Genomic DNA, 199,321 nt, shown 5'->3' with positions numbered 1-199,321 from the left:
AACGACGTTGGGGATTGCTTAAATTAGGCGTTCCTAGGTGGTTAGCCGATAAGGTATCGGGCTGGGGTGACCACTATCAATTGGTTGCTCACAAATCGGTTCTTAAACGTGCTATATCAAAACCAGTTCTCACAAAACGAGGGGTGTAGATTATTACATGGAGCGACATGCGATAAGTCAATGGAACCGCCGTATGCCGAACGGCACGTACGGTGGTGTGAGAGGGGCTACTAGTAGTTAGACCCTACTCGATTATCCCAGAAAACTCAAACTTTTATTCTTTGAAATTAAGGGATTTCTTAATCGTAAAAAAAGAATTCAACAGTTAAGAAATAGTTAAAAAGGTAAAGTCTATATTTGTAGTTGTTAGAAATGATTTTTCTTTCGATAAAAATTTTTCCCAAATAGACGTTCTCATAAAATGCCTAATATCATGGATTTAGCATGATATTTTAGAGTCTGTAAGTTTTAGTTTATTATCTTTTTAAAATATAGTATACTTAAGTAAACAATAGTAAACAAGGAGCTGACCTTATGGCAACAATTCAGGATATTGCAGATGAAGTAGGTATTTCAAAAGCAGCAGTTTCGAGGATTTTAAATAAAAAAGGCTCTTTTTCTAAAGATACCATCCAAAAAGTACATCAAGCAGCGAAAGACTTAGGCTATACTCTTCCTGCTGATTTACAGGCATTTGAAGAGTTAGATTTTAAGATTATTGCTGCAGTGCTCCCTCTTTCTAATATTGCCTATTACAGCATATTAGCATCCTACCTTGAGGCTGCAGCCTATAGCTATGGTTATAGTTTGATGATCTGCAGTTCGCTGTTTGATAGTGAAAAAGAAGAAGCTTTATTAGATCATTTGAAAGCTAGAAAAATAAATGGCATTATTTATGGCAGTTTTACCAGTGATGTCGTTATAGATGATTCACTTCCAGTGGTTACAATTGGACATCAATTAAATGAAAAAATTCCAGTCGTGAGATCTGATAATTACATGGCAGGTGTTCTCGCAGCTAAGCATTTATTTAGTAAAGGCTGCAGAAACTTATTATATATTTCTGGATATCAAGTAGGTAAGAACAAAGACGAACGTTATAGAGGATTTGAGGAGACTGCAAGGGAACTTGGTGTAGGAGTAGCTGAGTACTTTACTGGTTTCAGTGAAAGGAAAAAGAATATACCAAGTGTTATATCACAAATGTTTATTGATAATCCAGATGCAGATGGATTATTTGCTGAATCTTATTCTTTAGCAACGAAATGTTTACAAGTAGCATCTGATTTAGGTATTAATGTGCCTTCGAAGATAAAGATCATTGGTTACGGTAATGATAATTTAAGTGAATATACCTTCCCAAAACTCTCCTTCATTAGAGAAAATACTGAGCAAATTGCACAAATAGCCATTGCTCAATTAGTTGAAATAATTGAAGGAGGGCAAAAGACCTCTGAAGCTATTGTACCTGTATCAATAGAGCAAAATAGAACAACATAGAATTTCCGTTAAGTAAGTTCTATTTTTTTGAAACTTTTAGTAAAATTGTTGACTTAATTAGTAAAAATGTTTATTATATAAATGTAAACGGTAACAAGTTCAAAAAGGAGAAAAGTTATGACTAACAAAAATTATAATGCATTAGCTAAACAAGTCATTGAAGCGGTCGGAGGAGAGAATAACATTAAACAAGTTTTACACTGTGCTACACGCCTAAGATTCAATTTATTTGATACTCATATTGATGTTGAAAAAGTGAAGGCTATACCCGATATTCTCGGTGCAATGAAGGTTGGAGAGCAGTTCCAAGTTATCATTGGTACGGATGTTGAAAAAGTTTTTGCTGAAGTTTCAAAAGAGTTGAAACTGGAAAATCAAAAGAAAGAGGACTACTATGTAGATGAGAACATAGATAGAAAAATCACTTTAAAGTCTCTCGGTAGTGGCATTTTAGATGCAATATCAGGAACAATGGGTCCAGTTATTCCAGCTATTGTAGCCTGTGCTTTTTTCAAAATGTCTGCAGCCATTTTGGGTCCAGATATGCTGAAGGTTTTAGCGGCTGATAGTCATATCTATACTGTTCTCACTTTTGTTGGCGATGCCGGCTTTTATTTCTTTCCTGTTATTGTTGGTTATACAGCGGCCAAGAAATTTAATGTTACACCTGTTCTCGGTATTTTGATGGGGGCAGTGCTCATTCATCCGACTTTAATCGGTATTGTTACTGAAGGTAAACCATTTGACATTTTTGGAATACCAATGTATCTATCCGACTACTCAAGTTCTATTCTCCCAGCTATTCTTTCAGTTTGGGTAATGAGCTATGTGGAACGCTTTTTTAACACTCATGTTCCTCAATCTATCCGAAGCGTGTTTGCACCAGCATTTACGTTACTTGTTATGGTTCCTCTGTCTTTATGTTTGCTTGCTCCAGCAGGCGCCTTCATTGGTAATTATGTCGTAAAGGGGCTATTAACTCTTGATGGATATGTTAGCTTCCTTGGCATTGCTATAATTGCAGCATTGTATCCAATTTTAGTTATGACAGGAATGCATATGGTATTGATTGTGACTCTCTTCCAGATTTTTGCAACTCAAGGTTGGGATGGATTTTCAGCACCAGCATTGTGCTATGCAAGTTTCTCTGTAATGGGTGTTGGTATTGGCGCATTCTTCCGTTTAAAAGATAAAGATGAAAAATCATTAGCCGCAGGTTACGCTTTGACAGCTTTGATAGCAGGCACATCCGAACCGACAATTTATGGTATTTGTACAAAATATAAAAAACCATTTTATGGTTTAATGGCTGGTGGTTTTGTTGGCGGACTATACGGAGGCCTTACGAAAGTCGTATCTGCGACACTGGTTCCTTCTTCAAGTGTTACAGCACTATTTGCCTTCCTTGGCCGCTCAACATCTAATATCGTTAATGGTACAATTGCATCAATTATTGCACTTACTGTTGCAGCTCTTGTAACCTATTTATTTGGCTTTGATAAAGATGAGCCAGCTGTAAGAGGTTAACCTAATGATCCATGATAAAGTATATTTAAATGAAAGCAAGACAGCATATGTTGAAGTTTACTCACTTGATTCAGATATTTCATATAACGTTCACAAAAAGCGTCCAGCTATGATTATTTGCCCAGGAGGAGCATATCTTATATCAGCAATTAAAGAAGGGGAGGCAGTTGCCTCTCAATTTCTTTCACAGGGCTACTCATGCTTTGTACTGAGATATTCCACTTTTCTAAAAGATAGAGAAAGTTTGATAAGTGATTGTCCTCACATTGATGAGAGCGCCTATTATCCAAAACAAATCGTGCAGTTGCTAGAAACAATACATCTTATTAGAAAAAATGCTGAGGCATGGAATATAGATGTTAATGCCATTTTTGCGACAGGTTTTTCAGCAGGAGGGCATATTGTCGGTACTGTTGCGACGAGGTGGAATGATTCTTATTTTACTGAGAATTTGTCGTTTACACCGAATGGCGATGACTTAAAGTTGACAGGTTGTATTTTAGGTTATCCAATGTTAGAAGGGCCGTTATTAGAACATCCAAAAGTTGAACTTCGAAAACAGTCAGAATTGATGGAATTATGTCTGTATGGGCATACAGAGCCTACGACTATTGAAAGGAAAGAACACGAGCTTATTCGATTTATTTCTAAAGATACTTCTCCAATTTTTGCTTGGCATACTACTGGGGATGAGGTAACATCTGCAAGAATGACGACAGATTTTATTTCAGAAGTCCAGAGATTTGGCATTGAAGCTGAGTATCATCTTTTTAGTGGTGGTCAGCACGGATTATCTATCAGTAATAAACTATATGCCAAAAATAGTTCAGAGATTAACAGCCGAATTGCTCTATGGCTCCCATTGGTTTATAATTGGCTTGATTATATTAGAAAGGAACTAGAATAATATGCGAGAGGAAGATCTTACAATTTTTGAGTATCGAAAAGATAAGGAAATCAAATATGCAGATATGATAAAACAGGAAAGATTGACCGGCAAATCTGAGAAAGTTTCTTATTTTACCAAGGAAGCTGGATATGTTGATGGGTATATTTATAGACCAGCTAATTATAACGGTACTGATAATCTTCCGATTATATTTAATTTCCATGGCGGCGGAATGGTACTAGCATATTGTGAACAGGATGGGAAATACTGCCAGTATCTAGCTGATGAAGTTAGAGCTGCGGTTATAAATGTTGATTATCCTGTTGCGCCAGAATATAAGTATCCCTTGCCTATTATCTCTAGTTTTAGCTTTTTAAAGCAGATGGTGGCTGACTCATCTAAATATCGATTGAATAATAAAAGTGTGTCAGTAATGGGTCATAGTGCGGGCGGTTATATGTCTGCAGCACTGGCAATATTAGCATCTAATGATGAATCAATTGATTTTAAATGTATGATTGTTGACTATGCTGTGTTACGTCAGGATAAGAACCCTGAGTTTCGCAAGGCAATTGATCCAAACAAAGCTATACCTGTATCACGTATGCAGCAATACTATCATTGGTATTTTGATAAAGATGCCGATCCAACAGAGTGGCTGGCTAGTCCTTGCAATGCACCAGGTGAATTATTTCCGCCTACATTTGTTCTCATTGCAGAATACGATGCATTAGCTGAAGAAGAAGTAGAATTTTACAATAATCTTCAGAAGGCCGGAGTACAGGTTCAGAAAAAAGTTTATACAGGTTGTATGCATGGTTTTACACATGATTGTTTTAATGAATTTAATCAACAGCAATCTGAAACGGCATGGAAAGATATGGTTCGTTTTTTGAAAATAATTATTTAATGCTGTTTTTTTGGTTTTTTACATTTGGCGTGACACAATTTGCGATAAATCTTTTTCAAAAATTGAAACAATTAGTTGAAGTTTTAGCTTTAAAGAAAGATCTATTCTGATGACGGAGGTGCTGCAATGGGCAAAAAGACAATGCGGGAAAAACTGGAAGCTTATGCCAAGCAAAGGTATCAGGTGGAGGCTGAGGAGCTTCCCTTTCGCCGAGAAGATTATGCTGTTTTACGCCATGCGGATACTGGTAAATGGTTTGCGGTATTCATTGCAAAGGAATATAGTACCTTTGGTCTTGCTGGAGAAGGGACTGCAGACGTTCTTTCGGTAAAACCGAAAGATGCCGATTTTGCGGATTTTTTAATGCAGCAGCCGGGCTATCTGCGAGGATTTCCAAGCAAAAAATGGAACTGGATATCAATGCTGCTGGATGGCACGGTTCCTTATGAGGAAGTATGCCGGCGGCTTGACGAGAGTTTTCAAATAACCCGTTCAAAAACAAGCAATAGGAAAACCCCGTTACTAAAAAGAAAGCATTCGTCAAAACGGAAAGGGGAATGAGTAAAACAGCTTTAATGCCGCTTTTCATATGCTTTTAAACTATAGTTTACATTAAATATAAGCATTTGCTATATAAAGATTGCTGTGATAAACTGATTTTAATAAAGCTGGACTAGTTTGAGCTGCTGTGCTGTTTTCACTGGATAAGGACCATGTCAGTAGCAATGAGGGGTAGGTAAGTTTGGGAGCTTCATCTACTTCCAGTGTTTGTGAGGCTTTTGTCTCGCTATTTTTATAGATAATTTAAGGAGGGAAAATGACAAAAACATTAGCAGATTATATGACTTCAGGAGAAGTCATTAAAAAGGACTCGCCGGTATATAGAGAGATTCATGAAGTGACAGCTGAGACACTTCCTATGGTGGAAGACCTTAACATGGTCAAACGGGATAAAGAAGCTGTGCGTACCCTGATTGGGCAAATTATCGGGAAGGAATTGGACGAGACAACTGAAATTACACTCCCTTTTCGGACGGATTTTGGGCGCCATATCAGACTAGGTAAGGAAGTCTTTATCAATACGGATGTTATGCTGACCGACCTTGGTGGCATTACTCTGGAGGATAAGGTATTGATTGGCCCACGTGCCAATCTAATCACAGTCAATCATCCCAGTAATCTTAAGCAGCGACGCGGTCTGATTTTAAAACCGATTCTTGTTAAGCGCAACGCTTGGATAGGTGCGGGAGCGACTGTTTTACCAGGTGTAACCATTGGCGAGAACGCCATCGTTGCAGCAGGCAGCATTGTTTCAAAAGATGTTCCAGACAATACCATTGTTGCAGGTGTACCGGCTAAGGTGATTAAGGAAGTGGAGTAGAGCATAAGTATCTGCTTTTTGTTTATTTCTAGTATGATGACGCAGCTGTTAGGCAGATTGATAGTTACTTTGGAGATATGAAGATTTTAAAGTGAGGATAATGATGCGAAAAAAACTATTGGCAGTTCTGGTCCTTTTGCTTGCTTTAGTGGGAGCGGGCTTCTGGCGGGGACTGTCTAATCAATCGAAACAATCCAGCACGAAACCCATTCAAAAAGAAGGGAGCGCTGCCATTATGCCTCAGTTTGATGCCAAAAAGCAAACAGTCACGTTAAATGATGGGAATATCATGCCAGTTTACGGTCTTGGGACCTATAGTTTAACAGGTTCGACAGTGAAGGAGGCGGTCAGCAGTGCACTTAAGCAAGGCTATCGTCTGATTGATACAGCTTATATGTATCATAATGAAAAGGAAATCGGCGAAGCTATTCGAGAGTCAGGCATTCCACGTGAAGAGATTTTTCTAACGACAAAAATTTACCCCAGCCAGTTTGACGACCCTGAATCTGCAATTGAAGCAGCTTTGGACGAACTCGATATTGATTATATTGACATGATGCTGCTCCATCATCCAGGAGATAATGATGTCAAAGCCTATCAGGCCATGGAAAAATATCAGAAAGCTGGAAAAATTAAATCTATCGGCTTATCTAATTATTATATTGATGAGTTAAAAGCCTTTTTACCACAAGTGGAAACGATGCCAGCCCTTGTTCAAAATGAAATTCATCCCTATTATCAAGATAGCGAGGCAACGACTTATATCCAAAGTCTGGGTATCGTGGTAGAGGCTTGGTATCCATTGGGCGGCAGAGGCTATCAAGAAGAGCTTCTCAGCGATCCTGTTCTTGAAAAAATTGCAGAAAAATATGACAAATCAGTTGCGCAAATCATTCTTAGATGGGAACAGCAGCGTCAGATTATTACCATTCCCGGATCCAGCAATCCAGAGCATCAAGCTGAGAACCAGGCTATTTTTGATTTTCAATTGACCGAAGAAGAGATGCAGGAAATTAATCAGTTAAATAGAGATGAAAAGCATGACTGGTACTGACAGCTGTCCTGAAAAATAAGTGTAAGAACACCATTACTAGGCGACTAACGGTTTTTTTGCAGAAACGGCTGGATTTCAAAAATATTTTGAAGGCTAAAAAACCTTGTGATAAAATGAAATTGTCTACTGTTCCTGCAATGGCAAGAACAAAAACAATGGCTGTCCAAAAACGCATAATGGCGTCAATACTGTCGGAATAGAAAGCGCTGATTGATATGATAACGCACTATTTTTTCATCAAAACTGAGCACCCAAAAATCGTCTGCTATTCTAAGGGTGTGACAGAAGTTTACACTGTCGAAGAAGGCTGGGTTGAACAGGAAGCTTGGTTTGACCGCTTGTTTTTTAATGATTTTTCAGATTTTGAAGAAGTGACCGAAAAAGAAGTTAATATGTTTATTTGGGGGCTGAGAGCGACATGATAAATATTGTTGAACTGGCGCATGAAATCGCCAAGAAAGCACACAGCGGTCAAGTAGATAAAGCGGGTGTTGAATACATTAGGCACCCAGAAACAGTCGCTTCTCTTGTGGATAAAGATAATGAAAAAGCAGTAGCATATCTGCATGATGTCATAGAAGACACAAGCTGCAGCCTGTCGGATTTGCGCAGGGCAGGTTTTCCTGATGAGGTTGTGACAGCAGTTGACCTTATTAGCAAGAAAAAAGGACAGTCCTATCAAGACTATCTGAACAATGTCAAGACGAATCCGCTTGCTAGGGCAGTTAAACTAGCGGACTTAAAACATAATTCTGACTTATCAAGGCTGCCTTATGTAACTTCTAGAGATAGAGAACGGTCAAAAAAATACAAAGAAGCTATTGCCTTTTTAAGCACTCAGAAAAATGAGCAGGACTGAGGATGAATCCATGAGGTGATTCGACTTTATACTAAAAAAGTAATCTCAACGAAGAGATGTACAGAGACTTTTTATGGAAAAACAAGAGGCACTGTCTGATTAAGAAATCCGCATGAAATTAATTAAATAGGCACCTAGAGCACATTCTAGGTGTTTTTCTTTGCTCGGAAGAGGCAGCACACTTATTTGAAATTGTGCAGAATTTAAAATGATAGTAATTTAGTTAAAGTGATATTTTTATCTTTAATTCCGATTAATTCTGTAGTATTATAGAGTTGTCTCATATGGTTCATTCCATTTATTGTTTCGTCACTTTAAATTTTAAGTCATATGGGACTTTTTGTATACTCAAAAAGCTCCATAACTTCTTAGTTGGGATTTTACCCACTACAGAAATTATAGAGCCAATATAGTTATAAAGCCCTTGAAATCGAATGATTCCAAGGGCTTTATGGATTAAAATTAGAAGTGACACTGTCTTTGTGAGCAAGCTATTTATTTCGTTATTGTTAATAGTTGCCTTCAATAGAGCCAAGTTCTTCTGAGAAATTATCCTTGTGCTTTTCTCCAACAAAATTCATGTCGGCACCCAACATTTTTAGAAAGTTGTAGAAGGCATTATTGATTCCGAGCTCTTCTAATTCAGCATCAGAGATAGTATAGCGAATACTTTCTTCTTGTCCTAGTTCAACTTTTTGCACCCAACGAGGTTCACGAAGGAACTGGCGACCTAAAGCGACGAAATCAATACCCGATTGGATAACTTCTTCAGCTTCTTCGGGTGTTTGGATGGAACCAACTGAAATTAAAGGCTTGCGTCCAGCCACTCTTTCTTTAATTTTGAAAATAATAGGTTCCTTATCGTTTTTATTGTTTAGTGATGTTCTCCAAGCATAGCCCATTGAAATATGTAAGTAATCAATAGGTTGTTCAGATAAAACGTCAATAAATTGGAGGGTATCTTCTAGTCGGATTCCAGGTTCCTCAATTTCTTCAGGCGAAATCCGATATCCAACAATAAAAGGTTTAGTTGCATATTTATCAATAGCTGCACGCACACTTTTGATGATTTCAAGAGCAAAGGTCATGCGATTTTTTACATCTCCTCCCCATTTATCTGTCCTACGATTAGAATGGGGTGAAAAGAATTGTTGCATAAGGTAGGTATTTGCACCATGCAGTTCAATACCGTCAAATCCAGCCAGAATAGCGCGGCGTGTTGCTTGTCCAAAATCATCAACAATTTTCTGCACTTCCTCAGTTGTCAATTCACGAGGTGTTTCAGCATCGGGACGTGGTGCAGCAACAGCACTGGCACTGACGGGCTGGACTCCTCTGAGAATAGCTGTTGACGACATACGGCCGGCATGAAAAATTTGTAGAATGGCTTTGGTGCCATTATTTTTCATAGCTGAAGCCATTTTTGTCAAACCAGGTAAAAAACGATCATCCGTAATAGAGAGCTGTCCTTCGAAACCTTTACCATCAGCAGAGACATTAGCAACTGGTGATACAAAAATACCCGCTCCACCTGTATGTGATTCAAAGTATGCTAACTCATCTTTAGAAATTGAGCCATCTTCTAAACTAGAAGCCTCAGTCATTGGGGGAATAACGATACGGTTTTTAACGGTTACACCATTTTCAAAAGTGTAAGGTTCAAGAAACTGATAATGTTTTGACATAGGGGTCTCCTTTTAAAAATGTTTCTACTCTATATTGTAACCGTTTTTATGCTATACTAAAAGTAGGCACTTTTAAGTGAGGTAGTTACTTAAAAGTAAGAATTTGCTGATTAGAGGTGAGCAGGTGAAAGATAAAATTTATCAAATGGGTATCAACATTACGTTAGAAGCAATTGGCGGAAAGTGGAAGCCACTGTTATTATGCTACATCGGAAAGATGCCCATGCGTAATGGCCAGCTATTGCGTATGATTCCTGATATATCACAAAAAGTACTGACTGAGCAATTACGCGAATTAGAAGGGGATGGCATAATCAGTCGTAAAAGCTTTTCTGAGATTCCTCCCCGTGTGGAATACTATCTTACTGAGGAAGGGAAAAATCTTAGAAAATTGCTGGTAGAACTGTCCGTTTGGGGTGAGAAGCGAGCGGAAAAGTTACAAAATGAGGGACAAGAAATACATTTAGTTCATTCAAAACACGATGGTTACCTTGACTAGTTGCTAAAAGAAGTCTCGCTCAATCTTCCCATTTATAAGGAATTAGAGGGAAATAGTCAAAGTTACATATGACTGTGACTTAACAATTAACTAATAACTAAAAATTGCTTAATTTGAATAAATCTTTAGTATTCTAAGTCGGAATAGAAAGCGCTGATTGATATGATAACGCACTATTTTTTTCATCAAAACTAAGCACCCAAAAATTGTCCGCTATTCTAACGGTGTGACAGAAGATTACACTGTCGAAGAAGGCTGGATTGAACAAGAAGCTTGGTAGGACTGCTTTTCTTTAATGATTTTTCGGATTTTGAAGAAGTGACCGAAAAAGAAGCCAATATGTTTATTTGGAGGCTGAGAGCGACATAATGGACATTTCATGAACTGGCAACAATGTACAGCTCCGATGAAAAAGGTGAGCTAGTCGGCGGGCCGGCCGCTAAATCATTCACATTGCTTATAAGAAGGATGAAGGAAGCAAAGGCATCTGAGCTGCTCTCTTTTCACGGATTTAAAGGCGGAGAGCTGGTCAATGACCGCAGTAAAAGATAAAAAATAGGCCGCAGCAATTAAACCTATTATTGCTGTGGTCTTTTATTGATTTTAGCGGTATAATAGTACTGAATTGCTGATTGGGCATTGGCTCTCGGAAAACTAAAGAAAGCTATCTTATCTAAACAAGGTACAAAACAAGAGTTGTCTGACACAAGCATCACAATCAATTAGGGATAGGGAAAGAAAAGGGAAAAATGAGGGAAAAGTGGATTGATACTGCAAAAGGGATTGCCATATTGCTGGTGATTATTGGGCATGTAAGCGCAGGACTCGAAGGGATATGGAATTTTAGTTTTGTGTACGGGATACATTTGGTGATATTTTTTGTCCTGTCCGGCTACACTTCAAAAAAGAAAAGAATAAACGGCGATTATTTGAATGCGCGCTTTTCCCGCTTAATGGTTCCGTATTTCTACACCTGTTTGCTGATTATGCTGACGGATATTTTTAACAGCTATCTCATTTATCATGAGAGTTCTACTGCAAGCATTACAAGACTAATCAGTCGAGACCTTGTCAGAAGTTTTTTTGCTTCAGGGACCTATACAGTATTTGGAACAATTGAGCTGGGCAGCAAGATAGGTGCCATATGGTTTCTTCCAGCCATGTTTTTTGCTGGACTTTTGCTTCAAGCTGTTCTAAATTATTTCGGTGAAAACGATGCTTATGCCGGAACAGCCTTAGCCCTTATTGCCCTAACCGGCCATATTTCGGCACAGTTCCTATGGCTTCCTTTCAGCATTCAGTCCGGCATGACAGCAGCCTTTTTTATGTGGATTGGATTTGCCATACGTAAGCATGATTTGCTTTCAAAAGTAAGATGGTCCCACTATCTCTTTGCTCAGATTATTTTGCTGCTGGGAATCTTTTTGGGCTACTGTAATGTCAACTTTGTTACAGCCGACATCAGTGATGTCATTGTATCTGTTTTAGTCGGTTTATCAGGCTGTTTGCTGGTATATGGCATCTCTGTTATTTACAAGGGCCGTATTCTTGAATATATCGGGAGGATTTCTCTGACCGTTTTATGCACTCACTTGTATGCCTTAGAAGTTTTGGCACCTTATGTTAATAAAAGCCTAGATTTATTGAAGCTGGAAGGGAATCTAAGAGTCTGGGCATGTATTGCAATTGAAATTCTTTTTGCTGTTTTGACGGCCTCAGCAGTAGAAAAGCTCAAACACTCTTTTTCAAGGCGAAAATCAAGCTTCTTAGAAAAAAGGCAGACAGAAGGTCTTGATGAGAATACGCTTACGGTTGATATAGCCAAAGGTCTGCTGTTTTTATCAATACTGTTCAGTTTGTTTAGGATTGATGGGAACTTGCGGACAATCCTTTTTTCCTGCCAGATACCGGCTCTTGTTTTTCTGTATGGCTATAGCTATGGCAGCTCTAAAAGTGTCATCAAAACAATAAAGAACAGCCTAGGCTCTTTTCTGCTGCCATACGGTCTTTTGGTTATAGGAGACTTACTGCTTCAGGTAAACCGCTGGACGCCCTCCTTTCTTGATGATAAACTGTCCCAATATCTTTTTGGTCTGTCTTTGACCAAAGAGCTCTGGACGGCTCTGCCATCAGTTGGTTTGGCTGCTTTCATTTTGCTGCTCTTTCTCATTAGTTTGATTTATACAGCAGTGGACAGACTGCTCAAAACAGATAGGCTGAAATGGGCTTGCTGCCTCAGCCTATCTCTGCTTGGTTTAACTCTTGGAGAAATGGGCTATTGGCTGCCTTGGAGCCTTGATATAGCCTGTTATGCCATCATTTTTTACCGTTTAGGTCACCAGTTTCATCAAAAACAATGGCTGCAAACCGTCCTCAACAATTCCTTCTTGTATTTTATTCTTTCCCCTGTTTGGGCTTATATGATCTATATCGGAGGAATGAATATGATTGTTAGGCAGTACGAGCCTTACGGCATGGTTATCATAGGGTCCCTTGCAGGAACGCTCTTAGCCATTGGCCTAGCTGACTATATTCGTCATAACTGGCCTTTTGCCCAGATGTTTTTAAAAAAGGTAGGAAAAAGCTTTACTGTGGCTCTTGTGGTGTCTGCTTTGCTTGGAGAGCAAATAGAGACAGCAGCAGCTTTTGTTCTTAGTCACTCAACTTTTGCTTATCTGTTTTTGTCTATTATGCTTCAAGTCCTCCTTTCAGGAGCAGTCATACAGATCTTATCATCCGGAAAAACCGGGATTTCAAAACTGATAAGCAGCAGGAGATAGAGGAGAAAAGATAAATCTTTAAAGAAAACAAGAGAGCCTGAGACGACCTTTTTGCCTTTGGCAAAAGAGGTGCGCCTGCGGAATCAAAGATTTCGGACTTACCGCCAGCCGTAAACGTCTGAAGGCTTTGTCGTCCTGCGGCCGACCGCACCCTTCTAGTCGTCTTGGCAGAGGGGCGCCTACGAAATTAAAGATTTCTGGCTTACCGTCATTTTTGCTTTGCTCTTTTGACGGGCTTTGTAGCTTGTTAATTGAACATGGGCTAAACGCTGCGGGAAAAAGATATCCTGACTTAGAATCTGGCGATTCGTCAGTCAGTCCCCTATTTTCCTTTTGCGTTCTTAACGGGCTTTGTATCTTGTTAATTGAACATGGGCTAAACGCTGCGGGAAAAAGATGTCCTGACTTAGAATCTGGCGATTCGTCAGTCAGTCCCCTATTTTCCTTTTGCGTTCTTAACGCCCTTTGTATCTTGTTGGAACTGAACACGCCCTAAGAGCTGTGCAAAAAAGATAAGGCTAAGTTTAGAATTGATTTCAAGTTAGTTAGCCGTAGACGTCTGAAAGCTTTGTCGTCTTGACAGCCGACCGCACCCTTCTAGTCGTCTTGGCAGAGGTGCGCCTACGAAATCAAAGATTTCTGGCTTACCGTCATTTTTGCTTTGCTCTTTTGACGGGCTTTGTATCTTGTGAATTGAACACGCCCTAAAATCCTAGTGAAAAAGATGGCTGTCAGCGTGATGCCAGCATCACTTGCCATCCCCTATTTTCATACGGATTTTTTAACGGGCTTTGTATCTTGTTTAAAGGAGGTGTAGATGGTAACGGAAAGTGAGAAAATGCAGTCAGGTGACTGGTACGATGCTAATTTTGATCCGGAATTGATCCAAAAGCGGTTGGCGGCTCAGGACCTATGTTTTGAACTTAATCAACTAAAGCCAAGCTTGGAAAAAGAACGTTCAGCAGTCATGGCTGAGCTTTTTGGTCGAACTTATGAAGGTTTGGTCCTGCTCAGTCCTTTTACTTGTGATTATGGTGAAAACATCAGCTTTGGTAAAAGCTGTTTCGTCAATGTTAATTGCTATTTTATGGACGGCGCAAAAGTGACTCTTGGAAATCATGTTTTTGTAGGGCCTTCAACAGGTTTTTATACAGCCAACCACCCTCTGGACTATCAGCGCCGCAATGCTGGACTTGAACAAGCTTTGCCGATTACTGTCGGCAATAATGTTTGGCTGGGGGCCAATGTCAATGTTATGCCTGGTGTGACAATCGGAGACGGCTGTGTCATTGCCTCTGGCAGTGTGGTAACAAAGGATATTCCGGCCAACAGCTTGGCGGGCGGTGTGCCTTGCCGTGTGATGAAGACAATTGAACAAAAGGAAGGACTAACACATGATTAAAGTTGTCGCAACAGATATGGACGGTACGTTTTTAAATAGCCGAAATGACTATGACCGCAAACACTTCAAAGTGCTTTTTGAAAAAATGACAGACCAAGGCATTCGTTTTGTCAGTATCTCCGGCAATCAATACTACCAAATTCAGTCTTTTTTTCCTGAATTAAAAGACCGTATCACTTTTGTCGGAGAAAATGGGGCTTATATTGTTGAAAACGGCAGTTTTATCAAGAGTCACCGTCTGAGTAATGATACTGTGCGCCTTGTGCTGGATTATCTGATAGAAAATAAGTTTGATCATGAACTGGTTTTATGCGGTGAGCAGTCAGCCTATATTTTGCAGGCATCGGCTCAGGAAGTTAAGGATTATTTTTCTATTTATTACCATCGTTTGACAGCAGTAGAAACATTTGCTCAATTGCCCGATGATAATTTTATGAAGTTTTCATTCAACAGCCCGGAAAACCAAACGTATGCCATTGTCGATGCCTTGAATGATAAACTGGAAGGAAAGGTTGTTGCCGTAACCAGCGGTCATGGAAATATTGATGTGATTGCTGAAGGTGTCAATAAAGGAACTGCAATGGCTTATTTATTGGATAGGTGGGGTGTCACTGCAGAAGAGCTGGCAGCTTTTGGTGATGGCGGCAACGACATTGAAATGCTCAAGCTGGCTAAATACTCCTATGCTATGTCTAATGGCAGTGCAGATGTAAAAGCAGCAGCTTCAGCCATTGCGCCTTCTAATGATGACAGCGGAGTGCTGAAAACTATCGAAAAGTTATTAATCTAAAGCTTAAAAAGAAGTGGGGCAAAAATTATTATTTCGAGAATATCGATTTTATTACCCTCCCGCTCAGCTGCTCATTTGGCTTATAGAAATTAATTATGCCTAGTTTTGACAAGATAAGACAGCCTGAGTGCCGTATATACTAGAATGTTTCTTGGTAAATTTTCATTCAATATTGCATTGAAAAAGCCCTCAAAGCTAATTTTAGTTCAGCTTTGGGGGCATAATTGTAGGAATTTTATGGATTTCTGTGCAGCTGCTTAGCAAGTTTTAAAAAATTGAGGTGAGAAGGTAAGGTCAGATCTTACCAGCCAGTGAAGTAAAGAGATAGACAGTTTTTCAAAACCAGCTTAGATTTTGCTTGCTTATGGTAAGTATTTTCCGGCAGCGAGATAGAGATGATACCATTCGTGGTGGGTCAGTTTAACATTAGCGGCTGTACAGACATCAGCCAAGTGTTCTGGATTCATCGTGCCAACAATGGCCTGCATATTGGCAGGATGTCTCAGAATCCAAGCAATGGCTGCAGCCGCTTTGGAAATGCCGTATTTGTCCCCGATTTCCTGCAAAGCTTGGTTCAGTTCTGAGAAGTTGGGATGATCAATGAAGCTGCCTTCAAACATTCCATATTGAAGAGGGGACCAGGCCTGAATCGTAATATCATGCAAACGGCAGTAGTCCAGTATGCTATTATCTCGGTCGATGGACATATCGGTTGTCTTATTATTAAGATAAAGCGACTGATCAATGAGCTGAGACTGTTCTAAAGAAAGCTGAAGCTGATTAAAAATGAGCGGCTGTTTGACATATTTTTTCAGCAGCTCCAACTGCATTGGCGGAACATTACTAACACCGAAATAGCGAACTTTACCGGATTTTTCCAATGTATCAAACGCTTCAGCGACTTGTTCCGGCTCAAAAATTAAATCCGGCCGATGCAATAGGACAGAATCTAAATAGTCTAGTTTCATCCGACGCAAACTGTCATCAACGCTGCTAAGAATATTTTCTTTAGTCCAGTCAAACTCGTTACGTTCAAAACAGAGCCCAACTTTTGATTGGATAAAGACATCATCCCGTTTGCTGCTACTTCGTGCAAAGGCTTGACCAAAGCGTGTCTCAGCTTCTCCATTGCCGTAGGCAGTTGCGTTGTCAAAGAAATTGACGCCGCAGTCAAGAGCTGTTTGGATCATTGTCGCTGCCTCTGAAACAGATAAAGCTGGCATCCGCATACAACCAAGGATAATAGCAGCAGCCTCTTGCGGGCCGCGAGCAACAGTAATTGTTTTCATGACTAGCACCTCCAATGTTTTTCTTTTATTATAGTACTTAGAGCAGGTCGAAGGTCAAGACCTAAGGCAGACAGAGTAGCTCAAATGCTTAAAAAATTAAAATGACAACAATAACTTATTATCAGTTTGTAAAGAAGCACTAAACCCCAAAAAATATATAGAACTAATGTTGTAACTGTAAAGAAATCCAAATGCTGCTGACAGAATATTTCCTAAAATTTCATCGAAGTGAAGCACTCACAAATACTTATAAATGCTTACAAACACTTAAACCTGTGTTATAATATAAATAAGGAGAGTTAGTCTATGTACCAAGAACAGCGTTTAAGGAAAATTCTGGAAATATTGGCGAAACGGGGGGAGCTGTCTGCCAAAAAAGCTATGGAAGAGCTGCAGGTTTCCAGAGATACTGTTCGGCGTGACTTTGCACTTTTAGCACAGCAGCACAGAGTTAAGCGAACACATGGCGGTATTTTGCCTATCCTTGAACCATCTATGATTCCTGCTTTTAAAGAGCGTTTAGAGGAACTGAATGAAGAGAAGGAGAGAATGGCACAGCTGGCCTTGCCTTTTCTCAAACAGGGAGGCTATTATTTTTTTGATGTTTCAACTAGCCTGCTGCGCCTAGCCCAATTAACGGATTTACCCCTTACTGTCTATTCGCATTCTCTGGACAATGCCCTTGTTTTTTCGGAAAAGGAGCAAATCGATTTTCACTTACTTGGAGGGCGTTTTTATGCTGCTAATCGTTTCTATTTTTCCTTAAAAGAAGCAGAACTGCTCCGATCGCTTCACCTAGATATAGCCTTTATTGGAGCTGCCGGTCTCCGAGGCGGAGAAGTGAGTTTTTCGGATGCCGAAGACGTGCAGGTCAAGACTCTGGCTCTCAAACGGGCACAGACCAAGGTTCTGATTGCCGAGGCAGGGAAGTGGGAACGGCAAGGACCACATGTCCTGTGTTCCTTAGCAGACTTTGATTACCTGATTTGTGACAGGAAACCTGATAAAGCTCTTCTGGACAGTATAGGACGTCAGACACAGGTCCTTTACTAATACTATATTATTTAGCCAATAAAGCCTTTTGCTACTAAGGAGATATTATGACTGAGGTAAAATTGATTATCAGCGATATTGACGGTACTATTTTGGACAGCCAGCATCATTTGGACACCGGGTTAAAAGCGGCTGTTGCAGAGTTAAAAGAAAGAGCAATCCCCTTTATTCTGGCTTCGGCCAGATCACCTTACGGGATGGCCCCTTTAGCACAGACCTTAGGACTTGAAGGAGTTCCAATGGCTTGCTACAACGGAGCATTGATTGTTCAAAAATACAAAGACAGCTATCAATTCATCTACGAAGATCCCTTAGACAAAGGAGAAGTCAGCAGTCTTCTGCAACTACTGAAAGATGATTTCCCTCAAATATCAGTCAATTGTTACGCAGGAACCGATTGGCTGGTTGAAAAAAAAGATAAGTGGGTTTCGCTGGAAGCAGACATTACAGGAGAAATTCCTGTTCTGACTGATTTTACTGATCTTCTCAGCCGGCAGACAGTTTCTGTACATAAGCTGCTTTTAATTGCAGAAGCAGAGGAAATTCAAAATCTCTACCAGTTGCTGAATAAGCAGCTCTTTAAATATATTCATTGCTATTTGTCAAAGGATAATTATCTGGAAGTGACAGCAAAGACTGTTTCAAAAGACAGAGCACTTAGAGAGCTGGCTGCTTATTACCATTTTAATCTTGAACAGATGATGGCAATCGGTGATAACTTCAATGATATGCCCATGTTAGAGTCAGCAGGGCTTGGCGTAGCTATGGGCAATGCACCGCAGGCCGTTAAAGAGAGGGCAGATGCTATTGCTGAAAGCAATGATCAAAACGGTGTTTCATCTGCCATTGCCGACTATGTTCTTCGTTAAAATCGAAAGGGAAAGTTTAGGAATCGGAGCCCTGGCGGCCTAGTGAAACTTAGCGATGAATCTGTCACGGTCTACAGCTACGCGTGTGTGTTCTGCCTTACCAATGAGTTCCTCTCCTTCATAAGCAGCAATTGAAAAGTGGTACTGCCGCCCTTTCCGGGTCATCTGTCTGATGATAATTTGGATATCTGTTCCGATTGGACTGGCTGCTAAATGCTCAATAGATATGGCTGAACCAACACTTGTTTCATTCCCTTTTAGCTGCGGCTGCAGATGAGTAAAAGCAGTGTTTTCCATGAAGGCAACTAAAGCCGGTGTAGCAAGAACCTCCAGTTCGCCTGATTCCATGCATTTAGCAGAATCTTTAGCTTGTGTGTGATAAATTTTCTGAAATAACATTAGTAACATCTCCTTTAAATAAGATACAAAGCCCATCAAAAGAGCAAAGCAAAAATAGGAGACTGGACGAAGAGCCCTCAAAGGCTCTAGGACAGGCTATCTTTTTTTCACAGCTCTTAGGGCGTGTTCAGTTCAATAAGATACAAAGGCCGTCAAAAGAGCAAAGCAAAAATAGGAGACTGGACGAAGAGCCCTCAAAGGCTCTAGGACAGGTTATCTTTTTTTCACAGCTCTTAGGGCGTGTTCAGTTCAATAAGATACAAAGCCCGTCAAAAGAGCAAAGCAAAAATGACGGTAAGCCAGAAATCTTTGATTTCGTAGGCGCACCTCTGCCAAGACGACTAGGGAGTGGGACAGAACCCCAGACCACAAAGTTCGTTGTCCCACCCCCGCAAAGCCTAGTAGGCAATTTAAAGCTTTGAAAAAGCGTTAAAGTGCCACTAGGCTACTGCGTCTTGCACATAGCACTATAACAAACATTAAGGACTATTTTTTAAATCGTCCTTCAGACGTCTACGGCTAACTAACTTGAAATCAATTCTAAACTTAGCCATATCTTTTTCCTGCAGCGTTTAGGGCGTGTTCAATTCACAAGATACAAAGGCCGTGAAGAGGCAGAAAAATAGTTTTATTTTAAACAGAAAGCAAGGAGCAATATTTTCTGCCGAGTGAAGTTTTATGGGCGGCTAAGATTTGCTAAATTGCTGCTTTCGTGTTAAGATAGAAATGTTTAAATCATTATGAAGAGGTGGTAAAATTGGCATTTGGTGATAATGGACCACGTAAAAAAACGGCTTTTGAAAAATTAACATTATTTGTTGTCATTTTGATGGTTCTTGTGACTGTCGGCGGTATTTTGATCAGTGCTTTGAGTGTCCTGCTGTAAGCAAAACCGTCAGTAGCTGGAGCGATTATCATTTTAAAATAGACTTGGATGGTTAATGACAGGCAGAAAGAGGTTTTGAAAATTCCGGAAGTTTATCCGGTTTCCGACTGTTTCTGCTGTGTTTTTTTGTCTTCTGTGAAACAGAAAAAAAGAGGGAATAAAATAGATGAGTATGTTTTTAGATACGGCTGCTGTCAAAGTGAAAGCCGGCCGAGGCGGTGATGGAATGGTGGCTTTCCGCCGTGAGAAGTATGTTGCCAACGGTGGCCCATGGGGGGGGGATGGCGGCCGGGGCGGCAATGTCATTTTTAAAGTAGACGAGGGGCTGCGAACCCTGATGGACTTCCGCTATAATCGCCACTTTAAAGCTAAGTCCGGCGAAAAAGGGATGACCAAGGGGATGCACGGCCGAGGGGCTGAGGACTTGGTTGTACCTGTTCCGCAGGGAACGACCGTCCGTGATGCAAAGACAGGCAAAGTACTTGCCGATCTTGTCCGTAAGGATCAGGAATTTACTGTTGCCCATGGCGGCCGAGGAGGGCGCGGGAATATACGCTTTGCGACACCTCGCAATCCGGCGCCTGAAATCTCAGAAAATGGGGAGCCCGGTGAAGAACGCGAGCTGGAGCTTGAATTAAAGATACTGGCAGACGTGGGTCTGGTTGGTTTCCCTTCAGTCGGGAAATCAACCTTGCTTAGTGTTGTTACAGCAGCCCGTCCAAAAATCGGTGCCTACCATTTTACAACCATTGTTCCTAATCTGGGTATGGTTCGTACAAAATCGGGTGAAAGTTTTGCGATGGCGGATTTGCCGGGACTGATTGAGGGCGCCAGCCAAGGGGTTGGCCTTGGGACACAGTTTTTGCGTCACATCGAGAGAACACGGGTGATTCTGCATGTGCTTGATATGTCTGCGGGAGAAGGACGTGACCCTTATGAAGATTATTTGGCTATCAATAAGGAGCTGGAATCCTATAATCTTCGTCTTGCAGAACGTCCGCAGATTATTGTAGCCAATAAAATGGATATGCCTCAGGCAGCTGAACAGCTGGAAATTTTTCGAAAAAAATTAGCTGCTGCATATGACGAATTTGCCGAACAGCCTCTGATTTTTCCTATTTCCGGCCAGACGCATCAAGGGCTGGAAAATCTGATGGAAGCGACAGCAGATTTGCTGGATAAAACGCCTGAATTTCCTCTGTACAGCGAGGCTGATATGGCTCAGACCGAAACATATTACGGTTTTACAGCCGATGATGAACATCCTTTTGATATTTCCCGCGCTGACGATGCCGCTTGGGTATTATCAGGTGAGAAATTAGAAAAGCTTTTTGTGATGACTAATATGGAGCGTGATGAAGCTATCATGAAATTTTCTCGCCAGCTGCGTGCCATGGGGGTTGATGAAGCTTTGCGCAGCCGCGGTGCTAAGGACGGAGATACTGTACGCATCGGCAGTTTTGAATTTGAATTTGTTGACTGATACTCAATCAGCTTGAGATAGCTTAAGGTATTCAGTTTTAGCTATTAACTCAAAATGAAAAGAGGGCTTTTATGGGAGATAAACCGATATCATTTAGAGATAAGGACGGAAATTTTGTTTCGGCAGCAGATGTTTGGAATGCAGAAAAATTAGAAGAGCTTTTTAATAAACTCAACCCTAATCGCAAAATTCGCTTGGAAAAAGAGAAGAAAAGAGAAGAAGAAGCCGGAAAACAGCAGGATCCTTAACCCAAGGCCGGCTGGATTTCCGGCTTTTTTACTTCTTTATCAGTCCTTTTTCAGTCAGCTGGTAGCTTATTTTGGGGACATGGCTGATATAGCTGCGGTCATGAGAAACACTGATAATACAGCCGGGGTAGGCTTTGAGAACTTGCCGGATAGATTTCTGTGAAGTAGGTGAGAAACTGCGGGTGGGTTCATCCAGCAGTAAAATATTATGCTGGTTGAGCAGCATCTGGGCGAGGAGGAGTTTTGCTTTTTGTCCTCCTGAAAGTTTATTTACCGGCCGATAAATGTCTTCATAATTGAACTGTAAACTGGAAAGATAGGTCAGTACCTGTTCTTTTTGGTGTCTTCTGCCGCAAAATTCCAGAGCTGTTTCTTGACCATCCCAGATTTCATCATAATTTTGCGGCATGTATCCGATAGACAAAGCGCCCTTTTGCTCTTTAAGCTTTTGGTAAATGTGTTTTAACAAGAAGGTTTTGCCGATACCATTGCGCCCGGTAATGACAATTTTATCCTGTCCGTATACCGTGAGGCTGATAGGAATGGTTTTTCCTGCTTGAGGCAAGGGCAGCAGTTCATGTTCATAACAGAGAATTTTCTTTCCCGCAGGCAACGGCTGCAATTTTTGAAAAGTAATATGGACAGTGTCAGTCTGATAAGGAACTGGGTCTTTTTGTCTGTTCTCTCGTTCGAAGCGCTTTTGCTGAGCTTTCAGGGCTTTCATTTTTTTAGCTAAGAGCCGGCCTTCAATGTCATTTCGTGTCTGATTGAGAGCATGATGAACAGCTGACTGAGAGCGCCTGAGTTTAGTCAGCTGCTTGTTTCTTTCCTGCTGTTCTTTTTTGGCCAGTGCATTTTGCTTAGAAAATTGCCTTTGCCTATTAGCCATATAATCCAGATAGCTGCATTTTTTCGTATGTACCAGAGCTTGTTTTTTCTTTTTATGGTATTCTAAATGAATGATTTTATTAGCTGTTTTTGCCAGTAAATGCTCATCATGGGAAATAAAAATAATGGTTTGCTGGTTTTGTCGGATGGCATTTTGCAGCCATTCTAAACTGTCCAAGTCCAAATCGTTAGCCGGCTCATCAAGAAGGAGCAGATCTGAGGGTGCCAAAAAGAGCTTTATGAGCTGCAGTTTCAGCCTTTCTCCTCCAGAAAGACTGCCAATAGTCTGCGGTGAATCAAAATGCGTACTGGCAAAGCCCAGCTCGTTAGCAAGTTGGAAGCAGCGGTTAAAATCGAAAACATTGTCACTCTCAGGGTTATAAAGATAGGAAAAGCAGTCTTTTCTCCAGTCTGCTGCCGGCATTTGCTGGGGCAAATAGCTGATATGCCGGGACAAATTGCTGATTTGGCCGTGGACGTCTGCATACTCTTTGATACTTTCAGGATCAAAGAGGTAAGAGAGCAAGGTAGATTTTCCTACCCCTTCCTGACCGATCAGAGCGACCTTGTCTCCTTTTTGGATACTGACAGTCAGATCGGGGACTAGTACAGCGTTTGTACGGCGGTGCCTTATTGTTAAATGGTTAAGTTGCAGCATAGCTACCTCACTTTCTTTCAAACACTGTCCAGCCTGATGAGCAGCAGCTGATTTTTGGCCGTGACAGGTTTTTGCGATAGAAAAACTCTCCTACCTGACAAGTAGAAGAGTAAAGTGAGGCTATAAAAACAAGCCTTTACTGTCTAAGTAAAGCTGACTTAAAAAATAAAGCGCACACTAAAAAACTAAACTTGTTCAGGTAAGCCTAACAAAAGATTAGCTTTTTGCTGTCCATGGCGCTTTATTTCCTCCTTAAGATTGATTATTTTAAGTATAACAGATGATGAAAGCGGTGTCAATATCCTGCTGCAGGAAAGCAAAAAATCTTTTTCGTCTGGGAAAAGGAGCACTGCAGGGCTGAAATATAACTTGCAGCAGTTGTAAAAATTATCAGCCTTTGGTTTTACAAAAACTTTCAGCCTGCTAGAAAAAGAGATATCAAAATATTATATTAAGCAAAGTCCTATAAGTACAAATAAAAGGACTCGTCCCCAAAAGTGACGAAGTCCTTTACATCTTTAGTATCAGACATTTAAAACTTTGTTTAGAAAATCCTGCAGGCGCGGGTGTTTAGGATGATCAAAGATTTCCTCAGGGCTGCCATCTTCTAAGAATTCACCGCCGTCAGTAAAAATCACACGGTTAGCCACTTGACGGGCAAAACCCATTTCGTGCGTGACGATCAGCATTGTCATGCCTTGATGGGCTAAATCCTTCATAACATTAAGAACATCACCGACCATTTCAGGATCAAGAGCAGATGTTGGTTCATCAAAAAGCATGATAGCAGGGTTCATGGCTAAACTGCGGGCAATAGCTACCCGCTGTTTCTGGCCTCCTGATAAGCTGTCCGGCTTCGCATCCGCCTTTTCAACTAAGCCGACTTTCTCCAGCAGCTCCATGCCGACCTTTTCCGCCTCTTCCTGAGAATACTTTCCCAGCTCTACAGGGGCAAAACAAATATTTTCAAGGACGGTCATATGTGGGAAAAGATTAAAATGCTGGAATACCATCCCAATATTTTCACGTGCTTTGTCAACATCAGTATTTTTATCCGACAGCTCATAGCCGTCTACAATAACTTTCCCGCTGGTAATGCTTTCAAGGAGGTTAAGGGTCCGCAGAAAAGTAGATTTCCCCGAACCAGAGGGACCGATAATGCAGACAACATCACCTTCATAGAACTGTGTTGTAATGCCTTTTAAAACTTCGTTATCTCCAAAAGATTTGTGGAGGTCCTGAACATCAATTTTTAATTCTGCCATTATTTTAACCTCTTTTCTAAACGTCTGGCTAAGCGTGTTAACAGCGTAATCATTACAAGGTAGATGATTGCCAGGATCGCATACATACGGAAGGATTGATAGTTGCGGGCAATGATGATTTTCCCAGTTTGAAAGAGCTCAATCAGACCAATAGCCGAGACAATTGTCGTATCTTTCAGTGAAATAACAAACTGATTAATGAAGTTGGGCAGCATCAGTTTAACAGCCTGAGGCAGAATAACTTTTCGCATTGTTGTTCCGTAGGAAATCCCCAAACTGCGGCTGGCTTCCATCTGTCCTATAGGAACGGCCTCAATACCGCCGCGGACAATCTCTGCAATGTAGGCTCCGCCGTTGAGCGACAGCGCAATAGTAGCTGCCAAAAAGTCATTGATCGGGCTTTGGTTTCCCGTAATCGATTCAATTAAATTGGGAATTCCCCAAAAAATAAAGGCTGCTACAATCATCAGAGGGATACCGCGAATAACGTCAACAAAAACAGAGGCAACAGTCCGCAGAGCTTGGCTAGGCGTAACAGCCATCATCCCGACAATAATACCGATAATCATTGCACAGGCAAAGGATACTAGCGTTAACATCAGCGTTGTTCCCAAACCGGATAGAAGCTGGCCGTAGTTATTGGCTATTAGACCAAAAATAGTTGATTCATCTACCGTACTGTCTTCTGCCTTATCATTATTTGTTTCTGATCCCAGATACTTATCAATAATTTCATCATACTGTCCGGACTCTTTAAGAGCTGCTAAACCGTTATTAAACATTTCTATCAGCTCTGGATTGCTGCCTTTTTTTACAGCAAAACCATATTCTCCAGATTTTTCTCCTTTGATTGGAGTATCAAAGTTCCGACCCTGAGAGATTGCATATTTCAGCACTGCCTCATCATCCATTAAGGCATCGATGGATCCTGAATTTAGACTGTCATACATGGTCGAAGCTTCATCGAAGGCTTTTAAACTGTAACCATATTCTGCCGCGTGTTCTTCAAACCAGCTATAGGAAGCTGTCCCGTTTTTAGCGCCGACTGTTAAGCCGGCTAGCTCTTCGTAACTGCTGATGTCACTGCCGGATTTAACAGCTAAAATGATATTTGATGTGTAATATGAATCCGAGAAATCAAAGATTTTCTTGCGGGCATCAGTAATCGACATACCGGCAATAACAGCATCGGCCTGACTGGACTGAACAGCGTTGAGTGCGGCGTCAAATCCCGGATTGCTGATTTCAATTGTAAAGCCTTGCTGGTCAGCGATTGCCTGAATTAACTCCATATCGATACCGACATATTGACCGCTGTCGTTCTGAAATTCAAAGGGAGCAAATGAAGAGTCTGCAACAATTTTGTAGCTGCTTTTGACTGGAGTCGCTTTGCTGGACGCATCGCCGGTCGAAGCTAAATTGTTGTTTTCTGTCCCCAGCCATTTAGCCATGATTTCGTCATATGTGCCATCTTCTTTCATGGCTGCAAAGGCCTGATTAAATTCGTCAATAAGATACTCGTATTTGCTGCCTTTTTTTACAGCAAAAGCAAAGCTCCCGACCTCTTCGCCATCGATATTGATAGCATACTTTTTCCCTTGATTGATGGCATACTGCACAACAGGCTCATCATCCATGGCCGCATCAATAGATCCAGAATCCAGGCTGTTGTTCATTAAATCACTGGTGTCAAATGTTTTTAAGGTGTAGCCATACTTATCTTTATTTTTTTCTAAAAATGTTTGGGCTGCTGTCCCGTTCTTAACTCCAACCGTCTTTCCTTTGAGCTGGCTGTAATCTGAAATATTGCCGTCATCACGTGTGTAGAGAACAACCGCCGTATCATAATAAGTATCAGAAAAGGTAAAGACCTTTTCCCTTTCCTTAGTAACCGTTGTTCCTGCCATCAAAGCATCAGCCTGTCCGGCCTGGACGGCATTGACCGCAGCATCAAAGCCGGGGAAAGTCATATTGATATCCCAATTTTGCCGTTTGGCGACTTCATTGATGATATCAACGTCAATCCCTTTATAGGTCTGATCGGAATCTTTAAATTCAAACGGAGCATAGGCAGTATCTGAGACGATAGTAATCGTTTCAGCATTCACGGCCTTAGCACCTGACATAAAGAATAGCGAGAACATTGCCAGAATCAATGCTTTAAAATAATTCTTCATCTTGATCTCCTTTATACAATATGATTAAAATTATAGCAAAAATTAAGCCATTAGGCAAATGCTAACCGGGTTTATGTTATATTTTCTTACATAGATGACAGTGAGAATATCAGCGGAATCAGCGGTATCAAACGGCTTTCTCCCTCCTAATTTTCACTGTACTATTTAATATGATTAAAATTATAGCAAAAATAAAGCGATTAAGCAAATATAAGTTGATTCTGTGTGACCTTTTCTGACATAAACTTCAATTCAACTCTTTTCTTTGCTTTATGATAAAATGTAAATAAGCTGATAGATTGGGGAAAGCCCCATTTTCAATGCAGCAGGGAGAGAAGCTTAAGTCCATATGAGCTGACAATGGGATTTGTCTTTCCTATTTTTATTTGACTTTCTAAACAGCCCTTATACCTTATGAATCGAACACGCCCTAAGAGCTGTGCAAAAAAGATAAGGCTAAGTTTAGAATTGATTTCAAGTTAGTTAGCCGTAAACGTCTGAAAGCTTTGTCGTCTTGACAGAGGTGCGCCTACGAAATCAAAGATTTCTGGCTTACCGTCATTTTTGCTTTGCTCTTTTGATGGGCTTTGTATCTTATTGAACTGAACACGCCCTAAACGCTGCGGGAAAAAAATGTCCTGACTTAGAATCTGGCGATTCGTCAGTCAGTCCCCTATTTTCCTTTTGCGTTTTATACGGGCTTTGTATCTTATGAATCGAACACGCCCTAAGAGCTGTGCAGTGACATCATCCAGTGGATGATGTCAGCCCGAACCCAAAAATTAAAGAGTGAGGAAACTTTATAATCTGAGATTTTGTCTGTTAGCTAACCGTTGACGTAATTGAAGATTTCTGGCTTACTGCCAGCCGTAAACGTCTGAAGGACGATTTTAAAAATAGTCCTTCATGTTTGTTATAGTGTTATGTGCAAGACGCAGTAGCCTAGTGGCACTTTATTCGCTTTTTCAAAGCTTAAAATTGCCTACTAGGCTTTGCGGGGGTGGGACAACGAACTTTGTGGTCTGGGGTTCTGTCCCACTCCCTAGTCGTTCTGGCAGGGGTGCGCAGACGAAATTAAAGATTTCTGGCTTACTGCCTTTTTGCTTTGCTCTTTTCACGGGCTTTGTATTTTAGTGAGAGGAGAAGTGATGATTGATCGAAAGGAAGATAATCGTTTTAAATTAGTTTCGGCCTATGAGCCTTCAGGAGATCAGCCTAAGGCTATTGCAGCTTTAGTAGACAATATTGAAGGAGGGGAGAAAGCCCAAATTTTGCTGGGTGCAACGGGTACTGGAAAAACCTATACCATGAGTCAGGTTATTCAGCAGGTGAATAAGCCGACACTTGTTATTGCTCATAATAAAACCCTTGCTGGACAACTTTACGGCGAGTTTAAAGAATTTTTTCCAGATAATGCTGTTGAATATTTTGTTTCTTATTATGATTACTATCAGCCGGAAGCTTATGTACCTTCGAGCGATACTTATATTGAGAAAGACAGTGCGATTAATGACGAGATTGATAAACTTCGTCACTCAGCTACATCGGCCTTGCTGGAGCGCAATGATGTGATTGTTGTTGCTTCAGTCAGCTGTATCTATGGTCTGGGTTCGCCTAAGGAGTATGCCGAAGGAGCAGTCAGTCTCCGGCCGGGACTGGAAATATCACGGGATAAGCTGCTCAATGATTTAGTTGATATCCAATTTGAGCGCAATGATATTGATTTTCAGCGCGGTCGCTTTCGTGTTCGCGGCGATGTTGTTGAAATTTTTCCTGCTTCCCGTGACGAACGTGCCTTTCGCATAGAATTTTTTGGTGATGAGATTGACCGGATTCGAGAAATCGACAGCTTGACCGGCAAAGCTTTGGGAGAAGCTGATCATTTGGTGCTTTTTCCGGCTACTCACTTTATCACCAGTGAAGACTATATGGAGCGGGCTATTTACAATATAAAAAAGGAAATGGAGGAGCAGGTTAAACTTTTTGAGAAAGAAGGGAAACTGATTGAAGCGCAACGTATCCGGCAGCGAACAGAGTATGATGTTGAAATGCTGCAGGAAATGGGCTATACTAACGGCGTTGAAAATTATTCACGCCATATGGATGGTCGAAGCGAAGGAGAACCGCCCTATACCTTGCTTGACTTCTTTCCGGAAGATTTTTTGATTATGGTTGATGAGAGCCATATGACTATGGGTCAAATTAAAGGGATGTATAACGGGGACCGTTCCCGCAAAGAAATGCTGGTCAATTATGGCTTTCGCCTGCCAAGTGCGCTGGACAACCGCCCCCTGCGCCGCGAGGAATTTGAAAGTCATGTCCATCAGATTGTATATGTTTCTGCGACACCGGGCGACTATGAACGAGAGCAAACCGATACAATCATTGAGCAAATTATTCGGCCGACCGGTCTTCTTGACCCTGAAGTAGAAGTTCGGCCAACTATGGGGCAAATGGATGATCTGTTGGGAGAAATTAATGCCCGTTCTGAAAAAGGAGAACGCACCTTCATTACCACCTTAACAAAGAAAATGGCTGAAGATTTGACAGACTATCTTAAAGAGATGGGGGTAAAAGTCAAATATATGCACTCGGATATCAAAACGCTGGAACGGACTGAAATTATTCGCGACTTACGTCTAGGCGTTTTTGATGTTCTTATTGGTATCAATCTTCTGCGGGAAGGTATTGATGTACCTGAAGTCAGTCTGATAGCTATCTTAGATGCTGATAAAGAAGGCTTTTTACGCAATGAGCGGGGACTGATTCAGACAATCGGCCGGGCAGCCCGTAATTCAGAGGGGCATGTTATTATGTATGCCGATACTATAACGGACTCGATGAGACGGGCAATTGATGAGACAGCCCGCCGCCGTGAAATTCAGATGGCCTACAATAAGGAACATGGCATTGTGCCTCAAACCATTAAGAAAGATATCCGTGATCTGATTGCTATTACTAAGACCAGTGATGAAGACGGAATAGTTGCTGAGGAGCTGGATGTCTCCACAATGACTAAGAAAGAACGCCAAGAAACAATCAAGAAGCTGCAAAAAGAGATGCAGGAAGCAGCTGAACTTCTTGACTTCGAATTAGCTGCTCAGCTTCGGGATATGGTCTTAGAACTTAAAGCGATGGATTAGAAGGAATCTATGGGTTTTTGCTGCCAATATCTTAAATGATGCCTTATACTGTCTAAACCACAGTCATTTATAGAAAAAGAAGTAGGACAAAAATCAATAAATCGTCATTTGTTGGCGATTTCGATTTTGTTGTCCTACCTCTGCACAGTTGATTGGGGAGCTTGCTATCCCTTGATTGATTAGGGATAAGAGCTTCCAATTAACCACTGCATCATGCTTATCTGTCTAAAAAAGTGAAACGAGGCAGGACTTTTGTCCCAGCCTCGTTTTCTGCTAATTAGTGGGGAGAGTGATTCTTTTTTCGGTAGTTTTGTCAAAAAAGTGTCCTTTAGCAATATTGAGAGTTAGGGAAACTTTTTTTCCAGGCTGATGAGTATCATGTGCATCGGATCTAGAAACAAATTCATTGCTTCCAAATTTGGCATAAAGCATCGTTTCGGAGCCCAAAAGTTCAGAAACAAGAACTTCAGCTTCGATGTTGGCTTCAGGGTAAGTATCACGAACAATTTGCTGGGTAGAGATATCTTCTGGCCGAATACCGAAAATGACAGTTTTACCAAGGTATCCCTGTGATGCAAGAATTTTTGCTTGGCCTGCCGGCAGACTAAGGCGTAATCCTTCATTGTTAATCAAGGCATCTTTCTCAACTGTCAGTTCAAAAAAATTCATGGCTGGGCTACCGATGAAACCTGCGACAAATTTATTTGCTGGTTCATTGTAAAGTTCTTTAGGGCTGCCAATCTGTTCAATGCGTCCAATTGTTCCCGAACCATCAGGACTTTTGCTGGAACTCATGATAACAATTCTATCAGCCAAGGTCATCGCTTCAGTTTGATCATGAGTGACGTAAATGGTCGTGGCACCAATGCGGCGGTGGATCTTGGCAATTTCAGCGCGCATAGAAACCCGAAGTTTAGCATCCAGATTTGATAAGGGTTCGTCCATTAAGAATACTTTAGCATCCCGAACAATTGCTCGTCCCATAGCAACCCGTTGTCGCTGTCCTCCGGAAAGATCAGCAGGTTTACGTTCCAAAAATTCTGTCAGCCCAAGAATTTGAGCGGCTTCCTTAACCCGCTTATCAATATCTGATTTGGCATATTTTCGAAGTTTTAGGCCAAAAGCCATGTTATCGTAAACGGACATATGAGGATAGAGGGCATAATTTTGGAAGACCATTGCAATATCACGATCTTTAGGTGATTTATCATTAACAAGCTGATGATCAATGCTTAGCTCACCTTCTGTAATGTCTTCAAGACCAGCCACCATCCGCAGAGTTGTAGATTTACCGCATCCGGAAGGACCAACAAAAACAATAAATTCGCGATCCTTTATATTAAGATTAAAATCTTCAACAGCATAATGATTGCTGTTAGGATATTTTTTATAGATATGATTCAGATTTAATTCAACCATAGTGTTTTTTCCTTACTAATTTCAACTGTTTTTTCTCTATTCGGAAGTATATTACTTAACAGATCCGCCGGTAATACCTTCAACATAATATTTTTGCATGAACATAAAAAGCAGAGTAATCGGAATAGCAATGAGCACAGAGCCTGCTGTAAAGGATAAGAACCAATTGTTAATTGTGTCTTGCTGCAGCATAGAGAAGAGCCCGATGGCCACTGTATATTTGCTAGTGACATCGCCAAGAATAACTCTGGCAAAGATGAAGTCAATCCAGGGAGCGATAAAGGCCATCAGAGCTGTATAGACAATAATTGGTTTAGCCAAGGGCAAGGTGATTTTAAAGAAAATATCCATGCGCCTTGCTCCATCAATCATAGCCGATTCATCCAAAGAATAGGGGATGGTATCAAAGAAACCTTTTGCGATATAAAAGTTGAGAGCAGCCCCAGCTGAATAAACAAGAATTAAAGCCAAAAGTGTCTGATCCAGATTGAGTGCTTTAAGAATATAGTAAACAGCAATCATGCTCATAAATCCTGGGAACATATTAAGCACTAAAGCTAATTTTAAAAAGCTGTTACGATGTTTGAACTTGATACGGCTGAGTGAATAAGCCATAGCGACATTAATAAAAGTTGAAATGATACAGCTGGCAGCCGCCACATAAAGAGTGTTTAAAAACCACCTGCCAAAAGGGAAAACATTCTGATTGAAGAGCTTGATATAGTTTTCAAATGTCCATGTTTTTGGGATAAAATAGTTGACATAAGCCGTGCCTTCACCTCGAAAACTGGACAGCACAACCCAAGCGATTGGAAAAAGCCATATAATGGAAAGTACAGCCAAAAGCAAATAAACCAGAGCTAGTCTTACATTCTTACGATTTTTCATTATTTGACAACCCCTTCCTTATAAGAGTTTGTCCTAGTGTAAGCCAGTAGGCTAAAGACAGCTGAGAGGACAAAGATGATAATACCAATAACGGAAGCTAAGTTATAATCTGCAGCAGTAACAGTTAGATTATAAAGCCATGTAACTAAGAGATCCGTGCTGCCTGCCTGATAGAAACTGGAATTGCTTGGGCCGCCTCCCGTTAAGAGATAAATCACATTGAAATTATTAATATTGCCGATAAACTGCTGAATTAATGTCGGTGTCATAACCAAGAGAATCTGAGGAAAGGTGATCGATTTAAAAATTTGAAATTTATTGGCTCCATCGATTTCAGCTGCCTCTATTTGTTCCTGCGGCAAATTCATAATAATTCCAGTAGCGACCAGCATAGTAACTGGAATCCCAACCCACATATTGACAAAAATAATCGAAAATTTCGCCCATATTGGATCTGATAAAAAAGGAAGAGGTGAGGCAGCCGAAACGAAACCAAGTTTTTCCAAGAAAGCATTGACCGGTCCGGCATCATTGAGGAGGTTGCGCATAATCAACAAAGAAATAAATTGAGGGACAGCAATAGTAATAACAAAAATAGTCCGCCAGACTTTCTAGAACTTTAAGCCTTTTGTGTTAATCAATAAAGCCAGAATAATACCGAAGAAAAAATTGGTTACTGTTGCAAATACGGCCCATATCAATGTCCATGATAAGACCGGAAAGAAGGTATTGGCCATACGGCCGTTAAAAACATTGCCAAAATTAACAAATCCGACCCAGTCAAAGAGGCTTTTGGGCGGTAAATGACTGTGATCGTAACTAGTAAAGGCCAAACAGATCATATAAATCAGCGGCAAGACAGTAAAAAGCAGCACACCAAGCAGTGGCAGTGCCATTAAAGTCATATGGAAACGCCCGTTTGTCAAAGTCAGTAAGTCTTCTTTAAAGGTAGGAATTTTCTTGCCTTCTTTATTAAGAACATACAAATGACAGGTGCTTTTAAGGCTGCACCAGTAAATATAAGCAAAAACCAAACAAAAAATAACAGAAGCCAGACCGAAAATAAGCAGCAGCATGGAGTTATCTCCATTAACAGTTACCTGCAGTTTAACTCCATCAATCGTTTTTGTAACAGTACCTTGTTCTTTAGTTCCCAGTGTAACTAGTCCTTTAAGAGCAGGAATAACCTGACTGATAAAAGCAATGATAAAACAAACTTCAGAGAGGAGAAAGAAAAATCCCTTAACGAATTGCTTATTTTTGATATTAGCCAATCCCATGATAAAAAAAGACAGTCTAATATCCCAGCTTCCTTTTCTAAAGGATTCTTTAACAGGTAAAGTTGCCAAATCCAATGCACTTGTATTCATGAAAACCTCCTTTTAAATAAGATACAAAGCCCGTGAAAAACGCAAAAGGAAAATAGGGGACTGACTGACGAATCACCAGATTCTAAGTCAGGACATCTTTTTCCCGCAGCGTTTAGGGAGTGTTCAGTTCCGATAAGATACAAAGCCCGTGAAAAACGCAAAAGGAAAATAGGCGGTAAGTCCGAAATCTTCGATTTCGCAGACGCACCCCTGTCAGAACGACTAGAAGGATGCATTAAATTGATTCTAGTCTTTTTCAGAACTCTAGTTGTCTAGTGACATTTTAGCCGCTTTTCAAAGCTTTAAAGTGTCTACTAAGTCTTGCGGGGGTGGGACAAGGAATTTTTTATTCTTGAGAAAAGTTCTGTTCCACTCTCAGACGGCTATGGTTGGCAGTAAGTCAAAACTCTTCACTTTCACCTGTCCACCTCTGTTAAGAGGGATGTTGCGGTGATTTTTTGATTTGAATTGAGTACATGAAGTCTGATAAAACAGAAAAGAGCGGTAGTCACATTTCACCACAGCACCTTCGTGCAACATCATCTTAGCGGCAAAAAAGGAGCCGTAAAACAAGTTTAATTAAGAATTGACTTGTTTCCGGCTCCACGAAAATTAATTATTTAGCATCTGCTAATTCTTCATCAAAATCTTTTAGTTTAGTGAGGTAATCACTTGCCTTGATTTTACCGTTATAAGTATCACTGAGAAGAGCTGCACTTTCTGTCCAAAATGTAGTCATTTGGCTTAATTTAGGAGTTACGACGGTATAATCTTCCGAAGAGGCCATTGTAATAACTGCTTGGGCTAGTTCATTTGACTGAACAGCTTCAGATGCTTGAATTTCTTTGTTAGCCGGGATAATATTGCGTCCTTCATATTCAAACTGATTTTTTTGACTTTCGGCGCTTGTCAGCAAAGAAGCCAGTTTATAAGCAGCTGCGATACGCTTAGTATCAGAACCAGCAGGAGCCTGATTGACTGCAAAAAGTTTGACACCAAGGAAAGCCTTTTGCTGAACAGTCTTACCGCCGATTGACATGGTTGGGTAAACAGCAATACCTAAATTGTCTTTCCCGATAGCTTCTTGAGCAGCAGATAAATCCCATGGGCCTGTCTCGATAGCAGCTACTGTGCCATCGCCGAATTTTGACATGGTATTTTCAGCTGTCAAGTTAACAAAACCGTCATTAGATTTTTGATCAGCAATCCACTGCAGAACAGAGACACCTGCTTCGTTTCCCCAATTTGTTCCATCGACATCTTCTCCGTTTTTGCCAAAGAGGGTATCACCTACAGACATAAAAAGAGGAGCAGTAGCATAAGCATTCATTGATTTAAAAGTTGCACCAAATTTAGCTTTTGTGGTAATTGTTTCATAGCTGCTAACATCTTCTGCTGTTAACAGTGACTTATTGTAAAAAAGAACTTGTGATTCGATCCCAAATGGGAAAGCGTAAGTTTTGCCCTTGTATTCAGCGCCAGCAACCGCCTGATCAGTAGCGCTATTTTGAATTTCTTCTTTATATTGATCTGGAATTTCTTGAATAACACCGGATTCAACTAATTGTCCCAGCTGATCATGAGGCAGCGAAAAAACATCAGCAGCCTTTTCAGGATCTTTTTTAACATTTTCCTGAGCTTTTGAATCATTGGACTCCACAATCTTAACTTTGTAGCCCGAGTTTTCTTTTTCAAATTGTTTGACAATCTCTTGATAGGATTTTTTGGCTCCAGTGGGCACCCAGAGTTTAATTGTTGTTTTCTTTGATGCTGCCTCAACCTGTGTCTGATTATTTGCGGTTGCTGTTATTGCAGCAGCTAAGCTTAGACCGGCAATACCGGCAATGATTTTTTGCCATTTTTTCATAGCAATTTCCTCCTAAAACTAAAAATAAATACAAATATATTATGCAATCGTTTGCAAAAAAAGTCAAGACTTTTTGTGAAAAAATTTATTTGAACTCATAAAAAGCCCTTAAATCAAAGAAAAAAATAAAACAAACGCTTGCATTTTGTCTTTCTCACTGTATAATGTAATATAAAAGCTAAAAAGACAGTCTGTCCCGGATAAATTTTATTTTTGCGTCTGGATTGAAGTAAGTAAGATCCATCATGGTAAAAGGTAGGTCATGTTTGGTCGTTTTGCTTGTGAAATCTATTGGTATAGGAACAATGGGTTTACAGGCATGGGGGTCATATCTGATCTCGTTTTAAATTAAGAAGGCGGAGTGTAAAGATTTGTCTTTCGAAGCTATGTTCTTTTTCTAGGTTTGTTTCCTATTTTTGCTGAAATTCCACATAGCTTTAAGCTTTGGTCGAAAGGAGAAATGATGTGGTTACGATAAAAGATGTCGCCCATAAGGCAGGCGTTAACCCTTCAACCGTCAGCCGGGTTTTAAAAGATCATCAATCGATTTCTATAAAAACCAAGGAGAAGGTCAGAAAGGCAATGCGCGAATTAGGCTATGTTCCTAATGTTGCGGCGCAGATACTGGCCAGCGGTTTGACTTACAGTATTGGTCTTGTCTTTCCGCCTCTTTTAACTCCGGATCGTCTAAGTGAACCATTTTTTATGCAGATTTTGTCTACAATTACTAATGAAGCTAAAAATAATGATTTTACGGTTTCGATTGCAACAGGAATGACAATGGCTGATTTGGAAAAACAAGTTCAATTGATGTACAAACAAAAACGAGTTGACGGTTTTATTATTCTTTATTCTGAACAAGATGACCCGATCAAACGCTACTTACTGACCAACCAGATACCTTTTGTCATTGTCGGAGCTCCGGAAGGTTTTGAAAACCAAATAACTTATATAGATAACGATAACCAGCTTATGGCAAGGACAGCGGTAGAATTTCTGTATGATAAAGGACATGAAAAAGTTCTTTTTGTTACAGATGATTTGCAGTCAGAAGTATCGTCAGAGCGCTATATTGGTTATTTAAAGGGTATTATGAAATCAGGTTTGCTCAGTCAATCCCCCTTGCTTTTTGACCGAAAAGATCCAGCAACAGTTGAGCATTTGATTGATACCATTCGCAATTTTCAAGCCACTGCTTTGATTGTTATTGGTGATGTTTTAGCTATTCGAATTGTTCAGCTGCTCTCTTATTATGAGCTTAAAGTACCAGATGATCTTTCTGTTATTACATTTAATAATTCTGCTTACGGAAAACTCATTCATCCTTATTTGACTACCTTTGATATCAATATCAGCAGTTTAGGCTCGATTAGCTTTAAACGTCTATTAGCCATTATCAGAAATCCGAATTTAGAGCTTAGTGAAAAAATTATTGTTCCCTTCACTTTAAAAGAAAGGGAAAGTGTCAGGAATTTACGCAAGACTATATAGTTATGCTGCAAGGGTATTTTATTAAATAATTGAGGCTAAAAAACTGTTTTATTCAGACTTATTTTTAGCTTTTTTGTATTGTAATGAAGTGACCTGCTAATCGAAAATAGACCTTTGATTTTAGGTCGCGTACAATTCACCACAAGATGGAAACTGTTCAAGTATAAGAAAATTTCAAAAAAAATGTTGACTTACGCAAACGCTTGCGTTATAATTTTATTGTCCTTAAGCTAAACAGGATAAGAGTTCAGTTCAGCAGGAAATGGCGAATTAATTCTAGAGCTGTTCTAATGTTAGCCACTCTGACCGGAAGTAGGCAGACGAAATCGAAGATTTCTGGCTTACCGTCAGCCGTAAACGACTGAAGGCTTTGTCGCCTTAGCAGTCGACTGCATCTTTCTAGTCGTTCTGGCAGGGGTGCGTCTGCGAAATCACAGATTTCGGACTTACCGTCAGCCGTAAACGACTGAAAGCTTTGTCGCCTTAACAGTCGACCGCACCTTTCTAATCGTTCTGGCAGGGGTGCGTCTGCGAAATCACAGATTTCGGACTTACCGCCTATTTTCCTTTTGCGTTTTTCACGCCCTTAGTATCTTGTTATAATTGAACACGGCCTAAGCTCTTTGCAAAAAAGATAGCCCTCCCTAGAGTCTTTAGTGACTCGTCGGTCAGGCTCCTATTTTTGCTGTGAGCTTTAAACGGCCTTTGTATCTTGTTATAATTGAACACGGCCTAAGCTCTTTGCAAAAAAGATAGCCCTCCCTAGAGTCTTTAGTGACTCGTCGGTCAGGCTCCTATTTTTGCTGTGAGCTTTAAACGGCCTTTGTATCTTGTTGGAGGAGATGGATAATGGAAAAACGTGCAAGCGGTGTTTTGATGCATATCAGCTCTTTGCCAGGAAAATTCGGAATTGGAACTTTTGGGAAAGAAGCTTATCGCTTTATTGATTTTTTGGAAGAAACAAATCAGACTTACTGGCAGATTTTGCCTCTGACGACGACCAGTTACGGGGATTCTCCTTATCAGTCTTTTTCGGCTGCTGCCGGTAATACACATTTTATTGATTTTGATTTGCTGGAGGAAGCTGGGTTCTTGGAAAAGGCCGATTATCAGTCTGTTGATTTTAGCCAGGATCCGGAAAAAGTTGATTTTGCTCGGATTTTTACAGCACGGCGTCCAATTTTAGAAAAGGCTGTTGCCGCTTTTTTGGCACAAAAAGATGCCGTCCTCTTGCTGGATATTTTTGAGAAGGAAGCGGGCTGGCTTCAGGATTTTGCCGAATTTATGGCTATTAAAGAATATTTCGGCAACAAAGCCCTGCAGGAATGGGAAGACAAGGCAGCTATCAGGCGTGATGAAGCTGCTTTGGCGGATTACCGTCTGAAATTAAAGGATGCTATCAACTATCATAAAGTGACACAATACTTTTTCAGTCAGCAGTGGGCGGCCTTAAAAACCTATGCTAATGATAAGGGGATAAAAATTATCGGTGATATGCCTATCTATGTTTCTGCTGACAGTGTTGAAGTGTGGACGATGCCGGAACTTTTCAAAGTAGATAGCGATAAGCGCCCTCTTTGTGTGGCAGGCTGTCCGGCTGATGAGTTCAGTGCAGACGGTCAGCTTTGGGGCAATCCCATCTATGCTTGGGATAAGCATGAAGAAACGCACTTTACTTGGTGGGTTTACCGTATTAGGGAAGGTTTTAAACTTTATGACCTTCTGCGCATTGATCATTTTAAAGGCTTTTCAGATTATTGGGAAATCCGCGGTGATTATGAAACAGCCAATGATGGAGAGTGGAAACCGGGTCCCGGACGTGCTTTATTTGATGCTGTTAAAGCTAAGCTGGGGGATGATTTACCGATTATTGCTGAGAATCTGGGCTATATTGATGAGCGTGCCAAGCAACTTTTGGAAGATACGGCCTTTCCGGGAATGAAGATTCTCGAATTCGGCTTGCTTGATACGCGGGGCAAAAGTACCGACATTCCCCATCACTACACAACTAATACGATCGCTTACACTGGGACCCATGATAATGAAGTCATTAATGGCTGGTATGAAAATCTGACATCGGACCAACAGCATTATACTGATGTCTATACACGCCGTCAGCCTGATGAACCGATTACTCAGGCGATGTTAAGGCTGCTGTATGGTTCGGTTAGTAGTATAGCTATCAGCTGTATGCAGGATTTGCTGAACAAATCTGCTGACTGTCGGATGAATGTCCCAAATACTCTGGGCAACAACTGGCAGTGGCGGATGTTAAAAGATGACCTGACTGATGAAAGGAAGGCCTTCTTGACTGAAATTACCAGTATTTACAACCGTAAAAATACTGATTTACATCAAAAGAAGGATGGTAATCATGATAACGCAATTTAGACAATATCTGGAAAATCAAGGAAAAAATTTGACGGCTTTGTCCAATGAAGAAATCTATTTCACCCTCATGGACTATGTTAAAAAGTTAGCTGCTCAGAAAAGCAAAAATACGGCTAAACGAAAAGTTTATTATATTTCAGCAGAATTTTTGATCGGAAAACTCCTGTCCAACAATCTTATTAATTTAGGAATTTATGATGAAATTCAAGAGGAGCTGGCTGCAGCCGGGAAGTCACTGGCTCAGGTCGAAGATGTTGAGCCTGAACCTTCTTTGGGCAATGGCGGGTTAGGACGTTTGGCTTCCTGTTTTATTGATTCCATGGCTACGCTGGGAATTAACGGAGAAGGTGTTGGTCTGAATTACCATTGTGGCTTATTTAAGCAGGTTTTTCGAAACCATCAGCAGGAGGCAGAGGCAAATTACTGGATTGAAGACAATTCTTGGCTTACTCCGACAGCTGTCAGCTACGATATCCCTTTTAAGGATTTTACGCTTAAATCCCGTCTCGATCGGATAGATGTCTTGGGTTATCAGCAAGACCACAAGAATTATCTCAATTTATTTGATATTGATGGTTTGGATTACAGCTTAATTAAAGACGGCATTTCTTTTGATAAAACTGAAATCAAAAAAAATCTGACGCTCTTTCTTTATCCAGATGATTCTGATAAAAACGGAGAGCTGCTGCGGATTTATCAGCAGTATTTTATGGTATCCAATGCAGCACAGCTTTTACTTGATGAGGCGCTGGAGCGCGGATCTAATCTGCATAATCTGCCAGACTACGCTTATGTGCAGATAAATGATACCCACCCTTCGCTGGTGATTCCGGAGTTAATCAGGCTTCTGACAGAAAAACATGGCTTAGATTTTGAAGAAGCCGTTTCAATTGTCAGCAAAATGGTCGGCTACACCAATCATACGATTTTGGCAGAAGCTCTTGAAAAGTGGCCGCTTGACTACCTCAATGATGTCGTTCCGCATTTGGTAACGATTATTGAAAAATTAGACAGTCTGATTCGCAGTCAGTATCCTGATTCGGCCGTTCAGATTATCGACAGCGATAAACGGGTGCACATGGCTCATATGGATATTCACTTTGCAAACAGTGTTAATGGTGTGGCAGCTCTGCATACAGATATTTTAAAAAACAGTGAGCTGAAAGCTTTCTACAATATCTATCCTGAAAAATTCAATAACAAGACAAATGGGATCACTTTTCGACGCTGGCTGGAATTTGCAAATCAGGATTTGGCAGCTTATATTAAAGACCTGATCGGCAAAGATTATCTTTATGATGCAACAAAGCTGGAAGATCTGCTGTCTTTTGCTGATGATCGGGCTGTCCACGCTAAGCTATCCGTTATCAAGCACCAAAATAAACGGGCACTTAAACGTTATCTGAAAGATAACCAAAATATTGAACTGGACGAAAATTCCATCATTGACACGCAGATAAAACGTTTCCATGAATATAAGCGGCAGCAGATGAACGCTCTTTATGTTATTCACAAGTATTTGGCCATTAAAAAGGGCCAGCTGCCTAAACGAAAAATCACTGTTATATTCGGCGGTAAGGCTGCCCCTGCTTATACGATTGCTCAGGATATTATTCATCTGATTCTGTGTTTATCAGAACTTATTAATAACGATCCACAGGTCAGTCCTTATCTCAATGTCCATTTAGTTGAAAATTACAATGTCAGCCTAGCTGAAAAACTGATTCCGGCTACAGATATATCTGAACAAATTTCTTTAGCCTCAAAAGAAGCATCGGGTACCGGCAACATGAAATTTATGCTTAACGGAGCGCTCACTCTTGGGACGATGGATGGCGCTAATGTAGAAATTGCCGAGTTAGCCGGTCGTGAGAATATTTATACGTTCGGTAAGGATGCAGATACAATTATTAATCTTTACGCCCAGTCAGGCTATAATCCGTCAGATTATTACCACAGCAGTGCTGACATTAAAGAAGCTCTTGATTTTGTTATAAGTGATAGGATGTTAGCGATAGGCAGCCAAGAACGGCTTTCACGGCTTTATCAGGAAATAACCACTAAAGACTGGTTCATGACCTTAATTGATCTGCAGGATTATATTGCCATAAAAGAGCAGATGCTGTCAGATTATGAAGACCAAGAAAGCTGGAATAAAAAGGTGATTCATAATATTGCTAAAGCAGGCTTCTTTTCGTCAGATCGGACGATTGCCCAGTACAATGAAGAGATATGGCACAGCTCCTAACCGGAAAGTTTGACTCGTATGGCAAAAACTTATAATAAAACAAGCTGAAGCAACCGAGAATAAAACAAGAGCAGCCGCTGACCGGCGGTCCGGCTGCAGCCCTGTTTTATTCCCGGTTTTTTTGAATTTTTATAATTTCCCCATTGACAATTGTATAATTATAAAATATAATGGAAACATATTAAAGACGAAAAGAGAATTCAAATGAAAATAAAGACTGTTTTTCGCGGCTTAATTTTTGCAACAGCAGCCCTCTTTTTAACAGCCTGTGGATCAGGCGGGCAGGAAGATACTTCAGTAAAGGATATTCAGGATAAGGGGACACTGGTTGTCGCCATGAATCCTGAATTTGCACCTTTTGAGTTTAAGACACTGGTTGACGGGAAAGATACGATTGTCGGAGCTGATGTTGAGATAGCTCAGGCCATTGGAGAAGAGCTCGGTGTTAAAGTGAAATTCTCATCAATGTCCTTTAACAATGTTCTGGCCAGTCTCCAGTCTGGCAAAGCGGATATTGCTATTTCGGGAATTTCAGCTACAGAAGAGCGGCGAAAAGTTTACGATTTTTCTGAAACCTATTATGAATCCGTCAATGTGGTTATTGTCAGAAAGACAGATTTAGATAAGTATAAAGATACAGACGCTTTTTCCGGTCTTTCTGTTGGGACACAAAAAGGTTCCATTCAGGAATCAGTGGCCCAAGAGCAGCTGGACGGTGCTAATATAGTTTCACTGACACAAAATGGTGAGATGATCAATGAACTGAAAAATTCTCAAGTAGACGGTGTTGTTCTTGAAAAACCAATTGCAGAGGGCTATGTCGCTAAAAATGATGATCTGGCTATTGCTGATATCAGTCTGAAATCAGGCGATTCAGATGCCTATGCTGTTGCTATGCCTAAAGGCAGCACTGCTTTGAAAGAAAAAGTGGATAAGGTCATCAAAAACCTAAAAGAGTCAGGGAAAATCGATCAGTTTGTTCAGGAAGCCTATGACTTATCTGTTTCTGAAAAAGAACAGTGATTTTGAAACAGGCTGAACTCAGTGCAATGACTAAAAAGAAGAGACTGGAACAAAGATTCCAGCCTCTTCATTGCTGTTTAGCTTTGTTTTATTCGATTATGCCTGACGGCAGTTAAAAGTATTATCAGAAGAAAGGCAGAATTTGATATTTTCGTCAGGCAGGCTTTAGCTTATTTATATTCATACAGGAGAAAAGATGGAACTAGCTCGTTTTGGTGTGGAGGAATGGCTCAATAGTCATGAAAGAGAAGCACAATACGATATTGCCGGTGTTTCTATAGGGTCACTCAGCTTGGAGGAACTGTTTCAGCTGACAGCGACAGATTCGGCGGCTTTTTTTCAGGATTTAGCAATTAAACCGCAAGACTACGGGTGGATTGAGGGTTCACCGGCTTTTAAAAAGTCAGCGGCCCAGTTATATCGCCATTTAAAGGCAGATAATATTTTACAGACAAATGGAGCAACTGGTGCCAATTGGCTTGTCTTGTATGCTTTGATTGAACCGGGGGATCATGTGATTTCCCTTTATCCCACTTATCAGCAGCTTTATGATATTCCAAGCTCACTGGGGGCAGAAGTCGAGTTCTGGCCGATTAAAGAAGAACTGGGCTGGCTGCCTAGTCTAGATGATTTACGCCAAATGATTAGGCCAAATACGAAAATGATCTGCCTTAATAATGCTAACAATCCGACAGGAGCTGTCATGGATGCAGATTATCTAAGAGAGCTGGCCGCTCTTGCCCGCTCTTGCGGCGCTTACATCCTTGCGGATGAAGTTTACCATTCATTTGGAGAAGAAGAACCGCCGGCGGTGGCTGATCTGTATGACAAAGGCATATCGGTTAACAGTCTGTCCAAAACTTACTCATTGCCGGGGATTCGTGTTGGCTGGATAGCGGCGAAAAAGCAGTTGATCGAGCGTCTGAAAAATTATCGGGATTATACCATGATTTCTGCTGGTGTTTTTTCCGATATGGTAGCTGTTTTAGCTTTGGAAAACCAGCAGCAGCTGTTAGAGCGCAATAAAAAAATTGTTCAGACCAACTTACAGATCCTTAAAGATTGGGTAAAACATGAAAAAAGAGCCAGTTTTATCCCTCCCGACTGGGTATCTACTGCTTTTGTAAAACTGGAAACCAAGCTGCCTACAGAAGAGTTTTGCCTGCAGCTGTTGAGAAAGTACGGTGTATTAGTAGTGCCGGGCAGCCGTTTTGATTTGGAAGGACACGTTCGTATCGGCTACTGCTGTTCGGCTGAAACACTGAAAGAGGGGCTTAAGCGCCTGTCACTTTGTTTATCAGAAAACGAGCAGTCTTGACACAGATAAAGATAATCAGTTATGATTATAAAATGTTTTTTGTCTATCTAAGTCAGGTCTTAGATTTTTAGTTACAATTTGGAGAAAGAAGAAAAGATGAAAGTAAAAAAAATGATTTTAGCAGCCGCCGCTTTAGTTACTGGTCTGTTTTTAACAGCCTGCGGATCGTCTTCCAGTCAAAGCCTTCAGGAAAGGATACAGGAAAAGGGGAAATTGGTTGTAGCAATCAGTCCTGATTATGCTCCCTTTGAATTTAAAGCTTTAGTCGATGGTAAGGATACAATAGTAGGGGCTGATGTCCAGCTGGCACAGGCCATTGCAGATGAACTTGGCGTTGAACTGGAACTGTCTTCAATGAGTTTTGATAATGTCCTTTCCAGTCTGCAAAATGGTAAAGCAGATTTAGCAATTTCCGGTCTTTCCTACACAAAGGAGCGGGCTAAAGTTTATGATTTTTCGGATCCTTACTATGAGACAGAAAATGCTGTTTTAATTAAGGCTTCTGATTTCGATACCTATACTGATGCAGACAGTCTGGCTGGTAAAAAAGTGGCTGTCCAAAAAGGCACAATTGAAGAAAATTTGGCTAAAGATCAGCTGTCTGATTCAAATATTGTGGCTTTGACAGCAATGGGAGAAGCAGTAAATGAATTGAAATCAGATCAGGTACAGGCAATTGATTTGGAAAAACCGGTTGCAGAAGGTTATCTGGCACAAAATTCGGATTTGACTTTAGCCGCTTTTGCTCTTGAAACAGATGAGGGAGACGCCAAAGCTGTTGCAATGCCAAAAGATAGCGGGGATCTGCTTAAAACGGTAAATAAGGTGATTAAACGATTAAAAGAAGAGGATAAATATCAAGACTTTATCGCAGACGCTGCCCAGCTGACAGGTTCGCAAGTCGAATAATAGTACTTACAGCAGCTGAAAAAACTGAAGTAAAATTTTTTCGGGCCTGATTAGAAGTAAGTGTCTAGAGTTTTGGGAAATGAAAAATAAATAGAAAAAAACAAGGAGGAACGGAGAAATCTGTTTCTCCTTTTTCTGTTTCTAAGTTAAAACGAAAGGACACAAACTAATGGCTGATGAATTAGAACTCGTGATGGGTATTGAGACTTTAGAAATTTTTGAAGTCAAATCTTCTGATGAAAACAGTAAGGATGATTTAGAATCACCAGAAGAACAAGTATTAAATTCAAAATCCTATCACACTAATGTTGTTCAGTTGACGTTATTTGATGCTGTTAACCTAGCTAATTTTGAAGATTCCTCTTAGTAAGGAATTAAGGAAAAATAGGAGGACACACTAGTAATGAATTTTTTTGATCTATTTGCTGGTATTGGTGGTTTTCGAATGGGACTAGAAAAAGTGAGTTTATCAAAATTTAGGTGGGAAATGCCTGACACATCACCAAGCACGAGTACTGGTTATATTCATAGAAATACAAAAGTACATTTATTTAATATTGAAACAGGAAAGAGTGCTTGTAGTAAATACTGGCAACGACCACTCTTCTATGATGAAGTTGAATACACTGGAAATGATGACTGTTATTGTAAGAAATGTCTTAAAAAGTGCAAAAACTGGAAGGGGTGGAAGGATGAGCCCATTGATTGTTTTTAATATTAGTTTTGCTATGGTCTTTTATGCCATGTTTGTTATTCGGTATTATCGCAGAGAACACTCAGGACTCGTTTTAATTCTCTTTATAATGAATGCCGCAGGAGCACTTTACCCGATTTTTAAACACTTTGGATTATTCTAAAAGACCAAAAATAAGGTTTAGTATTGAAATACTAAGATATAAAAGAAAGGATAAGATATGACACCGATTGCTAAGTTAACTCGAAATATGATTGTCGTTGACCTCATGAAACAAACAGGTTGGCCAAGAGAAAGGGTCGTCAAGGCACTGGAGTTGATGGAGGCCAAAAAGACGATTTGTTTTGCCGAAAACGGCAACTTGAGCTTAAGAGTTTTTGAGGGGTGAGATGATGGTTGGTTTAGAACAATTTTCAGCTATTACACTGGAACAAATGCAAACATCGGAACGGTATTTTCCGATGGCGTGGGTTCTGTGGGAAGATGCTCATTATCGTGATCTTCGTTCAGACTGCAAGGTATTGTATAGCATGATGAAAAATCGTTTAGAACTATCGGCTAAAAATGGTTGGGTAGATGAATTAGGTCGTGTTTATATTGAGTTTTCAAATGCAGAAATCCAACGATATTTTAACTGCTCCAAACCGACTGCTATCAAAATTAAGAATGAACTGTCGAACTATGGTCTAATTTATGAACTCAGTCAGTATTCGAATGCTGATGGGCAATTAGCCAATCGCATTTACATTGGCAATGTCATGACCTATGATGCTGAAAAGTACAAACAAGAACGCTTGGAGCGTCAAGAAAAAGCTTTCCAAAAACGAATCGAAAAACGCCAAAACAGACCCCGTAAAAATAATTTACGGGGGGTGTCAAAAGATTTAACGGAGGCAGTTAACAATTTTGACCCGAATTATAAAGACTCTAGTAAAACTGATTCTAGTAAAGAGAGTCATAGTTCTAGAAAGGCTGAGAAAAATTCTGACGAATTTTCTCAACCTGCTAGAGCTGATCATCACTCTTCTCAAAATCAATCGGTTAAGTACGTTCCACCCAAATATTATTCGTTGCTAAATGTCATTGCGGATCGCTATAATGCAAAATTTACCCAGTATGATCTCTTTACAGGAGAATTCCAGAATTATAGCTTAACGCATCAACAAAAAATGCTTATCGGACAATATTTAGCTGAGGGCTATGTTACCAGTCAAGAAATGATTGACTTGATAGAAAACCACATCCCTGTCGATTGTGACAGTCCATTAGCTTATCTCTTGAGATCCCTAGAAAATTTAAAACGAGAACGACTGTATGAGGAAAAAGAAATCGCACATCGCAATGCCAAAAATTATTATGCGATGCACCAACAGGAGGTGGTAGCTGATGAACGTTAATGATGACACTAAGCTAGATACTGCGATTGAAGAACAGTCCCCCTCACAATATCGAAGTAAAATTATGGTACTTCTACTTCAGTTGAGTTGCTATTTGATTAATTTGGCATTGTTCCTAGGGTATCACGTCCTAATCATTTCTATGCTGATGGCGTTATTTCAGCAACATTGGCAAGCCAATTCGCTTCCGTTTTGGCAGTTAGTGAGAGAGCACATGTTTGAACAAAATGTTATCTACCTAGGAATTATCCTAATGCTGCTTAACTTAACGCTACTTGAGAACTAAAAGGGGAGAAGCATGTTACACGATGAGTTTAAACAAATATCACACAAAGCTTTAATCGTTGGTCGTAGCCCAAAAGAGGAGTTTATTGTAATTCCAAAGTCTTTATTTGAAGATAACAATCTTAGCCATCGGGAACTGATGAAACGTGTTGAGGAGCTGGCGAAAAAGCAATTGGAAAATAAGAGAGGACACAGGTGATTGATGGGAAAGGAGAAAGCAATGCTTAGTGTTGTATTTGTTATTGCTAGCTTTACAGCTCTTGTTGGCATTACCTTAGTAGCTGTTGAAAGTCATCATGCACCCCTCATGGCAGATGATGAAATGACTGTCATCGTAAAGGGGGACTGATAATATGACACCGTTTAATCAAAAGGCACTTGTGATTTTAAAAGGCACCGCTGTTTTAGCTCAACAACAAAAACTGGATGAGTTGATTATAGTAGCTTCTACGGAGGATGATAGCACGATTCAAGTGATGACTGGAACACCATTCAGCACCCTTGCTAAGCTAATAGCGATGGTGACAACTTCAACTGAGCAATTGGGAAATTTATTAAAAGCAGATACTGAAAGCTTAGAGCTATTGAAAAAAGAAAGTGAAAAGCTCCAGCAATCACTAGCTAAGTTATAATCTAAGATCAAAACACATGGATGTTTGACCTAGGCAGGTCACTAAACTACCTCTGTCCTTTGACAATAAAATACAAGGCTTGTCCCAATGCAGCGTGGCTATGGATAAAAGAAAAATGGGGGCGAGTAACTAGCTAGAAAATGATATCTAGCCCAGCCACAGTAACGTAAAAGCATGACAGATTTGTCATAAGCTGAAGGAGTACGGGTTCCTAGACTATAAACCCAGCGTATAAAATACCGAGATAGGTTTACGAACCTATCCAGCACGGCGTAGATCGCCTTTCAACTTCAAGGAGAAACCTATGATAGATGAAACACAAACAGTCCACCTAAGGGACTTAAAAATTTTAGGAAAACAAGGTGGTGCGACGGCTCGTTTAGAAGATGGGACAGAACTCATCCTGAAACCAGACTATGCGGTGAAGCAAGCTAGAGGTTATGTAGACGGCTTCCTAAAGGATGTTGAATTTCATTTAAGCTACAAAAGCATTTATCACCAAATTCGTACCATCAAAAAAGCTAGCCACCTAGTGGCTAGAAAAGTGAGAAGCCCATCAGGTTTCGAGCTACGTTTAACAGGAAAAGGCTATAAGCCAACTAGAAAATTATCAAAAAAGGAAAATCCAACATGAAAAAGAAACAACTTTTAGCGACTTTAACACTCTCTGTCCTGACTCTTGCTCAAGTTGGTTGGGTCAGTGCTGATGAAACAAGCATAGCACCTATCGAATCAACCTCGCCTGCAATGCTAGCACCCTCTGGTTCAACCTCGTCAGAACCTATAACAGAAGCACCTGTTTATGATGTTCCTTCAACAACGGAACCAATAACATCAAGCGAACCCACTCAATCTGTTGAAAATTCAACACAAGTAGAAGAAACAGCGGAGACATCTCAGACTTCGCAAAATGAATCGGAATCAATTGCTCCTCCTAGCACTGTGGAGCCAAGTAATCCTAATATACTGCCATCAACCTCAATAACAGAAAATTCAATCGATACGACTTCTAGTTCTGATGAATCTTCTTCAGCCGATCAGGGACAAATTACTGGAGAGACAGAAACACTTCCAACTGTTAATGATGAAACTACAACAGTGACGCCTGATAGCAGCACATCAACGAATAATTCGGATGTTTCTGCCCAAACAGCATTCCAAGAAGGAGTTAGTCAAGTTGGGACGACCTCTACTATAACAGGACAAATCGTCCAAAATGTTACTTCTGATGCACCTATTCAAACTCAGACTGGTTTTACTGTTGTCAGCACTCATAATGGCCAAGTCGTTTTAAGTGATGGGGAGGCAGTGACACCTGAAACTATAGGAGCGGTCATAAACTCAGATAAAACCCTTTCTGTTACTAAGACAGATGGCACTAAAACTACTCTACCGCACACAGGAGAAGCAGATAACTTTGTGGCTGTTTTAAGTGGACTGCTTTTGTTAGGGCTCAATCTTATTGGAATTGGACTTTATTACAAAAAACAATAATAATTTAAAAATAAAAAAGGAGACTATTATGACTATTTCTAACAAATTCACAAAAACTTTATTAGGATTGACATTAGCAGGAGCTATTGGAATTTCTGCAGGAAACACCATTAGCCAAACTATATTACATCAAGATACGACTGTCCATGCAGCTTCTTATCGCACATGGGAGTATCGGACGATTCGACAAGGAGTTGGTTATCTCCGACAACGCCGTTCGGTAATCAAAGGCTATTACCAAAATGTTGGCTGGGTTTACTCATCTGTCGGACCATGGCAAACCTACTAAATCTAGTTTTCTCTTCCGCTTTATGATATAATAAAGCAACTAAAAAGGGAGGGGAATGAAATGGGAAAGGACAATAAGATGAATGCACATGTGACAAAAAATGGCTATAAATATTACACGCCACGTCAAACAGCTTCAAAGGCTCCACAAGCTCCTAAAGAGAATAATTGGAAGAAAGGATTGAAAGGATTGAAGTGGCTCGGAAAAGCTCTTCTGGCTGGCCTGAAGAACCTACCAGGGCTTATCATGAAAGCGGCGGTCCTTATGGTGACAACCCCACTCATGATTTTGCTTTTTATCTTTAATCTTCTCAAGAGTCTATTAGTGACAGCCATTGGATGGGTTTTCTTTAAGTTTCTTGTGGTTGTGGCTTATGCTGCTTTTTGGACTTTCTATGCTTGGGTTACAAACAATTCATCCTCTGAATTTTCATTTGTAGATAGTCAAATGAATTGGCTAATGACTAACTTTTTCTTTCCTCATGGCGTGCCGATTCATTACTGGTGGGAAACAACTATTATTGTTGTCCTAGCAGTCATTACCGCCCTTTCTCTAACCTTCCATCCAAACGAAGAATAATCTTCTTTATCATCTATCCTATGAGACACTAAGAACGCTTCTTGGTGTCTTTTTTTGACTTTAAAAATAGAAAGTGAGACAAATACATGCAACCAGTTGTAAATTTTATCAATCAAATCGGAACTATTGGAGGCCTTGTTGGTCTTGGTTGGGCAGCCTGGGGCGCCTGGGACTTGGCAATCGGCATTCGACGAGAATTGGACGACAAGAAAGATAAGGGAATTCAAAGTATCGTTGTAGGGGCTATTTTAGGAACGGTGCTGAAAGCCCTCTTTTCAGCTCTCGCTGCAGGACTCTCAAGCATGGGTTAAGAGAAGGAGGAGGAGGTGGTGGTCGTGAACCAATCCACACTAGACCAATTAACCATGAGTCTTAAAGACTATAACCCGACAGCCTACCAGCTCATGGAAAACGTTTCGAGTTCAATGGAGACCGTTGCCATTTTATTACTGTTGCTTTTTATGGGGATTAACCTCATGAACTGGAACCAACAACTAAAAAGTAACGGTGGGGAGTTAACCCTGCAGCTCTGGATTGAGGAAATCCTCAAATATACCATTGCCCTTTTTCTCATCCTCTATGTGGATGAGATTTTTGATAGCCTCTCTTGGCTCTTTAATGTCATTATTAAAATGGTTGCCAAAAGTGGCATGGATCCCTTTAGCTCAAAAGCACCTAACTACAAGGGTTTGAACTGGATTTTGAAAGGTATATTCCAAGGTATTTACGTTACTGTTGACTTCATCGGTCAAATTTCAACGAAGTTGCTGATTTTATTGCGTTCCTTTACGTTATACACGTATAAAGGCATTGCTAAAATCATTGTAGCTTGTTACCTGATGGACAGTCTGCGCCCCATCTGTTTTGGCGTTTTCAAACTGTATATTGCGGCAGTTCTCCAAGGACTGATTCTGGTTATCATTATTATTCTCTATCCAGCCATTGTTACAGATGACCTCTTAACCGTTGCTAGTACAGGGGCCTGGACTAGTGCTCTTATGGCGATCGCTAAAGGGATTATTTACATTATGATGCTCTTTGGCAGTCAACGGATGGCTAAAAGTATTATGCAAGTAAATTAAAAGGAGAATAACATGGCCAAGAAAGATAACCTTGATTTGGAAAATATGTCAGGAAAAGAAATGCTTCGAGATGTTTTAGGAAGCTATAACTTTAAGTACGGAGTTTTCTGTATTGATGTAGGTATCTTTACCTATTTGGATTTGCTAATTGCAGTTGTTTTATTAATGACTAATCATCACGTTTTAGGTTCTTTGGTGTTTCTTTTTCATGTTCTGCTACTGGTGATTGGCTTTCTCTGCGGAGAGAAAAAATAGAAGATAAATGGAAGGAGTCCTATGACACGTTTAGGCAGTGAATTTTTAAAAGCTCTTGATAGCTATGAACGCCCATTCTTAGGCTATATGACCTTAAGGCAGTGGCTATTGCTTTTTGGTATTGGATTGGCAGTTATTATCACGTCAATCTTTTTTTGGCTTAAAACACCCACTATGATTCGCTATGGCGTTGGTGCTCTGGTACTAGCGCCTTTTGTGATTTTTGGGTGTCACATTGATGAAAAAATAAAGGATGAGATGCGCTTTTTGTTAACCAAACAAGAACGTGCGTATCAGACTGACTACGATAGAAAGGAATACACTAGAAATGACTTTATTCAGTCGAAAGACAACCCCGAAACTCTCCAAAGCTGAGAGGGAACGTGCGAGACGTCTCAGACGTACCATGACAGCGTCTACACAAAATACGCTCAATTATCAATATTTAACCCCAGATGGTCTCATGACCGTCACCGATGATACCTACTCAAAAACGTATCATTTGGGAGATACCAGTTACATTACAGCGACAGATGATGAACGCATCGATGTCATTGAAACCAATGCGGATATTTTTAACTCCTTAGACATTGACAATGATATGCAACTGCTTATCATTAATCGACGGGTTGAGAGTGATAGCTTAAAAGCGATTCGGTATGATCTCGCTCAAGATGGCTATGACAATATTCGCAACGAATACAATGCTATGATTAAAGATCGCTTTTCTCAGGATCAAAATACCTTCAAGGTGGAGAAATACCTAACCATCACTGCACAGGCCGACCAACCCAACCAAGCAAGGCGTATCCTAGACGATACGGCTAATGTCATTGAAAGCCAGTACAGCAGTTTGGGGATTTCCTTTAAGGAAATGGATGGCTTAGACAGACTGCGAGTTTTTCGTAAATTGCTACGAAAAGAAGCCTTCCTCGATTTTAGTTATGAAGATATCGCCGTGGCTGATCTATCAACTAGGGACTTTATTGCGCCATCTTACCTAAAGTTTGAGAAAGACCATCTTCGGATTGATGATTATTACGCTAGAATTCTTTATGTGAAACAGTACCCAACTTTCTTAAATGACAAGCTAATTAAGAATATTTTGGATACTGGGATTGAATTAGCTATTAGCTTACATGCAAAACCCTACGATACGGCTGCAGCCATTAAAAAAATTAAAACAGTTCAATCAAGTGTCCGTAGAGAAATGATTAAAAGCCAAAAGGCAGCGGCTAAAGATGGGATTGCTGCCAACTTAGTCGTAGGAGGGAAAGCCACTGAAACTTCAAGAGAAACCGAGAAGTGGACGGAAGAACTTCATGATAATGACCAGAAGATGTTTTTAGGGGTTATGACCATCTACCTACTAGCAGATAGCCTAGAAGAACTCAATAACTATACCGAACAGGTGCAACGCTCAGTTCGTAAGAATACTATTGAGCTAGACAAATGTTACCTTTATCAAGAAGAGGCCCTCAATACGATTTTACCAATCGGGGTGCCTTTTATTAATGTCAAACGTCGCTTTATGCGGGACATGACAACGAGCAACTTAGCTACCCAAGTGCCTTTTACGAATGTTGATTTGCGTTCTAACAGCCCACGGGCGATTTATTATGGCCAAAATCAGCTCTCTAAGAATGCCATTACAGTTGACCGTAAAAGAGATCTGAATACAGGTTCAGGTGTTATTTTTGGTATTCCTGGTTCTGGAAAGTCAGTTCTAGCTAAGGCAGGAGAAATTATTCCAACGCTCCTGCGTTATACAGAGGATCAAATCATCATTGTTGATGCTGAAGATGAGTATACAGGCATCGGACGGGCCTTTGGTGCAGAAATTATTACCATTGCGCCAGGATCTCCTCATCACTTCAACCTCCTTGATTTACCTGATAAAGATAAACTTCAGGCTGAAGATAATGATCCTATTGGACAAAAGTCAAACCTCTTGTCTACACTCTTTGAAAATATCTTCTCTGAGGTGTCTGATGATGAATTTGCTATGATTGACCGAGTGACCAGAAAAACCTATGAAGCTTATCACAAGCCTACCTTTAAGGATTGGCAGGAGATGTTAGAGCAACAACCTGAAGAGGTAGCGCAAATGTTAGCCCTAAAAGCAGAACCTTATACCAGAGGGTCTAACGACATTTTTGCCCACCCAACCAATGTCAATATGGATAACCGCTTTATTATCTTTAACCTCAAGCAGTTAAGTGGGAAACTCAAGCCTTTTGCGCTTCTTGTTATCCAAGACTATATTTGGAATCAAGTGGTCAATCACCAAGGAAAACTAACCACTTGGCTTTATTTCGATGAGTTGCAACTTTACTTTAAAAATAAACTGCAGGCAACCTTCTTTACGGAACTTTACTCTCGTATTCGTAAGTATGGTGCTATTTCAACAGGAATTACCCAAAATCCTGAAACCGTCTTGTCAACAGAAGAAGGACGTAAACTTGTTGCTAACTGTGAATTCATGGTTCTCCTAAAGTTAAAGCGTACCGATTTAGAAGCGCTGTCGCAAGTAACCTCACTGACACCTTCCTTAGAACGTTTTGTCTTACGACCTAAAGCGAAAGGAACGGGCTTGATAGTGGCTGGAGATACCATTGTTCCTTTTGAAAATCCTATTGCGAGAGATACGAAGCTTTACCAACTTGTCGCAACCGATGGCTAACCCAAAGATAAAGAAAGTGAGGTGTAGTTGATGTATGAGACAGATTCCAAACAAGCCAGACAAGAACGTAAACAACGGATAAAAGAAGGCATCACGTCCAATAGAAGTAAGGTGCCTAAGGAAGCTCGCTTGGAGTCTAAAATGGCTTACAAAGCAGCTAAGAAAGACTATCGTCTAGCTCAAAAAGACTATGCCTTGCATCAAAAACCTAAACCTACAGCTAAGGCCCTTTTCTTTAAGCAACAACAAGATAAGGCAAGACTCGATAAACAAGTCGCAAAGACCATTTATAAGCGAGCTAAAAAAGATGATGATACTTATATTCCCAATCGCTTGAAGCGACGCACCAAACAAGGCGCTAGGATGAAAGTTCGGCAGAATGTTGAGCAAACGGTACGGGATAATGACATCTTAGGGGATTTGGTCAAATCTAGACAAGATATTCGCCAATTTCACTATCAAAAGAACGCTTCTAAACATGCGCTTAAAGCAGGTGGAAAGCTAGCCAAGTACACTATCAAACATAGCTATGGTCAGTTGAACCGTACTTATAACTTTATCCGTGGACGTGGCTATACTAGAACCCCAGAAGAATTTTCTTGGGAAGGTAAACTCACGAGAAAAGTTCGCCAAGTAAGACAACGTGTCGCACAAACTAAAGCAGGGAGAGCCGCTAAAGGAATGGGAACAGCCTTAAAAGTGGGTTCAAAACCGATCCGCTCTATTTTGGCTAATCCATTAACGGTTAAGTCCTATTTCCTGATGTTTCTGATTTTTGGTTTCCTAGCCCTCTTTATGGGGGTTCTAGGAGGTAGTGGTCCAGTCCAACAAGATGAGTTTGATTTAAACCAATCTTGGCTACAGATGAGTAAACGAGATCGAGAGAAATCTAATGACAAAGTAGATTATTGGACCAACATAGATGATATCCTCTTTTTCATGAACTACCGCTATGGTAGTGAATGGAACCCAGATAGTAATTGGAATGAGGGAACAGGTGGAGAGTTAGCTGGAAACCTAGGTTTTAATCACTTTTCGGATGCTCTAAACGATTTATGGAACCATCTAAATGATGGCCCAAGCAATCTCAAAACCATGGCAGACCTCTACGGGTCTTCTTCAACACTAAAGTGGGCTAAACTTGATAAAGATGAACAAGAAAAGTATAAGGAGTTACTCGACTTAGTTAAGGAAACTGGACGTTACCCTGCTTATCAAGAACTAGATAATCCCTTTTATACGGAAGAAGAGGAAGGTTATAGCGATGCTTTAGTTATTTTGAAGCGTTTTGGTTATACCTCAACTACAGATGTCTATGAAAAAACACAATTGAAGGCAACAACAGGTCAGACCTTAAGAGCTCCTTTATCTGGGAAGATAAGTATCAAAGACGATATCGTAGCTATTCAAACAGATGAGGCTATTTTCACTTTTGAAAAAGTTGGTAGTATCCGTGTTACAGATAGCACAGAGATCACATCTGGCGATGAAATCGGAAAAGTAACGACAAACGGTTATCAGACCATTCAATATCAGAAGTTGGAAGAAAAAGCAACGAAAGATAAAGAGGCCAAGTGGACAGCACTCAACCCAGGCTTTTACTTTCAGTCTGTGACTTACAACCAAACGACCTCAGTGTTAACAACACTTGATGGGGATTTAGCGACAAAAGCTAGAAGTATTCGAGATTACTTAAAATCAAAAATTCCTAATCTTACTGACAATGGGTTAGCTGCTATGTTAGGGAACTTTGCGACGGAAAGTAGTATTACGGCCAAACGAGCTGAAAGTGATTATTTGTCCCCACCTATTGGTGCAAGTGAATCGTCTTGGGACGATGAAGCTTGGCTGAATATGGGCTATAGTGAAGGTGCTAGTGTAGGAAACTTAGTTGTTCACCGAGGATTAGGTCTAGGCATGTGGACGGATACTTCAGATGGAGCTAATCGATCAACGCTACTTCGTCAATATGCGACTAGTCAAGGAAAGAAATGGTATGATCTGGAATTACAACTAGACTTTATGTTAAATGGTGATAATCCTTATTACACAACAATTGCTAAGGAAATCCTAACGAGCAGTGATGACGTGGACACACTCACCAAACGTTTTCTCAATAATTGGGAAGGCAATGCAGGAGATAAGCTGCTAGAACGTCAGAATAATGCAAAGCAAATGTTAAACTTCCTAAGTCAACAGGTGGCTGGTGGTGGAACGCTTGCTTCCTCCTGGGATTTTCCTGAGGAATATCGGGACAAAATCAAAAACATGCCAACATCTGCGAGTACGACGACACAAGCGGGGAGTGGTTATCCAGTAGGTCAATGCACTTGGTATGCCTATAACCGCCTAGTGGAATTGGGAGAAATTACGGATCTTTCAGGGACTTACGGTTATCTTGGTGATGGTCAGAACTGGGTGAGAAACCTTGCTGCTAAAGGATGGAAAACCAGTAGTTTCCCAAGTGTTGGTGCGGTTTGCTCAACCGCAGGTGGCTTTGACAATACTTATGCAGCTTATGGCCATGTCATGATTGTTGAGGCGGTCAATAGCGATGGCAGCTTTCTAGTATCAGAATACAACTATGCAGGCAATCAAAGTCAGATCCATTGGCGAGTTTGTCAACCAGCCATTTACTATACGTTTGCAACCCCAAATTAAAAAATGAAAGAAGGAAATATTGATGAAAATGCTTGACACTGAAAAACTGAAGTTTCTAAAGTTGGCAGGTCTAGGCTTAACTGTTCTTCTTGTCTTAGGCCTAGTCTTCTGGTTTAATTTTGGAACAACAAAAATTGACCAGACAACTAAAGAGACAAAAACGACGACTAAACAGACTACTAAAAAAGCAGAAGGAAGCGAGTTAACCGCAGATTACGTTGAAGCGTTTTTGACGGCTTATTTTACCAAAAAAGACCTAGGAGAAAACCGTAACCGCTATCTTCCTTTTATGACAGAAGGAGCTTACCAACAAGAGGTCAATAGTGAGGAGGAACCTGCCACACAAGCGTATAAGGGCTATGTGGTTGATACAAAGCTTAAGTCTGCCACTATTTACATTGATGAAGAAAATCATGTGGTTCTAGCTCAAGTTACCTATACCCAGACGCAACTTCAAAAAAAGAACGACTATACGAATGCTCAAACCGATGTGCTATCAAATAGCACGCTTCGTATTAGTTATATTAAACAGGATAAGAAGTATCTGGTGAATCAGATTGAATCCATTCTGATTGTTGACACCTTAACGGCTAGCCAAGAAGGTTCTATACCAACCCTTAACCAACCAACCACAGAACAATCTACTGAAGAAGGAGACAATTAACATGACAAAACTTGAAACATTAAAAGCCCAACAAACCAAAGCACAAAAGCGACTCGCTGACTACTTAGCGAAAGTCAAAAAAGAAGAAGAACGCCTTAAAGAGCTGGAAACACAAATTATCCTAGCAAAACATGAAGAACGCTCAGATTATTTGGCCAAATATAATTTAACCTGGGCGGATATTGAAACAGCCCTTGCGGAGGGAAAATTGAAAGGAGAAGCAGACCATGTACCGTTTAACCAATCAGACACAAAACACGACAACGACCTACAAGAATAGGGATTTAGTCTTACAAGCCATTGAGCGAGAAAATGCGAGAGTTAAGCATCTAGAGGCGGAAGGGTTATTATTGGTAGAAGAGCTTGATAAAAAAGGAGTGGTGATTTACCAGGAAGACATCTCTCTTCCTTTTGATGGCATCACAGATAGCCTTTTTCTAAAGACCAATACGACCACATCTCCTGAACCCTCAAAAAAAGAAAAAAGTTTTGCTTTTCGGAAGCGCTCTGAGGTCAAGAACGATCAAGACCCCAGCTCAAAAGAGAAACAAGACCTTAGAAAGCCCGTCTCGGACACAACTTTTAAGTCTAAGACTCCTTCTAAGTCTGGCTCTCTAATAAAAACGATTGGTAAATGGGGAGCTGGGGGAGCTATCGTGGTTAGTCTAATGCTAGCAGGCCTTTCTACCACCCTGGTCTTTAATCAAGTAAAACAAGTGGCACGTTTAAGCCAACAAGTCACCCAATTAGAAAACCTCCAGTCACAAACTGGAAAGCTAGACACCTTCATGCGTTATTTTCTTACTTACTACTATTCAGAACAAGGAGACCTAGATGACTTTGTCTCACCAAAACTTAACTTAAGGCATCAATCAGGCCAATTGCAATCAGTGATCTTAGAGACCACTTCCCAAACGGGTGATAAAACCTATCAACTAACTTATATTTTGGCCATCAAAGATGGGGATAACTGGAGTCAAAAACGGCTAAAAGTAACCGTAAAAGAGCAGAAACGAGCTCCTTATGGTTATCAAATCATCAAAGCGCCTAAACTAACAGATTATCCTAACTAGAAAGGGATGTTATGGACCAAGAAAGAACAAGCCATTCTTTGGCATTAAAGGGGAAAATCACCTTAGAGATGACTATTCAAGCCCTCTATGCTTTAGCTAAGTCTTATCATGATAACCAGCAATATAAAATGGAAAATCGAACCTTTGAAGGGGAAGCACAGCTTAATGACTTTATGGCAACCAAATCTCAAAAGGATGTTGAACAACTCTTAAGCAGTGAAGTACACCTCAAAAAGCTAAAACATTACTTGGAAGAACTCAAAGTTGGCTTTACCTACTACCAAGAAGGTGAAACAACCCATCTCTTTTTTGAAAGCAAGAATCGTCTGTTAGCAGAAAAAGCGATTAAACAGATGATTTCAGAGGTCACAAAGAACCCTGAAAATTTGGAAAATTTCTCTAAAAAGGTGTTAAAAAAGCCACATGAAATGACCCCTGAAGAAAAAATTGCTTATTACAGGACTCATACTGTTTATAAAGGAATGAGTCCTGTTGTTACTAAAGGACTTGGAAAGGAAAAAGAACGATGACTAAAAAGCCAACTTGGCCTTACCTACTGGTGGGGCTATTTTCCTTTATTCTGTGTCAATCGTTGTATCATTATTACCAATTAGCAACCGAAGCCGTCCCTTTTATGGGAATGGTACGCCTGAATTGGTTATTGGAAAATTTAGCTGCTTTTCGCCTTGGTATCTTTTTTGACTCAGGTGCTCTCTATGCGGGACTTATCGGCGCTTCTCTCCCGCTGTTAGTTTATGTTTCTGGAGATAAGAGTGCTTACCGTAATGGTGAAGAGCAAGGGAGTGCCCGCTTTGCGACGTTACGGGAGATGAAACGCTTTGAAGATAAAGAGGTTGATAAGAATATGATCTTTACCAAGAAGGTCAAAATGGGACTCTTTAACTTCCGTCTAGCTTACAATGTCCAACTCAATAAAAATGTTATTGTGATTGGTCTTCCTGGGGATGGGAAAACATTTACGTTTGTCTTGCCTAACCTCATGCAGTTGAATTCGAATTTTGTGGTAACAGATCCTAAAGGGAACCTTGTCCATGAAACAGGGAAGATGCTTGAAAAGCATGGGTATGCTGTTAAAGTTTTTGACCTGATCCACTTAACGAACTCTGATCGCTTCAATCCTTTTCATTACATGAGCTCTGAGTTAGATATTGACCGTATCTCTGAAGCCATCACAGAAGGAACTAAGAAAAGTGAGTACACGGGCGAGGACTTTTGGGTACAAGCTGAACTGATGTTGCAACGAGCGCTCATTGGTTACCTTTATTTTGACTCTAAGGACCCCGAAACAGGCACACAACTTTATATGCCTAATCTAGGTCATGTGGCAGATCTCTTACGAAGTATTTATCGTGAAGACCCTGATATCCCTAGTCCTGTGGAGCAAATGTTTGAAGAATTGGATGAACGTCAACCTGGCAATTATGCTTGTAAACAGTGGAGACTATTTCAAAACTTTAAAGGTGAAACGCGAAATAGTGTGGTAGCCATTCTCTCGTCGCGCTATTCCATTTTTGATCACAATGATGTTAGAAAACTCATTAGTGAGGATACCATGGAGATTGATACTTGGAATACCAAAAAAACGGCTGTCTTTATTGCGATTCCTGAAACAAACAACGCCTTTAACTTCCTATCCTCTATTTTATTTGCGATTAGCTTTGAGGTGCTCACACACCAGGCAGATGATATTCTCCAGGGGAAGGTTGCTGGCTACAGTCGACAAAATCTAAGGCATATCCAATTTATTTTGGATGAATGTGCACAAATCGGCCGTATTCCAAACTTTGCGCAAGTTTTATCTTCTATTCGTAGCCGTGAGATGTCTATTAAAATTATTATTCAAGCCGTTAATCAGCTGGAATCGCTTTATAAGAGTGATTGGAAGACAATCTTTAATAACTGCGCAACCCATCTTTTCTTAGGAACAAATGATAAGGACACCATGGAGTATTACTCAACCCGTTCAGGAAAACAAACCATAAGAACAAGGTCAACCTCACGATCGCATAGTTATCGTAACGGTTCTTCTAGTGAAAACAAACAAATTCAAGGTCGCCCATTGTTAACTCCTGATGAGGTCGCTCGCATTGGTGTTGATGAAGGTCTTGTCTTTATCTCTAAGCAAAATGTTTTTAGGGACAAGAAAGCTAGTGTTTACGATCATCCAAGACAACATGAAATCGCCCACTCTCCTGAAGATAAGGAGACTTGGTATAACTACACCCGAAAAGGAACAGATATTGATGGTCTGTTGCTTCATGCGACAGATTTAACCCCAGAATTTGAAGAGCTCTTTGCAGCTTAAGCTAGTGGAAAGGACGATATGATGAATAATACAAAAAGACGACTCGGCTATTTAGAAACCATTAGCCAACCACTTGCCTTAAAAGCAGAAAACTTAATGTTAGAACAGCAGGCTATTTGGCGGGTTTTGGAACAAGCAGATGAAGCAACGTTTTATCAACTGGCCCCTCATCTCTTTGTGACAATAGAGCAAAAAGAGCCATTGCTTGCAGAAGGCTTTGAAAGTACTCCTGAAGGCTATGAGCTCTTTAAAAAATTACTGAAGGAGGGAAAGTAGATGGCATTAACGAAAGCACAAGCCAAGTCTCTTTCCATTCTTGATGTCGCAAGAAGTCTTGGAATGGAGATGAGACGCAGCTCCCATAAGGAATATTATTGGAAAGAACACGATTCTTTTAAAATTGATACGACTAAGAATACTTGGAATTGGTATTCGAGAGGAATTTATGGGGATACGATAGATTTGGTACAAGAAATGCGTCAGGTTACGTATGGATAAGCTATAGCTTTTTTGGATCATGGGGATTACCCTTACCCTGAAGCAAAACGGCAAGAAGAGGTGAGACAGCCTTTTAAATACACACTTAGCTCCTATGAAGAACCGTTTAATGAGGCTAGACACTATCTTAAAACGGTTAGGGGGGTATCTGATGAGACTATTGACTTCTTTTTAAATCGAGGAATGCTAGCACAAGCGCGACGTCGAGCCAAAGATGGCTATGCAGAGAGTGTTCTTGTCTTTAAAAGTTATAGCCGTGACGGGGAAATGGTTGGGGCTAGTCTTCAAGGGTTGACACCAAATAAAGACCGTTATGAGGGAAAAGGCTATTTAAAACAAATCATGTACCAATCTGAAGGAATTAGTGGATTAAATGTAGCGATTGGCTCTCCCAAACGGTTAGTAGTGACAGAAGCCCCGATTGACCTTATGTCTTATTATGAACTGCACAAGGAGACGCTAGAGGATGTAAGATTGGTGGCGATGGATGGTTTAAAAGAAGGTGTTATCTCGCATTATGCTATGGAATTACTACAAGACTTAGGTGAGATTAAGGATGAGACGTTTGATTATACGAAAAGCAGGGACTTACAAACCGCTTCAAACTTTTTGAAGAATGCTGCCCAACAAACAACCCTTTTTCATAATGGCGCTTATCAAGACCTCATTACTCTTGCTGTTGATAATGACAAAGCAGGAACAGATTTCCTAGAGAGTTTGCGAGACAAGGACATTCCAGTCATTGATGCACGGCCCCCTAAAGAAGTAAATCAAGAAAAGATGGATTGGAATGAGTATTTACAAATACAAAAAGAAAGGGAGCGAGAACTAGTGACAGTGACAGAACAAAAAGAAAAAGCTCCTGACCGAAGTCAAGAGCCATATAGCAATGCGGGCGATTCACATCGCAATCCCGATTCTTTAGGAGACTTATCTCCAGGGGCAGCATCGAAGCCCGTTGTGGACGAACCACAACCTGATTTTCCTGCCATTGCTCACTTAAAGTTTACCACTAAAGATGAGAGAATGTCAACCATAAAACCAGGGTATCACGTTATCACCAATGGAGAATTAAATAGGCTTAATAAATTTGCCCCAGGCTTACAAGCAACAGCTCAATGGTATTTAAGGGAGCTATCGGGAAGTACCATCTCGTATTTGTATCAAGACGGAGAGACGTTAGGAAAATTAAGTGTCCAGTTTTCTGATGAAAACTTCGCTCACTTGACTGGTATCTCACCAAAAGGAGTTGAGATGAAACAAGTGGTTTATGATTTTGCCCGAGGCGTTGGAGATTATGGCAATATCCAAGTGTCTCATGCTATTAAAGATAAATCAATGGTTCTTCCTTTATTACCAGATATCCTATCGTCTCAATCCTTTGTTTTTAACGATCTATCGGAGGTTGAAAAATTCAATCGGATTGACTTATCTCAGGCGATCAAAACTAATGACGAAGATTTATTACTCGCCATTAGGGATGTTGATGGTGTTGGTATTCCTGCTTCAGTCATGCGAATGAAAGAAAAATTATCCGAAAGTCTTCAGGGAAAAGAAAATATTGTTCTTGCTGTTTATCGCCAGCGTGATGGTCAACTCGACCAACTGTCTATCAATGAAGAGTATGTGAGAGATGGTGGGAAACGGTTTGAAGATATTCTAAAAAATGATGAGTTTAGCCGCTATCAAGAAGAAGCTTACAGAGAAGAAATGGAGCAACTTTCTGCTAAACGAGACTCAGATGGTGATGGTATTTCAGATGAAGAGGAGCTAAAACAAGGAACCAATCCTTATGATTTTAGATCAACACCAAGTTCTAAAGGAGTAGATGAAAATACTCTTGAGCCAGAAGAAACGTTCCTTGCTTCAGGTAGTGTTGCTGTTGCTGATCTCATCAAAAATAAGGATATTGCAGGGCTTAACCAACACCTTAAAGAAGGCATTAAAGCTTACCTGAACTCAGAAAACTATAAAAATTTCCTGACAAAAATGAGTCAGTTTAATCAATACTCTAGCCGAAACTTGCGCTTGATTTTAGCTCAAAAGCCAGATGCTTCTTACCTCGCTCCTTATAATACTTGGAAAAAATTTGATCGTCATGTCAAACGAGGAGAGAAAGCGTTGAGTGTCATTATTCCAGTAACCTACGTGAAGAAAGATCAACAGGGACACCCCATCTTAGATAAAGATGGCAAGCCAGAAACAGGACTAGCGTTCCGCCTAAAACCCACCACTTTTGATGTCTCTCAGACAGAAGGAAAAGCGATGCCAAAAGCTGCCAAGGTGAAGGAACAATTGACGGATTTGGATTATGCAAACCTCTATCGTGCTCTTATGAGTATTGCCAAAACCAATAACGTGTCTGTTCGGTTTGAGGAGATGGAACGGTCAACATTTGGCTATTATAACCCAACGGAAAACCAAATTGTTTTACGCAGTAATGAGATGAACAAGTCACAAATTATTAAGACCTTCTTACACGAAACGGCTCACTCAGAATTACATCATAATAACAATCCTCAGCAAGAACAGCTTACTAAAAGCACCGCTGAACTCCAAGCAGAAAGTGTGGCTTATGTGGTCGCTTCTTACTATGGTATTGACACAGCTGACTACTCTTTTGATTATTTGGCAGGTTGGTCGAATGATAAAGAAACCCTTGCAGATTTGGAAGCACAACTTGATATTGTTCAACAAGAAGCCAAAAGTTTAATGGTTCGAATGGATCAAGAACTGGAACAGTTGCGCTTAGTCCAACAAAGACAAAGTCAGCAACAATTTGAACAAAAACTTCAAAAATATAAAGACCAAACCAAGCAAGCAGTTGAGGACCATAAAAAAGAAATGAAAGAGGAAGCACAATCAAAAAAAGAAAAGGGGCTCTCGAAATGACCGAACGAGACAGCTCAAAAACACCTAAGGTCAAGTTAAAAACAACTCATTCTTAAGGAGGACAACACTCATGACTATTACCCAGGAAATGAAACTCATTACTTTATTATCGGATATTCTTCCAGTCTTAGATGGTGACATCATCCAAGGACTTTCCCCAGAAGCTAAAGGCCTCACTCGCCAAAAACTCATTGACCAATTACAGGAAGATAGAGCCTCTTTTTCTGAAGGGGACATGATTCTGATCACTTATTTTAACGACAGTATCCAGCTCTTGCAGACTATTTCTGACGAAGATTTTCAAACAGTTCTTGAGGAACAAATTGTCTTAATAGACCTTAAACGAGGTCAGTCTATTTTTCAAGAGCTAGATGATCAACAGCTCACCCGTCTAGGTGAACAGTTGAAAGCAAAATCACTGAAAACAACAGTAGAAGACGAAAAAACGATATCATTCCTCAATCGTTTTTTAAAACCCTTTCACTAAAGGTCTCTTAAAAAATAAGTCTGGACTCCTTACAAGGAGACAGGCTTTAGGGGGCTTGGGGTCTTCCCCAAAACTGAAAAAGGAGAGAAGGAAAATCTTAAGATTGACCTTCTCTAACCTTTTTTAAATTCGCATTTGCCCGGGCAAATGCTAAGCTTGCCACAAGAAGGGAGGTAGAAGCTATGCCTCAAAATATGGATAGGCGGAAACGGAATATCCGCAAGGAAATTTATTTTACGCAGAAGGAATATAATCAAGTAAGACATGCCATAGAACAAATGAAGACGCCGACTTTTCAATACTATGCAAAGAACCAATTGATACAGGGAAAACTGGTGCAGATTGATTTTTCAGAGTTAAAACATTTGCGAGTCGCTATCAATCGAATTGGTGGAAACATTAACCAGATTGCTAAACATGCTAATGAAAATCAAACCATCTCGTCAGAAGAGTTGGAACAAGTTTTAGCTTATTTATCAGAGATTAAAGAGATGGTTACAACTAAAATCTCTAGTGCGGAGAAGAAAAGTTTGCAGGAAAGAAAAACTAAAGAGATAAGGACATATGATGAATGGTAGCTATAAAACCACCCAAACAAATTAAAACACCCGCCAATTTAAAAATTGCGGTGCGCTATATTTTGAACAAAGCAAAATCAGTTATCCCACAAGAAGGGTTTGAAACAGACATTGACTTTCCTGTGATTTGGAAAGAACATCAGCAACACATTCATCTCGTCTCTTTAAATGGTATCGAAGATTATTCAATAGCTGATGAAGAAATGGTGATGACAAAGCTAGCAGCTGCTTTTAAAAAAGGTGATGATGATCTTAAGGAATTGTCCTCAGGAAAACAGGTCTTAGCTCACCATATCATCCAATCGTTTTCACCAGATGATAATCTAACACCCGAGCAAGTCCATAAAATTGGTAGACAAACCATGATGGAATTTACAGGGGGAGACTATGAGTTTGTGATTGCAACACATGTTGATAAAAATCACTTACACAACCATATCATTTTATCAACGACAAATACCTCAACGCTAAAGAAAATGCGTTGGCAAAAGAATACACTTAAAAATTTGAGAGCTATTTCGGATAAGCATGCCGCCAAATATGGTGCTAAAATTATTGAACCAACCATGAAAAATTCTTATACGAAGTATTCAGCTTGGCGACGTCAAAATAATTTTAGTTATGAGATTAAACAACGGTTAAATTTTCTTTTGAAGCAATCAACCTCAGTAGAAGATTTTAAACAGAAAGCTAAAGCACTGGATCTTCACGTTGATTTTTCTGGAAAGTTTGCCAAGTATCGCTTGCTAGTTCCTTTAGAAGAGAAGTACCAAGAAAAAAACACGAGAGATCGCACATTATCTAAGAAAAGAATTTATTCCTTTGAACATATTAAAGAACGGGTAGCGAAAAATCAATTGGTTTATGATGCCTCCGAAATCAAGGAACGTTATCAAGAAGAAAGAACTCAAGCGGATAATGATTTTGAATTGAAATTAGAGGTTGCTCGGTGGCAAGTGGAGCAGGAAAGTAGCCAAGGCATCTATCTTCAAATGGACTATGGCGCTTTAAATAGTGGCACCATTTTAGTACCAGCTCACAAGGTGGATAAAACAGAAGATGGCAATTATACCATCTATATCAAAGAAAAAGATTACTTTTATTTTCTGAATCCTGACCAATCACAAAAGAATCGTTATATGATGGGGAAGACTGTTGCCCGACAATTAGCGAAACAAAATGGAGAAGTGCTGATTACCAAAAATCCTAAGATTTCATCTATGCGAGAGCTCATTAAGGAATATAATTTCTTGGTAGAACATGGCGTAACAGACGGTACACAGTTCCAAAATTTAGAAGAACGCTTCAATACCAAAATTGAAGAGACCAACCAAGAACTCAAACAATTGGATGAGCGTTTGGCTCACTATCATAAAATTGAAGGGGCCTTACTTGCACTTGACCAAACACCCGAAAATCGTTTACCTGCGGCTCAGTTATTAGATGACTTAGACCTTCCGAGAGATTTGACACTAGCTGATATCATGCAAGCTATTGAACAATTCGAGTTGGAACGAGAGGCACTTCAAGAATTCTTTGAGGATACTCTAAAGACTTATACGACTTATCAAGAGATCAAAGAGACTATTCGCTCTCGTGACATTAAACGTCAAAATCAGGATACCGAAAAATCACTTTAAGAAAGGCTTATCAGTGGCAACATGAGCCATGTTTATACGGTTGGAAACCAGGCACTAGTCATTATTTTGTGAGTGATTTTAGTCAGTCAACGATTCTGGAGAGTCAATTGGAAACTAATAGTAAGCATATTATTTCACAAACTTTCCAAAAATTCGCTAAAATAGTCCTATGGGAATAGTTAGATTTAATGAAAAGGGATTTGTTGCCGAACGTGATGAGCATTGTAAGCAACTGTTCTTAAAGAAAATTGCTGATTATGATAAGCAGATAGCGCCCACCATGCGGGCTAATGGCTATAAAAGAGTGGACAGCAGTGAGCGAACGGTACTATTTACCTTTGGTGAAATGACATTTTCAAGAAACCGCTGGCGACGAGGAACAAAGACCCGCTATCCTGTAGACGAGTGGCTAGGGTTAAAAAAGTATATGCGGTATTCGTCAGAACTCATATATCATTTAGCAAGGTATGCGTCAATGGTGTCTTATCGGCAAGTCTGCCGTATTGTGAAGCTAGCTTATAACTTAGATATCTCAAAGGATACGGTTTTAAAAGCCGTTAAGCTAACAGGAAAACTATTATCTGAAAAGAGTCACTACCATTATTTTGTTGAGGAAGAGGTGCCAGAAAAAATCAAAGCACCGATTATTTACGTTGAAGGCGATGGTGTTCTGGTGAAAACAACTTCTGGAGATAACGGGAAACATAATACAGATTTGGCACACTTCCTTATTCATACAGGAACCAAAAAAGTACATGGGCGGTCGGTCCTACTTAACAAGCATGAAATTATTCATACTGATTATGATGTAGCAAGAGATGAGTTATTAGATTATTTGTATAATCATTTTGAAATCACCGATCAAACTATTTTAGTGACTAATTCAGATAATGGAAAAGGGTATACCAGACGCGTTTTTCAAAATATTCAAAAGGCACTCAAGATTAAACGTCACGAACATTTTTGGGATGCTTATCATGTTAAAGAAAAACTCAAACAATTTTTTAAATCCTATCCAAGAGTCCTCCAAGATTTAGCTTTTAAAGCGGTTCATACTCACGATCGAAAATTATTAAAAACGGTTTTAGATACTACTGAGTCTTTAATCTTTGAAGAAGAAGAATATTATGATTTTCAAAATTTTCGTCAGAAACTTCTTGCCAATTTTAAGGATACTAAACCACCTAAATTAAGAGGCCTATCGCCGAATGGAATTGGCAGTATGGAAAGTCAACATCGACAAGTCACTTATCGAATGAAACACCGTGGGATATACTGGTCAATCAAAGGTGCCTGTGCGATGGCGAGGCTTATTCTTTTAGAGAGAATCGATCAATTGGAGGAGCTCTTTTTTGGTGATTGGCGTAAAGAATACCAATATTATCACACTAATAGCTTTGGTGTGGGGCCTTTAAGAGATAATGCTAATAGTAATCCATTTCCATCGCAGAAAATTTTGAAAAAAGCCGGAAAATATGTTGGCTATGATCGACAACAATATAGATACTAATAGCCGAAAAAACAGAATTTTTAAGGCTTTTTTGTGCTGTTTTTCTTTACATTTTAGTTTCATTTATGGTATAATGTACTCAACAGAAAACGAAAAAAGCTCAGGAGCGGGTAACTCCTGAGCACCGATTAAGACAAAATAGAGCTTTGCTTAATCAGTCACACAGTATTGTAGCATAGAAAAGCTAATATCGTCAAGACTGAAGCAGAGGAAAAAATTGTTTCAGTCTTTTTTCGATGATAAGAATTCTCTGTTTTTGATGTTTTTCTAGGCTATTTGAAAGTTCCCAGAAAAAAAGACACATACTGATTAGAACTGATGCTTGACAAAGGAGCGGGAAAAATATAGAATAGTGAAGAACGTATGTCGTTACAATAGTCTTGAGGAGGTGAAACACATGTCAAAAACAGTCGTACGTAAAAACGAATCACTGGACGATGCTCTTCGTCGTTTCAAACGTTCTGTGACTAAAGCTGGGACTCTTCAAGAATCACGTAAGCGTGAATTCTACGAAAAACCTTCTGTGAAACGTAAGCGTAAATCAGAAGCAGCTCGCAAGCGTAAAAAATTCTAAATATAGATAAAGAGCTGGGAATTCCCAGCTCTTTTTGAATGCCGCTTTTATATTTATCAATCAGTTTGAAAAAATAAGAGTTTGGGGCTTGCCCCAAACTCTTACCATCATAAATATAAGTGATTAAATGAAGAGAATGAGGGGCGATCGATTTTCAGGATTTATCGGTTTTGCATCTTTCTCTTTTTTAGTCTGAGCTATTATTTTTGTGCTAATAAATCACGGATTTCAGCGAGCAGCTCTTCTTGTGTCGGGCCAGCTTCGGCTTCAGCTTCTTCAGCTTGCTTTTTACCGAGCGCTGTTGCTTTATTAGCAGCTTTAACAACAAAGAACAGTGTTGTGCCAACGATAAGGAAATTAATAACAGCACTCAAAAAACTGCCGTAAGCGATACCGTGCCACGAAAGCCCAGTTAAATTCTCAACTCCTGCCGCTTCAACCAGCGGGTTAAGAATCAAAGGAGTGATGATATCGCCGACAAGTGAAGTGATGATAGCATTGAAAGCAGCCCCCATAACAACGGCAACAGCTAAATCAACAACATTTCCCCGGAATAAAAATTCTTTGAGTTCTTTAATCATTTTTGATCCTTTCTATTTTATTGTTTTCCATTATAAAGAAAATATCTGTGAAAAGCAAGATAGGTGCTTGATTTTTTAAAATTTACAGATAGTATGAAAAATGCTATAATGAAATGTAAGACTAAAATGGGTTTTTGTGTGGAGGTGAGCGTTTGGCCTTAGATAAAGACAAGATTACCGAAATCAAAAACAGCGTTAATATTGTTGATGTTATTGGAGAAGTTGTCAGTCTGTCTAAGGCTGGCCGCAATTATTTAGGGCTCTGTCCTTTCCATAAGGAAAAGACGCCTTCTTTTAATGTTATTGAAGATCGGCAGTTTTTCCACTGTTTTGGTTGCGGAAAATCCGGGGATGTTTTTAAATTCCTTGAAGAGTACCGGCAAGTCAGTTTTCTAGAGAGCGTCAAAATAGTTGCTGAACGCGGCAACATACCGCTCCAGCTGGACACTGCACCTGCTCAGTCAGGGCGTTCTCGTCCGCATCAAAATCTTTACGATATTCATCAAGATGCTGCCAAATTTTACCATGCAGTTTTAATGACAACCAAGATGGGGCAGGCGGCGCGTGATTATCTCTATCAGAGAGGTCTGACAGATGAGACTATCGTTTATTTTAATATCGGGCTTGCTCCTGATGAGAGCGATTATCTTTATCAGTCTTTGAAGGAAAAGTACACAGAAGAGACGATTGCGGATTCGGGGCTGTTCAACATTTCTCAGCGAACTGACGGTGTTTATGATGCGTTTAGAAACCGCATTATGTTTCCGCTGACTGATGATCAGGGGCAGGTGATTGCTTTCTCCGGTCGGATTTGGACTTGGCAGGAAAATTCCGGCAGGCAGGAGGCGAAATACAAAAATTCACGCTCAACGCTTATTTTTAATAAATCTTATGAACTGTATCATTTGGATAAAGCCAGAACGCTCATCACTAAAAAACATGAAGTATATGTGATGGAAGGCTTTATGGACGTCATAGCGGCTTACAGTGCCGGATGCGAGAATGCGGTGGCTTCTATGGGGACGGCTTTGACACCTGATCATGTCAGCCATCTGAAAAAGTTCACTAAAAAAGTTATCCTCACCTATGATGGTGACAGGGCAGGGCAGCAAGCGATTGCTAAAGCTTTGGAACTTTTGGCAGATTTATCTGTCGAAATTGTCCGTATGCCTAATCAAATGGATCCGGATGAGTTTAGTCAAAAGAACTCTCCGGCAGCTTTGCAGAATCTGCTGGAGAATTCCCGAATCAGCAGTGAGGAGTTTCTGATACAGTACCTCAAACCGGAAAACAGCGACAATCTGCAGTCAGAAATTGCCTATGTCGAGCAGATTGCAAAAATTATTGCCCGATCACCTTCCATTACAGCGCAAAACACCTATATCAATATGGTGGCCGATTTACTGCCGGACTTTGATTACCTGCAGGTAGAGCAGGCCGTTAACAATGAGCGGCTGACGGAGCGCTCGCAGCTTAGACAGCGCCATACAGGTTCCAGGCAGAGACCGGAACAGACCGTTAATCTTCCGCTTTCAAAGAGCCTTTCTGCTCTTGTAAAAACAGAGAACCAGCTCTTGCATCGTCTGCTTCATCATGACTATTTATTAAGCGAGTACAGAAATAAGGAGGAGTTTTCATTTGAAACTGAGGAACTTGAAGCTTTGTACCGGATTGCTAAGAAGCAAGGTGAAATCACCGATTGGGATTTAGCTCAGATGTCCGATCAGCTCAGACAGGCTTATTATCAGATGCTTGAAGAAAATCTGCCGCAGGAGATTGCTCCGGGTGAGATGGCTGATTTGGAGAATAAGCGCGCCCGCTTGCTAAAAGAGCAGGAACTGCGCCGGCAGAGCAAGATAATCCGTGAGTCCAGCAATCACGGAGATGTTGATGGAGCTTTAAAAGCCTTAGAAAATTTAATTGCCCAGAAAAGACAAATGGAATAGAGGAAAATAATGGCCAAAGAAAAAGAGATAACAACATTTAATGTTCAAGTTGCTGAATTTATTCGCAATCATAAAAAAGAAGGGATAGCTATTGATGATGAGGTGACAGAAAAACTGGTTATCCCTTTTGCTCTTGATGCTGACCAAATTGATGATCTCCTTGAAAGGTTGACAGATGGCGGTATTTCGATAACCGACAAAGATGGAAACCCTTCTGCAAAATATATTATTGAAGAGCCAAAACCCGAAGAGCTGACTGATGAAGAACTTCTTGGCAGCAATTCGGCCAAGGTCAACGACCCTGTCCGTATGTATCTTAAGGAGATAGGGGTAGTGCCTTTGCTGAGCAGCGAGGAAGAAACGAAGCTGGCGGTAGCTGTAGCTAACGGGGATTTGGAAGCTAAACAGCGCTTAGCTGAGGCCAATCTGCGTTTGGTAGTTTCTATTGCTAAGCGTTACGTTGGCCGCGGTATGCAGTTCCTTGATTTAATTCAGGAAGGCAATATGGGTCTGATGAAGGCGGTTGATAAGTTTGATCATTCTAAAGGATTCAAATTTTCGACCTATGCTACATGGTGGATCCGCCAGGCGATTACACGGGCAATTGCCGATCAGGCTCGGACGATTCGGATACCAGTCCATATGGTAGAGACAATTAACAAATTAGTTCGGGAACAGCGCAACCTTCTTCAAGAACTTGGGCAGGACCCGACTCCTGAACAGATTGCTGAACGCATGGATATGACGCCGGACAAGGTACGTGAAATTCTTAAGATTGCGCAGGAACCTGTCTCGCTTGAAACACCAATCGGTGAAGAAGATGACAGCCATCTCGGTGATTTTATCGAGGACGAAGTTATTGAAAATCCGATAGATTACACAACACGTGTCGTTTTGCGGGAGCAGCTGGATGAAGTGTTAGATACTCTTACTGATCGTGAAGAAAATGTGCTGCGTTTGCGTTTTGGACTGGATGATGGCAAGATGCGGACGCTCGAGGATGTGGGTAAGGTCTTCAATGTGACCCGTGAGCGTATCCGCCAAATTGAAGCAAAAGCTTTGCGCAAACTGCGCCACCCCAGCCGCAGCAAGCAGCTGCGCGATTTTATCGAAGACTGACAGCTGTTTAACGGCTAAAAGAATTGTCAGGTCAGAGGACTGTTCTTGTTTGGCAGAAAGAGTAAGCGATTTGATATAAGGCTGAAACAAGACAAAGGAGATGGAATATGGCTGAAAAAAAATATACGGAAGAAGAGGTAGCTCATATAAAGGATCGAATTCTTGAAGCGCTTGAGATGGTCATTGATCCTGAATTGGGGATTGATATTGTCAATCTTGGACTGATTTATGAAATTCGTTTTGAAGACAGCGGGTATACGGAAATTGATATGACACTGACTACCATGGGCTGTCCTTTGGCAGATCTCTTGACTGACCAAATTTATGATGTGATGAAAGATATTCCGGAAGTCACTGAAACAAAAGTCAAATTGGTTTGGACACCCGCCTGGAATATCGAAAAAATGAGCCGCTATGCTAGAATAGCACTAGGCATTCGCTAAAAAATAAAAAGGATGAAAAATCCTTTTTTTTAGTGTAAAATAGGGTGACGATAAAATTTAAAATAGGACATGGCCTAAACACTGCCGGAAGTACACGCTCAGGTCTAAAACCGCCAGCCGTAGACGTCTGGGGAAGCAGAGTTTTTCTTTTGGTGTTTTACGGCCTATGTTTCTTGGTTAAAGGAGTTTTTAATGATTTTAATTACTGGTGCTAACGGTCAGCTGGGAACAGAATTGCGCTATTTGCTGGATGAGCGCAATGAGGATTATGTTGCTGTAGATGTTGCCGAGATGGATATTACGGATGCGCAAAAGGTAGAGGCTGTTTTTGAACAGGTGCAGCCAACCTTGGTTTACCATTGTGCAGCCTATACTGCTGTAGATGCGGCAGAAGATGAAGGAAAAGAGCTGGACTATGCCATTAATGTCACTGGCACTGAAAATGTTGCTCGGGCAGCAGCCAAACATCAGGCAACACTGGTCTATATTTCAACTGATTATGTCTTTGACGGTCGTAAACCGCTGGGTCAAGAATGGCTGGAAACAGATCAGCCTGATCCGCAGACAGAGTACGGCCGGACAAAACGTTTAGGTGAAGAAGCAGTTGAAAAATATAGTGACCGGTTTTACATTATCCGTACAGCCTGGGTATTTGGCAATTATGGAAAGAATTTTGTCTTTACCATGCAGAATTTGGCTAAGACCCATGACAGTCTTACTGTTGTTAATGACCAGCACGGTCGTCCGACATGGACAAGAACACTGGCTGAATTTATGACTTATTTGGCAGAAAATCAAAAAGCATTCGGTTATTATCATCTGTCTAATGATGCTGATGGGGATACAACCTGGTATGACTTTGCTCTTGAAATTCTAAAAGATACAGATGTTACAGTAAAGCCGGTTGCTTCCGACCAATTTCCGGCTAAAGCTAAGCGTCCTTTTAATTCAACCATGAGTCTGGATAAAGCCAAAGCGACAGGCTTTGTTATTCCAACCTGGCAGGAAGCTTTGCAGGAGTTTTATAAACAAGAGGTAAAACAGTAAGCCTCTTATCCCTTGGTTCAGCAGGTTTTACTTTAAAGTTAATAATGGCAGAAAAAGCTGATTGACAGGCATTTTTGCCTTTTATCGGGTCTGGGACAGAAGCTCCTAGGCTTTTTTTATCAAGATACAAAGCCCGTATAAAACGCAAAAGGAAAATGACGGTAAGTCCGAAATCTCTGATTTCGCAGACTCCCCTCTGCCAAGACGACTAGAAGGGTGCGGTCGGCTGTCAAGACGACAAAGCCTTCAGACGTCTACGGCTGACGGTAAGTCCGAAGTCTCTGATTTCGCAGACGCCCCTCTGCCAAGACGACTAGAAGGGTGCGGTCGGCTGTTAAGACGACAAAGCCTTCAGACGTCTACGGCTGACGGTAAGTCCGAAATCTCTGATTTCGCAGACTCCCCTCTGCCAAGACGACTAGAAGGGTGTGGTCGGCTGTCAAGACGACAAAGCCTTCAGACGTCTACGGCTGACGGTAAGTCCGAAATCTCTGATTTCGCAGACGCCCCTCTGCCAAGACGACTAGAAGGGTGCGGTCGGCTGTCAAGACGACAAAGCCTTCAGACGTCTACGGCTAGCTAACTTGAAATCAATTCTAAACTTAGCCACATCTTTTTCCCGCAGCATTTAGGGTGTGTTCAGTTTATCAAATACGCCTCCTGTCAGGCGTCAGCTGTACAGGGCAGGGCGGGAGTGAAACAATTCCAGATCAAAATAGTATTATGTTTTTTGAGTTAGCTGGATCTTGTGGCTTTTATAAAAGGTTTTTTAGCCGGCTTTTCCTTAGATAAACAGCTTATCTGGGGGAGGCCGGCTTTTTAATTTTTTTCGCAAAAATAATGGTATTATGGTATAATGACTTTGATTGTATGTAAATGGAGAAGTGTGTTTATGCAGCATATTTTCATCATAGGAAGCCGCGGCCTGCCCGCTAAATATGGTGGTTTTGAAACATTTGTTGAAGAATTGATTAAAACTAAAAAAAGCAAGGCGATTAGCTATCATGTTGCCTGTTTGAGTGATGAGGAGCACCACAGCCATTTTACTTATTTGGGAGCGGACTGTTTTACTATTAAAGCACCCAAAATCGGGCCTGCCCGTGTCATTGCTTATGATATGATGGCCATTCAATATAGTTTGTCTCTTATTGAAAAGGAAAAGATTGCATCACCGATTTTTTATGTACTGGGCAACACAATTGGTGCTTTTATCGGTATATTTAAGAAAAAAATCCAGCGAGTAGGCGGTAAACTTTATGTTAATCCAGACGGTCTAGAGTGGAAACGTTCTAAGTGGTCCAAACCTGTTCAGGCCTATCTGAAATATGCCGAAAAATGCATGGCAGCTCAGGCAGACTTAGTGATTGCTGATAATATCGGGATTGAACATTATATTAAACAGGCTTATCCTAATACACGGACTCGATTTATTGCTTATGGGACTGACCTTGGCCTGTCTTTGCTGAAGGCAGACAGCTCCAGTGTTTTGGACTATTTTAAAAAATGGGGGCTCAGGCAAGGTCAGTATTACCTCCTAGTCGGTCGTTTTGTTCCAGAAAATAACTATGAAACGATTATTCGTGAATTTATGCAGACGAAAACACAAAGAGATCTGCTTATTATTTGCAATCATGAAGGCTCTCCTTTCTTTGAGAAATTAAAGGCAGCTACCCACTTTGAAGAGGATAAACGGGTTAAATTTGCTGGAACAGTCTATGACCATGATTTGCTCAACTATCTTCGTGAGCATGCTTTTGCTTACATTCATGGACATGAGGTCGGCGGGACTAATCCCGGACTTTTGGAAGCTTTGGCTCATACAGATTTGAATCTGGTATTAGGTGTTGATTTTAACCGCTCCGTTGCTGGTGAGGCAGCCCTTTACTGGAATAAAGAAGATGGTGCTCTGGCTCAGCTTCTTGAAAGAACAGACGGGAAGACTGATTTTTCTGATTTAGCGCAAAAAGCTAAAGAAATCGTCAGCAGCCGCTATACTTGGGAAAAAATTACCAAGGAATATGAGGATTTATTTTTAAATGAAAGTTAATATTCTGATGTCCACCTACAATGGGGAGAGCTTTATAGCGGAGCAAATTGAAAGTATTCAGGCACAGACTTTTAAAGATTGGCAGCTTTTAATCAGAGACGATGGCTCAAGCGATGGGACACCGAACATTATAGAGCAGTATGCAAAAAAGGATAGGCGGATTCGCTTTATCAATGCGGATAAGCGGGAGAATATCGGTGTTATCCAGAATTTTTTTACACTTGTTAAGTATGAAAAGGCAGATTATTATTTTTTCAGCGACCAAGATGATATTTGGCTGCAAGACAAGCTGGAAATGACTTTAAAGGAAGCGGCAAAATACGAAAAAAACAGTCCTTTGGCTGTTTATACTGATTTAAAAATTGTTGACAGAAACCTGTTGATTTTACAGGAGAGTATGATAAAAACTCAGTCAGGACATGCTAACACTGACTTGCTGGCAGAATTGACAGAAAACACAGTAACAGGCGGAACAATGCTGATTAATCATGCTTTGGCTGAGCAATGGCGGCACTGCCGCGGTCTGCTGATGCATGACTGGTATTTGGCCCTGCTGGCCAGTTCTTTGGGCCGTTTAGTTTATCTAGATAGAGCGACAGAGCTTTACCGTCAGCATGACAGCAATGTGCTGGGAGCCAGAACATGGTCGAAAAGACTGAAGAACTGGCTGCGCCCGCATAAACTTCTTGAGAAATACTGGCTGTTGATTACTGCCAGTCAAAAACAGGCGGAAAACCTGCTGGACTTAGATTTATCTGACGATACCAGAGACTTAGTAGAAGCCTATGTGAGTTTACTTGATAAACCGTTCAGCCAGCGTTTGGAACTTTTGAGAACGCATGGATTTAAGAAAAACCGTGCTTTTCATACCTTTGTTTTTCGCACACTGATTGTTACTAAGTTTGGTTATAGGAGAAAATAAATGGGGTTATTTAGTCGAAAGAACCGTATCTTGCTGAAAGAATTAATTAAGACAGACTTTAAATTGCGTTATCAAGGCTCTGCCATTGGCTATCTTTGGTCTATTTTAAAGCCTTTGATGCTGTTTGCGATTATGTATCTTGTCTTTATCCACTTTTTACGTTTGGGCGGCGATGTTCCCCACTTTCCGGTAGCGCTTTTGCTGGCTAATGTGATTTGGGGCTTCTTCTCAGAAGCGACCAATATGGGAATGGTGTCCATCGTCACAAGAGGTGATTTGCTGAGAAAACTAAATTTTTCCAAAAGTATTATTGTTGTTTCAGCGATTTGCGGGGCTGCTATTAATTTCGGCATCAATCTGATTGTTGTGATGATTTTTGCCTTATTTAACGGTGTGCAGTTTTCCTGGACAGTACTTATGATTGTCCCTCTGTTTATTGAGCTTTTTCTTATGGCAACAGGAATTGCGCTGATTTTGTCGGCTTTATTTGTTAAATTCCGTGATTTATCACAAATTTGGGAAGTCGTCATGCAGGCCGGACTGTATGCTACGCCGATTATTTACCCTATTACCTTTGTAACAGAGCGCAATATTGTTGCTGGCAAGCTTATGATGCTTAATCCTTTGGCTCAGATTATTCAGGACTTGCGGTATTTCCTGATTGACCATGCCAATACCCCAATTTGGCAGCTGATTAATCACAAATCTATTGTCGCGATTCCTTATCTTTTGCCAATCCTTGTGTTTCTGATTGGACTTTTGATATTTAATAAACAATCCAAGAAATTTGCGGAGATTCTCTAATGACAGATAAAAAAATTGCAGTAAAAGTTGATCATGTCAGTAAGTATTTTCGATTACCGACAGAAAGTACCCATAGTCTAAGAACAGCTATGGTTAATCGTTTTAAGGGAATTAAAGGTTATACTGAGCAGCATGTTCTCAGAGACATTAATTTTGAAGTGGCAGAAGGCGACTTCTTTGGGATTGTCGGCCGCAATGGTTCTGGGAAATCAACGCTTCTGAAAATCATTTCACAGATTTATGTTCCCGAAAAAGGAAAAGTTACAGTAAACGGCAAGTTGGTTTCCTTTATTGAGTTAGGAGTTGGTTTCAATCCTGAACTGACCGGCCGGGAAAATGTGTATATGAACGGTGCACTGCTCGGTTTTTCAACAGACGAAATTGATGCTATGTATGACGATATCGTTGATTTTGCTGAGCTGAAAGAATTTATGAATCAAAAGCTCAAGAATTACTCAAGCGGTATGCAGGTGCGCCTGGCCTTTTCAGTCGCTATTAAGGCGCAGGGAGATGTTCTGATACTTGATGAAGTACTGGCTGTCGGCGATGAAGCGTTTCAGCGCAAATGCAATGACTACTTTTTAGAACGAAAGACCAGCGGTAAGACCACCATTCTGGTTACGCATGACATGGCAGCGGTTAAAAAATATTGTAACCGGGCGGTTTTAATTGAAGACGGTCTGGTGAAGGCCTATGGGGAGCCCTTTGATGTGGCTAATCAATACAGTTTTGACAATACAGAACAAGTTGTTGATGATAAGACAGAACAAGATGACAGTCAGGCAGCTGCTGAAACAAAAGCAGCGCAAGTTGATAATTTGCAGGTAAAGTTGCTGTCTGAGAGTCGTATCAGGCCGGATGAAAAAATTAAATTTGCCATTTCTTATGATGTTTTAGATGATACTCCCACCTATATTGCTCTGTCTTTAACGGATATCGACCGCAATATTTGGGTTTACAATGATAATTCCATGGATTATCCGACAGCAGGCAAAGGCCATAAAACAGTTACCTATGAGTGTGATCTGTCAGCACTTAATGACATCAAGGTCAAACTGGAAGTGACAGTCAGAGATGAAAATGAACAGATGCTGGCTTTTTCTTCCGCTGCCCATACGCCGATTATTTTGCTGAACAGGACGGATATTCAGGCTGATGATAAATCAGCCCTTGATTCTGCCAGCGGTTTGATTCAAAGAAACGGCAGCTGGGAATTTACAGAATAAGGGCCTGATTGCTGATTCGAATGAAAGCAAGCAGAGCCCGCTCCTTTCAGCCATCTTGGCAGAGGTGCGTCTGCGAAATCAGAGATTTCGGACTTACCGTCATTTTCCTTTTGCGTTTTTCACGGTCTTTGTATCTTGTTGAATTGAACACGGGCTAAGCTCTTTGCAAAAAAGAGACGCAGTCGTAGGAAGCGCAAGCTGACGTACGAATGTGGCTGCTCTGTGAGTATAGCCCTCCCTAGAGTCTTTAGTGACTCGGTGGTCAGGCTCCTATTTTTGCTGTGAGCTTTAAACGCCCTTTGTATCTTATGAATTGAACACGGCCTAAAATCCTAGTGAAAAAGATGGCTGTCAGCGTGATGCCAGCATCACTTGCCATCCCCTATTTTCATACGGATTTTTAAACGGCCTTTGTATCTTATGAAAGGAGGTAAGACTTGGTGAAGGTGTCTATTATTTGCACTAACTATAATAAAGGGGGTTGGATTGCAGATGCTATTGAGAGTTTTTTAAGGCAGAAGACCTCTTTCTCCTATGAAATTATTTTGGTAGATGATGCATCAACTGATGAGTCACCGGCTATTATCAAGTCTTACGCCGATAACTATCCAGAGAAAATCCGAGCCTTTTTTCAGACTGAAAATCTGGGAATTACGAAGACTTGGGTAAGAATCTGCCAGGAGGCCAAAGGGGAATATATTGCCCGCTGTGATGGTGATGACTACTGGATAGATGATTATAAGCTGCAGAAACAAGTAGATTTATTAGAGCGGTCTCAGGATTCAAAATGGTCAAACACTGATTTTGATTTTGTTAACAGTCAAGGGAAGGTAACCCAGCCTAAGGCTTTTGCTAATCAGACCATCCCTTTAATTACTACCTATGAAGAGATGCTGGCCCTAAAGGGGATGACTATGGCTTCTACTTGGTTGGTTGAGAGGGAGCTGATGCTGGAAGTCAATCAGCTGATTGCTTTAGATGCAGTTGATGATACCTTCAATCTGCAGCTGGAATTATTCCGAAGAACGAAACTTAGTTTTTTATCCGATGCTACAACCGTTTATCGCATGCATGATGAGTCTGACTCACGGACAAAAGACATGGCTAAGCTGCGTCAGCGTTTTCAGAGATTGCTGGGAACTCAGATTGAGTATGTCAATAAATATCCGGATACTGACTATAAGAAGGCTTTTCTGACACTCTTAGACAAGCATACTGAATTCGAAACGCTGCTATCGCAGGGCTTCCAGCCGGCTGCTGTGACGAGCGGACAAAAAGTGACCATTTATTATGCCAGCGACAGCCATGATTTTTCCGAAGATAATGTTTCAGAATTTCCTCTTCAGGAAAGTGACCGTTTAGTGATTAAGCTGCCGGCTGGGACGCAGCACCTGCGGATTGATCTGTCGGAAGCTCCCAGTTATTATAAAACTGTCAGGCTGATTGATCCAGAGTTTAATACTGAGCTGCTGCCCGTTTTGACCAATGGCCTGCAGATTCGAGAGGCTTTCTTTTTTAATGATCCTGATCCCCAGATTGTCTATAATACCGAGCGTATCAGCAGCTCTCATCTAATTTTGCAGTATGAGATGTTCAATCTTGAGGACAGTCGGTCAGAGAATTACCTTATTCGTCTGCTATCTGAAGATTTGTATGACAGCCGTTCGGAACTGCAGAAACTCAGGCTCTCTCAGACCGATTACCAGCGTGTCAAAAAAGAAAGAAATGCTTACAAAAAAGAATTAGAAGAGATGGTTATCAGATATAATGCCGTGACCCATTCGCGTCGCTGGACGATTCCGACAGCTTTGATTAACATGTTTAGGAGAAAAAAATGAAGAGACTGCTTTTATATGTCCATTTTAATAAATATAACCGTGTCAGTTCGCATGTTTATTATCAGCTGACTCAGATGCGTCCTTTATTTTCCAAAGTTGTTTTTATTACAAACAGCACGGTATCGGCAATTGACCATGAAAAACTGAGAAGCCGAAATATTATTGATGATTTTATTCAAAGGGAGAATATCGGCTTTGATTTTGCTGCATGGCGCGATGGTATGAATGAAGTTGGCTTCGACAATATAAAAGATTATGATATTCTGACTGTTATGAATGACACCTGCTTTGGTCCGCTGTGGGATATTAAAGATTATTATCTTAATTATGAAGAGCAGGAAAACATAGATTTTTGGGGATTGACTAATAATCGTCAAACCAAACAGTTTAAAGAGCATATTCAAAGTTATTTTATTACTTTTAAACATGCTGTTTTACAGTCGGAGGCATTTCATCGATTTTGGACTAATATTCGGAATCATACTGATGTGCAACGAGTCATTGATGAATATGAGACCCAAGTTACAACCACACTTGTGGATGCCGGTTTTCAGTATCAAACTGTCTTTGATACTACCAATGAGGATGCGTCGCACATGCTGCATGCGGATTTTTCTTACTACCATCCAACAGCTGTTTTGGCTCACAGGGTTCCTTTTATCAAAGTGAAAGCAATCGATGCCAATCAGCATATAACACCTTATTTGCTGGATGAGATTGAACGGATTTCAGACTATCCGATAGATTTGATCGTCTCTCATATGTCAGAAGTCAATTATCCCGACTTTAAGTATCTCTTAGGTAAAAAATACCTGCGGCCGGCGGTTTTGCCTGAGGCTCTGCGAAAAAAAATCGCTGTCCATCTGCATGTATTCTATCTTGATTTGCTGCCGGAATTTCTGCTGGCTTTTGAGCAGTTTCATTTTGATTACGACCTGTTTATCACAACAGACAGCAAAGAAAAAGAAGAAGATATTCAGCAGCTCCTGCTTGAACAGCAAAAGCAGGCTCAAATATTTGTTACTGGCAATATCGGCCGCGATGTTTTACCCCTCCTTAAACTTAAAGATAAACTGAAAGATTACGATTACATCGGTCATTTCCATACTAAAAAGTCTAAAGAAGCTGATTTTTGGGCAGGCGAGTCTTGGCGCAAGGAGCTGATTGCCATGCTCCTTAAGCCGGCAGACAGTATTATAGCTAATTTTGAAAACGAAAAATTAGGTCTTGTTATTGCTGATATTCCGACTTTTTTCCGTTACAATAAGATTGTTGATGCCTGGAATGAGCACCTGATTGCACCAGAAATGAACAAGCTTTGGCAGCAAATGCAGCTGACCAAGACCATTGATTTTAACCAATTTCATACATTTGTCATGAGTTACGGTACCTTTATCTGGTTTAAATATGATGCCTTAGCTCCTCTCTTTGATTTAGGACTGCAGGACAAAGATGTTCCGGCAGAACCTTTGCCGCAAAATTCCATTCTTCATGCGATTGAACGTTTAATTGTCTATATCGCTTGGAGTCGGCATTATGATTTTAGGATTTCACAAAATCCGGTAGCTTTGACGCCTTTTGTGGATAATAAATTATATAATGAACGCGGCAACAGTGCTCCGCATACGTATATTGATTTTACTTATATGGGAGGTATCAAAGGAGCAATTAAGTATATTTTCATAGGGCCGGCAAGGGCAGTGAAGTATATTATTAAACGTTCTTTGGAAAAATTGAAATCATGAGAAAATTACTAAAAGACATAAACTGGGTGAATGTGCTGCAGCATATTCTTTTACTCATATTTACCTTTTATATGAATTTGTATCTGGTGACAAGCAACCTTCTGTCAGGACACGATATGCCGGCTCCTTTTGCGAGCCTGTCTTTCTACTTGATGCTGGTCTATCTCCTTTCGGTAGCAGCTTTGGGGATTTATTTTTCAAAGGAAATCAACAGAAACTTCTTTATCAAGCTGGGGATTTCTTATCTCATTTATCTGTGTGTTTCCTATTTCCTTTTAGTTACCAGAAATATCAATAATAAACAGTTCGATCCATGGGCCCTGTCCAAAAATCATTTTTTTGAGGGCAATGCTTTGCTGACTGTTGGGGCTATTGTAGCTATTGGCTATCTTTTTCACTACCTGTTTGAGCAAAAACATTATTTTTCCGGATTGGAAGCTGTTATACTGGACTACCAGCCTAAAGGAAGAATACTGTATCTCGTTTTAGCCACTATTATCTGTAACGACAGCAGACTCCTGCACGGTTTTTTGCCTGCTTCTGAAGAATATTTTGAAAAAGGCAATGTGGCTGATTTCATTTCTTATCTGACTTCTAATTTACTTTGGATTATTTTTCTTGTTGTTCTCTTGTCTATCACAGCTTTACAGGCTTTAAGAGATCTCAGAAGAAATAAGGCCAGTCTGTCTCTCAGTCTGATAACCAGCCTGTCTTTGGCTCTTGTCTTCAATTACTGCCTTCAATATGGAGTGAAGGGTGATTCAGAGCTGCTGGGTGCCTATATTTTCCCAGGGGCTGTCCTGTATCAGATTATTTTCCTGACAGTCGTTTATATCATGGTTTATGCCATTATCAACCGCTATCTCTTGGCGACACTTTTAATTACCATTTCAGGTGTTCTTATTTCAGTTGCGAATTTTATAAAAGAATCGCTTCGAAATGAACCGCTTCTGATTACAGATTTTGTTTGGCTGCAAGATGTTAATCTTCTGATAAGTTCTGTTAACATCAGAGTTGTTATTTATTTGGTAGTAATGCTTTTGCTGACCGGAGCTTTCTACTATTACTTTAGAAAAAAAATGCTGCCGGGTCCTATTTTCACCAAAAAGCGTGTTCGCTTTTCCATTCTCGGAGCTTTAATAGGGCTGTCGCTGTTTGTTTTTTTGGTTTTCAAAAATGAAAAAAACAATATGATCACTAAAGGGATACCTGTGGTATCAACAGTCAATAACTGGGCTAATATTGAATGGATGGGATTTGATGTCAATGCCAGATATAAATCACTGATGTATGTCTGGACAAAACAAGTGACAAAATCAACCATGGATACGCCAAAAGACTACAGTGAAGAGAGTATCAGGCAGATTGCTGAAAAATATACCGATCTTGCTGAAGAGATTAATGCAGACAGGGCTAACAGCATCTCAGATCAGACCGTTATTTATATTCTCAGCGAAAGCTTTTCCGATCCCTTTAAGGTGGCCGGCGTAACAGTCAGTCAAGATGTTATGCCCAATGTTCGGGAAATCGAAACACAGACGACCAGCGGCTTGATGCGTTCCGATGGCTACGGCGGCGGAACAGCTAATATGGAATTCCAAACGCTGACCGGTCTTCCTTTTTATAATTTTTCTTCTTCGGTCTCGACCCTTTACACTGAGGTTGTTCCGAAAATGTCCATTTTCCCTTCTATCAGCGATCAGTTTGATGCTAAGAACCGTATCGTTCTGCATCCATCCGGTGCCAAAAACTATAATCGGAAGACGGTTTACGAACAATTGGGATTCGATACTTTGATTTTTTCGTCTGATTCAGACGACACCTTTGAAAATGCCGAGAGTCTCGGTGTCAGTGTCAGTGATAAGACAGTCTATGACAATGTTTTAAGTCAGCTAAAACCGGACGAAAGTCAATTTTTCTCTGTTATCACAATGCAGAACCATGTTCCATGGTCGGTCGGAAAACCGGCAGATATTCTCGCATCAGGCGAGGGGTTCAGTGAATCTGAAAATGGTGCACTGACGGAATACGTCCGATTGTTGAGTTATACGGACACTGCAACTAAAGATTTCTTGGACAGTTTATCAGAGGTGGATAAGGACATTACAGTTGTCTTTTACGGTGACCATCTGCCGGGTTTATACCCAGACAGTGCCTTTACTTCTGATCCGAGCAGCCAGTATTTGACAGATTATTTTATCTGGAGCAACCACGAAATAGCGAAATTGGATTACCCGCTGGTTAACTCCAGTGACTTTACTGCCGAACTTCTGGCTCATACGAATTCTAAAGTTTCTCCTTATTATGCTTTATTAACCAATGTCCTTGAGAATGCCAGTGTGAACAAAGAGGGGCTGACAGCAGAAGAGGAGGAGATTGCAAATGATTTGAGGCTGATTCAGTATGATATCACTGTCGGAAAATCTTATATTAGCGATTATAAAGATTTTTTTGAAATTAAATAAATGAGGAGAAAAATGGAAAAGTTATTGAAAATCGGAAACTCAGTTTTCTTTGTTCTGATGATTTTATGGGGCTATTTTGCTGTTTACTTTGCCTTTCAGTATTTAAACATTGACTATACTGATTTAACCGATGCTCTGGCAAAATTGCTGATTGCTTTTGTTATTCTGCTGTTCTTTGCTTTTCATTTTAAAAAACAAACAGTCAGGATAGGCAGGATAGCCTACAGCTTTCTGATTTCCCATAAAAAATACGTTTTAGCCGGCCTGTTTGCTTTTCAGCTGCTGATTACATTTTCCAGTTTAGCTCTGGCTTCTGCAGATACAAGTACTGTCTACCTAATCGCCACTGATCCAAGATATGCTGCTGCGACTGACTACATTTCAGTAAATCCTAATAACTTTTTGCTGGTTGTGTGGTTTAAAATTAATTATTTTCTGACAAGGGAGAACCTAGTTGCTGCACTAACTTTTTGGAATATCCTGTTTATTGATTCATCCATCGTTTTTGTTTATCTGTCAAATAAGCTGATGCTGAATAAGAAAACAGCAGATGTTTCCTTTTTGCTCTTTACGCTTGTTCTCGGCCTTTCCCCTCAACAGCTTTATACTTATTCTGATGCTATCACGCTCTTTCTTCTCAGTCTCTTTATTCTGCTGGCTGTCCTTATAGTGAAAGGCAGGCTAAAGGCAAGAGGAAGCGCTCTTGCAGGCCTAGTGCTAGCAGCAGCCTATGGTTTTAGGCCGACAGTTATGATATTTATTATCGCAGGCGCCATTGTACTGACGGTTTACGTCGTTAAGCAAAAAAAGGCTGTGCTCAAGCCGTATGTGAAAGTGCTGCTAATAGCGGTCTGTTCATTTATTCTAGTGAACAGAGCTCTGGCCTTTTCTTTAGAAAAGCAGGACTTTGTCAACTACGAACCGCAGATGAGCCGCACCTTGCTCTATTATGTTAACTTGGGACTGACCTATTCTGGGAATGTCCATTCGGAGATTTCTGAGGAGGTTTGGCAGTCAGCCGGAAAAGACAGAAACAGACTGGCACTGAATGAAATCAAGCAGCGTTTAGCAGATTATAAATTTACGACCTTTGTTGGCCATTTGTTCTATAAATATTATTGGATAGTGGGTGAAGGGAACTTCGGCTGGTTTCAGGAAAGGGTGCTGAGTGAAGAGCAGCGCTTGACGGTTCAATGGCTGAAAAACATACAGGACAGTGCTTTGGCCAGATGGATTAGAAGTTACATCTATGTTGAAGGAGATAATTATTATTTATATGGCTCCTTCCTGCAAATCATATGGATAGGTGTTTCAGTCGGTCTTATAGCCTTTTGCTTCTTCTTTGATGCCAATAACGGTTTCCAGCTGTGGATGCAGATTACCGTATTTGGCGGCCTGCTGTTTCTCATGCTTTTTGAAGGCGGCAGAACACGCTACCTTATCCAGTTTCTTCCTGCTATTTTAACGATTTCTTCAGTAGGAATACATCAGCTTAATAGGCTGCTGAACCAAAAGATAAGTGAACAAGACGGGCACTCTCAGCTGTCGTCCTGATAATCGAAAGTTTAAAAAACAGCTCGGTGAAAACCGAGCCGTTTTTTATATCTGTTTGAAAGGCAGAATCTGTTTTTTACCCTTTTTCTTTAATAATATAAACAGGACGTTTTTTGGTCTCTAAAAAGATTTTGGCAATGTATTTTCCCAGTATTCCGATACAAAACAGCTGAATCCCGCCCATAAAGAGTATGATAGAAACTGTACTTGCCCATCCTGATACCGGATCACCCCAGATTAATTTACGTATAACGATGAAAATGATAGCAAAAAGAGAAAAAACAAAACTCACTGTCCCAGTCCAAGTTGCAATATTTAAAGGGACCTCAGAAAAGTTAACGAATCCGTCAATAGAATATTTGAGCAAGTCGAAGAAATTCCAGCTGGTATTCCCAGCCACCCGCTCACGGTTTTCAAAACTAATATAGGTTGTCTTAAATCCTACCCAAGAAAAGATGCCCTTAGAGAATCGGTTGACTTCACCCAAGGTTAAGATACTGTCAACAACTTGTCTGGTCATCAAACGAAAGTCTCTGGCGCCGTCCACCATTTCCGTGTCCGTAATTTTATTGGCAAACCAATAAAACAGTTTTGAAAATAAGGAGCGTATCGGAGGTTCACCTTTTCGATTAGCACGCCGTGTACCGACAACATCATAGCCTTCTTGAATTTTATCATACATTTCAGGCAGTAAATCCGGCGGATCTTGAAGATCAGCATCCATTACCGTAATTAAATCTCCTTTAGCCTCTTCCAAACCAGCCAGCAGACCGGCTTCTTTTCCGAAATTTCGGGAAAAGGAAATATAATGGACATTGCTGTAAGATTTTGCCATATCGCGCAGGACGGAAAGAGTCCCGTCCGCAGATCCGTCATTGATAAACAAATAGTCAAAAGTGACCTTGTTTTGCATACGGTCTTCAATTTTTTGCATTTCTTTTAAAAAGGGGCGGATAGCCTCTTCTTCATTGTAACAAGGGACAACAATAGATAAAAGTGTCATAATACAACTGCCTTCATTATAATTCTTACTTTAGATTATACCATAGAAAGGCTATTTTAGTAAATTTGAATATAAAAAGGCAGCAGAAAGCAATCCAAATAAGAAATTCCTCTTTTTTTTCGAATAGAAAAGCAAGGCGGTTCAAAAGAATATCGGATACATCTTACTGGGCTGTTTTCATTGGCAGGCAGACGATCTTATTATCTAAGTGTCAAACTGTTCGGAGTCTAACCTTAAAAACAGTCATTAAGCTGAAAAAGAGCAGGTGTTTTACACTCGTCTATTATAAAAGTAGACTTCTTTTGTAAAAAAGCTTTAAAATAGCAGACTTGCCCACCATATCAATGAATGTTATAATAATTTTAAATAAAGAAAGGTTTTACTATTGGAAAAGAAAAAGCTACAGACTTATCTTATCGCTCCTTTTGTAATGAGCGTCTTCTTGGGGACTGGATCTGTCCTGGCTGATGAACAGTATTTGGACAGCCCACTTCCGGAAACTGCTGTGACAGAGGCACAGCCAAGCATTCAGACAGAAGCGGCAGATAACAACGATAAAGCTGAGGAAATTCCGGAAGGAGTACTGCCATCTGAATCAGCTGATGTTCAGGAGGAACCGGCTTCTGATCTGACGGGATCAACAGAAACTGAAGAGGCAGATTCTCCTCTTGTTCAGGAGGAGACAGCCGCTGCAAATGCTGAAGAAGAAACAGCAGTTTCTATCAATGCGGAAGAACTTCAGCAGTTGGCTGGGAACGCTGAGGAGGCTTCTTTAAGAGCAGTGTCACCTGATGAAAGTCAGCAGGAATCGGCTACAGCTTGGGAGGATCAAATGATTTCTTCGGCTGTTGATACAGTACTTCTTACAGAAACTAATCAGCCCCAGCCTCTTACCCTAGCTAACGTGACAGATAAAGAAATAAACATTGCCTATCAGAAACCTGTTGCCTCCGATGAACGCATTATGTTTGCTGTTTGGTCTGATGCAAATGGACAGGATGATTTAGTGTGGTACACTGCTGATGCAGCCGGCGCTGCTTATGTTGACTTATCACGGCATAGGTCTTACGGGACTTACCATATTCATACCTATTCGGTTCGAAGCAGCGGCAATTACGGCTTAGATGCGATGACTGTTACGGTAGCCGAACCGCAAATTGAAACAGCGATTAAACAGACAGGAAATGGCAGCTTTGATATCATTATCAGCAAAGTTCCTCAAAGTATTACTGATATCATGGTTCCGGTCTGGTCGGATCAAAAAGGACAGGATGATTTGATATGGTATACTGCCAGACAGACTCAGCAGGGGACTTATACGGTCAGTGTTGCGGTGAAAGACCATAATAATGACAGAGGGCATTATAATGCGAATATCTATGGTTACAGCACAATATTAGGAAGTCAAATCGGTTTAGCTTCCACATCCGGTTTTGATAATGTGGATACACGCAGCAATGCTACGGTTTCTATTGCAAATTATGCTGAGAATAAGACTACTTTTGATGTCGTGGTTGCAGGTTCATCTGCGACCAAAGAGATGACAGCTGTTAATATTGCGGTTTGGTCTCAGGACAAGGGACAGGACGACCTGAAATGGTATTCTCCGGCAGTCAGAAATAACAGAGCTTCTGCAACTATCAATATTGCTGACCATTCCAATCGCTCTGATCAGTATATTGTTCATGTGTATACGGACTATAGCGACGGGACAACGGTAGGGACAGTTTTGGGCTCCTATAAAATTACCAAACCGGCTGATAAGAACACTGTCACGGCTAGCTTAACCAGCGATGGTATTGCCATAAAACTGGATTCTAATACAGTAACAGATTACAGTAAAGTCCATTTCGCAGTCTGGTCAGACGAAAAAGGACAGGATGATCTCCAATGGTATCAATCGAGCAGCAGCGGTACTGTTACTGCACCGTATAGCAATCACAGCGGTTATGGGCTTTATCATATTCATGCTTATCTCAATGATAAGGGGCATATGGTTGGCCTTAATGCAAAAGATTTCGATATTGGCCAGCCTAATGTGAAAACAGCAATTGCTAAAGCTACAGAAACCACTTATACGGTAACTGTTTCTGAGGTTCCGGTTTATATAAGTTCGATAATGCTTCCGGTGTGGACGAGTCATAATGGTCAGGACGATCTCAGCTGGCTTACTGCAAACAGGCAAGCTAACGGCACTTATACAGCAACTATTAATTTGCGGGATCATTACTTTGAAACGGGACATTATCACGTTAATGTCTATGGGCAAAGTAAAATCGGTAATCAGTTTATCGGCTTATCTGCAACTGAAGGGTTTACGGTAACGGAGGCCGTCAGAGCAGCAGATGCTGCAGTCACAGTAACGAACCACAATGCGGCAGCTGGCAGACTTGAAGTGGTGGTTACAGAAAAAGCTGACGGGAAAATTGTCAAAAGTGTCCAAGTAGCGGCTTGGTCAGAAAGCAATCAAGCCAATCTTGCCTGGTATGAAACGACCTCAGTAAGTAATGGTAAGGCGTCTGTGACTGTAGATGCGAAAAACCATGGTTATATTCAAGGAAATTACACCGTTCATGCCTATATTAATTATAATGATGGCAGCACATCAGGATTTGATCTGGGAAACTATGCATTCAATGCTGAAAGACCGGCGGTTGAATTACCATCATATTTCATTGATATCAGCAGCCACAACGGCATTATTTCAACAGCTGAATTTACTTCTTTGAAACAGCAGGGGATTGAGGGTGTTGTTGTGAAGCTGACTGAAGGAACGAGCTATACCAATCCTTATGCCCGGGCGCAGATTGCTAATGCTCAGGCAGCCGGTATCAAAGTATCTGCTTACCATTACTCGCATTACACGACAGAAGCGCAAGCCAGAGCCGAAGCTCAGTATTTTGTCAGTGTCGCTCAGTCTTTAGGGCTTTCAAATGCTACTGTGATGGTCAATGATATGGAAGAATCTGCTATGCTGCCTAATATTAACAGCAATGTACAAGCTTGGCAGAATGAGATGAACCGTCTGGGATATAACAATGTTGTTCACTACACAATGGCCAGCTGGCTGGATATCCGCGGCGGTCAAGTCAGCACATCCCAGTTTGGCTTGTCGAATTTCTGGATTGCCCATTATACCAATGGTTATACTTACTTGAGTCAAGAACAGGCAAAAGCTCTGTCCTACTACTCAAATGCTGCAGCTTGGCAGTATACCAGTGTTTCACCTAAGTTATCGCATAATCTGGACGAAAATATTGATTATACCGGCCGGTTTACCCGATAACCAGCAGTTAGAAAGTTGGCGCTTATGACCAAAATAATCAGTCGTTTTGCAGCCTGTTTGGCAGTGATTGTTTTACTTACTGCCTGTGCAGAGCAAAAAAACGGGACGGACAGTCAAACAGCTTCTGGAACTGTTTCATCTTCCCAAGCAACCAGCAGTCAGACTCAATCAGAAGACTCTCGGACTTCATCGTCTTCTGACAGAACTTCTGAGTCAGGTGAACAGTCAGAGTCTGAAATAGCAGCAATCAATGGACTGGATACCGGCCGAGTCTTAAAAGGGGATTATGGAACCATGGCAGGAAGCTGGGAAAATGCTGCCGCTGATGCCCTTACTTTCAATCAAACAGGTTTAACAACATCAGGAATGACTGGAAGCTTCCTTGATATTGATCAGGATGGTGTTTTATTGCTGAATGTTGAAACAGCCGGTAAAACCAATCTGACGCTCTACATAATTCCAGCCGGTAAGACTCTTTCATCTGCTTACTTTAGCAATGGACAGTCTGATACGACAGATATAGCAAAAGACCGCATTCTTTCTTCTCAAGACTTAACTGCAGAGAATTTAGCAGAGAAGGCTTATTACCATATTACTGCTGAATAAAGAATCGTACCAAGCGGTCAGCGGTTTAAAAGCAAACGGCTCAGCGCTTGTCTATGTGCCTGCTCTTGTACATAATAAAGCTTTACCATTTTCGGTCAGTCCGCCTGACATGAGAAAGGGTAAAGCTTTTTTGATGTAAGAGCTGCGGCTAATAATCAATGAATTATCAGGCAGAAAAAACATAAGCGGCCATAAATGACTTAGCAGTAGAGACTGTTTGTGTTTTTTGCTATAATAAAATGGACTAAATATTGAGGTGACCTATGGGATATACAAATTTGTTGGAGCGTCTTTTGACTTATATCCGAATCAATACTCGCAGCAATCCTGCCAGTAAAAAGACACCTTCAACGCAGAGCCAGATTGATTTTGCACTGAACATCCTAAAACCTGAAATGGAGGCTGTCGGTCTTCAGGATGTGCATTATTTGCCAGAGAATGGCTATATAATCGGTACTTTACCGGCTACCGATCCGGCAAAAAAGAACAGAATCGGTTTTATTTCACATATGGATACAGCCGACTATAATGCTCAAGGAGTTAATCCGCAGGTTATTGAACATTATGATGGCGACAGTATCGCTCTTGGTGAATCGGGTTATCATTTGACACCGCAGGAATTTCCGCAATTAAAGTATTATAAAGGGCAGACTTTAATTACAACTGATGGTTCTACCTTGCTGGGCGCTGACGATAAAGCAGGTATCGCAGAAATTATAACAGCAATGGCTTATTTAGCTGAGCATCCTGAGATAAAACACGGTGAGATTCGAGTCGGATTTGGTCCGGATGAGGAAATCGGTGTTGGAGCAGATAAATTTGCTGCAGACGATTTTGCTGTTGACTTTGCCTATACAGTTGATGGCGGTCCGCTAGGTGAACTGCAGTATGAGACCTTTAATGCCGCTGCTTTGGAAATTGATTTCTTAGGCCGCAATGTCCATCCTGGGACCGCAAAAGATCAAATGATCAATGCCCTGCAGCTGGCTTTTGATTTTCATTCTCAGCTGCCTGATGCCGAGCGTCCGGAAAAGACAGCAGGCTATGAAGGTTTTTACCATTTATTTAATCTTGAAGGAAATGTCGAAAAAGCCCATAGTTCTTATATTATCCGTGATTTTGACAGTCATTCATTTGAGGAGCGCAAGGCTTTGGTCCGAAACCTTGCCGAGAAAATGAACAGGGACTATGGGGCTAAACGTGTTTGTGTCAGTTTAGATGACCAGTACTACAATATGAAACAAGTGCTGGAAAAGGATAAACGTCCGGTAGTTATTGCGGAAGAAGCTATGAAAAAAATAGGTATCAAGCCGCTTATTGCTCCTATTCGAGGCGGAACAGACGGCTCAAAAATTTCTTTTATGGGCATTCCGACCCCTAATTTATTTGCCGGCGGTGAGAATATGCACGGGCCGTTTGAGTTTGTCAGTTTGCAGACAATGGAGAGGGCTGTAGATCTTATTATTGAAATCGTAAAATTTTGAGAATTCCCACTAAAAAAGAAAAAAATATGATAGAATAGAGGTGTTGGGAGGGCTCTATGATCAAAATTTTTGGCAAAATAAGGTACCATTGGCAGCCTGAATTATCCTGGCTGATTATTTATTGGTCAATTGCAATCGCTCCTATATTTATTGGCTTATCACTTTTGTTTGAAAGAACTAGAATTCCGTCTTATATTTTTATTTTGTTTGCTTTATTTATTGTTCTGGTCAATATTGGGTTTTACAGGTACTTCATTATTGAGGAGAACGGTATCCTGCGAATCGTTTCCCTGAATCCGAGAATTCCTAAAAAAATAGCTATTGCCTCAATTGACAAAATAGAAGTGACTTATTCAACCTTATCTCTTCATTTGGCTGACGGGAAAAGCTATATGTTCTATATGAGAAAATGGCCGAAGAAATATTTTTTAGATGCTTTGGCTGTCGATCCGGATTTTAGAGGAGAAGTTGAGCTGTTGGATAATTTTACAAAGATGGATTATTTTGAAGTTTATAAAAAAGACAAAAAAACTCCTACAAAATTGTAAGAGCTTTAGTTGGGCAGGCTTTAACAGCTTTTAGGGTATCCTGATCCTGACTGTTGATTGTTTTAACCAATTCTGAGCTGTCAGAAAATTTGACTATGCCGTCATCGTCATAATCAAACAGTTTGGAATAGGTCTGGCAAAGCCCGCAGGCGATACATTTTTCTGGGATTAATGCTACTTTCATGCTATTATTGTAATATGAATTGAATTATTTAACAAGGGGGAAAATCATGGCAAAACAACCATGGGAAGAAAAAATAGTTGACGACAGTGAAGAGCAGACAGCAGACAGCAAGGAAGAAAAGAAAAAATCAGAAGACAGTAAAACCTTGGTGATTTCGACACCTTGGCTGACAGCTTTGCTGAGCGTTTTTTTCTTGTTGATTGTCGGTATATTGTTTGTCTTTTACTACACTTCAAACAATAATACAGATGAGACTGCCCAGTCATCATCTGCTCAGGTTACAACGTCTGCAGGGAATTCGGCTGAAACGACAGTCAGTCAGGAAACATCAGCCAGCTCAAGCTCTGAAGAAACAACTGCATCTTCCAGTGATACAACAACATCGGAAAGTTCTGAAGGAAACGGTGAAACCATAACGGTTTTAGCTGGTGAAGGGGCAGCAGCTATTGCTTCACGTGCAGGGATATCGGTAGAAGAGCTGCAGGCCTTAAATCCAGATCATATGACACTCGGTTACTGGTATGCGGATCCGGGTGATGAAGTTCGCATTAACTAATCAGAATTAGAGGAGACCATGAAACCCATTACAATTGCTATTGATGGTCCGGCTTCAAGCGGAAAAAGTACAGTAGCCAAGATTGTTGCTAAAAATCTTGGCTATACTTATTTGGATACCGGAGCAATGTATCGTTCAGTGACTTATCTCGCTTTGCAACATCAGCTTGGAGATGAGCAGATTTCTGAAATTTTGGAGCTTATCAGGACTAATCCCATTTCTTTTTCACAAACAGCTGATGGCCAACAGGTTGTTTTTGCTGGCGATCAAGATGTCAGCTCAGCTATTCGCCAGAATGCTGTCACCAGAAATGTTTCTTGGCTGTCAGCTATCCCCGAAATCAGAGAAGAGTTGGTTGCTCAGCAGCGCCGGATTGCAAAAGACGGAGCCATTGTTATGGACGGACGTGATATCGGAACGGTCGTCCTGCCTGATGCAGAGCTTAAAATTTTTCTGCAGGCATCTGTTGAGGAACGGGCGCAGCGCCGTTTTAAGGAAAATCAGGAGAAAGGGATCAAAACTGACTTCGAAAGGTTAAAGCGTGATATCGAAGAACGTGATTATAAAGACAGTCACCGTGCTGTTTCGCCCTTAGTGCCCGCAGCAGATGCGTTTATTTTTGATACGACAGGTGTTAGTATTGCAGATGTTGTTCATTTTATTCAGGAAAAAGCTGAAAAAATTATTGACAGGAACTAAACCTCATGTTATACTAGCTATTAGCAGTGAGAAAAGCAGAAGTGAGAACTTCTCGCCTTGCGACTCAACGTTGTCTGGCTCTACATATCAAGTTTCAGTAATGAAATATATTGTAGTGCGGATTTGTGAATCAAGTCCGCTTTCGTTTTTCTCTTGAAAAAGAAAAAAGAGGTGAAGATTATAGCTAAGAAAGATCTATTCATTAATGACGAAATCCGTGTCCGTGAAGTTCGTCTTGTTGGTCTTAATGGCGAACAGCTGGGCATTAAGCCGCTCTCGGAAGCTCAGGCTGCTGCGGATGAGGCTAATGTAGATTTGGTCCTGATTCAGCCACAGGCTACACCCCCAGTTGCGAAAATTATGGACTACGGCAAGTTCAAATTTGAATATCAAAAGAAACAAAAAGAGCAGCGCAAAAAACAAAGCGTTGTCACCGTAAAAGAAGTGCGTCTGAGTCCGGTTATTGATAAGGGGGATTTTGAGACGAAACTTCGCAACGGCCGCAAATTTTTGGAAAAAGGCAATAAAGTTAAGGTTTCCATTCGCTTTAAGGGCCGGATGATTACCCATAAAGATATCGGAGCAAAAGTCTTGGCTGAATTTGCTGAAAGAACTCAGGATATTGCGATTATTGAACAGAGAGCTAAGATGGACGGCCGGCAGATGTTTATGCAGCTTGCCCCGATTCCTGATAAGAAATAAGCTTGATATAAGTGTATTATGACGTAAGGAGAATAGAAAAAATGCCAAAACAAAAAACTCACCGCGCCTCAGCTAAACGTTTTAAACGTACAGGTTCAGGCGGACTTAAACGCTTCCGCGCTTATACTTCTCACCGTTTCCACGGTAAAACTAAGAAACAGCGCCGCCACCTTCGCAAAGCAGCGATGGTTCATTCAGGTGATTTTAAGCGTATTAAATCAATGGTAACAGGACTTAAGTAAGTCGGCATTTCTGAAAAAAGTATTGGAGGATTTATAAATGGCTCGTGTTAAAGGTGGCGTTGTTTCACGCAAACGCCGTAAACGTGTTTTAAAATTAGCAAAAGGTTATTATGGTGCAAAGCATATCTTGTTCCGTACTGCAAAAGAACAAGTGATGAATTCTTACTACTATGCTTACCGTGACCGCCGTCAAAAGAAACGTGATTTCCGTAAGCTGTGGATTACTCGTATCAATGCAGCGGCTCGTATGAACGGCCTGTCTTATTCACAGTTGATGCATGGTTTGAAATTGGCTGAAATCGAAGTTAACCGGAAGATGTTAGCTGATTTGGCTGTTAATGATGCTGCTGCTTTTACTGCGCTTGCTGAGGCAGCAAAGGCTAAACTGGAAACAGCCTAGTTTAAATTGAGATTAGCCGATTCCATAAGACGGTAAAGGCCGTCTAAAAAACGAGAGTAGGGGAAAACCTGTTCCTGTCGGAACTGCGGTTTTTCTCTCACTTTTCATTAAAGTAAGGATGGCTTTGTTCGAATCCAAAAAACCGAAGCTGAGACATTTTGTCCCGGCTTCGGTTTTTTGGATTTAATTAAGAATATGAATCTGCTGTTCATCAATGATAGGATAGGTGACTGTCTGACTTCCGTTTAAGTCCTCTTTAGTTAAATCAACTCCTGTGATCTGACTGTTATTATAAGTTCTGTAATAATAAACGCCGGTATCCAAATTGCAGCAGGAAGAATAGATAGTATGTTCATATTTGTGTTCACCTACTTGGCATAAGCCCATTTGCTGCTCAACAGATCCTAAAATATGGAAGAACTGGCTGATGCTTTCACTTTCTGAGCTGCCGGACACTGAGTTAAGTCGTGTAAAGGCAACTTTCACGAAGCGTGAAGCCGATGACAGATCACCAGGCATGCCGATTCCGCCCATTCCCCGGCTGTAAACATCCAAGTCCATTTGGTCAGAAAAATGGTTTTCGGGTGTTGCTACGGATAATGCCCGATAATTATTAAGGTTAAACAGCTGATAGTCGAAAGGAGGGTTGTTGGTCAATACTCCAGCAGGGTTATCATAAAGTTTTAATCCCTCTTTAACACTTTCAATGACAATAGCCTCATCTTTGTCAGCCAGCAGCCAGTGCAAAGGTGAAAGCGGCAGCTCAGGACTGAAATTGATGTTAACGAGGTTAATGCGGGCTAAAAGCTCTTTGGCTTCAGCCACCGTAGAGCATTGGCTGAGAATCCAAGGGATAAATTCAAAAGGAGTGATATTGTCTTTTCCTTCTGCAAATGGTTTGTAATCTGCGTTGTCCGGAAAGTTGAGTCCAGCCATGGCTAAGCCTTTTTCGTTCATAGCATCGTAGTATAAAGGATATTCTTTTACATTAGCTGTGATACCGATAATGGCATAATGGTGGTCAATGCTGTCTGCTTTTCGAAAGACAAACGGATAATTTCTCGGCGTAATCGTGACAACTTCATTATAAGAAATTTCATAGTCAAAATTTCGGCCGAAATAGTGATTTTTTGTTGAAAATGTAATAGCAGTACACATAATATTGAACCTCCTTAATAATTATGATAACCCTTACATCTTCATATTAATACTAATTCTAAATTTTTTCAAATAAAGTGTTCATATTTGTATAAAAAATTTTGTCGCTGAGAACGTAAGAAACAAGTTGCTGAAAAACTTTTGACTGACATAAAAAACGAAGCTGAGAAATTTAATTCTTAGCTTCGTTTGTTTTATGAGAATAAGAGCAGCTTGCTGCTTTTGAAATCACAATTTTTATCCGCATTCTTTTTATTCTTACTTAATCCTATGCCCTGATTATGGCTCTGAGCTGGAAGAAGAACTGGAGCTTGAAGGAGAAGTATCATGCAGCTCAGCATAACTTGGCGCCTGGAAGAGATCCTGAGTTGTTTTATTGCCATTGCGGCTGAATATACTGTTTGATTCCTGCCCCAAATCTTTAGCTATAGTTTCCAGCTGTTTGAGCTGATCTGTGTATGCTATCTTACTGCTATCCACAGGTTTTAAATCCTCATTACTGTAAAAGCGCAAAAGGTCACCTGTCTGGATAGCATCGCTGATTGAAAGCTGCATTGAGGCTGTCTCACGGATTTCTTTCAGTTTGGCTTCTGTCTCTTCATCGGGATTCGTGATTTCCTCACCGCTTTGTGTGAAATAGGTTCGTCCGCTGTAACTGGTATATTCCGGAGTAATATAGTAACCGGAAGTTCGAAGTGAAACAATCTGGTCATTATCCGGCGAGAGGAGGTCCTGTCCGAGTTGGATATACTGACTGCTGTCTATCCCAAGCAGATGCAGGAGTGTAGGCAGAGAATCAATTTCGCCGCCATAAGTATCATTGATAAATCCTTGGTTGTAGCCGGGGATATGAATCATATATGGAACTCGCTGCAGCATAGCATTGTCATACTCTGTCCAAGTTTCTGGATCTTTGCCAAGTAAGCTGGCTAAACTGGTATTGCGGCTGTTGGAAATTCCGTAGTGGTCACCGTAAAGAACAATGATAGAATTATCATAGATTCCGGCTGCCTGCAAGTATTTAAAGAAAGCTTCGACCGATGCGTCTAAATAATTTGCTGTAGCAAAGTAACCATTGATGGTTTCATCACCTGTATCGGCCAGAGGGAAGCCTTCTTCATCCGCTTCTCCTGACAGGCTTGTGTAGGGATAATGATTTGAAACAGTGATATACTTAGCATAAAAAGGCTGCTGGAGCTGCTCTAAATATTTAATAGAATCGGCAAACATATATTTATCGTTGAGCCCATACTGAAAAGAGTTGCTCTTGGTTTGTTCTGAAAAAGAGGAGGAATCAAAGAAATAGTTGTAGCCCCACTGTTTATAGGTGTTGTTTCGGTTCCAAAAGCTGCCGACATTGCCGTGAAAAACGGCACTGGAATAGTTATCTTTTTGTGCCAGAATGGATGGAGCGGCGTAAGCTGTATTATCACCGCCGTAATTAACCATATAGGATCCGGTATTGAGACCGAATAATGACGTCTCCATCATAGTTTCTGCATCTGAGGTCTTACCAGCTTTTACCTGATGGAAAAAGTTGGAAAAAGAGATGGTGGACTGAGAATGGTAAAGGGAGTTGATAAAAGGTGTCACCTCATGTTCGCTCCCGTCAGCATTTAATTTATAGTCAATCAGGAATTGCTGAAAACTTTCCAAATGAATCATAATGACATTGCGATTTTTCGCAATTCCGAAGTATTTGGCATCGGGTTTGGCATAATGGTCTGAAACATAGGTTTCGACCTCGGCCAATTTTTCAGCCGTTGCCTCCGAACGCTCTTTCTGAGCCTGATAGGTTTGATTAGCGCTGTATACCGTAAAGGCTGGAAGACCGATAGCACGGACTAAATAGGTATTGGAAAACCCGCGGGTCAGAAGCTGCGGCCGGTCAACTTCTGCCATGAATAGATTAATGGAAAAGAAAAGACCGGATAGGGCTGTGACAGCAAATGCAGCTCTTTTATTGAAGGATCGGCTGTCTGTCTTTACTTTTTTTCTGACAAAAACATAAATTAAGAAGAAAAGATCCAGTATGTAGACGATATATCCCGGTTTTAAAAGATTCAAAGCCGAGTCACCCAAACCAGCAGAAGCACTGCCGCTGGCCAGCATGGTACTGACCGTAATGAAATCAGTAAATTCACTGAAGTAGATAACATTGGCCAGCAGTAAGAAATTTAAAATGATATAGAGCACGATTTCTACGGTGTAGAAGGCCTTTGTATTTGTGATATATAAGGGCAGTCCCAGAACTAAAAGGGCGATAGGGAGCGGATTGATAACTGTCAGAAAAATCTGATAGAGATTGCCGACATCTAAGGAAAAATCAATATTGTAGGCCCAGAGGTTTTTTAGCCAATAAAACAGCAGCAGAGTTAAAACAAAACCCAAGCGGCTGTTCATCATAGCGAGAAATTTGTTTATTACTTTTTTCACTAAACTAACTTCCTTATATAAATATAATTCCTAAAACGTTCTTATTCATAGATTATACCATAAAATGAAGATTTTCATGTGAGAATAAAGTTTTTTGGGAGTAGGAATTTTATTGAAAATCTGCTATAATATGGGTTATGAGTAGACTGTATGTGACTTCTGCTGCCGAAGGGAGGCTAAGCAGAGGAATTCAGTGTTTAGAAGCAAAAGATTTTCAAGAATTAAAGCAGACGGACAAAGAAGTTTTGCTTTATAATAAAGCGCAGCAATTTCTAGGAACAGCTTATCTATCTAAGCAGAATAAGGGAGTTGGTTGGTTTGTATCAAAAGAAAAAATAACTTTAAATAAGGCCTATTTTGCTGCCCTTTTTCGGGCTGCTCGGAAGAGACGGTCGTTTTACGAGCGCTCAGATGGGACGACAGCTTACCGTGTTTTTAATCAGGACGGTGATTTCTTTGGTGGTATGACAGTCGATTTATACGGGGATTATGCGCTTTTCTCTTGGTATAATGCCTTTGTGTACACTATTCGTCAGACGATTGTTGCTGCCTTCAAAGAGGTCTTTGCTGACAAAGTGAAGGGTGCCTATGAAAAGGTTCGTTTTGATGGGCCTGCCTATGACTCCTCTTTTGTTTATGGAGAAAGAGCAGCTGAAAAGTTTCTTATCACTGAAAACGGCCTTAAGTACAGTGTTTTTCTAGACCAAGGCTTAATGACCGGCCTCTTTTTGGATCAGCGCGAAATTCGCAGGGATTTGACTAATGGTTTGGCAGCCGGTAAACGATTGCTCAATCTTTTTTCCTATACGGCAGCCTTTTCTCTGGCTGCTGCTTCTGGGGGAGCAAAAGAGACAGTGTCGGTTGATCTGGCTAAGAGATCTAAGGAACTTTCACAAGCCCATTTTGCAGCCAATGCTATTGCAGATGACAGCCATCAGTTTCTTATCATGGATGTGTTTGACTACCTAAAATATGCTAAGCGGAAGGGCCTCCTGTTTGATATTATTCTGATTGATCCGCCCAGTTTTGCGCGGAATAAGAAGCAAACTTTTTCGGTTCATAAAGATTACCCCAGATTAATCTCTCAGTCACTGGATATTTTAACCGAAGGAGGGCTTATCATTGCTGCAGTCAATGCAGCTAACATGAGTATTTCCCGATTTCAAAAAGAACTGGAAAAGGGGTTTAGCACACGCAGACACACTTACCTTAGTCTCAAGCAGCTGCCGGACGACTTTGCTGTAAATCAAGCAGATGAAAAAAGTAATTATTTGAAAGTATTCACAATAAAGGTGGAAAAATGAAGATAGTAGTACCAGTAATGCCTCGAAGTCTTGAAGAAGTTCAAGCGTTTGAACCTTCCCAATTTGAAACGGCTGATATTGTTGAGTGGCGGGCAGATTTTTTAAATAAAGATGATATTATGACGGTTGCTCCGGCTATTTTTGAAAAATTTGCCGGCTTTGAAATCCTTTTTACACTCCGAACGACCAAAGAAGGCGGCAATATTGACCTGTCTGATGAGGAGTATCTGGGTCTGATTAAGGGCATCAGTTCGATTTACAATCCTGATTATATTGATTTCGAATATTTCACACATATGGAAGCTTTTCAGGAAATGCTGGACTACCCTAATTTAGTCTTGTCCTATCATAATTTTCATGAAACTCCGGAAAATATCATGGAAGCTTTTTCTGAACTGACAGCTCTGGCGCCCAGGGTTGTTAAAATAGCGGTAATGCCTAAAAGTGAGCAAGATGTTTTAGATTTGATGAATTATACCAGAGGTTTTAAAACGCTTAATCCTGAACAGATTTATGCTACTATGTCCATGGGAAAACTGGGACGTATTTCGCGAATGTGCGGTGATTTGGTTGGTTCCAGCTGGAGTTTTGCCAGCCTTGAGCAAGTCAGCGCTCCTGGACAGATTGCACTGCCCGATATGAGAAAAATTAAGGAGATTCTTGATGCAGATTGACGGTCATACCAGATTAGCAGCTGTAGTTGCCAGTCCGATAAAGCATTCGATTTCTCCTTTTATCCATAATTACGCCTTTGCCCATTTAGGCATTAACGGTGTTTATGTCGCTTGGGATACACGGCCGGAGGATTTGGAGGAGACCGTAAAAAATATTCGGCGCTACAATATGTGGGGGATTAATCTGTCTATGCCTTATAAAAGAGTCGTAACACCTTATCTTGATGAGCTGGATGTCAGTGCTTCTTTATTTGGGATGGTCAATACGATTGTCAACCGCGATGGTAAACTAATCGGCTATAATACAGACGGCTACGGTTTTTTTGCTTCTCTCCCCAGTGATTTTACTATTAAGGGAAAAACGCTTACGGTTTTGGGAGGAAGCGGTGCCGCTACAGCTATCTCTGCTTATGCGGCCAGACACGGTGTCGCTAAAATTAATATGTTTAACAAAGAGAAGTACCTCGAAGTCACGCGGCAGCGTCAGGGCAAGGTGACTGAGGTAACAGGCGTTCCTGTGGTCGTGTTTGATTTAGCTGATCAGGCTCTTATTCAGCAGAAAATCAATGAGGCTGATTTAGTGGTCAATGCCAATGGTGTTGGCATGGATGGTGTCACGATGGTCGTGCTTCCTGAAACGCGTTTCAAACAGGGGCAGCTGGTTGCAGATGTGATCTATAATCCTTTTGAAACGCCGTTTATCAAACTGGCTAAATCGCAAGGCATAAAGACCATCAATGGCCTGGGAATGCTTCTGCATCAGGCTGCCGAGACTTTCAGGCTGTGGACAGGGCAGGAAATGCCGGTAACCGAAATTTGGGATGAGCTTTTGAAAAAGTATGCTATCAAGTAAGCAGGTGAGCGAATGAATTTACGGGTTAATCTATCGAGCAATCCATATGATATTATTATTGACAGACACTCTTTAGCAAAGGCAGGAGAATGGGTCAGCAGCATCTGGCAGCCGCAGAAAATTGCGGTAATTACTGATAACCATGTTGGCAGTCTGTATGCCGAGAAAGTTAAACTCAGCCTTGAGGATGCAGGGTTTGATGTGGTTGTTTTTGATTTTTTGGAAGGTGAAGCCAGTAAAAGCCTGACAACTGTCAATAAAGCTTATGAGTTTCTGGTGGAACAATCCTTAACGCGAAGCGACGGAATTGTGGCTCTCGGTGGTGGGGTTGTCGGAGATTTGGCTGGATTTGCAGCTTCTACTTATATGCGAGGGCTGCATTTTTTACAAATTCCTACCAGTCTGACTGCTCAAGTGGATTCTTCTATAGGCGGCAAAACAGGAGTTAATACAGTATTTGCTAAAAATATGGTAGGAACATTTGCTCAGCCTGACGGTGTCCTGATTGATCCAGAAACGCTTAAGACGCTGGGAAGAAGGGAGCTGATTGAAGGTATGGGTGAGGTGATTAAATATGCACTGATTGCCGATCCTGAACTTTGGCAGGAGCTCCTTTCTATGGATGGTTCAGTTCAGTCTATCTTAGACCATGCAGACTCTATTATTTATCGTTCCTGCAATGTTAAACGTGACCTAGTAGTTGAAGATGAATTTGACAATGGTAAGCGGCTCTACTTAAATTTCGGCCATACTATCGGTCATGCTGTTGAGGCGACTGCAGGCTACGGTCAGGTCATGCACGGGGAAGCAGTGGCAATCGGGATGGTTCAGATGGCTCGGGCAGCTGAGAAAAAAGGACTGATGCCGGCCGGAATCGCAGACGACATTGCTGCTATGTGCCAAAAATTCGGCTTACCGACAGTTTATCAGCCATGGGATGTAAACAAATTATATGATACTTTAAGGCATGATAAGAAGGCTCGCGGCAGTTCTATTAAGACGGTCATTGTTCCGGAATTGGGGCGTGCAGCAATTAACCAAATCCCCCTTGAAGAAATGAAAGACTATTTGGAGAGATAGATGAGATATTTAACAGCTGGTGAGTCACACGGTCCGCGTCTGACAGCTATCATCGAAGGTGTGCCTGCGGGTCTTTCCCTAACGGCAGAAGATATCAATATTGACCTCAAACGGCGCCAAGGCGGCTACGGCCGGGGCGGCCGTATGAAAATCGAATCGGATCGGGTTGTTTTCACCTCCGGTGTCCGCCATGGTAAAACGACAGGCGCGCCGATTACTATGGATGTTATCAATAAAGATCATCAAAAATGGCTGGAAATTATGTCGGCAGAGGATATTGACGATCGGCTCAAAACTAAGCGCAAAATTACCCATCCGCGTCCCGGTCATGCTGATCTGGTGGGCGGTATGAAATACCGTTTTGAGGATTTACGCAATTCGCTGGAGCGTTCTTCAGCGCGTGAAACGGCCATGCGTGTGGCAGTTGGAGCTGTCGCCAAGCGTATTCTGGCTGAACTCGATATTGAAATTGCTAATCATGTGGTCGTCTTTGGCGGTAAAACAATTGCTGTTCCGGACGGCTTAACTGTTTCAGAAATCAAAACCTTAGCCGGCCAGTCTGAGATTTCTGTAGTCAATCAGGAACGTGAGCAGGAAATTAAGGATTATATCGACCGAATCAAAAAAGAGGGCGATACAATTGGCGGCGTTGTTGAAACGATTGTTGGCGGCGTGCCAGCCGGTCTGGGGTCTTATGTCCAATGGGACAGAAAATTAGACGGCAAGCTTGCTCAGGCGGTTGTTTCTATTAATGCTTTTAAGGGAGCTGAATTTGGCGTCGGCTTTCAGGCCGGCTACAGAAGAGGCTCTGAAGTGATGGATGAAATTCTGTGGAATGAAGAAGACGGTTATACCCGCCGTACCAACAATCTCGGCGGTTTTGAAGGCGGCATGACCAATGGACAGCCAATTGTCGTGCGAGGAGTGATGAAGCCTATTCCGACACTTTATAAACCGCTGATGTCAGTTGATATTGAAACCCATGAGCCTTATAAGGCTACGGTAGAACGTTCTGACCCTACGGCTCTGCCGGCTGCTGGTGTTGTTATGGAAGCTGTTGTGGCGACAGTCATTGCTAATGAACTTTTGGACAAATTTTCTTCAGATAATATGGAAGAATTAAAAGAAGCTGTCGCCGGCCACCGAGAGTTTGTTAAACATTTTTAGGCTTGACAACTTATGGGATTGGAGTAAAATATGGAAGAGAAAATCATCTATATAGCCGGATTAGGGTTGATTGGAGGGTCGCTGGCTCTGGGAATTAAGCGCAGGCACCCTCATTATAAGATACTAGGCTATAATCGTTCTGATAAATCACGGATTATCGCTTTGGAACGCGGCTTGGTTGATGAAGCGACCGATGATTTTAAGGCTTTTGCTCCTCTGGCTGATGTGATTATTCTGGCTGTGCCGATTAAACAAACCATCACCTTCCTTAAAATTTTATCTGAACTCGATTTGAAAGAGAATGTGATTATTACAGATGCCGGTTCAACTAAGCTAGAAATCGTATCAGCCGCTGAGCAATATCTGACGGGAAGACCAGTGCAGTTTGTCGGTTCGCATCCTATGGCCGGCAGTCATAAATCTGGTGCGGCAGCAGCAAATGTGCACTTATTCGAAAATGCTTATTATATTTTTACTCCCAGTAAATTGACAGGACAGCAGACGATTGCAGACTTAAAAGATTTGCTGTCAGGCTTGCAGGCCAGATTTATTGAAATTGAGGCTGCTGAACATGATCGGGTAACCAGTCAGATTTCGCATTTTCCTCATATTTTATCTGCCAGTTTGATGGAACAAGCCGGAGACTATGCTGCTGAACATGAGATGGCCAGCCGTTTCGCAGCCGGCGGTTTTCGAGATATGACCCGCATTGCTGAGAGTGAGCCCGGCATGTGGACTAGTATTCTTTTAACGAATAAAGCAGCTGTTTTGGAGCGTATTTCAGACTTTAAACAGCGTCTGGACAGTGTTGCAGAGCTCATTTCTCAAAACGATGAAAATGCGATTTGGGACTATTTTGCTAAGGCAAGACAGACCCGCAAAGAAATGGAAATACACAAACGCGGCGGTGTTGAGAGTTCATTCGATATTTTCGTGGATGTTCCGGATGAAGAAGACGTGATTTTGGAAATTTTGGAGCTCTTACGAGGGACTTCTCTGGTCAATGTTCATATTAATGAAGAAAATCGAGAAGACATTAACGGTATTCTCCAAATTTCTTTTAAAAATGCTAATGATTTGGAACATGCACGGCAAGTAATTACAAGTAAGACTGCTTATAAGGTTTTTATTGAATAGGAGACAGTAATGGCAAATGTTTATGATATTGCAAATGAGTTAGAAAGAGCTATTCGGGTGCTTCCTGAGTATCAGGCGGCAGTTGCTGCTAAGTCAGCTGTTGAGGCTGACAGCGAGGCTAAGGAACTTTGGGAGCAATTTTTACAAGCTCAGAAAAAGCTTCAGACTATGATGCAGTCAGGGCAAGCGCCTTCTCAAGAGGAACAGGAGGAATTAACTGCCTTGGGGCAAAAAATCGAAGAAAATCCTGTTTTGAAGGCTTATCTTGAACAGCAGCAGCGTTTGTCTGTTTATATTGCTGACATTGAAAAAATTGTTTATGCGCCTTTGCGGGACCTTCAGTAAAATTGACCTCAAAGGCAAAAGTATTAATAAGCGAGCGGGACAAAAATCGGTAGATTGTCATAAAATGTCAGTTTCGATTTTGCTGCCCCACCCTTTCTAATCAATCACTGCGTCAAACGCATAGGTCTAAAAAAGTGAAACGAGGCAGGACTTTTGTTCCAGCCTCTTATTTTATTCAGATACAGGTCGATTCGAATCCTTATTAAAAAATCAGCAGACTAACTGGGGAAGAGCTTTTCTTGCTTATAAGAAAAGCGTAGCAGATTTTTGTTTTAAATGCCTTTTTATGCTAAAGTGAAATTATCACAGTAAGCAGGTTAAGCTTGTTCGGTTTTCAAATATGGCGGATCTAGACGTCTCAAGTTTTTGTTGTCTTAACAGCCTGCCGCCCCTTCTAGTCGTCTTGGCAGAGGTGCGCCGACGAAATCGAAGATTTCTGGCTTACCGTCAGCCGTAAACGTCTGAAAGCTTTGTCGCCTTAACAGTCGACCGCACCTTTCTAGTCGTTCTGGCAGAGGTGCGCCGACGAAATCAAAGATTTCGGACTTACCGTCAGCCGTAAACGTCTGAAAGCTTTGTCGCCTTAACAGTCGACCGCACCTTTCTAGTCGTTCTGGCAGGGGTGCGTCTGCGAAATCAAAGATTTCGGACTTACCGTCATTTTTGCTGTGAGCTTTATACGGCCTTTGTATCTTGATTGAACTGAACATGCCCTAAACGCTGCGGGAAAAAGATGTGGCTAAGTTTAGAATTGATTTCAAGTTAGCTAGCCGTAAACGTCTGAAAGCTTTGTCGTCTTGACAGCCGACCGCACCCTTCTAGTCGTTCTGGCAGAGGTGCGCCGACGAAATCGAAGATTTCTGGCTTACCGTCATTTTCCTTTTGCGTTTTTAACGGCCTTTGTATCTTGTTAATTGAACACGCCCTAAGCTCTGTGCAAAAAAGACAGCCCTCCCTTGAATCATTAATGACTCAGCGGTCAGGCTCCTATTTTTTGCTGTGAGCTTTAAACGGCCTTTGTATCTTATTAATTGAACACGCCCTAAAATCCTAGTGAAAAAGATGGATGTCAGCGTCCAGCATCACTTGCCATCCCCTATTTTCATACGGATTTTTAGACGGGCTTTGCATCTTGTTTTTAGAGGAGTGTGTAATGGTAAAAGCATATGATTATATTGTCATTGGCGGCGGCAGTGGTGGGATTGCTTCGGCTAATCGTGCTGCTATGCATGGAGCTAAGGTGCTGTTAATTGAGGCTAAAGATATCGGGGGGACATGTGTGAATCGTGGCTGTGTTCCTAAAAAGGTAATGTGGTATGGGGCACAAGTTGCTGAAACTCTTCACCATTATGCGGCAGATTATGGTTTTTCTTTGTCAGACACCTCCTTTGATTTCGCAACTCTCAAGAAAAATCGTCAGGCCTATATTGATCGGATTCATAGCTCATATGAGCGGGGATTTGATCAGACGGGCGTAGAACGGTTATATGAGTATGCTACTTTTGTCGACAGTCATACTGTTACTGCCGGGGGCGAAAGCTATACCGCTCCGCATATTTTAATTGCTACAGGCGGGCATGCTCTTATCCCCGATATTCCGGGCAGCCAATATGGTATTACTTCAGACGGCTTTTTTGAACTGGAAGCCATTCCTAAACGGACGGCAATTGTCGGAGCTGGGTATATTGCTGTTGAGTTGGCCGGGGTTCTTCATGCGCTGGGCAGCCAGACCCATCTTTTTGTCCGTAAGGACCGTCCTTTACGGAAGTTTGACCGAGAAATTGTCGATGTTCTTGTAGAAGAAATGACAGAGACAGGGCTGGAGTTTCATCCTTTTTCGATTCCTAAGGAGGTTATCAAAATTGCTGATGGCAGCCTGACCTTGTTCTTGGAAAACGGTCAAACATATGAGGTGGATACACTGATTTGGGCTATCGGCCGTCAGGCAAATGTGACTGGTTTTAATCTGGAAGTTACCGGAGTTGAGCTTAATGACCATGGTTTTATTGCGACAGATGCTTATGAAAATACCAGTGTTGAGGGCATCTATGCATTAGGCGATGTCAATGGCAAATTAGAGCTGACACCGGTTGCAGTAGCAGCAGGACGTCGTTTGTCAGAGCGTCTTTTTAACAATAAACCTGGTGAAAAACTGGATTATACCAATGTTCCAACTGTCATTTTCAGCCACCCTCCGATGGGCTCAGTCGGCCTAAGTGAAGAAGCGGCTGTTGCTCAATTCGGTAAGGATAATATTAAAACCTACACTTCCAGTTTTGTTTCAATGTATACCGCTATTACCAGCCATCGGGAACGATGCAAGATGAAGCTGGTTTGCCAGGGGGCAGATGAAAAGATTGTCGGCCTTCATGGTATCGGCTATGGTGTGGATGAGATGATTCAAGGTTTTGCTGTAGCCCTTAAAATGGGGGCCAGAAAGGCTGACTTTGATAATACTGTAGCTATCCATCCGACCGGGGCAGAAGAATTTGTCACAATGCGCTAATTGTTATAAAAAAAGATTTATCTCTAATGTTATCTAATCAGTCAGTCTAAAACTCTGGGACGATAAGTCCCAGAGTTTTTGCATTTTTGCCCAGCTTAAGGGGTCGGTCACATTAAATTGAGTGGGAATCTGTGGAGGCAAGCAAATACCGACGGACTTCTGAAATAAAATAAAGAGAACCTGTAACCACATAAAGATTGTCGGTCTGTTCAGGAATCATTTGCAGCCATAAGTGCCAGTCCTCAACCTTTTTAAAATGGCAGGGGTAGTTTTCCAGATCTTCTGCCCCGGGGAAGTCAAAGCTGGTTACTGTTAGGTCATAGGGAGCAAGGCAGGCTAACATTTTTTGAATAGGTTTGCGCTCCAGACCAGCAAAAAGGATATGAATCTTTTTATCAGCGAAATGTTTTTCCAAAAGGGCAGTAAGGCTTTGCATTGCTTCTTCATTATGGGCGCCGTCAAGCAGGATATGAGGACTTATCAATTCTGCCCGCCCCGGCCAGGTTGCTTTTTGGAGGCCTGTTTTGATACTTTCAGCTGTGATGCTCTTTCGTTTTTTAGAAAGGAGAAGAGCAGCCATAACAGCCAAAGAAGCATTGCTTTTTTGATGCTCCCCCAATAGCTGGAGCTGAATGTCAGAAAGGCAGAAACCATCTCTGCAAAAGGATAGGCTGCCATTTTTTTCTGTATAAAAGAAATCCTTTCCCAATTCATAAGTTGGAGCGCTAAACAAAGCTGCTCTCTGATAAAAAGCAAGACGGGCTTCCTGCTGAAATTGGCCGAAGATGATCGGGACGCTTTCTGAAAGAACTCCGACCTTATGGCTGGCAATCTGGCTGAGAGAGGTTCCTAAGGTTTCTTGATGGTCATAGCTAATTGAGGGACAAATAACAGCAAGTGGAGTAAAAACGTTAGTGGCGTCATATGTTCCGCCCACCCCTGCTTCAATAAGTGCTATGTCAACTGGCTTAATGCGGGTGAAGTAGGTAAACATCAATAGGGTAACAAGTTCAAATTCTGTGGGTCGCCCCCACTTGGACAGGAGCTGTTCATCCTCTACAAGAGGGCGGATAAGTGCGGCAGTTCGGCATAATTCCTTGTCTGAGATGGGCTGCTGGTTCACAGCAATGCGTTCATTGAAACGTGTTATAAAAGGGGAGGTAAAGGTGCCGGTTGTATAGCCTGAAGCAGTCAGGATATGCTGCAAGAGGCTGACTGTTGAGCCCTTGCCATTTGTTCCGACAATATGCAGAGCAGTTATTTTTTGCTGAGGATTATCCAATTTTTCCAGAAGAGCCAGCATACGCGCTTGTTTAGGTCTGCGGCCCTTAGCTTTATAGGAATGAATCCAAGTCAGGGTTTCTTTGTAATCCATGTGTTTTCCTTATTTCTTTTTAACCATTATACCATTTTTTGCTCTTCTTTAGCGGCTAAAGCAGGCTGACGGAGCCCTTATGTCATATAAAAATAAAATTGTTCTATTTTTTAATCAAATTGATAATCCTAGTCATTTATGATAAAATGAGGTATTATTATGAGAAAAAATAAATGCATGTCAGGTGATTGAATGAAACTCTCTTTGCTGATTACTTTTTTAAATGAGGAAACAATGATTGAAAAGACCCATTTGGCTATGGCTGCTCAGCTTGAACGCCTTTTGGGCCATGAGATTGATGATTATGAGCTGCTGTATGTTGATGATGGCAGCACAGATCGGACCTACAGTCTGATGAAAGCTATTGCAGCTGATGACAGCCATGTCAAGTATATCAGCTTCAGCCGCAATTTTGGTCGTGAAGGCGGTATCTTAGCTGGTTTCAAGTATTCAACCGGAGACGCTGTTATGGTTATGGACGGTGATTTGCAGCACCCGCCCAGCCTGATTCCCGAATTTCTTCAGGCCTATAAAGACGGTTTTGAGGTTGTCAGCGGTCAGCGTGACCGGACAGGTGAGTCAAAATTCAGTACTTTTTTTGCGCGTGCTTTCTATGCTTTTGCCAACTATGCTATGGATGTTAAGCTGACAGACGGTAAATCAGAACTCAAATTACTGAGCCGGCGCGCTGTCAATACCTTTTTAGCTATGCCTGAGTATAATCGCTTCAATAAGGGATTGTATGAATGGATCGGTTTTAAAGAAAAAGTTATCCCTTATAAGAACCATATCAGAGAAGCAGGGGAGAGCAAGTTCAGTTTTAAAAAGTCAATGAACTATGCAGTTCAGGGGTTGATTTCCTTCAATGACAAGCCCTTAAGGATTTGTATTCAGTTTGGTTTTATCAGCATCGGTCTAGCGGTACTATATCTTTTTAAAGAGTTTATCGCTTATCTGATAAATCCAGGCAACTCAGTCAGTGGTTACTTTACCACCATTGCTGCGATTATTTTGTTCAGCGGCGTGCAGCTGATTTCTCTTGGAGTGCTGGGTGAATATATTGGAAAAATCTATTATGAAGTAAAAAGACGGCCGCATTTTATTATCAGTGAATCAAATATTGAAGCGGCCAAAAAAGACGGAGTAGGATAATGGCAAACAGAAAAATAAAAATCTGGATGGATTCAGAGAAGCGGTCAGCTTTTTACACAGAGCATAAAAAACTTCTGATCTATCTCTGCAGCGCTTTTTTGCCAATGGCAGTCATGCTGATTGTCTGGCGGATAATGGCGATGTATCCTTTTGGTAGCAGCAGTTTGATGGCAGTAGATTTTGGTCAGCAGTATATCAGTTTCTTTGCTTATTTGAAAAATACGCTGCTGTCAGGAGACTGGTCGGGTTTCTTTTATTCTTTCACCAAATCGATAGGCGGAGAGATGATTGGGGTGGTGGGCTACTATCTCTTAAGTCCTTTTAATATCATCTACATTTTAACCCCGATTCAGTACTTTCCTTTAGCTGTTTTTTTAACCATTTGGCTGCGTTATGGCCTTATCGGTCTGACTTTTGCTCATTTGCTGATCAGACGCTATCAAGGCCTGTCCGGAAAAGTCTGGCTGGTACCGCTGATGGCTTTGGCCTACACCTTATCCGGTATGCTGGTTTCCTACCAGATGAATGTGATCTTCTACGATGCCATGTGGATGCTGCCGCTGATTATTATATACTTGGAAGAGACGCTGGACGGCGGGAAAATCTATCCCTATATTTTGACTTTGGCCTTAGCTATGCTCTTTCAGTTTTATTTTGGTGTGATGATTTGCATCTTTATTGCTCTTTATGCCTGCTATTATGTTTCACCTAACTTGGGCGGAAAGGCTCCTTTAAAGGAAAAGATTCAAGCTTTCTTTTCCCCTTTATTTAAGGTTGTCGGTGCTTCAGTGCTAGCTATTACGTCTGTTTTTGCTCTGCTTTACCCGCTTTACCTTAACTTAGCTTCCAGCAAAGGACAGGTTGGCAGTGCTCTTAACTTCAGCTGGTCTTTGCAAATCAATCCTTTGGATATTCTGTCCAAGCTGATTATCGGCAGTTTTGACAATAACTCCTGGCCGAGCGGTCCCAGCCTTCCTAATATTTATGTCGGCGGTCTGGCCTTAGTCGGCTTTCTGCTCTATTTTGCTTATGCTAAAACCAGCCTCTGCCGTAAATTATCGGCAGGACTGGTCTCTCTGGTTTTCTTTCTTTCCTTTATCAATGAATTTGCCAGTAAATTGTGGCATATGGGACAAAATCCGGCAGGTTTCTTCTTTCGGTTTTCCTGGCTGTTTTCATTCTTTATGGTCCTTCTGGCCTATCAGTTTTTTAAAGATCACAAACCCTTATCGGTTAAGCCTCTTATTTTAGGCTTGGTTTTGATCACAGGCACCGTTTACTATGTCAGCAGCAAGGATTTTACCTATATTGCCAAATCACAGCCCGAACTGGTTACCTCCTTTTTCCAAACTTACCGGGAGCTGGTTACAGTCCTGCTGGGTTTGATTTCTGTTAGTCCGGCTTATTGTTTTTGGACTTACTTTCGCGGCGCCAAACATAAGCAGTACCTTGCTGCAGCAGTTCCCCTGCTTTTGCTGCCTTTAGTCATCTTTTTATTAGCCAAGGGTTATCTGTTAACGCAACTGACTGTGACTGCGGCTATCTGGCTTTTGGTTCTGCTGCTTATCTATTTCCGACTAGAAAAAACACTTTTTCTCCTTTTGACAGCAGTGACGGTTTTTGAATTAGGCTGGAATGCTTACCTTTCCCAATCCACCTTGGGATATGCTGATGCTTATAAATTTACCGATGCTGTTCTTTCAGTGGGCAAAGTAACAGATACGGTTCAGGCGGAATCTGAAGCAGGTTTTTACCGTATCGGATCAACCTTTGCTTATTCACGGACGGTACCGACCTTTGTTTCTTATCCGGGGCTGAGCACCTTCAGTTCCACTATTGAGACATCAACTCAAAAGCTGTTTTCTTATTTGGGAGACAGCGGTGTCAACGCTTCGACAATGTATTTAAACGGCACTGCCTTAACAGATGCTTTATATGGGGTCCGTTATTATATTGACGTGAAAGACTACACTAATGACGATGTGCTGAAATATCCCCGCCGCTGGTATTATTCGAGATTGACAGAAAGAAAAGATTTGTCTTTGTCTTATACCAATCTGGTTTATGAAGATGACCGCTATTTAGTCTATGAAAATCCCAATGTCCTCTCTCTTGCTTTTGGCACGAATAAGGCTACAACAGGGATTACATTTGGCCTGAATAATGCTGCCGCCAATCAAAATTTTTTACTGCAGCAGATGGCAGGCACCAAGGAAAATTATTTTGAATCCTTTGACTTTGCGACCATTGAAACGGATAATATGCAAGCCGTCACAGACGACAGCGGACAAACCGTTTACAACCGTCTCGACCGCAGTAAACCGGGAATTATCCGCTATAAGCTGATTCCAAAAAGCAATTATACTTACTATTTCTTTACTCCCTTTGGAGTGACAGATGCCAATAAGGAGCTTTCGGTCTTACTGAACGGCAAATGGTACAATAACCAGAAAAGCTTTGATCAGAGGCAGCTATGGCAGCTGACAGATGATACAGAAGGACAGGAAACAGTTTTGGAGTTTCAGTTTACTGCTGACTCGGTTAATATGACTGGTGCACAATTAGTCCGTGCTAATAAAGAGGCCATAAAAAATGTGATGGCAGAACGTCAGAAGCAAAGTATGACAGTAGATAAATGGAGCAATACTAAAATTGAAGGCAGTGTTAACATCACAGATGACAGTGACATGATGATGACAACAATCCCTTACAGCGAAGGCTGGCATGTTCAGGTGGATGGCAAAGCGGTTGACACTCAGGAAGCCTGGGAAAGTTTAATCGCCTTTCCGATCAGCAGCGGTAAGCACAGCATAACAATGACTTTCAGACCGCCTGGCCTGTATGCCGGCTTGGCTATTTCTGCATTGTCCATTTCTTCGATTTTAGTTCTCAGATGGTATGACAAAAAGACCGATAAAAAAGTAAAAAACAGTTAAGACAAAAAGCTTTTCCTGACATGCCTGATTAAAGGCTGACAAGGAAAAGTTTTTTGTAGCTTAATTAGAGGTCTTCTTTGTCTAAGACCAAATCCTGCAGCCCCCTTTTTTAGCAGCCGTTCCCGGCAATAGGTTTTCTGAAAAAGAAGCCGGAAACTCTGAGCGGCTGCCAATCTCAAGTTCAGTTCGGCCTGCAAGAAATGCCTTTATGTTCTTAAAGTCTTAGTATTTTTAAAGAAGGTCTCAGTTACCGTCAGAACCCCGTATATATCTGTTCATTTAGTCCGAATGTCAGAAGCTAAAGACCTTTAACTGGACTGTTTTTTGTGCTATAATAAATATTATTGCTGATTTAGGAGAGAAGTATGAAAGTCGTACGTGAAAAAGAGTTTGTCAATCAATACCATTATAATGCCCGTAACTTAGAATGGGAAAAGGATAATGGCACTCCTAAAACGAATTTTGAAGTGACTTTTCAGCTGGTGAAGAAAGATGAAAAGCAAAAGGAAACGACAGTGGTTGCTGTTTTGCAATTCATGGTTGTTCGGGATGATTTTGTTATTAATGGTGTTATTTCCCAAATGAATCACATCAAAGGCCGAATTGTTAATGAACCCAGTGAGTTTAGTCAGCCTGAGGTGGAAGGTTTGGCAGCGCCTTTGTTGGATATGGTTCAGCGCCTGACTTACGAAGTGACTGAAATTGCTTTTGACCAGCCCGGAGTTAAATTGGAGTTCAAAAATTAATGAAGTTAGCAGTTATTACCGATTCGACAGCGGTTTTATCGAAGGCGCCTGAGGAATGGGAAAATCTTTATATTTTAAATATCCCCATTACAATAGATGGTGTTACCTATATTGAAGGGCAAAATCTGACACTTGCTGAATTTTACGATAAGATGGCAGCCTCCAGTCAGCTTCCTCAAACCAGCCAGCCCAGCCTGGCCGAATTAGATGAACTGCTGACACATTTAGCCAGTGAAGATTATACTCATGTCATCGGGCTTTTTTTGGCTGGCGGGATTTCAGGTTTTTGGCAGAATATTCAGTTCCTTATTGAAGAATACCCTAATTTGACCATCGCCTTTCCGGACAGTAAAATAACTTCCGGTCCTTTGGGCAGTATGGTGGAAAATATTTTTTACTGGCAAAAGCATGGTCTAACTTTTTCGCAGATTTTAGAGAAACTGCAGCTCCAGATTGACGGAACCAGAGCCTTTATCATGGTAGATGATTTAAACCATCTGGTTAAAGGAGGCCGTTTGTCCAACGGATCAGCAGTTCTGGGAAATCTGCTAAACATTAAGCCTATTCTTCATTTTAATACTGACGGTGTTATTGTCGTTTATGAGAAAATTCGGACAGAAAAGAAAGCTGTCAGACGTTTGGTGGACTTGCTGCATGAATTGACAGCACAGGGAAACTATAAAACCTTTGTTATTCACGCTAAGGCAGAGGCAAAAGCAAAGGACTGCCGGCAGCTTCTGGCGGACTCCGGCTACAGCGGGAAGGTTGAAATCATTTCTTTTGACGGTGTTATTGCGACACATCTGGGATCTGGAGCAATTGCCCTTGGGTTTACCCCGGTTTTATAAGGAGGTTATCTGATGATTAGTGTTATTATTGCTGGTTTTAAAGGGAAGATGGGGTCAACTGCCCTTGAAATGGTTAAAGGGGATTCGGAACTTCGGCTGGCTGCCTTGCTTGATCCTTTTGCAAAGGAAAAAGAATATGACGGTATCCCTGTTTTTACAAATAAAGAGGATTTGCAGGGGCTGGCTGCGGATGTTTGGGTGGATTTCACTACACCGCAGGTAGCTTATGATAATACGCGCTTTGCCTTAGAGAATGGTTTTGCCCCTGTCGTTGGAACAACAGGTTTTACGCAGGAGCAAATCAAGGACTTGCAGGATTTGTCTGCTCGAAAAGAAATTGGCGGTCTGATTGCTCCTAATTTTGCAATCGGAGCCATTTTACTGATGGAATTTGCTGCTAAAGCTTCAAAATATTTTCCTGATTTGGAAATTATTGAGCTGCACCATGATAAGAAAAAAGACGCGCCAAGCGGAACAGCCGTTAAAACAGCTGAGTTAATCCGTCAGGTCCGTCAGCCTAAACAGCAGGGGGCAGCAGATGAAAGCGAGACTTTAGCAGGCGCCAGAGGAGCTGAATTTTCCGGCTTTCGGATTCACAGTGTTCGGCTGCCGGGGCTAGTGGCACATCAGGAGGTTATCTTTGGTGCAGCAGGCGAGGGTCTGACTTTGCGGCATGATTCTTACGATCGAAGTTCTTTTATGTCCGGTGTTAGTTTAGGGATCAAAGAGGTTGTAAAACGTGACCGGCTGGTTTATGGTTTGGAACACTTATTATGAAATTAAATGCTCTGCCTTCTGAATTTCAGGAGGCTTTACCAATCTTGAATAAAATAAAAAAGGCCGGCCATCAGGCTTATTTTGTCGGCGGCAGTGTCCGCGATGCTCTGCTGGGCCGGCCGATCCATGATGTGGACATTGCAACTGACGCTTATCCGCAGGAAATGAAACAGCTTTTTCCTCGAACAGCTGATATCGGTATTGAACATGGAACAGTTCTGGTTCTGCACAGAGGGGCTGAATATGAGGTGACAACCTTTAGGACTGAGGAGGCCTATGTTGATTACAGGAGGCCGAGCAGTGTTTCTTTTGTCCGCTCTCTGACAGAGGATTTACGTCGGCGTGATTTTACAATCAATGCTTTGGCTCTTGATGAAGAGGGTGAGGTTATTGATCATTTTGCTGGTCTGTCTGATTTAAAACATGGCATATTGAGAGCTGTCGGAGAGCCGTCTGAGCGGTTCAGCGAAGATGCACTGCGGATTATGCGGGGCTTTCGTTTTGCTGCCAGTCTTAACTTTCAGCTTGAACCAGCAACTTTTACTGCAATGACAGCTTGTGCACCGCTTTTGGCTAATATTTCTGTCGAACGTTTATTTGTAGAATGTGACAAGCTCTTTTTATCTCCTTACTGGAAGCAGGGACTTAAGGCCTTGATTGATTCGGAGGCCTTCACCTATTTACCTGGTTTGCAGGGGAAAGAAAAAGAACTGCTTAGGCTGAGGGAGGAGCTGTCGGATTCCTTTGTGTTTGCCAGCAGTGAACAAGCTTGGGCTTTTCTTATTTTGATGATTAAACCGGCTGACAGTCGGCAGTTTCTGCGCCTGTGGAAAGTATCGAACCAGTTTCAAAAAACGGTGCTTAAGTTGACAGCCATTTATAATTTAAGAAATCAGGAGCAGCTGGATAAAAAAATGGTTTATGACTACGGCAGAAATCTCTTGCTCATTGCTGAAGGCCTGAGAGAAGCACAAGGTCTGTCCGTGTCTTTTGCGCAGATTGAAGAACTTTATCAAGAACTTCCGATCTATAGCAAAAGAGAAATAGCCGTCAATGGCAAAATACTGATAAAAGAACTGGGGCTTAAACCGGGTCCGGCTTTAGGGCTTATCCTTGACAATATTGAAGGAGCAGTTGTTGCTGGTCAGCTTGACAATACAAAATCAGCCATCTTTTCGTATATAGCTGCTCATTATCCTGATATACGATAGAGCCAGTTTAGTCAGTCAGAAACTGGCAGTACGCTGCAGAGAAAGAACTCTGTTTTGCAGCTCAAAATAAACAGCAAAGGGAATTGGGACTCCCTTTTATTCTTGCATAAGGGAGAGTATGATGAATGATTTTTTAGTCGAAAATTTAACCCAATCGGTTGGCGATCAAACCGTTTTTAAAAATATATCTTTTATTATTCATGATTTGGACCGCATCGGCATCATCGGTGTGAATGGAAGCGGCAAAACCACTCTTTTAGACGTGCTTTCAGGCAGACTTGGTTTTTCCGGTGACCGCTCTCCTTTCTCCAGAAAGAAGGATTATCAAATTGCTTATCTGACGCAGGAAGCAGATTTTGCCGAGGATAAAACCGTTTTAGAAACGGTTTTATCTGATGATTTGCCCGAAATAGCTTTGATTCGAGAGTATGAACTGCTCATGTCTGACTATACCAAAGCTGATCCGCAGCGCCTTGAGCGCCTTATGGCGGAAATGGATGCCTTGTCTGCCTGGACAGTTGAAAGTGAAGTCAAGGCAGTGCTGTCACGGTTAGGTATCCATAATCTGACACAAAAGGTAAAGACCTTATCCGGAGGAATGCGGCGCCGAGTTCAGCTTGCTCAGGTCCTTTTAGCTGATGCTGACTTGTTTTTATTGGATGAGCCGACCAATCATCTGGATATTGAAACCATCGCTTGGCTGGCTGATTTTTTGAAAAGCCGCAAAAAGACTTTGATGTTTGTGACACATGATCGCTATTTTTTAGATAGTTTATCTACACGTATTTTTGAATTAGCTCATGCTGAACTGACAGAATATCAAGGAAATTATCAGGACTATCTGCGTTTAAAAGCCGAAAAAGATGAGCGTCAGGCGGCCTATCTCCATAAGCAAAAGCAACTCTACAAACAGGAATTAAGCTGGATGCGCACGCAGCCTCAGGCCCGATCTACCAAGCAGGAAGCCAGAATAAAACGCTTCGGTGCTTTGGAAAAAGAACTGGCTCAGTCACAGCCGCAAAAACAGCTTGAATTTCATTTTGAAGCCAGCAGAATAGGGAAAAAAGTGCTGGAGTTTACAGAAGTTGATCTGAAATATGATACGGATTATCTGTTTTGCAATTTTAGTTTGCTGCTGCAAAATAAGGATCGTATCGGTATTGTCGGCCCAAATGGTGTCGGTAAGACCAGCCTTCTCAATATGATAAGCGGTGATTTAGCCCCGAGCGGGGGAAGCATAGATATTGGTGAGACCGTCCGCGTAGGTTATTTTTCCCAGCAGATTAGAGGCATGGATGAGAATAAGCGCCTTATTGCTTATCTGCAGGAAAAGGCTGAAGCGGTCAGAACCAGCAGCGGCCTGATAAGTGTAACAGAGCTTTTGGAACAGTTTCTCTTTCCGCCTGAGAGTCATGGCAAACTCATTTCTAAGCTGTCCGGAGGTGAGAAGAAGCGGCTCTATCTCTTACAGATTTTGCTTGAAAAACCTAATCTTTTATTGCTCGATGAACCGACTAATGATTTAGACATTGAGACTTTGACCGTACTAGAAAAATTTTTAGAGGATTTTTCCGGCCCTGTCATTGCAGTCAGCCATGACCGCTATTTTCTGGATAGGGTCTGCAATAAAATTCTTGCTTTTGAAAACGGACAGATAAGCCAGTTTTTGGGGAATTACAGCGATTATCTGGCCGAAAAAAATAGAGAAAAATCCAGTCATTTTGAACCATCAGCTGCTGAAGCACCTCTGGCCTCAGTCAAAGACAAGCCGAGAAAAACGCGGCTGTCCTATTTTGAACAGCAGGAATGGAACAGGATTGAAGCCGATATTGAGCAGCTCGAGTCAGCAATTGAAGACATTACAGCGCTTATGCAGGATAATGCCAGTGATTATGAGAAGCTGGCTGAGCTGCAAAATCAGCTTGATGAGAAAAATGCTGAATTACTGCAAAAATATGAGCGCTATGACTACCTTAGCGATAAACAAAATGAAAAATAATGCTATAAATGGAGAAAAGATGGTTCTTAGAGAGATTCAGCAGAGAGATAACCGAGCGGTTGCCTCTCTGATCAGAAAGACTTTGGCGGAATTTTCCTTAGATAAAGAAGGAACAGCCTATTATGACCCGCAATTAGAGGACCTGTCAGCATATTACGCTAAAGAGAACAGGAGTGCTTATTTTGTTGTTGATGAAAATGGGAGTATTGCAGCCTCCGGAGGCTTTGCTCCGATTTCTTTAACAATTGCTGAACTGCAGAAACTCTATGTTCGCAAAGACTGCCGTGGGAAAGGGTATGCTTCCTTACTCATGAACAAGATTCTGGCTGCAGCCAAAGCAAGAGGATTTCAGCAGCTTTATCTTGAAACCACAACTCTGTTATCACAAGCTGTCAACATTTATAACCATTACGGTTTTAGACAGCTGGACAGCCCTCTGCTGCATGAAAACGGACATTCAGCTATGGACATTTGGATGATAAAAGATTTATAAACAGTTAAGTTAACATTGCATTACAAGAGAAAGCAGAAGGCTTTTTTAGTGCCGAAACACAGCTGATTGGCCTTGTTTTAGAAGAGGTGCGCCTGTGAAAACAAAGATTTCGGACTTACCGTCATTTTCATACGGATTTTTATACGGCCTTTGTATCTTGGTGGAACTGAACACGGCCTAAAATCCTAGTGAAAAAGATGGCTGTCAGCGTGATGCCAGCATCACTTGCCATCCCCTATTTTCATACGGATTTTTAAACGGCCTTTGTATCTTGGTGAATTGAACACGGCCTAAGAGCTGTGCAAAAAAGATAGCCCTCCCTTGAGTCTTTAGTGACTCAGCGGTCAGGCTCCTATTTTTGCTTTGCTCTTTTAACGGCCTTTGTATCTTGGTGAGAGAAGTGAGGAGTAGATGAATTATATTTGGTCTTATTTGAAACATTATCCGAAATGGTTGATTTCGGATATTACTGGAGCTTTTTTGTTTGTTGTGGTCAACCTGGGACTGCCGACAGCTTTGGCTCAGATGATTAATCAAGGGATTACTGTTGGCAATCGCTCTGCTATTTATTTTTGGGCAGGGGTTATGTTTATTATTGTGCTCTTAGGGGTCATCGGACGGATTACGGTCGCTTACTCGGCAGGGCGTCTGACGACAACAATGATTCGAGATATGCGCAATGATATGTATGACAAGCTGCAGAAGTACTCGCATCATGAGTATGAAAAAATCGGTGTTTCTTCTTTAGTTACCCGTATGACCAGTGATGCCTTTGTTTTGATGCAGTTTGCGGAAATGTCCTTGCGTATGGGCATAATGACACCTTTGATGATGATTTCAAGTGTTGTTATGATTTTAATCACCAGCCCTTCTCTGGCTTGGATTGTCGCGGTAGCAGTTCCGTTTTTGATTTGGGTCGTTGTCTATGTTGCCGTCAAGACACGGCCGCTTTCTGAAAGACAGCAAAAAACATTAGATAAGATCAATCAATACGTTCGAGAAAATCTGACCGGCCTGCGTGTTATTCGGGCTTTTGCGCGTGAGGACTTTCAAGAGAAGCGCTTTGCTTCGAAAAATGAGCAGTATGAAACTATTTCCAGCCGGCTATTCAAATTGACTGGTTTAACAGAGCCTTTATTTGTTCAGATAATTATTGCCATGATTGTTGTTATTGTCTGGTTTGCCCTTGCCCCTCTAGCTCAGGGTGATTTGAAAATCGGTGATTTGGTTGCCTTTATTGAATACAGTTTCCACGCTCTCTTCTCCTTTTTGATGTTTGCCAATTTATTTACTATGTATCCGCGGATGTCAGTTTCAAGCAAGCGTATTCAGGAAGTAATGAATCTCCCTATCTCCATTGATCCCAATGAAAACGGCATTACAGAGACACAGACAAAGGGTTATCTGGAATTTCAGAATGTGACCTTCTCTTACCCCGGTGAGACGGAAAGCCCAGTATTGCACAATATCAGTTTTAAGGCTAAACCGGGAGAAACAGTAGCTTTTATCGGAAGCACAGGTTCCGGTAAATCATCTTTGGTTAATTTGATTCCGCGTTTCTATGATGTAACTCTGGGGAAAATCTTAGTGGATGGTGCCGATGTCCGTGATTATAACCTGAAAGCTTTGCGGAAAAAAATCGGCTTTATTCCGCAAAGAGCACTTTTATTTACCGGAACAATTGAAGAAAATCTGAAATATGGCAAGGAGAGCGCTACATTAGAAGAGCTGGATAATGCGGCAGACATTGCTCAGGCCAAAGAATTTATCGAAAGCCGTGAAGAAAGATTTGCAGCTCATCTGGCAGAGGCCGGAAGCAATCTGTCCGGCGGACAGAAACAGCGTCTATCCATTGCCCGGGCAGTTGTTAAAGAGCCGGAAATTTATATTTTTGATGACTCTTTTTCAGCCTTGGATTACAAAACGGATGCACAGCTGCGGGCTCGTTTAAAAGAGGTCACCGGCCAAAGTACGGTTCTTATTGTCGCGCAGCGTGTCGGAACGATTATGGATGCCAATCAGATTATTGTACTTGATGAAGGTGAGATTGTCGGCCGCGGGACACATGAGGAACTGATGCAGAGCAACGAAATATATCGTGAAATTGCCAGTTCACAGCTCAGCAGCAATATATAAGAGGGGGAAGTCATGCATAAAGAAAGTGTTTTCTTACGTCTGTGGACGTATTTAAGAAACTACAAAGGCTCGCTTTTTCTTGCGATTTTCTTAAAAGTTTTGAGCAGTGTTATGAACGTTCTGGAGCCAGTCATTTTAGGTCTTATTATTACAGAATTAACTGCCAATCTTTTGGATATGGCCAAAGGAGTCAGCGGTGCTCAGATTAACACTGCTTATATCTTTGGAGTATTGGTTATTTATTTTATCCGCGGTCTTTTTTACGAAGTCGGAACCTATGGCTCTAACTTTTTTATGACAAATGCGGTACAGCGGTCTGTCCGTGATTTGCGGGATGATTTGAGTGAAAAAATCAATAAGATTCCGGTATCTTACTTTGATAAGCATCAATTCGGCGATATGCTGGGGCGTTTTACCAGCGATGTGGAAGTGGTTTCCAACGCATTGCAGCAAAGCTTTTTGCAGATTGTGAATGCATTTTTGACCATCGTTTTGGTTATTGTCATGGTTTTGTATCTGAATTTCAGTTTAGCACTGGTTGTTATTGCCTGTGTTCCGCTGACTTATTTCAGTGCCCGCTTTATTTTGCAGAAATCGCAGCCTTATTTCAAAAGACAGGCTGATGCTCTGGGTGATATGAATGGCTTTGTTCAGGAAAATCTGACCGGCTTTAATGTGATTAAACTGTACGGCCGTGAAGAGGTTTCTGCTGAAGAATTCCGTGAAATTACTGAAAATCTCCGTGATGTCGGCTTTAAAGCCAGTTTTATTTCGGGTGTCATGATGCCCGTTCTGCATGCTATTTCCGATATGGCTTATTTAATTATTGCTTTTATCGGCGCTCTTCAAGTCCTGTCCGGAACACTAACAATTGGGAACATGCAGGCTTTTGTGCAGTATACTTGGCAAATCAGTCAGCCAGTTCAAACAATTACCCAGCTGGCAAGTATCCTTCAAAGTGCTAAATCATCGCTGGAGAGGATTTTTGAAGTCTTAGATGAAACAAACGAGGTCAATGAGGTGACTGAAACGCTCAGTCATGACCTGACAGGCCAGGTCAGTTTTCGTGATGTTTCTTTTCAGTATACTGTTGATAGGCCCTTAATTCGTCATTTTAACCTCGATGTCCAGCCGGGAGAAATGGTTGCTATTGTCGGTCCGACAGGTGCTGGAAAGACGACCCTGATTAATTTGCTAATGCGTTTTTACGATGTCACAGAAGGAGCTATCACTATAGATGGACACGATATTCGCCATCTTTCCCGTCAGGAATACCGCAGACAGTTTGGTATGGTTCTTCAGGATGCTTGGCTTTATGAAGGGACGGTTAAAGAAAATCTTCGTTTTGGCCAGCTGCAGGCAACAGATGACGAAATTGTAGCGGCTGCAAAAGCTGCCAATGTTGATCACTTTATCCGGACACTGCCCGGCGGCTATAACATGGAAATGAATCAGGAGTCCAGCAATGTGTCTCTTGGGCAAAAACAGCTTTTAACAATTGCTCGTGCCCTTTTGGCTGATCCTAAAATTTTGATTCTGGATGAAGCCACCTCTTCAGTGGATACGCGTCTGGAACTGCTGATTCAAAAAGCGATGAGCAAACTAATGGAAGGGCGAACAAGCTTTGTTATCGCCCATCGGTTATCCACTATACAAGAAGCGGATAAAATTCTTGTCCTTAATGACGGTCAAATTATCGAGCAGGGCAACCATGAAAGTCTCCTTGCTGCTAAAGGTTTTTACTATGATCTTTATATGAGCCAATTTGCTAAGACACAAGTCTAAAAGGTGGCAAAAGCAGGTTCACTGTCTGAAATTTCGACGGTGAGTCTGCTTTTTAACTTGTTTTTGCTGTGTTATAATAGAAGTGGCGTACGGTCTCAAAGTCAGGGAATACGGATTTTTTCACGGGCTTTGTATCTTGGTGGAACTGAACACGGCCTAAACGCTGCGTAAAAAAGATGTCCTGACTTAGAATCTGGCGATTCGTCAGTCAGTCTCCTATTTTTACTTTGCGTTTTTCACGGGCTTTGTATCTTGTTATTGGGAGGTGGGATGTGACTATTGTTGCTTTGATATTTGAAAAATTACTTGTCTTATTTTTACTGATGGGAGCAGGTCTTTTTATGGCTTATCAGCAGATTTTTACCAAAGAAATAACGTTAGAGCTGTCTAAACTATTAACCAGATTTGTTGCACCCAGCCTCTTTATTTCTTCTTTTATCAGTCAGACTTTTTCTTGGGAGAAATTGCTGCTGCTTCTTGCTGTGATGGCGTCTGCCTTTCTGATTATTGTGTCACGGATTTTTCTACTGTCTTTTCTGCTGCCCAAGAACAGAAATACAGACAAGTATGCTGTTCTTTTCGCAAATGTCGGTTTTATGGGAACTCCATTGGCCTTAGCTGTGGGCGGTAAAGAAGCGGTCTTCTTTATTTCAGGATTTGTGGTAGCCAATCAGATTATGCAGTGGACTTACGGTATTTATTTGATTTCGCAAAAACAATCAGTGGTTAACCTGCGGGCTGTTTTTATCAATCCGGCTACGATTGCAACCGCAGTCGGTTTGTTTTGTTTCCTTTTGCCCTTTAGACTGCCAGGTGTTTTGGTCGATGCCATTGATACCTTTGCTCTGTTGAATACTCCGCTGTCAACTTTGGTCTTGGGTTCTTATTTTTATAAGACAACTTTTAAAGAGATTTTTCTTTACCGTCCGGCATACTATACTGCATTTTTACGTCTTTTTCTGACATCGTTTATCAGTATTTTGCTTATTTGGCTCTTACCGCTTCATTCTTCCGCTGTCAAACTGGCTTTGACAATAGCTGCCATATCTCCGGCAGCAATGAACACAGCCCTGCTCAGTCAAGTTTATGGCGGTGATTATGAATATGGGTCACGCCTAGTCCTTTTAACAACTGTCTTATCCCTTGTCTCTATCCCGCTTATGGTAGGTATTGCCAGTTTCTTCTACCTTTAGTGCTCTGCTCTGAAACTATAAGTATCAAAAAGCTCTGTTTTCATATAGAAACCAGAGCTTTTTAAATGTTGAATGTAAGTTTTCAAGACCGACATCAGTGGATGAAAAAATTAATGGATCTGAATAAAAGTGTAGATAGCTTGAATCCCGATTGCCATAAACAGAACCGCAATAAACCTGCCAATCAGTGCGGCTGTCAAAATAAAAATAGGCTGCCCTAAAAGAATGAGCCCGAGAGCAATCGTGAAGATAGCAGAGAACAGCAGCTGATTGCTGTCTAGTGCTCCGGCTCTGCGTAGCTGAATGCCGGCTGCCAACCGAAAAATACCGCTTAAAAGCACCCAATAAGCTAAAATAGTGATGACAGCACCAGACAGTGAGAATGCCGAACTGCCTAATAGAATCAAGCCAAAAACAATTGATAGAATACTCTGCAGCAATTTCCAAAAAGAGCGGCTGTCTTTACTGCCAGATAAATAAGACAGCAGATTTGTTACGCCAGAAGCAAAGACAATTAATGCTAAAAACCATCCAAGACTAGCCACTGTAACTAACGGATTAGCAAAAAGATAAAAACCAAACAAAATTGCTAAAATACCAGCAATCAGAGGAAACCACTTCATCACACACTCCTCAACATAAGATACAAAGGCCGTTTAAAAATCCGTATGAAAATAGGGGATGGCAAGTGATGCAGGCATCACGCTGACAGCCATCTTTTTCACTAGGATTTTAGGCCGTGTTCAATTCATAAGATACAAAGGCCGTTTAAAGAGCAAAGCAAAAATAGGAGCCTGACCGATGAGTCACTAAAGACTCAAGGGAGGGCTATACTCACAGAGCAGCCACATTCGTACGTCAGCTTGCGCCTCCTACGACTGCGTCTCTTTTTTGCACAGCTCTTAGGGCGTGTTCAATTCAATAAGATACAAAGCCCGTAAAAAAAATCCGTATGAAAATGACGGTAAGTCCGAAATCTCTGATTTCGCAGACGCCCCCCTGCCAGAACGACTAGAAGGGTGCGGCAGGCTGTAAAGACTGCAAAGCCTTCAGACGTTTACGGCTGACGGTAAGTCCGAAATCTCTGATTTCGCAGACGCCCCCCTGCCAGAACGGCTAGGGAGTGGGACAGAACCCCAGACCACAAGTTCGTTGTCCCACCCCCGCAAAGCCTAGTAGGCCATTTAAAGCTTTGAAAAAGCGATAAAGTGCCACTAGACGACTAGCGTCTTGCACATAACACCATAACAAATATTAGGGCCTATTTTTAAAATCGTCTCTCAGACCTCTACGGCTGTATTATCTACCCTATTATAGCTGTAAAGCTGCTAAAAGTCAAAAATGTTAGCTTTGAGAGGTAGTGTAAAGCCGCTAATCAAGGCTTTTGCTTTATGAAAAGAAGAAAACACAAAAGTTTATGTCATGTTTTCTAACATGAAAAACAATTTTTTTCGAAAAAATTGAGGAAAAAGCTTGACAAAAATATTCAGAAAATTTATACTACTTTACGTAATATAAAATCTCAAATTTCGGAGGAAGTATCTATGACAACAGGAAAAGAATATGTTACAGCTGTTTTTGAGAAAGTTAAGGCTCAGAATAGTCATGAAGCAGAGTTTCTTCAAGCGGTAGAAGAAGTTTTTGATTCGTTAATACCAGTTTTCGATAAATATCCTGAATATATTGAAGAAAATATCCTTGAGCGCCTGGTAGAACCGGAACGTGTCCTTTCTTTCCGAGTGCCTTGGGTTGACGACCGAGGACAGGTTCAGGTGAACCGTGGTTATCGTGTTCAGTTTTCATCAGCTATCGGTCCTTATAAGGGCGGGCTGCGTTTCCATCCTTCTGTGAATCAATCCATTATTAAGTTCCTTGGCTTTGAGCAGATTTTCAAAAATTCTTTGACTGGACTTCCGATTGGCGGCGGTAAAGGGGGGTCAAATTTTGATCCCAAAGGGAAATCAGATAATGAAGTTATGCGTTTCACCCAAAGTTTTATGACCGAACTGCAGAAATATATCGGTCCGGATATTGACGTTCCAGCTGGTGATATCGGTGTCGGCGGCCGTGAGATTGGCTATTTGTTCGGACAGTATAAACGTTTGAACGGTTACAAAAACGGTGTGCTGACAGGAAAAGGTCTAACGTATGGCGGTTCTCTGGCTCGTACAGAAGCTACCGGTTACGGTGCAGTTTACTTTGCCGAACAAATGCTTAAAGCCCGCGGCGAAGGCTTTGCTGGTAAAACAGCAATTGTTTCAGGCTCAGGGAATGTTGCGATTTATGCGACAGAAAAGCTGCATGCATTGGGTGCAAAAGTTGTTGCTGTTTCAGATTCATCAGGATATGTGTATGATAAAGAAGGAATCAATCTGGAAACCTTAAAACAGCTGAAAGAAGTTGAGCGTGCCCGTATTGTTAAATACACTGAGCACCATCCGAATGCAGTCTTTACCCCTGCCGGCGGCGATTCTATTTGGACTATTAAAGCGGATTTGGCCTTTCCGTGTGCAACACAAAATGAGTTAAATGCGGCAGACGCCAAAGCTTTGGTTGCAAATGGTGTTATTGCAGTTACAGAAGGGGCAAATATGCCATCAACTTTGGAAGCTATTGAAATTTTCCATGAAGCAGGTGTATCCTTCGGCCCAGCTAAGGCAGCAAATGCCGGCGGTGTTGCAGTGTCAGCCTTGGAAATGGCTCAAAACAGTCAGCGGACACCTTGGACTTTTGAAGAAGTAGACGGCAAACTTTACCAAATTATGAAGGATATCTATACAAATTCAGCAGCAGCAGCAAAAGAATTTGGTGAAGAAGGCAATCTTGTTCTGGGAGCCAATATCGCAGGCTTCCTTAAAGTAGCACAAGCGATGTCAGCACAAGGTGTTGTCTAAGTCGCTCAAATATTCAGATACATTTCTGCCCCGCACCATAAGGGAATGCACTAGTAATTTCCCTTATGCTGCAGGGCTTTTGCTTTGTTATGATTAAAGAGTTTTTTTCTTGACATTTCTTTTCTTGAAAACTATAATAGTTCTCATGGAAACAAATAGAAAGGGAGTAAGGATGGTTGAAGCGATAGCTGATTTGAAAAATCTGGTAAACCAAATTGAGCAGCTTGCCGATGAATTAGCTAAAAAAAATGGCATCGAACATTTGGCCGGCCCTCAAGGGCACGTTCTGCTTTTTCTGGGGAAACATCAGAATGATGAAATTTTTATAAAGGATATTGAAAAGTTTTTAAAAATTTCAAAATCGGTCTGCAGTAATCTAATTAAACGGATGGAAAAAAATGGGTTTATAACAGCCTCTTTATCACAGACTGATAAAAGACGGAAGCGTATTGCACTGACGGATGCCGGCCGTCTTAAGCTGGAGCCGCTGGAGCAATTTCATCAGGATATGAGAGATTATTTGTTTAAAGATATTGCCTTTGAGGATTTTCAGACAGTAAAAAAAGTCAGCCTGCAGCTGCAGACCAACATTGAGCGCTACAAAGGAAAAGCTGTGTAGACTGAAGTTCTGCCTTACTGTTTACCCAGCTGTAAACGTCTGAGAGACGATTTTAAAAATAGGTCCTAATGTTTGTTATAGTCTTATGTGCAAGACGCTAGTCGCCTAGTGGCACTTTATCGCTTTTTCAAAGCTTTAAATGGCCTACTAGGCTTTGCGGGGGTGGGATAACGAACTTTGTGGTCTGGGGTTCTGTCCCACTCCCTAGCCGTTCTGGCAGGGGGGCGTCTGCGAAATCAGAGATTTCGGACTTACCGTCAGCCGTAAACGTCTGAAGGCTTTGCAGTCTTTACAGCCTGCCGCACCCTTCTAGTCGTTCTGGCAGGGGGGCGTCTGCGAAATCAGAGATTTCGGACTTACCGTCATTTTCATACGGATTTTTTCACAGGCTTTGTATCTTATTGAATTGAACACGCCCTAAGAGCTGTGCAAAAAAGAGACGCAGTCGTAGGAGGCGCAAGCTGACGTACGAATGTGGCCGCTCTGTGAGTATAGCCCTCCCTTGAGTCTTTAGGGACTCATCGGTCAGGCTCCTATTTTTGCTTTGCTCTTTAAACGGGCTTTGTATCTTATGAATTGAACACGCCCTAAGAGCTGTGCAAAAAAGATAGCCCTCCCTTGAGTCTTTAGTGACTCAGCGGTCAGGCTCCTATTTTTGCTTTGCTCTTTAAACGGGCTTTGTATCTTATGAATTGAACACGGCCTAAAATCCTAGTGAAAAAGATGGCTGTCAGCGTGATGCTAGCATCACTTGCCATCCCCTATTTTCATACGGATTTTTAAACGGCCTTTGTATCTTATGTTGAGGAGTGTGTGATGTTAACGATTTTCAAGCGTTTAAATACTAAAGAGTGGGGAATGGTTCTCCTCAGTACAGTATTTATTTGTTTAGCTGTCTGGATGGATTTAAAAACACCATCTTATATGTCAGAAATTACGACTCTGCTGCAGACAGAAGGGACAACCGTTTCTGATATTATGGATCCGGGATCTAAGATGCTTCTTTTGTCCTTTTCCAGCTTTCTAAGTGCAGTAGTGGTCGGTTTTCTGGCAGCGCGGACAGCAGCCAGTTTTACAACCCGTCTGCGGGCTGAGATTTTTAATCAGGTTATGGATTATTCAGATGCTGAAATTAAGAAATTTTCCATCCCCAGTCTGTTAACTCGGACAACCAATGACCTTACCCAGCTGCAGATACTTATTACGATGGGAATGCAGGTTGTTACTCGGGGCCCGATTATGGCTGTATGGGCTCTGACTAAAATTTGGGGGAAGAGCTCGGAGTGGACTTGGTCTGTCGCCGGAGCTGTCGGTATAGTTCTGATTTTACTGTCAGTGATGCTTTTTGTGGCTTTTCCTCGAATGAGCCGAATTCAGTCTTTAACCGATGCTTTAAACAGCACGACCAGAGAGATTCTTTCGGGGATACGGGTGGTGCGTGCCTACAATGCCGAAAGTTACCAAGATGCTAAATTTACAAAAGAAAACAACAGGCTGACCAAGCTCAATCTGTTTGTTCATCGGCTGATGGCGCTTATGAATCCTGTGATGACACTGGTTTCAAGCGGTTTGACCTTGGTTATCTACTGGATTGGTGCTTATTTGATTAATGACATCAAGGTGTCAGCAACTGATATGAGTCAGGCAACAGCTGCTGTGAGAGATCGTGTCGCTGTTTTTAGTGACATGGTGGTCTTCTCGTCCTACGCCATGCAGGTGGTTATGGGCTTTATGATGATGGTAGCTATCTTTATTATTTTGCCGCGGGCTCTTGTTTCTGCGGGCCGTATCAATGAAGTTCTGGCTTTGGATTCAAGTGTTTCCTTTAAGGAAAAAACCAGTCAGTCAAGCGATCAGACCGGTTCTGTTGTCTTTAATGATGTCTCTTTTCGCTATGCTGAAGAATCCGAGGCTGTTATTGAGCATGTCAGCTTCGAGGCAGAGGCAGGCCAGACAGTTGCTTTTATAGGCTCAACAGGATCCGGCAAATCAACTTTAGTCAACCTGCTTCCGCGCTTTTATGATGTTACTGCCGGCAGTATTTTAGTTGATGGGATTGATGTTCGTGACTACAGTCATGATGATTTAAATGCTAAAGTTGGCTACATTCCGCAGAGAGCCGTACTTTTTAGCGGAACAATACGCTCTAACATGGAATTAGGGCGCAGCAGTCAGTCTCCGCTCGATGATACCAGGATTTGGGAAGCGCTGGAATTAGCTCAGGCTAAAGATTTTGTTGCCAGTAAAGAAAAAGGACTGGATACAGAAGTGGCTCAAGGGGGAACTAATTTTTCAGGCGGTCAGAAACAGCGTTTGGCGATTGCCCGTGCTTTAGCACGCAAACCGGAAATCTTAATTTTTGATGATTCTTTCTCGGCATTGGATTATAAGACTGACCGTATTCTGCGGGAAAATCTGGCTAAGCAAACCACACAGATGACTAAACTGATTGTTGCTCAGCGGATTTCGACAATTATGGACGCTGACCAAATCTTGGTGCTGGATGAAGGCAAGGTTGTCGGTCAGGGTACTCATAAGGAGTTGCTGGCTGACAATAAAGTCTATCAGGAGATTGCCTATTCACAACTGTCTAAGGAGGAATTAGAAAATGGTAAGTAAGAAAAAACCCTCTTTATTAAGCCAGATGGCCCCCTATACCAAAAGCTACCGTCTAGCTTTTCTGCTGGCCATTGCCTTTACAGTTGTTTCGAGCGGAATTACTGTTATTGGCCCCGACAGACTCAAAGAGATTACTGATACAATTACTGCAGGCTTGGCCGGCCAGCTCGATTTGACTAAAATTGCAGGGATCTCTATGACTTTGGCCCTTATGTACGGGGGCGGTGCTGTGATTTCTTATTCGGCAAGCTTTATTGTAACCACTATTATTCAGAAATTTTCTCAGAAGATGCGCAATGCGATTGCTGATAAGATTAATGTTCTGCCCTTACGTTATTTCGACAGCCATCCTCAGGGAGATACGCTGTCGCGAGTAACCAACGATGTCGACTTGATGACTCAGTCTCTTAACCAAAGTCTAGTTTCGCTTGTGTCTGCTGTGGTGCTTTTATGCGGATCAATTTTTATGATGATAAGAACAAATGGCACTATGGCTGCGACAGCAATCGGATCAGTCCTAATCGGCTTTGTTCTTGTTGTCTTTATTATGGGCAAAACCCAGCCCTTCTTTACCCGTCAGCAAAACAACCTGGCTAAAGTCAACGGCTATGTTGAGGAGATCTATACTGGCCACAATGTGGTTACGAGTTACAGTGCTGTGGAACAGGCAAAAAATGCTTTTAATGAGCTGAATCAGGATTTGTATACCAGTATGTGGAAATCACAGTTCTTTTCAGGAATTATGATGCCCATGATGCAGTTTATCGGGAATTTTGGCTATGTTATGGTTTGTATTGTTGGTGCAACCCTGGCCATTAACGGTGATATTACGATGGGAACAATCGTCGCTTTTATGACCTATGTCCGTATCTTTTCACAACCCTTATCTCAAATTGCTCAGGCAATTACTCAGCTGCAGTCAGCCAGAGCCGCTATGGGCCGTGTCTTTGAATTTCTTGCAGAAGATGAAATGAGTGATGAAAGCTCTAAAGATAAGCAGCTTACACACATTAAAGGGGATGTTGCCTTTAAGGATGTTTTCTTTGGTTATTCTAAAGATAAGGTCATTATTCATGATTTTTCTGCAGTGGCTAAAGCAGGGCAGAAGGTGGCAATTGTCGGTCCGACCGGAGCCGGTAAAACAACAATTGTTAATTTGCTGATGAAATTTTATGAAATTGATAAAGGCAGTATCACAATTGACGGTGTCACTATTAATCAGATGAAGCGTGAAGAGGTCCATGATGCCTTTGCTATGGTTTTGCAGGACACTTGGCTCTTTGAAGGAACCATTAAGGAAAATCTGATTTACAATCAGGAAAATATCACAGATGAGCAAGTCATTGCAGCTGCTAAAGCTGTCGGTGTTCATCACTTTATTATGACTTTACCGCAGGGCTATGATACCTTGCTTGATGATTCGGTCAGTCTTTCAGTCGGGCAGAAGCAGCTTTTGACTATTGCCCGTGCCTTACTCAAAGATGCGCCTCTCCTTATTCTTGATGAAGCAACCTCATCGGTAGACACCAGAACAGAAGAACTGATTCAAAAAGCGATGGATAAGCTGATGGAAGGCCGGACTTCCTTTGTTATTGCACATCGCCTTTCAACTATCCGCAATGCGGACTTGATTTTAGTTATGAAAGACGGCAATATTATAGAACAAGGCAATCATGATCAGCTGATGTCGGCCGATGGTTTCTATGCCGACCTTTATAACTCACAGTTTCAAGCTTCTTAAGAATTAGCAATATCATTTGGGAACAGACTTATTTGTCTTATCTCCCCTTGTCAATAGTCTTAAGACCCCAGCCAAAGATGGTGGGGGGTCTTTTTTATAGTTACAAAGCGTCATATTTTTCTACATAATGCTAACGCTTTGCTAACACAAATGCAATCTTTAGCTGATAAAGTGAGGAGAAACGTTTTTGAGAGTTTTTAAAGTTTTTAAGTAAAATAATTTGACTATTTTAAAAAACTGATTTATACTGAAAAAAACATAAAGAAAGTGAGGTCAGCCCATGCCGGCTCACTCTAAGGCACAGCAGTATGCCCGTTTGCGAGATGAACAGTTTTCACTTTTTGAAAATTACGCCCGCAAGCACGGAATGAACAGCAAAAGTCTCTTGGTTTTTATGTGGATTTACCATAATCAGGACGGCTTAAGTCAGGAAACGATTGCCAGAAAAACTTTTTCCAGCAAACAGGTTGTTCAGGCTATTATTAAAAACTATATCAAAAAAGGCTGGCTTTTTTTGGAGCCCAGCAAAGCAGACAGGCGCAGGAAATTGGTCAGGCTGACAGAAAAGGGTTTAAAGGCTGCAGCGCAGCTCCTGGATCCTTTGGCTGACTACGAAGAAAGGGCCATGACCGGCTTATCTGATCAGGAGCAGGCTGTTTTATTGAAAGCAACTCGGATTTTTTCCAAACATTTAAAAGATTTGCTTGAAGCGCATCGGGTGGTTAAAGATGATTAAAGAGATTCAGGATTATTTTAGTCAAAATAGCAGCACATACCTCACTTATGTATGGGAACATTTGAGCTTAAGCCTATTTTCCCTGCTGCTGGTCGTTCTGATAGCAGTTCCGCTTGGTTACTTAGGCTATCGCAATGCAGCGATGAAACAGTTTGCGACTGCTTTAACACAGGGACTGCGCGTGATTCCCAGCTTAGGAGTTCTGTTTATTTTGATTCCTTTTATTGGTGTCGGAAGGCTCCCTGCTTTAATTGCTTTGGTTATTTTAGGCATTCCTCCTGTTTTGCTTAATACGATTGTCGGTTTTTCAGAAGTCCCCGCTATCCTCTTGGAGACTGGGACAGGTCTTGGGATGACAGAGCGTCAGCTCTTGAGAAAGGTGAGCTTCCCTTTAGCGCTTCCTCATATTTTAAACGGCATTAAACTGGCTTTGGTCGAGATTATTGCCAGCGCTACCTTAGCAACCTATATCGGAGCAGGAGGTCTTGGGACACTCATCTTCACCGGCCTTGGTCTGTACCGTTTTGATCTTTTGATTATTGGCGGCGGATCAGTAGCCTTGCTGTCTTTTATCAGTATGCTTGTTTTTGATTTATCTATTAAAGGAGTAGAACATTATGAAAAATAGGAAACTTATTTTAGGGCTTGTATTAATAGGGATTGTCCTTGCTGGCGGGATTTTCTTCTTTGCAGCAGGCAGGAATCGGTCTGATTCAGAAGGGACGATACGTGTCGGTTCAAAAGATTTTACCGAAAACCTGCTTGTTTCGGAAATTTATGCTCTTGCTTTAGAAGATGCAGGCTATGATGTAGAAAGAGTGGCCAATATTTCCAGCTCTCTGATTCATGATTCTTTGGTTAATGATGAGATTGATTTATATCCTGAATACACCGGAACCGGTCTGCTTACCATTTTGGGCGAAGAGATGCAGACTGATCCGCAGAAAGTCTATGATACTGTAAAGAAAGAATATGCCGACCAGTTTAATCTAACTTGGCTGGATTATGCTCAGGCTAACGACAGCCAAGGTTTGGTTATCCGAACAGCAGTGGCTAAGGAGCTGGGGATTGCAACGATTTCTGACCTGCAAAAACATGCTTCAGAGCTGCGTTTTGCCTCTCAAGGTGAATTTGATCAGCGTGATGACGGGCTTCCGGGACTGGAAAAAACTTATGGAGACTTTAATTGGAAGTCATCAAATGTTTACGACAACAGCCTGAAATATTCTATTTTAGAAAGCGATGAAGCAGATGTTACTCCGGCTTACACAACTGAAGGCCAGTTAGTTAATACTGACCAGTTTACGCTTTTAGAAGATGATAAACAGTTCTGGCCGCCTTATAATTTGGCTCCTGTTGTCCGTGACAATATTCTTGAAGAAAATTCAGATATTGAAACTATATTAAATAAAATCTCTGCTTCTCTTGATACAGAAACAGTGACTGAGCTGAATGCTCAGGTTGATGTTGAAGGCAAAGAATACACAGATGTTGCAAAAGAATACTATGACAGTCTCAAGTAAAAAGGAACATTATGACAGAAAAAACGATTATTGAATTTAAAGAGGTCAGTAAGATTTATAATGGGAAACCGGCTGTTGACAGCATCAATTTAAAAATTCAAGAAGGGGAATTCATTACCATTTTGGGGACTTCTGGCTCTGGGAAAACAACCACTCTAAAAATGATTAATCGTCTGCTTGAGCCCAGCAGCGGTCAGATTTTCTTTGAAGGTAAGGAGCTGTCCTCTTTGGACGCTGTTGCTCTGCGCCGTTCTATCGGCTATGTGGTGCAGCAGATTGGACTGTTTCCCCATATGACAGTGTTTGATAATATCGCCACCGTCCCAAAGCTGTTAGGTTGGAGTAAGGAGCAAATCACTCAAACCGTGCAGTCGCACTTAGATTTGGTGCAGCTGCCGTCTGATGAATACAGCAAGCGATATCCCAGTGAATTATCCGGTGGTCAGCAGCAACGAATCGGTGTAGCAAGAGCTTTAGCAGCTGATCCTGATCTGATGCTTTTTGATGAACCTTTTGGTGCGATAGATGCTATTACTCGAAGTGATCTACAGGATGAACTGCTGCGAATCCATAAAAAACTGCAGGATAAAACCTTTATTTTTATCACCCATGATATTTACGAAGCTTTCAAGCTGGGGACACGTGTTGTCATAATGGATGAGGGGAAGATCTGTCAGTTTGACAAGCCGGAGAAGATCATCCAAAAACCGCAGACGGATTTTGTAGAGAAATTAATTGCGACTGCCAAAGTGCAAGGAAAAATGTGGGAGGAGAGCCATGATTGATTATTTTCAGACTTCCTCGGAAGTTTTGATGTCAAGGCTGCTGGAACACATTGAGATAACAGCTTCTGCCTTATTTTTCGCCCTCCTTCTGGCCGCTTCCGTAACTGTCTTGCTTCGCTTTTACCCTCAGCTTCAAAACTTTTCTGTTTATGTTCTTTCCCTGCTTTATGCCATTCCCAGTTTTGCACTGTTTGCTCTCTTAATTCCCTGGACTGGTTTGGGCAGAACGACAGCCATAGTTGTTTTGGTGATTTATGCTCAGTATACCTTGGTAAGAACCTTTTTGGCGGGTTTACTTTCCGTGGATGACAGTATTATTGAAGCAGCACTGGGGATGGGGATGACCGACTGGCAGGTTTTTTACAAGATTCAGCTTCCCTTGGCCAAAGCGTCTGTTTTTGCCGGAATTCGACTGGCTGCAACATCGATTATCGCTATGGCCACGATTGCTGCCACTATCAATGCTGGCGGCTTAGGCACTATTTTGTTTGATGGCTTGCGCACCAGAAGTTTTCCTAAGTTGCTTTGGGGGATACTGCTGACCGTGGCCTTCAGCTTATTGACCAACCTTGTTTTATATTTAATTGAAGAACTTTTGCAAAAAAATACAGTCAGTCAGCCGGCGCCTAAATAAAGGCGGCCGGCTTTTAGGTTTCTTAAAGAATTTTTGGTATGATAATGGTATAATAGTCGGTGACCAACTATAAAGGAATGCTTATGAAAAGTTCAGTTTACGGCAAATATGAAGCTTATCTGCCTCTTATATTAGAGGAATTCAGTCAGCAGCTTGAGGATAAAAATAAAGAGCTACAGCAAAAATCTGGGCACAAACTTTTTGAACATTTTACCGCTCGGATCAAATCGGCGGCAAGTATGGAGGAAAAGTGTGCCCGGAAACACCTTCCGGTAACGGCAGAAGGCGCCTTAAAGATTATTCACGACAGTATCGGTTTACGCTTTGTCTGCGGGTTTGTAGATGATATCTATAAATTGGCGGAGCTTATCCGCGGTTTGGACGGCTGCCATATTATCCTTGAAAAAGACTATATTCAGAATGCAAAACCTAACGGTTACCGTTCTTATCATATCATCGCTGAAGTAGAAACGCCTTATGAAGATTGCTTGGGCAATAAACCAGGCTCCTATTTTATTGAAATTCAGCTTCGGACTTTAGCGATGGATTCTTGGGCCAGCTTAGAACATCAGATGAAATATAAACGAGATATCAAAGATCCTAAGCGGATTGTTCGAGAGCTTAAGCGATGTGCTGATGAGCTGGCATCTTGCGATTTAACCATGCAGACCATTCGCGACCTTATTCAAGAAAGTCAGACTTAGCTGCCTCCGGGAAGCTGCTGATGACAGATAGAAAAAGTGATTTACAGCTAAGACTAAAAAGGGGTTGTCCTATTATCCCAGATAAATGATGAAGACTTTGTGTGCGGCTGGAGGTTTTGCTGCTGATTGCTAAACCGTTTTATTTTAAATTTTTTGATGGATAAATGATTGGTTTGTAGTACTGTTTCAGATGCTGCATTAGTGAGAGGGGCCGATATGAAAATTTTAGTTGCAGAAGATGAAGTTCAAATTGCCCGTGTTTTAACAGCTGCGCTTAAACGCGAAGGTTATACAGTTGACGCTGTTGCTAACGGACAAGAAGCCGTTGAGCAGGCCGCAAAAAATGTTTACGATGTTATGGTATTGGACATTATGATGCCTGTTAAAACTGGGATTGAAGCAGTTAAGGAAATCAGACAGTCGGGCAATCGTTCCTATATTATTATGCTGACCGCTATGGCTGAAATTGATGACCGGGTAAACGGATTGGATGCGGGAGCTGATGATTATCTGACTAAACCCTTTTCTTTAAAAGAACTGCTGGCGCGTGTGCGCTCGCTGGGACGCAGGGTAGATACAGATTTAGGGATTGTCAGTTTGGGCCGCACAGCTTTAAATGTTGAAGAACATGAATTAAGCAGTAAAAATACTATCCGGCTGGCTGGAAAAGAAGCAAAAATGCTGGCCTATTTTATGCTTAATGCCGGCAAGCGTCTATCCACTCAGCAGCTGTTCAGCCATGTTTGGCCCAAGGATGAGGTCAGTGGGGTTGACAGTGGCTATGTTTATATTTATATCTCTTATCTTCGGCAGAAACTGCAGGCTGTTGGCGCTGATCTTGCTATCATTGCACATAAAGGCGGTGTCTTTGAATTAGTAGAAATGTAGGTGGTTGAGGATGTTTCGCAAATTGCGTTTTCGCTTTATCGGAATTGCTTCACTGGTGGTTTTATTTGTTATCTTTTCGATTGTCACTGTTATTAACTCAGCCAGATATCTGCAAACTAAGGACCAAATAAATAAGGTGCTGCGGGTCTTATCTGAGAATGATGGCTCTTTTCCAAATGTTTCTCAAACGGCAGAAAAATTAGGTGAAAACATGGTGTCTCTTGACACAATCTCCCAGTACCGCTATTTCAGTGCTGTCATCAGCGATGATGACCTGCTTTCTATAGATACTGATAATATCTCTGATTTAAGTGATGCACAAGCTGAAACTTATGCCCTATCTATCAGCCAGTCAAATGACAATCAGGGCGACTTTGACTATCAGGGGCATATTTATTCTTATATGCTGACAAAGCAGAAGGACAAGCGCTATCTGTTAGTTGTGCTTGATTCAACCAATCAATTCGCAGATAACAGAATGCTTCTTCGGCTTTCTGTTTGGATGGGAACCGCCAGCTTTCTTTTCTTTGTTGTTGTTATCACGGTTTTTTCCGGCAAGGCCATCCGGCCTTTTGTAGCCAACTATGAAAAGCAGCGCCGTTTTATCACTAATGCCAGCCACGAATTAAAAACCCCCTTAGCTGTGATTGCAGCCAATAATGAGCTTGTTGAACTGATGAATGGTGAATCGGAATGGACTAAAAATACAGCAGAACAAGTTCAGCGGCTGACCGGTCTGCTTAATGGTCTGGTCAGTCTGGCGCGGCTGGAGGAGCAGGAGGAAGCCGTCCTTACAAATGTGGATTTCTCTGCCATAGCTCAAGCAGCTGCTAACGATTTTAAGGGCCCGATAATTAAAGATGGGAAACATTTTGAATGGGATATTCAGCCTGATGTTTTTGTTAAAGCAGAAGAAAAATCACTATTTGAACTAGTGACCCTTTTAATCGATAATGCCAACAAATATTGTGATGAGGGCGGAACCGTCTCAGTCAGACTGAAAAAAGGCAGCCGCTTAAGCAAGGGCCGCCTGGAAATTTCCAACACTTATGCTAAAGGCAAGAATACAGATTACAGTAAGTTTTTTGAACGATTCTACCGTGATGACGAATCCCACAGCAATCAAAATTCTGGCTATGGTATCGGCTTATCTATGGCGGAAAGTTTGGTCAAACAATTTCGTGGGACTATCTCTGTCAGTTACAAGACTGATACCATCACGTTTACGGTAACCTTATAAATAATAAAGCTGAAACAGAAGTATCCTAATTCAAAACGGATAAGCTGAAGGCTGTGACACTGGTAAAGAGCCGCTGCACTCGGTCTTTATCAGTGTTTTTTTATGGCTTTTTTTATAAGCGGCTGTTTTTTGCAATATTATTTACCTTATCTGTTCTAATTAGCTTACCGTGTTTGATCCTTTCCTACCAGACTTTTTTTGATTTCATTGATAAAAGCCAAACTGATTTCTGAAACTTTTTTATTTTTATTGACAATATAGCCTAAAGTATGAAGAGGGCTGTCTTTTAAGGGAATCAAAACAATCTGTTCTTTGATAAAGCTGTTAACGATGCCCAGTCCCGAAGCGTATGCATCGGATGCACACAGCAAATTCATAATTGTGCCTCGGTCACTGCAGTAGATAATATTTTGTTTTTGGGCTACTGCAAGGGCGTCTTCGTCAAAATTAAGACCTGCCTTGTCTTGGTGAAACCGGATCTGCGGGTAATCTTTCAGCTCCTCTTCGGAAATTACTGTGTGTTGGGCTAAGGGGTGATCTTTTCTCAGGAAAATGCGTGTAGGGAAATCTCCCAGAGGTGTAAATTCCAAATTTTGATGCAAAAAAGCATGCTCCAAAATATGTCTGTTGTCGTCATCAAGAAAAATAATTCCCAAATCAGCAGCGAAATCAGCGACACTTTCCAGAATCTTTTTGCTGCTTGTTTCAATAAGCTGAAATTCTTGATAGTTTTCAGCGAACTGTTCTGAAATACGGATCAGAGGGAGGGAGAGAAAATCATAATGGTGGGAAACAACTGTAAAACTCTTTTTATATTGGCTGTGATAACGCTCCTCAAGCAAGTTCAGTTCGCCGATAATCCGCTTAGCGTATTTAAGAAAATCCTGTCCGGCCTCTGTGAGGCGGGTTCCGGTATTTGACCGTACAAAAAGCTTGACCCCTAATTCGGTTTCCAAATCTTTAATTGAACTTGAAAGATTCGGCTGGGAGACAAAGAGTTCTTTAGCCGCTTGACTGAATGAACCGGTTCTGGCGATGGCTTCAACATAATGGCATTGTTGAAAATTCATAAAGATTTCACCTCCTCAATTTCTGACAAATAAAAGCGTAATGTCATTATAACAGAATAACACTGCAAAAATAAACGCCGGACCGATACAAAAAAACTATCCCTCTATAACTTTTGTTTATGGCAGACCATAAGAAATAAAGATTATACAAGAAGATGAAAAAGGTGATAAGATAATGGCAAGTTTAATTGGAAATGGGGAAAAAGACTATGAGCAGTAAAAAAGAGTGGGTCCTGAATGCTTTTGCAGGCCAAACCGTTGAGCAGGTACCAGTTGGTTTTTGGCATCATTTTACAACTGAAACAGAATGGACTCAAGGTCTGATTGATCCCGAAATCTATCAAAAAAATTTAGCAGGCCACCGTCAGTTTCTAGCAGATGTTCAGCCGGATTTTATTAAGTTAATGAGCGATGGTTTCTTTGATTATCCTAATGAAGCTTTTAAGGCAGAACTGAAAGATTTTAAAGACCTGAAAGAAATAAAACCGCTGCCTGCTAATCATCCTTGGTTCAGTCAGCAAGTTCAGCTGATAAAGGAGATTAAAGCGAGCTTTTCTGAGGATATTGTAACGCTCTATAATATTTTTGCACCGGCAACACATCTCAAATGGAAATTAGCAGATCAGGTCAGTCGGGGAGACAGTCTTTTTGCTGATTTTCTTGAAGAAGCTCCTGCTGTCCTCAAGCTGGTTCTTGATGTCATAGCTCAGGATTTGGCTAAATTAGTGACAAAGATTATTAAAGAGGCAGAAGTGGATGGTATATACCTCAGTGTTCAAAATATTCAGGACAAGCGGGTTAGTCCTAATGATTATGCAGAATTTGTGAAACCAAGTGAATATCAGGTTTTGAAAGCTGCCAATCAGGCTGGCGGAACTAATATTTTACATATTTGCGGCTATGAAGGAGCGACTAATAATTTAGAAATTTATCGGGATTACCCGGCACAAGTCTTCAATTGGGCGGTCACTTCTGAAAATATCAGTTTATCTGAAGGGCGTCAGCTCTTTGGCGGAAAAACAGTGCTTGGCGGTTTTAATAATACAAAAGAAGGTTTACTTTATAATGGCAGCAAAGAGGAGATTCAGGCTGCTGTAAAAGAGCTTTTAAATCAAGCAGGCCGTCAGGGGACTCTTATTGGTGCTGATTGTACAGTTCCCAGCGATATTGACCCCCAGCGTATTTGGTGGGTCAAGGAAGCTGCAAAAGCAGAACTGAACTAAACACGGCCTAAACGCTGCGGGAAAAAGATGGCCTGATCTAGAATCTGACGATTCGTCGGTCAGTCCTCTATTTTCCTTTTGCGTTTTAAACGGCCTTTGTATCTTGTATAATTGAACACGGGCTAAGCTCTTTGCAAAAAAGATAGCCCTCCCTTGAGTCTTTAGTGACTCAGCGGTCAGGCTCCTATTTTTACTGTGAGCTTGAACGCCCTTTGTATCTTGGTGTAATTGAACACGGGCTAAACGCTGCGGGAAAAAGATGTCTTGACTTAGAATCTGGCGATTCGTCAGTCAATCCTCTATTTTCCTTTTGCGTTTTAAACGCCCTTTGTATCTTGTTGTAATTGAACACGGGCTAAGCTCTTTGCAAAAAAGATAGCCCTCCCTTGAGTCTTTAGTGACTCAGCGGTCAGGGCTCCTATTTTTGCTGTGAGCTTGAACGCCCTTTGTATCTTGTGTAGAGGAGTAGCGGATGAATAAGAAAAGATGGTTTATTTTTGGTGGTGTAGTGGTAGTTATACTGTTGATAACGATTGTCGGCCGTCAGTTAGCCGGCCAGTCAGGAGGAAGTCAGGGGACTGATGGTGAAGTGATAACACTTCAGGTTGCTCATACACAGAGCTATGCGCCCTATGATTTTGTTAATGATGATGGCGAGAGTGATGGCTTCGAAGTTGCTGTTCTTAAAGCTGTTGATGAAAAGCTGGATAAATATCAGTTTGACTACACACCTACAAGTGATGAAGACCTGTTAATCGGTCTTGAATCCGGTAAATATGATATTGGAACCAAGGGTGCTTGGTATACTGAGGAGAGGGCTGAAAAATTTATTATTCCTGAAGAACCAATCGGTGCCAGCATTATTGGCTTTACTATCCGTAAAGAGGACGAAAATACGATTACTGATATTGATTCCTTTGCGGATTCTAAGGGGAAATTAGTTCCTATTTCTCCGCAAAATGCCCAATACAATGTCATTCAGGACTACAATAAAACAGCTAAGAACCCAATAGGTCTGACAGAGGCTGAAAGCTTTACAGTAGCGGACGCTTATGCCTGGGTATTGGAAGGACGCTATGATGCTTACTTTGACATCAAACTCTCTTTTGAAGAAGCTGTTACTTCTGAAGATGGGGCCTATCACCAATATGCTGATCGTTTGAGCTGGTTTGCTTACAAAGGCATTGAAACTTATCCCTTGCTCCACAAAAATAAGACCAATGAAGAATTTGCCACAGCCTATGATCAGGCTCTAAAAGAACTTCAAGATGATGGAACTCTGAGCAAGCTGTCGCAGAAATACTTTGGTGAAGATGTCTTTTCCTATGTCAGTGATTAGGGGGAGCTGGTATGGTTTCTTATAATCCTGTATATGTTTTAGATTTTCTTCCGCAAATTATAGCAGCGCTTCCTCTGACTTTATGGATTATGCTGCTAACGGTCGGCGGAGGGAGTTTGCTTGGGCTTGTTTTGACTTGGGCAGAACTGTCCGGCGATAAAAGTCTGTCTGCCATAGCCAGAGGCTATATCTTTATTCTGCGTTGCACCCCGCCCATTGTTTTGCTGTTTATGGTTTTTTATGGTCTGCCGGAATTTTTGAATTGGTGGCTGGGTCTCAATGTTAATGGCTGGCCGAGAGGAGTCTTTGTCATTTTAGCCATGACGCTTTTGTTTGCGGCAAGTATTTCTCAGGTTTTTAAATCAGCTTATACAGGTGTGCCTAAAGGGCAGCTGGAAGCAGGACTGAGCATCGGTTTGACGGATTTTCAGGCTTTTAGACGGATTATACTGCCGCAGGCCTTCCGGCTGGCACTGCCCAATATGACAACAGCTATTCTGAATTTATTGAAAGACACTGCTCTGGCCTACACTATCGGTCTGGCTGATGTTATGGGGACTGCCAATCTTTTGCTGGGACGGAGTCTTGGTAATTATTCTTTAGAAATATATACCGCAGCAGCTCTCATTTATTGGGGCTTAGCCCTGATGCTGTCAATAGGCAGTCAGTTTTTGGAGCAGTACTTAGATACAGCTAAACGGTAGGGGTGGAGAATGGATTTTAGTTATATTTACGAAACAGTTATTAAAGCTTTGGCCGGTATTCCTGTTACCTTAGGAATTATGGCAGTATCTCTGCTGTTAAGCTTTCTGCCGGCTCTTTTTCTTGCTTTAGGTCGTATTCACAAATTAAAGGGTGTCACAGCTTTTTCAGTGATCTACTTGGCCTTTATCAGGGCGACACCGCCTATTTTGCTGATTCTTTTCTTTTACAGCCTTTTCCCCAGTCTTTTAAATACGGTGCTTCACTCGGTTGGGATAAATATCTTTGAACTCAATCCGATTTACTATGCGTTTATTATCTTTAGTATTATGGCTACAGGGTCGCTTTCGGAAATTATTCGTTCCAGCATTCTTGCAGTTGACAGAGGACAGCTGGAGGCGGCACAGGCTATTGGGCTGACTGACAGGCAAGCTTATCTCAGGATTATTTTTCCGCAGGCCTTGCCCCTTGCATTGCCTAACCTCAGCAATTTGGTTATCAATTTGGTCAAAGGCACTTCTCTGGTTTTTGTCATGACAGTCAGAGATATCACAGCTATTGCCAGAGTAGAAGCAGCTTACGGTTACCAGTATTTTGAATCCTATTTTGTTATTTTTATTATCTATCTTATTATTTGCGGTTTGATTCAGTATCTCTTTCGTGTATTTGAAAAACGGTTCCGCGCTGTTTAGGGAGGAATTGATGTTAGAAGTAAAAAAATTGTCCAAAAGTTTTGGGCAGAAAAAAGTGCTTGATGAAATCAGTTTGACGGTTGATCAAGGTGATGTTGTTGTAGTTCTCGGCCCCAGCGGATCTGGGAAAACAACTTTTTTAAGATGTTTAAATCACTTGGAAAAAGCTGACAGCGGTCAGCTGAATTTAGCTGGGCAGGAGTACAATTTAGCTAAATTAAGCCGCAAAGAAATTCTCAATATCAGGAAGAAGACAGCATTTGTTTTCCAGCATTACAACCTTTTTGCTAATAAAACAGCCTTGGAAAATGTTTTGGAAGGTTTAGTTATTGCCAGACAAATTCCTAAAAAAGAAGCACAGAAGACTGCTGAAGAAGCTTTGGATAAGGTAGGACTGCTGGACTATCGGGATTATTATCCCAGCCAGCTTTCAGGAGGCCAGCAGCAGCGCATTGGTATAGCTCGGGCGATTGCTGTAAAACCGGAAGTCATTTTATTTGATGAACCAACTTCAGCTCTTGATCCGGAATTGATTGGGGATGTCTTAGCCGTTATGAAGCAGCTGGCAAATGACGGTATCACAATGATTGTTGTGACCCATGAAATGTCTTTTGCTCGCGATGTCGCCAATCATATTCTTTTCTTAGATGATGGTCAGATTATTGAGGAAGGACATCCCGATCAATTCTTTCTTCATCCTAAAAAAGAGCGGACGAAGCAGTTCCTGACACGAATTATTCCTGATTTAAACAATGATCCGGTTATTTAAACAGGCAGCTTATCAATTTTGGTAAGCTGTTTTTTTTAAAAATCACCCTTATTGAAATGGCGTGTTCAACAGCTATGATATTTATCAGAATTAAATTTTAAAAAAATTAAGTTAAATTCTCATTTTTGTGGAGTTGAAGCAAAAAATGGGTTCCCCAGAAAAAAACAAATAGCCAATAAATGCTGTAAAATCAAGGGCTACAAGCGATTGGGTATTTAATCCAAATTTTTAAGGCAAGTTTATAGACAAATGGCCTGTCTTAGTGTAAAATTAAAAGGTATTTTGCTAATCTGGATATTATGGGATTAGTCTAAACAAATTTTCTATAATAAATGGTAAAGGGGAAAAGATGAAATTAGGAAAGTCACAGTCTTTTAACTTGAGCCGGGCGAAACAGCGTTTTTCAATTCGGAAAACGCATTTTGGCGCGGCCAGTGTTCTTTTAGGGATGTTTTTGTTTTTAGCTGCTCCGCAGACAGCTGTTAGTGCAGATGAAGTATCTGATACTAGTCAAGAAGCCGCAGCGTCAGTGGTTTCAGATAGTGATTTGCAGGAAGAGTCGACAGACGGTCAGCAGCAGTTTTCTGCACAGCTCGAAGAAAGCGCTTTACCTTTACCGGAAAATACTGCTGTAGCAGATGCAGACAGCAGTCAGACTGTTAGTGAAGCTGCCTCAGATTCTGCGGCTGGAATGAACAGCGCTGATGCAGAGCCAACAAATGCCAGTTCAGCTGCTCCAGAAGAGCTTGGTGCAGAAGCTGATGAAAATCTTGCTCAAGCGTCTGCAGACGATGCTGCGGCCGATATTGATTCTGATGTGATGACTCTTTCAGACCTGCAAAACACTTCAGCTGTCAGTCCGGCTATGCTGACAGCCAATCTCCAGCAAGTTGCTGCGGCTGCTGCCCCAGCTTCAGAATTTGCTCCTGTTAATGGAATTTATGCTACCCGTTCTGCAGCAGTTGCTGCTGCTTATCAGGATTCTGCTGCCCAACTGAGAGATGTTCTCTTTTTCCCTGATTGGTCCGGGGCAACAAATCTGGATGCCAATGGCAATCTGCAGATTGGCACGACCCTAACGGTTTCTCCTGCTCCAGGATATGAAATTACGATTACGGTAACTAATCTTCAGCCTTTTAATTCGACGCAGGAGTACTACGACCGTCTTGTCGCTGCTGGTATTGATCCGGCTGTAACCAACTACGATCCTGATGCCCTTAATAAAGCTTTTGTAAGTCCGACAAATAAAACAGAGACAGCTGCTCCGCTGACACCTGTTATTTACGGCAGAACTGACGGAACCACTAGATATCGCAATCTTTTGAATAACAGCGGTTATGACTTGGGGTCCACGGCTAAAACAAGTATCATATCAAGGCGGGCTAACGCTGGGGTTACTTTCAGTCTCAGTGCAACTTTTAATGGTGAAACCGTTCCAGTTCAAGCTTTTATTACAGATGGTGAGTCTTTGGACCGGCCAGAAAACACCATTACTATGACCAATGGCGAGGCCTTTAAACTGATAGATGTCTCTTCTACCGGTATAAGTCTTCCGACTGGCAATACGCCAAATCAGACGGTTGTTGCTCCGGATGTTTCAAACCCGGAAGATGATTATTTTGCTGAAAGAATCTTAAATACCATTTACCCGAGCGATTTCGGCTACACCCACTCAGAAGCACTTTATAATTCAAGTCCTAATGGCGGGCAGAATACACAAATCATCAGTAATATCAATACGGGTATTGTCAGATCAGATGGCGGTTTCAGGCCCGATCCTAATAACCCGGGCTACTATCTTTATGACACAGCTCAGTTTGAGCCGCATGCTGTGCCGATTTTAGCAACGTATGGCGTCACTGAGCTGTCGCATTATTTTATTCTAAACGGTGAACAGTCGTTTGTTTTGGGCTTTGTAGTTCCGATTGACTATGGTGATGCCAGTGAATCCTATGGTCTAGTAGGACATCTTTTACAAGCTACAGCTGCTGAGACTGATTTTAAATTAGGAGAAACTAAAGATTTAACTAAGGCTGCCGGTCTGGCTTCAAGGACAGGCAATGGTTCGCCTTATCTTGGTTTGGTAGCTGGAGATCCTGACAATCACACAAGGTTTACGACGCCTTGGACAGGTGATGATGGAACAGCGTCTTACTATGACTCTGCCAGTTATGATGAAGGAGAAGCTCAGCTGACAAACGGCGGGACTTACGCTCAGTATAAACGCGGATCTGACAATTATGCACTCAGTGTTCTAGCAAATTTAAACGGGGCAAATACAGCCTACCTATCTGCTTGGGTAGACTTTGACAATAATGGCACCTTCGATGAAAATGAAAAAGCCAGTGTTTCAGTGACTTCAAGCGGTATGGCAACATTGACATTTGATGTTGACCCATCTGTTATATCATCTGATCTTACCAATTTAAATGTTCGTGTGCGGATTGCTTCTGTTGCAGATGATATTGTCAATCCGACTGGTTTGGCACGTGATGGTGAGGTTGAAGATTTTCAAATTCCAATTAGTGATCCGGATAATACACCGACAGCTACTGATGCCGTTTCGACAGATATTCAGGGGGCGACTCAAACAGGGGTACTCACCTTTGATACAGGGGACGACGATATTGCTTTTGCCAGCAAACAGTTGATTGATCCAACAACCGGTCAGCCAACTGACAATACTGCTATTTTTGCCATGAAAGACGGTGTGGCAGTTGGAACCTATACCTTTGATTCAGAAACAGGAACAGTGACCTTTGTTCCAAATAAAGATTTTGTCGGGACACCGGATTCGGCACAAGTTCTAGCAAGAGACGTAAATGGTAAAACTGTTACAGCCACCTACACGCCAACCGTTACTCCGGTAACCCCAACCGGAGAAGATGCCACCTCAACTGGTCTGCAGGGAGCTACCCAAACCGGCACACCTGTCTTCACAGCCGGCGATCCAAGTGTGCCGCTTGACGACACAGTCCCAGCTGTCTTTGATGATGGGACAACAAGCCGGACTATTGATGGTGTCGGAACTTATACAGTAGCTCCAGATGGGACAGTGACCTTCCTACCGGAAGCAAGCTTTGTAGGGGAAGCCCCATCAGTAACGGTGGTCCGCCAAGATACTAACGGCACAACAGCCAGCGCCGCCTACACCCCAACTGTAACTCCAGTAACCCCGACCGGAGAAGATGCCACGTCAACCGGACTTCAGGGTGCCACCCAAACTGGTACCCCAATCTTTACGGCTGGTGATCCAAGTGTGCCGCTTGACGACACAGTTCCAGCTGTCTTTGATGATGGCACAACAAGCCGGACTATTGATGGTGTCGGAACTTATACAGTAGCTCCAGATGGGACAGTGACCTTCCTACCGGAAGCAAGCTTTGTAGGGGAGGCCCCATCAGTGACGGTGGTCCGCCAAGATACTAACGGCACAACAGCCAGCGCCGCCTACACGCCAACTGTAACTCCAGTAACCCCGACCGGAGAAGATGCCACGTCAACCGGACTTCAGGGTGCTACCCAGACCGGCACGCCAATCTTCACAGCCGGTGATCCGACTGTGCCATTGGACGATACTGTTCCAGCTGTCTTTGATGACGGGACAACAGAAAAAGTGGTTTCTGGTGTTGGAACTTATACAGTGGCTCCGGATGGGACAGTGACCTTCGTACCGGAAGCAAGCTTCGTAGGGGAGGCCCCATCAGTGACAGTGGTCCGCCAAGATACTAACGGCACAACCGCAACGGCGACCTACACGCCAACTGTCACTCCAGTAACCCCGACCGGAGAAGATGTCACATCAACTGGTCTGCAGGGAGCTACCCAAACCGGCGCACCTGTCTTCACAGCCGGTGATCCGACTGTGCCAATAGTGGGCTACCAATTGGTTGATCCAGCAAGTGGACAGGCAACGGCTTCAACAACGCTTCCGGCTATGAAAGATGGTGTTCAGGTTGGGACTTATACGCTTGACCCAAGTACGGGAGAGGTAAGCTTTGTGCCGAATCCGGACTTTGTGGGGACACCGGATCCAATTCTTGTGGAAGCATCAGACGCTAATGGTACAACAGCAACAGCCTTCTATATTCCGACTGTAACCCCAGTAACCCCGACTGGAGAAGATGTCACCTCAACCGGACTTCAGGGTGCTACCCAAACCGGTACCCCTGTCTTCACAGCCGGCGATCCGACTGTGCCATTGGACGACACTGTTCCAGCTGTCTTTGATGACGGGACAACAGAAAAAGTGGTTTCTGGCGTCGGAACTTATACAGTGGCTCCGGATGGGACAGTGACCTTCCTACCGGAACCAAGCTTTGTAGGGGAAGCCCCATCAGTGACGGTGGTCCGCCAAGATACCAATGGCACAACCGCAACGGCGACCTATACCCCAACTGTAACTCCAGTAACCCCGACCGGAGAAGATGTTACATCAACCGGTCTGCAAGGTGCTACCCAAACCGGCACGCCAATCTTCACGGCCGGCGATTCGACTGTGCCATTGGACGACACTGTTCCAGCTGTCTTTGATGATGGCACAACAAGCCGGACTATCGATAATGTCGGAACTTATACAGTGGCTCCGGATGGGACAGTGACCTTCGTACCGGAACCAAGCTTTGTAGGGGAGGCCCCATCAGTGACGGTGGTCCGCCAGGATACCAACGGTACAACAGCAACGGCCACCTACACGCCAACTGTGACCCCAGTAACCCCGACCGGAGAAGATGTCACGTCAACCGGTCTGCAGGGTGCTACCCAGACCGGCACACCTGTCTTCACAGCCGGCGATCCGACTGTGCCATTGGACGACACTGTCCCAGCTGTCTTTGATGATGGCACAACAGAAAAAGTGGTTTCTGGCGTCGGAACTTATACAGTGGCTCCGGATGGGACAGTGACCTTCGTACCGGAACCGAGCTTTGTAGGGGAAGCCCCATCAGTGACGGTGGTCCGCCAAGATACCAATGGCACAACCGCAACGGCGACCTACACGCCAACTGTAACTCCAGTAACCCCGACCGGAGAAGACGTCACGTCAACCGGTCTGCAAGGTGCCACCCAAACCGGTACCCCTGTCTTCACAGCCGGCGATCCGACTGTGCCATTGGACGACACTGTTCCAGCTGTCTTTGATGACGGGACAACAGAAAAAGTGGTTTCTGGTGTTGGAACTTATACAGTGGCTCCGGATGGGACAGTGACCTTCGTACCGGAAGCAAGCTTCGTAGGGGAGGCCCCATCAGTGACAGTGGTCCGCCAAGATACCAATGGCACAACCGCAACGGCGACCTACACGCCAACTGTGACTCCAGTAACCCCAACCGGAGAAGACGTCACGTCAACCGGCTTGCAGGGAGCTACTCAGACTGGCACGCCAATCTTTACAGCAGGCGATCCGAGTGTGCCAATTGTGGGTTACCAATTTGTTGACCCAACAAGTGGACAGGCAACGGCTTCAACAACGCTTCCGGCTATGAAAGATGGTGTTCAGGTTGGGACTTATACGCTTGACCCAAGTACGGGAGAGGTAACCTTTGTACCGAATCCGGACTTTGTGGGGACACCGGATCCAATTCTTGTGGAAGCATCAGACGCTAATGGTACAACAGCAACAGCCTTCTATATTCCGACTGTAACCCCAGTAACCCCAACCGGAGAAGACGTCACGTCAACTGGCTTGCAAGGTGCCACCCAAACTGGTACCCCTGTCTTCACAGCCGGCGATCCGACTGTGCCATTGGACGACACTGTCCCAGCTGTCTTTGATGATGGCACAACAAGCCGGACTATCGATAATGTCGGAACTTATACAGTGGCTCCGGATGGGACAGTGACCTTCGTACCGGAACCAAGCTTTGTAGGGGAGGCCCCATCAGTGACGGTGGTCCGCCAGGATAGCAACGGTACAACAGCAACGGCCACCTACACGCCAACTGTGACTCCAGTAACTCCAACCGGAGAAGATGTTACATCGACCGGACTTCAAGGAGCTACTCAGACTGGCATGCCAATCTTCACGGCCGGTGATCCAACTGTGCCAATAGTGGGCTACCAATTGGTTGATCCAGCAAGTGGACAAGCAACGGCTTCAACAACGCTTCCGGCTATGAAAGATGGTGTTCAGGTTGGGACTTATACGCTTGATCCAAGTACGGGAGAGGTCACCTTTGTGCCGAATCCGGACTTTGTGGGAACACCGGATCCAATTCTTGTGGAAGCGGTAGATACTAATGGCATGACTGCTCGGGCTGTTTATAGTCCGATAGTACTCCCAGTGGTACCAGAAGACAGTGACAACAGCTCAGAACCGCTTCGAGAGCCAGTGCAAGCCCCACAAGTTTCAGAGCCTCACGCAGAAAAGGCAGCTGTTTCAGTCCAACAAAATAAGCCTATCTCAAAACAATCAAATGAGCTTCCAAAAACAGGAGATGAGACTAATTATTTAGCTGTTATTGGTCTCCTCCTGCTCACTACAGCTTCAAGTCTGATTAAACCTCGTAAGAAGCCATAAGCATTTTATGCAAAAGAAAAGTCAGTCAGCCACTGTTTTTCTGCCCAGCTAGAGATGGCTTTAGCAAAGAAGTCTGGAATTTTTCAGGCTTCTTTTTTGCAAAGAGTTTAGACCGTGTTCAATTAACAAGATACAAAGCCCGTTAAGAACGCAAAAGGAAAATAGGCGGTAAGCCAGAAATCTGTGATTTCGTCTGCGCACCCCTGCCAGAACGACTAGAAAGGTGCGGTCGACTGTTAAGGCGACAAAACTTTCAGTCGTTTACGGCTGGCGGTAAGCCAGAAATCTGTGATTTGACAGACACACCCCCTGCCAAGACGACTAGGGAGTGGGACAGAACCCCAGACCACAAAGTTCGTTGTCCCACCCCCGCAAAAGTCTAGTAGGCAATTTAAAGCTCTAAAAAGGCGAATAAAGTGCCACTAGACGACTAGCGTCTTGCACATAAGACTATAACAAACATTAAGGCCTATTTTTAAAATCGTCCTTCAGATATTTACGGCTGGCAAGCAGTGAAGCAAAATTTCAAATATAAACCCTCACTCTCCAATTTTCAAGTTCGGGCTAAATGCATCTGCTGTCTGATGTCCTCTCCGGCTCTTAAGGGGCATGCTCAGTTTTGTTTTTGGCTAAAGCGTATTTTACTAGCTTTTTTACCAGTTTCAGGAACAAATTTTTTTGCCAGTCGCTTTTTTTTCGTTTTGGTGATAAAATAAAAAAGGAAAAAATGATTAAAGAGATTAAAGATGAAGAAAAGAATTGGTATTGGCAGGGCTCACAGTAAAATTATTTTAATGGGTGAGCATGCTGTTGTTTATGGTTATCCTGCCATCGCTTTGCCTTTGAAAAATATTGAAGTCGAATGCCGCATTAAATCGGCAGGACAACCGCTGGCTTTTGATTTTTATGACCCGCTGTCAACCGCTATATATGCTGCATTGGATTATCTTGGTAAAATTAATGAAGACACAATCGGTTATGATATTAAATCTCAAGTACCGCAGAAACGCGGTATGGGTTCATCGGCGGCGGTTTCTATTGCGGCTATTCGAGCTGTTTTTGACTATTATGACCAGCCGCTTGAGGATAATTGTTTAGAAATTCTGGTGAATCAAGCTGAGATTATTGCGCACAACAATCCCAGCGGTTTGGATGCGAAGACCTGTTTAAGCGATAGCGCTATTAAATTTATTAGAAATATTGGTTTTACTGAACTTGAGCTGAATTTGAATGCCTTTTTGATTATTGCTGATACTGGTATTCACGGCCATACACGTGAGGCTGTGGTCAAAGTAGCGCAGTTTGAAGAAACCAACCTTCCTTATTTGGCGCATTTAGGAGAACTTACAGCAGCTGCTGAAAAACATATTGCCGTTAAGGACCTTAAGGGCTTGGGGCAGGATATGACAGAAGCACATGGCTGTTTACAGAAGATTGCTGTCAGTATCCGTTCAGCAGATTATTTAGTACAGGAAGCTCTACAAGCTGGAGCACTCGGAGCTAAATTAAGCGGCGGCGGACTTGGAGGCTGTATTATCGCATTAGCGGAAGATGCCGGGCAAGCGCAGCACATTGAGCAAAAATTGAAAGAAAAAGGAGCTCTTCACACGTGGATCGAAAAACTGTAAGTGTTAAATCATATGCCAATATTGCGCTTGTTAAATACTGGGGGAAAAAAGATGCAGCCAATATGATTCCTTCAACCAGCAGCATCTCTTTAACTCTGGAAAACATGTATACCGAAACGCGGCTCTCTTTTCTGCCTAAAACAGCTGAGCATGATGAATTTTATATTGACGGAATTCGGCAGGACGCTAAAGAACAGGTTAAAATTTCTGCTGTGATTGACCAGTTTCGCAAAGACAAGAAACAGTTTATTAAAGTTGAAACCAGCAATAATATGCCGACGGCTGCTGGTCTGTCCTCCAGTTCCAGCGGTTTATCAGCTCTCGTTAAAGCCTGCAATGCTCTTTTTGCAGCCGGCTTGAATCAGCAGGAGTTGGCTCAAAAAGCTAAGTTTGCGTCAGGTTCCTCAGCCCGTTCTTTTTTTGGTCCGGTTGCAGCATGGGATAAGGACAGCGGCGATATTTACCGTGTTCAGACAGATTTGCAGATGGCCATGATTATGCTGGTTTTAAATGCCTCACCTAAACCAATTTCCAGCAGAGAAGGAATGAAACTGACTGCTCAAACATCAAGGCAATTTGAGCAGTGGGTGCATCAGTCTGAAAAGGACTACGCAGATATGCTGCTGTATTTAAAAAATAATGATTTCGTCAAAATAGGTGAATTAACAGAGCGCAACGCTCTTGCCATGCACGCAACAACGGCTGCTGCGCAGCCTCCTTTTTCCTATCTGACGGACGCTTCCTATCAGGCTATGGATTTTGTTAAAAAGCTGCGTCAGCAGGGAGAAAACTGCTATTTCACTATGGATGCCGGTCCCAATGTTAAGGTACTCTGTTTGGAAAAAGACCTTGACAGACTGGCTGAACGCTTTGCCGATAATTATCAGATTATTGTTTCACGGACAAAGGAGCTTTGAAGTGGAAAAAACAGTGCAGGTTCAGGCCGGCGGCAAACTCTATCTTGCCGGTGAATATGCTGTCCTTGTGCCAGGACAGTCTGCTATTATCAAAAATATCCCCATTTATATGACAGCTTCTATTAAAGCCGCTCCTGAGATTGTTATCCAATCTGATATGTTTGATTATCAGGTAGGATTGGATCCGGACAGGCATTATGCCATCATTCAGCAGACAATTCTCCATTTTGCAGACTTCCTTCAAAAAAGAGCAGCAGATTTGCCTGCTTTTTCGCTGGCAATCAGCGGTAAAATGGAACGTCAGGGAGTTAAATTCGGCATCGGCTCCAGCGGCAGTGTTGTTATTTTAACAATAAAAGCCTTAGCTGCTTTTTACCATCTTGACTTATCAGCAGATACTGTTTTTAAATTGGCTGCCTATACTTTGCTCAAGAAGGGCGATAATGGTTCTATGGGAGATGTGGCTTGTATTGCTTATGATGATTTGGTTTATTTTACTTCTTTTGACCGGCAGCAGGTAAAAAGCTGGATAAAGAATGAAACACTCCAGTCTGTTCTGCAAAAGGACTGGGGCTACTGTATTGAACCCATTAAGTCTGCTCTGAATGTTGATTTTTTAGTAGGCTGGACCAAGCAAGCTGCACTTTCAAAACAGATGATCCGGTTAGTACAGGGAGCCATTAATCCTTATTTTCTGACCCGCACTCAAGAGCAAGTACAGGAATTAAAAAGGGCACTTTTAAAGGGGGATAAAACCAAGGTTAAAGAGGCTCTGACAGCAGTAAGCCGCCTACTTCAGGATTTGCATCCAGCTATTTACAGTGATAAGCTTTTGCTTTTAAAGCAAGCTGCACACGGACTGGATGCGGCTGCTAAATCATCAGGCTCAGGAGGAGGGGACTGCGGTTTAGCGCTGTCCTTCAATCCGGAAGCAACAAAAATCTTGTCTGACCGCTGGCAGGCTGCCGGTATTGAATTACTTCTTTTAGAACATGTGAGGACAAATGACGAATCGAAAAGATGATCACATACAATTTGCCTTAAATTATCGGGCTTCTTATAACAGTTTCGACGATATAGAGCTGATTCACCATTCTTTGCCTGATTATGATTTGCAGGATATTGATTTATCAACTCATTTTGCCGGCCGAGATTTTGAATTTCCTTTTTATATCAATGCCATGACCGGAGGAAGTGAGAAGGGCCGATCGGTTAACCGCAAATTAGCTTACATTGCTCAAGCTACGGGTATTCTTATGGTAACAGGGTCTTACAGTGCCGCACTTAAGGATAAAGATGACAGTTCCTACCCTAGCCTTAAAGACTTTCCTGATCTCCTGCTTGCTGGCAATATTGGTATCGATAAGCCTTATTCAGCAGGCTTACAAACAATAACAGAACTCCAGCCTCTATTCTTGCAGCTTCATCTTAATGCTATGCAAGAGCTATTAATGCCGGAAGGCGAACGACAGTTTCGCTCTTGGCGGACAACTTTAGCTGATTATGCAGCTAAATCTCCTGTTCCAATTGTGCTTAAAGAAGTAGGGTTCGGTATGGACAAGCAAACCATTGAAACAGCTCGGGATTTGGGCATTAATACATTTGATATTTCAGGCCGAGGCGGCACCAGCTTTGCCTATATCGAAAATCAGCGCAGCACTAAGAACCGCTCTTACCTCAATGAATGGGGCCAGACAACTGTTCAAACACTTCTTAATATCCAATCATTGACTGATAAGGTTGAAATCCTTGCTTCAGGAGGTGTCAGACACCCTTTGGATATGATTAAGGCCTTAGTTTTAGGAGCAAGAGCAGTTGGTCTGTCTCGGACAGTATTAGAGTTAACCGAACAGTATCCATCATCTCAGGTTATCGCTATCATTAACAGCTGGAAAGAAGACTTGCGTTTAATCATGTGCGCTTTGAACTGCCGGACGGTTCCGGAACTTAAATCAGTTGCTTACCTCCTGCATGGGCAGCTTTTGACTCAGAAAAAAAGCTGAGCCGCAGCAGGACTCAAGCCCAGACATTTAAAAAAACAGGTCTAAAACCATCATCATCATTAGCGATGAGGTTTTAGATCTGTTTTTTAAGTCTTGTTCAGCTTTACAGCATAAAATAGACAATGCCAATATACTGTAAGGCTGAAGCAAGCAGGATAAAAAGGTGCCAGATCATATGGTCATAAGGTTTTTTTCTGGCGTAGAAGAAGGCACCGACAGTATAAGCCAGCCCTCCTCCCAGCATTAAAGCCCAGAAGATAAAACCTGTTTTACTGATAATAGCCGGAATAATAAAGATGACCAGCCATCCCATCAGGAGATAGAGGAAGAGACTGAATTTTTCATTGATTTTTTTAGAAAAAATTTTATAAAGAATTCCAAAAATCGTTGTTCCCCATTGTAAAAAGATAATGAGATAGCCCAGCCAGCCCCCGACCAATGAAAGCGCGACAGGAGTATAGCTGCCGGCAATGGCAATATATATCATACTGTGATCAATGATACGCAGAACATATTTTTGCATGGATGCATAAGCCATTGCATGGTAGATAGTAGACGACAGAAACATGAGAAAAAGGCTGATGACAAAGACTGACATGCCAACAGCTGCAGTTTGTCCAAAATGCTGTGAACTGTAAACAGCTGTGAACGGCAGCAGAAGAAGAGCAATAACAGCTCCGACGGCATGAGTAACGCTGTTTGCTACTTCCTCCCCGAAAGAAAGCTGTTTGCTGAGTTTGTGAGTAAGACTAGGATTCATTTCTACTTTCCCCTTGAAGTTCTAAAACGAGTTGATGAGTCTGTTGGTACAATTTTAAGGTCTGACAGGCTGAAACGACAACAGCCGGAATATTTTCCCTTTTTTCACCATTCATACAGGAGACAAAATTGTCATACATGATCTGAGAGTGATTGTCTTGTGTTAAAACAGCCAGAGTTTGACTGATTTCCTGAATAGAAAAGACATTTTTTAAGCTGGTTATCACAATGAGACGGGCCAGTTGTCTGCGATTATACTTTTTTTTAACAGGTTTGTCGATGTGACCGTGTTTGACATAGTTGTTAATCATTGAAGCAGTAAGCCCCTTATCATTGGCTACTCCTGCCTGCTGGCTGATCTGGTTGACATAAAGGAGAACCTGGTCCAGATAGAGATCCAGCTCTGGTAATTCAGCCCATTTTGGATAAGCTTGTACTGACAAAATATTTTCGCCTCCTTGTTATCTAGTATTGATAACTAGATTATATAATTTTAATAACCCAATGTCAAGAAAAGAAATTACAAAAAAACGAGGCTGACAAAAGTCCTGCCTCCTTTCACTTTTTAGATATAATTGCCCACTCTCTTTTGTTTTTATCAGGACACAGCAAACGATATCATTACTTTCAAGATTTTTAGCTTATCAGCTTAAATCAACGGGAGCTGCTTCAGACTGAAAAACTATTTCTGTGAACCATGGGCATTTTGCTGCCTTAGATCTGACAAGATAGCGTTTGCTTTTTCAAGATTCATGGGCTTAGTTGCTATGAGCTGACTAACGACAGCAGACACTTCGCTTTCCTTTGCTCCGGCTGAAAGTGCTAAAGATTTAGCTTGGAGCTTCATATGGCCAGCTTGAATGCCGGTGCTGGTTAAAGCTTTTAAGGCAGCAAAGTTTTGTGCTAAACCGACAGAAGCAATAATTTGAGCCAATTCTTTTGCGGAAGGTTCTCCCAGTAAATCGTGGGCTAAACGGACACTGGGATTAAGGCCGATTGATCCGCCTTTGGTAGCAATAGGCATTGGCAAAGTCAGCTGGCCTTTTAGACTGTTTTCATCGCTATCATAGGTCCAAGTTGACAAGCCGCGGTACTGACCTTCCTTGCAGGCGTACGCATGGGCTCCAGCCTCAATAGCTCGCCAGTCATTGCCGGTAGCTAAAACGACGGCATCAATCCCATTGAAAATGCCCTTATTATGTGTACTGGCACGATAAACATCGGTTTGTGCTAACTGGCTGGCCAGAGCTATTTTACGGGCAAAAACCTGGGCTTGTTCTTTATTGCGGCTGAGAAAACGCAGTTTAATCTGGCATTCAGCAGTAACAAGGGATTTAACGGCATAGTTAGAGAGCACTGCCAGTAAAGTCCGGCCGCTGGAAAGTTCTTCAAGCGGAGAAGCTAGAGCCTCTGTCATTGTATTAATGATATTGGCTCCCATCGCTTCCTTTGTGTCTACAGTAAGGTAGACAAGTATCAAGTCATCTTTGGCCTCAACAGACAAATCGCAAGCACCGCCGCCGCGCTTGACAATAGAAGGATAGGCCTGATTGGCCAAAGATAACAAATGTGATTTTTGTGCTAAAATAGCTTCTTGAGCCTTCTCTTTGTCAGTGACATCATAAATAGCCAGCTGACCGACCATTTGGCGGCTGTGAATCCGAGCAGTAAAGCCTCCCGAGCGTTTGATAATCTGTGCAGCAAAACTGGCAGCTGCTACGACAGAAGGCTCTTCAGTGACAAAAGGAACCTGATAAACGTGATGATTGATAAGAAAATCAGGAGCTATGCTAAAAGGCAAAGCCAGCCTGCCAATAACATTTTCTGTGATTTGGTCAGCCCGGCTTAAAGAAAGCAGTTCTTCATCGGTCAGCAGCCGCTGAGAATCGTCGGAAAGGAGTTTGTGTTCCCTTAGATAAGCTGCCCGATCAGCAGGGGTCTTCTTAGCAAAGCCGGACCAGTTTAGTTTATTATTCGTCATTTGCTGCCACCTTGCGGTAAATTCTTTGATGGCCTAGAATCTCCTTTAGAGCAAAAGGGCCGGTTTTATAGTTATCAAAAGACGCATGGCCATTTTCATCGATCTGAGCTTCTTCAAAAAACATCTTTTCATAGTCTGTAACAGAAAGGACGGTTCGTTTTTTTAATTCCTGCAAACGGCTTTGTCCTTTGAAGAGCCGCTTTTTAAATCCTTTTGCCAGAGTGCCGGTGAAAATTTCAGCTACAGCACCGCTACCGTAACTAAACATAGCGATTTGGTCGCCTTCCTGCAGACTTGTACTGTTTTCAAGCAAAGATAAAAGCCCTAAAAAGAGAGAGCCGGTGTAGATATTGCCAATCTGCTGGCTGTAAAGAATAGAGTGTTGAAAATTGTCTTTGAGTTTTTCTTTGACAGTTTCCGGGAGCTGTCTGTCTAAAATTTTATTGAATCCCTTAAGCGCAAGCTTTGGAAATGGGATATGGAAACAAAAAGCGGCGAAATCTGCTAAAGATTTATTAAAACACTTTTGATACTCATCCCAGCTTGTCTTGAGCATATCAAGGTACTGCTTTGTTGAATACATGCCATTAACATATGGTGTCACTGAATAGTTGGGACGCCAGAAATCCATAATATCACGGGTTAAAGCCAGTGACTGATCATGCAAAACCATGATAGCAGGGTCTTTTGCCAGAAGCATAGCCACACTGCCGGCTCCTTGAGTGGATTCTCCCGGAGTGCCGATACCATATTTAGCAATATCAGAAGCAATAACCAATACCTTACTGTCCGGATTTTTTCCGATATGAAGTTTAGCATAATCTAATGCAGCCGTTGCGCTGTAGCAGGCTTCTTTCATTTCGATGCTGCGTGCAAAAGGCTGGATGCCAAGCAGCTGATGGATATAAACTGCAGCAGCCTTGCTTTGATCGATACCTGATTCTGTAGCCACAATGACCATATCAATATTTTCTTTATCTGCCTGCGTCAGAATTTTTTGAGCCGCCGATGCTCCTAAGGTCACAATATCATCAGTAACAGGAGCGATACTTAAGGCCTGCAGAAGCAGACCTGTACTGAATTTTTCCGGATCCACACCGCGGCTGTTTGCCAAATCGTCCATACTCAGCACATACTGTGCCGTTGCAAATCCTATTTTATCAATTCCGATTTTCATGTTTACCCAGTAAACCTTTCTAATCTCTTAATGCCTAACCTTAATTTTACCATAAAGTCAATAAATAGATTCACAAAAAAAATTATTTCTTTCAAATATCAAAGTAAAATAGTCGGATTTTTTATAAAATACCATAAGGCTTCAATTATCGCATAGAATATTGACATATCAAAAATAAAACTAATCAGCCTATCGCTGATTTTTCTGATGTGACTTGAGTTTTGAGCTGGTATTTTTTAGAGAGCAATGAAAATTAAAGGGATTTCTAACTATAAATGAAATTTTTACAGGGGTAAATACTTTAAAATAGTTTTTTTTCTCACATTTGAAAGTCGCAAAAGATAGTAGAACGATGATAAAAATGGAAAATAGAGGTTGCCTTAATGACAATCACACTGAAACATCAAACCGCTTGATTCAATACTATCAGAAAGGCAGGCACAGTAGTAAAATATTTTAATTTATAAATTACGGCGTTACAGTTCCTAATACTTGAAAAACAATGATAGCTTTTTTGACTATTTATGCTGCTAAAACAAGAGATTTGTAATATAATATGTATACAAATAATTTTTATACATATTATATGGGGAAGGAAAAATGATGAAAATTGAAGATTCGCTAGGGTATCTGCTGAATTCGAGTGCCAAACTAATAAAAAGAACACTTGATGCACAATTAAAGATGTACGATATTACCTCTTCTCAATGGGCTGTTTTGAGTGTGCTGTCTGCAGAAGATGAGTTATCTCAGGCCGAAGTAGCCGATAAAATTAATTCGGACAGAGCGACATGTGGCACTATTATCGATAAATTAGTCTCTAAAAAGTTAGTCGAAAAAAAATTATCTGAAAACGACCGTAGAAGTTATAATGTAAAGCTTTTACCCAAAGCAGTGAATATTATATCTGAGGTTTCTTCAATAGCTAATAGTGTCAATGATTTAGCAGTAATAGGATTATCCGCATCGGAAATTCAAACTCTCGTTAAGTGCTTAAATATCATTATGAAAAATTTAGATGGAGGTTTGCATAAATGAAAATGACAATGTGGATTATGTTCTTTATTGGAGTGACTGAAATGGTTGCCAATTTGTTTTTCTTGTTCAATATCACAAAAGGAAAAGGTTTAAAAGCAGCTAAAAAATTTCATGGAGATTTTCCTGCTTATGCAACTGATAAAGCTTGGATTCTAAAAATATTAGTTTCTTTAGTATTGGGTCTTATTGCAATAGCGGCAGCTTTTTCTATATACTTCAATACAAATTCAAAGATGCTTCTGTCTGCTCTATTTGTTGGTGGCCTTTTTTCATTATGCAGTGTGCAAGCTATTTTGTATGGGAAAAAGTATATACCTGCTCGAATAAGCATTGTAGTAGCTGTTACACTTATATTATTAGTTTTTCTAAAATTATAGCAACTAAACAATGAAAAATTGGCATTTCAAAATTTATACAGGGCGGTGATTAAAAAAACAAAGTATCTTTTAAACTCTGCTCTGCTGTCGGTCTGAACGGTTTTAAGAAAAAGGTTTTTTCCTCGCTTTTTTTCGATTTTTCCGATAAAATAATAACAGCTATTTTTAGGAAGGTATGTTCGATGACTAAAGCAGATCTCATTTTCAAGGATAATATTAGAAAAATCATGGACGAAGGGGTTTTTAGCGAACAAGCCCGGCCTAAGTATAAGGATGGGACAACCGCCAATTCTAAATATATTACCGGGGCTTTTGCGGAGTACGATTTGGCGAAAGGAGAATTTCCTATTACAACCCTGCGGCCTATTGCTGTAAAATCAGCCATCAAAGAAATTTTTTGGATTTATCAGGATCAGTCAAATGACCTTTCTGTTCTTAATGATAAATATGGGGTGAAATACTGGAATGACTGGGAAGTTGGGGAGTCTGGGAATATCGGTCAGCGTTATGGTGCAGTTGTCAAAAAACACCGTATTATTGATACGATTTTAAAGCAGCTGGCAGACAATCCCTGGAACCGGCGCAATGTCATCTCGCTTTGGGACTACGAAGCTTTTGCAGCCAGTGACGGGCTCTACCCCTGTGCTTTTCAGACAATGTTTGATGTGAGACGGGTAGATGGTGTTATTTATTTAGATGCGACACTGACTCAGCGGTCCAATGATATGCTGGTTGCTCACCATATTAACGCCATGCAGTATGTTGCTCTGCAGATGATGATCGCCAAACATTTTGGTTGGAAAGTGGGCAAATTTTTCTATTTTGTTAACAACCTGCATATTTATGACAATCAATTTGACCAGGCGCGTGAGTTGCTGCGGCGGGAGCCGTCAGACTGCCAGCCTCAGCTCCGTTTAAAGGTTGCTGATGGTACGAATTTTTTTGCTATCAAACCAGAAGATTTTGAACTAATTGATTATGATCCGGTTAAACCGCAGTTAAAATTTGATTTAGCTATCTGAAAAATGCAGAGAATTTTTATCTCTGCATTTTTAAAAGAAATCTGTTAGAATTGAAGTAAATGCGAGACCAAAAGGTAAGAGAAAAAATGACAAAGCGAATCATTGCGATCTGGGCAGAAGACAAAGCCGGCCTGATTGGGGCTGACGGCAGCCTCCCTTGGCATCTGCCCAAAGAGCTGCAGCACTTTAAAAAAACGACCATGGGACAGGCTCTTTTAATGGGACGTGTGACTTTTGACGGGATGAACCGCCGGGTTTTACCGGGACGTGATACCTTAATTTTAACGCAGAAAACTGATATAAAGAGCCAAGAAAACCTTATTGTTGTTCATAGTGTTGCTGAGGCTTTAGAATGGTTTGCCAAACAAAATAAAAGTTTATTTATTGTCGGCGGTGCCAGTGTTTACAAGGCTTTTTCCGGACACTATGATGCGCTGATTAAGACAACTGTCGACGGCAGATTTACAGGAGATACCTATTTCCCAGAACTTGATTTGTCTGATTTCCATCAGACTTCCCAAATCTTTTATACGAAAGATGATAAAAATGCTTATGATTTTTCGGTTACGGTTTTAGAAAAATAGGAAAGAAGGAGTTCCTTTTAACAAAATGCAACGAAGTGTTTTTGGGGTATTCACTGCCTTTTTATGTGTGATTTGCGTATTGTGCGCCCTGCCTGCCTTTAAGAAAAAGCGCTATGGTTTAGGGGCCTTGCTTTTGCTGAATGCTTTTACTAATTTAGTAAATACCATTCATGCTTTTTATAACACCTTGTTTTAACAAATGGTTATATAGATAGAGTAGTCTAGAAAGAGGAATCATGGCTGGAAATAGAAATAATGATGTCAAAGTTTACTGTTCCTTCTGTGGGAAAAGTCAAGATGAAGTGAAAAAGATTATTGCCGGCAACAGTGTATTTATTTGCAATGAATGTGTTGCATTATCGCAGGAAATAATCAGAGAAGAGTTAGCTGAGGAGGTCTTGGCCGATTTAGCAGAAGTGCCTAAGCCAAAGGAGCTGCTGGCTGTTTTAAATGAGTATGTGGTTGGACAGGAACATGCCAAGCGTGCCTTAGCAGTAGCCGTCTATAATCACTATAAACGTGTTTCTTTTACAGAAAGCCAAGAAGAAGGAGATGTCGATTTACAAAAGTCAAATATTCTTATGATAGGCCCAACTGGGTCGGGCAAGACCTTTTTAGCACAGACTTTGGCTAAGACTCTCAATGTTCCTTTTGCAATTGCGGATGCGACATCGCTGACAGAAGCTGGCTATGTCGGAGAAGATGTTGAAAATATCCTTTTAAAACTGATTCAGGCTGCTGATTTCAATATTGAACGGGCCGAACGCGGGATCATTTATGTTGATGAGATTGATAAGATTGCTAAAAAAGGAGAGAATGTCTCCATTACGCGAGATGTATCCGGCGAAGGTGTTCAGCAGGCTCTTCTTAAAATTATCGAGGGGACAGTTGCCAGCGTTCCGCCGCAAGGAGGGCGCAAGCATCCTAACCAAGAGATGATTCAGATTGATACCAAGAACATTCTTTTTATTGTCGGCGGTGCTTTTGATGGTATTGAAGATATTGTCAAACAGCGTTTAGGAGAAAAAATAATCGGTTTCGGTCAGAATAATAAGTTGCTGTCTGACAGTGCCTCTTATATGCAGGAAATCATTTCCGAAGATATTCAGAAATTTGGGCTGATTCCTGAATTTATCGGCCGTCTTCCGGTAGTTGCAGCTTTAGAAGAACTGACAGCAGATGACTTGGTACGTATCCTGACTGAACCGCGCAATGCTCTTGTTAAACAGTACCAGACACTGATGTCTTATGACGGCGTTGAACTGGATTTCGATGAATCGGCTCTCAAAGCTATTGCCGAAAAAGCTATCGAACGCCGGACAGGTGCACGTGGACTTCGCTCTATTATCGAAGAAACCATGCTTGATATCATGTTTGAAATCCCAAGTCAGGAAGAGGTTAGCAAGGTACGTATTACAAAAGAAGCTGTTGAAGGAACAGATGGTCCTGTTTTAGAAACAGCTTAAGGAGGATGGGGATTAATGGCGGATTTCAGTTATTTAAATACACATAGAGCAGAAATCTTTTTAAGTGCCGCTAATAAGTCGCAGTACCCTCAGGATGACCTTCCTGAGATTGCTTTAGCAGGCCGTTCAAATGTAGGGAAATCCAGTTTTATTAACTGTCTGCTGGGGCGGAAAAATCTTGCCCGAACGTCTAGCAAACCCGGAAAAACCCAGCTCCTCAATTTTTACAATATTGATGACAAATGCCGTTTTGTTGATGTCCCTGGTTACGGCTATGCTAAAGTTTCCAAGAAGGAACGGGCCAGATGGGGCCGGATGATTGAAGAATACCTTATCGAGCGGGATAACCTGCGGGCTGTTGTCAGCTTGGTTGATTTCCGGCATGATCCGAGTGCAGACGATGTGCAGATGTATGAATTCTTGAAGTATTACGGCATTCCTGTTATTTTGGTCGCTACCAAGGCGGATAAAGTCCCTCAGGGGAAATGGCCTAAACATAAAACTGCTGTTAAGAAAAAACTGGATTTTGATGAAACGGATGATTTCATTATCTTTTCGGCTCTTAAAGCAAAGGGTATTGAGCAAGCATGGGACGCAGTCCTGAAACACCTGTAACAAACGGCTCTGCTGAGCTGAAAAAGGCCTTCTGCCAGCAGCAGGCATAAAGTATAAAAAATGAGGAGGACAAAAGTCCTGCCTCATTTTACTTTTTGAGATTGAAGAGAGGTCTTAAGTCAGCTTCCTTTATAGTTTTTACCTAAGTCATCGATAGGAAAAGACTATTTTTAAGTCCATATAGAATATGGTAAGATAAAACTATCAAAAAATGGAGGCCTTATGGAAAATCATCGGTTTAAAAATGAAGGAACATTCAAGCGGGAGATGACCCGCCGTCATCTGCAGATGCTCTCAATAGGCGGTGTTATAGGAACTGGTTTATTCTTAAGTTCTGGATATACTATCGCTCAGTCCGGACCTCTGGGGGCAGTGTTTTCTTATTTGTTCGGAGGTTTGGTTGTTTATCTGGTCATGTTTTCCTTGGGGGAACTGGCTGTTGCCATGCCTGTTACGGGCTCTTTCCACACCTATGCCAGCCGCTTTATCAGTCCTGGGACAGGTTTTGTAGTTGCATGGTCCTATTGGCTGTGCTGGGTGGTGGCTCTCGCCTCTCAGTTTTTAGGAGCTGCTATGCTCATGCAGCGCTGGTTCCCAGGAATTCCTGTCTGGTTTTTTGCTGCACTTTTTGCTGCTATAATTTTCTTTTTGAATACCTTGAGTGTCGGCTGGTTTGCTGAAACGGAGTACTATTTTTCCAGTATTAAAGTCTATGCGATTTTAGCCTTTATTCTGCTGGGATTGGGAGCTGTTTTTGGCCTGCTGCCTTTTTCGGGAACAGACCAAGCGCCTTTATTTTCTAACCTGACGGCTAATGGTCTTCTTCCCAAGGGCTGGGTCGGTCTTGTTTCTGTTATGCTTGCTGTTAACTACGCTTTTTCAGGTGTTGAAATGATCGGTATTGCAGCGGGAGAAACGGATAATCCGGAAAAGGAAGTGCCTGCCGCTATAAAATCTACCATTGCTCTCTTGATTGTCTTTTTTGCCTTAACTATCTTTGTTTTAGCCTGCCTGCTTCCTATGAAAGAAGCAGGAGTGACTGAAGCCCCCTTTGTTTTAGTTTTAGATAAAATCGGTCTGCCTTTTGCAGCCGATATTATGAATTTCGTTATCCTGACAGCAATTCTCTCAGCTTCTAATTCAGGTCTTTATGCTTCTGGACGAATGCTTTGGTCTTTGGCTAATGAAGGGATGCTCAGTAAAAAAATAGTGAAAATTAATAAGCAAGGTGTCCCGATGCGGGCAATGCTTTTATCAATGATAGGGGTCATTTTTACACTTTTTTCCAGTATTTATGCTGCTGATACAATCTTTTTAGCGCTTGTTTCTATTGCTGGCTTTGCAGTAGCGGTTGTTTGGCTGTCTATCCCTATTGCCCAAATAAATTTCCGTAAAAAATGGCTGCAGGATCATACAGAAGATGAGCTGACCTATAAAACACCTTTCAGTCCCGTTCTGCCTTATCTGACGAGTGCTTTGCTGCTGCTGTCCATTGTCGGGATTGCTTGGGATCCTTCACAGCGTGCTGGCCTTTATTTTGGACTCCCCTTCATGGTTATTGCTTATGTCTATTACCGTTTGTGGCACAAAAAATGGTAGACTGTCCTTTTGTATCTTAAATGGAGGTGATGTTAAAATGGCATTATTTAAGGATTTGCTGGCTGAAAACGATTATTTGATATTGGACGGTGCCTTAGGTACAGAACTTGAAAAAAGAGGTTTTGATGTAACAGGTAAGCTCTGGTCAGCTAAATATCTGCTGGAAAATCCCAAAGCTATCCAGGACCTCCACGAGCTATACTTAAGGACCGGCGCGGATATTCTTACAACGTCCAGTTATCAGGCGACTCTGCCGGGTTTGCAGGCTACCGGACTGTCGGAAAAGAAAGCTTTGGATATTATAGCATTAACTGTCCAATTAGCTAAAAATGCTCGAGACAGGGTCTGGCAGGAACTGTCTGAAAATCATAGAAAGCAACGGCCTTACCCGCTGATCAGCGGTGATGTCGGACCTTATGCAGCCTATTTGGCTGATGGTTCTGAATATACTGGTGCTTACCGTTTGACACAAGATGAGTACAAAGCCTTTCACAGGCCACGAATTCAGACTTTGGTGGCAGCAGATTGTGATTTACTGGGAATAGAAACCATTCCAAATGCCGACGAAGCTCGGGCGCTTCTTGATTTGTTGGCAGAGGAATTTCCTGATACTGAAGCTTATATGTCTTTTACGGCGCAAGATGACGCCCATATTTCTGACGGAACAGCCATTGAAGAACTTGCTCTCATGTGTGATAAAAGTGAGCAAATTTTAGCGCTGGGGATTAACTGCAGTGCTCCAAAAGTCTTCGACGGATTGCTCAGGCGAATACGTTCAGTCACAGATAAGCCGCTCATCACTTATCCTAACTCGGGCGAAGTTTATGATGGCACTACACAGACTTGGAAAGACTCTCCGGACCAATCGCACAGTTTGCTGGAAAATGTTCTGCGGTGGCATCAAGCAGGAGCAAAAATTGTCGGCGGCTGCTGCCGGACTGGACCGGAAGATATCAGTTATCTCTTTCAGGCAATTCGCCTAAAATAAGTGAAAGAGACTTCCGAGGAAAGCAGAATTGATAATCCGTCTTTCTTGGAAGTCTTTTTTAAAGAACTAATTTATCTCCGGCTAAAAAGCTGGACTCAAATTTTTGAGGCGGTCGGAGATATTTTTTGCCGAATTCATCAATAAGTCCGTGAAATTCCTGAGCGTCCTGAAAGGTGAAGGGAGCCGGAAGGATAGACAGTCTTTGGGCTAAGCTTTTATAGTCTGTCAGTTCCTCTATCCCGAGCTGTGTAAAAAGTGTCCTCGCGTATTTATCTGAAATAAACTGCGGCTGATCAAAAATATAGACCAGCAAAACGTCTGCTGTTTCCTGTCCGACGCCATGCAGGGACAGCAGCTCTTGACGCAGATTTTTGCCGTACCGCCGGATAATTTTCTCCGGCTTTTTTTGGTGCTCAAGGTACCACTGGGCAATGGTTTGAATAGCCTTGCTTTTATTTTTCATAAAACCGGCCGGTCTGATCCATTCCTCTAGTTCATCTTGCGGCAGTTTTGCGATTTTTTTGAAATCATAATGGTTTTTTTCTTGTAACACCTGCGAGGCACTGAGAGCATTTTTTTCAGTAGTATTTTGGATAAGAATCGCTTCAATGATAATTTGCTCTTTCGTCTCAGCTGGCCACCAATGTGTCGGTCCCATAGTGTTCAGCATCTTTTGGTATAAATCATAGAGTGTTAAATGCATAAAGGTCTTGGTCTTTCTTTTTTCCTACCGTTACCTTATCACAATTGGCCTTATTAATCAAAAAGAAAGAAGAAGGATTCCATAGAAGGGGCGGAAACAGATTTAGACAAAAGCAGGAAAGAGAGTGCAAAAAAGCTGGGATAGTGTTCATCCCAGCTACTGGATATAAAGTCTTATGACGATGCTTTTCTCTCGGAAATGATGATTTGATGGCCTTTATAATCTGCCAGAAGATGCTTGCTGTCAAGATGGTCAAGATAGAAATCGGTAATTTTATCGCGGATTTCCTGTTCAATCACTCTTCGGAGCGGTCGGGCTCCCATCGCTTCATCATAGCCAAGTTCAATAAGATGGTTTTTCGCTTGATCAGTAACCTCCAAGTCAATACCTTTTTTAGCTATTGTCTGCTGTACTTCGCTGAGCATCAGATTAACAATCTCTTTTAAGTCTTTTTTGCTTAAATGCGAGAATTCAATAACACCGTTAAATCGGTTTAAAAATTCCGGAAGGAAATAAGGTGCAATCCGATCCATAATGTCCTGCCGTTTTCCTGTCTCTTCAGTAGGGAGAGGGCTGCCAAAGCCGGCATTCGAGGTTGCAATAATAACTGTATTTTTAAAATCAACGGTATTGCCTTGTCCATCTGTCAGCCGACCGTCGTCTAAAACCTGCAGAAGCAGTGTGATAACCTGAGGATCAGCTTTTTCAATTTCATCAAGCAAGATGATAGCATAAGGGTTTCGGCGGACCCGTTCAGTAAGTGTGTTGCTGTTATCGTCATAGCCCACATAGCCAGCAGTCGTACCGATCAGTTTTGAAACAGCTGTCCGGTCTGAGTATTCCGACATATCCAGCCTGATAATGGCCTCCTTGGAACCAAACATATCAAGGGCTAGCTGCTTAGCTAATTCTGTTTTCCCTACACCTGTCGGTCCGACAAAGAGAAAACTGCCAATCGGACGATTGCCTTCATCAAAACCTGCTCGATTGCGCCGGATTGCCCGAGCTACAGCAGCTACCGCTTCATTTTGTCCGATGACTTTTCCCTGTAAACGCTCACCCATTGCTTTTAATCGTTCGATGTCACTGGCTCCCATATTTGAGACAGGGATACCTGTCAGGCGTTCAACCGACTCGGCCACATCATTGATTGTAGCTGTTACTTTTTGACCTTCTTTATGATTATCAATCTGCTTTTGCAAGTCATCAATCCGTGTTTTAGCAGCTAGGGCTGTTTCATAATCTTCTCGGGCAGCGGCCTCTTCTTGCTTGTTTTTTTGCTGTTTGATTTCTGCTTCGAGCGTTTTGACATCTGTGACTGGATGCTGCGCTGCTAAATGGGCAGCAGTCATATCAATAAGGTCAATAGCCTTATCCGGCAAACTGCGCTGCGGGATATACTGAATAGAATAATCAATGGCAGCTTTTAAGACCTTATCCGGTAAAATCACATTATGATGCTGCTCATAAAGTGTGCGAATTCCCATCAGAATCTGGAAAGTATCTTGATCTGAAGGAGCATTGACCTTAACCTCATTAAAACGGCGGGCAAGTGCAGCATTTTTCATGATGGTATTGCGGTATTCATCTTGGGTCGTTGCCCCTATGACGGTTAAATCAGCGCGGGACAAGGCTGGTTTTAAAATATCTGCCAACCCTTTTGAACCACTGTCACCACCGGTGCTGCCGGCACCAAGAATTTGATGGATTTCATCAAAAAATAAAATAATATTGCCGGCATCTTTTACTTCCTGAATTAAATTTTGAATGTTTTCTTCAAAACTGCCGCGATACTGTGTGCCGGCTTCTAGACCAGAAATATCAATCGAAATAATGTCCTTATTTTTAATTGCAGCAGGGACATCGCCATTGACAATGGCCTGAGCTAGCCCTTCAACGACGGCTGTTTTACCCACCCCGGCATCTCCGACAAGAACAGGATTATTTTTTGTCCGGCGGGAAAGAATCTCTGCTGTTTCCTGAATCTCCTTATTACGTCCAATCACCGGGTCTAAATGCGACTGACGCGCCTCCTGTGTCAGATTTGTTCCCAATTTAGCCAAAATCCCATCTGTTTTTGGTCCAACAGGACTTTTAGCTTTTTCTGGATTTCCGGGAAGTTTGCCGGTTGCTCTGTACTGTTCAAATTCTTCCGGCGTAATTTCCCGTCCGTTAATCAGATAGCGGCGGTTTTCAGTGTTGTAACCGCCCATATTGCCCATCAGCTGGTTGAAGATATCATCCATATTTCCAAAAGGATCACGATTAGAATAATTTGCCATAATGCATACCTCACTTTTACGTAGAAATAATATTATTATATGATTTATACTTAGAAGGTAATACAGGACTAAATAAATGAAATCCCATTAGAAAGCTTTTTAGGATTATTTTCTCAATTACCTTCTGATACTATTATATATTATTGGTCAGTAAAGGTCAATATAAAATGATACAAAACTTCGTTTTTTTAGCAAAATATGGAAATAATACCTATTTTTTGATATTATGATAGGATTTTGGGAATAATAGCGAATTTAAGAAGCCAAACGAGGGCACTAAATGATGTCTTCGATAATCGACAAGAGATAAGAATCAGTCCAACGTTTGCTGGAATAAAAGTAGTGACAAATGACGAATTTCCTGCTACTATTTTCTTGAAGAGTTCTGTGTTCTTAGAATGGATTCTAAATTTGTGAGGGTTGAATATGACTGTCAGGTTTGAAAAAGGGATAACTAAAGATAATGCTCTTCTTTTATGTGAATGGTCCAATGAAGAAGGAGAAGCATTTCAGGAACAATGGATGGGATCTCGAATTTCTTATCCTCTGAATTATGGCAAGATAAAAGAACTGGAGAATATCTTTTCGATTTTCAATAAGGAGAAATTTATCGGAGTGATACAAGAAGTATGTATTGATAAGGATAAGATACATATAGGAAGATTTGTCATAGATCCCCGAAAAACAGGACTGGGTCTCGGGACAGAAGCGCTGAGAGAATTCATGGCCTTCATTTTTAAAGATGAGGCTATTAAAAGTATTTCGCTAACTGTTTTTGATTTCAATCAAAAGGCCAAGAAACTTTATGAGAAACTCGGATTTGAAATTGATGAAATCATTGAGACCCCGAAACTGAAATATATCATGAGGAAATATAGGTAAATGTCAGTTCGCATTTACCCTTTAAAATATATTGAAATGTGTATATTCACTATAATAAAAAAAGTCAGACCTTCCCTAAATTAAATTTATAAGGGCCAGATCAATCAAAACAGTAAACTAAAGCCTAGGCCCCTGCTTTCTGACTGGGGCAGGCAGTCATGTCTGGGAAACTGGACAATTTTTTTATACTTATATCCTAAAAAATCAACAGTAAGTAAGACATAATTATTTTCGAATGATAACCCAACAATTGTGGCAAAGGTCACTTGCTTTTTCGGTTTTACTGTGCTATGCTAACAAAAATTAAAACGAATTATCTGCAGGGAACAAGGAGCAGGCTATGGCTAAAAAGAAAGGTTTAAGCAGACCGACAAAGATTTTCTGGGGACTGCTGGCTGCGGTTCTCATCGTTATCACTGGAATTTGGGAGTATAATCGTTACATGGAAAAGAAAAAGGTTGACCAGCTTTACCAGCACGGCTTTCAGTTTCTGGAAGAACAAATCGCCACTTATATTAAAGAGAACTATTCCGGTGTCAGTAAAATCGAGTTTTCACCGATTTATATAGACGGTGACGGGTGCTTTACGGTAAGAACGGCTTATACTGTCCCTATCATTTATGACGAAGAGGGGAATAAGGCACAGTTTGGCGGAAAAATAGACCATTTTGGACATCCCCGATACGGGCTTCTTAATTATCTTCGGATAGATTGGGATATTTATGGTACAGAAATAATTGAACTGGCCAGTGGGAAAGATTATTATGTCGAAGTGACTTACGGAGACAGCCTGCCGGAGGACACGAAATGGACAGAAAATGAGAATATTGACAACAACATTAAAGCCTTAATAGATATAGGGAAGCTGAAAGGAATTGAAAAGTCGGCTCAGGGCAGTCCGTCGGCTGAAGTCCGTTACAATGTGACGTTTAAGAAGGGGATACTCAAATAAAAAGGAGGGGCAGGAATGACACTGACAGATAAAAAGATACAGAGCTTGCAGGATGTTGTGAAGGATTACGCTTCATATAAAGAAGGGGAGATATTTGAAATTCCAGAAACAAATGAGTACTACCAAGTGGTTAACAGTATAGATGAGACCACTCAGGCTCTGGCCGTTGTTCCTGTGGACAATAGTAAGGGCCATAATCCAGACTATTCCCAAACGGCTATCGTAGTGGCAGGGACCCAACCTGGTTTCACTGAATCCACTAAAAATGCGATTGAAGCTAGAAGCGGAATGACTCCGCAGGTGGACGATATTTCCGATTTTTATGACAGCACAGCTGCCAAACTGGAAAAAGACCATGGCGGCGGGACCATTTCCAACATGTCCGGCTTCAGCCAGTCGGGTCCGGCAGTTGCTAAAGTAGCCGCAGCGCATCAGGAAGGGGCGGCTTTGTTTTCGACTAACAACAAGTAGGCAGACAGAGGTGCATAAAGGCCTTTGTATCTTGTTGGAATTGAACACGCCCTAAAATCCTAGTGAAAAAGATGGCTGTCAGCGTGATGCCAGTATCGCTTGCCATCCCCTATTTTCATACGGGCTTTGTATCTTGTGTATAGGGGGAGATGTTATGGGAGTAACGACTGATTTAGACACGCTTGCCCAAGCGGCCAAGGAGACCAAGAAAGCGCAGGAGCGTTTTGGTCATTCAGGGGGCGTTAGCGGCAAAAAGTACGGCTTGGTCGGGAGAGCAAGAGGAGCTGCAGAGTTGGTTAGAAGGCCAGGCCGAAGAGCTTCAGTCGTTTGCGCAGGGGCCGCTATCCGGAGAGCTGGCGGATTGTTTTACGGGTCAGGCAGCTGACAGTGCAGCGGCCTATCTAGCCGAATGGCCGCAGGCAGATTTGAGTAATCCAATAAGGGTTTAGAATCACTGGCACAGCTGCAGATACAAGAAGCCAGTCATTATCAGAACCTCTCTGATTTATTGAATCTTTTATAGAACAGCCGGTCTTTAGACCAGCTGTTTTTCATTGTGTGACTTTCAGTCCGTCACGCTCCGTAGGGTGCGTGACAAATGAACCACCCGCTATGCGGGTGCGCGATGAAGGTTATACCAAAAAAACTCCAAACGCGCTACAATAAAGGTGTTCAAGCCTATTGTAAAGGGAAAGGAGAAAAATATGGCGCAAATGGCACATAGTTTATCACATACAAAGTGGCTGTGTCAATACCACATTGTCTTCACCCCTAAGTATAGACGAAAAATCATCTATAATCAATATCGAAGTAGTCTGGGAGAGCTATTTCGACGATTGTGTAGTTATAAAGGTGTTGAAATTATCGAAGGTCATCTGATGCCAGACCATGTTCCTATGTTAGTGAGTATTCCTCCGAGATTAAGTGTATTAAGTTTCATGGGATATTTAAAAGGCAAGAGTGCTCTTATGATGTTCGACAAACACGCTAATTTCAAGTACCAATTCGGCAATGCCATTTTTGAGTAGAAGGGTACTATGTGAGCACGGTAGGATTTAATGAAGCCACTATCAAAACATACATTCAGGAACAGGAAAAACATGACATTGCACTTGACAAGCTGAGTGTGAAAGAATATGAAGATCCCTTTAGGGATAATGGCAAGTAATGCGAATCCCTCTTTAAGAGTTTTGTGACGAGTCAAGAGCGATAAGGCTTTAACAGCAGTGCAGACACATTAAATAGGGTTAGTAAAAATGATATGGCTCTGAGTAAAAATATAAAAAATCAACAGTAAGTGTCTAGAGTTTTGGGAATTGAAAAATAAATAGAAAAAGGGGGAACGGATAAGTCCGTTCCCCCTTTTTCTGTGCTCGAAATAAAAATGAAAGGACACAAAACAATGGCTGATAACTTAGAACTCGTGATGGATAATTGAGACATTAGAAATTTTTGAAGTCATTGTGAGTTGAAACACTTAATACCAGATGAGGAAAAGTGAATGAAAAATACTAATGATGAGTAAGAAGATATCACTAAACCTCCTTTACACCAATGGATTGATTATTATCAAGCATTTGGTTTAGGTAGCTTTTGTTAGATGAAATTTTAAACGATACACAAAAAAACAGCCCGTCAAAGAAAAAATGTTACTAACGATAATAGACTATCCTTATCTAGCTTATCAAAGGAGATGTAAATGTAATATGATTTAAAATGCTTAATTACCCAGAGAGGAGAAATGATATAACATTTGGTGAAACAAGTCAATGCGCTAGTCAATTGTTGTTATTACTAAATCTTGTGTTGGGATTTATTCTTTATAAGGACCCCTATGTAGACAGAGATAAGGCGTCAATTGCTTTATTCTTAATAGTAGTGACTTTTATTCTTTATCAATTTGATTTAGTTATTCCGTTAATTCGTTTTTTGAAGTAATGGCTAATCCGTTTAAGAATTGGGAACATCAGAAGTGATGCTACGTAGATTACAAAGCTTGCGCCTGCTCCTACAATAATAAAAGCTATTAGTTTTAATTTCACATTAATTGAAACTGGTGCCATAAACCAAAGCACGAAACAAAAGTATGATGAGAAAAACAAAATGAATCCTAAGATAGGAAATAGTTGTTTTGGATGCAACTTATAAAGAGCATGTTCTGTTGTCGTTAAGGTATATAGTCGTCTTTTATAATGATACTCATTATTTTCAATCTTGAGATTTCTTCGAACTGACCAAGACAACTTGAAATAGCTACTAGAAAAAACATAGTAATGATTGTTTAAGGTTTTTAAATCTGAATTAGGATGTTTGATATAATCCTTCTCAATTGTTAACAGACAGCTGGTTAGTTTACTACCAAGCAAATAAAAGAGTTGATGTTTTCTTGTATGTTGAATAAACTGATTGATTTGTTGTAACTTTAACACCTTATTCTCTTCTGTAATAGGCTGAAATAGTTGAAGTTCGATTGTTTCATAGAACGGAAATAAAATATCATTTAGTATTTGCTGATGTTTTGTCTCAATAAAAGGTTGATATTGATGCTTTGTGGCTAGAATGATAGTTAAGATGAGTGTTCCTAAATTGGTGAAGACTAATAAATGGCTAAGAAGCCAATTGAAGAAATTGATAAAAATATTAATGTCCATAGATGTATTCCTCGTATTTCTGAAGGGAGCTGAGAAATGATAACAACTTTAATTTTGGTAACTTTCTGGATAGGGTTAGCAGTAAGTTTCCTAATTTATAGCCTTGTAGTTATATTGCCATTGAAACATAAAATTCCATTTTACTGGTTTTGGTATCCTCCCATTTAATTTTGTGAGTATTTGGTATTTATTACTTATCCTTTATTATATCAATATTTAACAAGGAGTGACAAATGAGCCCATTGATTCTTTTTAATATTAGTTTTGCTATGGCTTTTATGCCATGTTTATCATTCGGTATTATCGAAAAGAACCTTTCGAGTTGATGTTGTTTTTCTTTGTGATGAATACCTCAGCAACGCTTTACCATATTTTTAACTACTTTAGAACAATTTTCATCTATTACACTGGAACAAATGTAAACACCTGAACGCTACTTTCCGATGGCGTGGGTGTTGTAGGAAGATGCACATTATCGTGATTTTCGCTCAGATTGCAAGGTATTGTATAGCATGATGAAAAATCGTTTAAAACTATCTGCTAAAAATGGCTGGGTAGATGAGTTAGTTCATGTTTATATTGAGTTTTCGAATGCAGAGATCCAATGGTATTTTAACTGCTTCAAACCGACAGCTATCAAAAATAAGAATGAACTGTCAGACTATGGTTTAATTTATGAACTCAGTCAATATTCTAACACCGATGGCCAGTTGGCCAAACGTATCTACATTGGCAATGCCAAGATCTACGATGCTGAAAAGTACAAACAAGAACGCTTGGAATATCAAGAAAAAGCTTTCCAAAAATGAATCAAAAAACGCCAAAACAGACCCCGTAAAAATAATTTACGGGAGATGTCAAAAGATTTAACGGGGCAGTTAACAATTTTGCCCCGAATTATAAAGACTCTAGTAAACCTAATTTTAGTAAAGAGCATTATAGTTCTAGAAAGAGTTGAGCAAAAATCGACAGTAAGTGTTGACAGACAAGTGATATTAGGGTATACTAGTGGAGGTTTTGAATAAAACTGACCTAAGACAGCAGGGGAGCTTGGCTCGTAATCTTCCTGCCGAGGCACAAAACGTCATTAATGAATAACGTATTTGTACTTTCGTGTCTAGGTTTAGGTGCGATTTTTTTGTGCCTAGCCCAAAAATAAAAACGGAGGTAAAAGGAATGAGTGAAGCCATTATCGCTAAAAAAGCTGAGCAGGTTGAACGTGTTGCCGAAAAAATGAAATCAGCAGTAAGTATTGTTGTTGTTGATTCACGCGGTCTTACCGTTGAACAAGATACTGTTCTGCGCCGTTCTCTGCGTGAAAGCGGTGTTGAATTCAGAGTTGTTAAAAATTCTATCTTGACCCGTGCAGCTGAAAAAGCAGGTCTTGACGATTTGAAAGATATTTTTGTCGGACCGTCTGCAGTAGCTTTTTCAAATGAAGATGTGATTGCTCCGGCAAAGATCATCAATGATTTTGCAAAAGATGCTGAGGCTCTTGAAATTAAAGGCGGTACGATTGAAGGCGCTGTTTCAACCAAGGAAGAAATTCAAGCGCTTGCCAAACTGCCAAACCGCGAAGGTATGCTTTCTATGCTTCTTTCTGTACTGCAAGCACCAGTGCGCAATGTTGCCTATGCTGTTAAAGCAGTTGCGGAAAGCAAAGATGATGTTGCCTAAGCGTTTTGTTACATTATCTTGCAGCTAAGCTGCAAAAACATTTGATTAAACTGATAATTTGGAGGAATACACAATGGCATTGAACATTGAAAACATTATTGCTGAAATTAAAGAAGCATCAATTCTTGAACTTAACGATCTTGTAAAAGCTATTGAAGAAGAATTTGGTGTAACTGCTGCTGCACCGGTTGCTGCTGCAGGGGCTGCAGGCGGAGCTGAAGAAGCTGCTGCTAAAGATTCATTTGATGTTGAATTAACTGCTGCAGGCGACAAGAAAGTTGCTGTTATCAAAGTGGTTCGTGAAATTACAGGTGAAGGCCTTAAAGAAGCTAAAGGCCTTGTTGATAACGCACCATCTGTTCTTAAAGAAGGCGTTGCTGCTGCAGAAGCTGAAGAACTTAAAGCTAAGCTTGAAGAAGCAGGTGCTTCAGTTACTCTTAAATAATCATTTACTGATTATTTAAGGGTGAAAGCAAAGCCAAGTTTTAAACTTGTTAATGCTAAAGCAAATTAGGAAGTATTTCAGTTGAAACTTCCCCACAAACACCCTCACAAAAAATGTGGGGGTGTTTTGTGTTGTCATAACAGTTTTGCTTCTAGTTTGCTAATATTAAACTGCAATAAAATTGGTAAGATAATATGTGGACGGTAAGTGTCCACTCTTTGTTTTATAATGGATTTATAAAATCATACAACGAGGTGTCAATTGAATGAAATACTACCAAGTTCAAACAAGAGAAGCTAGTTAAAGCGTTTGAACATTTTTTGGAAAACTGGAGAGAAATCGTCTGAGATTAGAAGTGTTTTTGATAACTTATGTGGACTTCTAAACAAAATAGATACTTTGTAAAGACTTAAAATTGAGGGGGCTAATGAACGATCAAGAGAGATTATTAACCATTTTTTTACGCTTACAAGCTGGAGCAGCTGCGCTTGGCTATCATTTGGTACAAGAAAGTCATTGCAAGTGACGGACAAGACTTGAGTGATTAAAAGATATATCTCCAGAAAAATCTGGAGATTTTTTAGTTTACAGTGTTTTTGATGGTTATGATTTAGCTATAAGAAAAAAGCAGTTAAGAATTAATTAGCAGCAGAATAGTCTCCTAGTTCTCCTGCTAAGACTTGCCGTGGCGGAATTTTTTTGATTAAAACATGGTATAATAAAGGCGTAATACAGGTTTGCTTATTCAGAGGATTAATAGCTGCCGCAGCAGCCTTGTTATGGAGGTTTTTTAATGGCCTTGAAGGTGGATGATTACATTAAACATTTAGAACATGAATTCGCTTTGATAGAACATGGCTTTAAAACAGAACAAAAGCAGGCTTTAGCTGATTTTAATAGCAAGGCTTCTGCCTCTATCAAAAATCTGGCTTTTAAAGCTTACCAATCTGATGTCTATCAAGTCAGAATGTATGCTGTCTTTCTCTTTGGCTATTTATCAGATAATGAGACTGTTTTAACATTCATGAGAGATAAAGTTTCTAAGGATGATAATTGGCGGGTACAGGAAGTATTAGCAAAGTCCTTTGATACCTTCTGCCGAAAAACTGGTTATGAAACAGCACTTCCGATTATTGATGAATGGCTGAACAACAGCAATCCTAACACTAGAAGAGCGGTCACAGAGGGTTTGAGAATATGGACAAGCCGGCCGTTTTTTAAAGAAAAACCAAATGAGGCCGTTGAAAGGCTGTCGCGTTTAAAAGAAGACAGCAGTCAGTATGTCAGAAAGTCTGTGGGCAATGCTTTAAGAGATATCAGCAAAAGGTTTCCTGAACTGATTAAAGCAGAAGTGGAAAGCTGGAGCTTAGAGAGCAGAGAAATCAGACAAGTCCACAAACTGGCTAGCAAATTTTTAGAGAAATAATCTAGCTGCGGGATGAATAGTAAAAATATTGCTCTTTTATCAGGATATCTAATTGGGAAAATCCAGAAGATGTAGCCCAAGGAATTCTTTATGCCTGTCTTGCAAAAAAACGTATGAGAATTTCATATGCGGTAATATGTTCGATTTCAAATTTTTTTGATGATTTTCCAGATCACATAGTAGCTGAAAAAGGCAATGACATGCTCTTTTAGATTTGTTGTGGTAAGCAGCAATTAATATCATTGGATTATTCAACAATTCTCTGACCACAAGTACCAGATGGGTTTTGCATTGCATAAACAAAAAATTACAATTCTTTTTGTTTTGTTCAATATAAAAAGGCGGGTTTGTAAAAGCTAGTAAACTTTTTCTTTACAACTGTTTTTACTTGACTTGGAGTCTACTTCAAGGTGTATAATGAAAACGTTTAAATAAGTGAAAAAATAAGGAGGTCTCTTATGGAATATACAAAATTGGGGAATACCGGGCTTGAAGTTTCTAAATTATGTCTCGGCTGTATGAGTTTTGGTGATGCAAGTCTGGGTTACCATCATTCCGGCTGGCTGCTTGATGAAGAGAAGTCGCGTGTCATTATAAAAAAAGCTTTAGATTTAGGCTTTAATTTCTTTGATACCGCCAATGTTTACGGCAAAGGGACAAGTGAGGAGTACCTTGGTCGTGCTTTGCGTGACTTTGCCGATCGCGATGAAGTGGTGATTGCGACCAAGCTTTTCTTTGGAGACAACTGGCTTATGGGTAAAAATCCAAGGGGCTTATCCCGTAAGGCTATTTTCAGTCAGGTTGAAGCCAGTCTTAAACGTTTGGGAACGGACTTTATTGATGTGCTTTACATTCACCGCTGGGATTATCAAACCCCCATTGAAGAAACGATGGCTGCACTGAATGATTTAGTGCGGTCAGGCAAAGTTCACTATCTTGGCGCATCGGCTATGTACACTTGGCAGTTCCAAAAGGCTCAGTATGTGGCTGAGAAAAACGGCTGGACAAAATTTGCTGTGATGCAGAATCATTATAATATGCTTTATCGTGAAGATGAGCGTGAAATGATTCCTTTTTGCAAAGATTCAGGTGTCGGACTGGCTCCTTACAGTCCTTTGGCAGCAGGACGTGTGGTGCGCGACTGGAATGCTGATACTCCCCGCAGTAAGACAGACCAAGTCGCTAAATCAAATTATGACAGCACGGAAGCAGAAGACAGAGCCATCGTGGCGCGCGTTGCAGAAACAGCCGAAAAATATGGTGTGACACGTGCTCAGGTTGCATTGTCCTGGCTTTGGGGAAAGGGAATCGATTCGCCTATTGTCGGAGTAACTAAAGAAAAGTATTTGGATGATTTTATGGGTGCTTTTGACCTTACCTTGACTGATGAAGATATGGCTTATTTGGATGAAAAATATCTGCCGCATAAAATTGTCGGTGCCTTATAGCCAATAAAGAAGCTGAGACGGATTCCTGCGGTGAAACCATCAGGAATCTGTTCTCTTTTTAAACTATCATTTTTTATCTTGACACAGTGTCATAAAAGAGTATAATAGAAGCATAATTTGACACAATGTCAAATAAAAAGGAGGAAAAGTGGGCAGAATTTCTAAAGAAGAAAGTCTAAAACGACGAGAAGCCATCATTGATGCTGCACAAGCTCTTTATCAGGAAATCCCATTTAAGGAGATTAATGTCAAGGAGATTGGCAGGCGTCTCTCTTTTACGCGCACAGCTGTTTATACCTATTTTGATAATAAAGAAGAAATCTTTTTAGCTCTTTTAAAACGCGAATATCTAAAGTGGGAAGAAGATTTGCAGGTCATCTTGGAAAAAGAAAAACTCAGCCCGGCTGTATTTGCTGAGGAAATAGCTGAAAGCCTTGAAAAGAGGCTGACATTGTTAAAAATTCTGGCGGTAGATATGGCTTCACTGGATGCTGAAAGCCGTATGGAGCCTTTGGTCGCTTTTAAGAGCGTTTACGGCCGTTCTCTTGATATGGTCAGACAGCTCCTTGAGAAGCATTTCCCGGAGCGAAATCAGAATGACAATCAACAATTCATTTTTGTCTTTTTCCCGTTTTTGTATGGTGTCTACCCCTATACAGAAGTGACTGATAAGCAAAAGCAGGCTATGGCAGAAGCGGATGCCCCTTATGTTTATATGACAGTAAAAGAAATGATAGCAAATGGTATTTTGAATTTGTTAAAGTAAGGAGAATAAAATGTATTTAATTGATATCACAATAAAAACGGACCGAGTGCCTGCAGACAGAGCAGAAGAACTTCTGGAAAGGCACCAGGCTTGGTTCAGTGCACAGGCTGAATCTGGTCAATTCCTAATGGTCGGCCCTTACCGCGATAAAGAAATGGCGGGTGTTGTCATTGCGCAGGCCGGCAGCCGGAAGGCATTGGAGACAGTCCTTGCTGAAGATGCTTACTATCCGGATATGGCAGTCTATGATGTTCATGAATTCCAAGCCAATATTATTGCAGACAATATCACAGATTATAAAGGAAAGTAAGAGGTAAAAGGATGACAGGGAAAACAGAAGCTAAGATTGCACTAGGGACATGGTCTTGGGGAAGCGGCGGTTTTGCAGGCGGCGACACAGTTTTTGGCAACCAGCTGGATACCGCTGATTTGAAAGATGTTTTTGATACTGCCATGTCCAACGGTCTTAATCTATTTGATACAGCTTATGCTTATGCAAATGGTGAGTCAGAGCGTATTTTAGGGGAACTGATTAATGCTTACGGCCGTGACCAAGTGGTTATTTCAGATAAATTTACACCGGGTATGCAAAACGATGCAGCTGAAAATCCGGTTATTGATATGCTGGAAGGCAGTTTGAAACGCTTAGGAACGGATTTTATTGATATTTACTGGATTCACAATTCGGCAGATGTGGAAGGCTGGACGCCCCTTTTAGCTGATGCGGTTAAGACAGGAAAAATCGGCCGTGTCGGTGTGTCCAATCACAGTCTTGCCCAAGTCAAACGTGTTCAGGAAATTTTAGCAGCGCATCATATTAAGCTTTCAGCTGTTCAAAACCATTTTAGCCTTTTATACCGCCGCTCAATTGATGAGGGCCTTCTTGATTACTGCAAAGAAAATGCTATTCAGTTCTTTTCTTATATGGTTTTAGAGCAGGGGGCCTTATCAGGAAAATACGATGAAAATCATCCGCTTCCGGCAAATTCAAATCGCGGCAAAACCTATAACCCGCTTTTCCCTGCCATAAAGGACTTGTTAAATCATTTGCGCCTGTTAGCTGATAAGTATTCAGTTTCTCCGGCACAAATTGCAGCAGCCTGGGCGATTGGACGCGGTACTACACCGATTTTGGGGGTAACCAAAGCTGAGCAGGTGGACGATGCAGCTGAAGCGGCAGCAATTGTTTTGACAGATGAAGAAGTCTCTCAGCTTGAAAAAACAGCCGCTGCTTCTAATGCTGATACAAGCGGCGGCTGGGAAGGTCAAGCGTGATTAAAGAAGCAGAAGTAGGAGAAAGGATTTTAACGATGAAAACAACCGTTTTTGCTTTCCATCCCCATTTAAACAATGGGTCGCGTGTTAATGCATCACTGGCAAAGGCTGCCAGCGATGCAGGTTTTGAAGTCCGTGATATTTACAGCTTATATCCTGATTTTGTGATTGATGCAACGGCTGAACAAGCTGCACTTGAAAAAAGTGATCGCATTGTTTTGCAGTTTCCCATCTACTGGTATCAAACACCTGCTCTTTTGAAGCAATGGTTTGATGATGTTTTAGAATATGGCTGGGCTTATGGATCAAAAGGCCATGCTCTGCAAGGCAAAACGATCGTTTTAGCAGCAAGTTTTGGAGCCGGAGCAGACGATTACCAACCGAACGGGTGATTCCGGACAACCGTGGAAGAAGTTTTAAAACCCATTACAACTATCCAATACCATACAGGTCTCTTGTTCTTAGAGCCTTTTATCGTCACAGGAAGCCTGAACCTCAGCGATGAAGCATTGGCTGAGCAGGCTCAAGCTTATCAGGCAGTTTTATCAGCAGAGTAATAGAAAGGCGATTCTTTCAGTAGCTTAAAGGAAAGGAGAAAACCATGCAGTATGTCACGCTTAATACAGGTGCGCTGATGCCTCAGCTGGGATTTGGTGTCTACCAGATTCCTGAAAAAGAAACGGCAGCCATTGTCAGTCAAGCTATCAAAACAGGTTACCGGCATATTGATACAGCACAGTATTACCGCAATGAAGTCGGTGTCGGTCAGGCAGTCAAGGCGTCCGGATTGCCGAGAGAAGATTTCTTTATAACAACAAAATTAGCGACTTCCGGTTATGGGGCAACAAAGACACAGATCAGCCTAGCCTTGAAAAAGTTGCAGACAGATTATATTGATTTGATGTTAATTCATTGGGTGGTATCAGATTATCTCGGTACCTACCGGGCCTTGCAGGAGGCATATGAAGCAGGACAATTAAAAGCGATTGGTTTGTCAAATTTTAATCAAAAGCAGATTAAAGAAATTTTAGACCGTTTTTCTGTCAGGCCTGCTGTCTTGCAAAATGAAATGCATGTTTTCCGCCAGCAGGCTGCTATGCGCCAATTTTGCCATGATAACGGCATTCAATTTGAATCATGGGCGCCTTTTGGCGAAGGAAAGAAAAATATTTTTGCACATCCTTTGCTGACAGCGATAGGAAATTCATATGGCAAAACAGCTGCCCAAGTCATTTTACGTTTTTTACTGCAAGAAGATGTGGTAGCTATTCCCAAATCAGCTGATTCCGGGCGCATGCGGCAAAATTTTGAGATTTTTGATTTTGAACTATCATCTGAAGATATGGAAAGCATCCGTCAGCTTGATCGTGGCCGGAGCCTCTTCGGCTGGAATGGTTAGAGCTGAAAAAACAGGTGAGTTTGCAGCTTCTGGCAGATTTAGCCTAAAATAAAATCAGTACTTTCGGGTACTGATTTTTTTAGTTTTATGACTGATTTTAGGTTGAGAACAAAAAACGTTTTTTAAAAGAGGAGAGCAAATATTATAAATGCAGCTGAGTTTTATCATAAAGATCTTGCAAGATATCAATGAGGACTTTGATGCTGGCTGAATAACTGTCCTTATGGATACAAAGAACGAAGTCGAAATGCTCGGGGCAGTCAAAAGGGATCCAGCTGAAGGCACCGCTGTGATCATTTAGATAGCCAGGCGATAAGCAGATCGCTTTATCGCTGGCTACTTGAATCAAAGTAAAATCATGGGTCGGGCTGTTATAGTAGCTGATGGGAACTTGTGACAGCACACGCTGCTGTACCTGACGCAGTGTTTTTGAAGATCCGCCGTTTATCAGGAGTGTTCGATGGGCTAAGTCTTTACTGGCAACATGGCTTTTTTGCGCTAAGGGATCCTTATTTTGGCAAAGCAGATAGATGTGGCTGGTATATAAAGGATAGGCAGTGATACCAGTCAGTTTTTCGGCTTCTTCTTTAGGCAGCAGAATCATATCTAATTCTTTCTGGATAAAAGCAGTTATGGAGTCATTCGGTGCCTGTATTTCAGGAACGATTTGGACAGTGGGCTGTTTTTCCTCGAATTCTTTGATCGCTTGAGGGAGCAGGTAAAGAGCTGAACGTGAAGCAAAACCAATCTTAATAGAATTTTTGTACTTCTCGCCCATATTCTGAGCCTGTTCTATAGCTAACTGCCACTCAACAGAAATGCGCTGCAGGGAGCTTACCAGCTGTTGACCGGCAGGTGTCAGCCGAATACTTTTCCCGATTCGCTCGAAAATTAAAAAGCCGACCTCTTCTTCAATAACTTTAATCTGATAGGACAAAGATGGCTGTGAGATAAATAGGTTTTCAGCAGCTCGGCTTAAATTAAGTGTTTTAGCCGTTTCAATAAGGTATTCTACTTGTTTGATATTCATAAGCTTCTCTTATAAAAATATTTTATAAATAATAGGAATTATGTATTGGACAGTTTTATTATACGACATTATAATGGAAGTATCAAGTGAAGAGATAGGAGAAAAGATGTCTGACCAAGAACTGTTAAAAAACCTTTACCGTCAAGTCAATCAGGCGATGGTTGCCAAAGATACGGCTGCTTTAAGAGAGCTTCTGCAGCCCGATACCGTTTTAGTCCATATGTCCGGCTATATCCAGCCCGTCGCAGAATGGCTAAGTCAGATTGAGACTGGAGAAATGGTTTACTATTCTTGGAAAGAAGAAGCTATCAAAAACTTGGTTATCGACGGCAATAAGGCGAGCTTAATAGGGCAGAGCCGTGTTAAAGCTAAAGTTTGGGGGAGCGGTCCTCATACTTGGCCTTTGCAGATTAAAATGTTTTTTGAAAAAGTTGGAGAGAACTGGAAAATTACAAAACAGATCGCTTCAACTTATTAAAGAAAATGGAGGATATACAGATGACAATGACAGCAGCAGAAGAATTAGCAGATCGGTCAGAGCTGAAATTGTTAGTCGATCGCTATGCAAATGAGTCCGATAAAGACAATCAGGATTATTATGTTAATATTTTCACTCCTGACTGTCAGGTCCGTGTTTACTTTAATAATGAGGTGGGCATGGAATTTGATAATGTTCAGGATTTGATTGCAGCCTATAAAAGTTTTGGTGCAGCCAAAGAGGCCTTGCATATTAACGGACAGCAAGTGGTTGAATTTCAAGATGCAGAACATGCTACAGGAGTGTGCTATGGCTTGGCTCATCTGGTTAATGAAGAAGACGGAGCAGACAAAATAACAACACACGGCATTCGCTACTATGATAGCTATGTTAAACAAAACGGGAAATGGCTGATTGCTGAACGCGATCAATACTTTGTTTTTTCAAAAACTGAAGATTTATAAAAAGCGACAGTCGTTTAAGGCTGTCAGCAGCCATTCACGGCCTTTGTATCTTGTTGGAACTGAACACGGCCTAAACGCTGCGGGAAAAAGATGTCCTGACTTAGAATCTGGCGATTCGTCAGTCAGTCCCCTATTTTCCTTTTGCGTTTTTCACGGCCTTTGTATCTTGTTAATTGAACATGGCCTAAGCTCTTTGCAAAAAAGATATCCCTCCCTCGAGTCTTTAGTGACTCATCGGTCAGGCTCCTATTTTTGCTGTGAGCTTTAAACGGCCTTTGTATCTTGTTAATTGAACATGGCCTAGGTTTTCTTTCTTATCTTAATCAAATGGAGGTATTTTATGGCTAAGAATGTATTAATTATTGGCGCGACAGGTTCTTTAGGTCGTGCGCTTACACAAACGCTTCTTGAGGAAACAGATGCACAGTTGACACTGTTTTCGCGCTCAGCAGATCGTATCCCTGCAGATGATGCACGGGTAAAAAAGATTTCAGCAAGTGTTTTCGATGCGGCTGAATTAAAACAAGCAGTGGCTGATCAAGATGTGATTTTTGCGGCTCTTTCCGGAGATTTGCCTGCAATGGCACAAGCAATTATCGAAGCGACAGGTAACAGTGCAGAACAAAGGCTGGTTTTTGTCAGCTCTTATGGGATTTACGGAGAATTACCGGGACAAAATGGACGGGTGGATCCAGTCCTTCGCTCCTACCGTCAGGCTGCTGACCTTGTAGAAGCTTCTCATCTGGATTATACGATTCTTCGTCCGGGCTGGTTTGATAACAGCAGTGATCTCAGTTATGAACTGTTTCCAAAAGGAGAGACGATTTACGGCAATAGCATCTCGCGGCGGGCAATTGCTCAGTGTGTGAAAACAATTGTTGAAGATCCGACTTTGCACAGTCGGGCGAATTTGGGAATTGTTCGTTAAAAAAGCGGGGTTTATATTCAATAGAGATAAAGAAAAGGGTTATCAAAGTGGTAAAGGACGTTTTATTAGTAGTTGGAGCTGGTCAGATTTCTATGGCTATTGCCCGGCGTATCGGCTATGGTAAGAAAATTATTGTCGGAGATAGATCTGATGAAAATGCCCAAACTGTAACGCAAATTATGGTAGAAGCCGGATTTGATGCTGAAAAATTTATAGTAGATTTATCTTCCCGCCAATCGATTCAGGCTTATATTGCCTTTGCAAAGACCTTTGGTCCAGTCAAATACCTTGTTAATGGTGCCGGGGTATCCCCGTCTCAAGCTTCGGTTGAAACAGTTTTTAATGTTGATTTGTATGGTACGGCTGTTTTGCTGGAAGAAGTGGGGCAAGTAATTGCTGAAGGCGGTGCCGGAGTTACAATCTCAAGTCAGTCTGGTTTTCGCATGCCGGCTTTGACACAAGAGCAGGACCGCGCTCTAGCTATGACAGAGCCTGAAAAATTATTGAGTCTGGATTTTTTACAGCCGGATCGGGTCAGAGATTCTCTTCATGCTTATCAGCTGGCTAAGCGGGCAAATGAGAAGCGTACAATGTATGAAGCCGTAAGATGGGGAGAACGCGGCGCCAGAATCAATGCTATTGCACCGGGTATTATAGTGACACCCTTAGCTTTAGATGAATTTAATGGTGTTCGCGGTGATTTTTATAAAAATATGTTTGCGAAATCTCCTGCAGGCCGTCCCGGGACAGCAGATGAGATTGCTGATATCGCTGAACTTGTGATGAGCGAGCGGGCACAGTTTATCACTGGTTCTACCTTCCTGGCTGATGGCGGTGCAACTGCTTCTTATTTTTACGGACCTCTGCAGCCGGAAACCAAAGATTAGTGACGTTAACAAGTGAGGGCTCAATATGGATATTTTCCAAAGAATGCATCAGGGAGAATGGATTAACCGTTTGACTGATGAAGACTATAAGACGGTAGCGGCTGAAGAAATGGCCAGAAGCCGGAAACTCTGTTTTCAGCTCAATCAGACCCCGCCGGGTGATTCAAATGAGCGTCAGCTATTAGATCAATTATTTGAGGGAAGGCTGCCGTCCACTTCAACTATTTTAACGCCCATGCAGATTGACCGCGCCAAAACTATGACAATTGGCGAGCATGTCTTTATCAATCATGGTTTAACTTGTATGAGTTCAGGCGGCATAACCATAGAAGACAATGTTATGATTGGTCCTGAGGCTGCACTTATTACAGCCAATCATGATTTCCAAAACTTAGATGTTCTGCAGTTTAAACCTATTCATATAGAAAAAGGTGCTTGGATTGGAGCTAGGAGTATTATTTTACCAGGAGTGACTGTAGGCGAAGGAAGTGTTGTGGCTTCTGGTGCAGTAGTGACCAAAGATGTTCCTGCTAAAACGATTGTAGGCGGCAGCCCTGCTAAAAAAATTAAAATGGTTGATTAAAAGAACAGCTGTTTTGAACATTTGATATCATTAAGAAAGTAGGTAGTGCTATGACAAAACGGCAGTTAGGAAAAGATTTCGAAGTGTCCGCTATTGGTTTTGGGATTATGGGGATGGATCACGCTTATGGTGCGCCAAAAGACAGAAAAGAAATGATAAAACTGATTCATCAGGCATTTGACTTGGGTTGTTATTTTTTTGATACGGCTCCTGTTTATGGTGAGGCTAATGAAATCCTGCTTGGTCAGGCTATAAAGGGGCATCCGGATGCTGTTATTGCCACTAAATTCGGGATTACCGGAATGACAGCTGTTAATGGTCTTATTAAGCAGGAATTTAACAGTTCACCTGAATCCATCAGACGGCAGGTTGAAGATTCCTTACGTCGTTTGGAGGTAGAGAGTATTGATCTGTATTATCAGCATCGTATCGATCCTGCTGTCGAACCTGAAATCGTTGCTGATACTATGGGACAGCTAATTAAAGAGGGTAAAATCAAACATTGGGGAACGTCTAATGCTCCAATTGATTATGTCAGAAGAGCACATGCAGTCACCCCGATAACAGCGATGGAGAATCAATACTCAATGGTTTACAGAAGCCCGGAAAAAGATGTGTTCCCTCTCTGTGAGGAGCTGGAGATTGGCTTTGTAGCTTACAGTCCGCTGGGGAATGGTTTTTTATCTGGAAGATATAGTGCAGAGACAGTATTTGAAGATGGTGATTTTCGAAATACAATGGGACGGTTTAAGACTGAAGTCCTTGCCAAAAATCAAGTATTGTTAGATTTCTTAAAGGATTTTGCCGGCCAGAAACATCTGACTCCTGCCCAGCTTGTTTTAGCTTGGGAATTGGGACAGAAAAACTACATTGTCCCTATTCCGGGAACAACAAAAAGCCATCGGTTGAAAGAAAATTTAGCTGCTATGTCAGTTCAATTGACTGATGCTGAGATGGCAGAAATTAATCAAGCTTTAGACACTTTTGAAATTGATGAAACGCATTTTTAAATCAGAAAATGAAGAAAGCTTATAAAATGGGGGTTCCTATCACACTGCTTATCAATCCTAGGTGTTTTGCGGCTTTGTATTTTTTAGTAAAAGGGCAGCAGGTGCTTTTCCTGCTGCCCTTTTACTTGTCAAAATGTCATTATGATAGAACTGATGAAAAATCAAATTTAAGGATTCGGTCGACAAGGACAATGTTCCAATTGTCACGGTAGGCTGACGCGGAAGATTCAAATAAGGCATAAAGTCTGTTTCCGTCTGCCCAAGTTTGTTCCAGATAAGGAGGGGCAGCCACTTTTAACAGCGCCTTTTCCTCTTTTAAATGATCAAGTTTGTCCAGTCCAGGATTTTTATAAATAAGGAGCTGTGAATCTGTTTTGCCGTAAGATTGAGAAAAGATGATTTTATCCTTATAAAAAGTAATGCCCTGTACCTTTTTGGGAATGGAGATAGTTTTGGCGGCAAGGCTGGTATCATAACTGTCTAAGTCGGTTTCAAGGGGCAGTCCCTCACTGTCTAAGTTATAATAGCTAAGGTGGCCGGATTTTTGTTTGTCAAAGTAACCGACAAACAGCTTATTTTGGTAAAGTGTCATAAAAGAAGAACGCTTGATACCAGCTAAGTCAAACTTATATTCATAAGGAAGTGTTTTCTGGTTTTTGTCAAAGTCATACTGCTTAATATCCGACAGCGGCAGAGCAGCAACAACTGAATGGCTCCAGCCTTTTTCTGTACTGGTAAGCCAGAGACGCTGATGACTGGAATCATAAGCCAAACCACCGACATGGTCTGTTCCCTCGAGGACAATTGTTTTGACAAATTTACGATTGCTCTTGTTAATGATCCAAAGAACAGAGTGAAAGGTTTTACTTTTACTGTAAGCTGAAATAATCAGATAGTCTTCTGCGACAGTTAAACCCTGGGGGGTCATATCGAGCGCATAGCCGATTTTTCCCTTTTTTTTGCCTTTGGCATAAATATTTTTTGCTCTGATAAGGCCGGGTACAGCATAACTGCGGGGTTTATCAGCGCTGAGGAAGGGAGTAAGCTGAGGGTAACGAGCGTTTAATTCACTTAAAAACGATTCAGAGCTTTGAATCGCTGAATCAACATTGGTACCATTTTTGATTTTTAAATCCTGAAGTTCCAATACGAAATAATTCTGGTAAAGAGAATAACCGCCTGCAAATAAGATGAAAAGGGATATAATTAAAGTGATTAGTTTTTTCTTCATAGATAATTACCTGTCTGTTTCCTGTAAAATAGCTTTGAGCACAGAAAAAGACAGTCTTTCTTTTGATTCAAGTGGACTGGTATGATAGACCATCTGAGCTAAATAGATTTATCAGACTTACTTTCTCTCTTTATTGTGATGGCGCATTTCCTTAAGAAAGCTTTGGCGCGGATCAGGATGCGGGATATTATACTGTTCACGTGCCTTTCTTCTGGCAAGCATTGTGATATGTGACATATAATAATTAAGAATCACTAGAAATAAGGCAATCAGGGCAAGCTGTGTTCTAAAAACAGCCATCAGGCTGCAGCAGACAACGGCTGCCAAAGCGGAATGCAAAACGGTTTCTTTTCTCAGCCTGTAAAGCGGCTTGTTATAGTAGTTGGTCAGCCCGATCCCCAAATAGTAGAGAATGATAGCTGAAATCAGAAAAGTTAGGCCATGAGCTCTATGATGGGAATCAGCCAGAAATTCCATACCGACTGTAAAAAAATTAACCCCAATAATAATGATGATGTGGGCATAAAGCAAAAAACCTCCTGAGGCATTTTGACGGTGTTCAAGATTTAGATAAGTCTGAGACATATAAGCCATGAAGGCCAAAGATATGCCAAGAAAGAACAGCATACCGGTGAGCGGCACCTGCATCATCGGATAATGGTTGACAATAGCAATAACAGCCTCTCCGAAGGTTAAAATAGTTAGGAGCTGTGCACGTTCTACCAGATGAGGAAAATTAGTGCGCAGTTTTCCGCTTTGCGGCTGATTGAAAAAAGGCAGTATGATTGGAATAAGATAGACAATGGACATGGAAAAAGGACTAGCAGGCAGAAGCTGAAAAACAAAAGGGAGGACACTGAGAGCATAAATAAGATTATTGGCAATGCTCTTTTTGATTTCCTTATCAAAACCGAGAAGCCCTCCTTTAAGAGCATACTGCAGTGCGATAACAGCATATATGCCAAAAAGCAAAGCATTAAAGACAGTGACTTGACTGGCCGTAATCGTTTCAACCTCAAAATCAAAATATAAGGAGAGATTGCCAATAAAATACATGAGAGGAATGATAGTGTAAATGTCAATCCTTCTGGCATCTCCATACTGATTGAAGAAATAGACTTCATTGATCCAAATGCTTAATAGGATAATATTGGTAAAAATAAAAGAAATGACAGACGAAGCGGTCAGATGCTGGATATGGTAAAGGTTGCTGTTTAATTGTCCCATAGCAATAACAAAAGCTAAATCGAAAAAAAGTTCATAATTGGAAACCCGTTTGGCTTTAATAGAAACCATCCTTACCCTCCTCTGAAATAAGATATAAAGTCATTTTGGTTTAAAATATTATACAGGAGTTTTTAGCAATTTTCAATGCAGCAGCACTCGGGCTGATCTGCCCAAGAGAAGATGGCATTTTTATCTTAAACAGGCAGTCAAAAAAGGATGGCTCTTTGGCCGTCCTTTTTTAGACTGGCTCAATTGTCTGAAGCAGATTCTCTGCAGTCGTTGAAGGAAGAATACGGATACGTTTGAGAGAAAGTAAACCGTCGTCTGAGGAAGCCAGGCCTTCATTGGTTGTGACGCCTAATTTGTAAGATTGGGCGGCCTTATCGAGCGTCAGCGGGCTATATTTTCCGGAAGGGTAGGCAATTGCTATGGTATCTTGAGAGAGTGCCCGGTCAAGATAGGTTTTAGCTTCGGTCAGTTCACTGGACTGTTTTTCCGGGCTGCTGGCAGCCAGATTGGGATGGCTGGCAGTATGAGATTGAAAGGACATACCGTTTTCTTTCATTTCCAGCATTTGTTCCAAAGTTAAATTGGCAGGATATTCTTTAGCGACATAATCTGTGATGACATTATTTGTTGCTTTAGCCTGATACTTTTTCAAGATGGGATAGGCAACAGTATAAAAATCAGCATTGCCGTCATCAAAGGTCAGCCAGACAATTTTTTTATTATTATTAGGCAGACTGTTTTCTGTCAGAGCTTTATGAGCTTCTTCCGGACTTAGAAAATAGTAGCCCTTTTCTGAGAGCTGTTTAATATGTTCTTCAAAGACCTGAGGGTCAACAATCAAATTGGCATTGGCTGCCTCAGATGCATCCATGACATGAACTGCATGGTACATTAAAATGGGAAGAGCAATTTTTTCTGCTTGAGGGACCCAGTTGGTAGCAGATTTTTCCTTGTCTGTCTTTTGTTCTGTTGTATTTTCAGAAGCAGTGTAGCTGCTGGAAGCTGATGAATCTTTTGGCTGATTGCTGAACTTTTGTGTTTTAAGAGTAAAAATCAGCATGGCAAAAGCAAAGCAGCAAAGACTGATTAGGACAATATTGAGAATAAGCCAAATCTTCTTTTTTTCCATACGAAACTCCTTAGATGATGATTCTTGCAACAGTTATTTGCTTTCATTTTATCATTTAGAGCGGCAGATCGCACTCATTTCAGCAAAAAACAGAGAAAAAACAGACAGTAAAAGCCAAATCTGGATAAGTGATTTCAGTTGTCAATTATTTAGTAAATTTGCTATAATATTACCGATAATGAGCAGATAACATAGGATATGTTAATGCTTAAAACTTAAGAATTAAAGGAGTGACACATGGCTGTTAAGATTGGTCTGCTTGGTTTTGGAACGGTTGCCAGCGGGATTCCTTTTTTGTTGAAGGAAAATGACGAAAAAATTACGGCAGCAGCGAAGGACAGGATTGAGATTGCCAAAGTTCTCGTTAAGGATGATGAGGAAAAAAACCGTCTGTTTGCTGTTGGCAATGATTATCATTTTGTTACAGATGTTGATGCTATTATCAAGGATCCGGATATCTCTATAGTAGTAGAGCTGATGGGGCGTATAGAGCCCGCTAGGACTTTTATTGAAGCGGCGCTTGCAGCCGGCAAGCATGTCGTTTCAGCTAATAAGGACCTTTTGGCTGTGCACGGTGCTGAACTGCTGGCTGTTGCAAAAGAACATCGGGCCGCTCTTTATTATGAGGCAGCTGTCGCTGGAGGGATTCCCATCTTGCGGACCTTGGCCAATTCGCTGACGTCAGATAAAATTACCCGTATTCTGGGGGTTCTGAATGGGACGTCTAATTTTATGATGACCCAGATGGTAGATGAGGGCTGGACTTATGAAGCTGCTTTAGCGAAAGCTCAGGAACTGGGGTATGCAGAGAGTGATCCGACAAACGATGTTGAAGGGATTGATGCTGCCTATAAAGCTGTTCTGCTCAGTCAGTTTGGTTTTGGTATGACGATTGATTTTGATCAGGTCTTGCATCAGGGGATTTCGACCATTACGCCGGACGATGTTGCAGTTGCTCAAGAATTGGGCTATGTGATTAAATTGGTGGGAGATATCCGGGAAACGCTGTCAGGCATTGCTGCAGAAGTTTCTCCGACTTTCTTGCCCAAAGAACACCCGCTTGCCAGTGTTAACGGTGTTATGAATGCTGTTTTTGTTGAATCAATAGGCATCGGTGAGTCTATGTATTATGGTCCGGGTGCAGGGCAGAAGCCGACTGCAACCTCTGTTGTAGCAGACATTATTCGGATTGCCCGCAGGCTTCATGACGGCAATGTCGGCAAATCCTTCAATGAGTTTGTACGAGAAACACAGATAGCTCATCCTTCTGATGTCAAATCGGCCTATTATTTTGCTATCAGTACACCGGATAAGAGAGGCCAGCTTCTTCGCTTAGCGCAAATCTTCAATTCAGAAGCCATTTCCTTTGGTCAGGTGCTGCAGCAGAGAGCCAACGGTGATACAGCGCGTGTTGTGATTATTACCCATTCTCTGAGCAGAACCCAACTCTCCAATGTGCTTGAAAAGCTTGAGGAAGTAGCAGACTTTGAAGTACTTAATACCTTCAAGGTATTGGGAGAATGATATGAAAATTACTGTACCAGCGACCAGCGCTAATTTGGGCCCGGGCTTTGATTCAGTCGGAATAGCTCTTTCTAAGTATTTATCGGTTGAAATTTTAGGGGCAGCTGCTTCTTGGGAAATTATTCATGATTTGGGAGAAAGTATCCCGACTGATGAAAGCAACCTTCTAATTGCGACTGCCTTAAAAGTAAAAGGCGACCTGCCGCCTCAGCGTCTGAAAATGGATTCTGAAATTCCTCTGGCTCGCGGACTGGGCTCATCCAGTTCTGTTATTGTTGCAGGAATTGAACTGGCAAATCAGCTGGCCGGACTGCAGCTGACTGATGAAGAAAAACTTAAGATAGCTACTGAAATTGAAGGCCATCCTGACAATGTCGCACCGGCTATTTTTGGCAATCTGGTAATTGCCAGCTGCTTTGAAGGAACAGTCAGCAGTGTTGTGTCTGATTTTCCGGCAGATTGTTCCTTTATTGCTTTTATCCCTGATTACGAGCTAAAAACCAGCGAAAGCCGGCAGGTCCTCCCTCAGGAATTTTCTTATAAAGAAGCAGTTGCTGCCAGTTCAATCGCCAATCTTGCCCTAGCCGGTCTTTTAACTGGTGATTTGGTCAAAGCAGGCAAGGCTATTGAATCGGATTTATTTCATGAACGCTTTCGTCAGCCTTTAGTTAAAGAATTTGCACCGATTAAGAATCTAGGCCGAACAAAAGGGGCCTACGCCACTTATTTATCGGGTGCAGGCCCTACGGTTATGATGTTAGCCCCTAAAGAAAAAGAAGAGGCTCTTTATGCTGGTCTGCAGGCCTTAGGACTTAGAGGAGATACATTTATCCTGCAGGTTGACCAGCAAGGAGTTTCAGTGAAGCAGGACTGACGGCTCTGAACATCAGCCGACTAAACGGGGAATAACAGATTTTCTGACTGCTGAAGATATCGTCAATAATCAAGGAAGCAGTTCTATGTCTGCAATAAATACAAATGACAAAGTTGAGGCTGGGACAAGAGTCCTGCCTCGTTTCGCTTTTTAGACCTATGAGCTTGACGCAGCAGCTGATTGGAAGTTCTTATCCCTTGTCAGGAGCTAGGGATAGCATAGCTGTGCCAAGGTAGGACAACAAAATCGTTATTTTATGTTGATTTACTGATTTTTGTCCCGCTCTCAGCTTTTTTTACAAGTCACAAAGGTTCAAGCATGTTTGAGTTCCTTTGTCTCTTTACATACACGTTATAGCCATCTGACTGATCAAATAGGAGGGGAAATGAACTACCTTGAAGCTTTGAATTGGGTACAGTCCAAACTAAAATTCGGGATTAAACCGGGTTTGGAACGAATGGCCTGGATGTTGAATGAACTGGGGAATCCTCAGCACAATCTTGCAGCGGTGCATGTTGTTGGCACTAACGGTAAAGGCTCAACTGTCAGTTATCTGCAGCATATTTTCAGTTCAGCAGGTTACGATGTCGGCACCTTTACATCCCCCTATATCGTTGATTTTAGGGAACGTATCAGCTTAAACGGTCAGATGATTTCAAAAAAAGATTTTGTAGATTTGGTCCAAAAAATTAAACCTGTTGTTGACCGTCTGCCTTTAGAAACAACTCTGGAAGCAGCTACGGAGTTTGAAGTGATTACCCTGCTGATGTTTGAATATTTTGGCCATGTGCATCCTGTTGATATTGCTTTTATTGAAGCAGGTCTTGGCGGTCAGTACGATTCGACTAATGTTTTTAAGGCTTTGGCGGTTATCTGCCCGTCTATCGGTCTGGATCACCAAGCTGTTTTAGGCGGCACACACAGAGAGATAGCAGAACAGAAAGTCGGTGTGCTCAAAGATCAGGTCCCTTTTATTTTTGCTGCCGACCGTGATGATGTCAAAACCGTTTTCTATCAGAAGGCAAGACGGACTGGCAGCCCGGTTTATCAGGCCGGTAAAGATTTTTACAGCATTTGGCAGGGGGATTCTTTTTCCTATCGGGGATTATCTGTGGAGCTCAGCCATATTCGTCTTAAACTTCCCGGACGCCACCAAGCTCTTAATGCCAGCCTTGCTATAACAGCCGCTGTCCTACTGCAAAAACGCTATCCAAAGATTACCTTAACTGTTATTAAGACAGCCTTGATGCAAACCGACTGGGCCGGACGAACAGAATTTATTTTCCCCAATCTTTTACTTGATGGGGCCCATAATCTTGAGAGCATGACTGCTTTAATCGATGTTCTTAAAGACTTTTCAGATCAAAAAATTCATATTTTATTTGCGGCTATCAATGATAAGCCTGTCGCAGAGATGTTGGATCTCCTTGATCAGGCAGGGACTGTAGGGGTCACTCAATTTGATTACCCTAAAGCGCTGGCCTTAAGCGATTATCCGACAAAGTATTCTCGAGTTGCGGATTGGCGCTTGTGGCTGCAGATGATTAAGAAGCAAAGCAAAGATGATTTTTACCTTGTTACCGGCTCTCTTTATTTTATTTCCCAAGTCCGCCGACAGCTTTTGTCAACTGCGTCTATTTAAGTTATAATAGTATGGTAATGGCTGAAATAAAAAACTGATTGACAAAAGCACAGCTTTTCTTCACCGAATGCAGTGACATTCGGATGTTTTTGCCTTAACTGTCATCGGTATTTTCGGTCTTTATCAATAAGAATAAATGAGAGAAAGTCATGATAAATCAAGAAAAAGTGGAAGAAGCTGTCTATCAGCTGCTGCAGGCTTTGGGCGAAAATCCTGAACGTGAAGGGTTATCAGAAACACCAAGACGTGTTGCTAAAATGTATCAAGAAGTATTTGCAGGGATAAATGAGGATCCTAAAAACCAATTTACAGCTGTTTTTGCTGAAGACCACGAGGAAATCGTTATGGTTAAGGATATTCCTTTTTACTCGATGTGCGAACATCACTTGCTTCCTTTTTACGGGACAGCTCATGTGGCTTATCTGCCTGAACAAGGGCGGATAACCGGTCTGAGTAAACTGGCTCGGGCTGTAGAAATGGCCGGTAAGCGTCCCCAGCTTCAGGAGCGTTTGACAGAGCAAATCGCTTCAGCCCTTGATGATGCGCTCCAGCCTCGAGGTGTTTTTGTCATGGTTGAAGCCGAGCACCTGTGCATGAGCATGCGCGGGATTAAAAAGCCCGGCAGTAAGACAGTAACTTTAGCAGCAAGAGGCCTTTTTCGGGAGGACTTTCAAAAACGTCAGGAACTCCTTTCTCTAATGCGGCAGTAAACCTTTCGTCTTGGCAGAGGTGCGTCTGCGAAATCAAAGATTTCGGACTTACCGTCATTTTTGCTGTGAGCTTTAAACGCCCTTTGTATCTTGGTGAACTGAACACGCCCTAAACGCTGCGGGAAAAAGATGTCCTGACTTAGAATCTAGCGATTCGTCAGTCAGTCCCCTATTTTCCTTTTGCGTTTTATACGGGCTTTGTATCTTATGAATTGAACACGCCCTAAACGCTGCGGGAAAAAGATGGCTGTCATCGTGATGCTTAGGCATCACTTGCCATCCCCTATTTTCATACGGATTTTTAAACGGGCTTTGTATCTTGTTAATTGAACACGCCCTAAACGCTGCGGGAAAAAGATGTCCTGACTTAGAATCTGGCGATTCGTCAGTCAGTCCCCTATTTTCCTTTTGCGTTTTATACGGGCTTTGTATCTTATGAATTGAACACGCCCTAAACGCTGCGGGAAAAAGATGTCCTGACTTAGAATCTAGCGATTCGTCAGTCAGTCCCCTATTTTCCTTTTGCGTTTTATACGGGCTTTGTATCTTATGAATTGAACACGCCCTAAACGCTGCGGGAAAAAGATGGCTGTCATCGTGATGCTTAGGCATCACTTGCCATCCCCTATTTTCATACGGATTTTTAAACGGGCTTTGTATCTTGTTAATTGAACACGCCCTAAACGCTGCGGGAAAAAGATGTCCTGACTTAGAATCTGGCGATTCGTCAGTCAGTCCCCTATTTTCCTTTTGCGTTTTA

Annotated in this window: 176 protein-coding genes, 6 pseudogenes and 2 other annotated features; of the genes and pseudogenes, 152 read left to right on the top strand and 30 right to left on the bottom strand. The window is 41.5% G+C overall.

Annotated features, from left to right (window positions below; genetic code table 11):
* The 10 genes and pseudogenes from AB3329_RS03595 to AB3329_RS03550 form a co-directional block, all read left to right on the top strand.
* Positions 1-241, top strand: a pseudogene (locus AB3329_RS03595) (hypothetical protein); the annotation flags it as partial.
* A gap of 293 nt (positions 242-534) precedes the next feature.
* The gene (locus tag AB3329_RS03590) at positions 535-1,500 is read left to right on the top strand and encodes a LacI family DNA-binding transcriptional regulator (protein ID WP_368394374.1); all 966 of its coding nucleotides are present in this window, start codon (positions 535-537) and stop codon (positions 1,498-1,500) included.
* Between the two features lie 117 nt (positions 1,501-1,617).
* On the top strand, positions 1,618-3,027 hold the full coding sequence (locus AB3329_RS03585; protein ID WP_368394373.1) for a PTS transporter subunit EIIC: 1,410 nt from the start codon (positions 1,618-1,620) through the stop codon (positions 3,025-3,027).
* A gap of 4 nt (positions 3,028-3,031) precedes the next feature.
* A complete protein-coding gene (locus AB3329_RS03580; RefSeq protein WP_368394372.1) occupies positions 3,032-3,934 on the top strand; it encodes an alpha/beta hydrolase in 903 nt (300 codons plus the stop codon).
* A gap of 1 nt (position 3,935) precedes the next feature.
* A complete protein-coding gene (locus AB3329_RS03575; RefSeq protein ID WP_368394371.1) occupies positions 3,936-4,826 on the top strand; it encodes an alpha/beta hydrolase in 891 nt (296 codons plus the stop codon).
* 126 nt (positions 4,827-4,952) lie between these two features.
* A complete protein-coding gene (locus tag AB3329_RS03570; RefSeq protein WP_368394370.1) occupies positions 4,953-5,387 on the top strand; it encodes an MmcQ/YjbR family DNA-binding protein in 435 nt (144 codons plus the stop codon).
* Between the two features lie 256 nt (positions 5,388-5,643).
* On the top strand, positions 5,644-6,207 hold the full coding sequence (locus AB3329_RS03565) for a DapH/DapD/GlmU-related protein (RefSeq protein WP_368394369.1): 564 nt from the start codon (positions 5,644-5,646) through the stop codon (positions 6,205-6,207).
* Between the two features lie 100 nt (positions 6,208-6,307).
* A complete protein-coding gene (locus AB3329_RS03560; protein WP_368394368.1) occupies positions 6,308-7,261 on the top strand; it encodes an aldo/keto reductase in 954 nt (317 codons plus the stop codon).
* Between the two features lie 215 nt (positions 7,262-7,476).
* Complete coding sequence (locus tag AB3329_RS03555; RefSeq protein WP_368394367.1) at positions 7,477-7,683, top strand: hypothetical protein; 207 nt, start codon at positions 7,477-7,479, stop codon at positions 7,681-7,683.
* A complete protein-coding gene (locus tag AB3329_RS03550) occupies positions 7,680-8,120 on the top strand; it encodes an HD domain-containing protein (protein WP_368394366.1) in 441 nt (146 codons plus the stop codon). The genes AB3329_RS03555 and AB3329_RS03550 overlap by 4 nt, the downstream gene beginning before the upstream one ends.
* Before the next feature lie 509 nt (positions 8,121-8,629).
* On the opposite strand, the gene AB3329_RS03545 is transcribed toward AB3329_RS03550, so the two are convergent.
* On the bottom strand, positions 8,630-9,805 hold the full coding sequence (locus tag AB3329_RS03545) for an NADH-dependent flavin oxidoreductase (RefSeq protein WP_368394365.1): 1,176 nt from the start codon (positions 9,803-9,805) through the stop codon (positions 8,630-8,632).
* A gap of 145 nt (positions 9,806-9,950) precedes the next feature.
* On the opposite strand from AB3329_RS03545, the gene AB3329_RS03540 reads away from it, so the two are divergent.
* The 4 genes from AB3329_RS03540 (at position 9,951) to AB3329_RS03525 (ending at position 15,276) form a co-directional block, all read left to right on the top strand.
* Positions 9,951-10,304 (top strand): winged helix-turn-helix transcriptional regulator, encoded by a 354-nt coding sequence (locus tag AB3329_RS03540; protein WP_368394383.1) that lies wholly within the window; start codon positions 9,951-9,953, stop codon positions 10,302-10,304.
* 749 nt (positions 10,305-11,053) lie between these two features.
* Positions 11,054-13,084 (top strand): acyltransferase family protein, encoded by a 2,031-nt coding sequence (locus AB3329_RS03535; protein ID WP_368394364.1) that lies wholly within the window; start codon positions 11,054-11,056, stop codon positions 13,082-13,084.
* An 817-nt stretch (positions 13,085-13,901) separates the two neighbouring features.
* Positions 13,902-14,486, top strand: a complete 585-nt coding sequence (locus AB3329_RS03530) for a sugar O-acetyltransferase (protein WP_368394363.1) — start codon at positions 13,902-13,904, stop codon at positions 14,484-14,486.
* Positions 14,479-15,276, top strand: coding sequence for a Cof-type HAD-IIB family hydrolase (locus AB3329_RS03525; RefSeq protein ID WP_368394362.1), 798 nt, complete (start codon positions 14,479-14,481; stop codon positions 15,274-15,276). The genes AB3329_RS03530 and AB3329_RS03525 overlap by 8 nt, the downstream gene beginning before the upstream one ends.
* Positions 15,277-15,638: 362 nt before the next feature.
* On the opposite strand, the gene AB3329_RS03520 is transcribed toward AB3329_RS03525, so the two are convergent.
* Positions 15,639-16,565, bottom strand: coding sequence for an aldo/keto reductase (locus AB3329_RS03520; RefSeq protein WP_368394361.1), 927 nt, complete (start codon positions 16,563-16,565; stop codon positions 15,639-15,641).
* A gap of 306 nt (positions 16,566-16,871) precedes the next feature.
* On the opposite strand from AB3329_RS03520, the gene AB3329_RS03515 reads away from it, so the two are divergent.
* Together AB3329_RS03515 and AB3329_RS03510 are read left to right on the top strand one after the other, a co-directional pair.
* Entirely contained in the window at positions 16,872-17,618 is a 747-nt protein-coding gene (locus tag AB3329_RS03515) for a DeoR/GlpR family DNA-binding transcription regulator (protein WP_368394360.1), read from the top strand.
* 47 nt (positions 17,619-17,665) lie between these two features.
* The gene (locus AB3329_RS03510) at positions 17,666-18,487 is read left to right on the top strand and encodes an HAD family hydrolase (protein ID WP_438272889.1); all 822 of its coding nucleotides are present in this window, start codon (positions 17,666-17,668) and stop codon (positions 18,485-18,487) included.
* A 39-nt stretch (positions 18,488-18,526) separates the two neighbouring features.
* Here the strand turns inward: AB3329_RS03510 and AB3329_RS03505 are convergent, their stop codons facing one another.
* Positions 18,527-18,886 (bottom strand): thioesterase family protein, encoded by a 360-nt coding sequence (locus tag AB3329_RS03505; RefSeq protein WP_368394359.1) that lies wholly within the window; start codon positions 18,884-18,886, stop codon positions 18,527-18,529.
* A 757-nt stretch (positions 18,887-19,643) separates the two neighbouring features.
* Between AB3329_RS03505 and AB3329_RS03500 the strand changes: the two genes are divergently transcribed.
* The 3 genes from AB3329_RS03500 to AB3329_RS03490 all read left to right on the top strand — a co-directional run bounded on the left by AB3329_RS03500 (position 19,644) and on the right by AB3329_RS03490 (position 21,503).
* Positions 19,644-19,772, top strand: a complete 129-nt coding sequence (locus AB3329_RS03500) for a DUF4044 domain-containing protein (protein WP_067061249.1) — start codon at positions 19,644-19,646, stop codon at positions 19,770-19,772.
* A gap of 166 nt (positions 19,773-19,938) precedes the next feature.
* A complete protein-coding gene (gene obgE / locus AB3329_RS03495) occupies positions 19,939-21,255 on the top strand; it encodes a GTPase ObgE (RefSeq protein ID WP_368394358.1) in 1,317 nt (438 codons plus the stop codon).
* Between the two features lie 71 nt (positions 21,256-21,326).
* Positions 21,327-21,503 (top strand): hypothetical protein, encoded by a 177-nt coding sequence (locus AB3329_RS03490; RefSeq protein WP_368394357.1) that lies wholly within the window; start codon positions 21,327-21,329, stop codon positions 21,501-21,503.
* 28 nt (positions 21,504-21,531) lie between these two features.
* On the opposite strand, the gene AB3329_RS03485 is transcribed toward AB3329_RS03490, so the two are convergent.
* From AB3329_RS03485 to AB3329_RS03475, 3 genes are all read right to left on the bottom strand, one after another.
* Positions 21,532-23,049 carry an ATP-binding cassette domain-containing protein gene (locus AB3329_RS03485; protein WP_368394356.1) on the bottom strand — a complete coding sequence of 506 codons (1,518 nt, stop codon included), beginning with the start codon at positions 23,047-23,049 and terminating at the stop codon, positions 21,532-21,534.
* 524 nt (positions 23,050-23,573) lie between these two features.
* Complete coding sequence (locus AB3329_RS03480; RefSeq protein WP_368394355.1) at positions 23,574-24,314, bottom strand: amino acid ABC transporter ATP-binding protein; 741 nt, start codon at positions 24,312-24,314, stop codon at positions 23,574-23,576.
* Positions 24,314-26,491, bottom strand: a complete 2,178-nt coding sequence (locus tag AB3329_RS03475; RefSeq protein WP_368394354.1) for an ABC transporter substrate-binding protein/permease — start codon at positions 26,489-26,491, stop codon at positions 24,314-24,316. The genes AB3329_RS03480 and AB3329_RS03475 overlap by 1 nt, the downstream gene beginning before the upstream one ends.
* Positions 26,492-27,639: 1,148 nt before the next feature.
* Between AB3329_RS03475 and uvrB the strand changes: the two genes are divergently transcribed.
* Positions 27,640-29,634: an excinuclease ABC subunit UvrB gene (gene uvrB, locus AB3329_RS03470; protein WP_368394353.1), complete on the top strand. Its 1,995-nt coding sequence runs from the start codon at positions 27,640-27,642 to the stop codon at positions 29,632-29,634.
* A gap of 273 nt (positions 29,635-29,907) precedes the next feature.
* Here uvrB and AB3329_RS03465 read toward each other — a convergent pair whose 3' ends face one another.
* The 4 genes and pseudogenes from AB3329_RS03465 to AB3329_RS03450 form a co-directional block, all read right to left on the bottom strand.
* Complete coding sequence (locus AB3329_RS03465; RefSeq protein ID WP_368394352.1) at positions 29,908-31,053, bottom strand: ABC transporter ATP-binding protein; 1,146 nt, start codon at positions 31,051-31,053, stop codon at positions 29,908-29,910.
* Between the two features lie 51 nt (positions 31,054-31,104).
* Positions 31,105-31,941, bottom strand: coding sequence for a sugar ABC transporter permease (locus AB3329_RS03460; RefSeq protein ID WP_368394351.1), 837 nt, complete (start codon positions 31,939-31,941; stop codon positions 31,105-31,107).
* Positions 31,941-33,311: pseudogene (locus AB3329_RS03455) on the bottom strand (carbohydrate ABC transporter permease). The gene AB3329_RS03460 and the pseudogene AB3329_RS03455 overlap by 1 nt, the downstream one beginning before the upstream one ends.
* A gap of 616 nt (positions 33,312-33,927) precedes the next feature.
* The gene (locus AB3329_RS03450; protein WP_368394350.1) at positions 33,928-35,178 is read right to left on the bottom strand and encodes an extracellular solute-binding protein; all 1,251 of its coding nucleotides are present in this window, start codon (positions 35,176-35,178) and stop codon (positions 33,928-33,930) included.
* A gap of 465 nt (positions 35,179-35,643) precedes the next feature.
* Here AB3329_RS03450 and AB3329_RS03445 point away from each other — a divergent pair, with 465 nt between their 5' ends.
* The 36 genes and pseudogenes from AB3329_RS03445 to rpsU all read left to right on the top strand — a co-directional run bounded on the left by AB3329_RS03445 (position 35,644) and on the right by rpsU (position 68,851).
* Positions 35,644-36,669 carry a LacI family DNA-binding transcriptional regulator gene (locus tag AB3329_RS03445; protein WP_368394349.1) on the top strand — a complete coding sequence of 342 codons (1,026 nt, stop codon included), beginning with the start codon at positions 35,644-35,646 and terminating at the stop codon, positions 36,667-36,669.
* Positions 36,670-37,518: 849 nt separating this feature from the next.
* Entirely contained in the window at positions 37,519-39,060 is a 1,542-nt protein-coding gene (gene malQ / locus AB3329_RS03440) for a 4-alpha-glucanotransferase (protein ID WP_368394348.1), read from the top strand.
* Complete coding sequence (gene glgP / locus AB3329_RS03435) at positions 39,044-41,308, top strand: glycogen/starch/alpha-glucan family phosphorylase (protein ID WP_368394347.1); 2,265 nt, start codon at positions 39,044-39,046, stop codon at positions 41,306-41,308. Before malQ ends, glgP begins: the two co-directional genes overlap by 17 nt.
* Positions 41,309-41,512: 204 nt before the next feature.
* The gene (locus AB3329_RS03430; protein WP_368394346.1) at positions 41,513-42,331 is read left to right on the top strand and encodes an ABC transporter substrate-binding protein; all 819 of its coding nucleotides are present in this window, start codon (positions 41,513-41,515) and stop codon (positions 42,329-42,331) included.
* 196 nt (positions 42,332-42,527) lie between these two features.
* A complete protein-coding gene (locus AB3329_RS03425) occupies positions 42,528-43,649 on the top strand; it encodes an aminotransferase (RefSeq protein ID WP_368394345.1) in 1,122 nt (373 codons plus the stop codon).
* 96 nt (positions 43,650-43,745) lie between these two features.
* A complete protein-coding gene (locus AB3329_RS03420) occupies positions 43,746-44,558 on the top strand; it encodes a transporter substrate-binding domain-containing protein (protein WP_368394344.1) in 813 nt (270 codons plus the stop codon).
* Between the two features lie 169 nt (positions 44,559-44,727).
* On the top strand, positions 44,728-44,925 hold the full coding sequence (locus AB3329_RS03415; RefSeq protein ID WP_368394343.1) for a hypothetical protein: 198 nt from the start codon (positions 44,728-44,730) through the stop codon (positions 44,923-44,925).
* Positions 44,926-44,961: 36 nt separating this feature from the next.
* Entirely contained in the window at positions 44,962-45,273 is a 312-nt protein-coding gene (locus AB3329_RS03410) for a hypothetical protein (protein WP_368394342.1), read from the top strand.
* 199 nt (positions 45,274-45,472) lie between these two features.
* Entirely contained in the window at positions 45,473-45,640 is a 168-nt protein-coding gene (locus tag AB3329_RS03405; protein ID WP_368394341.1) for a hypothetical protein, read from the top strand.
* A gap of 4 nt (positions 45,641-45,644) precedes the next feature.
* Complete coding sequence (locus AB3329_RS03400) at positions 45,645-46,649, top strand: replication initiator protein A (protein WP_368394381.1); 1,005 nt, start codon at positions 45,645-45,647, stop codon at positions 46,647-46,649.
* Between the two features lie 298 nt (positions 46,650-46,947).
* A complete protein-coding gene (locus AB3329_RS03395) occupies positions 46,948-47,133 on the top strand; it encodes a hypothetical protein (RefSeq protein ID WP_368394340.1) in 186 nt (61 codons plus the stop codon).
* A gap of 21 nt (positions 47,134-47,154) precedes the next feature.
* Positions 47,155-47,283, top strand: coding sequence for a hypothetical protein (locus AB3329_RS03390; protein WP_368394339.1), 129 nt, complete (start codon positions 47,155-47,157; stop codon positions 47,281-47,283).
* A gap of 4 nt (positions 47,284-47,287) precedes the next feature.
* Positions 47,288-47,566, top strand: coding sequence for a hypothetical protein (locus tag AB3329_RS03385; protein WP_368394338.1), 279 nt, complete (start codon positions 47,288-47,290; stop codon positions 47,564-47,566).
* A 304-nt stretch (positions 47,567-47,870) separates the two neighbouring features.
* Positions 47,871-48,200, top strand: a complete 330-nt coding sequence (locus tag AB3329_RS03380; protein WP_368394337.1) for a hypothetical protein — start codon at positions 47,871-47,873, stop codon at positions 48,198-48,200.
* Entirely contained in the window at positions 48,197-49,060 is an 864-nt protein-coding gene (locus AB3329_RS03375) for an LPXTG cell wall anchor domain-containing protein (protein WP_368394336.1), read from the top strand. The genes AB3329_RS03380 and AB3329_RS03375 overlap by 4 nt, the downstream gene beginning before the upstream one ends.
* Before the next feature lie 28 nt (positions 49,061-49,088).
* The gene (locus tag AB3329_RS03370; RefSeq protein WP_368394335.1) at positions 49,089-49,349 is read left to right on the top strand and encodes a hypothetical protein; all 261 of its coding nucleotides are present in this window, start codon (positions 49,089-49,091) and stop codon (positions 49,347-49,349) included.
* Between the two features lie 60 nt (positions 49,350-49,409).
* Positions 49,410-49,928, top strand: coding sequence for a hypothetical protein (locus tag AB3329_RS03365; RefSeq protein WP_368394334.1), 519 nt, complete (start codon positions 49,410-49,412; stop codon positions 49,926-49,928).
* Positions 49,929-50,014: 86 nt separating this feature from the next.
* Entirely contained in the window at positions 50,015-50,239 is a 225-nt protein-coding gene (locus AB3329_RS03360; RefSeq protein WP_368394333.1) for a hypothetical protein, read from the top strand.
* 24 nt (positions 50,240-50,263) lie between these two features.
* Complete coding sequence (locus tag AB3329_RS03355; protein WP_368394332.1) at positions 50,264-51,010, top strand: hypothetical protein; 747 nt, start codon at positions 50,264-50,266, stop codon at positions 51,008-51,010.
* Positions 51,011-51,022: 12 nt separating this feature from the next.
* Positions 51,023-51,265: a hypothetical protein gene (locus AB3329_RS03350; RefSeq protein WP_368394331.1), complete on the top strand. Its 243-nt coding sequence runs from the start codon at positions 51,023-51,025 to the stop codon at positions 51,263-51,265.
* Positions 51,266-51,286: 21 nt separating this feature from the next.
* Positions 51,287-51,640, top strand: coding sequence for a PrgI family protein (locus AB3329_RS03345; protein WP_368394330.1), 354 nt, complete (start codon positions 51,287-51,289; stop codon positions 51,638-51,640).
* Positions 51,594-53,948 carry a VirB4-like conjugal transfer ATPase, CD1110 family gene (locus tag AB3329_RS03340; RefSeq protein ID WP_368394329.1) on the top strand — a complete coding sequence of 785 codons (2,355 nt, stop codon included), beginning with the start codon at positions 51,594-51,596 and terminating at the stop codon, positions 53,946-53,948. Before AB3329_RS03345 ends, AB3329_RS03340 begins: the two co-directional genes overlap by 47 nt.
* Positions 53,949-53,978: 30 nt before the next feature.
* A complete protein-coding gene (locus tag AB3329_RS03335; protein ID WP_368394328.1) occupies positions 53,979-56,609 on the top strand; it encodes a phage tail tip lysozyme in 2,631 nt (876 codons plus the stop codon).
* Between the two features lie 22 nt (positions 56,610-56,631).
* Positions 56,632-57,273 carry a hypothetical protein gene (locus tag AB3329_RS03330; protein ID WP_368394327.1) on the top strand — a complete coding sequence of 214 codons (642 nt, stop codon included), beginning with the start codon at positions 56,632-56,634 and terminating at the stop codon, positions 57,271-57,273.
* A gap of 1 nt (position 57,274) precedes the next feature.
* Positions 57,275-57,553 carry a type III restriction endonuclease gene (locus tag AB3329_RS03325; RefSeq protein WP_368394326.1) on the top strand — a complete coding sequence of 93 codons (279 nt, stop codon included), beginning with the start codon at positions 57,275-57,277 and terminating at the stop codon, positions 57,551-57,553.
* A complete protein-coding gene (locus AB3329_RS03320; RefSeq protein ID WP_368394325.1) occupies positions 57,501-58,346 on the top strand; it encodes a hypothetical protein in 846 nt (281 codons plus the stop codon). The genes AB3329_RS03325 and AB3329_RS03320 overlap by 53 nt, the downstream gene beginning before the upstream one ends.
* 11 nt (positions 58,347-58,357) lie before the next feature.
* Positions 58,358-58,876: a hypothetical protein gene (locus tag AB3329_RS03315; protein WP_368394324.1), complete on the top strand. Its 519-nt coding sequence runs from the start codon at positions 58,358-58,360 to the stop codon at positions 58,874-58,876.
* Positions 58,873-60,672, top strand: a complete 1,800-nt coding sequence (locus tag AB3329_RS03310; RefSeq protein ID WP_368394323.1) for a VirD4-like conjugal transfer protein, CD1115 family — start codon at positions 58,873-58,875, stop codon at positions 60,670-60,672. The genes AB3329_RS03315 and AB3329_RS03310 overlap by 4 nt, the downstream gene beginning before the upstream one ends.
* An 18-nt stretch (positions 60,673-60,690) precedes the next feature.
* Positions 60,691-60,948 (top strand): hypothetical protein, encoded by a 258-nt coding sequence (locus AB3329_RS03305; RefSeq protein WP_368394322.1) that lies wholly within the window; start codon positions 60,691-60,693, stop codon positions 60,946-60,948.
* Positions 60,949-64,062 (top strand): annotated as a pseudogene (locus AB3329_RS03300) (PBECR4 domain-containing protein). It abuts the gene before it with no gap.
* 70 nt (positions 64,063-64,132) lie between these two features.
* Positions 64,133-64,549 (top strand): hypothetical protein, encoded by a 417-nt coding sequence (locus AB3329_RS03295; protein WP_368394321.1) that lies wholly within the window; start codon positions 64,133-64,135, stop codon positions 64,547-64,549.
* 182 nt (positions 64,550-64,731) lie between these two features.
* Positions 64,732-65,127: a plasmid mobilization relaxosome protein MobC gene (gene mobC / locus AB3329_RS03290; protein WP_368394320.1), complete on the top strand. Its 396-nt coding sequence runs from the start codon at positions 64,732-64,734 to the stop codon at positions 65,125-65,127.
* Positions 65,121-66,767, top strand: coding sequence for a helical hairpin domain-containing protein (locus AB3329_RS03285; RefSeq protein WP_368394319.1), 1,647 nt, complete (start codon positions 65,121-65,123; stop codon positions 66,765-66,767). The genes mobC and AB3329_RS03285 overlap by 7 nt, the downstream gene beginning before the upstream one ends.
* Positions 66,767-66,892 (top strand): annotated as a pseudogene (locus tag AB3329_RS03280) (DNA modification methylase); the annotation flags it as partial. The gene AB3329_RS03285 and the pseudogene AB3329_RS03280, both read left to right, overlap by 1 nt.
* A gap of 44 nt (positions 66,893-66,936) precedes the next feature.
* On the top strand, positions 66,937-68,277 hold the full coding sequence (locus AB3329_RS03275; RefSeq protein ID WP_368394318.1) for an ISLre2 family transposase: 1,341 nt from the start codon (positions 66,937-66,939) through the stop codon (positions 68,275-68,277).
* Positions 68,278-68,674: 397 nt separating this feature from the next.
* Positions 68,675-68,851, top strand: a complete 177-nt coding sequence (gene rpsU, locus AB3329_RS03270) for a 30S ribosomal protein S21 (RefSeq protein WP_000048058.1) — start codon at positions 68,675-68,677, stop codon at positions 68,849-68,851.
* Between the two features lie 200 nt (positions 68,852-69,051).
* On the opposite strand, the gene mscL is transcribed toward rpsU, so the two are convergent.
* Complete coding sequence (gene mscL, locus AB3329_RS03265; protein ID WP_368394317.1) at positions 69,052-69,432, bottom strand: large conductance mechanosensitive channel protein MscL; 381 nt, start codon at positions 69,430-69,432, stop codon at positions 69,052-69,054.
* 152 nt (positions 69,433-69,584) lie between these two features.
* Here mscL and dnaG point away from each other — a divergent pair, with 152 nt between their 5' ends.
* From dnaG to AB3329_RS03205, 12 genes are all read left to right on the top strand, one after another.
* Positions 69,585-71,378 (top strand): DNA primase, encoded by a 1,794-nt coding sequence (gene dnaG, locus AB3329_RS03260; protein WP_368394316.1) that lies wholly within the window; start codon positions 69,585-69,587, stop codon positions 71,376-71,378.
* A 9-nt stretch (positions 71,379-71,387) separates the two neighbouring features.
* Positions 71,388-72,497: an RNA polymerase sigma factor RpoD gene (rpoD, locus tag AB3329_RS03255; RefSeq protein WP_368394315.1), complete on the top strand. Its 1,110-nt coding sequence runs from the start codon at positions 71,388-71,390 to the stop codon at positions 72,495-72,497.
* 107 nt (positions 72,498-72,604) lie between these two features.
* On the top strand, positions 72,605-72,940 hold the full coding sequence (locus tag AB3329_RS03250) for a metal-sulfur cluster assembly factor (RefSeq protein WP_368394314.1): 336 nt from the start codon (positions 72,605-72,607) through the stop codon (positions 72,938-72,940).
* 192 nt (positions 72,941-73,132) lie between these two features.
* A complete protein-coding gene (gene rfbD, locus AB3329_RS03245) occupies positions 73,133-73,987 on the top strand; it encodes a dTDP-4-dehydrorhamnose reductase (RefSeq protein ID WP_368394313.1) in 855 nt (284 codons plus the stop codon).
* Between the two features lie 892 nt (positions 73,988-74,879).
* Positions 74,880-76,034: a beta 1-4 rhamnosyltransferase Cps2T gene (gene cps2T, locus AB3329_RS03240; RefSeq protein WP_368394312.1), complete on the top strand. Its 1,155-nt coding sequence runs from the start codon at positions 74,880-74,882 to the stop codon at positions 76,032-76,034.
* Complete coding sequence (locus tag AB3329_RS03235) at positions 76,024-76,956, top strand: glycosyltransferase family 2 protein (RefSeq protein ID WP_368394311.1); 933 nt, start codon at positions 76,024-76,026, stop codon at positions 76,954-76,956. The genes cps2T and AB3329_RS03235 overlap by 11 nt, the downstream gene beginning before the upstream one ends.
* Complete coding sequence (locus AB3329_RS03230; protein ID WP_368394310.1) at positions 76,957-77,760, top strand: ABC transporter permease; 804 nt, start codon at positions 76,957-76,959, stop codon at positions 77,758-77,760.
* Positions 77,760-78,986: an ABC transporter ATP-binding protein gene (locus AB3329_RS03225; protein WP_368394309.1), complete on the top strand. Its 1,227-nt coding sequence runs from the start codon at positions 77,760-77,762 to the stop codon at positions 78,984-78,986. The genes AB3329_RS03230 and AB3329_RS03225 overlap by 1 nt, the downstream gene beginning before the upstream one ends.
* Positions 78,987-79,423: 437 nt before the next feature.
* The gene (locus tag AB3329_RS03220; RefSeq protein ID WP_368394308.1) at positions 79,424-80,824 is read left to right on the top strand and encodes a glycosyltransferase family 2 protein; all 1,401 of its coding nucleotides are present in this window, start codon (positions 79,424-79,426) and stop codon (positions 80,822-80,824) included.
* Positions 80,821-82,569, top strand: coding sequence for a rhamnan synthesis F family protein (locus AB3329_RS03215; protein WP_368394307.1), 1,749 nt, complete (start codon positions 80,821-80,823; stop codon positions 82,567-82,569). The genes AB3329_RS03220 and AB3329_RS03215 overlap by 4 nt, the downstream gene beginning before the upstream one ends.
* A complete protein-coding gene (locus tag AB3329_RS03210; RefSeq protein ID WP_368394306.1) occupies positions 82,566-85,034 on the top strand; it encodes an LTA synthase family protein in 2,469 nt (822 codons plus the stop codon). Before AB3329_RS03215 ends, AB3329_RS03210 begins: the two co-directional genes overlap by 4 nt.
* Before the next feature lie 12 nt (positions 85,035-85,046).
* Positions 85,047-86,588, top strand: coding sequence for a glycosyltransferase-like membrane protein (locus AB3329_RS03205; protein WP_368394305.1), 1,542 nt, complete (start codon positions 85,047-85,049; stop codon positions 86,586-86,588).
* Positions 86,589-86,664: 76 nt separating this feature from the next.
* Here AB3329_RS03205 and AB3329_RS03200 read toward each other — a convergent pair whose 3' ends face one another.
* Positions 86,665-87,591: a glycosyltransferase family 2 protein gene (locus AB3329_RS03200; RefSeq protein ID WP_368394304.1), complete on the bottom strand. Its 927-nt coding sequence runs from the start codon at positions 87,589-87,591 to the stop codon at positions 86,665-86,667.
* Positions 87,592-88,021: 430 nt separating this feature from the next.
* On the opposite strand from AB3329_RS03200, the gene AB3329_RS03195 reads away from it, so the two are divergent.
* The 4 genes from AB3329_RS03195 to AB3329_RS03180 all read left to right on the top strand — a co-directional run bounded on the left by AB3329_RS03195 (position 88,022) and on the right by AB3329_RS03180 (position 93,515).
* Positions 88,022-90,877: a GBS Bsp-like repeat-containing protein gene (locus tag AB3329_RS03195; RefSeq protein WP_368394380.1), complete on the top strand. Its 2,856-nt coding sequence runs from the start codon at positions 88,022-88,024 to the stop codon at positions 90,875-90,877.
* 24 nt (positions 90,878-90,901) lie between these two features.
* A complete protein-coding gene (locus AB3329_RS03190) occupies positions 90,902-91,483 on the top strand; it encodes a DUF6287 domain-containing protein (protein ID WP_368394303.1) in 582 nt (193 codons plus the stop codon).
* A gap of 263 nt (positions 91,484-91,746) precedes the next feature.
* Positions 91,747-92,967, top strand: a complete 1,221-nt coding sequence (gene pepT, locus AB3329_RS03185) for a peptidase T (RefSeq protein WP_368394302.1) — start codon at positions 91,747-91,749, stop codon at positions 92,965-92,967.
* Between the two features lie 56 nt (positions 92,968-93,023).
* Complete coding sequence (locus AB3329_RS03180; protein ID WP_368394301.1) at positions 93,024-93,515, top strand: EbsA family protein; 492 nt, start codon at positions 93,024-93,026, stop codon at positions 93,513-93,515.
* On the opposite strand, the gene AB3329_RS03175 is transcribed toward AB3329_RS03180, so the two are convergent.
* On the bottom strand, positions 93,502-93,699 hold the full coding sequence (locus tag AB3329_RS03175; protein ID WP_368394299.1) for a ferredoxin: 198 nt from the start codon (positions 93,697-93,699) through the stop codon (positions 93,502-93,504). The two genes, AB3329_RS03180 and AB3329_RS03175, sit on opposite strands and share 14 nt — an antisense overlap.
* Positions 93,700-93,745: 46 nt before the next feature.
* On the opposite strand from AB3329_RS03175, the gene AB3329_RS03170 reads away from it, so the two are divergent.
* From AB3329_RS03170 to rplT, 5 genes are all read left to right on the top strand, one after another.
* Positions 93,746-94,255 carry an SAG1386/EF1546 family surface-associated protein gene (locus AB3329_RS03170; protein ID WP_368394298.1) on the top strand — a complete coding sequence of 170 codons (510 nt, stop codon included), beginning with the start codon at positions 93,746-93,748 and terminating at the stop codon, positions 94,253-94,255.
* An 18-nt stretch (positions 94,256-94,273) separates the two neighbouring features.
* Positions 94,274-94,954, top strand: a complete 681-nt coding sequence (gene cmk, locus AB3329_RS03165; protein WP_368394296.1) for a (d)CMP kinase — start codon at positions 94,274-94,276, stop codon at positions 94,952-94,954.
* 27 nt (positions 94,955-94,981) lie between these two features.
* Positions 94,982-95,108: a sequence feature (ribosomal protein L20 leader region), on the top strand.
* A gap of 17 nt (positions 95,109-95,125) precedes the next feature.
* On the top strand, positions 95,126-95,656 hold the full coding sequence (gene infC / locus AB3329_RS03160) for a translation initiation factor IF-3 (RefSeq protein WP_067061361.1): 531 nt from the start codon (positions 95,126-95,128) through the stop codon (positions 95,654-95,656).
* Between the two features lie 41 nt (positions 95,657-95,697).
* Positions 95,698-95,898 carry a 50S ribosomal protein L35 gene (gene rpmI, locus AB3329_RS03155; RefSeq protein WP_368394295.1) on the top strand — a complete coding sequence of 67 codons (201 nt, stop codon included), beginning with the start codon at positions 95,698-95,700 and terminating at the stop codon, positions 95,896-95,898.
* A 37-nt stretch (positions 95,899-95,935) separates the two neighbouring features.
* Complete coding sequence (rplT, locus tag AB3329_RS03150; protein WP_067061369.1) at positions 95,936-96,298, top strand: 50S ribosomal protein L20; 363 nt, start codon at positions 95,936-95,938, stop codon at positions 96,296-96,298.
* Between the two features lie 183 nt (positions 96,299-96,481).
* Here the strand turns inward: rplT and bsh are convergent, their stop codons facing one another.
* Positions 96,482-97,456 carry a choloylglycine hydrolase gene (gene bsh, locus AB3329_RS03145; RefSeq protein ID WP_368394294.1) on the bottom strand — a complete coding sequence of 325 codons (975 nt, stop codon included), beginning with the start codon at positions 97,454-97,456 and terminating at the stop codon, positions 96,482-96,484.
* Positions 97,457-97,735: 279 nt separating this feature from the next.
* Positions 97,736-99,892, bottom strand: a complete 2,157-nt coding sequence (locus AB3329_RS03140) for an LTA synthase family protein (protein WP_497008017.1) — start codon at positions 99,890-99,892, stop codon at positions 97,736-97,738.
* A gap of 137 nt (positions 99,893-100,029) precedes the next feature.
* Between AB3329_RS03140 and AB3329_RS03135 the strand changes: the two genes are divergently transcribed.
* The 8 genes from AB3329_RS03135 (at position 100,030) to gorA (ending at position 108,958) form a co-directional block, all read left to right on the top strand.
* Positions 100,030-101,196, top strand: coding sequence for a class I SAM-dependent rRNA methyltransferase (locus AB3329_RS03135; protein ID WP_368394293.1), 1,167 nt, complete (start codon positions 100,030-100,032; stop codon positions 101,194-101,196).
* Entirely contained in the window at positions 101,193-101,870 is a 678-nt protein-coding gene (aroD, locus tag AB3329_RS03130; RefSeq protein ID WP_368394291.1) for a type I 3-dehydroquinate dehydratase, read from the top strand. Before AB3329_RS03135 ends, aroD begins: the two co-directional genes overlap by 4 nt.
* On the top strand, positions 101,860-102,723 hold the full coding sequence (locus AB3329_RS03125; protein ID WP_368394290.1) for a shikimate dehydrogenase: 864 nt from the start codon (positions 101,860-101,862) through the stop codon (positions 102,721-102,723). The genes aroD and AB3329_RS03125 overlap by 11 nt, the downstream gene beginning before the upstream one ends.
* Before the next feature lie 12 nt (positions 102,724-102,735).
* Positions 102,736-103,803, top strand: a complete 1,068-nt coding sequence (aroB, locus tag AB3329_RS03120) for a 3-dehydroquinate synthase (protein ID WP_368394289.1) — start codon at positions 102,736-102,738, stop codon at positions 103,801-103,803.
* Positions 103,804-104,970: a chorismate synthase gene (aroC, locus tag AB3329_RS03115; RefSeq protein WP_368394288.1), complete on the top strand. Its 1,167-nt coding sequence runs from the start codon at positions 103,804-103,806 to the stop codon at positions 104,968-104,970.
* 30 nt (positions 104,971-105,000) lie between these two features.
* Entirely contained in the window at positions 105,001-106,107 is a 1,107-nt protein-coding gene (locus AB3329_RS03110) for a prephenate dehydrogenase (protein ID WP_368394287.1), read from the top strand.
* Between the two features lie 9 nt (positions 106,108-106,116).
* Positions 106,117-106,452 (top strand): YlbF/YmcA family competence regulator, encoded by a 336-nt coding sequence (locus AB3329_RS03105; RefSeq protein ID WP_368394286.1) that lies wholly within the window; start codon positions 106,117-106,119, stop codon positions 106,450-106,452.
* Between the two features lie 1,153 nt (positions 106,453-107,605).
* Positions 107,606-108,958: a glutathione-disulfide reductase gene (gene gorA / locus AB3329_RS03100; protein ID WP_368394285.1), complete on the top strand. Its 1,353-nt coding sequence runs from the start codon at positions 107,606-107,608 to the stop codon at positions 108,956-108,958.
* A 112-nt stretch (positions 108,959-109,070) separates the two neighbouring features.
* Here gorA and AB3329_RS03095 read toward each other — a convergent pair whose 3' ends face one another.
* Positions 109,071-110,333: a bifunctional folylpolyglutamate synthase/dihydrofolate synthase gene (locus AB3329_RS03095; protein ID WP_368394283.1), complete on the bottom strand. Its 1,263-nt coding sequence runs from the start codon at positions 110,331-110,333 to the stop codon at positions 109,071-109,073.
* 192 nt (positions 110,334-110,525) lie between these two features.
* Here AB3329_RS03095 and pgfS point away from each other — a divergent pair, with 192 nt between their 5' ends.
* From pgfS to AB3329_RS03040, 11 genes are all read left to right on the top strand, one after another.
* Positions 110,526-111,485: a glycosyltransferase PgfS gene (pgfS, locus tag AB3329_RS03090; protein ID WP_368394282.1), complete on the top strand. Its 960-nt coding sequence runs from the start codon at positions 110,526-110,528 to the stop codon at positions 111,483-111,485.
* Complete coding sequence (gene pgfM1, locus AB3329_RS03085) at positions 111,485-114,421, top strand: glycosyltransferase PgfM1 (protein ID WP_368394281.1); 2,937 nt, start codon at positions 111,485-111,487, stop codon at positions 114,419-114,421. The genes pgfS and pgfM1 overlap by 1 nt, the downstream gene beginning before the upstream one ends.
* Positions 114,422-114,786: 365 nt before the next feature.
* Positions 114,787-115,167 carry a DUF1149 family protein gene (locus AB3329_RS03080; protein ID WP_368394280.1) on the top strand — a complete coding sequence of 127 codons (381 nt, stop codon included), beginning with the start codon at positions 114,787-114,789 and terminating at the stop codon, positions 115,165-115,167.
* Positions 115,167-116,015, top strand: coding sequence for a DegV family protein (locus tag AB3329_RS03075; protein ID WP_368394279.1), 849 nt, complete (start codon positions 115,167-115,169; stop codon positions 116,013-116,015). The genes AB3329_RS03080 and AB3329_RS03075 overlap by 1 nt, the downstream gene beginning before the upstream one ends.
* A 9-nt stretch (positions 116,016-116,024) precedes the next feature.
* A complete protein-coding gene (gene dapB, locus AB3329_RS03070) occupies positions 116,025-116,792 on the top strand; it encodes a 4-hydroxy-tetrahydrodipicolinate reductase (RefSeq protein WP_368394378.1) in 768 nt (255 codons plus the stop codon).
* Positions 116,789-118,003, top strand: a complete 1,215-nt coding sequence (locus AB3329_RS03065) for a CCA tRNA nucleotidyltransferase (protein ID WP_368394278.1) — start codon at positions 116,789-116,791, stop codon at positions 118,001-118,003. Before dapB ends, AB3329_RS03065 begins: the two co-directional genes overlap by 4 nt.
* Before the next feature lie 121 nt (positions 118,004-118,124).
* Positions 118,125-120,002 (top strand): ABC-F family ATP-binding cassette domain-containing protein, encoded by a 1,878-nt coding sequence (locus AB3329_RS03060; protein WP_368394377.1) that lies wholly within the window; start codon positions 118,125-118,127, stop codon positions 120,000-120,002.
* Between the two features lie 19 nt (positions 120,003-120,021).
* Positions 120,022-120,495: a GNAT family N-acetyltransferase gene (locus AB3329_RS03055; RefSeq protein ID WP_368394277.1), complete on the top strand. Its 474-nt coding sequence runs from the start codon at positions 120,022-120,024 to the stop codon at positions 120,493-120,495.
* Between the two features lie 411 nt (positions 120,496-120,906).
* Entirely contained in the window at positions 120,907-122,631 is a 1,725-nt protein-coding gene (locus AB3329_RS03050) for an ABC transporter ATP-binding protein (protein WP_368394276.1), read from the top strand.
* Between the two features lie 12 nt (positions 122,632-122,643).
* Positions 122,644-124,416, top strand: coding sequence for an ABC transporter ATP-binding protein (locus AB3329_RS03045; RefSeq protein ID WP_368394275.1), 1,773 nt, complete (start codon positions 122,644-122,646; stop codon positions 124,414-124,416).
* Positions 124,417-124,688: 272 nt separating this feature from the next.
* Positions 124,689-125,609: an AEC family transporter gene (locus tag AB3329_RS03040; protein ID WP_368394274.1), complete on the top strand. Its 921-nt coding sequence runs from the start codon at positions 124,689-124,691 to the stop codon at positions 125,607-125,609.
* Between the two features lie 110 nt (positions 125,610-125,719).
* Here the strand turns inward: AB3329_RS03040 and AB3329_RS03035 are convergent, their stop codons facing one another.
* A complete protein-coding gene (locus AB3329_RS03035; RefSeq protein ID WP_368394376.1) occupies positions 125,720-126,232 on the bottom strand; it encodes an HdeD family acid-resistance protein in 513 nt (170 codons plus the stop codon).
* 921 nt (positions 126,233-127,153) lie between these two features.
* Between AB3329_RS03035 and gdhA the strand changes: the two genes are divergently transcribed.
* From gdhA to AB3329_RS02975, 12 genes are all read left to right on the top strand, one after another.
* A complete protein-coding gene (gdhA, locus tag AB3329_RS03030) occupies positions 127,154-128,503 on the top strand; it encodes an NADP-specific glutamate dehydrogenase (protein WP_368394273.1) in 1,350 nt (449 codons plus the stop codon).
* 172 nt (positions 128,504-128,675) lie between these two features.
* Entirely contained in the window at positions 128,676-129,122 is a 447-nt protein-coding gene (locus tag AB3329_RS03025) for a MarR family winged helix-turn-helix transcriptional regulator (protein ID WP_368394272.1), read from the top strand.
* Positions 129,123-129,938: 816 nt separating this feature from the next.
* A complete protein-coding gene (locus tag AB3329_RS03020) occupies positions 129,939-131,741 on the top strand; it encodes an ABC transporter ATP-binding protein (RefSeq protein ID WP_368394271.1) in 1,803 nt (600 codons plus the stop codon).
* A complete protein-coding gene (locus AB3329_RS03015; RefSeq protein ID WP_368394269.1) occupies positions 131,731-133,482 on the top strand; it encodes an ABC transporter ATP-binding protein in 1,752 nt (583 codons plus the stop codon). Before AB3329_RS03020 ends, AB3329_RS03015 begins: the two co-directional genes overlap by 11 nt.
* Positions 133,483-133,762: 280 nt before the next feature.
* Positions 133,763-134,218 (top strand): MarR family winged helix-turn-helix transcriptional regulator, encoded by a 456-nt coding sequence (locus AB3329_RS03010; protein WP_368394268.1) that lies wholly within the window; start codon positions 133,763-133,765, stop codon positions 134,216-134,218.
* Positions 134,211-134,846: an ABC transporter permease gene (locus AB3329_RS03005; protein WP_368394267.1), complete on the top strand. Its 636-nt coding sequence runs from the start codon at positions 134,211-134,213 to the stop codon at positions 134,844-134,846. The genes AB3329_RS03010 and AB3329_RS03005 overlap by 8 nt, the downstream gene beginning before the upstream one ends.
* On the top strand, positions 134,836-135,741 hold the full coding sequence (locus AB3329_RS03000; RefSeq protein ID WP_368394266.1) for a glycine betaine ABC transporter substrate-binding protein: 906 nt from the start codon (positions 134,836-134,838) through the stop codon (positions 135,739-135,741). The genes AB3329_RS03005 and AB3329_RS03000 overlap by 11 nt, the downstream gene beginning before the upstream one ends.
* Positions 135,742-135,752: 11 nt before the next feature.
* Complete coding sequence (locus tag AB3329_RS02995; RefSeq protein WP_368394265.1) at positions 135,753-136,526, top strand: ABC transporter ATP-binding protein; 774 nt, start codon at positions 135,753-135,755, stop codon at positions 136,524-136,526.
* Complete coding sequence (locus tag AB3329_RS02990; protein ID WP_368394264.1) at positions 136,519-137,160, top strand: ABC transporter permease; 642 nt, start codon at positions 136,519-136,521, stop codon at positions 137,158-137,160. The genes AB3329_RS02995 and AB3329_RS02990 overlap by 8 nt, the downstream gene beginning before the upstream one ends.
* An 83-nt stretch (positions 137,161-137,243) precedes the next feature.
* Complete coding sequence (locus AB3329_RS02985) at positions 137,244-137,864, top strand: GTP pyrophosphokinase (protein ID WP_368394263.1); 621 nt, start codon at positions 137,244-137,246, stop codon at positions 137,862-137,864.
* Positions 137,865-138,080: 216 nt separating this feature from the next.
* Complete coding sequence (locus tag AB3329_RS02980) at positions 138,081-138,752, top strand: response regulator transcription factor (RefSeq protein WP_368394262.1); 672 nt, start codon at positions 138,081-138,083, stop codon at positions 138,750-138,752.
* Positions 138,753-138,762: 10 nt separating this feature from the next.
* Positions 138,763-139,992 (top strand): sensor histidine kinase, encoded by a 1,230-nt coding sequence (locus AB3329_RS02975; RefSeq protein WP_368394261.1) that lies wholly within the window; start codon positions 138,763-138,765, stop codon positions 139,990-139,992.
* Between the two features lie 164 nt (positions 139,993-140,156).
* Here AB3329_RS02975 and AB3329_RS02970 read toward each other — a convergent pair whose 3' ends face one another.
* Complete coding sequence (locus AB3329_RS02970) at positions 140,157-141,062, bottom strand: LysR family transcriptional regulator (protein WP_368394260.1); 906 nt, start codon at positions 141,060-141,062, stop codon at positions 140,157-140,159.
* Positions 141,063-141,271: 209 nt separating this feature from the next.
* Between AB3329_RS02970 and AB3329_RS02965 the strand changes: the two genes are divergently transcribed.
* From AB3329_RS02965 to fni, 10 genes are all read left to right on the top strand, one after another.
* Complete coding sequence (locus tag AB3329_RS02965) at positions 141,272-142,285, top strand: uroporphyrinogen decarboxylase family protein (protein ID WP_368394259.1); 1,014 nt, start codon at positions 141,272-141,274, stop codon at positions 142,283-142,285.
* A gap of 472 nt (positions 142,286-142,757) precedes the next feature.
* On the top strand, positions 142,758-143,624 hold the full coding sequence (locus AB3329_RS02960) for a transporter substrate-binding domain-containing protein (RefSeq protein WP_368394258.1): 867 nt from the start codon (positions 142,758-142,760) through the stop codon (positions 143,622-143,624).
* Between the two features lie 11 nt (positions 143,625-143,635).
* A complete protein-coding gene (locus AB3329_RS02955; RefSeq protein WP_067061510.1) occupies positions 143,636-144,328 on the top strand; it encodes an amino acid ABC transporter permease in 693 nt (230 codons plus the stop codon).
* Positions 144,329-144,337: 9 nt separating this feature from the next.
* Positions 144,338-145,018, top strand: coding sequence for an amino acid ABC transporter permease (locus AB3329_RS02950; protein WP_368394257.1), 681 nt, complete (start codon positions 144,338-144,340; stop codon positions 145,016-145,018).
* Positions 145,019-145,028: 10 nt separating this feature from the next.
* Entirely contained in the window at positions 145,029-145,787 is a 759-nt protein-coding gene (locus AB3329_RS02945; RefSeq protein WP_368394256.1) for an amino acid ABC transporter ATP-binding protein, read from the top strand.
* Positions 145,788-146,136: 349 nt separating this feature from the next.
* Complete coding sequence (locus tag AB3329_RS02940; protein WP_368394255.1) at positions 146,137-152,304, top strand: GEVED domain-containing protein; 6,168 nt, start codon at positions 146,137-146,139, stop codon at positions 152,302-152,304.
* A gap of 746 nt (positions 152,305-153,050) precedes the next feature.
* Positions 153,051-153,932, top strand: a complete 882-nt coding sequence (gene mvk / locus AB3329_RS02935; protein WP_368394254.1) for a mevalonate kinase — start codon at positions 153,051-153,053, stop codon at positions 153,930-153,932.
* A complete protein-coding gene (gene mvaD, locus AB3329_RS02930; protein WP_368394253.1) occupies positions 153,914-154,849 on the top strand; it encodes a diphosphomevalonate decarboxylase in 936 nt (311 codons plus the stop codon). Before mvk ends, mvaD begins: the two co-directional genes overlap by 19 nt.
* Position 154,850: 1 nt before the next feature.
* A complete protein-coding gene (locus tag AB3329_RS02925; RefSeq protein ID WP_368394252.1) occupies positions 154,851-155,873 on the top strand; it encodes a phosphomevalonate kinase in 1,023 nt (340 codons plus the stop codon).
* Complete coding sequence (gene fni / locus AB3329_RS02920; protein ID WP_368394251.1) at positions 155,854-156,852, top strand: type 2 isopentenyl-diphosphate Delta-isomerase; 999 nt, start codon at positions 155,854-155,856, stop codon at positions 156,850-156,852. Before AB3329_RS02925 ends, fni begins: the two co-directional genes overlap by 20 nt.
* Positions 156,853-156,955: 103 nt before the next feature.
* Here fni and trhA read toward each other — a convergent pair whose 3' ends face one another.
* The 4 genes from trhA to AB3329_RS02900 form a co-directional block, all read right to left on the bottom strand.
* The gene (trhA, locus tag AB3329_RS02915; RefSeq protein ID WP_368394250.1) at positions 156,956-157,612 is read right to left on the bottom strand and encodes a PAQR family membrane homeostasis protein TrhA; all 657 of its coding nucleotides are present in this window, start codon (positions 157,610-157,612) and stop codon (positions 156,956-156,958) included.
* Complete coding sequence (locus AB3329_RS02910) at positions 157,602-158,054, bottom strand: DUF1836 domain-containing protein (RefSeq protein ID WP_368394248.1); 453 nt, start codon at positions 158,052-158,054, stop codon at positions 157,602-157,604. The genes trhA and AB3329_RS02910 overlap by 11 nt, the downstream gene beginning before the upstream one ends.
* Before the next feature lie 239 nt (positions 158,055-158,293).
* On the bottom strand, positions 158,294-159,592 hold the full coding sequence (locus AB3329_RS02905; protein ID WP_368394247.1) for a hydroxymethylglutaryl-CoA reductase, degradative: 1,299 nt from the start codon (positions 159,590-159,592) through the stop codon (positions 158,294-158,296).
* Positions 159,582-160,769 carry a hydroxymethylglutaryl-CoA synthase gene (locus tag AB3329_RS02900; protein WP_368394246.1) on the bottom strand — a complete coding sequence of 396 codons (1,188 nt, stop codon included), beginning with the start codon at positions 160,767-160,769 and terminating at the stop codon, positions 159,582-159,584. The genes AB3329_RS02905 and AB3329_RS02900 overlap by 11 nt, the downstream gene beginning before the upstream one ends.
* 600 nt (positions 160,770-161,369) lie before the next feature.
* Here AB3329_RS02900 and AB3329_RS02895 point away from each other — a divergent pair.
* The 8 genes from AB3329_RS02895 (at position 161,370) to mmuM (ending at position 168,458) form a co-directional block, all read left to right on the top strand.
* On the top strand, positions 161,370-161,807 hold the full coding sequence (locus tag AB3329_RS02895; RefSeq protein WP_368394245.1) for a MarR family winged helix-turn-helix transcriptional regulator: 438 nt from the start codon (positions 161,370-161,372) through the stop codon (positions 161,805-161,807).
* On the top strand, positions 161,804-162,184 hold the full coding sequence (locus tag AB3329_RS02890; protein WP_067061551.1) for a hypothetical protein: 381 nt from the start codon (positions 161,804-161,806) through the stop codon (positions 162,182-162,184). Before AB3329_RS02895 ends, AB3329_RS02890 begins: the two co-directional genes overlap by 4 nt.
* Positions 162,185-162,366: 182 nt before the next feature.
* Complete coding sequence (locus tag AB3329_RS02885; protein WP_067061556.1) at positions 162,367-163,206, top strand: thymidylate synthase; 840 nt, start codon at positions 162,367-162,369, stop codon at positions 163,204-163,206.
* Between the two features lie 86 nt (positions 163,207-163,292).
* A complete protein-coding gene (locus AB3329_RS02880) occupies positions 163,293-163,790 on the top strand; it encodes a dihydrofolate reductase (protein ID WP_368394244.1) in 498 nt (165 codons plus the stop codon).
* Positions 163,791-164,026: 236 nt separating this feature from the next.
* Positions 164,027-165,256, top strand: coding sequence for an ATP-dependent Clp protease ATP-binding subunit ClpX (clpX, locus tag AB3329_RS02875; protein WP_368394243.1), 1,230 nt, complete (start codon positions 164,027-164,029; stop codon positions 165,254-165,256).
* A 15-nt stretch (positions 165,257-165,271) separates the two neighbouring features.
* Positions 165,272-165,871: a ribosome biogenesis GTP-binding protein YihA/YsxC gene (gene yihA / locus AB3329_RS02870; RefSeq protein WP_368394242.1), complete on the top strand. Its 600-nt coding sequence runs from the start codon at positions 165,272-165,274 to the stop codon at positions 165,869-165,871.
* A gap of 222 nt (positions 165,872-166,093) precedes the next feature.
* Positions 166,094-167,470: an amino acid permease gene (locus tag AB3329_RS02865; RefSeq protein WP_368394241.1), complete on the top strand. Its 1,377-nt coding sequence runs from the start codon at positions 166,094-166,096 to the stop codon at positions 167,468-167,470.
* 37 nt (positions 167,471-167,507) lie between these two features.
* Complete coding sequence (gene mmuM, locus AB3329_RS02860) at positions 167,508-168,458, top strand: homocysteine S-methyltransferase (protein WP_368394240.1); 951 nt, start codon at positions 167,508-167,510, stop codon at positions 168,456-168,458.
* A gap of 58 nt (positions 168,459-168,516) precedes the next feature.
* Here the strand turns inward: mmuM and AB3329_RS02855 are convergent, their stop codons facing one another.
* Together AB3329_RS02855 and AB3329_RS02850 are read right to left on the bottom strand one after the other, a co-directional pair.
* A complete protein-coding gene (locus AB3329_RS02855) occupies positions 168,517-169,161 on the bottom strand; it encodes an endonuclease III domain-containing protein (protein ID WP_368394239.1) in 645 nt (214 codons plus the stop codon).
* Positions 169,162-169,334: 173 nt separating this feature from the next.
* A complete protein-coding gene (locus tag AB3329_RS02850; protein WP_368394238.1) occupies positions 169,335-171,443 on the bottom strand; it encodes an AAA family ATPase in 2,109 nt (702 codons plus the stop codon).
* Between the two features lie 426 nt (positions 171,444-171,869).
* Here AB3329_RS02850 and AB3329_RS02845 point away from each other — a divergent pair, with 426 nt between their 5' ends.
* From AB3329_RS02845 to tnpA, 5 genes and pseudogenes are all read left to right on the top strand, one after another.
* A complete protein-coding gene (locus AB3329_RS02845) occupies positions 171,870-172,325 on the top strand; it encodes a GNAT family N-acetyltransferase (protein WP_368394237.1) in 456 nt (151 codons plus the stop codon).
* A 340-nt stretch (positions 172,326-172,665) separates the two neighbouring features.
* Entirely contained in the window at positions 172,666-173,277 is a 612-nt protein-coding gene (locus AB3329_RS02840) for a hypothetical protein (protein WP_368394236.1), read from the top strand.
* A 15-nt stretch (positions 173,278-173,292) separates the two neighbouring features.
* Complete coding sequence (locus AB3329_RS02835) at positions 173,293-173,748, top strand: hypothetical protein (protein WP_368394235.1); 456 nt, start codon at positions 173,293-173,295, stop codon at positions 173,746-173,748.
* A gap of 154 nt (positions 173,749-173,902) precedes the next feature.
* The gene (locus AB3329_RS02830) at positions 173,903-174,133 is read left to right on the top strand and encodes a hypothetical protein (RefSeq protein WP_368394234.1); all 231 of its coding nucleotides are present in this window, start codon (positions 173,903-173,905) and stop codon (positions 174,131-174,133) included.
* Between the two features lie 319 nt (positions 174,134-174,452).
* Positions 174,453-174,916 (top strand): annotated as a pseudogene (gene tnpA, locus AB3329_RS02825) (IS200/IS605 family transposase).
* A gap of 727 nt (positions 174,917-175,643) precedes the next feature.
* Here the strand turns inward: tnpA and AB3329_RS02820 are convergent.
* Positions 175,644-176,399: a hypothetical protein gene (locus AB3329_RS02820; protein ID WP_368394233.1), complete on the bottom strand. Its 756-nt coding sequence runs from the start codon at positions 176,397-176,399 to the stop codon at positions 175,644-175,646.
* Positions 176,400-176,911: 512 nt separating this feature from the next.
* On the opposite strand from AB3329_RS02820, the gene AB3329_RS02815 reads away from it, so the two are divergent.
* The 11 genes from AB3329_RS02815 to AB3329_RS02765 all read left to right on the top strand — a co-directional run bounded on the left by AB3329_RS02815 (position 176,912) and on the right by AB3329_RS02765 (position 184,835).
* Positions 176,912-177,208, top strand: coding sequence for a replication initiator protein A (locus AB3329_RS02815; RefSeq protein ID WP_368394232.1), 297 nt, complete (start codon positions 176,912-176,914; stop codon positions 177,206-177,208).
* A 204-nt stretch (positions 177,209-177,412) separates the two neighbouring features.
* Positions 177,413-177,547, top strand: a sequence feature (ribosomal protein L10 leader region).
* 28 nt (positions 177,548-177,575) lie between these two features.
* Positions 177,576-178,076 (top strand): 50S ribosomal protein L10, encoded by a 501-nt coding sequence (gene rplJ / locus AB3329_RS02810; protein ID WP_368394231.1) that lies wholly within the window; start codon positions 177,576-177,578, stop codon positions 178,074-178,076.
* A 73-nt stretch (positions 178,077-178,149) separates the two neighbouring features.
* The gene (gene rplL, locus AB3329_RS02805) at positions 178,150-178,521 is read left to right on the top strand and encodes a 50S ribosomal protein L7/L12 (protein ID WP_368394229.1); all 372 of its coding nucleotides are present in this window, start codon (positions 178,150-178,152) and stop codon (positions 178,519-178,521) included.
* Positions 178,522-179,326: 805 nt separating this feature from the next.
* On the top strand, positions 179,327-179,947 hold the full coding sequence (locus AB3329_RS02800; RefSeq protein ID WP_368394375.1) for a DNA alkylation repair protein: 621 nt from the start codon (positions 179,327-179,329) through the stop codon (positions 179,945-179,947).
* Positions 179,948-180,405: 458 nt separating this feature from the next.
* Entirely contained in the window at positions 180,406-181,395 is a 990-nt protein-coding gene (locus AB3329_RS02795; protein ID WP_368394228.1) for an aldo/keto reductase, read from the top strand.
* A 148-nt stretch (positions 181,396-181,543) separates the two neighbouring features.
* On the top strand, positions 181,544-182,161 hold the full coding sequence (locus AB3329_RS02790) for a TetR/AcrR family transcriptional regulator (protein WP_368394226.1): 618 nt from the start codon (positions 181,544-181,546) through the stop codon (positions 182,159-182,161).
* Between the two features lie 10 nt (positions 182,162-182,171).
* Positions 182,172-182,471: a YciI family protein gene (locus AB3329_RS02785; protein WP_368394225.1), complete on the top strand. Its 300-nt coding sequence runs from the start codon at positions 182,172-182,174 to the stop codon at positions 182,469-182,471.
* 11 nt (positions 182,472-182,482) lie between these two features.
* The gene (locus AB3329_RS02780; protein ID WP_368394223.1) at positions 182,483-183,436 is read left to right on the top strand and encodes an aldo/keto reductase; all 954 of its coding nucleotides are present in this window, start codon (positions 182,483-182,485) and stop codon (positions 183,434-183,436) included.
* Positions 183,433-183,828 carry an NAD(P)H-dependent oxidoreductase gene (locus tag AB3329_RS02775; RefSeq protein ID WP_368394222.1) on the top strand — a complete coding sequence of 132 codons (396 nt, stop codon included), beginning with the start codon at positions 183,433-183,435 and terminating at the stop codon, positions 183,826-183,828. The genes AB3329_RS02780 and AB3329_RS02775 overlap by 4 nt, the downstream gene beginning before the upstream one ends.
* Before the next feature lie 12 nt (positions 183,829-183,840).
* A complete protein-coding gene (locus AB3329_RS02770) occupies positions 183,841-183,993 on the top strand; it encodes a hypothetical protein (RefSeq protein WP_368394221.1) in 153 nt (50 codons plus the stop codon).
* A 44-nt stretch (positions 183,994-184,037) separates the two neighbouring features.
* Positions 184,038-184,835, top strand: a complete 798-nt coding sequence (locus AB3329_RS02765; RefSeq protein WP_368394220.1) for an aldo/keto reductase — start codon at positions 184,038-184,040, stop codon at positions 184,833-184,835.
* A 142-nt stretch (positions 184,836-184,977) separates the two neighbouring features.
* Here AB3329_RS02765 and AB3329_RS02760 read toward each other — a convergent pair whose 3' ends face one another.
* On the bottom strand, positions 184,978-185,865 hold the full coding sequence (locus AB3329_RS02760) for a LysR family transcriptional regulator (RefSeq protein WP_368394218.1): 888 nt from the start codon (positions 185,863-185,865) through the stop codon (positions 184,978-184,980).
* Positions 185,866-185,971: 106 nt separating this feature from the next.
* Here AB3329_RS02760 and AB3329_RS02755 point away from each other — a divergent pair, with 106 nt between their 5' ends.
* From AB3329_RS02755 to AB3329_RS02730, 6 genes are all read left to right on the top strand, one after another.
* Positions 185,972-186,343, top strand: coding sequence for a nuclear transport factor 2 family protein (locus tag AB3329_RS02755; protein ID WP_368394217.1), 372 nt, complete (start codon positions 185,972-185,974; stop codon positions 186,341-186,343).
* Positions 186,344-186,363: 20 nt separating this feature from the next.
* Positions 186,364-186,807: a nuclear transport factor 2 family protein gene (locus AB3329_RS02750; protein WP_368394216.1), complete on the top strand. Its 444-nt coding sequence runs from the start codon at positions 186,364-186,366 to the stop codon at positions 186,805-186,807.
* A 340-nt stretch (positions 186,808-187,147) separates the two neighbouring features.
* Positions 187,148-187,735: an NAD(P)H-binding protein gene (locus AB3329_RS02745; protein ID WP_368394215.1), complete on the top strand. Its 588-nt coding sequence runs from the start codon at positions 187,148-187,150 to the stop codon at positions 187,733-187,735.
* 47 nt (positions 187,736-187,782) lie between these two features.
* The gene (locus AB3329_RS02740) at positions 187,783-188,622 is read left to right on the top strand and encodes an SDR family oxidoreductase (protein WP_368394214.1); all 840 of its coding nucleotides are present in this window, start codon (positions 187,783-187,785) and stop codon (positions 188,620-188,622) included.
* A 25-nt stretch (positions 188,623-188,647) separates the two neighbouring features.
* Positions 188,648-189,205 carry a sugar O-acetyltransferase gene (locus AB3329_RS02735; protein ID WP_368394213.1) on the top strand — a complete coding sequence of 186 codons (558 nt, stop codon included), beginning with the start codon at positions 188,648-188,650 and terminating at the stop codon, positions 189,203-189,205.
* Positions 189,206-189,255: 50 nt separating this feature from the next.
* Positions 189,256-190,215: an aldo/keto reductase gene (locus tag AB3329_RS02730; RefSeq protein WP_368394212.1), complete on the top strand. Its 960-nt coding sequence runs from the start codon at positions 189,256-189,258 to the stop codon at positions 190,213-190,215.
* Positions 190,216-190,354: 139 nt separating this feature from the next.
* Here the strand turns inward: AB3329_RS02730 and AB3329_RS02725 are convergent, their stop codons facing one another.
* The 3 genes from AB3329_RS02725 to AB3329_RS02715 all read right to left on the bottom strand — a co-directional run bounded on the left by AB3329_RS02725 (position 190,355) and on the right by AB3329_RS02715 (position 193,811).
* Positions 190,355-191,446: a hypothetical protein gene (locus AB3329_RS02725; RefSeq protein WP_368394211.1), complete on the bottom strand. Its 1,092-nt coding sequence runs from the start codon at positions 191,444-191,446 to the stop codon at positions 190,355-190,357.
* Between the two features lie 117 nt (positions 191,447-191,563).
* Positions 191,564-192,742 (bottom strand): low temperature requirement protein A, encoded by a 1,179-nt coding sequence (locus AB3329_RS02720; RefSeq protein WP_368394210.1) that lies wholly within the window; start codon positions 192,740-192,742, stop codon positions 191,564-191,566.
* Between the two features lie 169 nt (positions 192,743-192,911).
* Entirely contained in the window at positions 192,912-193,811 is a 900-nt protein-coding gene (locus AB3329_RS02715) for a polysaccharide deacetylase family protein (protein ID WP_368394209.1), read from the bottom strand.
* A gap of 237 nt (positions 193,812-194,048) precedes the next feature.
* Here AB3329_RS02715 and AB3329_RS02710 point away from each other — a divergent pair, with 237 nt between their 5' ends.
* The 4 genes from AB3329_RS02710 (at position 194,049) to folE (ending at position 198,561) form a co-directional block, all read left to right on the top strand.
* Positions 194,049-195,335 carry a homoserine dehydrogenase gene (locus AB3329_RS02710; protein WP_368394208.1) on the top strand — a complete coding sequence of 429 codons (1,287 nt, stop codon included), beginning with the start codon at positions 194,049-194,051 and terminating at the stop codon, positions 195,333-195,335.
* A 1-nt stretch (position 195,336) separates the two neighbouring features.
* A complete protein-coding gene (gene thrB, locus AB3329_RS02705; RefSeq protein WP_368394207.1) occupies positions 195,337-196,209 on the top strand; it encodes a homoserine kinase in 873 nt (290 codons plus the stop codon).
* A 385-nt stretch (positions 196,210-196,594) separates the two neighbouring features.
* Positions 196,595-197,851 (top strand): bifunctional folylpolyglutamate synthase/dihydrofolate synthase, encoded by a 1,257-nt coding sequence (locus AB3329_RS02700; protein ID WP_368394206.1) that lies wholly within the window; start codon positions 196,595-196,597, stop codon positions 197,849-197,851.
* Positions 197,852-198,000: 149 nt separating this feature from the next.
* Positions 198,001-198,561: a GTP cyclohydrolase I FolE gene (gene folE, locus AB3329_RS02695; RefSeq protein WP_368394205.1), complete on the top strand. Its 561-nt coding sequence runs from the start codon at positions 198,001-198,003 to the stop codon at positions 198,559-198,561.
* Between the two features lie 72 nt (positions 198,562-198,633).
* On the opposite strand, the pseudogene AB3329_RS02690 reads toward folE, so the two are convergent.
* Positions 198,634-199,321 (bottom strand): annotated as a pseudogene (locus AB3329_RS02690) (hypothetical protein); the annotation flags it as partial.

Source organism: Streptococcus huangxiaojuni, from assembly GCF_040930515.1.
In the GTDB taxonomy this organism is placed as follows: domain Bacteria; phylum Bacillota; class Bacilli; order Lactobacillales; family Streptococcaceae; genus Streptococcus; species Streptococcus huangxiaojuni.
This window is presented reverse-complemented; position numbering and strand designations above follow the sequence as displayed.

What these genes read in the sequence shown, in the direction of transcription:
- AB3329_RS02965 (WP_368394259.1), top strand. Translation starts at nt 141,272, where the DNA reads ATGAGCAGTAAAAAAGAGTGGGTCCTGAATGCTTTTGCAGGCCAAACC.
- AB3329_RS03315 (WP_368394324.1), top strand. Translation starts at nt 58,358, where the DNA reads ATGGACCAAGAAAGAACAAGCCATTCTTTGGCATTAAAGGGGAAAATC.
- AB3329_RS03525 (WP_368394362.1), top strand. Translation starts at nt 14,479, where the DNA reads ATGATTAAAGTTGTCGCAACAGATATGGACGGTACGTTTTTAAATAGC.
- AB3329_RS03000 (WP_368394266.1), top strand. Translation starts at nt 134,836, where the DNA reads ATGAAAAATAGGAAACTTATTTTAGGGCTTGTATTAATAGGGATTGTC.
- AB3329_RS02985 (WP_368394263.1), top strand. Translation starts at nt 137,244, where the DNA reads ATGAAAAGTTCAGTTTACGGCAAATATGAAGCTTATCTGCCTCTTATA.
- AB3329_RS03005 (WP_368394267.1), top strand. Translation starts at nt 134,211, where the DNA reads ATGATTAAAGAGATTCAGGATTATTTTAGTCAAAATAGCAGCACATAC.
- mmuM (WP_368394240.1), top strand. Translation starts at nt 167,508, where the DNA reads ATGGCATTATTTAAGGATTTGCTGGCTGAAAACGATTATTTGATATTG.
- AB3329_RS02850 (WP_368394238.1), bottom strand. Translation starts at nt 171,443, where the DNA reads ATGGCAAATTATTCTAATCGTGATCCTTTTGGAAATATGGATGATATC.
- AB3329_RS02960 (WP_368394258.1), top strand. Translation starts at nt 142,758, where the DNA reads ATGAATAAGAAAAGATGGTTTATTTTTGGTGGTGTAGTGGTAGTTATA.
- AB3329_RS03010 (WP_368394268.1), top strand. Translation starts at nt 133,763, where the DNA reads ATGCCGGCTCACTCTAAGGCACAGCAGTATGCCCGTTTGCGAGATGAA.
- AB3329_RS03505 (WP_368394359.1), bottom strand. Translation starts at nt 18,886, where the DNA reads ATGTTATTTCAGAAAATTTATCACACACAAGCTAAAGATTCTGCTAAA.
- rplT (WP_067061369.1), top strand. Translation starts at nt 95,936, where the DNA reads ATGGCTCGTGTTAAAGGTGGCGTTGTTTCACGCAAACGCCGTAAACGT.
- AB3329_RS02795 (WP_368394228.1), top strand. Translation starts at nt 180,406, where the DNA reads ATGGAATATACAAAATTGGGGAATACCGGGCTTGAAGTTTCTAAATTA.
- mobC (WP_368394320.1), top strand. Translation starts at nt 64,732, where the DNA reads ATGCCTCAAAATATGGATAGGCGGAAACGGAATATCCGCAAGGAAATT.
- AB3329_RS02750 (WP_368394216.1), top strand. Translation starts at nt 186,364, where the DNA reads ATGACAATGACAGCAGCAGAAGAATTAGCAGATCGGTCAGAGCTGAAA.
- rfbD (WP_368394313.1), top strand. Translation starts at nt 73,133, where the DNA reads ATGATTTTAATTACTGGTGCTAACGGTCAGCTGGGAACAGAATTGCGC.
- AB3329_RS02730 (WP_368394212.1), top strand. Translation starts at nt 189,256, where the DNA reads ATGACAAAACGGCAGTTAGGAAAAGATTTCGAAGTGTCCGCTATTGGT.
- AB3329_RS03560 (WP_368394368.1), top strand. Translation starts at nt 6,308, where the DNA reads ATGATGCGAAAAAAACTATTGGCAGTTCTGGTCCTTTTGCTTGCTTTA.
- AB3329_RS03490 (WP_368394357.1), top strand. Translation starts at nt 21,327, where the DNA reads ATGGGAGATAAACCGATATCATTTAGAGATAAGGACGGAAATTTTGTT.
- clpX (WP_368394243.1), top strand. Translation starts at nt 164,027, where the DNA reads ATGGCTGGAAATAGAAATAATGATGTCAAAGTTTACTGTTCCTTCTGT.
- mvk (WP_368394254.1), top strand. Translation starts at nt 153,051, where the DNA reads ATGAAGAAAAGAATTGGTATTGGCAGGGCTCACAGTAAAATTATTTTA.
- AB3329_RS03515 (WP_368394360.1), top strand. Translation starts at nt 16,872, where the DNA reads ATGTACCAAGAACAGCGTTTAAGGAAAATTCTGGAAATATTGGCGAAA.
- AB3329_RS02990 (WP_368394264.1), top strand. Translation starts at nt 136,519, where the DNA reads ATGATTGATTATTTTCAGACTTCCTCGGAAGTTTTGATGTCAAGGCTG.
- AB3329_RS03555 (WP_368394367.1), top strand. Translation starts at nt 7,477, where the DNA reads ATGATAACGCACTATTTTTTCATCAAAACTGAGCACCCAAAAATCGTC.
- cmk (WP_368394296.1), top strand. Translation starts at nt 94,274, where the DNA reads ATGAAACCCATTACAATTGCTATTGATGGTCCGGCTTCAAGCGGAAAA.
- AB3329_RS03430 (WP_368394346.1), top strand. Translation starts at nt 41,513, where the DNA reads ATGAAAATAAAGACTGTTTTTCGCGGCTTAATTTTTGCAACAGCAGCC.
- AB3329_RS02725 (WP_368394211.1), bottom strand. Translation starts at nt 191,446, where the DNA reads ATGAAGAAAAAACTAATCACTTTAATTATATCCCTTTTCATCTTATTT.
- gorA (WP_368394285.1), top strand. Translation starts at nt 107,606, where the DNA reads ATGGTAAAAGCATATGATTATATTGTCATTGGCGGCGGCAGTGGTGGG.
- AB3329_RS02975 (WP_368394261.1), top strand. Translation starts at nt 138,763, where the DNA reads ATGTTTCGCAAATTGCGTTTTCGCTTTATCGGAATTGCTTCACTGGTG.
- aroD (WP_368394291.1), top strand. Translation starts at nt 101,193, where the DNA reads ATGAAGATAGTAGTACCAGTAATGCCTCGAAGTCTTGAAGAAGTTCAA.
- pgfM1 (WP_368394281.1), top strand. Translation starts at nt 111,485, where the DNA reads ATGGCAAACAGAAAAATAAAAATCTGGATGGATTCAGAGAAGCGGTCA.
- yihA (WP_368394242.1), top strand. Translation starts at nt 165,272, where the DNA reads ATGGCGGATTTCAGTTATTTAAATACACATAGAGCAGAAATCTTTTTA.
- AB3329_RS03380 (WP_368394337.1), top strand. Translation starts at nt 47,871, where the DNA reads ATGATAGATGAAACACAAACAGTCCACCTAAGGGACTTAAAAATTTTA.
- AB3329_RS02995 (WP_368394265.1), top strand. Translation starts at nt 135,753, where the DNA reads ATGACAGAAAAAACGATTATTGAATTTAAAGAGGTCAGTAAGATTTAT.
- AB3329_RS03225 (WP_368394309.1), top strand. Translation starts at nt 77,760, where the DNA reads ATGACAGATAAAAAAATTGCAGTAAAAGTTGATCATGTCAGTAAGTAT.
- AB3329_RS03460 (WP_368394351.1), bottom strand. Translation starts at nt 31,941, where the DNA reads ATGAAAAATCGTAAGAATGTAAGACTAGCTCTGGTTTATTTGCTTTTG.
- AB3329_RS03210 (WP_368394306.1), top strand. Translation starts at nt 82,566, where the DNA reads ATGAGAAAATTACTAAAAGACATAAACTGGGTGAATGTGCTGCAGCAT.
- AB3329_RS03330 (WP_368394327.1), top strand. Translation starts at nt 56,632, where the DNA reads ATGAAAATGCTTGACACTGAAAAACTGAAGTTTCTAAAGTTGGCAGGT.
- aroC (WP_368394288.1), top strand. Translation starts at nt 103,804, where the DNA reads ATGAGATATTTAACAGCTGGTGAGTCACACGGTCCGCGTCTGACAGCT.
- malQ (WP_368394348.1), top strand. Translation starts at nt 37,519, where the DNA reads ATGGAAAAACGTGCAAGCGGTGTTTTGATGCATATCAGCTCTTTGCCA.
- AB3329_RS03535 (WP_368394364.1), top strand. Translation starts at nt 11,054, where the DNA reads ATGAGGGAAAAGTGGATTGATACTGCAAAAGGGATTGCCATATTGCTG.
- AB3329_RS03520 (WP_368394361.1), bottom strand. Translation starts at nt 16,565, where the DNA reads ATGAAAACAATTACTGTTGCTCGCGGCCCGCAAGAGGCTGCTGCTATT.
- AB3329_RS02880 (WP_368394244.1), top strand. Translation starts at nt 163,293, where the DNA reads ATGACAAAGCGAATCATTGCGATCTGGGCAGAAGACAAAGCCGGCCTG.
- AB3329_RS03340 (WP_368394329.1), top strand. Translation starts at nt 51,594, where the DNA reads ATGACTTTATTCAGTCGAAAGACAACCCCGAAACTCTCCAAAGCTGAG.
- AB3329_RS03320 (WP_368394325.1), top strand. Translation starts at nt 57,501, where the DNA reads ATGTACCGTTTAACCAATCAGACACAAAACACGACAACGACCTACAAG.
- AB3329_RS03425 (WP_368394345.1), top strand. Translation starts at nt 42,528, where the DNA reads ATGGAACTAGCTCGTTTTGGTGTGGAGGAATGGCTCAATAGTCATGAA.
- AB3329_RS02940 (WP_368394255.1), top strand. Translation starts at nt 146,137, where the DNA reads ATGAAATTAGGAAAGTCACAGTCTTTTAACTTGAGCCGGGCGAAACAG.
- AB3329_RS03410 (WP_368394342.1), top strand. Translation starts at nt 44,962, where the DNA reads ATGAATTTTTTTGATCTATTTGCTGGTATTGGTGGTTTTCGAATGGGA.
- mscL (WP_368394317.1), bottom strand. Translation starts at nt 69,432, where the DNA reads ATGATTAAAGAACTCAAAGAATTTTTATTCCGGGGAAATGTTGTTGAT.
- AB3329_RS03580 (WP_368394372.1), top strand. Translation starts at nt 3,032, where the DNA reads ATGATCCATGATAAAGTATATTTAAATGAAAGCAAGACAGCATATGTT.
- rplL (WP_368394229.1), top strand. Translation starts at nt 178,150, where the DNA reads ATGGCATTGAACATTGAAAACATTATTGCTGAAATTAAAGAAGCATCA.
- AB3329_RS03485 (WP_368394356.1), bottom strand. Translation starts at nt 23,049, where the DNA reads ATGCTGCAACTTAACCATTTAACAATAAGGCACCGCCGTACAAACGCT.
- AB3329_RS03405 (WP_368394341.1), top strand. Translation starts at nt 45,473, where the DNA reads ATGACACCGATTGCTAAGTTAACTCGAAATATGATTGTCGTTGACCTC.
- AB3329_RS03295 (WP_368394321.1), top strand. Translation starts at nt 64,133, where the DNA reads ATGACTATTACCCAGGAAATGAAACTCATTACTTTATTATCGGATATT.
- AB3329_RS03530 (WP_368394363.1), top strand. Translation starts at nt 13,902, where the DNA reads ATGGTAACGGAAAGTGAGAAAATGCAGTCAGGTGACTGGTACGATGCT.
- fni (WP_368394251.1), top strand. Translation starts at nt 155,854, where the DNA reads ATGACGAATCGAAAAGATGATCACATACAATTTGCCTTAAATTATCGG.
- AB3329_RS02900 (WP_368394246.1), bottom strand. Translation starts at nt 160,769, where the DNA reads ATGAAAATCGGAATTGATAAAATAGGATTTGCAACGGCACAGTATGTG.
- AB3329_RS03390 (WP_368394339.1), top strand. Translation starts at nt 47,155, where the DNA reads ATGCTTAGTGTTGTATTTGTTATTGCTAGCTTTACAGCTCTTGTTGGC.
- AB3329_RS03020 (WP_368394271.1), top strand. Translation starts at nt 129,939, where the DNA reads ATGTTAACGATTTTCAAGCGTTTAAATACTAAAGAGTGGGGAATGGTT.
- uvrB (WP_368394353.1), top strand. Translation starts at nt 27,640, where the DNA reads ATGATTGATCGAAAGGAAGATAATCGTTTTAAATTAGTTTCGGCCTAT.
- AB3329_RS03230 (WP_368394310.1), top strand. Translation starts at nt 76,957, where the DNA reads ATGGGGTTATTTAGTCGAAAGAACCGTATCTTGCTGAAAGAATTAATT.
- AB3329_RS03055 (WP_368394277.1), top strand. Translation starts at nt 120,022, where the DNA reads ATGGTTCTTAGAGAGATTCAGCAGAGAGATAACCGAGCGGTTGCCTCT.
- AB3329_RS03310 (WP_368394323.1), top strand. Translation starts at nt 58,873, where the DNA reads ATGACTAAAAAGCCAACTTGGCCTTACCTACTGGTGGGGCTATTTTCC.
- aroB (WP_368394289.1), top strand. Translation starts at nt 102,736, where the DNA reads ATGAATTTACGGGTTAATCTATCGAGCAATCCATATGATATTATTATT.
- AB3329_RS03190 (WP_368394303.1), top strand. Translation starts at nt 90,902, where the DNA reads ATGACCAAAATAATCAGTCGTTTTGCAGCCTGTTTGGCAGTGATTGTT.
- AB3329_RS03365 (WP_368394334.1), top strand. Translation starts at nt 49,410, where the DNA reads ATGGGAAAGGACAATAAGATGAATGCACATGTGACAAAAAATGGCTAT.
- AB3329_RS03465 (WP_368394352.1), bottom strand. Translation starts at nt 31,053, where the DNA reads ATGGTTGAATTAAATCTGAATCATATCTATAAAAAATATCCTAACAGC.
- AB3329_RS03325 (WP_368394326.1), top strand. Translation starts at nt 57,275, where the DNA reads ATGACAAAACTTGAAACATTAAAAGCCCAACAAACCAAAGCACAAAAG.
- AB3329_RS02720 (WP_368394210.1), bottom strand. Translation starts at nt 192,742, where the DNA reads ATGGTTTCTATTAAAGCCAAACGGGTTTCCAATTATGAACTTTTTTTC.
- rpsU (WP_000048058.1), top strand. Translation starts at nt 68,675, where the DNA reads ATGTCAAAAACAGTCGTACGTAAAAACGAATCACTGGACGATGCTCTT.
- AB3329_RS03565 (WP_368394369.1), top strand. Translation starts at nt 5,644, where the DNA reads ATGACAAAAACATTAGCAGATTATATGACTTCAGGAGAAGTCATTAAA.
- AB3329_RS03060 (WP_368394377.1), top strand. Translation starts at nt 118,125, where the DNA reads ATGAATGATTTTTTAGTCGAAAATTTAACCCAATCGGTTGGCGATCAA.
- AB3329_RS03235 (WP_368394311.1), top strand. Translation starts at nt 76,024, where the DNA reads ATGAAAGTTAATATTCTGATGTCCACCTACAATGGGGAGAGCTTTATA.
- AB3329_RS03065 (WP_368394278.1), top strand. Translation starts at nt 116,789, where the DNA reads ATGAAATTAAATGCTCTGCCTTCTGAATTTCAGGAGGCTTTACCAATC.
- pepT (WP_368394302.1), top strand. Translation starts at nt 91,747, where the DNA reads ATGGGATATACAAATTTGTTGGAGCGTCTTTTGACTTATATCCGAATC.
- AB3329_RS02815 (WP_368394232.1), top strand. Translation starts at nt 176,912, where the DNA reads ATGATGAAAAATCGTTTAAAACTATCTGCTAAAAATGGCTGGGTAGAT.
- AB3329_RS03450 (WP_368394350.1), bottom strand. Translation starts at nt 35,178, where the DNA reads ATGAAAAAATGGCAAAAAATCATTGCCGGTATTGCCGGTCTAAGCTTA.
- AB3329_RS03585 (WP_368394373.1), top strand. Translation starts at nt 1,618, where the DNA reads ATGACTAACAAAAATTATAATGCATTAGCTAAACAAGTCATTGAAGCG.
- AB3329_RS03375 (WP_368394336.1), top strand. Translation starts at nt 48,197, where the DNA reads ATGAAAAAGAAACAACTTTTAGCGACTTTAACACTCTCTGTCCTGACT.
- AB3329_RS02840 (WP_368394236.1), top strand. Translation starts at nt 172,666, where the DNA reads ATGGCTAAAAAGAAAGGTTTAAGCAGACCGACAAAGATTTTCTGGGGA.
- AB3329_RS02785 (WP_368394225.1), top strand. Translation starts at nt 182,172, where the DNA reads ATGTATTTAATTGATATCACAATAAAAACGGACCGAGTGCCTGCAGAC.
- AB3329_RS02980 (WP_368394262.1), top strand. Translation starts at nt 138,081, where the DNA reads ATGAAAATTTTAGTTGCAGAAGATGAAGTTCAAATTGCCCGTGTTTTA.
- AB3329_RS02765 (WP_368394220.1), top strand. Translation starts at nt 184,038, where the DNA reads ATGCAGTATGTCACGCTTAATACAGGTGCGCTGATGCCTCAGCTGGGA.
- glgP (WP_368394347.1), top strand. Translation starts at nt 39,044, where the DNA reads ATGATAACGCAATTTAGACAATATCTGGAAAATCAAGGAAAAAATTTG.
- AB3329_RS03135 (WP_368394293.1), top strand. Translation starts at nt 100,030, where the DNA reads ATGAGTAGACTGTATGTGACTTCTGCTGCCGAAGGGAGGCTAAGCAGA.
- AB3329_RS03305 (WP_368394322.1), top strand. Translation starts at nt 60,691, where the DNA reads ATGATGAATAATACAAAAAGACGACTCGGCTATTTAGAAACCATTAGC.
- AB3329_RS03480 (WP_368394355.1), bottom strand. Translation starts at nt 24,314, where the DNA reads ATGGCAGAATTAAAAATTGATGTTCAGGACCTCCACAAATCTTTTGGA.
- AB3329_RS03025 (WP_368394272.1), top strand. Translation starts at nt 128,676, where the DNA reads ATGGTTGAAGCGATAGCTGATTTGAAAAATCTGGTAAACCAAATTGAG.
- AB3329_RS03590 (WP_368394374.1), top strand. Translation starts at nt 535, where the DNA reads ATGGCAACAATTCAGGATATTGCAGATGAAGTAGGTATTTCAAAAGCA.
- AB3329_RS02945 (WP_368394256.1), top strand. Translation starts at nt 145,029, where the DNA reads ATGTTAGAAGTAAAAAAATTGTCCAAAAGTTTTGGGCAGAAAAAAGTG.
- AB3329_RS03510 (WP_438272889.1), top strand. Translation starts at nt 17,666, where the DNA reads ATGACTGAGGTAAAATTGATTATCAGCGATATTGACGGTACTATTTTG.
- rplJ (WP_368394231.1), top strand. Translation starts at nt 177,576, where the DNA reads ATGAGTGAAGCCATTATCGCTAAAAAAGCTGAGCAGGTTGAACGTGTT.
- AB3329_RS02970 (WP_368394260.1), bottom strand. Translation starts at nt 141,062, where the DNA reads ATGAATTTTCAACAATGCCATTATGTTGAAGCCATCGCCAGAACCGGT.
- AB3329_RS02735 (WP_368394213.1), top strand. Translation starts at nt 188,648, where the DNA reads ATGGATATTTTCCAAAGAATGCATCAGGGAGAATGGATTAACCGTTTG.
- AB3329_RS03550 (WP_368394366.1), top strand. Translation starts at nt 7,680, where the DNA reads ATGATAAATATTGTTGAACTGGCGCATGAAATCGCCAAGAAAGCACAC.
- gdhA (WP_368394273.1), top strand. Translation starts at nt 127,154, where the DNA reads ATGACAACAGGAAAAGAATATGTTACAGCTGTTTTTGAGAAAGTTAAG.
- AB3329_RS02865 (WP_368394241.1), top strand. Translation starts at nt 166,094, where the DNA reads ATGGAAAATCATCGGTTTAAAAATGAAGGAACATTCAAGCGGGAGATG.
- AB3329_RS03205 (WP_368394305.1), top strand. Translation starts at nt 85,047, where the DNA reads ATGGAAAAGTTATTGAAAATCGGAAACTCAGTTTTCTTTGTTCTGATG.
- AB3329_RS02905 (WP_368394247.1), bottom strand. Translation starts at nt 159,592, where the DNA reads ATGACGAATAATAAACTAAACTGGTCCGGCTTTGCTAAGAAGACCCCT.
- trhA (WP_368394250.1), bottom strand. Translation starts at nt 157,612, where the DNA reads ATGAATCCTAGTCTTACTCACAAACTCAGCAAACAGCTTTCTTTCGGG.
- AB3329_RS03050 (WP_368394276.1), top strand. Translation starts at nt 120,907, where the DNA reads ATGAATTATATTTGGTCTTATTTGAAACATTATCCGAAATGGTTGATT.
- AB3329_RS03360 (WP_368394333.1), top strand. Translation starts at nt 50,015, where the DNA reads ATGCAACCAGTTGTAAATTTTATCAATCAAATCGGAACTATTGGAGGC.
- AB3329_RS03195 (WP_368394380.1), top strand. Translation starts at nt 88,022, where the DNA reads ATGAGCGTCTTCTTGGGGACTGGATCTGTCCTGGCTGATGAACAGTAT.
- AB3329_RS02700 (WP_368394206.1), top strand. Translation starts at nt 196,595, where the DNA reads ATGAACTACCTTGAAGCTTTGAATTGGGTACAGTCCAAACTAAAATTC.
- AB3329_RS03285 (WP_368394319.1), top strand. Translation starts at nt 65,121, where the DNA reads ATGGTAGCTATAAAACCACCCAAACAAATTAAAACACCCGCCAATTTA.
- AB3329_RS02895 (WP_368394245.1), top strand. Translation starts at nt 161,370, where the DNA reads ATGATGAAAATTGAAGATTCGCTAGGGTATCTGCTGAATTCGAGTGCC.
- AB3329_RS03570 (WP_368394370.1), top strand. Translation starts at nt 4,953, where the DNA reads ATGGGCAAAAAGACAATGCGGGAAAAACTGGAAGCTTATGCCAAGCAA.
- AB3329_RS03035 (WP_368394376.1), bottom strand. Translation starts at nt 126,232, where the DNA reads ATGAAGTGGTTTCCTCTGATTGCTGGTATTTTAGCAATTTTGTTTGGT.
- AB3329_RS03080 (WP_368394280.1), top strand. Translation starts at nt 114,787, where the DNA reads ATGAAAGTCGTACGTGAAAAAGAGTTTGTCAATCAATACCATTATAAT.
- AB3329_RS02835 (WP_368394235.1), top strand. Translation starts at nt 173,293, where the DNA reads ATGACACTGACAGATAAAAAGATACAGAGCTTGCAGGATGTTGTGAAG.
- AB3329_RS03175 (WP_368394299.1), bottom strand. Translation starts at nt 93,699, where the DNA reads ATGAAAGTAGCATTAATCCCAGAAAAATGTATCGCCTGCGGGCTTTGC.
- pgfS (WP_368394282.1), top strand. Translation starts at nt 110,526, where the DNA reads ATGAAACTCTCTTTGCTGATTACTTTTTTAAATGAGGAAACAATGATT.
- AB3329_RS02830 (WP_368394234.1), top strand. Translation starts at nt 173,903, where the DNA reads ATGGGAGTAACGACTGATTTAGACACGCTTGCCCAAGCGGCCAAGGAG.
- AB3329_RS02710 (WP_368394208.1), top strand. Translation starts at nt 194,049, where the DNA reads ATGGCTGTTAAGATTGGTCTGCTTGGTTTTGGAACGGTTGCCAGCGGG.
- AB3329_RS03415 (WP_368394343.1), top strand. Translation starts at nt 44,728, where the DNA reads ATGGCTGATGAATTAGAACTCGTGATGGGTATTGAGACTTTAGAAATT.
- AB3329_RS03215 (WP_368394307.1), top strand. Translation starts at nt 80,821, where the DNA reads ATGAAGAGACTGCTTTTATATGTCCATTTTAATAAATATAACCGTGTC.
- obgE (WP_368394358.1), top strand. Translation starts at nt 19,939, where the DNA reads ATGAGTATGTTTTTAGATACGGCTGCTGTCAAAGTGAAAGCCGGCCGA.
- AB3329_RS03170 (WP_368394298.1), top strand. Translation starts at nt 93,746, where the DNA reads ATGGCAAAACAACCATGGGAAGAAAAAATAGTTGACGACAGTGAAGAG.
- AB3329_RS03350 (WP_368394331.1), top strand. Translation starts at nt 51,023, where the DNA reads ATGGCCAAGAAAGATAACCTTGATTTGGAAAATATGTCAGGAAAAGAA.
- cps2T (WP_368394312.1), top strand. Translation starts at nt 74,880, where the DNA reads ATGCAGCATATTTTCATCATAGGAAGCCGCGGCCTGCCCGCTAAATAT.
- thrB (WP_368394207.1), top strand. Translation starts at nt 195,337, where the DNA reads ATGAAAATTACTGTACCAGCGACCAGCGCTAATTTGGGCCCGGGCTTT.
- AB3329_RS03545 (WP_368394365.1), bottom strand. Translation starts at nt 9,805, where the DNA reads ATGTCAAAACATTATCAGTTTCTTGAACCTTACACTTTTGAAAATGGT.
- AB3329_RS02855 (WP_368394239.1), bottom strand. Translation starts at nt 169,161, where the DNA reads ATGCATTTAACACTCTATGATTTATACCAAAAGATGCTGAACACTATG.
- AB3329_RS03075 (WP_368394279.1), top strand. Translation starts at nt 115,167, where the DNA reads ATGAAGTTAGCAGTTATTACCGATTCGACAGCGGTTTTATCGAAGGCG.
- AB3329_RS03370 (WP_368394335.1), top strand. Translation starts at nt 49,089, where the DNA reads ATGACTATTTCTAACAAATTCACAAAAACTTTATTAGGATTGACATTA.
- AB3329_RS03110 (WP_368394287.1), top strand. Translation starts at nt 105,001, where the DNA reads ATGGAAGAGAAAATCATCTATATAGCCGGATTAGGGTTGATTGGAGGG.
- AB3329_RS03335 (WP_368394328.1), top strand. Translation starts at nt 53,979, where the DNA reads ATGTATGAGACAGATTCCAAACAAGCCAGACAAGAACGTAAACAACGG.
- AB3329_RS03180 (WP_368394301.1), top strand. Translation starts at nt 93,024, where the DNA reads ATGATCAAAATTTTTGGCAAAATAAGGTACCATTGGCAGCCTGAATTA.
- AB3329_RS03125 (WP_368394290.1), top strand. Translation starts at nt 101,860, where the DNA reads ATGCAGATTGACGGTCATACCAGATTAGCAGCTGTAGTTGCCAGTCCG.
- AB3329_RS03250 (WP_368394314.1), top strand. Translation starts at nt 72,605, where the DNA reads ATGGCTGAAAAAAAATATACGGAAGAAGAGGTAGCTCATATAAAGGAT.
- AB3329_RS03345 (WP_368394330.1), top strand. Translation starts at nt 51,287, where the DNA reads ATGACACGTTTAGGCAGTGAATTTTTAAAAGCTCTTGATAGCTATGAA.
- folE (WP_368394205.1), top strand. Translation starts at nt 198,001, where the DNA reads ATGATAAATCAAGAAAAAGTGGAAGAAGCTGTCTATCAGCTGCTGCAG.
- AB3329_RS03095 (WP_368394283.1), bottom strand. Translation starts at nt 110,333, where the DNA reads ATGGATTACAAAGAAACCCTGACTTGGATTCATTCCTATAAAGCTAAG.
- AB3329_RS03395 (WP_368394340.1), top strand. Translation starts at nt 46,948, where the DNA reads ATGTTACACGATGAGTTTAAACAAATATCACACAAAGCTTTAATCGTT.
- AB3329_RS02755 (WP_368394217.1), top strand. Translation starts at nt 185,972, where the DNA reads ATGTCTGACCAAGAACTGTTAAAAAACCTTTACCGTCAAGTCAATCAG.
- AB3329_RS02820 (WP_368394233.1), bottom strand. Translation starts at nt 176,399, where the DNA reads ATGGACATTAATATTTTTATCAATTTCTTCAATTGGCTTCTTAGCCAT.
- AB3329_RS03275 (WP_368394318.1), top strand. Translation starts at nt 66,937, where the DNA reads ATGGGAATAGTTAGATTTAATGAAAAGGGATTTGTTGCCGAACGTGAT.
- AB3329_RS03540 (WP_368394383.1), top strand. Translation starts at nt 9,951, where the DNA reads ATGGGTATCAACATTACGTTAGAAGCAATTGGCGGAAAGTGGAAGCCA.
- AB3329_RS02950 (WP_368394257.1), top strand. Translation starts at nt 144,338, where the DNA reads ATGGATTTTAGTTATATTTACGAAACAGTTATTAAAGCTTTGGCCGGT.
- rpmI (WP_368394295.1), top strand. Translation starts at nt 95,698, where the DNA reads ATGCCAAAACAAAAAACTCACCGCGCCTCAGCTAAACGTTTTAAACGT.
- AB3329_RS03105 (WP_368394286.1), top strand. Translation starts at nt 106,117, where the DNA reads ATGGCAAATGTTTATGATATTGCAAATGAGTTAGAAAGAGCTATTCGG.
- AB3329_RS02715 (WP_368394209.1), bottom strand. Translation starts at nt 193,811, where the DNA reads ATGGAAAAAAAGAAGATTTGGCTTATTCTCAATATTGTCCTAATCAGT.
- bsh (WP_368394294.1), bottom strand. Translation starts at nt 97,456, where the DNA reads ATGTGTACTGCTATTACATTTTCAACAAAAAATCACTATTTCGGCCGA.
- AB3329_RS03015 (WP_368394269.1), top strand. Translation starts at nt 131,731, where the DNA reads ATGGTAAGTAAGAAAAAACCCTCTTTATTAAGCCAGATGGCCCCCTAT.
- AB3329_RS03420 (WP_368394344.1), top strand. Translation starts at nt 43,746, where the DNA reads ATGAAAGTAAAAAAAATGATTTTAGCAGCCGCCGCTTTAGTTACTGGT.
- AB3329_RS02890 (WP_067061551.1), top strand. Translation starts at nt 161,804, where the DNA reads ATGAAAATGACAATGTGGATTATGTTCTTTATTGGAGTGACTGAAATG.
- AB3329_RS03400 (WP_368394381.1), top strand. Translation starts at nt 45,645, where the DNA reads ATGGTTGGTTTAGAACAATTTTCAGCTATTACACTGGAACAAATGCAA.
- rpoD (WP_368394315.1), top strand. Translation starts at nt 71,388, where the DNA reads ATGGCCAAAGAAAAAGAGATAACAACATTTAATGTTCAAGTTGCTGAA.
- AB3329_RS02745 (WP_368394215.1), top strand. Translation starts at nt 187,148, where the DNA reads ATGGCTAAGAATGTATTAATTATTGGCGCGACAGGTTCTTTAGGTCGT.
- AB3329_RS03385 (WP_368394338.1), top strand. Translation starts at nt 47,288, where the DNA reads ATGACACCGTTTAATCAAAAGGCACTTGTGATTTTAAAAGGCACCGCT.
- AB3329_RS03200 (WP_368394304.1), bottom strand. Translation starts at nt 87,591, where the DNA reads ATGACACTTTTATCTATTGTTGTCCCTTGTTACAATGAAGAAGAGGCT.
- AB3329_RS02780 (WP_368394223.1), top strand. Translation starts at nt 182,483, where the DNA reads ATGACAGGGAAAACAGAAGCTAAGATTGCACTAGGGACATGGTCTTGG.
- AB3329_RS03475 (WP_368394354.1), bottom strand. Translation starts at nt 26,491, where the DNA reads ATGAAGAATTATTTTAAAGCATTGATTCTGGCAATGTTCTCGCTATTC.
- AB3329_RS02760 (WP_368394218.1), bottom strand. Translation starts at nt 185,865, where the DNA reads ATGAATATCAAACAAGTAGAATACCTTATTGAAACGGCTAAAACACTT.
- AB3329_RS02845 (WP_368394237.1), top strand. Translation starts at nt 171,870, where the DNA reads ATGACTGTCAGGTTTGAAAAAGGGATAACTAAAGATAATGCTCTTCTT.
- AB3329_RS02885 (WP_067061556.1), top strand. Translation starts at nt 162,367, where the DNA reads ATGACTAAAGCAGATCTCATTTTCAAGGATAATATTAGAAAAATCATG.
- AB3329_RS03045 (WP_368394275.1), top strand. Translation starts at nt 122,644, where the DNA reads ATGCATAAAGAAAGTGTTTTCTTACGTCTGTGGACGTATTTAAGAAAC.
- AB3329_RS03575 (WP_368394371.1), top strand. Translation starts at nt 3,936, where the DNA reads ATGCGAGAGGAAGATCTTACAATTTTTGAGTATCGAAAAGATAAGGAA.
- AB3329_RS02955 (WP_067061510.1), top strand. Translation starts at nt 143,636, where the DNA reads ATGGTTTCTTATAATCCTGTATATGTTTTAGATTTTCTTCCGCAAATT.